Genomic DNA, 230,686 nt, shown 5'->3' with positions numbered 1-230,686 from the left:
GGGCGCGATCCGGGCCGCCCGGCAACGGGGCCTGGAAGTCCCCGCCGACGTCTCGGTGATCGGCTTCGACGACTCCCCGCTCATCGCCTTCACCGATCCCCCGCTCACGACGATCCGTCAGCCGGTGACCTCAATGGGGCAGGCGGCGGTCCGTGCGCTGCTGGAGGAGATCGGCGGCACGCCCGCTCCGCACAGCGAGTTCGTCTTCCTTCCGGAGCTGGTCGTACGGGGTTCAACTGCCTCTGTCCCCTCGGTCGCAGGGAGGACGGAAGAGGCCGGATCCCCGACCGCAGGATGATCGGAGAGGTGTCCCCTTCTGGCAGACTGTCCCCTCATGGGGGCATCCACCACGAGGACCGGACGGGCAGACAGAACGGCCGCCGAAAGGCCGGAGAACGCGAATCCAGCGGCGGACGGAACCGAGGCCGCCGGGGAGAGTGACAGAGCCGACGGGGCGCAGCGGTCACGTGCTGCGCGGCGGCCCACCATCTGGTTCGAGATCGTTCTCGTCGCCGTCTTCTACGCGGTCTACTCCGCCATCCGCAACGCCGTGCCCGAGCAGCGCATCCAGGCCCTCAACAACGCCGACTGGGTGTGGGAGACGGAGCGGCTCCTCGGCATCGCCGTCGAGGACTCCATCAACCACGCGGCCGAGAGCGTCACCTGGCTCATCCTCACGATGAACTACTACTACGCGACGCTGCACTTCGTCGTCACCATCGTGGTGCTGGTCTGGCTCTACGCCGCGCACCCCGGCCGCTATGCGGCGACGCGGCTCGTCGTCTTCGCCACCACGGCCATCGCTCTTCTGGGTTACTACATCTTCCCGCTGGCACCGCCGCGTCTGATGCGCGGAGACGCGTTCATCGACACCGTTCAGGTACACCAGACTTGGGGCTCGATGGCGTCCGGCAACCTCGCCGACATGTCGAACCAGTACGCGGCGATGCCCTCGATGCACATCGGCTGGTCCGTGTGGTGCGGCATCACGATCGCCGCACTGGCGAAGCCGCTGTGGGTACGTCTTCTGGGCGCCCTCTATCCGGTGGTCACGCTGATAGTGATCGTGTGCACGGCCAACCACTTCTGGCTGGACGCCGTGGGCGGTGTCATCTGCCTGGGCTTCGGCTTCGCGCTCTCCTACGGCTGGTACGGGCGGGTCGCCTACCGGCTGCCGAGACTTGCCGCCGCACCGGCCTGACCCGGCGGACCGGCCGGACGCGGATTCCCCTGCAGGGGCCGGGTGACTGAACGCCGTTGCCGCAGGCTTCGTTCCTCCCCGCCACAGGCAGGGTTGGGGCCCCGCCGCAGGCAGGGGAAGCCCAGCCCCCGAGGCACCCGCCCACCCCACGGCCCCTTCGGCGCAACGCCCCGACGCAGTCGGCCCGTTCAGCCCTCGTAGAAGAGCCGTTCGGCCACGGAGCGGGCCCGCCGGGTGACGCGTCGGTAGTCGTCCAGCATCTCGCCGCTGCCGCCGGCCTCCGCCGCCCGCGGTCCGGGCCCGGCCGACTCGTATCCCAGGTAACGTCCGACGGCGCCCAACTCCCGTGCCTCGGACGGAAATGTGTCCCCCGCCCGGCCACGCACCAGCATCACCGCGTTGCGCATGCGTGTCGCCAGCAGCCACGCCTCGTCCAGGACGGCCGCGTCCTCCTCGCCGATCAGACCGGCCTCGCGGGCGGCGGCCAGGGCGGTGCGCGTACGGGTCGTGCGCAGTTCCGGCACGGAAGCCCCGTGCCGCAGCTGGAAGAGCTGCACCGTCCACTCCACGTCGGCGAGCCCGCCACGTCCCATCTTGGCGTGGGTCGTGGAGTCCGCGCCGCGCGGCATGCGCTCGGCCTCCATGCGGGCCTTCAGCCGCCGGATCTCGCGCAGCGACTCGTCGCTCAGCCCGTCGGCCGGATACCGCAGCGGGTCGATGAGTCGGGTGAAGCGCCGGCCGAGATCCGCGTCGCCCGCGACCGGGGCGGCGCGGAGCAGCGCCTGGCTCTCCCACGCCGAGGCCCAGCGGCGGTAGTACGTCGCGTAGGAGTCGAGGGAGCGCACGAGCGGACCGGACTTGCCCTCGGGGCGCAGATCCGCGTCGATGACCAGCGGCGGGTCGGTGGTGGGCAGCTGCAGCAGCCGGCGCAGTTCGGTGGCGACGGCGAACGCGGCCTTGTTCGCCTCCTCCTCGCTCACGCCCTCCCGTGCCTCGTGCACGAAGAGGACGTCCGCGTCGGAGCCGTAGTTCAGCTCCTGCCCGCCGAAGCGGCCCATGCCGATCACCGCGAAGCGAGTGGGCAGTTCGTCGCCCCACTGGCTGCGTACGGCGGCTCGCAGCGCGCCCGCGACGGTGGCGGAGTTGATGTCGGTGAGCGCCGTACCGATGCGGTCCACGGCCTGCGACGGCTCCTCCGCGGGCAGTTCCTCCGTACCGTATGCGCCGATGAGGTCGCCGGCGGCCGTGCGGAAGAGCTCACGCCGCCGGACTCCGCGTGCGGCGGCGACCGCCGACTCGGCGTCCTCCGCGCGGCCGACGGCGGCCAGTACCTCCTGCGTCAGCGCCTCGCGCGAACGCGGCAGCAGCCCGTGCTCGTCGCCGAGCAGCGCGACCGCCTCGGGGGCGCGCAGCAGCAGGTCGGGGGCGAAGCGCCCGGCGGAGAGGACCCGGGCGAGGTTCTCCGCGGCGGCGCCCTCGTCGCGCAGCAGCCGCAGATACCAGGGCGTGTTGCCCAGCGCGTCGGAGACCTTGCGGAAGCCGAGCAGCCCCGCGTCGGGGTCGGAGGAGTCCGCGAACCAGCCCAGCAGCACCGGCAGCAGGGTGCGCTGAATGGCCGACTTGCGGCTGACGCCGCTGGCCAGCGCCTCCAGGTGACGCAGCGCACCGGCGGGGTCGGCGTAGCCGAGCGCCTCCAGGCGCTGGCGTGCGGCGCGCGGCGAGAGCCGGGCCTCGCCGACCTCCAGTTGTGCGACGGCGTCCAGCAGCGGGCGGTAGAAGAGCTTCTCGTGCAGCCGCCGTACGGCCGCCGCGTGCCGCCGCCACGCCTTGTGCAGCTCCGTGACGGGTTCGCTGCGGTAGCCGAGCGAGCGGCCCAGCCTGCGCTGGTCCTCCTCCGCTTCCGGCATCAGGTGCGTACGCCGCATCTTGTGCAGCTGGATGCGGTGCTCCATGGTGCGCAGGAAGCGGTAGGCGGACTCCAGCTCGGCGGCGTCCCGGCGTCCGACATAGCCGCCGACGGCGAGCGCGTCCAGCGCGGCCAGCGTGGTCGGACTGCGCAGCGTCGCGTCGGAGCGTCCGTGCACCAACTGCAGAAGCTGCACGGCGAATTCGACGTCCCGGAGCCCGCCCGGACCGAGCTTCAGCTCCCGTTCGACCTGGGCGGCGGGGATGGCCGCGACGACGCGGCGGCGCATCTGCTGCACGTCCGGGACGAAGTTCTCCCGCTCCGCCACCTGCCAGACCATCGGTGCCACAGCCTCGACGTACGCCTCGCCGAGCGCCGGGTCGCCGGCGACCGGACGTGCCTTCAGCAGCGCCTGGAACTCCCATGTCTTCGCCCAGCGGTTGAGGTAGGCAAGGTGGGAGTAGAGCGTCCGCACGAGCGGCCCGTTGCGGCCCTCGGGTCGCAGGTTGGCATCGACCGGCCAGATCGTGCCCTCCGCCGTGGTGTCCGAGCAGATGCGCATCAGACGGGCCGCGAGACGGCCGGCTGCCTGCAACGCCGCGGATTCCTCGGTGCCTTCGACGGGTTCGGCGACGAAGATGACGTCCACGTCCGAGACGTAGTTCAGCTCGCGGCCACCGCACTTGCCCATGCCGATGACCGCGAGCCTGCAGGCCGCCGCGTCCTGAGGCGACTCCGCCCGCGCGACGGCGAGCGCAGCGCGCAGTGTCGCTGTGGCCAGGTCCGCCAACTCCGCGGCGGTACGGGCCAGATCGCTCGTGCCGCACACGTCCCGTGCCGCGACGGAGAGCAGGGTGCGCCGGTAGCGGTGGCGCAGTTCGTCGGGGTCGCCCGCCGCACCGACGGCGGCCTCGAACTCCTCGACGCCCGGGTGCAGATCGGCCGCCTCGAACGTCACGAGCGCCTGCCAGTCGTCGGGGTGGCCCGCCAGATGGTCGCCGAGCGCCTCGGAGACCCCGAGCACACCGAGCAGCCTGTCGCGCAGCGGTTTGCTGGCCAGCAGCGTGTCCACCAGCCGCTGCGGATCCTCCTGCGACTCGACGAGCCGTACGAGCCCGCGCAGCGCGAGGTCGGGGTCGGCGGTGGCGGCGAACGCGTCGAGCAGCCCGGTGTCGGCGCGCACCTCCTCCAGGCCGGGAGTGGCCAGCAGCCCTTCGGCGGCGGCGGGTTCGGTGAATCCGCGCCTGATGAGTTGTCCGTACCGGCTGTCCCGGCGCCCGCCCTGCACCTGACCGTCCTCCGTCGTCGAATCCGAGTCTGTCTCTGCTTGCCCGGTCCACGGCCGCGGATGCGGCGGGAGGCCGGTGCCGCGGATGCGGCGGGAGGCCGGTGCCGCCGACGCGGCCAGGGGGCCGCGGCCGCGGCATGAGCGGCCGCCGCGGACACGGCCGGAGCGCCCCGGTGCGGCGGCTACGGCGAGAGGCCGGTGCCGCCGACGCGGCCGTGGCTCACAGCACGGGCAGGCTCTTGCGCAGCTCGAAGGCGGTGACCTCGCTGCGGTACTCCTCCCACTCCTGCTTCTTGTTGCGCAGGAAGAAGTCGTACACGTGCTCGCCCAGGGTCTCCGCGACCAGCTCGCTGCGCTCCATCAGCGTGATCGCCTCGCCCAGGTTCTGCGGCAGCGGCTCGATGCCCATCGCGCGGCGCTCGGCGTCGGAGAGGGCCCAGACGTCGTCGTCGGCGCCGGGCGGCAGCTCGTAGCCCTCCTCGATGCCCTTGAGACCTGCGGCCAGAAGGGTGGCGTAGGCGAGATAGGGATTGGCACCGGAGTCGAGGGAACGCACCTCGATCCGGGTCGAGCCCATCTTCCCGGGCTTGTACATCGGCACGCGGATCAGCGCACTGCGGTTGTTGTGCCCCCAGCAGATGTACGACGGGGACTCGCCGCCCTCACCGGCGGTGCGGTTGGCGCCGCCCCAGATGCGCTTGTAGGAGTTCACCCACTGGTTGGTGACGGCGGAGATGTCGCCCGCGTGGGTGAGCAGCCCGGCGATGAACGAGCGGCCGACCTTGGAGAGCTGGTATTCGGAGCCGGACTCGTAGAAGGCGTTCCGGTCGCCCTCGAACAGCGAAAGGTGGGTGTGCATGCCCGAGCCCGGGTGCTCGGAGAAGGGCTTGGGCATGAACGTGGCCTGCACGCCCTGTTCCAGCGCGACCTGCTTCATCACCAGCCGGAACGTCATGATGTTGTCGGCCGTGGAGAGCGCGTCGGCATAGCGCAGATCGATCTCCTGCTGGCCGGGGGCGCCCTCGTGGTGGGAGAACTCCACCGAGATGCCCATCGACTCCAGCATCGTGATCGCCTGACGGCGGAAGTCCATGCCGACGTGCTGCGGCGTGTGGTCGAAGTAGCCGGAGGAGTCCGCGGGCACCGGCCTGGTGCCGTCCACGGGCCGGTCCTTGAGCAGGAAGAACTCGATCTCGGGGTGGGTGTAGAAGGTGAACCCCAGGTCGGATGCCTTCGCGAGGCTGCGCTTGAGCACGTAGCGCGGATCGGCGTACGAGGGTGAGCCGTCCGGCATGAGGATGTCGCAGAACATCCGGGCCGTGCCCGGGGCCTCAGCCCGCCAGGGCAGTATCTGGAAGGTGCTCGGGTCCGGCTTGGCGATCATGTCGGACTCGTAGACACGCGCGAAGCCCTCGATCGCGGACCCGTCGAAGCCCATGCCCTCGTCGAACGCCTGCTCAAGCTCCGCGGGCGCCACGGCGACGGACTTGAGGAAGCCGAGAACGTCGGTGAACCACAGCCGTACGAACCGGATGTCGCGCTCCTCCAGCGTGCGGAGCACGAATTCCTGCTGCTTATCCATAGTCACCCATCCTCGCTGGTCGGGGTGGCTCCTCGCACCCGGTGGCCCGGGACGGAGCGGCCCCGCCGGAGCGGACCGCCGCCTCGGGCCGCCCGCCCGGGGATTCCGGGGCAGACCGGGCGAGCATCCCACCTCGAGGTTTCCGGGGTGTTGCGCGTGCCCCGTCACCTCACGCCGCTCCCAGTAGACCACGGGAGGGGGACGGCGACGCGAGCCGGGAAAGCCGGTCCGCGCGGGGCTCCGGCGGACAGTGCCGCGGCACGGCGGTCCCGGTGGCTGGGCAGTAGCCGGGCAGGGGGCGGGCAGTGTGCGGTACGGCCGAACGGCACCGCCGAGAGGCCGGGGAAAGCCCGGGAAGGCGCGCAAGAAAGGACCCGGTGAAGGCCGGGAAAGATGGAAGCCGCGGTCCGGCAGTGGGGGATACCGGACCGCGGCTGGGTGTTGCCTGGCCGCGGCGCCTCGGGCGGCGCCCGGCCGTGTGGTCGTGAGTCGTGAGCCGTCCTGCCCGGCGACGTCACGCATCGAAGTTCGCACAAGGGCGACCGGGAGAACAAGAGTTACCGGCCAGTGTGCCAATCGACATCTTGTGGTGCGTTCTTCGCGGGTCGGACACCCCCTCGGAGCCCGCTCAGACCGTCTCCCCGGAGCCGGGTGCGGGCACGGCCGGCAAGGTGGCGTCCGCCGGCTGCGAGACCCAGCCGAGGCTGGCCGCGCGCATGCCGAGCTGGAAGCGTGTACCGGCGCCGAGCCGCTCCATCAGGCCGCTCAGCCGCCGCTGGAACGTGCGGTAGCTGACGCCGAGCTGGCGGGCCATGACCTGGTCCGTGAGGCCCGTCGTCAGCAGCGCCAGCAGCCGCGCCTCGTCCGGGCTCGGGGCGTCGCCCGCGCCGCCGGGACGTCCGGCCAGATAGGCGGAGAGCGGCAGCGCACGGGCCCACAGCACCTCGAAGAACTCGCAGAGCGCGTCCAGCAGGCCCGACGGGTGCACCACCACGCTGCTGGCCATCTCGTGCGGCGCGGACCGCAGCGGGATCAGTGCGACCCGGTCGTCGGCGATGAGCAGCTTCGTGGGGGTGTCGGCCATCACCCGCGCCTCCTCCCCCAGTTCGGCGCAGGCCTCGATGTCGGTGTCGATGCGGTGGAAGGTCTCCAGGCCGTGGGTGTCGTAGATGACGCGGTAGCCGATGCCGCGTCCCATCGTCTTCGCCTGCACCGGCATCATCCCGGTCTTCGGGTCGAGCCGGTCGGGGTCGCTGTTGGCGTACGGGGGCCGGTCGATGCCGCGTATCTCGCTGGTGGCGCTGTGCTGGAGCTGGTCGACCTGCTGGATCACGGCCGCACGCCCCGTGACGATCTCGACGAGGTCGACCGGGTCGCGGGCCGTGGCGTTGGCGCGGAACCGGGTGGCCAGCAGCTGGATGTGCCGGCGGGTGCGGTGGATGGCCTCCTCGCGGGCCAGCAGGAGCGACTCGAAGGCGACCTCGGGCGCGACGGGCAGGAACCGCTCCTCTCCGCGCCGCTCTCCTGGATACCGCCCGACCAGGCCCAGCTTCTCGAGTGCGGCCAGGGTTTCGCGCACCTTCGCCGCGCTCAGACCCAGCGCCGTACGGAGTTCGGCGACAGTGACCGCTCCGTCGACCAGCGCCTCGTACGCCTGCTGTTGGACGGGTTCGAGCCCGAGTGACTCCAGCATGCCGATCCCCCTGTGCGGTGGCGAGTTCACGTCACTGACCGATGCCCGCCAGGCGGGCATCGAATCCAGTACACCAGGTATCGAAATCCTGCGGATACCCTCGCGTAGGGGTAGCTGCATGCTGGATACGGTTGTGAAGCTCTCGTGAACAGCTCGTGACGGCCGACCGGGCAAAACGCCCGGAACTGCAGGCTCCGGCGGTGTGGACGTCCACAGTCCACGGCCCTCCGCATCGCGTCAGAGAGACGATTACAGTGGGTCCGTGCCTCAACTACGTCTCGCCCTCAACCAGATCGACTCGACCGTCGGCGACCTCGAAGGCAATGCCGGGGCGGTCGTGACGTGGACCCGCCACTCGGTGGGACAGGGAGCGCATCTCGTGGCGTTCCCGGAGATGATGCTGACCGGCTATCCGGTGGAGGATCTGGCGCTGCGCGGATCGTTCGTGCAGGCCAGCCGCGCCGCCCTGGGTGCGCTCGCGCGCCGGCTGTCCGACGAGGGGCTGGGCGAGGTGCCCGTCGTCGTCGGCTATCTCGACCGCGCCGAGCACGTACGGGCCACGCTGGGCAGCCCCGCGGGCGCGCCGCAGAACGCCGCGGCCGTGCTGCACCGCGGCGAGGTGGCGCTGGCCTTCGCAAAGCACCACCTGCCCAACTACGGCGTCTTCGACGAGTTCCGCTACTTCGTACCCGGCCAGACCCTCCCGGTCGTCCGCGTGCACGGGGTCGACGTCGCGCTCGCCATCTGCGAGGACCTGTGGCAGAACGGCGGGCGTGTGCCGGCCGCCCGCGCCGCGGGGGCCGGACTGCTGCTGTCCGTCAACGCCTCCCCGTACGAGCGCGACAAGGACGACACCCGCCTCGAACTCGTGCGCAGGCGGGCGCAGGAGGCCGGCTGCACCACCGCGTACCTCGCGATGACCGGCGGACAGGACGAGCTGGTCTTCGACGGCGACTCGATCGTCGTCGGCCCCGGCGGTGAAGTCATCGCGCGCGCACCGCAGTTCGAGGAGTGCTGCGTCGTCCTCGACCTGAACCTGCCGGCCGCCGCCGCCAAGCCGCCTTCCGGGACGGTCGACGACGGGCTGACCGTGGAGCACGTGATGCTCTCCGAGGACCCCCTGCCCCCGTACGAGCCGGAGGCCGAGGGCAGTGAGGCACCGCGCATGGAGGACGACGAGGAGATCTACACGGCGCTCGTGACCGGCCTGCGCGCCTACGCCGCCAAGAACGGCTTCCGCTCCGTGGTGCTGGGCCTATCCGGCGGCATCGACTCCGCGCTCGTCGCCGCGATCGCCTGCGACGCGCTCGGCGCCGGCAACGTGCACGCGGTCTCGATGCCCTCCCGCTACTCCTCGCAGCACTCCAGGGACGACGCGGCCGAGATGGCGCGGCGCACGGGACTCAACTTCCGTACCGTGCCGATCGGTCCGATGTTCGACGCCTTCATGGACGGCATCGAGCTCACGGGCGTCGCCGAGGAGAACCTCCAGTCGCGGCTGCGCGGCGTCACGCTGATGGGCATCTCCAACCAGGAGGGCCACATCGTCCTCGCGCCGGGCAACAAGTCCGAGCTGGCATGCGGCTATTCGACGCTCTACGGCGACTCCGTCGGCGCGTACGGGCCGATCAAGGACGTCTACAAGACGAACGTCTTCCGACTGGCGAAGTGGCGCAACCGCGTCGCCGCCGAGCGGGGCGAGACCCCGCCGATCCCGGAGAACAGCATCGCCAAACCGCCGAGCGCGGAGCTGCGCCCGGGCCAGGTCGACACCGACTCCCTCCCCGACTACGACGTGCTCGACCGCATCCTGAAGCTGTACGTGGACGGGGACGTGGGCCGCGAGGGCATCGTCGAGCGCGGCTTCGACCCGGAGGTCGTCACGCGCGTGCTGCGCATGACGGACGCCGCGGAGTACAAGCGGCGCCAGTACCCGCCCGGCACGAAGATCTCCGCCAAGGGCTTCGGCAAGGACCGCCGCCTTCCCATCACGAACCGCTGGCGGGAGTCCGCCACCGGGGAGTGAGGGCGGCCGGCGGGCGTACGGACGCTGACGCCCGCCGGCCCGGCGTCAGCGCTTGCGGGCCAGGCCCCCGTACATGGCGTCGTCCTGCTCCTCCACAGGCGGGGCGCCGGGCTCGGGGTTCCAGCAGTGGGCCTGTACGACGCCCGGCTCGACCAGGTCCATCCCGTCGAAGAAGGCGGACGCCTCGGCGTGCGTGCGCAGCTGCATGGGCATGCCGCGCCGCTCGTACTCCTGCGCCACGCGGCCGACTTGAGCGGGCGCGAAGTCGGCGGTCCCGATCGTCGCGGCGAGGTAGCTGCCCGGGGGCAGGGGAGCGAGCAGCCGCCGGACCAGCTCGTGATCACCGTCTCCGGACAGGATGAAGTGGAGCATGCCGATCACCATCAGGCCGACCGGCTGGGTCAGATCGATGGTCGCCTCCACCGCGGGGTCGGACAGGATGGCGTCCGGATCGCGCATGTCGGCGTCGACGTACGCGGTGCGGCCCTCCGGGCTGCTCGTCAGCAGAGCCCTGGCGTGTGTGAGGACCATGGGGTCGTTGTCGACATAGAGGATCCGCGACTCCGGAGCCTCACGCTGGACGACCTCGTGGAGGTTGGGCGAGGTCGGAAGGCCCGTGCCGATGTCGATGAACTGCCGTATGCCCGCGTCCCGTGCGAGGTACCGGCCCGCCCGGTGCATGAACGCCCGGTTCTCACGCATGTGCACGGGCAGCGCGGGCCATTCGGCGACCATGGCGTCGCCGGCCTCCTTGTCGACCGCGTAGTGGTCCTTGCCGCCGAGGATGTAGTCGTAGACCCGCGCGGAGTGTGCCTCGCCCGTGTCCACATGCCGGGGGCCGCTTGCAGAGTTCATCGTGCTCCTCGGTTTCGCTGGTCGCGGCGGGACCTGTGGGACTTGTCCACGGTGTGTCTGCCCTCCGCTGCAGGAAGCCATTGTGCCCGCTGTTCCGCCGGTCTCCCCTTCCCGCGTCCGCGGTTGCCGGCTCGACTCGCCCTGGAACCGGGGCAATTGACGTCGCGCGCGGGACGGCGGGGGACGCCGGCGTCCCCCGCGACGGCCTCGCAGCGACCTCACGGCAGATCCGCACGCCGTGTGCCGGATGCGCCGCGACACCCCTCACGCCGCCGCGCGGAACCCCTCTCTCACGGCATCGCCTGAATGCGCGCGGTGGCCGTCGCCACAGCCACCGTCTTGCCGTCGGCACCGAGCAGTTCACCGGCGAGGAAGCACACCTCCTTGCCCCGCTGCACCACCCGCCCCCGGCCCGTGAACCGTCCGGGACGGGCCGGCCGCAGATACTGGACGTGCAGGTCGAGGGTGGGCGCGAGCCGGTCCGGGGGCAGCGTCGCGGCCAGCGCGGGACCCATCGCGTCGTCGAGCATCGCGGCCAGGAACCCGCCCTGCACCGCACCGCCGGGGTTCTTGAACTGCTCGCCCGCCTCGAACGCCACCTCGATCGTGCCCTGTTCCGGGTCGAGGCCGATCAGCTCCCAGCCCAGCGTCGCAGCGGAAGGGGGCGGCGGCACCCGCCCCTCCAGCATGTCCCAGAACAATCCCTGCCGCTGCTCGTTCGTCTCCATGGCAAGCATTGAACCCCCCACCACCGACAACCTCCCCGAGGCGCGCGTGCGTCCGCCCGAAGACGCGCGAGGGGCGACCGGAGGCGCAGCGGCGTCACCCTCGGCCGGCAGGGGTGATGTCCCCGATCTGCCGGGCGAGCGCCGCGAGACGGGCCAGTGAGGAGCCGGCGGCGGCGTCGCGGAAGGCGACGATGACGTGGTCGATGCCGAGGTCGGCGACTTCGCCGCAGCGCTGGACGGTCTCGTCGGCGGACTCGCCCGTCCGGGACACGCATGTGGAGCGTCTTCTCGATCTCGCCGTACGGGCGGCCGAGTTGCTCGCAGTGGCCGCGCAGCACGCCGAGCTTGCGGCGTACGTCGGCACCGCCTAGGAAGTTGCACGCGTCGGCGTACGCGGCGACGAGCCGGAGGGTCTTCCTCTCTCCCCCGCCGCCGACGAGAACACGGGGGCGCGGCCGGCCCGTACGGGGCGCGGTGACGGTACGCGCCACGCTGAAGTGCCTGCCCTCGTACGGCTCTTCGTCGTCGCCGCACATCCGCCGGACGATCAGCAGGATCTCCTCCAGACGCTCGAAGCGCTCACGCAGCGGGGGGAACGGCACGCCGAGGGCCCTGTGCTCCTCCTCGTCCCATCCAGGCCCCGCGGCCTGGCGGACACCGGACGCGGTGCGGCGGGCTCGCGCTCAACTCCAGGCCGTGAGCAGGCTTTCCGGCGTGAGGCACTGAAGGCCACGAACGGTGCAGCGGCTGCGCGAGACGGCGAGGAGCGGCGTCGCCTCGTCCGCTCCCGGCAACTGGGCGCGGTGCGTGACGAGACGGGCCAGGTCGCGGGAGTCGAAGGGCTTGTTCTCCAGCCATTTCACCGACCCGACGAGCGTGATCCTCCTGGCGACGGGGCCACGGTCCGCTCCGACGATGTCGATTTCGGGGTCGTTGGTACGGGTCCAGTAGCCGCCGACGACATTGGTCTCCACGGGCAGACGATCGTCGGCGATACGCCACAGAGCATCACGGATGACGGGTTCGACCGCCCGGCCACGCCACCCTGTCCAGCGGGATCGGATCGCCTCCAGCACCCGGTCGCCGCGGCCTCGTTCGACGGAGGGGATGCCAGGCCCGATGAAGGAGAGCCAGAAGCGCAGGTACGGGTCCTCCACCCGGTAGCGCGTCTCACGGCTGGGGCGAGTGGAGAGCGGCACCTCGGCAGCGACCATGCGGCGTCTCCCGAGGAGATCCAGCGAGCGCTTCACCGACGTGGGGCTGAGATCGCCGGCAGCTCTGCCGATGAGGGTGAAGGTGCGCTCACCGTGACCGATCGCGCCCAGGACGGTACGGGCCTGCGCCTCCGTGGGGAACTCGGCGGCCAGACTTCTCTCTCCGCTGACGAGAAGGGCGGATGTGGGTCTGCTCAGGGCCTGTTCGAGGTAGGCCCACATGCCGGCACCGTGCGGCCATTCCTCCAGGATCAGCGGGAGCCCGCCGGAGACGAGGTAGGCGTCGAAGGCTTCGTCGGGCGGCAGTTCGAGCATGGCGGCGACGTCAGCCGGGTTCAGCGGGGGGACGACCATCTCGGTCCCGCGCTGGTAGAAGGGCCGGCCGTAGGTGTTGAGTTTCTCCATGGTCGCGATGTCGGAGCCGATGAGCACGAGCAGCACGGGCAGCCTCGACAGCCTGCGGTCGAACGCCTTCTGAAGAGCCCCCTCAAAGCCGGCGTCCTCCCGTACGAGGTAGGGCATCTCATCGATGACGACGACGCTCGGCCTGTCGGCGGGGAGGAAACGGGAGAGCAGCGTCAGTGCAGCGTCCCAGGACTGCGGGGCTGCCGCTTCGAGGCTGCTCGCGTCCGGGAGAGTGCTGCCGGCGAGTTCCGCGACGAAGCCGGCCAGATCCTCCTCCCTCGAGCCGCCCACCGCGGTGAAGAAGACATGGGGGAGCTGGTTCCGCTCCAGGAACTCCTCCACCAGGCGGGACTTCCCGACGCGCCTGCGTCCGCGGATCAGCACGGCACGGCCGGGCCTGCCGCCGCGGCCGCCGGAACGTACGTCGTCCAAGAGGCTGTCCAGAAGGCCGAGTTCGACACGGCGGCCGATGAATCCGTTCACGGACACCTCCCAGGATCGACGGCAGGAACACTATCATCGATGATACTTTCATGAATGAAAGTCTCCTGCAATCCGGGGCAGCGGATCGGGGCCCGCAGCGCGGCACGGCACCGCACGGCTGCGGGCCCGCGCCGAAGCGCGGGCCCGCAGGGCACCGGGTGTCCGTGACGTGCCGGACGGACGGTCCGTAGCGGCGCTCAGCCCGGAACGCTCTCCGCGGCCCGCGCCCGCCGCAGCCGGGGAACGCCGCCGCGGGCGACGATCCGCGAGCGCGAGAAGGGCCTGCCGCGGTCGAGGGCTCCCGCCAGCACGGCTATCGCAAGTCCCGCCAGGGCCAGCACCACGCCCACGAGCATCGGTGAGCGCCAGCCCCAGCCGGCTGCGATGGCGACTCCGCCGAGCCACGCGCCCCCCGCGTTGGCGAGGTTGAACGCGGACTGGTTGCCGGCGGACGCCAGTGTCGGCGCGTGCCGCGCGTTCTGCATGATCAGCATCTGCAGCGGCGTCGTCGTCATGAAGCCGAGCCCGCCGAGCACCACGACCATCGCCATGGCGGCCCACTTGACGTCCACGACGGCGTGGAAGACGAGCATCGAGGCGGCGAGCGCGCCCAGCCCTCCGTAGAGCGTGGGACGCAGGGCACGGTCGGTGAGCGGCCCGGCGGCCAGGGCGCCCAGTGTCATGCCGATGCCGAAGAGCGCGAGCACCACCGTGACGGACGAGTCCGCGAGTCCGGTGACCTCCGTCATGATCGAGGCGAGGTAGCTGTAGACGGCGAACACGCCTCCGAAGCCGAACACCGCGGTGAGCAGGCCGAGTACGACCTGCCGGTGGCCGAGCGCGCGGACCTCGTGCCCGACACCACGCTGGTGCTCCAGCGGCAGATGCGGGACCAGTGCCGCGAGGCTCGCCATGGCGACGAGCCCGATGGCGCTGACGACCAGGAACGTCGCGCGCCAGCCGAGCGCCTGTCCGATGGCGGTGCCGGCCGGCACACCGACGATGTTGGCGACGGTCAGCCCCAGGAACATCGTGGCCACGGCACGGGCCCGCCGGTCCTCCGTCACCAGGCGTGCGGCGACGACGGCGCCGACACCGAAGAAGGCTCCGTGCGGAAGGCCCGCCAGCACCCGTCCGGCGAGCAGTGTTCCGTAGCCGGGGGCGAGCGCGGAGGCGAGGTTGCCGACGGTGAAGAGCCCCATCAGCAGCACCAGCATCCGCTTGCGCGGGACGCGGACGCCGACCGCCGTGAGCAGCGGCGCCCCGATGACGACGCCGATGGCGTAGGCGGAGACGAGATATCCGGCGGTGGGCACAGAAGTCCCCATGTCATCCGCGACGTTGGGCAGCAGGCCCATCATCACGAACTCGGTTGTGCCAATTCCGAAGGCGCTGATCGCGAGCGCGAGCAAGGCCATAGGCATGGGCGGGAAACCTTTCAGGGCAGGGTCGAGCAAGGCGTCAACAAGAGGTTCAGGAGGGTGATGCGCGTGCTCGGCGTACGCGGCGGGGGTCCTCGCGGGGTGCCCGGCGCACTGGCACGGCTTCTTATGTTCTCACACTGAACAAAGTCTCTCAGACGTCGTTCCGCCACGGCGCCCATCCATGTTTCAGGACGGCAACAACCGTCCGGATCAGGCGTGATTCACACCACGGGCCGCCAGGACGCTTCGCCCTGGCGGCCCGTTCGCGCGCACGCGCTGGGTGCGCCGGGTGCGCAGAAAGTGTGCCGCGGTGTCCCCGGAGTCCGTCCCGCGGCTCAGAACTCGACCGACGCGGCCACCGGCAGGTGGTCGCTGCCGGTCGAGGGCAGCGACCAGGAGGAGACCGGCTCCAGCCCCTTCACCATGATCTGGTCGATACGCGTCGTCGGGAACGACGCGGGCCAGCTGAAGCCCGGTCCGTCTCCCGCCGCGCCCTGCGTGGAGCGCATCTGCGACGTGACCGGCGCGAGCGCCCGGTCGTTCATGGTGCCGTTGAGGTCGCCGAGCAGCACCGCCCGCTCCGTACGGTCCTGCGCTATGGCCCTGCCGAGCGCCTCGGCGCTGCCGTCCCGCTGGCCGGCGGTGAAGCCGGATGCGAACTGCAGCCGTACGGACGGCAGATGGGCCGCGTACACGGCGACGTCGCCCTTCGGAGTGGCGACCGTCGCGCGCATCGCACGCGGCCAGCCCATCTTGATGTCGACCGTCTCGGCGTCCCGCATCGGGTACTTGCTCCAGACGCCGACCGTGCCCACGCGCTTGTGGTGGCGGTACTCGCCCGCCAGACCCTTGTCGTACTGCGCGGCCTGGCTCCCGGCGACCTCCTCCAGGGCGATGATGTCCGCCCCGGACCCGGCGAGTTCACGCGCGGTGCGCGCCGGGTCGGGGTTCTCGGCGTTGACGTTGTGCGTGACCACGGTGAGGTCGCCGCCCGTGCCGGACTTGCTGGTGAACTGGCCGCCGAAGAGGTTCAGCCACACCAGCGCCGGAAGCAGCAGCGCCACCAGCGCGAGGAGCGAACGGCGCAGCACCGCCAGCAGCGCCAGTACGGGCACGAGCGCACCGCCCCAGGGCAGGAAGGTCTCCCAGAGCGAGCCGAGGTTGCCGACCGCGTTGGGCACCTCGGCGTGCAGGAACAGCGCGAGACCGAGCAGTACGGCCAGGGCGGCCAGCAGCCAGCCCCGCCGCCACGCTCCCGGGCCGCCCCACCTGGCGAACATCCGGGGCACACGGCTGCCCTCCCGGCGTGTGCGGGACCCGGTCCCGTCCCACTCGCCCGAAGCCTTCGCGGCATCCGCCATGTACGCGCGTGCCATCCGCTGTCCTCACTCGATTGCTGGTGCTGGTCGAACGATAGGTGATGCGGAACGGGGAGTTCCCGTACGACGAATGTCCCGCACAATCACCCGGCCCGCAGGGGAGCCTTGGGCCATTCCCATGTGTGGTGACCCATGTGTCCTGGAGGACGAACACCCAGGCAGGTGAGGTTCCGGCGGCGCGCCGTTCCGCGGTCGGCTGTGACGGAACACGCACATCGCCCGGGATCTTCCGCCCGGCCCTCCTTGTGCGCGGCCTCAGCCGCCGGCGCGTACCCCGTCCAGCACGGAGTCGACGATCTGCTCGGCCAGGCCGTCCGGGAGGTCCTTGCCCTCGTGCAGGACGGTGCGGGTCAGCATCGGCCCGGTGAAGAGCTCACCCAGCAGCCCCACGTCGAGGTCGCCGCGCAGCTCTCCTGCCTCGATGCCGCGCCGCAGCACGCCGTGCAGCGTCTCGCGGCGGGCCTTGATGACGGTGTCGTGGTACTGCTGCCACAGCTCCGGGTGGCTCTTCACATGGCTGGTCATGGTGCGCAGGACGGCGGACTGGCGCTTGGCCATGCCCACACGTCTGTACCACTCCAGGAGCGTGACGAGGTCGTCCCGTACGGACGCTCCCACGGGCTCTGCCGGGGGTTCCTCCAGCGCGTCCACGACGGCCAGCAGCATCTCGTCCTTGCCTCCGGGCCAGCGCCGGTACACGGTCGCCTTCCCGACCCCGGCGACGCGTGCGACGCCCTCGATGGACAGCGCGTCGATGGAGGTGCCCTCCTCCAGCAGGCGGAGCACGCCCTCGATGATGGCCCGCTCCACCGCCTCGCTGCGCGGGCGGCCGCGCCGCGCGGGGGCCGCGTCCGCGCCCGCGTCCGACGGCATCGGGTTCATCGTGGTGCTCCTTCGTGGCGGTTCCGGGCTGCCCGGCGTACGTACGTCAGGGGGTCGCACCGCCCGGGCGGGCAGGTGCGCTGCGGTGCGGTCGCCGGGGCCGCGGACGGAGGCCGGAGCACCGGGGCCCGGGGGCACGGATGGTGCTCAACTGCCCGCGCGTGCCGGCCGATTCAGGCACGGAGCGTCCGGCCCGGTCCCGGCTACCGCCTCCGGTCAACGACCGGCGCCCACCGGTGGTTTCGTGATGTCCTGCTCCGGCGGACCCGCGGCGTCCCCGTCCGCGCCCGGCTGTCTGCCCGGCAGCCATACGGCCACCACCAGCGCCCCCAGCAGTGCGACAGCCGCCGAGCCGACCACGGTGACGTGCATGGCTTCGATGAAGGCGTTCTTTGCCGGATCCACCAACTCCCGGCCCGCGGGGCCCAGTCGGGCCGCCACCGCCAGGGTCCCCTCGATCGACTCCCCGGCGGCGTGCCGTACGCCCTCGGGCAGGGGCAGCCGCTCCAGCCGGTCTTCGATGCCCTCGCGGTAGCGGGCGGAGAGCAGCGACCCGAGGACGGCGACGCCCATGGCCCCGCCGACCTGCCGGAAGGTGTTGTTGACGGCCGATCCGGAGCCCGCCTTCTCACGCGGCAGGGACTGCATGATCGAGACGGTGGCGGGCGGCATGATGTGCGCCATCGCCGCGCCCTGCAGGAAGAAGACCACCTCCAGTGCCCAGATCGGCGTCGTACGGCCGAAGAGCAGGAACGCCGCCATCCCCGCCGCCACCAGCAGCATCCCGCCCGTACAGACGGCCTTGGCGCCGAACCGGTCGACGACCAGCCGCGCACGCGGCGCGAAGATCAGCTGCGCGGCGGCGAGCGGCATCATCAGCAGCCCCGCCTCCAGCGCCGAGAAACCCCGCACGCTCTGCATGTAGAAGACGGCGAAGAAGGTCACGCCCATCAGCGCGAAGAAGACGAGCGCGATGGCGGCGACGGCCGCGGAGAAGGCCGGGTTCTTGAAGTAACCGACGTCGATGGCCGGATGGTCGCTGCGGCGCTCGTGGAGCACGAAGGCGGCGAGGACCACCACTCCCCCGCCCGCGGTGAGCAGCACCTCGGGGTCGGTGAAGTCGGCGAGCCTGCCCCCGGTGATGATCCCGTAGACGAGCAGCACGAGGCCGGCGACGGACAGCAGCACGCCGACCGGGTCCAGCCGGCCGGGATCCGGGTCGCGGGAGTCGGGCACGGCCAGCAGCATCGCGGCGAGAGCGACCAGGACGACCGGCACGTTGACCAGGAAGACCGAGCCCCACCAGAAGTGTTCGAGCAGCACACCGCCGGTCACCGGGCCGATGGCTATGCCGAGTCCGACGCCGCCCGCCCAGAGACCGATCGCCTTGGGCTGCTCGTCCCGCTCGAAGACGTTCACGAGGATCGCCAGTGTGGACGGCATGACGAAGGCGCCGCCGAAGCCCATCACGGCGCGGAACGCGACGAGTTGGCCCGGTGTGGTGGCCAGGGCGGCGAAGACGGAGCCGAGCCCGAAGACCACGAGACCGAACAGGAGCACCCGCTTGCGGCCGAACCGGTCGCCCAGCAGGCCCGCGGTGAAGAGGAGTCCGGCGAAGACGAGCGTGTAGGAGTTGATCGCCCACTCCAACTCGCTCTGGCTCGCGCCCAGTCCCGTCGGCGCGGGCTGGGCGATGGTCCTCATCGCCACGTTCAGGATCGAGTTGTCGAGCACGACGATCAGCAGGCTGAGCATGAGAACGCCGAGGATCACCCAGCGCCGGCGGTGCACGTTCTCGGGAACGGAGGAACTCATGCGGCAGAGCCTAACCCATTCCGATACGGCCCCGTCTCGTATCGAATACTCGGGGATCTCTGCTCGGGTATCCCTGCTCGGGTATCCCGACGTCCCTTCCTCAGACCCCCGCCCCGTGCCAGCATGGAAGGGTCTCCCCAGGCGAAGCCATAGGGAGGGGTCTCCCCAAGGCGAAGCCATAGGCAGGGGTCTCCCCAAGGCGGAGCCATAGGGGACGTATCCGGGGACGCCGTCAGGGCGCCTCGAGACGACGAACACACAGGAGCGTTCAGCCATGTCTGATGCGCAGAAACAGGACCGTGTCCCTGGAGGGCCGTCCAAGAAGCAGCCCGCAGCTCTCTACGGCGGCGTGCGCAACCGCCGCGTCACCGTCCGCGACCTGGGCTCCGCGAAGGAACGGGGTGAGCGCTGGCCGATGCTCACCGCCTACGACGCCATGACCGCTTCCGTCTTCGACGAGGCGGGCATCCCGGTCATGCTCGTCGGCGACTCCATGGGCAACTGCCACCTCGGCTACGAGACCACGGTCCCGGTCACCCTGGACGAGATGACCATGCTCACCGCCGCGGTCGTACGGGGCTCCCGGCGGGCCCTGATCGTCGCGGACCTCCCCTTCGGCACGTACCAGGAAGGGCCCGTACAGGCGCTGCGCAGCGCCACCCGGCTCGTCAAGGAGGCGGGAGCCGGCGCGGTGAAGCTGGAGGGCGGTGAGCGTTCGGCGCACCAGATCGAGCTGATGGTGCAGTCCGGCATCCCGGTGATGGCCCACGTCGGCCTCACCCCGCAGTCCGTGCACGCGATGGGCTACCGCGTGCAGGGCCGCGGCGAGGAGGCCGCGCAGCAGCTGCTGCGGGACGCCAAGTCCGTGCAGGACGCGGGGGCGTTCGCGGTGGTGCTGGAAGCCGTTCCCGCGGAGCTGGCCGCGGAGGTCACGCGGTCGCTGCACGTGCCGACCATCGGCATCGGCGCCGGGGCGGACACCGACGCCCAGGTGCTGGTGTGGACGGACATGGCGGGCATGACGGCGGGCCGCGTGCCGAGCTTCGTCAAGCAGTACGCACAGCTGCGCGAGACCCTCGGCGACGCGGCCAGGGCGTTCGCACAGGACGTGATCGCGGGCGACTTCCCCGAGGAGCGGCACAGCTTCGCCTGACGGGGCACGGGCGCAGCCACGCGCGCGTGGCGAGGTGTGGCTTCGGGAGCAAGCCCCGGAAGCCCTCGGGAGCGGGCCTTCGAGCGGCCGTCCGGTGCGTGATCGCACCGGACGGCACGGACGGCACGGACCAGCCCGGCCCGGTCCGGTCCGCTCCGGCACGGTTCTTCGACGCGGGCCGGCCGGCCCCGCCTCAGGGCGGGAACGGCCCGGTTCCGCCCCGCCCCATGGCAGCGGCCGGGACGAAATCCCCTTCGAGGCAGGACCGTTGGCCGATCCGTTCACCCTGCGGGTACGGTCTGACCCCATGACCAGCGCCTCCACCCACCCCGATCATCACCGCATCAGCCCCGTGTTCCTCGCGCTCGCCGCGATCATGGCCGTCTCCGGGTGGGCGGTCTGGTCCGGCCTCGCCGACGTGACGGGCGTCGCGGTTTTCTTCTTCGTGGTCTCGGGCTGGGTCGTCTCGCTGTGCCTGCACGAGTACGCGCACGCCCGTACGGCTCTGCGCAGCGGCGACACGTCCGTCGCCGCGAAGGGCTATCTCACGCTCAACCCGCTCAAGTACACGCACGCCATGCTGAGCATCGTGCTCCCGGTCGTCTTCGTCGTACTCGGCGGCATCGGACTGCCTGGCGGCGCGGTCTACATCGAGCGCGGCCGTATCCCGGGCCGCTGGAAGCACAGCCTCATCTCCGCGGCGGGACCGGCGACGAACGCCCTGTTCGCGGCGGTCCTCACGGCCCCGTTCTGGCTGGACGCCATGGGGGACGTGCCGTTCGCGTTCCGGCACGCGCTGGCGTTCCTGGCGATGCTCCAGGTGACGGCGGCCATCCTCAACCTGCTGCCGGTTCCCGGGCTGGACGGCTACGGCGTACTGGAGCCGTGGCTCTCGCCCGCGGCACGGCGGCAGGCGGAGCCCTTCGCCCCGTTCGGGCTGCTGGTGGTCTTCGGCTTCCTGTGGATCCCGGGTGTCAACGGCGTCTTCTGGGAGGCGATCGGGAACGTCATGGGTGTGCTCGACGTCACGGATCTGGATGTGGGTTACGGCTACGACTACTTCCGCTTCTGGCAGGGCGAGCCCGAAGTCGCGGTCACCCCGCAGCCGTAGGGCGCCATGGCGCGCCGCAGCAGGACCCTGCAGGACGCGTGCGCACGCACCCCCGTGCGCACGCACCCCCGGCTTCTACCGCGTGGTCCGGTGCGTCACTCCGCCGAGGCCGCCCTGTGCCCCGGCTGAGCGGCGGCTTCCCCGGCCTTCGGCGAGGAGACCCCAGAGCGGGCCCTGCGCCCGTAGTACCAGGCCATGTTGGAGGCGAGGCCCCCGAGCAGCACCCATACGATGCCGAGCCAGCTGCCGTTGACGAACGCGACGACCGCCGCGATCGCGGCGAGCGCGCACAGGGCGGTGGCGTAGCGGGCGATGCCCCGGGACGAGCGGAGGGAGGCGTCGGGGGCGGACATGCGGGCGGCTCCAGTCGGAACGTGTGGGTGTGCGGGCTGTATACGAGCCGTACGCCAGCGGCGTACCAGCGGGGCGTGCCGGCGGCGTACGTGCGGTTCGCCGGTGCCGTACGGGCGGCGCCGGTGAGGCGCGGCGGTGCGCCGCACCCCCGCCATTCTCCCCCATGCGCCCCCACGGGTCCGCGGCGGTCCGCAGCAGTCCCCGGCTTCAGCCCCACCGGCCGCTCACGAGCCGTGCGGCCGCGCCCGGTCACGTAGGGCCGGTGGGGCGGCCGTACGCCGCCCCCGCTCACACGTCGGTGAGCCTGATGCCCGCGTGCACCTTGTAACGCCGGTTGACCGAGACCAGGTTGGCGACGAGGGACTCGACCTGGTGCGCGTTGCGCAGTCGTCCGGCGAACACACCCCGCATACCGGGAACACGCCCCGCGAGCGCCTGCACGACCAGGCAGTCCTCCCGGTCCTCGCCGAGCACCATCACATCGGTGTCGATCTTCTCGACGTCCGCGTCCGCGAGCAGCACCGCGGAGAGATGGTGGAAGGCGGCGGTCACCCGGGAGTCCGGCAGGAGCGCCTCAGCCTGCTGTGCGGCGCTGCCCTCCTCCGGCCGGATCGCGTACGCGCCCTTCTTGTCGAAGCCGAGCGGATTGACGCAGTCGACGACGAGCTTGCCGCGCAGCTCCTCGCGGAGCGACTCGAGGGTCCTGGCGTGCCCGTCCCACGGCACCGCGACGATCACCACGTCCGAACGGCGCGCGCACTCCGCGTTCTCCGCTCCCTCGACGCCCAGGCCGATCTCACCGGCCGCCTGCTGTGCGCGCTCTGCGGCACGCGACCCGATGACGACCCGCTGGCCGGCCCTGGCCAGCCGGTAGGCCAGCCCCCGGCCCTGGTCGCCGGTGCCCCCGAGCACGCCGACGGTGAGGCCCGAGACGTCGGGAAGGTCCCAGGGGTCCTTCCTGGGCGCGGGAGAAGAGGACGCGGACGAGGATGCAGAAGTCATACGCAGGATCCTGCCACCCACCATCCCTGCGGCGCCTTACTCACAGCCGTGAAGGTGATCACGTACGAGCAGGACGGGCGCGGGGGCGGGGACGGGCGGGGACGGTCCGACTGCCCCTGCGGCTCGCGCCTCCAAAGCAGTCAGCACCGCTTTCATGCTTGACGTGGCCGCGGCGGGGTGATCACCGGCGCGCGTCGGTGTGCATCCTGCTGCGCGCACGCCCGTAGGAGAAATAGAGCACCACGCCTGCAGCCATCCACACTGCGAACCGCAGCCACGTCTCGGCGGAGAGGTTCAGCATCAGCCACGTGGAGGCGGCGATCGAGGCGGCCGGCAGCAGCGGCACCCAGGGAGCGCGGAAGGAGCGGGGCAGGTCGGGACGGGTGCGGCGCAGGATGATGACGGCCAGGGCGACGAGAGCGAAGGCGAAGAGGGTCCCGATGTTCACGAGACTGGCCAGCTCCTCGATGCTCGTGAATCCCGCCAGGACGGCCACGACGAGACCCAGCAGGAGGGTCGAGCGGTACGGGGTGGCGAAGCGCGGATGCACCTTGGAGAAGAACCGGGGCAGCAGCCCGTCACGGCTCATCGCGAAGAACACGCGGGTCTGACCGAGAAGCAGGATCATGCATACCGTCGTGAGGCCGATCGCGGCGCCGAAGCTGATGACTCCTGCGAACCAGGGATGCCCGGTGGCCTTGAAGGCGTCGGCGAGCGGCGCGTCCACCGTCAGCCTCGTGTAGTTCTGCATACCGGTCACCACGATCGCGACGGCGACGTACAGCACGGTGCAGATGAACAGCGAGCCGAGGATTCCGCGCGGCATGTCGCGCTGCGGATTCCTGGTCTCCTCGGCGGCGGTGGCCACGATGTCGAAGCCGATGAAGGCGAAGAAGACCACCGACGCCGCCGTGAAGATGCCCTGGACACCGAAGTTCGTCGGGGCGTAGCCGAAGATCAGCTGGATCAGCGGGGCGTCGAAGCCGGAGCCTCCGAGGTTTCCCTTGGCTTCGGGGACGAACGGGCTGTAGTTGCCCGCGTCGATGAGGAAGGCTCCGGCGACGATGACGATCAGTACCACCGTCACCTTGATCGCGACCACGAGCGCCGTCACCCGCGCGGAGAGCTTCATGCCGAGCAGCAGGATCGCCGTCAGCGCCAGAACCAGCACGGCCGCCAGCAGATCGAAGCCGAACCCGTCACTGGCAGCCGACCCCTGCAGGAAGGTGGGGAGGTCCCAGCCCGCGGTGTCCATCAGGGACCGCACGTAGCCGGACCAGCCGACGGACACCACCGCGGTCGCCAGCGCCATCTCCAGCATCAGGTCCCAGCCGATGATCCAGGCGGGGAACTCACCCAACGAGGCGTACGAGAAGGTGTACGCCGACCCCGCGACCGGCACCGTCGAGGCGAACTCGGCGTAGCACAGGGCAGCCAGAGCGCAGACCGCTCCGGACACCGCGAAGGCGATCGCGACCGAGGGGCCCGCGGTGTCCTTGGCCACCGCACCGGTGAGCACGAAGATGCCGGTGCCGATGACCACTCCGATGCCGAAGACCGTCAGGTCGAGTGCGGACAACGACCTCTTGAGCTTGCGGTCCGGCTCCTCCGTGTCCTGAATCGACTGCTCGATGGACTTCGTCCGGAACAACTCTCCGAAGCCGCTGCCCGCGGCCCGCCTGGCCTTGCTCACGCTGTACCTCCGTGGTCGTCAGACACAGCAGGCGACAGGAGCTGACGGCCCCGGCTCCGGTCCTCGGTGTCTCATCGGCCCATGCTGACGGGTCGTTCAGCCGGCGGAACGCAGGCGCAGGCGAGGGGACCCAGAGGTGCCGCCGATGGACGTGCCGGGAGGGTGCCCTCGTCGTGGCCGGCGCCGGCCTGCGGCAGACCGCGGATCGCCGCGGGCGACGCTCGTGATCAGGGCACCTGGGGCGCCTCCGGCACCGAGGCCAGCTCCGCGACCGGGACCCGTCTGAACGTCACGGTCTCGTACGGGTTTTCGTCCCCTGTCTCGTACAACAGGCCCAGGGTCCCGTCATCGACCCGGACGAGATCCGAGTAGGCCGCCGGGCGGTCGTCCACGGTGTGCACTGTCCACCAGTCCGTGCCGCCGTCGAAGCTCGCCCGCAGCGTCATCCGCCTCCGCTCCTCGGGGTCGCCGGGCGCGGAGAAGACCAGCACGTCCGGCTCGTACAGCTGCAGCACGCTCGCCTCGACCACGGGCGCGGTGAGCGCGGGCTGCGGTTCGAACGGGGCGAGCAGGGACTCGCCGCCGTCCTCGGAGCGCGCGTCTGCCCGGTGCTCGGGCGCGATCGCCTCGGTGCGGGTGTTGAAGTAGACGACGCCGTCGGGCAGTTCGGCCGCAGTGGTCTCGTTGACGTTGACGACGCCGTCGGTGTTGTCGTCGGTGTAGCCGATGCGCCAGGTCTCGCCGCCGTCGTCACTGAGCAGGTCGTGGCCGCCGTTGTACCGGCCCTCGGTTCCGTCGTCGCCTTCGTCCTCCGGGGGCAGCGAGTGGTTCGCCGGGACGACGAGGCGGCCCTCGTGCGGGCTGCGCGTCAGCCGCAGGGCGTGCCCCGGAGTCGTCGCGTACCAGCGCCAGTCGGGCATCTTCGCGGACGGGGTGATCTCCCGCGGCCCGGACCAGCTCTCGCCCGAGTCCGTGCTGTGCTGCACCCATACGCGGCGGCCGTCGCCCGCGGAGACCTCGCCGCGGCGGATGCGGTCCTCGGTGGCGTCCGCGGCATTGGTGACGAAGACGAGGACGATGCGGCCGCCGGTGCCCTCCGGCTCCTCCGCGTCACCTTCCCCTTCCCCCTCGCCCGGCGGGATCACGACGGGCGACGGATTGCCGGCCGTGCCGGTCCCGTGCGAGGCGACGACGCGCAGCTCCCCCCAGCTCCGCCCGCCGTCCGCGGACCGGCGCGCGACGATGTCGATGTGCCCGGTGTCGCCCGAGGAGTCCACCCTGCCCTCGGCGAAGGCGAGCAGCGTGCCGTCCGGCGCCAGGACACACGCGGGGATGCGGAAACTGGCGTAGCCCTCGCTTCCCGCTCTGAAGGGCACGGACGTCTCGTACGGCATGAGCGGCTCCCAACTTCCGGGCTCGGGAAAGAAGTTGACCGATGCCTGAAAGTAAGCACACGGCAACAGAGCGTCAAGGGAACGGGAGATGAACATCCCCGCACGGCACCTGCGGGACGGGCCTCCCGCAGCGCACCGCACCACACCTCCCGCTCCCCCGGAGCCTCCGGCCCGGGCGGTGCCCCCAGTCACATCCGTACGGGTGACCACTGCCGAAACGCCCGTCGCGCCGGAGCAGTTGAGGCATCATGCCGGGCAATGGATGCAGTACGAGTCGCACATCTGCGGGAAGCGCTTGCCGGCACGGAATGGGTGCAGTCCGCACGCCGGTTCGCCGGATCGCTGCGTACGTCCGTCGCACCGCACCGGGGCGGGCTGCTGCTGGTCGGCACCGAGTCGTACGAGCCGTGGCATCTGGCGGCGCACCTCGACGACGAGGCCGCCTGGTCCGGGCAGCCCGAGCTGTCGCCCACGCTCGTCCGCCACCGCGTGCCGCCCGCCGCACCGGCGCATCTCTCGGCGGGCCTGGGCCGTATCGAGGCAGCGGGCCGCAGGGAGACCGTCCTTGTGGTCACACCCGGCGACCCCGGGCCGGAGCTGCTGGAACGTGTGAACGACGCACGCCGTGCGGGTGCGACGGTGCTGGCGCTGGACGGCGGCGCCGACGGGAAGCCTCCGCACGAACCGTACGGACCGAACCAGCTGCACGAACCGCACGAACTGCGCGAGCTGCACGGCATCGCGCACGACGTGCTCAGCGCCGACGCGGCCGAGGTCGATCTGGAGATGGTCCAGCATCTGGTGAGCGCGGCCGCGGGCGAGAGCTTCCACGGGCCGGTCGGCCCCAGCGGCGCTCCGGGGCTGCCGGCCGCGGGCTCAGGGCGCCCCACGTTCCGCGACAGGCTCTCGCGCCTCGCGGACCATCTCTCCGCTCCGCCGCCCACCCGCTGGTGAGAGCGGTTTCCACCGGGGCGTGCCCGCCGCCTGTGCGGCTGCCACGGACCCGGACCACGTCTCCCGCGCCGCCCGTTCCGTACGACCCTCTGGCGCACCGTTCCCGCACGGGGCAGGCTTCTCAGTCCCCGTTACGCGCAGGCCCGCGAGCTCCGTCGGCCGTCGCGCCGCGCGGGCCGACGTCCGCCCGGCGAAGGAGAGCGATGTCCCGTCCCCGCGGTGCCCGCCGTCCCCTCGCGGCGCTCGCCATGGACCCCGACGCGGCCGCCGCCCTCCTCGACGACAGCGTGCTCGCCACGCTCGCCGAACACACCGCGCCCTCCCCGCTCCCCCTGCTCCACGACCTCGGCACCGACGTCGCACGGCAGGCGCTGGCCGGTACCGAACTGCTGATCACCGGCTGGGGATGCCCGCCCCTCGACGAGGACGTGCTGGCCTCCGCTCCCCGGCTGCGGGCTGTCGCGCACACCGCGGGAAGCGTGCGGGGACACATCACCGACGCCTGCTGGGAACGCGGCATCGAGGTCTCCTCGGCCGCCGCCGCCAACGCCCTGCCGGTCGCGGAGTACACCGTGGCGATGATCCTGCTCAGCGGAAAGCGCGTGCTGGAGACCGCACGCGACTACGCCGCCGCACGCGCCCGCACCGACTGGCTGCACGACCGCCCCGGCATGGGCAACTACCGGCGCACCGTGGGGATTCTCAGCGCCTCGCTGATCGGGCGCCGCGTGATCGAACTGCTGCGGCCGTACGACCTGGACGTGCGGCTCCACGACCCGTACGTCACCGCCGGGGAGGCGGCCGGACTCGGCGTACGCCTGGTCGAGTTGCCCGAACTCTTCGCGGACTGCGACGTCGTGAGCGTCCATGCGCCGCTGCTGCCCACGACGCGGGGACTCGTCGGCCGCGAACTCATCGCCGCCATGCGGCAGGACGCCACCCTCGTCAACACCTCGCGGGGCGCGGTGCTCGACCAGGACGCCCTCACCGCCGCCGTGCTCGCGGGCCGCATCCGCGCCGTACTGGACGTCACCGAGCCGGAGGTGCTGCCGCGCGAACACCCGCTGTGGGACTGCGAGAACGCCCTCATCACGCCGCACATCGCCGGCTCCCTCGGCAACGAGCTGCGGCGGCTCGCGGACCTGACCGTCTCCGAAGTCGCCCGCTGGGCGGGCGGCGAGGGCTTCGCCCATCCCGTACGACGCGAAAGGCTGGCGTTCCTCGCGTGACACCCGCAGCCCGCACAACCGCCGCGTTCCCCTTCGGACTCCCCGCCGAGGACAGGGAGTTGAGCCCCTTCACCGGCTGGACCCGCGGCCACTGGGAGGCCACGGCCGACGGCCTGCTCACCGCCGCAAGGCGCTACGCCACTCCCCGTGGCGCAATGCTGGACCTGCCGGGCCGGCCCTCCCGCAGCGGGGTGCGCTCCGACGGACTGGAGGGCTACGCACGCACGTTCCTCGCCGCGGCGTTCCGCGTCGCCGGCGCGCACGGCGCGGACCCGCACGGCCTGCTGCAGCGGTACGGGGACGGGCTGGCCGCCGGCACCCGCACACCCGGCAGACAGGACACGGAGTCGTGGCCGCGGGTCCTCGACCACACCGTGTACGGCCAGCCGATGGTGGAGTCGGCGTCCGTCGCGCTCGGACTGCGGCTGACACGTGCGTGGCTGTGGGACCGGCTCGACCCCGGCGTTCGGGACCGTGCCGAGGAATGGCTGCGCGGCGCGCTGCGCCATGTGCCGGCACCCAACAACTGGTATCTCTTCCCGCTGACCGTCGCGGGTTTCCTGGAGTCCGCCGGACGCGGCGACGCCGAGACGGCACGGGCACTCGACCGCGGTCTGGAACTGCTGGAGAGCTGGTACAGGGGTGAGGGCTGGTACTCGGACGGGGACGGCCGCGCCTTCGACCACTACAACGGCTGGGCCCTGCACCTGTATCCGCTGCTGCACGCCCATCTCGCCAGGGACACAGGGCAGTCGGCGCGTCTCGGCGCCCGGCTGCGCACCCACCTGGAGAGCTTCGGGCTGCTCTTCGACGGCGACGGCGCGCCCCTCCACTTCGGCCGGTCCCTCACATACCGCTTCGCCGCGAACGCCGCCGTGGCACTCGGCGCGCTGACGGGTCACACGCCCCTCGCGCCGGGCGTCTCCAGGCGGCTGCTGAGCGGGTCACTGCGCTATTTCCTCGACCGCGGCGCGCTCAGCCGGGACGGCCTGCTGACGCTGGGCTGGCACGGTCCGCATGAGGCGACGCTGCAGGACTACTCGGGCCCGGCCTCTCCGTACTGGGCGTCCAAGGGCCTGCTTCCGCTGCTCGTACCGGAGGACGACCCGCTGTGGACGGCGCGCGAGGAGGCCGCTCCCAGCGAGGGCCCGGCGCGTGCCGTCGCGCTGCCCGCCGCGGGGCTGCTGATCCAGACGAGCGGTGACGGCCGGGTGCGGCTGCACAACCACGGCAGTGATCACGTGCCGCCGCACGAGGGCGAGAGCGCACGGAACGCCGACCCGCTGTACGCGCGGCTGGCGTACTCCACCCGTACGGGCCCGACGGCGAGCGGCAACGTGCCCGACAACCACTTCTCCGTCCAGGTGGCCGGGCCGGACGGCGCCCCGGTGAGCAGCGCCCGCGTACGCATCCACCCGATGGGCGCCGGGGCCTGCCCGGACGGCGGCTGGGGCTGGGCCGCGTCCTGGCACACCCCCGTCTTCCCCGCCGGCGGCCCGATGGTGCCGGGGCTGCGCGTGCAGAGCCTCACGTACGTACGGGGCGGGCTCGAACTGCGCGTGCACCGCGTGCTGGGCGCGCCCCCGGGTGCCCGCGTACGGCTGACCGGCTGGGCGACGCCCGGACCGGACGCGCGGCCGGACGCTCCGCCACTGCCTGACCTGCACGGCCTGCACGGCTGGGACGACCACGCCCCGGTCGCACTGCGGGCACCGCAGGGCACCGCCTTCACCCGCTGGGCCCTGGTGCCCGCGCTGAGCGGCGACGCGGAGGGCACCACCCTCTTCGTCGCCCTCGCCGCACTCCCGCTCACACCCGCCGGCAGGGTCCCCGGCGACGAGACCGGGGCCGAGACCGGGGCCGAGACCGGAGACGAGACCGCGGCGTCCGAGGCGGCCCCGCCCCCGCTGTCCGGTTCCGCCCGGCTCCTCTCCGCGGACACAGCCTCCGCCGTGGTCCGCTGGCAGTCGGACGGCCGCGTCACCTGCCTCGCCTTCGCCGGCGACGCGGTCGAGGTGAACACCTCCGACGAGCCCGTGCCGTAGCGCCACAGGCCGTCCGAACGCGGGAAACCCGATTGCGGCACCGCCGCGCAACGCCGGAACATGGCCGCCCGTGTCCACCGTCCCGCGGTCCCTGCTGCCCGACCTCTCACCCTGGCGCTCCTCCCGCGACTACCGCCTGATGTGGTGCGCAGGCGCCGTCACCGTCTTCGGCAGCTTCCTCACCTTCGTCGCCCTGCCGCTGCAGATGAAGGAGCTGACGGATTCGACGGTCGCGGTCGGCGCGCTCGGCGCCGTCGAGCTGGTGCCGCTGATCGTCTTCGGCCTGTACGGCGGTGCGCTCGCCGACGCCGTCGACCGCCGGAAGCTCATCGTGGGAAGCGAGGCCGCACTGGGCCTGGTCGCCCTGTGCCTGCTGGCCAACTCACTCGTTCCGCATCCGGCGGTCTGGCCCCTCTACGCGGCGGCCGCGCTCACCAGCGCCCTGACCGGTATCCAGCGCCCCGCCCTGGACGCGCTTCTCCCCCGCGTAGTCGCACACGAACAGCTCGCCGCGGCCGCCGCGCTGAACTCCCTGCGATGGCAGCTCGGCGCGGTCCTCGGCCCGTCGCTCGCCGGTCTGCTGCTGGCGGGAGCGGGTGTACGGACGGCGTACGCGCTCGACGTCGTCACCTTCGCGGTCTCGGTTCTGCTCGGGTACCGGCTGCGCCCGGCCCCACCCGGACACGAGGCGGCACGTCCCTCCCTGCGCGGCATCGCCGAGGGCGCCCGCTACGCCTGGAGCCGCAAGGAGCTGCTGGGCACCTACGCCGTCGACATCGCTGCGACCCTCTTCGCCTTCCCCATCGCCGTCTTCCCCTTCCTCGCCGAGGACCTGGGCGCAGAGTGGTCGCTGGGTCTGATGTACGCGGCGCTGCCCTTCGGTTCGATGCTCGTCAGCGCCACGAGCGGCTGGACGGGACGGGTCCACTGCCACGGCCGGGCGGTGGCCGGTGCCGCGATGTGCTGGGGCGCGGCCATGGCGGTGGCCGGATGGATGACGAACGTGTGGCTCGTGCTGCTGTTCCTGACGGTCGCCGGCGGCTGCGACATGGTCAGCGGCATCTTCCGCTCGACGATGTGGAATCAGACCATCCCCGACGGGCTGCGCGGCCGCCTCGCCGGTATCGAGCTGCTCTCGTACTCGGCGGGCCCGCAGCTGGGCCAGGTCCGCTCGGGCGGGGTGGCCGCGCTGACCTCCGTACGGACCTCGGTGTGGTCCGGCGGCCTGGCGTGCGTCGCGGCTGTGGGGCTGCTGACACTGGCCCTGCCGAAGCTGATGTCGTACGACTCCCGTACCGACCCGCACGCCCGCCACGTGCGGGAACAGCGAGCCGCCGGACCGGTGCCGCCGGAACCGGACGCTCCCGCGCCGGGGGTCTAGCCGCCTGAGGCGCCGCCGCCCTGGCCGCCGTCACGCCGGGGGGCGTCCCCCCAGCGCGGGTCGTTGTCCCACGCCTCGTTCTTCCTGTGGACGGTCTCGATCGCGCGGGAGGCCTCGGCATGGGTGGCATAGGGGCCCAGCCGGTTCTTCGCCGGGCACTCCGGACCCTCCTCGACCTTGGAGTGCTTGATGCAGTAGTACCACTCGCCCGGCTTGCCGGGCGCGTTGCGCTTGAAGAGAGCCATACCGTCATGCTCCCCCCTCAGCCCGGCCCGTACCACAGTTAGACTCGCGCACATGTCTGGCCAGTCATTGCTCGCCCCTGGTGAACTCTCCCCGCACCGCGCCGTACCCGCCTCGATCCCGCGCCCCGAGTACGTCGGCAAGGACGCCCCCACCCCGTACACCGGACCGGAGGCGCAGGACGGGGAGACCATCGAGAAGATGCGCACGGCCGGCCGCATCGCCGCACGCGCCATGGAGGAGGCGGCCCGGCACATCGCCCCGGGTGTCACCACGGACAAGCTCGACGAAGTCGCCCACGCCTACATGTGCGACCACGGCGCCTACCCGTCCACGCTCGGCTACCGGAAGTTCCCCAAGTCGCTGTGCACCTCGGTCAACGAGGTCATCTGCCACGGCATCCCCGACTCCACCGTCCTGCGCGACGGCGACATCGTGAACCTCGACGTGACCGCCTACATCGGCGGCGTGCACGGCGACAACAACGCCACCTACCTCTGCGGGGACGCCGACGAGGAGTCCAGGCTGCTGGTCGAGCGCACCCGCGAAGCTCTCAGCCGCGCCATCAAGGCCGTACGCCCGGGCCGGCAGATCAACATCATCGGCCGCGTCATCGAGTCCTACGCCAAGCGCTTCGGGTACGGGGTGGTCCGCGACTTCACCGGCCACGGCATCAACACCTCGTTCCACTCGGGCCTGATCATCCCGCACTACGACGACGAGCGTGCGACCACTGTGATGAGGCCGGGGATGACCTTCACGATCGAGCCGATGCTGACGCTCGGCACGCACGAGTGGGACATGTGGGAGGACGGCTGGACGGTCGTCACCAAGGACCGCCGCCGCACGGCACAGTTCGAGCACACCCTCGCGGTCACGGACTCCGGCGCGGACATCCTCACGCTGCCGTGAGCATCTGACCACGCTCCGGAGGTTTTCCCGACAGGCTGTCGGTAAAGAATGCCGTCATGACCTCACGGCTGCCTGCGCACCTCCCCTTCTCCGCCCAGATCCGTGACGCCACGAAGGCGCAGCACTCCCAGGCGGAGAGTTCGGCGTTCATGGGCGACATGCTCAGCGGCAGGCTCGGGAGGGAGGCGTTCAGGCGCTACACCGAGCAGCTGTGGTTCGTCTACCGCGCCCTGGAGGAAGCCGCGGTCAAGCTGGACGACGACCCGGTGGCGGGTCCGTTCGTACGGCGCGAGCTCTTCCGCCTGCCCTCCATCGAACGCGACCTCGACCATCTGCACGGCACATCCGCCTGGCGCGGCACCGTCGCACCGCTCGCCGCGACGGAGAGCTACACGGATCGCATCGCGGAGGTGGCGCGGGACTGGCCGGGCGGCTATGTGGCGCACCACTACACGCGCTACCTGGGCGACCTCTCCGGCGGTCAGGTCGTACGGGGAGCCGCGGAGAAGAACTGGGGCTTCGCACACAAAGGCGACGGGGTCCGGTTCTATGTCTTCGAGGACATCCCGAACCCCGCCGCCTTCAAGAGGGGGTACCGCGAACTGCTCGACGCGGTACCGGCCGACGACGAGGAGAAGTGGCGCATCGTCGGCGAGTGCGGGCGCGCGTTCACGCTGAACACGGCCGTCTTCGAGGAGCTCGGAGCCCCTGCTCCGGCCGGCCGCTGAGGCGCCGCGCTGACACGCGGCGCGTGAGTTCAGCAGCGCGCCCGCACTGTCAGCCCATCGCCTTCTGGGCCTTCTCGCTGTTGTTCAGGGGCGAGGGGCGCACGTCCTTGCACAGCTTCACGTGGCCGATGTTCTTCACGTAGCGGGCGCTGATCCAGTAGTTGCTGTCCCGCAGCTTGTACCAGTAGGGGTTGCCGTGGATGAGCTGGGCACGGATCTTGCAGTCCAGGCCGCGCTTGGCGCCGTAGGGAAGCACGTACTTCACCGAGGAGTCCGTGCTCGGGTACTGACGGACGTTCAGGCCCGAGCGGGCGGTGACGATGCCGTACGGCTTCTTCGGCCAGGCGGCGGTGGTGTCGGAAGCGGTGGGGGCCTTCTGGGAGACGGCCGGGGCCGCCTGAGCGGTGCTCGCTCCCAGGAGTGAACCGCCCAGGAGGACGGCGGAGGCCGTGGCGGCGATCCGTACACGACGAGCAGTAGTGGCAGCCATTCAGCTGCCTCCTTTCCGTAAGCCGTGAGCGGGCGGGGCTCGCAGGACGCGTCCGGGGAGGACGTGCATGCGACGGAATGCCACACCCGGGATCACGGGGATACTAGAACGTTCCGCCCGATTTTATGCAGGTCCATGACGGTCTATCCGTTTTCACACGCGCGATCCGCCGTTGTGTTCACCAGTGCGGACACAGGGGGCGCGCGCCCTCGCGCCCCCTGGCTCGGCAGGCGACCTCTGCTGCGTTCACCGCAGTTGACCGATTGCGGTACGGAACCTCCCTGGGGGCTCCACCAAGCCCCCTGAGATCCGGGGCGGCGGCCGCGCATGATTGCATACGGGCGCCGAGCTCTCGGAGACGAACGCCATGGGCGGGGCGATAAGGTGCTATACCGCAAGCGGGGCGGGGAGGACACGACGATGAATGCGCGACAAGCGCGGCGTACACGGCTGCTCGCGTCGGCGACGGCCACGGTGGTGCTGTCGGTGACGCTGACGGGATGTGTGACGGTGCACGGCGAGACCGCGGTGATCCCCGCGGTCTCCAAGCCCGACGCGAAGAAGATCCTCAAGGAGTTCAACTCCACCAGCAACAAGGCGAACACCTCCCACGACCCCGGGCTGAACTCCACCATCGAGACCGGTGCGCTGGGGGCGATAGACGGGGCGGGGCTCAAGTCCCGCAAGAAGCTGGCGCCGAAAGGCAACCCGGGCTACGAGCCGCTGAGGCTGTCGGACGCCCGGTTCCTGATTCCCAAGCAGGCCGGCTGGCCCAAGTTCTTCGTGGCCGACACTCGCAGCAACCGCACGCAGAACGGGCGCTGGCTCCTGGTCTTCCAGCGTGACGACGCCAAGTCCGACTGGCGGGCCTCGTATCTCGCGGTGCTCCAGGAATCCGAGATGCCGCAGTTCGCCATCGGCAAGCGCGGCTACGCGAAGGCCGTGCAGGGCGGGCCCCGCTCCCGACTGGCCGTGGCGCCGGACGAGTTGAGCGACGCGTACGTGAGCTATCTCCGCGAGGGCGGCGACGACTTCGCCCCGGGTGAGCACACCAGCAAGCGGCGCGACCAGCGCAAGGGGTCGGCCAACAGGCCGGGCAAGCGCACCGAGTTCGCGGACGTGCCGGCCAAGGCGCCGCAGTACGCGCCGTTCGGGCTGCGCACCGAGGACGGCGGCGCGCTCGTCTTCTTCGCCTCGCAGCACCACACCAAGGAGACCTACGCGAAGGGCTACAAGCCCCCGGTGAAGGACCCGCTCGTGAAGGCGCTGATGACGGGTGATCCCCAGCAGTCGGTGACGTATGTGCGGGTCTCCGAACAGGCCGTCACGGTGCCCGCGAAGAAGGACGGCGGAGAGATCGAGTTCCTCAACCGGATCGACGGGCTGACGTCGGTCAAGGGCGAGTGAGCGGCCGGGGGGCAGCCGGCGGCCCGACGGGCCGTCACCTCACCGTCGTCTCCCCGTCGCCCCGGGCGGCCTCTCCGGTCAGCGCGCCGGCCAGGCCGCCGTGTCCTCGCCCGCGTAGGCCGCGCACGCGTCGGTGAGGGCCTCCAGCAGCGTCAGCGGTTCGGGCAGCGCGTCCGTCGCGGCGGCGGCCGTCGGGCCGTCGGGCTCCGGCGGGCGCACCCAGCGCACCTCGGCGCGCTGCCCCGTACCGGGCAGCGTCGCGGGCGGCACGAGGACGTAGCTGCCGCGGCAGTGCCAGCGCAGGCCCGGGTGCTCGTCCATCGTCTCCGGGTGGCAGTCCAGTTCGCACGGCCACCACTCGTCCTCGTCGTCGGGTGTGCCGCGGGTGGCGGTGAAGAAGAGCATCCGGTCGCCGCCGGAGAGCGCCACCGGGCCGACCGGCACGTCCTGCGACTCCAGCCGCTCCAGGGCCGCCCAGCCGGCCTCGGCGGGCACGTCGAGGACGTCGTGGTCCCGCCCCGTGGCGGCCACGAAGTTCGCCTGCGGCTGGCTCTCGGCCCAGCGCGTGATCTGGGCCGGGTCGGTGGTGGCCTGCGTCTGCCATCCGAACGAGACCGGGTGGCGTCCCGGGGTGGGACAGCCGATCCGTACGCAGGAGCAGCCGTATCCCGAGGGGTGCGCGGCGGGCGCGAGAGGGAAACCCGCCGCGGCGGCGGTCAGCAGCAGTTCCGTACGGGCGCGGGCGGCGTCGGCCTGTGCGACGGCGCTCCTGGAGCGTCCCGTCCTCGCCCTGGGGCCGCTCCGCGCGAAGGGACGCAGCCACCGGTCGAACCTGCTCTCGCGTTCCATCTATCGCCTCACTCCGCAACTCACGCGACGACAACCGTGGATCTCCGAGGGTACGCAGCACCGAGCACGCTCCGGGCCGAATCCCGGGATCACGGCTGACCCGTCGTCATCCGGGGCGGAATCCGGCCACCGGGCGGTCCGTACCGGTCAGGGGCGGCTCAGTGCCAGGACACCCGTCTGCCGCACGGCGGGCTCTCCGGGCGGCACGTTCGCCGGAGCGCGCTTAGCTTGAGCTTCATGGTCATGATCACGGTCAGGGCCGTACGGGCCGTCCACGCATGCCTCCTTCCGCTGCTCGTCCTCGCACCCGTGGTGCTCGTACCGGGCTGTGCCCCCGCGCCCGCGCGCATGCGGGCTCCCGACGGACCCCGCGCCTCCGGACTCCCCGGCACGGTCTACGCCGCGCACCGCGGCGGCGCCCTGGAGGCGCCGGAGAACAGCATGGCGGGGCTGCTGTCCGCGTACCGGCGCCGGTCGGCCGCCGTACTCGACGTGGACGTACGGACACTGCGCGACGGAACGCTCGTCGCGATGCACGACCGCACCCTGAACCGCACCACGGATCACACGGGCCCGGTGTCCGGACTGACGCTGCGCCAGTGGCGGCGCGTACGGCTGCGGCCCGCCGGCGGACTGCCGGGCGCCTGGCCCCCAGAGCACCCGCCGACGGCAGAAGCGGTGCTCGCCCGCTTCGGGGGACGCATCGTGCTGAACGTCGAGGTCAAGGACGGCGGACTGAAGCGGCTGGCGGGAATGATCCGCGAACGGGGTCTGACCGGCTCGGTGTACGTGCAGTCCAACAAGCTGCCGCAGGCGGCGAAGGCACACCGGATGGGGCTGCTGACCTCGGTGTGGCGGTCGGTGAGGCAGGCCCGTACGGACCGTCCGGAGCGCTGGCGGGGCACGGTCGACATGCTCAGCGTCGACCACCGCGCACGCGACGCGGACATCCGCAGGGCGGTGCGGTCGGGCATTCCGCGCGTGTGGTCGCACACGGTCAACAGGCCGGCCGCCCGCGACCGGGTGCTGCGGCTGGGGTGCGACGGGGTGCTGACGGACGCGCCGCGGCTGATGGCCCGTACGCCTCCGCGGGCGGCGAAACCGGCCGGTGAGGGGGACGACCGGCGGCGCGCAGAGGGGGACAAGGCGGGCGGGCCGGACGGGGGCGGTGACCGGTGAGCGAACATTCCGATCACATCGCGGCGAAGAGCCCCCCGCGCAGCGCACCATGGGCGCAGCACAGTGCGCGTCGACCCCGTGAAGGAGCCTTCGTTGTACGGACCCGGCTACACCCCCCGCCGTTTCCTGATGTGCCCACCGGCACACTTCCGCGTGACGTACTCCATCAACCCCTGGATGGATCCCGGCAAGCCCGTGGACATCCCGCTGGCGCTCGCCCAGTGGGAGGAGCTGCGGGACCGCTACCGCTCACTCGGCCACACCGTCGAGGAGCTCGAACCGGTCCCGGGGCTGCCCGACATGGTGTACGCGGCCAACGGCGCGACCGTCGTCGACGGCCGCGTGCTGGGCGCACGCTTCGCCCACCGCGAGCGCGCGGGAGAGGCAGCGGCGCATCTGTCCTGGTACCGGTCCAACGGCTTCACGGACGTGCACGAGCCGGAGCACATCAACGAGGGCGAGGGCGACTTCGCCGTGACCGACACCTGGCTGCTGGCCGGGCGGGGCTTCCGCAGCAGTCCGCTCTCGCACGGCGAGGTGCAGGAGTTCTTCGGGCGTCCCGTGATCGGTCTCGACCTGGTCGACCCGCGCTACTACCACCTGGACACGGCGCTGTGCGTGCTGGGCGGTGACGAAGTCATGTACTACCCGCCCGCGTTCTCCAAGGGCAGCCGTGCCGTGCTGGAGCGGCTCTTCCCGGACGCGGTCGTCGCTTCCGGGCCGGACGCCGAGGCCCTCGGTCTGAACGCCGTCAGCGACGGCCGTCACGTGATGCTGCCGCAGGCGGCCGTGGGCCTGCTCGAACCGCTGCGGCAGCGGGGCTACGAACCCGTGCCCGTGGACCTGACGGAGCTGCTGAAAGGCGGCGGCAGCGTGAAGTGCGTGACGGCCGAACTGCGTCCGGCCGCCTGACGCAGTCGGGCGGCGGCAGGCGTGCGGTCTCCACGGGCCTGCCGGCCCGGGAGCCGCCCGCGGCGGTTCCTTCCGGAACCGGATCCCCCCGCCGCCTTGCCCGGGAGAAGGGAGCCCCGCCGGCCGCCCTCACCGCGACCGGCGGCGGCTCCCGCCGGGCCGACCGACGCCCGCGGACAGGGACAAGGGCGGGCGTCCCGATGCATGGCTGCGCGCTCGGCGAGAAGGCCGGGCCCGCCGTCAGCAGGAGAGTGCCCACCGCCCCGGGGTCAGCCCTCCGCCACGGGGCAGTCCACCGCCCCGGGGTCAGCTCTCCGCGCCGCCGCCGGTGCCGCCGTCCGGCGCCGGCGGCCAGGCGTCGCCCCACTTCGCGTCGCGGGCCCGCCGGTAGTCGGTGCCGTGCCGCTTGGTGACCGTCGCCGGGCGCAGTCCGGAGTCGGCGGTGCACAGCTCCAGCAGCACCTGCCCCTTGCGCTTCTGCGGGCGCCGCACGATGCGGCCGTCGGCCGGGTCGCCGGTGACGCCCGGGCGGGCGGCCGCGACGTAGCTGAACTTCTCGTCCTCGTACGGGAGTGAACCGCCCTTGACCTGCCGGTGCAGTGAGGAGCGGTTGACCCGCGCGGCGAAGTGGCACCAGTCCTCGCCGGGAACCATCGGGCACGGCGCGCTGTGCGGGCAGGGCGCGAGGACGCGCAGCCCGGCAGCGGCCAACTGGTCGCGTGCGGCGATGATCCGGGCGTAGCCGCCGGGCGTCCCGGGCTCGGTGACCACCACCGCCTGTCCGGCGCGGGCCGCCGCGTCGACCACTGCGAGCCGGTCACGTTCGGGCAGTTCGCCGAGTACGTACGAGACGGTGACGAGGTCGGCGGTGGGCAGCCCTGCGTCACCGGGCCCGCCCTCGCTCCGCTCGCCTCCGGCGTCCTGCCCGGTCAGCGAACGGTGCCGCCACTCGGCCGTGCGCACCGCGTCCGCGGCGGAGGCGCCCGCGAGTTCACGTCCCAGGGCGAGGGCCGGGCCGGACCGGTCGAGCACGGTGGTGCGGCGGGCTCCGCCCTCCGGGCCTGCGGTCGCCGTACCGTCCCAGACCTCCGCGGCGGCCCACACGGCGGCGCCCGTACCGCCGCCGACGTCCAGGTGGCTGCCGGGCCGCCAGTCGGCCGCCCGCACGGCGAAGGCCTCCAGCGCCGAGGCGACCGCGGCGAAGGTGGCGGGCATCCGGTACGCGGCATAGGCCACGACGTCCGCACGGTCGCGGAGCACGGGGGCGGCGGCCTCGCCGGCTCCCCGGTAGCCGGTCATCAACCGCTCCACGGCGCCGGCCGCCGCACGCGGTGCCAGCCCGTCGACGAGCGCGGCGAGAGCGCGGCGCAGTTCTTCCTCGATCACCACGGCAGTCTAGAAAGACCCCGATGTGCGGCGCGGACCGGCCAGGGCGCAGCCCTGCGAAGCGGACGGCACGCGGCGTGCGTCAGCTGCGGGCCTTCCGCCGCGGACGGCACAGCCACACGAAGGAGACCGCTGCGAGGGACAGTGCGCTCACCTGCACCAGAGCCATGGGCACGGCGGTGCGCTCGCCCGCGACACCGACGAGCGGGGAGGCGATCGCCCCGATCAGGAACTGGGCGGTCCCCAGCAGCGCGGAGGCCGAACCGGCGGCGTGCGGGGCGCGCATCAGGCCCTGGGAGTTGGCGTTCGGCATCACGAAGCCCATGCCGGTCATCAGTACGCACAGGGCGGCGGCGACGGGAACCAGCCCGGCGTGGCCGAAGACGCCGCTCGTCATCAGCAGCAGCGCGACCGAGGCAGCACCGGTCATGCAGAGCCCGAAGGCGAGTACGCGGTCCAGCGGGACCCGGCCGACGAGCAGCTTCCCGTTGACCTGACCGGCGGCGACCAGACCGATGGAGTTGATCATGAAGAGGAGGCTGAAGGTCTGCGGGCTCGCGCCGTAGATCTCCTGGACCACGAAGGGAGAGGCGGAGACGTACGCGAAGAGCGCCGCGAAGGTGAGGCTGCCCGCCAGCAGATAGCCGGTGAAGGCGCGGTCGGCGAAGAGGCCGCGCATCGTGCGCAGCGCGTCCGGGACGCCGCCGCTGTGCCGCATGCTCGGCGCCAGGGTCTCCGGCAGCCAGCGGGCCACGACGACGGTGAGAACCAGGCCCATGCCGGTGAGGATCAGGAAGACGCCCCGCCAGTCGGTGAAGCGGAGTATCTGTCCGCCGAGCACGGGGGCGAGGATGGGCGCGAGGCCGCCTATGAGCATCAGGGTGGAGAAGAAGCGGGCCATGGCGAGCCCGTCGTAGAGATCGCGGACGACCGCGCGGGCTATGACGATGCCGGCGGCACCGGTGAGGCCCTGCACCAGACGGAAGACGATCAGCGTCTCGATGCTCGGAGCGAGCGCACAGGCCGCCCCGGCGACGACGTATCCGGCCATGCCTATGAGCAGCGGACGGCGGCGTCCGAACTGGTCGCTCATCGGCCCGACCACGAGCTGGCCCACGGCGAGCCCCAGCAGGCAGCCGGTGAGCGTGAGCTGGGCGGTCGCGGCGGGGGTGTGCAGCGTGCCGCTGACGGCGGGCAGCGCCGGGAGGTACATGTCCATCGACAGCGCGGGCAGGGCGGTGAGGCTGCCGAGGATGAGGGTGACGAGCAGGCCCGCGCGCTGGAGCCGGCCGAGCTGCGGCGCGGCGGTGTCTGCCGGGCCGGAGGCGGGCCCCGGTCCGGGGACGGCGGCGGGGCCGGCTCCATGTCCGGACCCGGAAGCGGCGGACCCGGAGGCGGCGGCCGGCCTCGTCACGGAGTCGTGCTCCGTGACGGAGCGGTGTCCTGAGCCGGGGCCCTGGTGGGAGTCGGGGGTGGCGACGGGATCGCCGACGGGCGCCGTGGCGGCGGCCGTTCGGGCAGGGCCGGGGTCGGACATGCACCTCTCCAGGAGATTGTTGCTGACAGGCACATTCTCCCAGACATTTCCGTCCCCGGCCCAACCGGTTTTCTCCTGCGGCCGCCCGCGCACGGGCTTTTGCGCAGCTGATTCATGCGGCTCTCAGAGCGGTTCCAGGCCCGGATCACCGGCCTTGGAGACGTACGACGCGGCCGTCGAGACCGGGGCCCCCGGCCGGGTGACCACATCCACCGTCCGGTAGTCCGCGCGGAGTTGGCGCTGGTCGAGGGTGAGGAGAAGGTATCCGCGGCGCCCGTCGTAGAACTTCATGTGGGGGTTGGCGTCGATCAGGGTCTGCCAGTCTCCCGGCTTCGCGACTCCGTCGCCACCGCTGGCGACGGAGGTGGTGACCAGTTCCACACCGGCGGTCCGTGAGCCGGTGTCGTCGAAGTCCTCCTTGATGTCCATGGCGTAGTGCACATGGACGTCCCCGGTGAGCACGGCGAGGTTCTTCACACCGGCGGTGCGCGCCGCTTCGAGGAAACGCCGCCGGGCTGCCGGATACCCGTCCCAGGCGTCCATGGACAGCGGGTACGGGCCCGTCGTCCTGTTCCGCCGGCGCGAGAGCACGGTCTGCTGCGGCACCAGGTTCCACACCGCGCGCGAGCTCTTCCAGCCGTCCGTGAGCCAGCGCTCCTGTGCGGCGCCGAGCATCGTCCGCTCCGGCCGGTCCGTCTCCTCGGTGGGGATCTGCCAGCCGTCGCCTGCCGCCTGGTTGTCACGGTGCTGGCGCCCGTCGAGGACGTCCAGCTGTGCGAGCCGGCCGAAGTGCAGCCTGCGGTAGAGCTGCAGGTCGGAGCCCGAGGGCTGCTGGGGCGGACGCAGCGGCAGGTTCTCGTAGTACGCGCGGTAGGCGGCGGCACGGCGGGCGAGGAAGGCTTCGGGCGGTGAGCCGTCCGGGGTCTCGTCCGCGTAGTTGTTCTCCACCTCGTGGTCGTCCCAGGTGACGATCCAGGGGTGGGCGGCGTGCGCCGCCTGGAGGTCGGGGTCGCTGTGGTAGAGGGCGTACCTGAGCCGGTAGTCCTCCAGCGTCGCGGTCTCCTTGTTGAAGGAGTCGGGGAGCTGGAGCGAGGGGTCGGCGCGGTCCCCTCCGTGTGCGTCGACCGCGTACTCGTAGAGGTAGTCGCCCAGATGGAGCACCGCGTCGAGGTCCTTCTCCGCGGCGAGGTGCTTCAGCGCGGTGAAGTACCCGTCGTGATACGCCTGGCAGGAGACGGCGGCGAGACGCACCGAACCGGTCGCGTCGCTTTCGGCGGGAGCCGTACGGGTGCGGCCTGTGGGACTCATCCAGCGGCCCGCACGGAACCGGTAGTAGTAGGCCGTCCGCGGGCTGAGGCCCTCGGGCACGACGTGCACCGCGTGGTGGAACTCCGGGTGCGCGGTGACGCTCCCGCTGCGGACCTTGCGCGTGAAGCGCTCGTCGCTCGCCAGCTCCCAGCTGACCGTGACGGGCCGTCGAGTGAGGCCGGCGTCCGGCTCGTACGGCTCGGGAGCGAGCCGGGTCCACAGCACCACGGAGTCGGGCAGCGGGTCGCCGGAGGCCACACCGAGCGTGAAGGGGTCCTTGTCGATACGGGCAGGGTCGAGCTTCGCCGCGGCGTGAGCGGGCCGGGGGAGGTTCGTACCGAGGGCGAGCGTCACGGTCGCGGCCGTCCCGGTCAGCAGTCTGCGACGGCACAATCGCCGTGCAGCCGCACGGTATTCGCTGTCTGCGCTCGAAGGCTGCGTCATACACGTGATTGCACAGGCCGCGGGAGTCCTCCAGCGGACGGACACGCGACCGCCGGGTGTCCACTCGATGGCAGTCCGTCAGCTGCCGTCGCCATGAGCTCTTTCGGCGGCACGCGGCGTACTCTGCGCGGATGACGACACAGGGCGAGGGAGCGCGGACGGCCGTCGTGACCGGCGCCGGATCCGGCATCGGACGGGCCGTCGCGGTGGAACTGGCGGCGGCGGGATGGCGGTTGACGCTGGCGGGGCGGCGGGCGGCGCAGCTGGAGGAGACGGCGCGTCTGATCGCGGCGACGCCTCGGGCGGCGGAGGTGGCCGTCGTTCCCACGGACGTCACCGATCCGGATGCCGTCGGCGCCCTGTTCGCATCCGTGCGTGAGAGCCGGGGCAGCCTCGGCCTGCTGTTCAACAACGCCGGGACGTTCGGTCCGGCCGTGCCGCTGGAGGACCTGCCGGCGGCGGAGTGGCGCGGCGTCGTCGACGTCAATCTGACGGGCGCCTTCCTGTGCGCTCAGGCCGCGTTCCGGCTGATGAAGGATCAGCGGCCGCAGGGCGGCAGGATCATCAACAACGGCTCGGTCTCCGCCCAGGTGCCGCGGCCGGGCTCGGTCGCATACACGGCGACCAAGCACGCGGTGACGGGCCTGACCAAGTCCCTTTCCCTGGACGGCCGTCCGTACGGCATCGCCTGCGGCCAGATCGACATCGGCAACGCCGCCACCGAGATGACGGCGCGGATGCAGACGGGCGTGCCGCAGGCGGACGGCACGACGAAGGCGGAGCCCGTGATGGACGCGGCGGACGTCGCCCGCACGGTGCTGCACATGGCCGAGCTGCCGCTGGAGGCGAACGTGCAGTTCGCGACGGTGATGGCGACGGCCATGCCGTACATCGGACGGGGCTGACGCGCCGGCCGGGAGGTCTGGCCGGGAAGCAAGGCCGGGGAGTACGGCCGGGCTGCCGACGGAGGGTAGCCGTGGGCGCCCTGCGCAGCGCAGACTCATGGGCCCAGGAGAAAGAAGGGTGCGAGGCGATGAGTGAGGCGTCCGGGGTGTCCGGGACCGATGCGGCCGAGACCGGCGAGGGCGGTGAGGCGAACGGGGCGAACGCCGAGGCGCCGCCAGCCCCGGGCTTCGCCAATTACCAGAACGACATCTATCTGAACGGCCTCGACGGCAGCCTGCCGCCCTTCACCACCGACCTCACCCTCCTCGGGTCGTCCGCACGCGAACACCTCGACCCCGGGGCCTTCGGCTATCTCGCCGGGGCGGCGGGCTCGGGCGCCACGCACCGCGCCAACCGCGAGGCCTTCGAGCGGCACCGCCTCGTCCCGCGCATGCTGCGCGGCCCGGCGGCGCGCGACCTGAGCACGACAGTGCTGGGCACCCGTATGCCCGCGCCGGTGCTGCTCGCCCCCGTCGGCGTCCAGTCGATCATCCACCCCGACGGCGAACTCGCGACGGCCCGCGCCGCCGCCTCCGTCGGAGTCCCGATGGTGCTCTCCACCGCCTCCTCGCACACCATCGAGCAGGTCGCGGAGGCCCACGGGCCGGACAACCCGCGCTGGTTCCAGCTGTACTGGCCCAACGACGACGACGTGTGCGTCAGCATCCTGGACCGCGCCCGCAAGGCCGGGTTCACCACTCTCGTCGTCACCCTCGACACCTGGACCCTCGCCTGGCGCCCGCAGGACCTGGACCAGTCCTATCTGCCCTTCATCCGCGGCATAGGCACCGCGATCCCCTTCTCCGACCCGGCTTTCCGCGCCGGGCTCGACAAGTCGCCGGAGGACGATCTGATCCCGGCGGTGCTGCGCTGGGTGCCGATGTTCACCGGCACCGACCACTCCTGGGACCAACTGCCCTTCCTGCGGCAGCACTGGGACGGCCCGATCGTGCTGAAGGGCGTCCTCCACCCGGACGACGCCCGCAGGGCCGCCGACGCCGGCATGGACGGCGTCGTCGTCTCCAACCACGGCGGACGCCAGGTCGACGGCGCGATCGCGTCCCTCGACGCGCTCCCCCAGGTCGTCGAGGCCGTCGGCGACCGCGTCGAGGTCCTCTTCGACTCGGGCGTCCGCACCGGCTCCGACGTCCTCAAGGCCCTCGCCCTCGGTGCACGTGCCGTGCTCGTCGGACGCCCGTACGCCTACGGGCTGGCGCACGGCGGCGAGGACGGAGTGCGGCACGTGCTGCGCAGCCTGCTGGCCGATCTGGACCTCACGCTGGGGCTCTCGGGGCACCGCACGCCGGCCGATCTGTCGCCGGGCTCGCTGCAGAGCGGGGTGTGATCCGCGGCTATCATGGGCGGTACGGCGGACGAGCCGGCCGGGCGGCCGCGTCGGAGCTTCGGTTCCGTCGAGGAACGTCCGGGCTCCACAGGGCAGGATGGTGGGTAACGCCCACCCGGGGTGACCCGCGGGAAAGTGCCACAGAAAACAGACCGCCGGGCCGTACGGCCGCACAGCGGCACGGGCCCGGTAAGGGTGAAACGGCGGTGTAAGAGACCACCAGCGCCCAGGGCGACCTGGGCGGCTCGGCAAACCCCATCCGGAGCAAGGTCAAGAGGAGCCGTCGGAAGACGGCTCTGCGCGGACGTGCGAGGGCTGCCCGCCCGAGTCCGCGGGTGGACCGCACGAGGCCGGCGGCAACGCCGGTCCCAGATGGATGGCCGCCTCCCCCGGCGCCGCGAGGCTACGGGGAGACAGAACCCGGCGTACAGGCCGACTCGTCCGCCGCTCCTCGCGGGTCTCAGTCCGGGTGCCGGCCCGGTCCCCAGTCCGGTGCCGGCCCGACGGCCGCCCGCTCGTACACGATGCGTCCGGCGCTGACTTCGTGCCGGAGGCCCCCCTCACCCGCAGACGCGGGGTGGTCGCTGCGTCAGGGACGTGGACCGGGGCGCAGGGCCGTCGCAGCTTTTCACGCAAAATCTGTTAACAACGCTGGCATCTTCTGCTAACAATGCTGCCCGTTACTTGAGTGCCCGACTCCCGAAGGGCGTGCTGCCATGTCCTCCCGCCTGTCCGCCGGACCGCCGAAGCCGGCGATGAGCCGCCGTGCCCTGCTGCGAGGGGCCGCCGCGGCCGGGTCGGCGGGTGTGCTCGCCGGTTGCGCGGGCCGTCCGGACGCGCACCTGGACGCGGATGCCGCGCCCTGGAAGCGGTACGCCGGCACCACGTTGAACTTCATCTCCGAGAACACCGCGCCGACCGCGGCCATCGCGGCGGACCTCAGGCCGTTCACCGAACTGACCGGCATACGCGTCAACATCGTGACGCTGGAGCTGTCGGCGCTCGCGCAGAAGGTCGCCCTCGACTTCGCCTCCGGCAACGGCGAGTACGACGTGGTGTACGCGGATCCCTACCTTGTTCTGGCCCCGTACGCGGCGGCCTTCGCCGACCTGCGCGAGTTCCAGGAAGACCCCGCCCTGCCCCGGCTGCCGGGCGGATTCGGGGACTTCATCCCCGCCCACCTGGACACGGCGGGGCGGTTCGGTGACTCCGGCAAGGTGCTGGCCCTGCCCTACGACTGCCCGACCATGGTGTGGCAGTACCGGGCCGACCTGTTCGAGGAGTACGGCGAGCGGATGGCCGACGACCTCGGCTTCGACCCGACGCCGTCCGACAACTCGACCTGGGAGCAGTACCACGCCATCGCGAAGTGGTTCAACTCCCATGCGCATCAGGTGCGTTACGGCACCGGACACCAGGCCAAGCAGCACGACGCGCTGATGTGCGACTTCTCCAACGTGCTGTGGTCCTACGACGGTTCGTACTTCGCCGACGGCACGCGCGTGGGGCGCTTCGGCACGACCGACCCAGGCAAGTGCCTCCTGCGTTCGGACGCCGCCGTCGCGGGGGCGGAGTTCTACGACCGGCTGCTGCGCGTCGCCGACCCCGCTTCGCGCACCTGGGACTGGGACGGGCTGGGGGCCGCCTTCCGGTCCGGCCGGATCGCGATGTGCCCCAACTGGCACGAGTACGCGGCCGCGAACGAGACGGCCCTGCCGGGCAAGGTCGGCTACGCGCGGCTGCCGAAGGGGCCGGCCCGCTCGGCAGGGATGTACGGCGGCACCGGGATCGCCGTCTCGAACGTCGTCTCCGCCCGCCGGCGGCGAGCCGCCTGGCTGTTCGCGAACTGGGCGACAGCACCGAAGACCCAGGTCTCCAACCTGGCCAGCAAGGTGGGCGGCGGCACTCCGACCCGTGCCTCCGTGTACGCGGTGCCGCGCGTCGTCGAGGCTGAGCAGCGGCCCTCGAAGATGCCCAACATGCTCACCGCCGAGGCCGTCAAGGCTGCCTGGAAGGACGCGAATCTCGGTCTGCGGCCGAAGATCCCCATGTGGGGCGAGTGCGACACGGCGATCTACACCGAGCTGTCCCGCATGTTCGCCGGTGAGGTCTCCCCCGGCGGGGCCATGAGGGCCGCTGCCGACCGTATCGACCGCATCACCGCCCGAGGGTGGGTGAACTGACCATGGACTCCTCACCGACCGGCAACGTCCGCGAAACCGGCTCCCCCGCCACGCCGCCGGCGCGGCCCACCCCGCCGGCGCGGCCGGCGCGCCGCGCCGCTCTCCCGCTGGCCGGCTTCAACGGCCGCATGATGGCGCCGGGACTGCTGCTGCTGGCCGCGGTCTCGCTGCTGCCGCTGGCCGCGGTGATCGCCATGAGCTTCGCCCGCGTCCATCTGCTCGGCGGCCTGCGCCTGGAGGGCGTCGGAGCCGAGAACTGGGCGCGCCTGTTCACCGATCCCGACATGGCCTGGGCGTGGGTGCGCACCGCCGTCTACTTCGTCCTCACCGTCGGCGGGGAGATGGCGCTGGGCACGGCGCTCGCCGTGTGCCTGTGGCGGCTTCGGCGCGGCCGCAACGCCGCGCTGAGCCTGCTGCTTCTCCCGATGTTCGTGGCACCGGTCATCGTCGGGCTGCTGGGCCGGTTCCTCACCGACTCCACCTTCGGGCTGTACACGTGGCTGCTGCGCCAACTCGGCTACAACGGCGACGTGATGGCCGACCAGACCTCGGCGTTCGCCGCCGTGACCCTGATGGACATCTGGGAGTGGACCCCGCTCGTCGCCCTGATCGCGCTCGCCGGCCTGACCACCGTGCCCTCCTCGGCGCTGGAGGCCGCGTCCCTCGACGGCGCGGGTCTGCCGCGCACGCTGCGCCACATCGTGCTGCCCTCCATCGCCCCCGTGCTCCTGGTGGCGCTGCTGATCCGTTCCATGGACGCGCTGCGCTACTTCGACATCATCTGGAACACCACCGGCGGCGGCCCCGCGAACGCCACCAAGACCGCCTCGGTCCAGTTGTACGAGACCGCCTTCCGCTTCTTCGACTTCGGCTACGCGGCTGTGACCGGCCTGCTGATGCTCGCCGTCACCACCGTCGTCGCCCGGTACTTCGTCCGCCTGCTCGAACGGAAGGAGCCGGCCCGATGACCGCTGTCACCCCTGCCCGCGCTGCCGTCCCTGGTCGCGCCGCCACTCCCGCCCGCACTGCCGCCGGAGGCCCGCCGCAACGCGGCAGCCGCGCCTCCCGCACCGTCGTGCGCGTCCTGGTGGCGGCCGCCCTGGTGTGGACGCTGGTCCCGCTCGGCTGGATGCTGCTGTCGTCCTTCAAGCCCACGGCAAGCGTCACCGCGTCCACGCCCGACCTGTGGTTCGCCCCGACCCTGCAGAACTACCGCGGCCTCTTCAGCGGCGCCAACAACCTCTGGCCCTACCTGCAGAACAGCGTCCTGGCCGCCGGCCTCTCCGCGCTGCTGGCCACCGCCCTCGGCGCCCTCGCGGGCTACGGCCTGGCCCGCACCAGGATGCGCGGCAAGCAGCACCTGTCCTTCTGGGTCGTCTCCACCCGTATGGCACCGATCGCCGCCGTCGTGCTGCCGATCTTCCTGATCTTCCGATTCCTCGGCCTGATCGACACCCTGCCCGGACTCGTCCTGGCCTACCTCAGCTTCAACCTCCCCTTCGCCATCTGGCTGCTGAGTGCCTTCTTCTCCGAACTGCCGCCGTCGCTGGAGGAATCCGCGCAGGTGGCGGGCTGCGGCCACTGGCAGGCGTTCCGGCACGTCGTCCTGCCGTTGACCCGCCCGGGGCTGGTCACCACTTTCGTGCTGTGCCTGGTCTTCTCCTGGAACGACTACGCCTTCGCGCTCGTACTGGGCGGGCCCCACACCCAGACCCTGCCCATCGCCGCCAGCCAGCTGGTCACCCAGACCGGCATCGACTGGGGGCAGCTGACCGCCATCGGAACCCTCGTCGTGGTCCCGATGATGCTCGTCGGACTCGCCGTACGCCGGTGGCTCGTCACCGGCCTGACCATGGGAGCTGTGACCGGAGAATGACCGCCACCGCGCTGCCCTCGCACGTCCCCCCGACCATGCGGGCCGCCGTGCTGCTCGCCCCGGAGAGCCTCCAGACGCAGGAGCGTCCCGTGCCGAGTCCCGGGCACGGGCAGGTCCTCGTCCGCGTCGAAGCGGTCGGCATCTGCGGCTCCGACGTCCACTACTACCGGCACGGCCGGATCGGCGACTTCGTGGTGCGCAGCCCCATGGTGCTGGGGCACGAACCCGCCGGGACAGTGGTCGCTCTCGGCCCCGGAACCGCCCGCCACCAGCCGGGGCAGCTCGTCTCCCTCGAACCGGGCGTGCCCTGCGGCCGCTGCGCCCAGTGCCGCCACGGCCGCTACAACCTGTGCCCCGACGTCTCCTTCTACGCCACGCCCCCGGTCGACGGCGCCCTGTGCGAATACGTCGCCGTGGACGAGGACTTCGCGCACCCGGTGCCGGACACCCTGACAGCTGAGACCGCGGCGCTGCTGGAGCCTCTGTCCGTGGGCGTGTGGGCGTGCCGCAAGGGCCGCGTCGGCCCCGGCTCGCGGGTCCTGGTGACCGGAGCCGGCCCCATCGGGCTGGTCGCCGCACAGACGGCCCGTGCCTTCGGCGCGACCGAGGCCGTCGTCACCGACATCTCACCCCACCGGCTCGGTCTGGCGCGGCAGTTCGGCGCAACCTCGACCGTGGACGTACGGTCCCAGCGCCTCGCGGACACCGGCTTCTCCCCCGATGTCCTGCTGGAGTGCTCCGGGGTTGCGGCCGTGGCCGACGAGGCGATCCGGACCGTGGGCCGGGCGGGCCGCGCTGTGCTGGTCGGCATGGGAGGGGACACCGTTCCGCTGCCGCTGGCCCATGTGCAAAACTTCGAGATCGAGGTCACCGGCACCTTCCGGTACGCCAACACCTGGCCGGACGCCATCGCGCTGGCGGCCTCCGGCGAAGTCGCACTCGGAGGGCTGATCACCCACCGGTTCGGCCTGGAGAAGGCCGAAGACGCTCTCACCGCCGCCGACCGGGACCACACGACCGTCAAACCGCTGGTGTGTCCGCAACCGGGCTGACCACCCCTCAGCCACTGGCCGCCCACGGCCCGCGAACTGGAAGGAGCCGCCAGGTGCCGGCCAGGCCACGGCTGTCCCAGGCCGCCGTCGAACAGCGTCGGCAGGACGTCCTGAGATACGTCGCCGGACACGAGGAGACCCGCATCGCCGACCTGGCGGACCGGTTCGACGTCAGCCTCATGACCATGCACCGGGATCTCGACGACCTGGCCGCCCGTCGCCTGCTGCGAAAGGTCCGAGGCCGGGCCGTGGCCTTCCCCGCGCTCACCATGGAGACCGCCACGCGCTTCCGGGAGGGCAGCAACCTCGCCGCCAAAGCGGCACTGTGCGCCGCGGTGGCCGGACGCATCACGCCCGGCAGCACCGTCCTCGTCGACGACTCCACCACCCTCTTCCCGCTGGCGGAGTCCCTTGCCGGGCTCGACCAGCTCACCGTGGTCACCAACTCGGTCGGCTTCGCGCAGCGCGCGGGCTCCGCAGCCGGTACGGACGTCACCCTGCTCGGCGGCCACTACCACAGCGAGTTCCACTCCTGCACCGGACCGGACGTCACCCGCGCGTTGTCCCGCATCCGCGCCGACATCGCCCTGATGTCCGCCGCCGCCGTCCTAGAAGGGCGGCTCTTCCACCCCCTGCGTGAGTACGCGGAGGTCAAGGAGGCCATGCTCGCCTCGGCCTCCACGGCCCTGCTCCTCGTGGACCACTCGAAGTTCGGAAAGACCGCCACCTACGCGTACGGCACCGCGGACGCCTACCAGGCGGTCATCACCGACACCTCCACCCCCGGCGCGGAGACCGCGGCGATCGCGGACATGGGCGTCGCCGTGGAGAGCGTCGATCCGGGAGAACCCGCCTCGTAACTCCCGCCTCCAAGGGGAGGGAACGCCGTCGGTGACAGCTCCCGGCGGCGGGAGCGGGTGCGCCTGAATGGGGCGCCGGCGGGTATTCACGGGCTGCCGGTTCACGCAGGGCGATTGTTTCCTCACAGCGTGCAGAGAATCCGCGCACAGAACTCAACAAAGCTGCATGCTGGAATTCGAGTCCTTCTGCCGCTTTCTGCGAAAAGACACAAAGGCCGACATGAAGCTGTCGCCCCGGTGCAGCTTCCTGCCAAGGATTTTCCTGGAACGGGCCAAGTTACCGTTGGTACCCTTTCCCGCTAATTGTAATTACGGCTCGACCGGCAGTAACTCCATCCTGCCCCGGAAAACATTGCGGTAAACCGGGCGGAGCGCGGCCGGGCTTTCTGCGAGAAAGGCGCGAACACGAAAATGCTTCTGGAAAAGGTGAACAACAGCGAGGAGTTGAGCACTCTCCCACTGATGCTCGACGAGGACAAGGGTGCGGCCCCCACGGAGCCGGTGCTCGCCACCCCTGCAGCCGTCGCGGCCGGCATCGCCGGCGTGACGCTCGTGGCCACCGCGGTCGCAGGCGGCATCGGCCTTGCCGTGACCGTCAACGGCAACAGCTGACCAGCCCCGATCCGTTCTGCGAAGCCGTCCCGGCTTCCGAGAAGACCCGAGGAGAAGAAGACGTGTCTGCATTGCTCGAGAAGGTCAACGCCAGTGCGGAGCTGGATGCGCTGGCCGTGCAGGTCGACGAAGGCGAGTGGGCCAGACCGACGGCTCCCGTGCTTGCCACCCCCGCGGTGATCGGTACCGCCGTGGGTGCCGCGGGTGCCGTCGTCGGTGCCCTCGTCGGTGGGTTCATCGTGGCCGACAACGTGCTGGGCGGTAGCTGACCTTCGCCCCGCGGCGAAGTTGATTCCTGCGGTCCGTCTCTGTGACGTACCGCACAAAAAGACCCCGGCCGGGGAAGGGAACGGAGAAGAAGTGAACATTTCCCCTCTAGCGAGGAGAGCATTCTCCTCCCCGGCCGTGGGTCGGAACCAGGCGCTGTCCGCGGCGGAGCAGATAAGTGCGGCAACACATCTCGTGAGCAGTCTGGAACTCCTCGTGACCGGAAGGGACCGGGAAGTAGGCGGACTGAACCACTGGGAAGTGGCACGGGAGAATTTCTCCGACTGGTCGCCGCTCGCCAGGAAGACCCTCGATTTCATCGCGCGGCCGAAGACCACGAAGGCCATTCAGGCCGCCCGTGCCGCCGCTGCGGCCTCCCTGCTCGTCCCGGGAACCCATCGCGCGCACCGCGCCGCCGCCAACGGCTTCCTCGCGCTGTCGCAGCTCGCCGTCTACCCGCGCCACCGCTACGGCACCGACGGCTCCGACCAGCTCTCCTTCCTCGTCCAGGCGACCTCGGCCATCGCCCGGCTCGGCGAGCGGCAGCCCAGACTCGTCGACGCCTGCCTTTGGTATGTGGCGCTCCAGTCGACGCTGTCCTACACCGTGTCCGGCTGGATCAAGGTCCTCAGCCCTCTCTGGCGCACCGGCGCCGCGCTCCCGGGCATCATGCGCACCGAGACCTACGGCGACCAGCAAGTCTTCCAACTCCTCCAGCGCTACCCCCAGTTCTCCAAGGCCGTGGCCCACTCGGTGCTCGCCATGGAGTGCGGCTTCCCCGCAGTCTTCGCCGCCAAGGGCCGCCTCGCCCCCGCGATAGTGACCGCCACCGGAACGTTCCACCTGGTCAACGCGCGGGTGATGGGGCTCGGCCGGTTCGTCTGGGCGTTCCTGGCGACCTATCCCGCGGTCCTGTACGCAACGCAGGACAGGACCGGGGCGGCAACCGGCAATGCGGCCGCGTCCGCGTCCCGGACCCTGGCCCGCAAGGACGTGCCGCGCCTCGCCGAGAGCGCCGCGGCGAACGAACGCAGCGACACGCTGCCGAAGATCGCCGCGGGCCTGCTCGGCGCCGCCTTCACCACCGGCCTCGCCGCCCAGGCCCGGCGCCACCGCAGGGTGCTGCGCGGCCGGGGCGACGAGCGCACCTGCCGCACCCGCACCGGAAACCTGCTGGCCTACCGCCTCACCCCTGCCGCCCGCGCGTCCGCTCCCGACGCCCCGGTGCTGGTCCTGGAATCCGGGCTGGTCTCCACCGCAGAACACTGGGCGCAGGTGGAGCGGCTGCTGGGCGGCGACCATGACGTGCTCACCTACAACCGCGCCGGATACGGCAGCAGCGAGCACCGGGACGAGCAGCCCTTCACCCTCGCCGCTTCGGTGTCGGACCTGGAGGACCTGGTCCGCGAGGCCTGCCCCGGCCGGCCCGTCGTCCTCGTCGGGCACTCGCTCGGCGGCTATCTGGCGCTGCGCGCCCTGGCACCCCTGCGCGACCTGGTGGCCGGCGTGGTCCTGCTCGACCCGAGCCACCCGGGCGAGCTCCAGCGTTCCAAGCTCCAGCGGGAGGGTTCCAAGGCGTTCGACTTCGCACTGTCGCTGATGCCGCAGTCCGCCAGGCTCGGCCTGTGCGGGATGCTGCCCCCGCCGCCGTGGCTGGAGTGGCTGCCGGAGGATGTGCGTCCGCTGGCTCTGGCCCAGTACCGGGACTGGAAGCTGTGGGACGCAGGAGCGCGTGAATGGCAGGCCGCCTACAGGGAGTTCCTCAACTTCGACGGGCAGCTTCCCAAGATCACCGTGCCGCTGCGGCTGATCGCCGCGTCCGTCACCCACGCCCGCGACAAGGACCACGCGGAGCTGCACCAGGAACTGGTGGACGCCGCACCCAGCGGGGACATGCATCTGATCGAGAACACCAACCACGACGACCTGCTGTTCGGCAGACAGGCGGCCGGCCAGGTCGCCGCACTGGTCCGGGAGTTCACCGGCCAGGTCACGGAGGCGGAGGAACGGACGAGATGAAGAACACCAGCGGCAGGAGCGCCGGAACGAGCGAAAAGGCCAGACGGGCGGTCGAGTTCACCCTCGCCGGTTGGCTCGTGGTCACGCTCGTCAACCAGCACCCGCACCGAGTCTTCGACCGGCTGCGCTCCTACGACAAGGTCGGACTGCTGATCCCCAACTGGCGGTTCTTCGCACCCAAACCCGCCCGCCACGACTTCCACCTCCTCTACCGCACCCTGTCCACCGCCGACCAGCAGTCACCCTGGAAAGCAGCCTCGACGATCGCCGCACGCAAGTGGTCGCAGGTGGTCTGGTTCCCGGGCCGCCGCCAGGAGAAGGCGGTCTTCGACATCTGCAGCGAACTGGCCTCCGCGGTCGGCAACCCCAACATCAAGATCACGGAGACCCCCGCCTACAGGCTGCTGCGCCGCTTCGTGCTCCGCCGCATCGAGGAGGCCGACGAGGACTGGCCCGAGGTGCGCGGATACCAGTTCCTGATCACCCAGTACAGCGGCCACGACCACTCCGAGGAACCGACATACGTCTTCATCTCGTCGTTCGTGCCGGTCGACGACGGCGGCGAGGACGGAAGACCACGCGCCGGGTCGGCCGGTCTGGAGACCGTCGCATGACGCCCGAAGTCAGTTAAAAGGGCAAATACAGCAGCAGTGGTGTAAAGCACTGTGCTGATCCACAGACAGGGCGAAATCGTGCACGTAGTGTTTTCCCATGGCCACGGGAGACGGGCAGTGCAGTTGCGACGCGGTCGCCGCCGCGAACGAGGCGCTGCGCAGTTTCGCCCGTGGACGGAGCGGGTGGGACCGCGCGGACCTTGCCGAGCTGGAGCGCCTCCGGCAGCGCTGGATAAGCGCGGCCAGCCGGCCCAGCACACCGGCGTGCGGGTGCGGTGTCCGTGAAGGACTCACACCCCCGTAGCCGCCGCATCCGCTGATGCTCGGCGCAGCGCGGGAGCCGGCCGGCCCCGGCACCTCGCGGCTCACCTGCGGCACCGGTCCCTGCTCCATCCCGGAACGGGGACCGGATGAGAGCCGCGGCCGGCCGGGAAGCCGTCAGCGGCCGAGCTGCTCCTTCATCAGCTTGCCCGCGGCGGATTCGCTCATCGTCTTCCACAGCTTCTCGGAGCCGAGGTAGGTGTAGACGCCCGGGGAACCCTGTTCCGCGCAGCCGTTGCCGTACGAGACGATCCCGACCTGGATGGGCTTCTGACGGCCGGGCACATTGCGGAAGATCGGGCCGCCGCTGTCGCCCTGGCAGGAGTCCTTGCCTTCGGCGCCGGCACAGAAGTTGACCTTCCGGTCGTACTCGCCGTAGCTCGCGGCGCACTCGTCGTGGGAGAGCACCGGTACTTTCACCTCGCGGAGCCGGTCCGGGGAGGTGGGCAGGTCGGTGTCGGTGTTCCCCCAGCCCGTGACGACGGCCTTGGCTCCCGGCCGGATCAGTGCGTCGGTGCCCTTGGTCGGCATCTTGATCGGGGCAATGCCCTTGACGGGCTTGGAGAGTTGGAGGAATGCCATGTCGTAGGCGGTGTCGCCCTTGGCGTACCGGGGGTGGATGAGGAACCCGCCGGTGTCCTTGGTGCCTTCGAACGGTTCGAGGTTACGGATCTGGCCCTGCCCGGAGTCGGACAGCACCGTGCGTCCGACCGCGACCTGGAAGTCCTTCGTGTCCCGCCCCGGGAGGCAGTGCGCCGCCGTCATGACGGTGGTCGCGTTGATCAGGCTGCCTCCGCAGTGGTGGCGCTTCTTGGCGCTGCCGGGCCCCTTGGTGAGCACCGAAACCATGAAGGGATAGGCGTCGTTGGACGCCCCGTCACCGCCGATGATGCGTGTGCTGGGCTTCGAGCGGTCCTGCGGCGGCTCCTCGCCCGCCTGCGCCGCCGGCACGGCCACCGCGGCCGCGGCGACGACTGCGGTCGTTATCAGGCCGCCGACGACGGTGCGTCTGACATGACGACGTGGTGAAGCATGACTCATAGGTGTCTCCTTCGTGCTGACTTGCTGCTCGCGCGCAGGAGAGGGGCGCATGTGTCCAGCCCGACTTGCCTGCGGGAAACCGGCGTTGCGAAGTGCCTGCTTCGTATTCGTTGAAGAATTGACAGGCACTTTCAAGCCAACCTGACAGACGTCGTCCGCAGGCTCGGGGGTTGCCCGGCCCCACGCCGGTTTCGTACGGACGCGTAGGCAGGCGCCCCAGTTGCCGTCAGTGACCGGCCAGTTGAGGCCGCGCACCGGCTCCAGGAGCTGGGTCCCGGCCGGAGCCAGGACCGTACGCCGTCAGCCGAAGGGGATCCTGACGAAGGAGGCGTCGCCGGTCCCCACCGTGCTGCCGCCGGGTCCGATGGCGTCCCACACCTCGACCTTGACCTTGCCGTCCACAAGGTCCTTGAACGATCCGGTGGCGCCCGTCTTCAGGCCCCGGGTCTGGGTGTAGTGCTCGTAGCCGGGCGCGTCGTCGCTCTCGTGGTAGCGGTATGTCTCCACCCGGTCCCAACTGCCGTTCCCCGTCAGGTCGTAGGAGACGCGCACCTGCTGCCCGTTGCCGATCGACGTGCCGGCGTCGACGGACAGGTCGAACCGCGTGGAGCCGCCCCGGTATTCGCCCGTGACTCCCGAGACGGCGAAGGTCACCGGCTCGTGGGGCTGCCCGTCGTGGTTGCCGGACGTACGCGCCAGAGTCACGGAACCCTGGCGCGACTGCGGGCCGCCGAGTGTCAGGTCGGAGCGCAGATGCAGTGGCGTGAACCCGCCCTCCGCGCCGGGGAGTCCGCCCAGCCGGTCCGTGGGCGTGCCCGACGGGGAGGGGGTGGCTGTGGACGTGACGGTCGGACCGTCCTTGATGACCGTCTCCGGTGGCCGGCTCACCACCTGAAGGGGAGGCGAGCCGGGCTCGTCGTCGCCTGAGAACGAGGTCAGCGGGAGCAGGTACAGGATGAGCCCGAACGCCGCGACGACCGACCCTGCGAGCGCCGCCGCCGGTATCGACAGACTCCTGGCCTTGACCCACCATGCCGGGTCCTCTGTCCGGGGTGTCGCGCCGGGCGCCTCCTCCCGGTTGCCCGTGCCGGCGTCGGCGTGCCGCGCCGCCACGTAGGCGGAACCGCCCCACAGCAGCACTCCGGCGGGGAGCATCGTGCTCAACCGCTCGTCGAGTTCGGTCAGTTCGGCCAGTGCGCCGCGGCAGCGCCCACACTCCTGAAGGTGCCGTTCGAGGTCGCTGTTGGTGCGCCGGCCCGCGCGGCGTGCCGACGCTTCGAGGAGAGACCCGTAGCGGCGGCACTCGCCCGAGTCGTGACCGTGCTCTTCAAGGCCGTGCTCGTGGTACGCGGCGAGATACGCCTCACGCAGACCCTCCCGGGCGCGTGAGGTGAGGAGATCGACGCTGCCGGGCAGCATGTTGAGGAGAGCCCCGATCCTTCCGGCGGACTCCTCCTCGACGGCGGTGTGCCAGAGGACGGTCTGCCAACGCTCGGGCAGTGCGCGGAAAGCCTGGAGGATGAGGCTCTCCTGTTCGAGCCGGAGAATGCGCTCCTCGCCGGTGCCGGGGCCTGCCGCCACGTTGTCGTACCACTGCACGAAGTCGGGCGAGAGTCCGTCGCGGCGGCCCGTGCCCGCCCACTCGGCCGCGGCGCAGCGAACGGAGACGAGCAGCGCGGGACGCCAGGCGGTGGTGCGTGTGCCGCCGGAGCGGGAGGCGCGGACGGCACGGGTGAAGGCTTCCGCCGTCAGGGCTTCGGCGGTCTTCGTGTCGCGGCTGCAGGCGAGCGCGTAGGAGAAGACAGCGGAGTGGTGCCGCCGGAACAGCTCGTCGACGGCGGGGTCGTCGCGGTGCTCACCGGCCGGTTCGGCGAGCACGTGCCCGGACGGCGAGACCTCGTGCTTGTCTGGCATACGTCACCCAGCCCTTCCCTTGCCGTGTGAGCCGGAGTCGCATTCTCTTGGACGATCGATGCCCTCGGGAAGACAGGAACCCTGCGGGACCTGGGGTGATGCACAGTTGAGACCATCCGCCGGGCTCACGTGCGCGGGGCCCCGGGCGGGCGGGCGCTCCGGTCGGGGATCAGACCGAGGTCGTGGAGGTCTCCGCGGGTTCATGCCCCTCCGTAGCGCGTGACGGCGGAGCCGTTGTCGCTTCTGCCGGTCCTGCCGGTGCCGTCGTCCCCGTCCGTGACCGTGACGGCCAGGCCGACGGCGAGGGCGAGAGCCGCGCCGAGGGCACCGAAGACGACGCCGGCCAGGGCCTGGCGGGGATTGCCGGCCTCGCCGCGCTTCGCGCTGCCACGGCCGATCACGCCGAAGATAACGGCGAGGGCACCGAGGGCGATGGCGATCGGCCACAGCCAGAACAAGGCCGTCGCGGTGATCCCGAGGACGAGGGAGGCCACGCCCATGCCGTTGCCCCGCGCCCGCGGCGTCACCGCTGACGGAACCGGAGGCGGGAATGGTGAAGGGACGAGCGGCGGGGCCTTCTCCGGCACCCGTCCCTTGCGGGCCGACGGCACACAGGCCGCGACGACCGACCACGGAATCGCGCTGACACCGGCGAAGAGGGCCACTCGGGACAGGTCGGGTGCGGAGCAGCTGCCGGTCCAGCACCCCACCACCGTCAGAAGCAGTTCGGCAGCGGCGAGAGCGAGGACGCCGGCGACGGTGCTCGCCAGTGCGGCGTGGGCGTAGGCCAGACCGCTGTCACGGGGCCGGCGGCCCGTACGGACCGCCAGAACGACGAGTGCGACGGCCGTGGACAGAAGCCCTGCCGCACCGGCCTTGGGGGCCTCCGCCCCCAGGAAGGTGAGAACGACGGGAAACGCCGCCAGCCACAGCCCCCAGCGCACCCCACTTCCCAGGGTGCGGCGCAGTTCGCGGCGCGCCCCGTCCCGCGCACCCGGGATCAGCGACTGCCCCAGAAGCGGAAGCAGCGCCGCCAGCCCGCCCGCACACAGCAGATACGGCGACCGGGCCGCCGCGTCCATGCCCGCGGCCAGTACGAAGGCCACAACCTCCGGTACCCGCCCGCCGAGGATCTTCGACATCAGGGCCTGAGCGGTCATCAGTTCCATCAGCCAGTGGAGGACACAGGCGAAGAGCAGTCCGGCCGCCGCGACGAACCCGCACAGCGTCAGGGCCCGCCGCTGCCGGTGCCGCAGCGCCGGCCGCCAAAGCCTGACCGTGCGGGACATCCACCGCGCCGAGACGAACGCGGCAGCAGCGAGCAGCGCCGTCCACGGGAGGAACCCGAGACCGAACTGCCCGGCGCTTGCCAGGGTGAACACGATGCTCGCGTTGAACAGCCCGCCGCCCAGGGCGAGTCCGCAGCCCAGCCCCCACGCGGGCGCGCGCAGCACCCGCTTGGCCGCCCCCGGGAACCCCTCGTCGGAGCGCAGGGCCAGGAAGCCCACGATCCCCCCGAACAGCGTTCCGGTGACGAAGTCGGCCAGCAGCCACTTGGCGGTGTCGGCCCCGGCGTCCAGGGCCGAGTTGAACATGTACGTGTTGGTGAGATCGGTGTACAGCGCTCCCAGCACGGAACCGGCCGCGAACAGTTCCCAGAAACCGCTGCGGAACAGCGGCCCGGTGTCGTGGAGCATGGCGCGCCGCCGGGCCGCGGTGGGGTGCACGCGCAGCAGACCGCCGGCCAGGCGGCGCTTGCCGTTCTCCGAGCCGAAGAGCGCATGCAGGGCCTGGGGCGAGGTGTTCCACTGCTGGGCGCGTGCGTCGGCGTAGAACTCACGGCTGCGCAGAACCGCTCTGCGGGCGAGCGGCATGACGACGATCAGGCAGAGAGTCTGCAGCGAGCTGGCGGCACCCTGCGCGAAGGAGGCGGCCGTGCCGGTGCCCCATAACAACTCCCAGCCGATGCCGGAGGGAAGAGTCATCAGGAGCACGGGCAGACCCGCCCGTCCGGCGGCGATGGTCAGGAAGCTGATGTCGATGTCGCGGTTGCGTACGTGGGCCAGCTCGTGCAGGACCACCGCTTCGAAGGCCTCCGGGCGTGCCGTCCGCAGGGCGACCAGGCCGCCGCTGAGGACGATGTGTCTGCGCCGCCACCGGCCGAAGGCCAGCGCGGAGACACGTGAGTTGAGCGGCTGCACGTACCACGAGACCTGCTCCGTGTCCGTCCCGGCCCGCAGCCTCTCCAGAGCCCGTGCCACATCGGGGAGTTCGCCGCCGAGGCGTACGTACCGGCGGCGGCGGATCCGCCAGGCCGGCAGGTACCAGTAGATGACGAACACGACCAGCCAGAAGACGAGTACGGCGGTCACCGGCACCCAGAGGTCCACGAGGCGGGGGTCCGCGCCGCACAGCTCCTCGGCCGACGGCCTGTCACCCGAGGGGAAGCCGCTCGTTTCCCGGTTGTCGCGCTCCCAGCAGTCCCGGTACTCGACGAAGCGGCGTTTGGCCTCGTCGGAGTCCCCGTGCCCGAAGCGCGTGGCGGCGAACGACATGACGACGGCAGTCGTGCTGAGCACCAGCAGCGCGAAGCGGAGGGTCGTGCCGGACGGCACGGTGAACGGATCGCGTCTCCGCTCCGCCGTGGTCACCGGGCTAGTCACCGTGACGCCCGTGGGCCTCCGGTTCCCCTGGGGCCGGTGCCCCCGGCTCGGCGTCCGGCGCGGCGGGCGCCATGGCCAGTTCCGCGACGATCCCGTCGGCGACCGCCTTCGCTATCTCTTCCGGCACGCGGAGCTGACGGGCGTTGCGCCGTGCGATGCCGTGGATCTGCTGCATCTGCTCCGGCGTCAACGCCGCTGGTCCTTCGGGCAGTTCCGGCGCCGGGGCGGGCCGCGTCGACGGGCCGGGGCGCCGCAGCAGTACGCGCCTGAACCAGGAGGCCACACGGGATGCGGTGCGCTCGGTGCGTGCCCGGGCGAGCTGGCTGAGCACGTCGACGGCGACGGCGAGGACCAGAGTGGTGACCGCCGTCGCGATCCCCTCGACGCCGAATGCGAGCGGCTCGCTCTGCCGCGTCTCCCTCCTGCGTCCGCGCCGTGGCGTGGCGTGGAACGCGTGGGCGACGACGTCGAACTGCTCAAGCTCCGCGCGGGCGTTGACCCCTGCCTGCTCTTTCAGCTCGCTCCCCGCCAGCACCGCGCGTGCCAGCCGGTCCGCCGTCTCACGGTCGTACCGATAGCCCACCGGAACTCTCCCCCCGTACAACATCCGCCGAGATGTACGCCGTCAGCGCAAGCACACTACCGCCGTCCGGGAAGTGCCGTCATACCCCGTCAACTCGTCCGGTACGCCGGGCTGTTGACCGCTCCCCGCGCCACGTGGCCGGCGTCCGGAGCGCGGTTATCCGATTGAGGGGAGGCCCGGCAGGTGTTTCACTGACGCGCCGCGAATGCGGTCACGGGAAACATGCAGGGGGCGAACGCACGATGGTGTCCGGTGAGTTGGTGAAACTGCGTGCTCTGGAGCCGTCCGATGCCGGGGCGGTGTGGCGGTGGCAAGGCGACCCCGAGGTGATGCGCTGGATGAACGACGGCTACGCCCAGTCGCTGGCCGCGGTCGGCAAGCGCCTGGAGGAGAGGCCGCGCAACGCATACGGCGAGGTCCTGTACGGGATCGAGGTGCTCGCCGACGCCGCACTCATCGGCCTCGTGCGCCTGCGCGACGCCGAACCCGAGACGGGCTGCGCCGAACTCGACATCTACATCGGGGAGAAGGAGTACTGGGGGCGCGGCTACGCCACGGACGCCATGCGCACGATGTGCCGCTACGGATTCGAGAAGATGCGCCTGCACAAGATCTCGCTGACGGTCGTCACGGAGAACCACGCCGCCCACCACCTCTACCGGAAAGTCGGGTTCACCGAGGAGGGCAGGCTGCGCCAGGTCTTCCGCCGCGACGGGCGCTGGTACGACATGTTCACCATGGGCCTGCTGGAGGGCGAGCTCCGGACCTGACAAGCGGCAGGCACACCGGGCACACGCGCTGCGTGCGACGGCCCCGGGAGTGCTCAACCGACGCCCTGGCGCCGGGCGTTGGCCAGCAGCGCCTCGATGCCCTCGATGTCGAAGCCGGTGAGCCGTCCGGCGCCGGCGGTCCGGTGGCCGCCGTTGGGCGAGCACATCACCGGCCTGGTGCCGCCGGGCCCGGCGGGGCACTCGTACGGCCCGGCGGCGCCGTCGCCGTCCAGGTCGAGGTTGGGGTGGTCGAGGCCGAGGACGTGCAGCATCTCGTGCACGGAGGTGTTCCGCACCTGGTACGGGGCGATGTGCCAGGTGCCGTCGTGGTATTCGCTGTCCATGGTGACGACGCCGCCCGCCGCGACGCCCTCCGCCGGGTCGGGGCAGGGCCTGCCCAGGCTGTAGCCGCCGCGGCCCGCCGGGCGGTACTTCTCCGTGTAGTGGATGTGCCCCGTGGGCGGGCAGACGGACGGATCGGTCCTCTCCACTCCGCCGACCGACATCGTCACCCCGGCCGCCCTCAACTGGGCCACCGCGGCCGTCAGATGGGGCGTGTAGCGCCGCTTCAGCTCCGCCGACGCGAACGTGACCGTGTACTGGCGTGACGGGCTGACCGAGGTCACCCCCAGCCGCGTGGCCAGCCGGAAGCCGGTGCCCTTCACGGTGAGCCGGGCGGCGTGTGCGGGAGTCACACCGAACGCACAGGTGACGATCAGCGCGGTGCCGACGGCGATGCCGGTTCGCAGCATTGGCGCTCCTGTGAAGTTGTACGTGTGGGGGGGGCCGAGCCACCGTGGCGCCTCACCAGGTCTCGGGTGAGCCGGTGAGCATGCACGTAACGGGCGCATGGGAAGAGGCAGTTGGTTACCGGGTGATACCCGGATTCTTCATGAGTGACCCCTTCCGCCCGCCGGCCGGCTGCCACCGGACGGGTAGCAGACCCGGGGTCCGCGCGCCCTCCGCCGAACGCGGTCCTGGTGCCGGGCCGCCGCGCCGCGCGGGGTCCCCAGCTCGTCGGACGGTCAGTTCGTCGCCGGTCAGCTCGTCGGCCGGTCCAGCAGCGACGGCGCGCTCCCCGCCGGCAGCCCGACCAGCGCCTCGGCCTCTCCGGGGGGATACGGCGCGGGGCCGTGCCACTCCAGGACCAGCACCGTGGCGTCGTCGCTCAGCCGTCCACGGTGGTAGTCGAGGTGGTGGCGGATGAGCCGGCGGAGCGTCTCGGGCACGGGCAGCCCGTCCGCGTGGTGCCTGATGAGGAAGTCGGTGAAGCGGTCGAGGCCGAATTCCTCGCCGTCGGGATTGCGGGCCTCCGTGATCCCGTCGGTGTAGAGCAGCAGCCGGTCGCCGGGCTCCAGCTGCTCATGGCAGAGCGTGGGCGCGATGCCGAGACCGGTGCCCATCGGGGGTGCCGGCGCACATTCCAGCGGGACGGCGAAGCGCCCGCCGCGGATGACGACCGGCGGATAGTGGCCCCGGCTGATCCAGGTGAGCCGCCCGGTGCCCACGTCCAGGTCGGCCAGGATGCCGGTGGCGTAGCGGCTGTCCTCGAACTGGTCCACGAGGGCCTTCTCCATGCCGCTGGCCGTGTCCACCAGCCCGCTGCCCTGACGGCGCTGGTTGCGGCACGCGGCCACGGCCAGATTCGCGGTCAGGCCGGCGGCGGTGTCGTGGCCCATGGCGTCGATGATGCACAGGTGGGCGATGTCGTCGGCGAAGGCGTAGTCGAAGGCGTCGCCGCTGACTTCGTACGCCGGCTCCATCAGCGCGCTGACGACCGCCCTGTCCGTCGCGAAGGTACGCGGCGGCATCAGGCGCCACTCCATCTCCGCGGCGACGTTCATGCGGCGCCGCCGCACCAGGCGGGCGTACGCGTCGCTGGTGCCGCGCTTGGCCACCAGCAGCAGCGCGACCAGGCCGGCCAGCGCCCGCATGTCCTCCATGCAGGACTCGCCGGAACCGGAACCGGAAGTCGTGACGCGCAGCAGCCCCACCCGCTCGGTGCCGTTCAGGACGGGCACCCACCACTGGTCGCCGCTCGCGGACGTCGGGAGGATCTCGCCGAGCTGGAAGGCCCGCCCCGGAGCCGTGCCGTCGATCTGCAGCTCGGCCGGGAGGTCGCCCGTCATCCTGCCACCGTCGATGCCCTCCCCGGTCATCAGCGTCAGCACGGTCTGCTGAAGGTCGCAGATGTAGAGAAGCACCTCCGACCAGCCGAAGCGCCTGGCCTGCTCGCTCACCACCCCGGGCAGCTGCGTCAACGTGCTCAGATGGCTGGCCGCGAGGAGCTCACCCAGCATCTGGGCCCGGCCGGATGCCCTGCCCATCGCACATCCTCCTTCGGCCGCCGGCGCGGACGAAGCCGACGAGTACCCGGGGAGGACCGGGCCACTCGCCTTCCGTACGTTCCGGATCTGTCCTTTCAACCCTTCTTCTCCGGACGTCGGCGGTCTCCCCTCCAGGTTGCACCTGCGTCGACGGGGTCGGCCAGCGCCCCTTCTTCGGCCCCGGCACCATTCCGCTTCCTGCGGTGCGATGGGCCCGCCGTGCGGCGGGGAGCATGCTGGTGACCGGTGGTGTCCGGCGCTCCGACGCCCGGTGAGCGCTCCGACGCCGGGAGCGCGCGGAGGTCCCATGCCCGAGGTGGAGCCGGCCGCCGGCTCCGCGTGGCACGAGGTCGGTGAGCTGGGTCCGGGGCGGAGTTCGTCGCACAGGAGCACGGTCCTGGGACGGCACCGGCGCCGTGACCCGGGCACACCGCACGTGCCGCCTGCCACCATGGACGGCATGAGCTTCGACATCGCCGCACTGGAACTGGCGACGCAGCGCTGGCGCGAGGCCGCCGCCGCCCTCGACGCCGCCCGCACGGATCTGGAGGCGGTGGTGGCGCAGGCGCTGCGCGAGGACGGCGGCGAGGCCGAGGCGGCGGTCGCCGAGGTGACCGGCTGGTCGCGGGAGCGGATGCGGGAAGCGGTCGCGGCGGTGGACGAGCGGGAGGGGCACGCGTAGCGGCCCTCCTTCCGCCGACCGCCGGCCGCCCACCCGGCGCACGTGCCGTGCGCGCCCGGCGCACGTGCCTGCGTGCGCATCTCACGCACGCCCGGTGTGCCCGCGAAGTCCCCGTACCCCATACGCTGCTTGGCGTCGCACCGCCGACGTACGCACGCTCGTAGCGGCCGTCGCACCGCTGTCGTCCGTGTCCTGCCGTCCGCCGAGGAGATCCGCCGTGCTCGTGCTGCTGCCACCGTCCGAGGGAAAGGCCGACGGAGGCAGGGGACGCCCCCTCGACCTGGACTCTTTGACACTGCCGGCGCTGGCACCGGCGCGCGAGGCGGTACTGGAGGAGCTCGTCGGACTCTGCTCGGCCGACGAGGAGAAGGCGCGAGACGTGCTGGGCCTCAGCGAGGGGCTGCGCGGCGAGGTCGCCAGGAACGCCCGGCTGCGCTCGGCACCCGCACGGCCCGCGGGTGAGATCTACACCGGAGTCCTCTACGACGCTCTCGGCCTGGCCACGCTCAGCCCGGCGGCGAAGCGGCGGGCCGCGAAGTCGCTGCTGGTCTTCTCCGGCCTGTGGGGCGCGGTCGGGATCAAGGACCGGATCCCCTCGTACCGCTGCTCGGGCGGGGTGCGCCTGCCGGGTCTGGGCGCGCTGAGCACGCACTGGCGGGAGCCGCTGGCGGCCGTGCTGCCCGAGGCCGCCGGCACGGGCCCGGTGCTCGACCTGCGCTCCACGGCGTACGCACAGATGTGGAAGCCCAGGGGCGAGCTGGCCGAGCGCACCGTCACGGTACGTGTGCTGCAGTCGGCCGTGGTGGACGGCGTTGAGAAGCGCACCGTCGTCAGCCACTTCAACAAGGCCACGAAGGGCCGCATCGTACGGGCCCTGCTGGAGGGCGGCTCGTCCCCCTCGACTCCGGCGGCGCTGGTGAAGGCGCTGCGCGGGCTCGGTTACGCGGTGGAGGAGCCGGAGGCCGGCCGGAAGCCCGGGAAGCCGCGGGCGCTGGACGTGGTGGTCTCGGAGCTCTGAGCCCCGGCACGTTCACCTCAGGGCGTGCGATTGCGCGGTGCGCAACGGGCGTTGCGTGCCGGGAACGGCCGGAGAGAGGATGCGCGCATGGCTCCCGCTCCCCCCGCGTCACCCTCGCCGTCGCCCGCCGTCCCGCTGCTCGACATGGCGCCCGTGATCCCCGTCGTCGTGCTGGAGGACGCCGCCGACGCCGTACCCCTCGCCCGCGCCCTGGTCGCGGGGGGACTGCCCGTCGTCGAGATCACGCTGCGTACGGCGGCGGCCGGCGAGGCGATCCGGGCGATCACCGCGGAGGTGCCGGAGGCGGTCGCGGGCGCGGGCACCGTGCTCACACCCGGTCAGGCGCAGGACGCGGTGGACGCGGGGGCCCGCTTCCTGGTCAGCCCCGGCTGGACGGAGAGCACGCTGGAGGCGATGCTCGGCAGCGGAGTGCCCGCGCTGCCCGGGGTCTCGACGGCGTCGGAGGTGGTCGCGCTGCTGGAGCGCGGCGTGCGCGAGATGAAGTTCTTCCCCGCGGAGGCCGCCGGCGGCACCGCATACCTCAAGGCGCTCGCCTCGCCCCTCCCCCAGGCCCGCTTCTGCCCGACCGGCGGAATCGACGAGGCCAGCGCAGCCGGCTATCTGGCGCTGCCCAACGTCGGCTGCGTGGGCGGCAGTTGGATGGTGCCGGCCGACGCGCTGGCCGCGAGGGACTGGCCCCGCGTCCAGCGCCTCGCGCGGGCCGCCGCCGCGCTGCGCGGCTGACGGCCGCAGCACCCCGCCACCGGCGCCGTGGTCACCGGCACCGGCACGGCACGGCGCGGCACGGCCCGGCGCTCGGGGGACAGCTCAGCGCAGATGTCCGGTGTCGTTCAGCAGCCGCACCGACGCGTTGCCGTCCGAGTAGTAGGCGATCGCCGAGAGGCAGGCCGCCGACAGTTCCATGCGGAACAGCGCGGCGGGCGGCGCTTCGAGTGCCAGCCGCACCAGCGTCTTGACGGGCGTGACGTGCGTGACGAGCAGCACCGTCCTGCCGGAGTAGCGGGCCAGCAGCCGGTCCCGCGTCACGGCGATGCGTTCCGCGACCGTCGCGAAGCTCTCACCGCCGCCGGTCGGCCGCGCCTCGGTGGACTCCAGCCACTTCTCCAGGTCGTCCGGGAAGCGTTCGCGCACCTCGGCGAAGGTGAGGCCCTCCCAGGCGCCGAAGTCGGCCTCGCGCAGGCCGTCGTCGACGCGGACCTTCAGTCCGGTGCGTTCCGCGACCGCGGACGCGGTCTCCTGGCAGCGGCGCATCGGGGAGCTGACCACGGCCTGGAGCGTCCCGCGAGCGGCCAGCGCCCCGGCCGCCGCGTGCGCCTGGCGCCAGCCTGCCGGGGAGAGCCGCGGGTCGGTGCCGCCGCTGCCGGAGAAGCGCTTCTCGGGCGTGAGCGGCGTCTCGCCGTGCCGCAGCAGTACGAAAGTGGTGGGCGGCCCGAGGTCCGGGCCCCAGCCGCTGTGCGGGGCGGACTCCTCGGACGTGCCGTCCGCCCCGGCCGTCCCGCCCGCACCGGAGACGGCAGGAGCATCCGGTATCGGCGCCGCTCCCGCTCCACCGCCCCTGGCCTTCTCGTCCGCGGCGTCCAGCTCCGCCGTCGAGGCTCCGGCAGACCACTCCTCGCCCCGCTTGCCCGCGTCCATCGCCTCGTTGGCCAGCCGGTCGGCGTGCTTGTTCTCCGCGCGGGGAATCCACTCGTAGTCCCGCACGGCGCCCGGCGGGAAGATCCGCTGCGCCTCGGCGGCGAGCGGACGCATGTCGGGGTGCTTGATCTTCCAGCGTCCGGACATCTGCTCCACGACGAGCTTGGAGTCCATCCGCACCCGCACGGCCGCGTGCGGGTCCAGCTCGTACGCCGCGCGCAGGCCCGCGATCAGCCCCTTGTACTCGGCGACGTTGTTCGTGGCCACGCCGATGAACTGAGCCGTCTCCCGCAGGACTTCGCCGCTGTCCCCGTCCCGTACGACCGCGCCGTAACCGGCGGGCCCCGGGTTGCCGCGCGAGCCTCCGTCCGCCTCGACGACGAAGGTCCGGCCGCCGTGCCTGCCGGCCCCGCGCGCCATCAGAGCCCGGACTCGGGCGTACGGACCAGGACCCGGCGGCAGTTCTCGCACCGCAGCACGGCGTCCTGGGGGGCCTGGCGGACTTCGTTGAGCTCCGTGATGTTCAGCTCCAACTGGCAGCCCTCGCAACGCCGTTGGAAGAGCCGGGCCGCTCCGACACCGCCCTGCTGCTCGCGGATCTTCTCGTACAGCTTCAGCAGGTCGGCGGGCACCGAGCCGGCGGCCGACTCGCGTTCCCCGCGGACCGTGCCCGCCTCGGCGTCGATCTCCTGCAGCGCCGCGTCACGCCGTGCGACGGCGTCCTCGGTCTTCGCCTCCACCGCTTCGACGCGCTGTGCCAGCTCGGCCGCCCGCTCGGTGGCCGCCTCGTGCCGCTCCATGACCTCCAGGACGACGTCCTCCAGGTCTCCCTGGCGCCGTGCGAGGGAGGCGATCTCGCTCTGCAGGTTCTCCAGGTCCTTCGGGTTGGTGACCTGACCGGAGTCGAGCCGCTTCTGGTCGCGCGCGGCGCGCTGCCGCACCTGGTCGACGTCCGATTCGGCCTTGGTCTGCTCGCGTGCGGTGTCGCCCTCCTCCGTACGGGAGGCGACGAGCAGGTCACGGACTTGGAGGAGATCCGCCTCCAGCGACTGGATCTCCTCGTGCTCCGGCAGGTTCTTGCGCTTGTGTGCGAGCTGCGTCAGTCGGGTGTCCAGGGCCTGGACGTCCAGCAGTCGGATCTGATCGGCGGGCGCGGCGTTCAGTTGGGGGCTCCCGTGGTGATGTCGTTGGAGGCGCTGCGGTCGGGATCGGAGGGGTGAGCGGCGGCAGCGGCGACCGCGCCGTGCGATGCCGCGTGCGCGGTCCAGGGGTCGGTGACCGTACGCGATACGTGCGTGCGCAGGCCCCAGCCGTGGCGGTCGGAGATCTCGTCGAGCTGTGCGGCTGCCTGCTCGCACCACGGCCACTCGGTGGCGAAGTGCGCGGCGTCCAGCAGCGCGAGCGGAGAGTGCTCACGGGCTTCGGAGGCGGGGTGGTGGCGAAGGTCGGCCGTCAGGTAGGCGTCGGCGCCCGCCGCCCGCACCTCCTCGAAGAGCCCGTCCCCGGAGCCTCCGCAGACGGCGAGGGTGCGGATCATACGGTCCGGGTCGCCGGCCGCGCGGATGCCCTGCGCCGTGACGGGCAGCCGGTCGGCGGCCCACTCCGTCAGCTCCGACAGCCGCATGGGGCGCGGCGGTTCGCAGATGCGGCCCAGGCCGCGGCGGCCCGCCGCGTCGGTGACGTCCGGCACCAGGGGGCGCAGCACACGCAGGTCGAGCGCACCGGCGAGGGCGTCGGAGACGCCGGGGTCGGCGGTGTCGGCGTTGGTGTGCGCGACGTGCAGGGCGACGCCGTGCCTGATCAGCGTGTGGACGACGCGGCCCTTGAAGGTGTCGGCGGCGACGGTCGTCGTGCCCCGCAGATACAGCGGGTGGTGCGTGACCAGCAGTTGGGCGCCCAGCTCGACGGCCTCGTCGGCGATCTCCTGGACGGGGTCGACGGCGAAGAGGACCCGGTCGACCTGGGCTGCCGGGTTGCCGACGTCACCGCAGACGGTGCCGACGGCGTCCCACTGCTCGGCCCGCTCGCGCGGCCAGAGACCGTCGAGCGCGGCGATGACTTCGGAGAGTGCTGGCACGCGGGAAAGGCTACCTTCCGCCGTCCCCCGGCAGTCCGGTCACCGTCCTGCCGGGGGACGGCGGGCTGCGACGGGTGACGGCACGCGGTCGGCGGAACTCGCGGCTCCCCTTCACGGCGGCGCCGTACAAGCGCTACGCAGCACACGCTCGACAGGTCGCGCAGGCAATTCGCACATCCGCCACTCATCCGCGTGAAGGGGCCGAACTCCGATTGTTCGGGCGGCAGTACGACACCTAGGTTCCTCACTGGAGGTGATCGACCCATGACTGCCTGTGCCCCCGAGAGCATCGTGACGGACAGCCGGACGGCAAGGCACTCCACGTTCACGATCGCAGCCGACGGCGCCTATGCGGCCCGGCTCAACGCGTCCGCGGAGGACGGCTGGTTCCCGGAGCGCTGGACCCTGGACGGCCCCGAGCCGTATGCGGTCCCGCTGCCCGGTGCCCGCCCCGAGGAGACCGGCAGCCAGGTGCTGCCGCTGACGGACGGAAGGGTCCTGATCGCCCGCCGCGAAGGCGGCGCCCACAAGCTCGCCCTGCTCTACCCGACGGGCCCCGCCACGGGCGAACTGCGCCTGGGCGTGGTCGAGTCGGAGCGGCTCACGCTGCTGCCGCCCGCACCGTGCGGGCGGCGCGCGTACGCGCTCACGGTGGGCGAGCACACCACGGGAGTGTGGCTGGTCGCCGGCAGCAGCGAAGGAGTGCCCCGGCTGGTCGCCGAGGTTCCGGGCCGCTGCGGGGGCGGCGCATGGCTGGACCGCGAGGGCCGCCTGCTCGCCGTCGACCGCACGGACACGGGCGGCACCGGCCGCACCAAGACGGTCGCCGTCGACCTGGGCCGCGGAGGCGAGGTCAGCCCGCTGCTTCAGATCACCGACGACAGCGACGACCGCCTGCTGCTCGCCGACGCGGACAGCGGCCTGCTGATCGTACGTTCCGACGCACCCGGCGAATTCCGGCTGGGCTGGGGTGTGCTGGGCTCCCACCGGCCCGTCCGCTTCCCCGAATCCCTGCATCCCGAAGGGGCGTTGCTCACGCCGTTCGCCGTGCAGCCGGGGCAGATGCTGCTGCCGGAGAGCTGCGCCGTGGCGCTGCACGGGCAGACGACCGGTGCGCGCGCGGGCGGTGCGTGGCTGGGCGTGTGGCGGCCGATGCAGAAGGAGTTGCGGCGCTTCCGGGCTCCCGGCGGCTGGCTGCCGGGGAAGGGAGTGTGGACGCGCGAGGGCGAACTGCGGCTGCCCTGCGCCACCGCGCATGCGCCGTGCGGGCTGGCACGGCTGCGGATGCGTGGCAGGACCCCGGACGCCGAGGCAGGGGCCACCGTCGCAGGCACCGGTACGGGCGAAAGCCTGGGCGCCGGCGTGGACTTGAGCGCGGCCGCGCGGCCCGGCACGACCGCGGACGAGAGCACGGGCGGTTCTTTGGGCGATACTTCGGCCGGTCTTCCGGGCGCTGCCGCGGACAGGGCTCCGGGCGGGGCTGGGGACGCTGCTCCGGGCGGGACCGGCGGTGCGCAGGGGGACGGGCCGACGCAGGCGTCGGGCTCCGCTGCCGGCGCGGCCTCCGGGTCCGCAGGCCGGGAGGCCGGCGAGGCCGGCCGTGGCGAAAAGCCGCCGCACCCCGCCGAAAACCGCTTCCCTGCCGTCCCGGCGCCCGGACAGGCCGAGGCGGCAAGGGCGTTGCCGCCCGGAGCACTGCCCCCGGAGCTTCCACCGATGCGGGAGCCGGCGGTGCGGGAGCCGTCGATGCGGGACGCGCAATCGCAGGGCGCACCCATGCCGGACGCGGCGATGCGGCTGCCCGCGCCGGCGCCGGTGGCGCGGGACACGGGTGCGGCCGTAGCCGGCGGAGAGCCGGGAGTTGCGGGGGCGCAGCCCGCAGGCGAAGGGTCAGCGAATGCCGCTCCTTCCCCGCCTTCCGGTCCGTCGGCCGGCACGTCCGCGGGCCCGTCCGCCGCTTCACCTGTCGCCGTCACGGAGCCATGCGCACGGCGCAAGCCGGTGCCGCTCCAGGACGCCCCGCTCGCCACAGCGCTCCATGACGCCGTCGTCCGCGCGAGGACGGCGTGAGCAGGCCAAGTACCCTTCGTGAGACTCTGACCGGGTACCAAGCAGCAATGTGATCCACGGAGTTACCCGCGATGTCCGAGACCCAGACCGGGACCGAAACGCGCAGCAGTCAGGCATCGAACGGCTCAGGCAGGCACAGAGGGCAGGCCGCCGGCGGGGAGGAGCCCGGGCAGCACTCGCAGGGGCGTCACCGGCGCCCGCCGCAGCAGAGCGAGGCCGAGTAGCCGCGGGCCCCGTACGCCTCCGCCCTTTACGGACACGTAGGTACGGCGAACTCCCCTGCGCGCAGGGGAGTTCGCAACCGCGCACGCGGGGCGAGGGCGGACGGGAGGCGTCAGGGGTGTGTGACGACGGCGCCGGTCAGCACCGGGGCGTCCTCCCGCTCGACCGCGGTGGCGGACAGCACCACGCGCCCCGGCCCTCCCGTCACGCCCTCCGGCCCGTTCCGGTCGCCCTGTTCGCCTTCGGGCCCGGTCCACATCCGTACGCGCAGCGTCTCCCCCGGGAAGACGACCCCGGCGAAGCGGGTGCGGAAGCTCACCACCCGAGTCACGTCCCCGCCGAGCACGGTGTCGACCACGGCCTTGAGCACCATCCCGTACGAGCAAAGGCCGTGCAGGATCGGCCTGTCGAAGCCCGCGAGGGCCGCGAACTCCGGGTCGGCGTGCAGCGGATTCCAGTCGCCGGACAGACGGTAGAGCAGTGCCTGGTCCTCCCGGATGCCACGGCGGACCTCGTGGTCGGCGGTCCGCGCGGGCGGCCCGGACCTGGACGACGGCCCCCTTTCGCCACCGAAGCCGCCCTCGCCCTTCACGAACATCTCCGCCTGCGAAGTCCACAACGGGCCGTCGTCGTCAGCCGCTTCGGAACGCAGCACGATGACGGCGGCCGTGCCCTTGTCGTACACGGCGGCGACGGAGGAGGTCTGCGTCGCGCTTCCCGCGGCCGGAACGGGCCTGTGCGTCTCCACGCTCTGACCGCCGTGCAGCACGGCGGTCAGATCCACGTCGACACCGGGCGCCGCCAGCCCGCCGACCACGCCCGTCCCACCGCCGGCCACGGTGGCGAAACTCGGCAGCACGTGCAGCCGGCTCTCCAGCGTGTAGCGCAGCTCCAGCGGGTCCGTCGCGGGAACGCCCGCCCCGAGCCCGAGGTGGTACAGCTGAACGTCCTTGTGTCCCCAGCTGATCCGGGTGCTGCTGGGCCCGGCGGACAGCGCCCGCTCCACGTCGATCGGCATCGCTCCTCAGCTCCTTCCCACCTGCGGAGGATAGCCACGGGCCCCGGCTGCCCGGCCGCGCACGGGACACGCACCGGCGGGCACGGCATCTACACAACCGCCGCCGCAGGGTGAAGACTGCGGTGTCCGGAGGGAAGGTGTCCGCAGGGAATCGGACACGTCGGGGCAACCCGGGGACACCGAGGAAGCCGGCAGGCGTTCGCAGCCGCCGTCAGGCGCCGTAGGGCACCCTGAGGCGCCGGCGGACCGGCCCGCAGTCAGGGGGAAGTCATGGACCAGAACGGAAGAGCCGTCCAGCAAGCCGGCGGTGAGATCGACACGAGCGTTCCGCACTCGGCGCGCATCTGGAACTACTGGCTCGGCGGAAAGGACAACTACGCGGCCGACCGCGAGGCGGGTGAGCAGTACCGGCAGGCGTTCCCCGGCATCGACGAACTCGCCCGCGCCTCCCGCTACTTCCTCGTCCGCACCATCCGCTTCCTGGCCGCCGAGGCCGGTGTGCGGCAGTTCCTCGACGTCGGTACGGGCCTGCCCACCGTCGACAACACGCACGAGGTCGCACAGCGGGAGGCCCCGGAGGCCCGCGTCGTCTACGTCGACAACGACCCGCTCGTCCTCGTACACGCGAACGCGCTGCTCACCAGCTCACCCGAGGGCAGGACGTCGTACATCGAGGCCGATCTGCGTGATCCCGCGACGGTGATCGCGGGTGCGCGGGAGACCCTCGACCTGTCCAGGCCGGTCGCGCTCATCCTCAGCGGAGTCCTCGGCCACATCGGGAACCACGCGGAGGCATGCGCGATCGTCCGCGGCCTCATGTCGGAGCTGCCGTCCGGGAGTTACCTCTCCCATAACGACGGCATCGACGAGAACCCGGACACCAACGCCGCGCAGGACGACTACAACGACTCCGGTGCCGTGCCCTACGTGCTGCGGTCGCCGGAGCAGATCCGCGCCTACTACGACGGGCTGGAGCTCGTGCCGCCGGGCGTGGTCCGCATCAACCGGTGGCGTCCCGACGTCGGCGAGGCCGAAGCGCCCGAAGCGGCGGCGTACGGGGGCGTCGGCCGCAAGCCCTGAGGCAAGCAGGGGAAGCAGAGGAAGAAGCAGAGGAAGGGGAGGGGCAACATTCGCCCCTCGTACGGCCGTTGACGGGTTGACGGTGCGCGTCAGCTCTCGCCGCGGACCATCGGCCGGGCACTCCCGGCACCGGCGGCCGCACTGCCGTCCGCACCACCGCCCCCGTCCCCTTCCCCTTCGCCCGCCGTTCCTTCGCCCGCCGCCTCTTCCTCCGCCGTGCCCTCACGGCCGGAGCGCGGGAGGACGAACAGCACGAGCGCCGCGCACAGCGCGAGGACGGCGGCGGCGCTGAGGAAGGCCAGCCCGTATCCGGATGCCAGCGTCCGGGGGTCGGTCGCATCCCCGATGCGGGCCGCGGCGATGGTGGAGAAGACGGCGAGGCCGAGTGAACCACCCATCGTCCGGGCCGTGTTGAACAGCCCGGAGACCAGCCCCGCATCTCCGTGCGCCACTCCCGACATGGCCACCGATGCCAGCGGCGTGCCCGCGATGCCACCGCCCAGCGCCATCAGCACACCCGGACCCGTGACGGTCGCCAGGAAACCGCCGCCCGCATGCATCCCGCTCTGCCACAGGCAGCCGGCGCCTGCCAGCACCACCCCCGCGAGCGCAACGTTGCGCGCCCCGAACCAGACCATCAACCGCGGCGCGGCCTTCGATCCGAGCACGATGCTCAGCGACTGCGGAATGAACCCGAGCCCCGCCTCCAGCGGCGTGTAGTGCAGCACGTTCTGCATGTAGAGCGACATGAAATACCACATGCAGAACAGGGCACCGCCGCACACGAACATCGCCGCGTTGGCCGCCGAGACGGCTCTGCTCCGGAACAGCCGCAGCGGCACGAGCGGTGCCTTCGTACGTGCCTCGACCGCGACGAACACCGCCAGCAGAGCCAGGCCCGCCGCCAGCGGCCACAGCACGGACGGCGCCGTCCAGCCCACTGCCTCCGTACGGACGATCCCCCAGGCCAGCGTCCCCAGCCCCAGGGTGACGAGCAGCGCTCCAGGGAGGTCGAGGCGCCGCCCAGCCCGCCCGTCCCGGCCCTCCGAGACCCACACGGCGGCGGCCAGCAGCACGACGGCGCCCACGGGGACGTTGATCAGCAGCACCCAGCGCCACGACAGCACATCGGTCAGCACGCCGCCGACGAGACCGCCGGCGGCTCCCCCGCCCGCGCCGACGGCGCTCCACGTGGCGATCGCGCGGGTACGGGCGCGGCCGGGCGGAAAGGCCGTGGTGAGGATCGTCAGCGTCGCCGGAGCGAGCACGGCGGCTCCTGTGCCCTGCAGCGCACGGGCCGCCAGCAGTTGCCACGGCTGCTGCGCCAGACCGCCGAGGAGACTGGCCGCGGTGAACAGCGCGAGCCCGAGCAGGAACGTCCGCTTCCGGCCGAAGATGTCCGCCGCCCGCCCGCCGAGCAGCATCAGTCCCGCGAAGGCCAGCGTGTAGCCGTTGAGGACCCACTGCAGTCCGGCGGCGTCCATCCCCAGGTCGGTCCGCATGGACGGCAGCGCGACGTTGACCACCGAGACGTCGAGCACCACGAGGAACTGCCCGGCGCAGGCGGCGAGCACCACTCCCCACAGACGCGCGGGCGGGCCGGAGGTCGCGGGCGGGGCGGCCTCAGCTGCCGGGGCGTCGTCGGGGACGGCGGGGACGTTGTCTGTCATCGCCGGTCATGCTCGCACCCGCGCGCACGGACGCCCACCCGATATCGCGCTGTAGAGGACGGTGACGGACCGCTGGGCACCGGCCCGGTCCCGTAGCAGCGTCGTCCTCCCCCTGCACCTTCGGACCGGGAGGGACTTCGCGGAGACGCCCTAGAGCCGGCAGCCGGTGAGGAGTTGGCCGAGGTTGCGGCGGGCGAGTGGTTCCAGGGCGATGGTTCCGCTGCTCTCGGTCCAGCTTTCGATCGCGACTCTGAACGCGGTCACGGTCGCGGCGGCGACGAGCCGCACGCGGGGAGCGTCGGGGTGGTCTTCGCAGCGTTCCGCGAGGAAGCCGCGGAGCAGGTGCTCGAAGTCGGTCAGGACCCTGAGGTAGCTGCCCGCCAGGGCGGGTGTGCGAGCGAGCAGCCGGGTCCTGATGAGCTGCGTGTCGCGGTCGCTCTCGAAGAACGCCGCGGCTTCGCTGAGGGGCGCGTACAGCGAGTCGTGGAGGGACTCGCCCGGTGGCCGCAGGCGCAGCTGCTCGGCGGCGCGGCCGAGCCCTTCCCGGGAACCGGCGAGCACGACGTCTTCCTTGGAGGAGAAATAGCGGAAGAACGTCCGGCGCGAGATGAGGACGGCACCGCAGATGTCGTCGATCGTGGTGGCCTCGTATCCGCGGTCGACGAACAACCGCAGACCGGTGTCCTCGATGGACGCCCGTGTCAGCGCCTTCTTCCGTTCCCGCAGGCTCATGAACACCCCCTCTGGCCGGGACCGCGTCGCAAACCAACAGGCTAGCCTCCGCATTGACAAATGGCACTCAGTGGCGTTTCCCTCTGAGAGGCAGATCACTCACCCGCACACCAGGGTGTCCCGAGCGCGACGCCACGGGCAGCCGTGGGCTTCGGCAGCCGTCCCGAGAAGAAGGGGGTTCACGTGACTCAGGAGCGACGAGAGGGTCAGACCGTCTCTGTCGAAGACGCCGACTTCGAGGCGTTCTACCGGGGCGAACGGCCGCTCGCAGGCCCGTCGGTGGACTTCGGGGGCTGCGTCCCGTGGGACATCGGAGAGCCGCAACCGGCGCTGGTCGAACTGGAACGCAACGGACTGATCCGCGGCGAGGTGCTCGACGCCGGATGCGGCACGGGTGACAACACTCTGTTCCTCACCGAGCGCGGTTACCCGGTGACCGGGTTCGACGGCGCACCGACCGCGCTCGAGCTGGCGCGGCGACGTGCACAGGACCGCGGACTGGACCCCGATTTCGTGGAGGCGGACGCGACTCGGCTGGAGGGCTTCGAGCAGCGGTTCGACACGATCCTGGACAGTGCGCTGTACCACTGCCTCGGCGACGGGCAGCGACGTGAGTACAGCGCGGCCCTGCATCGCGTCGCCAATCCGGGCGCGCACCTGCACCTGTTCTGCTTCTCCGACGCCGAACCCGAGAAGTCGCTGTTCCCCGTCAGCCAGGACGACTTGCGCACCAACCTGGGGGCGCACTGGGACATCGGGAGCATCACGCCCACGAACTACACCAGTTCCTTCACCCGTGAGATCGCCGGCCGCATGTTCAGTCAGCCCGCCTTCCAGGACACGGCGATGCCGTTCGACCCGGACAGTGCCGACACCGACGAGCAGGGGCGCATCCTGCTGCCCGTCTGGTATCTCCACGCCGTACGAAGGTGACACCCGCCCGAGCCGGCCGCGGTCCGCGACCAGGCAGCGCGACCGGCGCCAAGCCGTCGGCCACGAGGGCTACTTGCTCTCGGTCCTGCCCGCGGTCTCGGTCTCGCTCCCGTCCGGCGGCTGCCAGAGGGCGTGTTCGCGGCGCGCCCACGCGCGGTCGGCCCTGCCGGTGCGCATTGCCCGGCGGGCCTCGGGGTGTGCCGCCGCCATCGCCACGTGCGCGGCGAGTACGACGCCGATGGCCAGAGCGAGCCAGTCGTGCACGAACGTCGCGCTCGTACGCCACTGCAGCGGCGCGAGCCCGGTGAACCACATGAGCAGCCCGGTCCCCGTCATCACCAGTACGGCGCCCGCGATCCACGCGGCGAACACCTTCTGCCCGGCGTTGAACTTGCCCGCGTCCCGGCCCCAGTCCTCGCCCGGCGGCGGGTACGGGCGGCGGGCGCGCCTGGCCCGCCGCAGCCAGCGCCGGTCGTGCGGTCCGAACCGGTTGAGGCGGCCCAGATCGGCGCGCAGCGCCCGCGAGGCCAGACCTGCCAGCACCGGCGCGGGCAGCAGCAGACCGGACCATTGGTGCAGGGTCACCATGAGGGCGCGGCGTCCTGCCAGTTGGGCGAGTCCCGGTACGTAGAGGCAGAGGGCGGTGCCGACGCACACGGCCATGAGGAGGCTGGTGGTGCGGTGGCACCAGCGCACGGCCCGCGTGAAGCGCAGAACGTCCGGGTACTGGGCGCCCGCCCCGGACGAGGCCGCGGGGACCTGCCGGTCAGGCGGCTGTCGGAGCATCGTCCCGTCCGTTCGACCTGCCGACCCAGCCGTCGACGGCGTAACCCCGCTTCTCCCAGTAGCCGGGCTCCACTTCGCGGGTGAGTTCGATGCCGGAGAGCCATTTCGCCGACTTGTAGAAGTACATCGGCGCGACGTACAGCCGTACGGGGCCGCCGTGCTGGTGGCTCACGGGCTTGTCCTGCATGCCCAGTGCGATCAGTACGTCGTCACGCATGGCCTGCTTCAGCGTCAGGCTCTCGCTGTAGACGCCGTCGAAACACGTGAAGCGGACGGCGGTCGCCTCCGGACGCACACCGGCCAGATCGAGGACGTGGGAGAGGCGTACCCCCTCGAAGGGCGTGCTCGGCACGCGCCAGCCCGTCACGCACTGCACGTCGCGCACGATGCGGTGCTGCGGCATCCCGCGCAGCTCCCCGAGGCCGTGGCGGGCGGGACGCTCGACGAGGCCGCCGACGGTGAGTTCGTAATCGCGGGGCCCGCGGCGCGGAACGGAACTGGCCACCGAGTAGTAGCGGAATCCGCCTCCGTTGGGCAGCAGGCCCGTGACGCCGGTCGGGTCCTTGCCGGACACGGCGCTCAGGACGCTCTCCGTGCCGCGTTGCACGTACGGCGCGGTGACCAGCCCCGCCGCGCCCAGACCGAGCATGCCGAGCACCAGGCGCCGGCCGACCGGGGAGCCCTCGCCGTCGGCGGAAGTGCCGGGCGGGGCCGGGGTGTCGGCGGTGCCGGGGCTTCCGGCAGAGCGGGTGTCGTCGCCGGTGTGGGCTGAATCGGCTGTCTCCACGGGACGATTCGAGCACCACGCGCCGTGCCGCGCCAGTGCCCCCGCAGGACCGTCAGACTTCCGTCATCTGCCGCCCGCGCCCGGAACCGCCCCGCGCGCCGCGCTCCGGGCCCGCGCAAGGGCGCCCGGCAGCCGTGAGGCAGCATGAACTGCCACGTCACGCGGCCACGTCACGCGCCCCCGAAGGAGCCCGAACCGCATGAACCAGACCCCCGCGGAGCCGCGGCCCGGCCGGGCCCAGGACGCTGCCCAGGGCCCGGCCCCGGCCCCCGCCCCGGAGACGTTCGCCGCGTTCGAGGCGGCGAAGGGCTTCATGCCCGCCGACGAGGGCCTGGCCCTGTACGCGGCGGCCGTCGAGGCCTCGCAGCTCGGGCTGCCGCTGCTGGAGGTCGGCACGTACTGCGGCCGCTCCACCCTCCTCCTCGCCGACGCCGCCCGCGCCGCGGGCGTCACCGCCGTGACCGTCGACCACCACCGCGGCAGCGAGGAGCAGCAGCCGGGCTGGGAGTACCACGACCCGGACGTGGTCGATCCGCACACCGGCCTCATGGACACGCTGCCCGCGTTCCGCCGCACGCTGCACGCGGCGGGCCTGGAGGATCACGTCGTCGCCGTCGTCGGCCGCTCGCCGCGGGCCGCCGCGCTGTGGGGCCGTCCGCTGGGTCTCGTCTTCATCGACGGCGGTCATACGGACGAGCACGCCAGCGCCGACTACGAGGGCTGGGTGCCGCATCTCACGCGCGGCGGGCTGCTTGTCGTGCACGACGTCTTCCCGGACCCGGCCGACGGTGGCCAGGCGCCGTACCGCGTATACCGGCGGGCGCTCGATTACGGTGCGTTCAGGGAGGTTTCGGCGACGAGGTCGCTGCGGGTTCTGCGACGCACGGACGCAGCGGTCCGGTCGGGCCGCTAGCATCCTGGGCGTGTCCAACGGAAGCCCGACCCCGCCCGATCCGTCCCTCCCGGGGAGCGGCGGCCCCGGCCCCGGCACCCGGTGGTCCCCGGAGCCGCGGCGGTCCCGCCGGCTGGGCATGCGCCTGCTGATCACGCTGGGGGTGCTGATACCGACGTCGTTCGCGGGCTGGCTGGTGTGGCAGTCCGCCGACCAGTCGTCGGGGGCGGGGAAGACCGGGCCGACGCTGATGCCGCTGCCGGACGACTCGCGGGAGAACTCCGGTTCCGGGGCGTCCGGGGGCGATACGGACGGTGGCGGCGGCCCGCAGGACGGAAACGGCGGGAAGCCCCTGGCCGGCATGACGGTCGTGATCGATCCGGGTCACAATCCCAACAACCGCCGCCACGCCGCCGAGATCAGCCGCAGCGTGAACATCGGCACGGGCCGCAAGGCGTGCGACACCACCGGTACGGCCACCGCCTCCGGCTACTCCGAGGCGGACTTCACGCTCGATCTGGCCCGCCGCGTACGGGCAGGTCTGCGCGAGCGCGGCGCGACGGTGGAGCTGACGCACCAGGGGCGCAGGCCGTGGGGGCCATGCGTGAACGCCCGTGCCGAGGCGGGCAACCGGGCGGACGCCGACGCGGCCGTATCGCTGCACGCCGACGGGGCACCGTCCGGCGCACGGGGCTTCCATGTGATCCTCCCGGAGTCGGTGAACGAGGGGAAGGCGGACACCAGGGCCATCGCCGGCCCTTCGCGCAACCTGGGCCGTGAACTGGCCGACGCCTTCCGCGAGTTCACGGGATCGAAACCCGCCGCCTACGCCGGCGACGGCGAAGGAACCGACACCCGCGGCGACTTGGGCGGGCTCAACCTCACCCGCGTACCCAAGGTCTTCCTGGAGTGCGGCAACATGCGCGACCCGCAGGACGCCGCCGACCTGACCGACCGGAAATGGCGTGACCGCGCCGCACGCGGAGTGGTGGAGGGCATCGCGGGATTCCTCGCGAAGAAGCCCTGAAGGCGCCGCGAAGACGCCGCCGAAAGCACCCCCGGAGCACGCCTGAAGCACCATCCTGCAGTGAAGTCGCCCCGCCGGGCCGGTCCTCGGACCCATCCGTACGATGGGGCACTACCCCGGCAGAGACCACAGACCGTATGAAACCTACTAAGGACGCTAAGTGAACATCCGCTCGCTCACACGAGGCGATGGCGCGGTGATCGGGGCAGCGCTGCTGCTGCTGATCGCTTCCTTCTTCCCGTTCTTCGACTTCGACGGCAACTGCCCCGTCGATTCCTGCAGCGTGTCCGCCTGGTCGCGCGTCACGCTTCCGATGCTGCCGACCGTGCATCTGCTCGGACTCGTCGCCGCCGCGCTGTTCGTCGCCGCGCGTCTGCTGCCGGGCGGCCGGAAGCTGCTGGGACTCGCCCTGGACCAGTGGGGGATGGTGCTCTGCCTGGTCGTCGGCTGGGCAGGCCTCTGGTCGCTGGTGGCCGTCCTCATCCCGACCCTGGACGCGCCGGGTGCCGCTGCCGACCCGAACGAGAACTGGACCCTGGCTGCCGGTGCCTATCTGACGCTCGTCCTCGCTCTCGCGCTGGCGGCGGCCGGCGCCCTGAGCACGACGCTCGCCGCGCTGAAGGCCCCACTGCTCCCGGCCCCCAAGCCCGCTCCGTACGGCGCGCCGCAGCAGGGCGCCTACGGCTACCCGGGCGGGCCGCAGCCGGGCCAGCAGGGTCCCTACGGCGGCCAGCCGCAGGGCGGTTACGGCTACCCCGGCGGACCGCAGCAGGGACATCCGGGGCAGCCCGGCCCGGCGCAGGCGGGAGCCCCGGGGCAGCCCGGAGCACAGCAGGCACAGCCTGGAGGCCCGGCGGCAGGCGGGGGCGCCCCGGACCCGAACTTCCAGCCGTTCTGGTTCGCCGTGCCGGTCACCCGTCCGCTCTTCGGCGAGGACGGCGCTCCGCAGCCCGTTGCCGAACTGGCGCCCGGCACTTGGTACTTGGCGGTCGAGCAGCGCGGTCAGGCGCTCATCGCGCAGACCCAGGACGGGCGCCGCGGCGTCCTGCAGGACACCTCGGGCATCCAGCGCGGCTGACACTCTGCCTCACGAAACGGCCCCTCCTCCCGGTCGCTCCGGGGAGAGGGGCCGTTTCCATCGCCCGGCGCGGCAGTTGACGCAGGGTTGGTCAGGCGTCCGGGCATCCTGCCGTGCCTGTTGCACAGCGTCGCGCTCCGCGGACACGGCGTTCGGCCAGGGGCAGGGACGACGTCGGCGGGGCAGTGCGGCAGCGAGTCCGGCGAGGTGTCGCAGGCCACGGCGAGTTCGTTGTCCGTGGGGCCGCAGATGCCTCAATGGTGCGTCAGAGGCGCCTCATCGGCGCCTCGGAGGCGCTCTCACGGAAGCAGCCCGGACGGCGTCCGGCAGGTTCTTGCCAGCCGTCGCTCGCACCGGGCGGTCTCACAGAGAACTCACAAGATTGCCCTCCACAGTGCCCCGGCATGAGACTTTTCCCGTCCTTCAGATGGAACGCCGACGGCCGTCGTCGTGTCGGAGAGCAGGGGGCGGAAGGACCTGTCTTCCAGGACTCCTCCGGGCGCCGCGCCCGCCGTCTGCGCCGCGCCGGGCTCGCCGTCGGGGTCGTCTGCCTGGTCTACGCGAGCATGCTCGGCGTCTCATTCGTGGGAAACACCTCGCTCTCCCCCTCGGACCTTCAGCCCTTCGACGGTGCGGACGCCGCGCAGAAGTCGAACAGCGGCAGCCGGTCCTCCGCCGGCGGCTCCTCGGCGGGGTCCGCCGTGAATCTGTGCAGGAAGCAGCTCCGGCAGCCGTCCGGAAAGCCTGCCGGACACCCGTGCCGGAAGGTCTGCCGGAAGCGGTTCGGACAGCCCTGCGGGGAGCTCTGCCGGAAGCGGTCCGGCCAGCCGTCCGTTCGGCCTTCAGGGCAGTCGTCCCGGCAGCCGGCCGGCCAAGCGACCGGGCAGCAATCCACGCAGTCCGTCCGGCAGTTGTGCAAGAGGCTCTTCAAGAAGCCGCACGGCGGTCCCGGCAGCGCGGAGCCCGCGCTCTCCGGTTCCCCGGCCCCGTCCTCGTCCCCGTCCTCGTCCTCGTCCTCGTCCTCCGGTGACTCCTGAAGCAGATGACATCCACCGTCCCTCGTGGCAGACATGCCCGGTCCCCGCAGACCGCGCCTGCCCGCCCTGCCTTCCTCAGGCCCCGTGTGGTCGTGGCGCTGCTCGGCCTGCTCGCCCTCGTCGGCGTGATGCTGTTCCACGGCTACCTGCACGCCGAGATCGGCAACGACAGCCGGGTACGGGAGAACGCCGCGGCCGACCGCGTCCCGGAGCGGGTGCGCGACGGCGGATCCCTGCTGTCCTTCAACGGCGACCGGGCGCGCAGCAGACCCGTCCCGCGCAAGACCATCGTCCTCACATTCGATGACGGCCCGGACCCCCGGTGGACTCCGGAAGTCCTCGCCGTGCTGGAGAAGTACGACGTGCCGGGTACATTCTTCCTCGTCGGGTCGGTGAGCGCGCGCAATCCGGGGCTCGTCCACGACATCGTCGAGCAGGGCAACGAGGTCGGCATCCACACTTTCACCCATGCCGACCTCTCGTACCAGAGCGCGGAGCGCGTGGAGCGCGAGATCAACCAGACACAGCTCGCCCTGGCCGGCGCCGCGGGCGTCAACACCTCCCTTTTCCGGGCCCCTTACTCCTCCGCTCCCGACTCGATGGACAATTACAGCTGGCCCGTCTACCGGCGGCTCGGTGCCGCGGGCTACACCAGCTCCTTCACCGACACCGACAGCGAGGACTGGAAGCGCCCCGGGGTGCAGAAGATCATCGAGAACGCCACCCCTGAGACCGGCGGCAAGGGCGCGTCCGTCCTCTTCCACGACTCCGGGGGCGACCGCTCCCAGACCGTGGCGGCGCTCGGCACGTACATCGAGAAGATGCGGGGGAAGGGCTACACCTTCACGACCGCCGGTGAGGCGATGGGCGGGCCCAGCCCTCAAACGCCCGTCTCCGGCGTCCCGTTGTGGCAGGGCAGGGCACTCGTCGCCGCTGCTGTCGTCGCCGAGTTCGCGATGCCGGCACTGCTCGTCGCGCTCACCGTCGTAGGCGCCGCCGTGTTGGGGCGCTTCGTGCTGATGCTCGTCCTGGCACGCCGCCACAGCCGGCAGCGCAACAGCCGCTCCTTCTCCTGGGGCCCGGAAGTGGTCCGGCCGGTGAGCGTGATCGTCCCGGCGTACAACGAGAAGGAGTGCATAGCCAACACGGTCGAGTCGCTCGCCGCGAGCACCCATCCGATCGAGATCATCGTGGTCGACGACGGTTCGGCGGACGGCACACCGGAGATCGTCGAGGCTCTCGGTCTGCCAGGAGTCAGAGTCGTACGGCAGGAGAACGCGGGCAAGGCCGCCGCCCTCAACCACGGGGTCGCCTGCGCCCGTTACGACATCGTGGTGATGATGGACGGTGACACCGTCTTCGAGCCGGACACGGTTCACGCACTGGTCCAGCCGTTCGCCGGTCCGTCCCCCGCCTCCGGCGGGGAGACCCCACCGGTAGGCGCCGTCGCGGGCAACGCCAAGGTGGGGAACCGCGGCACACTCATCGGGGCCTGGCAGCACCTCGAGTACGTGATGGGCTTCAATCTCGACCGGCGCATGTACGACGTACTGCGCTGCATGCCCACCATCCCGGGTGCGATCGGCGCATTCCGCCGCGAAGCGCTCGCGCAGGCGGGCGGCATGAGCGACGACACCCTCGCCGAGGACACCGACGTCACGATCGCGCTCCAGCGGTCGGGCTGGCGGGTCGTGTACGCCGAGCACGCGCGTGCCCGTACCGAGGCGCCGGGCTCCATGAGCCAGCTGTGGCGGCAGCGTTACCGCTGGAGCTACGGCACCATGCAGGCGCTGTGGAAGCACCGGCGGTCGGTCGTGGACCGCGGGCCCTCCGGACGGTTCGGCCGGGTCGGGATGCCGCTGGTCGTCCTCTTCCAGATCGTCATGCCGCTCTTCGCACCGTTGATCGACTTCTTCACCGTCTACGCGATGATCTTCATCGATCCGGTGAAGTCGCTGGCTGCCTGGGGGCTCGTCCTGACCGTCCAGCTGATCAGCGCCGCGTACGCCTTCCGGCTCGACCGCGAGAAGTACCGCTACCTGGTGATGCTGCCGCTCCAGCAGATCGTCTACCGGCAGTTGATGTACCTGGTGCTGATCCACTCCTGTGTCACCGCTGCCGCCGGCAGCCGCCTGCGCTGGCAGAAGCTCAGGCGTACCGGCGAGGTGAGGGTGCTCGGGGCCCGATGACACATGCGCACACCGCTCAGCAGCAGCCCGGCAGGCGGGGGCGCCGCCCCGGGGACCCGGACTTCCGGCCGTTCTGGTTCCCCGTGCCGGTCACCCGTCCGCTCTTCGGGGAGGACGGCACCGCGGCCCGTTGCCGGGCCGCCACGTCGAGCAGGCGATGGAAGTCCTCGCTCCGCGGCGGCGCAACCACTCGGTGCCTGATGATTGTCCGGAGTTGTCCGTGCGGGTGCGCACCACCGGACAAGGGGCAGTACGGCAGCGCCGGGGACGGGTGTCAGGACGGCGGGCTCCGGGCGGGCGGTGCGGCCGGCCCGGCCGGCCCCGGCCGCACGCCGACTCTCAGCAGCAGTCCGGCGGCAGCCCCTGCGGAAGCTGCTCCCCGCCGAAGACCGCCACGGTCGCCTCGTCGCCGCCCAGTGCCGCGACGGCCAGGAGCAGCGAGCCGGCCGTCCAGCTGGTCAGCTCCTCCGGCCAGACGGCGTCGTCCTCGAAGACGTAACCGGTCCAGTACAGGCCGTCCTCGGCACGCAGGTGCTGCACCCACTCCAGAATCCGGCGGGCGCGGTCCCGCTCCCCCAACGCCCATAGCGCCAGGGCCAGTTCGGCGCTCTCGCCGCCCGTCACCCACGGGTTGGGCAGCACGCACCGCACGCCCAGCCCGTGCACGACGAAGCGGTCCCAGCCTTCCTCGATGCGTGTCCTGGCCTCCTCTCCGCGCAGCGCGCCGCCGAGGACGGGGTAGTACCAGTCCATGGAGTAGCGGCCCTTGTCGAGGAAGCGTTCCGGGTGCCGGCGCACCGCGTGGCCGAGCTGCCCGAGTGCCAACTCCCAGTCCGGCTGCGGCTCTTCACGGTGCTCGGCCATCGCCAGCGCGCAGCGCAGTGCCTGGTGCACCGACGAGGAGCCCGTGAGCAGGGCCTCCCGAGCCGGGGTGCCGTCGGCCTCACGCTTCCAGCCGATCTGGCCGCCGGGCAGCTGGAGCCGCAGTACGAACTCGACGGCGGCAACGACCGCGGGCCACATCCGCTGCAGGAAGGTCTCGTCCCGCGTGGCGAGATAGTGGTGCCAGACACCGACGGCGATGTACGCGCAGAAGTTGCTCTCGCGGGCACGGTCGGTGGGCTCCTGGACCTCCCCGTCGGCGTAAGCGGCGTACCACGAGCCGTCGGGCAACTGGTGGTCGGCGAGCCACCGGTAGGCGGCCTCGGCCGCCGCGTGCTCGCCGGCCGCGTCCAGCGCCATCGCGGCCTCGGTGTGGTCCCACGGGTCGAGGTGGCCGCCGCGGAACCACGGGATGGCCCCGTCGGGACGCTGGACGGCCAGCAGCCCGTTCACGGTCTGCCGGGCCTGCGCGGCCGTCAGCACGCCGTCGAGTACGAGCCGTTCCGTGCGCTCGGGGCTCGTCACGCCTGCCCCTGCCCCTGTGCCGCGCCCGCCGCGGGACCGGACTGCTCCCGCTCTCCGGGCGAGACCCCCTCCGGCAGGTGCGGTTTCGTCGCGTACGCCACGAAGCTCTTGCCGATGAGCGGGTCAAGGGCCTTCTCCGCGAGGCGGGTGGCCAGGGGCTTCTTCATGATGTCCCACACCAGCAACCGGTGGTACGCGCGCACCGGGAGCGCGGCGTCGTCGCCGTCCCGGTCCACGCCGAAGGCGCACTTGAGCCACCAGTACGGCGAGTGCAGGCCGTGCGCGTGGTGCGTGCCGTACGGGCGGAGGCCGGCTTCGCGTATCCTGCCGAGCAGTTCGTCCGCCCGGTAGATGCGGATGTGGCCGCCCTCGACCTCGTGGTACGCGTCGCTCAGCGCCCAGCAGACCTTCTCCGGCCCGTAACGGGGCACGGTCACCGCGATGCGGCCGCCGGGCCGCAGCACCCGCACCATCTCGGCGAGCACGCCCTTGTCGTCGTGGATGTGCTCCATCACCTCGGAGATGATCACGACGTCGAAGCTGTCGTCCGGGAAGGGCAGAGCGAGCGCGTCCCCCTCCATGGCGGTGGCGGTGGCGCCCGCCGGCGCCTCGCCCTCCTCGGCCATCGCCGCGAACCAGCTTGCGACTTCGCGGATCTCCTCCGCGTTCCGGTCCAGCGCGACGACGCGCGCACCACGCCGGTAGCACTCGAAGGCGTGCCGGCCGGCACCGCAGCCCAGGTCGAGCACGCGGTCGCCCGGCGCGAGCGGGAAGCGGGAGAAGTCGACGGTCAGCACGGGTCTGCCTCTGCTTTCAGCGTGGTCTGCGACGGGGAAGGAGCGGCGGGAACGGCAGGGACGCGGCGCGCGCCCGGGCCCGGTCCGTGGGTCCTCAACGGCCGGTTTTCAGGGGTCAGTTCGGCACACGGGCGGCTCTCCGCGGACGTTCCGCCGCGCGGGGCCGTCCGGCCATGGCGGCGCGGTAGTGCGCCGCGGTCCCGCGTGCCGCCTGCTCCCAGGTGAAGTTGCGCAGCACGCGTTCGCGTCCTGCGGCCCCGAGGCGGGCCCGCAGGCCGGGGTCTGCCAGCAGGCGCCCGAGTGCGGTTGCCAGGGCGCCCGCGTCGCCCGGGGGCACGGCGAGGCACGTCTCGCCGTCCCTGCCCGCGACTTCGGGAATGGCCCCGCCGGTCGTGGCGACCAGCGGCGTGCCCGTCGCCATGGCTTCGGCGGCGGGCAGCGAGAACCCTTCGTACAGCGACGGCACGCAGGCGATCTGCGATCCGCGCACCAGACCGGCCAGTTCGGCGTCGCTGATGCCCTTGACGAACTCCACCGACGGGCCGAGTCCGTAGCGGGCCAGCGCGTCCGCCACCGGACCCTCCTCGGGCCGCTTTCCGACGACCACGAGATGAGCCTCGGGAACTTCCGTACGGACCTTGGCCAACGCCTCGACCAGATGCACCAGCCCTTTGAGCGGTACGTCCGCGCTGGAGGTCGTCACGATCCGCCCGGGCACCTCCGGAACGGAGGAATCCGGCGAGAAGAGGCCGGTGTCGGCGCCGATGTGCACGACATGGATGCGGTCCTGCCGCACCCCGAGCCGGTCCGAGATCTCCTGCCTGGACGACCCGGAGACCGTCAGCACCGACGGCAGCCGTCGCGCCACGCGCCCCTGCATCCGCGTGAAGCCGTACCAGCGGCGCACCGAGGCGCGGGCACGGCGGGTCGTGGCCGCGTCCAGATCGAGCTGCCGGTCGACGGTGATGGGGTGGTGGACGGTCGTGACCAGCGGCGCACCGAGGTCGCCGAGGAGTCCGTAGCCGAGCGTCTGGTTGTCGTGCACGACGTCGAACTCACCCCGGCGGGCGGCCAGATGACGCCGTGCGCGCAGCGAGAACGTGAGCGGTTCCGGGAAGCCGCCGGTCCACATCGTCGCGACTTCCAGCATGTCCACCCAGTCCCGGTACTCGCCGCGGCCCGGGGTGCGGAACGGGTCTGGCTGCCGGTACAGGTCGAGGCTGGGCAGTTCGGTGAGGGCGACGCCCTCGTCGAGCACCGGGTAGGGCTGCGCCCCGATCACCTCGACGGTGTGGCCGAGCCGGGCCAGTTCGCGCGACAGCTGCCGCACGTAGACGCCCTGGCCGCCGCAGAACGGATTGCCCTTGTACGTGAGCAGGGCGATGCGCAGAGGTCTCTCACCGTGGCCGCCGCCGTACGCCGCCGCGGGCGCGGGTGTGCCTGGGAGGGTGACGGGCCCGGCGGGTCCGCTGCCTCCGGTCGCCAGGGTGTCCCGTACGGCCTCTGCGGTCACTCACGGCCCCCTTCATCACGGCGCTTCCACCGTGATGGGAGACACCGGCGCTGTTCCTGGACGGGTTCGGGAGACGGGCCCGGCAGGGCCGCCAACCTACGGACCAAGAATTTACCGGCCGGTCACTTATCCCGAGCAGCCGAGGCAGGTGATTCGCGCCACCCGTCGCACACGCGCCCGTGGGGTCCGGCTGTCGCAACGTCCGAACTCGGCCTCACAGCCCTGCCGGACGGGACGGCCCGCTCATCGTCGGGGCGGAGGCGCCGAGTGCCCGCGCACGCCCCGATCCGGCTATCCCGAGACGGGAGTGAAGCGCACGGGCGTCCCGGGCACGGCCTGCGCCGCTGCCGCCAGGGCCTCCTGCGGTACGACACCGATCACCGGATAGCCGCCGGTGACGGGGTGATCGGCGAGGAAGACCACGGGACGGCCCTCCGGCGGCACCTGCAGAGCGCCCAACGCGATGCCCTCGCTGGGGAGTTCGCCGTCCCGCGCCCGCTCCAGCACCGGCCCTTCGAGGCGCAGCCCGATGCGGTTGCTGGCGGAGGAGACGCGGTAGCCGCCGATGAGAAGCGTGCGCAGCGCCCCGGCCGTGAACCAGTCCGCGCGCGGCCCCTGGACGACCGGAAGCAGCAGCTCGCCGGGCGGAGCCGCCCAGGGTGCCGCGTCCGGGACGGCGGCCGCCGCGCCTCCGTGCGGCCCGGCGGAGGAGCGGGAGCCGAGGCGCAGCCGGGCGCCGTCCCGCAGCGGCTCGGGGCCCAGCCCGGAGAGCAGGTCGGTGGCACGGCTGCCGAGCACCGGTTCGGCTCCGACGCCGCCGGAGAAGCCGATGTAGCTGCGCAGGCCGCGTTCGGCGGGCCCGACGTCCAGCACGGAGCCGGCCGGCAGCCGGAACGGGACGCCCCAGGGTGCGGGCCTTCCGTTCACGGTGACCGCGCACGGAGCGCCCGTGACGACGGCGCAGGGAATGCCCCTGACGACGGCACCGGCGAGCGCGCCACGGGGATGTCCGGGCCCGGGCGCCCCGCCGCCCTCCTCCGCGGCCGCGGAGGCGAGCAACGCGCAGCCGTCGACGGTGGTCTCCAGGGTGGCGGCGCCCTCCGGATTGCCCAGAAGCCGGTTGGCGAGGCGGTGCGCCGGTTCGTCCAGCGCTCCGGAACGGGGCACGCCCAGGTGTGCGTGCCCCGGACGCCCCAGGTCCTGCACGGTGGTGAGCGCCCCGGCCCGTACGACATGGAGCTCGCCGGTCATTCCGTTCCGCCCTCGGGCACGAAGCGGACCCTGGTGCCGGGAGCGAAGAGGGCGGCGGGCTCGCGCCCGGCGTCCCACAGCACGGTGCGCACGGCGGTGCCGATCAGCTGCCAGCCGCCGGGCGAGGACCGGGGATAGACGCCGGTGTACGGGCCGGCGAGGGCGACCGAGCCCGCCGGGACCCTCGTACGGGGATCGGAGCGGCGCGGCACGTGGTACTGCTCGGGCAGCCCCGTCAGATAGCCGAAGCCGGGAGCGAATCCGCAGAAGGCCACCCGGAACGTGGTGGCGGCGTGCAGCCGCCCGACCTCCTCCGGCGTGACGCCCCACATCCCGGCGACGTCCGGCAGGTCCGGGCCGTCGTAGCGGACGGGGATCTCCACGGCGGACTCGCTGCCGCGCTCCAGGGGCGGGATCCTCCACTCCCCCACTTCCGCGGCGAGGCGCCGCGGTTCGGCCAGCCCGTCCAGCAGCACGGTGCGTGCCCCCGGCACGATCTCCGTGATCCCGGGCAGCAGACCGGCCGCACGGCGGCGCAGCACCTCGGCGTGGAACGCCTCGGCAGCCTCGGCGCCGGGCAGTTCGACCAGCAGGCCGTGCCGCCCGACGGGGAGGACGACGGGGGCGGGAGGCGGCGTGGTTCCGGCTCCGGGGCCGGTCGCGCCCTCCGTTCCGGCCCTCTCGCCGGACTCCGTGGCCGGGCTCTCCGGGTCCGCGGCGCCGCTCACGTGAACGCCCGTACCGTGATTCCGGCGCCGGTCAGCTCGTCGCGTATCCGGCGGGCCAGGCGGGCGGCGTCCGGGGTGTCGCCGTGCACACAGAGGGAGCGGGCGCGCAGGCGCAGCGGCCCGCCGTCGACGGCGGCGACATCCTTGCCCTCGGCGATGGCGAGCGAGCGCGCGAGCACCTGTCCGGGATCGGTGAGCACGGCACCGGCCTCGGTACGTGGCACGAGGGTGCCGTCGGGCCGGTAGCCGCGGTCGGCGAAGGCCTCGTCGACGACGGGCAGGCCGGCGGCGGCTGCGGCGCCGTGCAGCTCGGAGCCGGGCAGCCCCAGTACGGGCAGGGCCGTCCCGGCCATCCGTATGCCCTCGACGACAGCGGCGGCCTGCTCGGAGTCGCGCACGCAGCGGTTGTAGAGCGCGCCGTGCGGCTTGACGTAGGAGACGCGGGAGCCGGCGGCGCGCGCGAAGATCTCCAGGGCGCCGATCTGGTAGGCGACCTCCGCGGCGAGTTCCGCCGCGGGTACGTCCATGCTGCGGCGTCCGAATCCGGCCAGGTCACGGTAGGAGACCTGGGCGCCTATGCGCACCCCCTCCGCCGCCGCCCGCTCGCAGACGCGGCGCATGGTGAGAGGGTCGCCGGCGTGGAAGCCGCAGGCGATGTTGGCGCTGGTGACGGAGGTCAGCAGGGCGTCGTCGTCGGTGAGTTGCCACCGGCCGAAGCCCTCTCCCAGGTCGGCGTTGAGGTCGATCATCGCAGCCAACCTAGAGGATTGTTGAACAATACGGCAAGGGGGTTGTTGTCCCGTGGAGCTTTCTGGGTTTCACTTGGGCGGACCACCTGCCTGAGGAAAGATCACCATGACCGCCGATGCCGACTCCGGCCTGGAGCTGACCGAACTCGCCGCTGACCGCGCCCTGTTGGGCCGCACCAGTACGGCCGAGCGAGTCGCCGGCATCTTGCGCGAACGTATCGCACAGGGATTCTTCCTGCCGGGGGTCCGGCTCTCCGAGGAGCGCATCGGCAACGCTCTGGGTGTATCGCGCAACACGCTGCGTGAGGCGTTCCGGCTGCTGACGCACGAGCGGCTCCTCGTGCACCGGCTCAACAAGGGGGCGTTCGTACGGGTCCTCTCGGCCGCGGACATCGCCGACATCTACCGCGTGCGGAATCTCGTCGAGTGCGCCGCCGTACGCGGCCTGGAGGAGCCGCCGTATCCGCTGGAGCAGGTCGCGGGCGCCGTGACGGCGGGCGAGCGCGCCGCGGAGAAGAACGAGTGGAACGACTGCGGCACGGCCAACATCCACTTCCACCAGGCGCTCGCGGGACTCGCGGGCAGCGAACGCACGGACGACCTCATGCGCGGCGTGCTGGCGGAGCTGAGGCTGGCCTTCCACGTCATGGACGACCCGCGCCGCTTCTACGAGCCGTATCTCTCCCGGAACCGCGAGATCCTCACGACCCTGGAGGACGGGGACGCGGCGGGCGCGGAACGGATGCTCGGCTTCTATCTGGAGGACTCGCGGCGCCAGGTCATCGAGGCCTATCCGGAGCAGGACGGCTGAATCCCCTCTCTCCTCCCGTCCGGCGCCTCAGCCTCCCGGAGCCGACTCCCGTCCAGGGCAGGGACGTTACGCACGGCCCGCTGCCGGCTGATCGTTGAACGATCTCGTGAGGCCGCCTCCGCAGGTGGGACCCAGGACGGCCGGCGTCCCGGGACCGGTCGCCGCACCGCGTGTGGGCCGCGACAGGAGAGGTACCTGGTGTGCAGGGGGTGGCTGTCACGCGTGCGGCCCGTCACGTGTGCGGCCGGTATGAGTCAGGAGATGCCGGGCAGGCACGCCGCAGCCCGGGGCCCGCGCCCACGCCCTGGGTCCTGTCCGCCCGTCCCGCCATGACGACGACGTGCAGAAAGGTGGCCGCGCAGCAGTGGATGAGGAGCTCGAAGACCACTACGCGCACCTCGCGGAGACCTACGACTCCACGTGGGCCCACAGGCCCGACTATCTCGACTGGATGGAAGAACAGATCACCTCCCGGCTGGAACTCCGCCGCGGGGACCGGATCGCCGACATCGGAGCGGGCACGGGACTCTTCCTCAGGCGTCTCCTGGAGTACGCCACCGAGAACACGCCTCTCGTCTGCGTCGACCCCTCGCAGCCGATGCTCGACCGGCTGCCGTCCGATCCGAGACTGCTTCCCGTACGCGCGACGGCCGAGGACCTGGCCCGCCGGCCGCCCGGGGCCGGGCAGGACACAGGCAGCGCTCCCGGTACCTCCTTCGACGCGATCGTGATCAAGGAGGCCGTGCACCACTTCTCGGACGTCCCGGGCACTCTCTGCGGGCTCGCGCGTCTGCTCGCGCCCGGCGGGCGGATTCTCGTCGTCACGCTGCCGCCGAAGCTCGAATATCCGCTGTTCCAGCGTGCGTTGAACCGCTTCGCCGCCAACCAGCCCGAACCGGAGGAGATCGAGTCGGCGCTGCGCGACGCCGGGCTCGAAGCACACACGAGCTGCGCCGCGTTCCCGGTCGGCGTCGGGCGTGACCACTGGCTGAAGCTCGTCGAGAACCGCTGGATGTCGGTGCTTTCGACCTTCTCCGACGCCGAACTCGCCGACGGCCTCGCCGAGATCGCCGAGTCGGCGGACCCGGGCCCCGACGGCAGGTTCGACTTCCCGGACCGCTTCGCCTTCGTCGAAGGAAGGGCCCCGGAAGGCGGCCGTTAGAGTGAGGGGCGTACATCGCCTCCGACCGAGGGAAGCCGGTGAGAGCCCGGCGCTGACCCGCAACCGTGAGCGACGCCCGTACGGGGCGAACTGCCGTCCCGTACGGGCGTCGTGAGCCGGAGCACCCGGCCCGGAGGCAAGGCTCGCGGGCCCCGTCCGCCGCCGCAGGGCGGCTGAAGGGGCCCCACCGTCGAGGTTTACGGAGCTGAGCCCGGTGTGCCGCCTGACCGGACGCGTGCCGCACGAGCATGCGAGCGGGCAGGCGGGGCGGCCGTGCGGAGCTGCGGACCGCTCACCGAAAGGCACCCCCCATGTTCCTGCGCCGGAGCATCACAGCCGTCGCCGCGGCAACCGCACTCTGCGCCGTCACCGCGCCCGCGGCACAGGCCGCCGGCTCCTCCTCCCGCGCGATATCCGGCCCGCCGGCGTCCGCCGCGACGGAGAAGAAACTGCCGGCCGGGCTGTACGGCAAGGCCGACCCGAAGTACGACGGGGTCTGGAGACAGTCCATGGCCCTGCTGGCCCTCGACGCGGCCGGTGCCGTCCCCGCCCGCAAGGCGGTGGACTGGCTCGCGGGGCAGCAGTGCGACGACGGCTCGTTCACCGCGTACCGCGCGGACACGGGCACCACGTGCGACGAGAAGAAGACCCCCGGCGACACCAACGCCACGGCGGCCGCCGTGCAGGCGCTCTCCGCGGTCGGCGGTCAGGACGCCCCGGTCCGCAAGGCCCTCGCTTGGCTGCGTTCCGTGCAGAACAAGGACGGCGGCTGGGGCTACAACCCGGGCAGCCCCAGCGACGCGAACTCGGTTTCCGTCGTCGTCGGCGCCCTCGCCGCCGCGGGCGAGCAACCGGAGAAGGCGGTCAAGGGCGGCAAGTCCCCCTACGACGCGCTCGCTTCGCTACAGCTCGGCTGCGACGCCGGCAAGGCGAAGCGCGGCGCCTTCGCGTACCAGCCCGGCAAGGACGGCGAGCTGGCCGCCAACGACGACGCCACCGCCGCGGCCGTACTGGCCGGTGCGGGCTCCGGGATGCAGGCAGAGAAGCCCTCCGGCCGTTCCGCCGAGGCGAAGCCGCTGGAGTGCGGCAAGGGTGACGCCGGAGACGGCAAGCCCCTCGGCCGTGACGAGGCGGCCGGCGCGGGCGCCGCCTACCTCGCGTCCGTACTCGAGAAGAACGGGCACCACCTGCTCGCCGTGACACCGGGCGCCGAAGGCGAACCGGACTACGGCAACACGGCCGACGCAGTCATCGCACTCGCGGCGGGCGGTCACCGCGCCGAAGCACGCGAGTCCCTCAACTGGCTGGCCGCGAAGCTCGATTCGTGGGACAAGTCCGAGGGCGACCCGGCCGCCGTCGCCGGTGTGATGCTCGCCGTGCACGCCACGGGAGGCGACGCGGCGACCCTCAAGGGCACGAAGCTGCTCGACCGCCTGGTCGCCACCGGCCCGGAGCCGGCCCGTATGCCGGACGAGAAGCAGGCCACGGGCGCCGAGAAGGACGAGGACGACGGTGCGGTGCTGCGCTGGTCCCTGCTGGGCGCCGGGCTGGCCGCGGGCGTGGGTGCCGGCTTCCTGATCAGCGCCCGCAGAAAGCGGCAGGGGCAGTGAGCGCGCGGAGCCCGCGCGACGCGCGGGGTCTGCGGGCCCCGCGCGGGCGGCGGGCCCCGCGGCCGGGGCTGCGCGGCCGCGCCTGGCGGCTGCCCGCCGTCATCGGGCTCGCGCTTCTTCCGGCCGCCGTCCAGACACCGGCCGGCGCGGCCGAGCCGGGCGCGGCCGAGACGAGGGCGACCGCGCGGGTCTCGGACTCCGGCAGCTACCGCTACTGGGCCTTCTGGGAGCAGAACGGCAAGAGCGGAGACCGCGACGAGTGGTCGTACGCCACGCAGGGCCCGTCGGTGCTGCGTCCCGAGGACGGCGCGGTCATCGGCTTCCGCTTCGCACTCAGCGAGAACTCCCAGGACGCCGGGAAGCCGCGCGGCCGGGCGGAGTTCGCGGACATCTGCGGCGGCACGGACGCCGAGCAGGGCAGCAAGCGGATCGCCCTGAGCATCGACCCCGGCACCCGTGCGCACGCACCCCGCGGCGAGACCCCGCCCGAGCCGCGTACCGTCTGCGCCCGGGTCGCCGACGACGCCACCGCCGCGGACGCGCTCGCTCAGGTCGCGAAGCCGCTGCGTTACAACTCCGCGGCGCTCCTGTGCGCCATCGACGGCTATCCCGAGCGCGGCTGCGGCGAGCAGATATCCGGCTCCGGCAAGGGCGGCGGGAACGAGGCCGACGGCAGCAACGCCGCCGGCAAGGACCCCGGCAAGGGCGAGGACACGGACGAGGACGGCTCCGGTGCCGCCTTCGGTTCGGCGACCGGCGTCGCCGCGGGCATCGCCGCCGTCGCCGCTCTCTCCCTGGCCGCCGCCCGGCGTGCCCGCCGCCGCCGTTGACCGGCCGGGCGGTGACGTGATGAACGGGTGGCTGCGCGCACCGGAGGCCAGGCGTGGCCTGGACCTGCACCCCGGCGCGTGGTGGCTCTGGGCGCTGGGCCTGGCGACCGCCGCCTCCCGCACCACGAACCCGCTGCTGCTGATGCTGCTGTGCGCCGTGGCGGGGTACGTCGTCGCCGCACGCCGTACGAACGCCCCCTGGGCACGCTCGTACACGGTGTTCCTGAAGCTCGGCCTCGTGGTGCTGGTCATCCGGCTCTTCTTCGCCTTCTTCCTCGGCTCCCCCGTCCCCGGCAGCCACGTTCTGGTCACGATGCCCGAAGTGCCGCTGCCGGACTGGGCGCAGGGCGTGCGCGTCGGAGGCCGCGTCACCGCCGAGGGGCTGATGTTCGCCCTGTACGACGGAATGAAGCTGGCGACGCTGCTGATCTGTGTCGGCGCCGCCAACGCCCTCGCGAATCCCGCCCGGCTGCTCAAGTCCCTTCCGGGCGCGCTCTACGAGGCGGGAGTGGCCGTCGTCGTCGCGATGACCTTCGCGCCGAACCTGGTGGCGGACGTACGGCGGCTGCGTGCCGCACGCCGGCTGCGCGGGCGGGCCGACAAGGGGCTGCGGTCCGTCCTCCAGGTCGGACTGCCGGTGCTGGAGGGCGCGTTGGAACGCTCGGTCGCGCTGGCCGCCGCGATGGACGCTCGCGGCTACGGACGCAGCGCCGAAGTGCCGCGCGCCGTACGCCGGATGACCGCTCTGCTCACGCTCGGCGGGCTGCTCGGTGTCTGCGCCGGTTCGTACGCGCTGCTGTCGGTGCAGGGAGCGGAGTACGGGCTGCCGGTGCTGCTCGCGGGTGCGGTGCTGGCGCTGGCCGGGCTGCGGCTGGGCGGACGGCGCGCCGTCCGTACCCGCTACCGGCCGGAACTCTGGGGCGTGCGGGCCTGGTTGACTGCCGCTTCCGGTGCCGCGGCCGGGGTGGTGATGGTGGCGGCAGGCGGCGCGTTCCCCGAGGCGCTGCATCCGCCGGCGGTGCCGCTCACCGCACCGGAGCTTCCACTGTGGCCCGCGGCGGGGCTGCTCATCGGCCTGCTGCCGGCGTTCGCGGCGCCCGTACCGGGTGCGGGCGCAAGACCGGCCACGAACCCGGCACCGGGACCTGGACCTGGACCGGCGCCGCCGCCGGCGCGCGCACCGGCTCGGCCTCCGGCCGGATCAGCGTCGTCACCCGTACCCGAGGAGCCAGCCAAGTGATCAGGTTCGACCAGGTGTCGGTCCGGTACGACGGCCCTGCCGGTGCCACCCCGGGCGAAGACGTGCACGCGCCGCAACTCGCCCTGCGCGAGGTGGACCTGGAGATCCCCGAGGGCGAACTGTGCCTGCTGGTCGGCCCGTCCGGCGTCGGCAAGTCCACGCTGCTGGGCACCGTCTCCGGACTCGTTCCGCACTTCACCGGCGGCACCCTGCACGGGCGCGTCACGGTCGCGGGACGCGACACCCGTACGCACAAGCCGCGCGAACTGGCCGACGTCGTCGGCACGGTGGGCCAGGACCCGCTCGCGCACTTCGTCACCGACACCGTGGAGGACGAACTCGCCTACGGCATGGAGTCGTTGGGGCTGCCCCCGGCCACGATGCGCCGCCGCGTCGAGGAGACCCTCGACCTTCTCGGCCTCAACGACCTGCGCGACCGCCCCATCGCCACCCTCTCCGGGGGGCAGCAGCAGCGCGTCGCGATCGGTTCCGTACTCACCCCGCATCCGCGCGTACTCGTCCTGGACGAGCCGACCTCGGCCCTCGATCCCGGCGCCGCCGAGGAGGTCCTGGCGGTGCTCCAGCGGCTCGTCCACGACCTCGGTACGACCGTGCTGATGGCCGAGCACCGGCTGGAGCGCGTCGTGCACTACGCCGACCAGGTGCTGCTGCTGCCGGAGCCCGGCGCACCGGCCCGGCTGGGCGACCCCGCAGACCTGATGGCGGTCTCGCCGGTGCAGCCACCCGTCGTCGCGCTGGGACGGCTCGCGGGCTGGTCGCCGCTGCCGCTGTCCGTACGGGACGCGCGCCGCAGGGCGGGACCGCTGCGCGACAGGCTCGCGGACGTCTCCGGCGACGGCGCGCGGGGCACCGGGCCACGGCCTGCCGTCACTCCGGGCGTCGAGGAAGCCGACGCCCCCGCCGCCTCCGCGACGGGCGGCGACGCACACGGAGAACGTGAACTCCACGACGGGACAGGCCCGTTGGCCCGGCTGCGCGCCCGCGTACGGTCACGGCCCCCGCACACCGCGCGCCCGTCCGCGGAGGACGGCACGGCCGCAACGCCGACGGCGCAGATCCGCGGACTCACCCTCCGCCGCGGCGACATCACCGCCCTGCACGGCGTGGACCTCGCCCTCCGTCCCGGAGAGACCATCGCGCTCATGGGCCGCAACGGGGCGGGCAAGTCCACGCTTCTGGGCACCCTCATGGGCGTACACGCGCCGACAGCCGGAACGGTGACGGTGGGTGGTGCCGAGCGCCTCACCCCGTCCCGTACCCACCCGCGTCAACTCCTGCGGCACGCGGGCCTCGTACCGCAGGAGCCGCGTGACCTCCTCTACGCGGACACGGTCGCGGGTGAGTGCGCGGCAGCCGACACGGACGCCGGCGCCGAGCCCGGAACCTGCCGCGGTCTGGTCGCCGCGCTGCTGCCCGGGGTTGCCGACGGCATGCACCCTCGCGACCTGTCGGAGGGCCAGCGCCTGGCTCTCGCCCTCGCCGTGATCCTCACCGCCCGGCCGGAGCTGATCCTGCTGGACGAGCCGACCCGCGGCCTGGACTACGCCGCCAAGTCCCGCCTCGTCGGCATCCTGCGCACCCTCGCCGGCGAGCGGCACTCGATCGTTCTGGCCACGCACGACGTGGAGCTGGCGGCCGAGGTCGCCGACCGCGTCGTGATACTGGCGCAGGGCGAGACCGTCGCGGACGGTCCCGTCGCCGAAGTGGTCACCTCCTCCCCCGCGTTCGCACCGCAGGTCGCCAAGATCCTCGCTCCGGCACGGTGGCTCACCGTCCCCCAGGTCCGCTCGGCACTCGGCGCCCCGGACGCCCAGGGAGCCCCGGAGTGAACCCCAGCACCCGCGCCCTGCGCCTCGGCCCGCGTTCGGTCGCGGCACTGGCCCTCACCAGCGCCACGGGCGTCGTCGCCTTCGGCTGGCCCCTGCTCGCCGACTCCGCATCCGGACTGGCGCACTCGAAGGACGCACCCTGGCTCTTCACGGCGCTGCTGCCGCTGCTGCTGGCGGTCGTCGTCGCGACGATCGCCGACACCGGCATGGACGCGAAGGCCGTCGCGATGCTCGGCGTACTGGCGGCGGCGGGGGCGGCGCTGCGCCCGCTGGGAGCGGGTACGGCGGGCCTGGAGCCGATGTTCTTCCTGATCGTGCTCTCGGGACGCGTCCTCGGGCCGGGCTTCGGCTTCGTACTGGGCGCACTGTCGATGTTCGCCGGAGCGCTGCTGACGGGCGGAGCCGGACCGTGGATGCCGTTCCAGATGCTCACCATGGGCTGGGTCGCCATGGGCGCGGGGCTGCTGCCCGGCTCCGAACGGCTCCGCGGACGGGGGGAGTTGCTGATGCTGGCGCTCTACGGAGCGGTCTCGGCCCTGCTCTACGGGCTGGTGATGAACCTCCAGGGCTGGCCCTACATCGCGGGCCTCGGCTCGGGCATCTCCTTCGTCCCGGGCGACCCGCTGCCGGAGAACCTGGCGCGGTTCGTCACCTACGTACTGGCCACGTCCCTGGGCTGGGACCTCCCCCGGGCCACGCTGACCGTCGTCCTCGTCCTCACCCTCGGCGGCACGGTCCTGCGCGCCCTGCGCCGCGCCACCCGCCGCGCATCCTTCGACGCCCCGGTCCGGTTCGTACCGCCCGCCGACCGGCCGTAGGACCGACCCTGTTCGACCTGGCGGGACCGGCCGTCGCGGTCCTGGCACGGACCGCGGCGGCGTATGCGGGAAAGTTCCCGCGGACCAGGCCGGCCGATACTCACGTCAGCTCGTCGGAGCGGCCTGCTTCGATGCGGGACCACTGGGCGACGGGGCGTCCGTTCGTACGCCAGACCTCGGGGTTCTCATCGGAGTACCAGGGCTGGGGCCAGCCGTCGGGAGAGTCCTCCCACGCCTCCTGGCGTCCGTAGACGGTCATGTCCAGCAGCCCGTGGGTGGGGGACATGACCTCGACGCCGCGACCGCCGGTGTAGTACGTCTCGAACACCCGCTCGCCGTCGCGTACGTAGCAGACGAGGTGGTGACGCTGCCAGTCACGGCCCTCCAGCAGCTGCGCCGCCGTCTTCTCGACCGAGTACCACGGCATGTCCAGGCCCAGGAAGTCCCGGTAGCGGACGCTGGCCTCGTACGGGCCCTTGCAGAGCGTGGCATACGTGGCGTCGCGGGAATGGATGTAGGACAGCTCGCGGACCTGGCAGTTGAAGAACGTGCAGCCGTCGCACTGCTCCGCGGCGGGCCGGCCGGGCCACCAGGCGTGGAAGTACGCGATGAGCTGCCTGCGGCCTTCGAATACATCGAGGATCGTGATCGGCCCGTCAGGTCCGATCACCTCGATGGTGGCGTCGACCTCCACCATCGGCAGCCGCCTCCGTGCCGCCGCGATCGCGTCCCCTTCGCGGGTGTGCGCCTTCTCCCGTACCAACAGTGCGTCCCGCGCCTCCTGCCAGGTCTTTCTGTCCACCACAGGCGGGAGTGCCGGGCCAGGTCCTTTGTCGCTCATGATCGCCTCCATGCGTCCGGTGCCGTTTCCCCCACCGCGCCGACCGGCCCGCGCGGCGGGATGAGTCCTGGGGGGCTACCTGCGGTTCTACAGCAAAGAGCCGCCCTGGCAGATCACCGAGGACGTTGCGGCGGTTGACGGTCACGCGGAGCACCCTCCGCGAGCCCCCGGTCCGTGACTCCGGGAATCGGGGCTCAGTCCTACGCGGCTCAGTCGCCTTCGTTCTCCGGCGGCAGTACGAAGCCCCGCGTGGGCCCGGAGAGTTCAGGGGCAGCGCCCTGAGTGGGCACGCCCTCGGCGACGGCCGCCAGCCAGGGCCAGGATCCCGGCATCGCGGCGATCTGCCGGGCACACGGCCGGCACGCGTACACGTTGCCGACGCGTGGTCCGGGGCGAGCGCCCTGCATGTTCCCGGCATCGACCTGATGCACGAGCACCACCCCTCGCTCGGGGCAGCGGACGCACCTCACAGCGCCTCCAGTTCTGCCCAGACGCACTTCCCCCACGGCAGGGGATCGGTGTCCCAGCGGACGGCCAGCCGCTCGACCAGGGCCAGCCCACGCCCGCCTTCGTCGTCCTCGGCCGCCTCGCAACGGGTGGGCAGAGTCCTGGACTTGTCCACGACGGCAACCCGGACGCACACAGCGCAGGGGCGAGTGACCACGACGCGCAGGGCATCGCTGCGGGCGTGCTGCACGGCGTTCGTGACGAGCTCGGAGGCCACGAGCACGGCGGCGTCGGCCAGTTGTTCCAGGCCCCACGTGGCTAAGGCCGTGCGCACCAGGCTGCGCGCGGTCGCCACGCTCCCCGGAGTGCGCGGCAGGGTCTCGCTGTAGCCGGGATGCCCGGTCGGTCGGGCGACAACGCCCCTGGTCGGAGGGTGCGGGACCGTAGGACGCGGCATTGAGGTCTGCTCTCCCGAATCGGCCGAACCCGGAACGGTTCGCGCGGTTGCGTGGCATGCCGTCAATGCAAGCGATCCGCTGAGAAAGCCGACAGGGGCGTTGCGTCCCAGTTCCGGGACCTTACGCAGCGACCCCCAGGAACTCCGCCAACGGGCGCAGCCCCGGCGGGTGGTTCGGCAGCGACCACAGGTCACGCACGATTGCCACTGCGAGCGTGTGGTGCCGCATCCACTCGGGGGCCACGCGGCGCAGTGACTCCAAGGTCTTCACGGCTCCTGCCGCGTCGCCGGTGTCGGTATGCGCACGGGCCACGTCGAGCAGTAGCCAGGTGCGCCACGACGGTGGGGTGTCCTTGCTCAGCCGCATGCCCTTGGCCAGCTTCAGGGCCTCTTCCGGATGCCCGTACTGGACGGCGAGGCGGACGCGTTCGATGCGCACGGACGACGGGCTGAACACGCTCACCATGCGACTGTCGCTGCCCTCGGGCAACTTGGAGACGCGCGCCGCCGCCTTCTCCGCCGTCTCCATCATCGCGGCCGCGCGGTCGTAGTCCCCGGCCCGCGCAGCGGAGGTGGCGGCGCTCATGGTCAGCGCCCCCCAGACCTTCAGGCCGTCGGCTGTGTTCGTGTGGCCGCTCTGCTCGGCGGTCCCGGCTGCGTGGAGCGCGACGTGGAGCGCGTCATCCAGACGGCCTTGCCGCTGGTACGTCCACGCCACGGAGTTGGCAATCATCGGGGCCAGCAGGGGGTCCGCAGACTGCTCGGCCGCCTGTATGGCACGTTCCAGGCCGGTCAGGGCGAGGTCTGTCTTGCCCATGCGGACGGACAGGTGGCCACCGAGCTGGAGCACCTTCCCAAGTGCCACGAAGGCTGCTGAACGGTCGTCGTCGCTCTGCACCACCGTGGCGGACCGGGCTTCGGCGATCAGGTCCGGCAGGGCTTTCATCAGGGCGTCGAACTCGGCCGCGTGGTACTGGGACCAGCCGTCGGCGATCCGGTCGCGCAGGGCATCGAGGGAGAAGTCCGGTCCGGGCGGCTCGGGCGGCGGTCCCCACATCACGGGCGTGATCGCGCGGCGTACGGCGACGAAGCGCGGCCCGTCCGTCTCTCCTGTGGAGGCGACCGCAGGAGGATCTCCGAGGAGTGTGGTCAGCTCCACGCCCAGGGCGTTGGCCAGAGCGTGCAGGGTGGGCAACCGTGCCGAGTGCTTACGCTGCTGTTCGAGCTGGCGGATCACGTCCACGGACACGTCGGAGCGCTCCGCCAACTCCTCCTGCGTCAGTGAGGCCAGGCGGCGAAGGCGCCGCAGCGTGCGTCCCAGATGCTCATTCGACACGCCCTCACCGTACGTCGTCAGTCAGCCTGCCAGTGTGTGCACGCTCGTAAGCGACCTCGGACGCGACCGATCTGAACGGGCTGAGTACGCCCGCCAGTTCGGTGAGCATGACGATTCGCGGACATCTCTCCGTCCCCCGGCGCCGCAGCCGGAACGCGGGCCGCCGGAAGCGGTGCGGCAGGATGGGGCGCATGAGCCGCGTAAAGATCGAGGATTGTGTCAAGGCACGCACATGAAAAACACGCGCGAAGAGCCCCCGGCCCGGTGATCCGGGATCGGGGGCTCCGTCTTGCGCAGAGTCAGTCGCCTTGCCCGTCGTTCGACGGCAGTACGAAGCCCCGCGTGGGCCCGGCGCGTTCAGGCTCATCACCCTGAGCGGGCACGCGTTCAGCGACAGCCGCCAGAACCTCCGCCGTGATGTCCCGGCGCGTCTCCGGGTCGGAGTGGTCGAACACCCTCCACTCCCCGGACGGGTCCTCCGAGTCCACGGGGGCCACCACACCACCGACCCCCAACCTGCGCAGCACGTCAGCTACTCGCTCGGCTTCGTCCGGTCCCATGGCGCTCCCCTCCGTCTGCGGCCCGACCTTACCTGTGTGTCCCGCAGTTCCCGGGACGGATCGGCCCGCAGCCGCCAGGCATCGGTGTGTGAGAGCACTTTGCCGTGACGTCCACGAATGCCTTGGTGGGACCCGTCCACAGTTCTTGGTCAACTGTGTGCCCCGACTGCTCGATAGCCGCCACCGTGCGCGTGAGTACGTCAGGGTCGAACCGCTCGGGGTCGGGACGCTCAGGGTAGTGGTGCACGAATCCGCCGAGGCGTGCGCACAGATCGGCGTACAGCTCCGTGTGGAGGATCAGCGCGTGCCATCCCTCATCCACGACACGGGACGGGGACGTGCGCACCGTGGGGAACTGCGTCACGGAGTCCACGTACTTCAGTGCCTCCGTGACGATGCGAACGGCCACGTCTTCGGCCATACCTGGATTGTTGTCCCGCACCGTGTCGGTGACGCCTTCGAACTGGTCTGGCGTAAGCATCCTGCGTACATCGGACATGCTCTCTCCCCTGAATCAGTCGGGTGTACTGGCGAAGGTCAGAACGTCGACAAGCAACGTGGCGAGGACGGTCGTGCAGCCGTAGATCGGGCCCGCGTACCGGGTGATCACTGCCGCCCCTTCCACCGACAGACGGAGCAGGGGGAACGGGCACGGCGGAGGGTTCACCACACGGGCCATGGCAGTTCCCTCCCGTGCGCCTCCCGTACGTGCCTGCGGAGCTTCACGCGTGCATCGGTCTCTTCGCTCCTGTGACACTCTCGGGCCGCCCGCTCCATCTGCTGCGTGATCTGAACGCATACGGCACAGCCCCTCAGCCGCTCGTCGTCATCCATGCCTGAATGCTCCGGCGGTCACGAGGGCCAATGCGACGACGCGTCAGGCGTCCGATTAGCGTCCTTCGTTGGGCGTCATTCGGGTGTCATACGGGGCGCCAGCGGGGGAAGATAGCGACATGACCACCGCTCAGGAAGCCCCAAACGACACCCTTCGCGCCGTGCGTATCGGCATGCGGCTGAGCCAGGACGGCCTGGCGCGTGAGTTGCGCCGCGCCGGTGACGTCGCGGGCGACCCCAACGACGCCTCCAAGCGGCTCGTACAGCGTTGGGAAAGCGGCGTGAGCACGTGGCCTCGCCCGGTTTATGCTCGCGCCTTACAACGTGTCACGGGACTTCCGGTGGAATCACTGGGCTTCATTCTCCCGGTTCCCATGGCACGGGTGCGGAGCGACGGCAGTGGAGGGCACGACATGGAGCACGGAACGAACGGCGTCACTGCTGCCGTTGGCACGCCCAGGCCAGCGCCGGGCACAGCCACGGAGAACTACTCAGGCGTCTGGCTGAGCCGCTACGAATTCTTCTCTTCCGGCCGGGACTCGACGTTCAAGGGCGCTCACCATGTCGTACTTCTCCAGCACGGCAACAAGCTCACCGGCCGCTCCCTGGACGGCGCCTCGTTGAACCCGGGCTCCCCGCTCTCCCTGGACCTCACGATTGACCGGAACGTGGTCACGGGCACGTGGGTTGAACAGACTGCGGACGACGGCTACTACGCGGGAGCCCGCTACCACGGCGCGGTTCAGCTCCTCGTGGAGCCCACGGGGCGGCGGATGGCCGGGAAGTGGGTCGGGTTCGGCAAGGATTTCGACGTGAACACCGGGCCCTGGGAGTTGGTCTTCCAGGAGGCATCCACAGGGCAGGAGACGTTGGAGAAGTACAGCCGCCCGCCGGAGTGAGCCGCCACGGTTCGCGGCCGTGATCGTGCCTCACGCTTCTCCCGCTGGGACCTCCGGTCCGTTTCGTACCGCCGGCGCCCGCGCCGCAACGTCAACGGGCAAACGGGAACGGGGGCGGCGGGCCGCCGGAAGCGGTGCGGCAGGATGGGGCGCATGAGCGTCGTAAAGATCAACGTGCTGACCGTTCCCGCCGAGCAGCGGGAGACCCTCGAGAAGCGATTCGCCTCCCGCGCGGGCGCGGTGGAGGGCTCGGACGGCTTCGAGTGGTTCGAACTCCTCCGCCCCGTCGAGGGCACCGACAACTACCTGGTGTACACGCGGTGGCGCGACGAGGAGTCGTTCCAGGCATGGATGGAAGGCCCGATGAAGGCCGCACACCAGGGAGGCGGCGACCGCCCCAGGCCCGCGGCCTCGGACTCGGCCGTGTGGTCCTTCGAGGTCGTCCAGCAGGCGGCGCCGAAGAAGGACTAGCTTCCGCGGCCGTGCGGGCGTGACGCACGGCGGGAGCCCCGCTGATGACACCCGAATGACGCCAACTCACGCCGTTCAAGGGACGCCTGACGTGTCGTCGCTCCCGTACACGCGAACATCCGAGGATGTCGGAAGCGAGCCGCGAAGCGAATGCGGCAAAGGAGTGCCCGGTGTGCACCGCGATGCTGGGGCTGGTGGAGAAGGCGGCCAGGGAGTACGACCGGAGCGCGGAGACCGACGCCCGGGTGAGGTTGCGCAGACATGCGCGGGCGGCGCACGGGCGGGATCTGCCGCTCCCGTGGTGAGCCGTCGGGCGGCGGGGCCGTGTTCCGGACGTCCACGGCCCGGTACGCCGGTCAGGTTGGCCGGGCCGGACCTGCGGTTCCCGTGCCTCGGCGGAACCAGGATTGCCGAGGCACGGGGAGGGGGGGTCGGATGGACCGGAACATCCGCAGCGCGGAGGACGTACTCAGGCTTCTGGACGGCTTGTTCGAGCCGGAGGCGGACCGCTGGACCACGGGCGCGGCCGACTGGTGGGACGGCTTCTACGCGGACCGGGCGCGGCCGGTGCCGTTCTTCGTGCCGCGGCCGGACGAGAACCTCGCCTCGTACGGCGAGCGCGGCCTCATCACTCCGGGCCGCGCGCTCGACCTGGGATGCGGTCCCGGCCGTAACGCCCTCCACCTGGCTTCGCTCGGCTTCGAGGTGGACGCCGTGGACCTGTCGCCGGCTGCCATCGCCTGGGCCGGCGACCGCGCACGTGAGGCCGGAGCCGGTGTGCGCTTCCACTGCGGTGACGCGTTCGACCTCAAGGCCGGCGGCTCCGGCCGGTCCGACGACTCGGGCCGCTCCGGCGTACTCGGCGGACCGTACGACTTGATCTACGACTCCGGCTGCTTCCATCACCTGCCGCCGCACCGCCGCGTCAGCTATCTCGCCCTGCTCGACCGCGTCCTCGCACCCGGCGGCCATCTGGGCCTGGTCTGCTTCGCGGCCGGCGGGATGGGATGCGAACTCGGGGACGCGGACCTCTACCGCCGTGCGCGCCTCGAAGGCGGCCTCGCCTATACACCGGAGTCGCTGCGGTGGATCTTCTCCGATCTGACGGAGCTGGAGCTGCGCCGTATGCGGGACGAGCCGCCGGAGTCCGCGTACTTCGGCGAACCCTTCCTCTGGACGGCCCTGTTCCGCCGCGAGCCCTGACGAGCCCGCCGCCGCCCGGCGGCACATGCCGGCCGGTCCGCGGGACCGGTCAGTCCGTGAAGCAGAGGCGGACGCTCCCGTCCGCAAGGGGCTCGACCGTCAGCCGGGTCAGGTCGGTGACGTGAACCGTCGGGCCGTGCGCGGCCGCCCTCGGCCCGACCCCGACGACCCGCATGCCCGCGGCCCGCGCCGCCGCGATGCCGGCGCCGGAGTCCTCGAAGGCCACGCACTCCTCCGGCGGGAGGCCGAGCTCCGCGGCGCCCTTGAGGAATCCCTCGGGGTCCGGCTTGCTCGCGCTCACGCTCTCCGCCGTGACGCACAGACCGGGCATCCGCACCTGCGCCGCGTCCATCCGGGCCGTCGCCAGAGCGGTGTCCGCGGACGTGACGAGCGCGTGCGGCACACGGACGAGCGCCGCCATGAACGCCAGGGCTCCGGCCACCGGGACGATGCCGTCCAGCTCACGCGTCTCACGGGCCAGAAGCGCCGCGTTCTCCGCGTGGTTGACCTCCATGGGGCGGTCAGGAAGGACCTCGGCCATCGTCTCGTGACCCTGCCTGCCGTGCGAGATGGCGAGCACGGCGGCCGGGTCGAGACCCTTGGACGCTGCCCAGTCGCGCCAGACGCGTTCGACGACGGCGTCGGAGTTCACGAGGGTGCCGTCCATGTCGAGGAGCAGTCCGCGGGCGGTGAGGGACGGCCGCTGCCCCGGTTCCCCCTGCAACGGCTGCGGTTCCTGCTGCGGTAGCGGTGTCGGCATGGTCTGCGGGCTCCCTAACGCGCTGGGACAGAACCAAGTGGTCCCGCCCGCCGGTCAGGGGACCCGCGGGCCAGGCAGCCTGGCGCAGGGGAAGCGGGCGGGGCCACTTTGTTCCATCACGATACAAAGAGACTGGGTCCCGCGCCAGTCCGGAACCTCCGTACGGGTCCGCCCGAGGCCGCAGGCGGTACCCAGGGCTGCGCCTGTGCCTGCCGGTGTGCCCGTGATGGCCTGTGTTCTCGTGGCTGTGGCCGCCCGCTCAGCCCGTCGTGTGGGACTCCAGCGAGCGGCGCGTGCTGGGTCCGTACTCGCCGAACTCGTCCCCGCGCACCTGGTTGCGCGCCTGGTACTGGGCGACCGCCTGCTGCACGTCCCCTGAGTAGACACCGTCCTCCGGTGCGCTCTCGTCGAGCGCACCCGCCTGCTTGAGCCGGCGCTGCAGTTCGGCGACCTCCGGGCCGCTGTCGCCGGGACGGAGCGTCTCGCCGCCCGGCTGCGTCGGCTCCTGCGGGGGCCGCGGACGGTCCCGGTCGCCGTCGTGGTTTCCGCCTCCGCCCCAGCCCCAGCCGTTGCCGCGGTCGCCGTCGTAGCCGGGAGCGCCGGGCGTGCCGGGCGCGGAGGACGAGGACGGAGACGTACGCGACGGGGCGGGGGCCCGTTCGCCGCGGTCGCCGCCGTCACGGTCGGCGCGCGGGCTGCCGGACCCGGTACGCGCGGTCTGCTTCGCCGAGGGCTTCTTGTCGCGCTTGCCCTCATCCGTGCGGGACGGCTCCTCGGTGGGTCCGCCGCTGGGGGGATCCGGGAGAGCGGTGTCGTCGGTGCTGAGGCTGCGGTCGTCGCCGCTGCCGCCACCCGTGAGCGCCTGCGTCGTCAGCAGTCCCGCGCCGAGCGCCGCGACGGCGCCGACCGCCGCGAGCGCGGCCTTGGCGGGGCGGCGGCGCTTGCCGGCCGCCTCGTCCTGTCCGTAGGCGTAGGCTCCGCGGCCCTTCCGGCGGCGGTGGCTGCCTCCTCGCGAGTCGGACGCGGCAGAGGCGAGCGGTGCGGCGGGCGCGCCCGGCTCCCGCTCAACGGGACCGCCGTACGGACCTCCGTACGGGGCGTCGAACGAACCGTCGGAGAGGTCACCGTACGGCTCGTCCTCGTACGGCTCGTCCTCGTACGGCCCGTCGAACCGGCGCAGCACGGGGAGTTCGGCGGTCTCCCCCTGCCCGCAGCGGGCGAACGGTTCGAGGTCGGGCGTCTGCGACCCCGCGTCCTCGGGTTCCGGCAGGTCGACGTACGGACGTATGTGCATCGGGTCGACATGCTCAGCCGTGAACGGGCCTACGCAGCCACAGAACTTCCCCCCGTCGGCGGTCAACTCCGCACCGCACTCCGGGCAGCATCTATGCGCCGTCATCCCGGCCCCTCCCCTGGGTCTTGCCGGCACGCCCTTTACGCGCCGACGCCACCCGAATCGCCAGTGACTGTCCAGCCGTGCACCTTACGCGGCTCGTGGGAGGGTGGGTCAACCGCAGTCCGAAATGACGTGCGAAGAGTGACGAGGGTCATTCCGTCACTTGCTCGTTCCTCCCCGCGCCTTCCCGCGCCTTCCCGCACCGGAATGAGGACGGGAAGGCCGAACGACCGCCGAACGACCGTGCGGGCAGGGCTACTTCGGTGAGGGGTTTCGAACACGCCGCGGGAGGGCCCGGCTTCCGGGCGAGCGGTGAGGAGAACCAAAGCCCCTTCCCTGACTGCCCGTCCGCGGCGACGAGCGGGAAGTCCCGCTCCGGCGAGGGACGTTCCAGACGCACGCCTCACGGGGTGCCGGGGGCGCGGGTCACGGCGCCACGGCCTCGTACAGACTGAACACGGCGAGACCCGTCATCAGCAGTGCCGCGACCCTGGTGATCAGCCGCAGCGGCACGAACCGCATGAGCGTCCGTCCGCCGATGATCCCGATGGCCGCGACCGACCACAGCGCGAGCACCGCACCGAGACCGACCGAGAGGGGATCGTCGTACCGGGCCGCGAGGTTGGCGGTCATGATCTGCGTCAGGTCTCCGAACTCCGCGACCAGGATGAGCATGAAGCCGCTGGAGGCCACCTTCCAGAAGGACCGGCCGTCCGGTGCCTTCGCCTGCTCCTCGCCCTCGCCTCCTGCCTCCCCTCCGTCCTTCTTCAGCAGCAGCACCGCTGCGCCGGCGAGGAAGAGCACGCCGACCACGGCCTGGACGATGCGGTGCGGAAGCAGCGTCAGCACACTGCCGGCCGCCACCGCGAGGACGACGTGCAGGACGAAGGCGGCGGCGACACCCGCGAAGACGTACGAAGCGCGGTAGCGGGTGCCCAGTACGAGACCTGCGAGAGCTGTCTTGTCGGGCAGTTCGGCGAGGAAAACGACACCGAAGACGACGGCGGCGACGGAGAGGCTGATCACTGAAGGGGTCCTCCGGAAAGGGCCGCCGTACCGGAGCGGAGCACGCTTCGGCACGGCAGCGTCGTACATGACGGACACTGCTCGGCCGAAGGTCTCGCTGGCGCCTTACCCCGAACCGGCCGCGTGCCGCTGCCTGTCCGGGATGCCGCGCTCCGGGCGCCGGGGCGGGACGAACGGCCGCCGGCGCACCGCTACGGACGGCGGTGGCCGCGGACCGGAAGCCCGCCCAGTGTGTCGACGGTCCGGCGAAGAGCTACTCCCCTTCTGCTGGACGCAAGGCTAGACGATGCGCCCGTCCGTGCGCGATCCGCCTCCGGACGGGCGCCGGGAGAGGGAAAGGGGAGGGAAAAAGGCGCGGTCAGCGGGGAGTTGTGACCAAGCCCTTGATGTGACGTGAACACGTCGTCACGCTGTTACCTGACGCCTGCCTCCCGGCAACGTGTCGTCGGCACGATCAGTCCCACGGGGCGTACGCCTCGCAATTCCCCCCACAACGAGGGAGTCCGTATGCAGAAGCGCATACGCACGAAGCTCTACGCGCGTCGACGCAAGTCGGTCATAATCACCGCAATCGCCGCTCCCTGCGCCGGGCTGCTGCTCTTCACCACCGGCATCGCTCCCGCCCAGGCCGAGCCGCCCGCGCCACCTAGCGCCTCCGAGGCGAAGACCATGCTGGACGGGCTGTCGGAGCAGGCAGAGGGCTCCATGGACGGCTACGACCGCGAGAAGTTCCCCCACTGGAGCGACCAGGGCGAGGGGTGCGACACCCGCGAGGCCGTCCTCAAGCGCGACGGCGAGGGCGTGGAGACGGGCAGCGACTGCTACCCCACCAGCGGCTCCTGGACCAGCCCCTACGACGACGGAAAGTGGACCGACCCCTCGGACGTCGACATCGACCACATGGTGCCGCTCGCCGAATCGTGGACCTCGGGCGCCAGCGAGTGGACTCAGGAGGAGCGGGAGAAGCTCGCCAACGACATGCAGGTCGCGCAGCTGCTCGCGGTCACGGACAACGTGAACCAGTCGAAGAGCGACCGGGACCCGGCCGAGTGGATGCCGCCGAAGGAGAGCTTCCACTGCACCTACGCCCGGATGTGGATCTGGGTGAAGGACACCTACAAGATGACCGCGGACTCGGCCGAGAAGAGCGCACTGAACGACGCACTCGGCACCTGCTGAGCGGGTCGGCGGCGGGCAGCCCTCACCTGGTGAGCCGGTCGGCGGCGGGCCGGGCGCGCGGCGGCCGGGCCTGACTGGGCCGGACTGGACCGGACCCCCGATTCACGGTCTGGCCGGGGCTCCGTTCACTGCGCCGCTCACAACCCAGAGCACTGCTCCGGAATGCACGCCTCCACGCGGAGGGTCAGGGCAATTCCGGAGCAGTGCTCTTTGGGCGCAGGGGAGCAGTGCTCTCTGTTTCGGAGCGACGCTCCCTGCCTCGGAGCGGTGCTCTCTGTTTCGGAGCGGTGCTCTCTGCGCAGACGGATGCGGGCCCGGGCGCCAGGCTCCGCCCGCCACAGCTGGGTGAGCACCGCTCTCGGACCGGAGCACCCCTCCCCACGCCCAGCCCGTGAGCACCGTGCCCGTGAGCACCGTGAGCACTGCTCTCGCAACGAAGCACCGCTCCGATCTCCTCCGCCATGACAAGCCGCCAAGACAAAGAGCACCGCTCTCCTCGTCGGAAACTCGCCGGTTGCCCTGGTCGTTCCGTACCGTGCGGGACGACGGAGGGAGAACTCCATGGGCAGGCTGCGCCTGGGACCGCTGCTGCGTTACGTCGACGAGGACACGGCGACGATCTGGATCGAGACCGACGGCCCCGCCGAGGCCGAGGTCCGCTGTGACTCCGGTACCGCCGGCGGCACCGCACGCACCTGGCAGATCGCGGGCCACCACTACGCCCTGATCACGGTCGTCGGCCTCGAACCCGGCACCGAGACCGCCTACCGCCTGCTCCTCGACGGCAGCGAGGTCTGGCCCATGCCCGGCTCCCCGCTCCCCCCGAGCACCATCCGCACACCCGCCCCCGGCACGGGCAACGTCGACGTCGCCTTCGGTTCGTGCCGCTGGGCCGCCCGCCCCTCCGGCAGCAACCACGACCCGGTCGGCCCCGACGCCCTCGACGCCCTCGCCCAGCGCGCCATCGCGGGAGGCGACCGCCCGGATGTGCTCCTGCTCCTCGGCGACCAGGTCTACGCGGACGAGACCTCGGAGAACGTACGGGCGAAGCTCGCGGAGAGACGCGACCTGACGGAACCCCCGTGGAACCAGGTCGCGGACTTCGGCGAATACACGCTCCTCTACGACGAGTCCTGGACGGATCCGGAGGTGCGCTGGCTGCTCTCCACCGTCCCCAGCTGCATGATCTTCGACGACCACGACGTGATAGACGACTGGAACACCAGCGACGCATGGCGCACCGAGATGCGTGCGACCGGCTGGTGGCGCGAGCGCATACTGGGCGGCCTGGCGTCGTACTGGGTCTATCAGCATCTGGGCAACCTCTCGCCGGGCGAGCTCGCAGAGGACCCGGTCTTCGCTGCCGTACGTGCGGCAGGGGACGGCACAGCGGTGCTGCGCGAGTTCGTGGAGCGCGTCGACACATACCCGGACACTGCGCGCTGGAGCTTCCGCCGCGACTTCGGCAGGGTCCGCATGCTGATGGTCGACACGCGGGCGGCACGTGTGCTCGACGAGCAGGAGCGCGCGATGCTCGGCAAGCAGCAGATGGCATGGCTGCGCGAGCAGATGCTGACCGGGACGGGTCCGCAGGACCACGACCTCGCGGGCACCGCCGGACCCGGATCCCACGGGGCCGCCGGCGTTCACGGAACCACCGGCGTGCACGGAGCCGGGAGCGGCTACGACCACCTCCTCCTGGGCACGTCACTGCCATGGCTGCTGCCGCCTGCGATCCACGACGCCGAGACCTGGAACGCGGCCCTGTGCCGCGGCGCACGCGGCGAGCGCTGGGCGCGCCTCGGTGAACGGATGCGGCGCGCCGCCGACTTGGAGCACTGGGCCGCCTATCCCCGTTCATTCGACGCGCTGAGCGAACTCGTCGAAGAGGTGGCAAGCGCGCACGCGGCTCCCTCGACGGTGTGCGTCCTGTCCGGCGACGTGCACCACGCCTATGTCAGCGAGCCCGCCTTCCCGCGCCCGGTGAACTCCCTTGTTCTGCAGCTGACTTGCTCGCCGATGCACAACAGCGTCCCCGCGGTGATGCGCGCGGGGTTCCGTTTCGGCTGGAGCCGGGCCGGCCGCAGCCTGGGACGTGCGCTGGCCCGCCACGGACGTACGGGACGCCCGCTGGTCAAGTGGAAGCGTTCCGGCGGCCCTTGGTTCGGCAACCAGCTCATGACGCTGCGGCTGCGCGGCCGTTCGGCTGAGCTGTCGCTGGAGCAGGCGCGGGCCGTTCCCGAGGGGGCGGACAGCCCGGGCGGTGTTCCGGGCGCCGGACGCGGCAGCCGTTCGCGTCTGGACGAGGTGCACCGGCGGACGCTCGTATCCCCTCAGGACCCACCGGCCTCCGCGTCCCCCAACGAGCCCAGCCACACGGGAAGTTGATCTTCCCCCGGGCTGCCCCGGAGTGCTCCCCCGGCCCTTTGAAGATCCGTTACTGCTCTGAGACAGGACCGAGATCGATCCCGCACGCAGCAGCGGCTCCCGCCGCAACAAGCGGGCGTACGCTGGACTGACTCTTGATCTGAACCTGACGTGACACGCGGAGCGGCGCAGCGAACTGAGAGGTACGGGGGAAAGAACGGTGCTGGAGTTCCTGGGATCCGTGACCGGGTCCCCATGGCTGTACGGGGTGATCGCGGCCTCCGTGCTGCTGGACGTCTTCGTTCCCCTGCTGCCCAGCGGTGTGCTCGTCGTCGCGGCCGCGACAGCCGTGGCGGGCACCACGGCCACCACGGCCACCACCACAGCCGCCGGCGCCGCGGATCTGCCCGACCAGGCCCGCCATGCCGCCGAGTCGGCGCACGTACCTGAGATCCTCGCGCTGGTGCTGTGCGCGGCCACGGCCTCGGTGCTCGGCGACCTCGTCGCGTACCGCATGGCACGGCGCGGCGGTGACCGTTTCGACCGCGCCCTGTCCCGCTCGCGCCGTCTGAGGCTGGCTCAGGAGAGGCTCGGCCGTGCGCTCGCGGGCGGCGGGGGCGCGCTGGTCGTGCTGGCGCGGTTCGCCCCGGCGGGGCGCTCCGTCGTGAGCCTCACGGCGGGTGCGGCGCACCGTCGTGCGAAGGAGTTCGTCCCGTGGTCCGCCCTGGCGGGGCTCACATGGGCCGCGTACAGCGTGAGTCTCGGCTACTTCGGGGGGCGCTGGCTGGGCGCGACCTGGCTCGGGACGGCGGTTTCGGTGCTGGCGCTGTTCACATTCGGCACGCTGGCGGCGTACGCGCTGCGGCGCAAGGCCGAGGACGCCGGCGACGGCCGGGAGGCCGGTCAGCCGGCGCACTCGGCGTAGGGCAGAGGGAGCCCCTGCTCCGCGGCCCGGGCTCAACGGCCGTGCTGCGCCAGGGTCTTCGTGTACTGCCACGGCTTCTGCGCAACTCCCGAGCAGGAGTCCTCCGCGGGGTAGGGGCGTGCGCCGCAGGGCCGGTCCCGGTTGACGGACCAGAAGGTGAGCCTGCTCAGACCGTGCTTGCGCGCGTGGGCGGCGATGGTGCGGAAGTCCTCCACCGTGATCGTCTCCCCCTCCCCCGTGATCCCGTTCATCGAGGAGATGCCGCTGTGCGCGTACGCCTCGGTCTCCGAGTAGCCGTACGCGTTCATCAGCCGGTCCTTGAGCCCGTCGACCGCGCGCGTGCTGATCCGTCCCATGTCCTCGCCCTTGGCCGACGGCACGAACGAGAACGGCATGATGCTCCACGCGTCCGGCTCCACACCCATCTCCGCGGCACGGTCGATGAGCGAACGGTCGGGCCCGGAGCGGTAGCTGGGCAGCGTGATGTACGTGACCAGGCCGGGGTTGGCCTTCTTCACGCGGCTGAGTGCGGCGAGGGTCTTCCGCTGCGCCTCCTTGCTGCGGTAGGCGCTCATCTCGATGTCGATGTCGATCGCCTTGAGGGAGTAGGCGTCGATCACCTTCTGGTACGCGGCCGCCAGCGACTGCGCGTCGGCGCAGCTCTGTTCGAGCTTGTGCCCCAGGCCGCCGCCGAAGGACGGGATGACGTCGCCGCCCGCCGCCCGCACGGCCCGGACGGTGCGGTCGTCGACGCCGCCGGACAGCGGCCGGCGGCCGTCCCAGCGCGGTTCGCAGGTGCCGCGGCTGAGGACGAAGGCGAGCGAGAACCAGCGGACGCCGGTGGCCGCCATGACCTCCGCGGGTTCCGGCGCGTCTCCCCAGCCGAGTGAGAGGTACGGCGCGACGGCCATCGGGGCGGGAGGCAGCGGAGCGGCCCGGGTGGCCGGGGCGGCGGTCGCGGGGGTCGTCGGATCAGCGGTCGCAGGGGCCGCCGGATCAGCGGGCGCGGGGGCGGCCGGAGCGGCGGTGCCGAGGGTGGCCAGCGCCAGCGCGAGGACACCGCCGGCGCGGACGAGGTGGCCGGCCGGGCGGGACCGTCCCGTTCCCCGTTCCGTCCCGGTCCGTCCTGCGCCGGACAGCCCGCCGCCCGTACGGCCTGGACGGCTGCGGCGGGCCACGCGTGTGCCGCGGTTGCCACGGGTGCCGGGGGTCATGCGGGTGACGCGAAGCCGGGTCAGCGCTCTCATCCGATCCCTCATCTCTCGGCCGGTGCCCTCTGTCATGCCGAGATGGTGGACACGCCGGGCGTCCGGGCACAGCATCCGCCGCCCGGCGTGTCCTGCGCCCGTACGGACCCGTCGCCCACGCCGCGAAACCCTCAACTCCCCGGACACACAAGGGAGTCGGGGAGCCGCCGGGTCACTCCTCGGGGCGGTCGATCTCCGAGAAGCCCTCACTCCGCTCCCAGCGGAGGGTGTAGAGACCGGAGTCGCTGTCGTAGAGGAAGACGACCCTGCTGCCGTCGTCGTTGATGGAGGTGTCGTCCCAGCCGTCGAAGTCCTCGGTGACGTCGATGTCCCACTCGGTCAGGTCGCCGGTGCCCACCCCGGCCACGGACTCGGTCGGCGGCTCACCGTCGGAGCAGTACAGGCCGAAGTCGGCGATGAGCGAGACGGTGCCTTCGCGCTCGGCGAGTCCGACGCCCTGGCAGAGGTCGGTCCTGGTCTTGTAGAGCGTCTTCCACTTGCTCCACTTCCCGCCGCCGGCAGCCTTGTGCCGCTCCTGCACGCCTGTGCCCTTCACCAGCCGCACGTGGACCTTCCGGCCGTCACCGAGTTCGAGTTTCGACTCGTAGTCGTCGTCCGCGGCCGCCGCGGCAGGCTGGTGCCGTCCGTCCGGACCGGCGGGGCCGCCGCCCGGTTTCACGTCCTCGCCGACGGAGACGCCCTGCGCCGTGCCGTAACCCGTCGCCAGCAGCGCGGCGACGGCCAGCCCCGCGAGGCCCGCCCTGTGCGCCCTTCGGATTCCCACGATGCGATTCCCCTCTGAGTGGTCGTCCCCCGTCGGTCGCGTCACGCCCGTGCGGCGGCCGGGACGCTCCGAAGACGCAACCCGCCCGCTCCCCGGTTCCCGCCGGGCCGGATCAGGAGCCGACTGCCGCTCGGCACAGGCAACAGACCTCAAAGTCCGCCGGATCCCCGGCAGTTGGGCGAGGCCTCGAGGAGCCCGGGACACGGGAAGCGCCGGCTCGACCGGGGAGGGAGAGATGATTCCGGCCGTCAGCCTGCGCGGGCCGGCCCACAGGAAACACACGCCGAAGGCCCGCCGCGATCATGCGGCGGACCTTTGACATGCGGGTTTGTGGTGGGCACAACTGGGATCGAACCAGTGACATCTTGCTTGTAAGGCAAGCGCTCTACCGCTGAGCTATGCGCCCTTCGAACGAGGCCACAGACTACCTTGTCCCGCGTCGGGCGGCGCAAACCCTTGCGGCCGGCGGCCGGGGGCTGGGCCTCCGGCGCCCGCGGGGGATGTCCGGTGGTGTTTTCCACGTATCGTTGAACGAACTGGCTCGTGTGTTCGTTGGCCCAGGGTGGGAGAATGACCAGCGATCGCTGGTGCGGGACGTGGGGACGCGGGGAGAGGTTCGGTGGCGGCTATGAACGGCGGCGGCACCCGCCGCTGGGGCTGGGGCAGCGCCCGTGCGGAGCATCAGCGCGCCGACGCGCAGGCGGCCAAGGACGACGCCGCGGCCGCCTTCTACGAGCTGGACACCGCGCAGCGTGACCTGCGGATCTCCATCGAGACCCTGAACGCCGTCGACGACTCCCCCGCCGCCCGCAAGGCGGTCGCGGACTTCGCGGACTTCGGCTCCCGTATCGACCAGGTCAGCCACGAGTACATCTCCGCCGTCGACGCCCACGACCTGGACCGGGACGACCTCGATGCCGGCGCCGCCGCCCGCGCACGTGCCGAGCTGGCGAAGGCCCGCCAGGAGCTGGAGCGGGTCAGGGGCGAGCTGCAGCGGTTCGGGGAGAGCCTGGCCCCGCTGCTGTCGCAGGCCGAGACGCAGCTGGCGCGGCTCGCCCCAGCCGTGGAGCGGGCCAAGCAGGGCCTGCTGGCGGCGTCGAACGCCCTGGACGCCACACGGGACTCCGGGCTCAAGGCCGATGATCTCGCCGGCCGGCTCGCGGCGCTCTCCCCTGATCTGACCAAGCTCAACGAGGGCGCGGGGCAGCACGGCGTGCAGGAGACGCTGCGCCGCGCGGACCGCGTCGTGCGCGAGGCCGAAGCGGTCCGCGGAGAGGCGGAGCGGCTGCCCGAGCGGGCAGCGGAGACCGACAAGCGGCTCGCATCGCTCCGTACGCGCGCACAGGCGCTGCACACCCGGGCCGGCCAGGTCGAGCCGGTGCTGAGTGAGCTGCGGCGCCGCTTCAGTGCCGCCTGCTGGCAGGACCTTCAGCAGGTGCCGGCGCAGGCGGCCAAGTCCGTACAGCGGGCGGAGGAGAAGCTGGCGGAGGGCCGCAAGGCGCGCGACGAGCAGCGCTGGGCCGACGCGACGGCGCAGCTGTCGACGGTGCGGGCGCTGCTGAACTCCGCGGACGAGGCGATCAAGGCGGCCGGTGACCGGCTGCAGCGGCTCAACGAGGTCTCCTTCGACCACACGAAGGAGGTCGAGCGGACGCGTTTCGCGATCCGTGACGCTCAGCGCCTGGCGATGGCAGGTCGCAGCACGCCCGACCCGTCCCACGCGGGGCCGCTCGACGACGCCGTCGCGCGTGTGGACCGGGCTGTGGCCGGGCTGACGGGACGCCACCCTGACTACTGGCATCTGCTGACCGAGCTGGACGCCGTGAAGGAGGCGGTCCAGCGGGTGGTCGAACAGATCCGGGAGCAGCGGGCCGCCGGTCAGTGATGTGCGGGCGTGCGGGCGTGGGCGGCCCTGCCGTCCGCCGGCGGGGGCTGAAAGCCGTCGGCAAGGCTGACGCGCGCCGGTAGCATTCGTGCATGCCGCGATACGAGTACCGCTGCCGTGAGTGCGACACGCAGTTCGAACTGGCCCGTCCCATGGCCGAGTCGGGGGCGCCGGCCGACTGCCCCAACGGCCACGGGGACACGGTGAAGCTGCTGTCGACCGTGGCTGTGGGCGGTGCCTCCGCCGCGTCCGCCCCCGGCGCGGCTGCCGCGCCGGCGGGAGGCGGCGGGGGCGGCTGCTGCGGCGGGGGCTGCTGCGGCTGAGGCTGCCGCCGCTGGGCACTGTGCCCTGACCGGCGGCGGCCCGCCCGAACGGCCGGGGCCCTGAGGGCCTACCGCCAGTGCGCCGGGCGGCCGAGCCCGTCCGGGACCCGGGTCGCCGGGCTGCCCTTCGCCGCGTCGAGCTGCGACCGGGTCAGGAAGAGACTTCCGCTGAGGTCCGCTCCGCTCAGGTCGGCGTCCCGCAGGTCGGCTCCCGTCAGGTCCGCGCTCCGCAGGTCCGCACCGACCAGGTCGGCGGCGATCAGGCGGGCCCCTCGCAGCGACGCGCCCCGCAGATCCGCTCCGGCCAGCCGCGCTCCGGTGAGGTCGGCACCTCTGTGGTCCTTCTTCGGGCCGGGCTGCCGCGACCGTACGGTTTCGCTCGTACGCAGCAGCAGGCCGTTGACGCGGTCGCGGAGCGCCCGCATGTCCACGGCGGCGAGCTCGTCCGGGCTGCCGTGCGTGAGGCGCGTGACGTCGTCCAGAGCACGGCCCAGTTCGCCGCGCTGGGGCCCGGTGCCCGGGAGCGTCACCGCTTCGGTCAGGAACAGCAGCAGCTCATGCAGCTGTCTCATCACCGGGAAGACCTCGAACATCCGCTCCGCGGTGCCGGGTTCGCGCCGCCAGTCGCGGCCGCCGAAGGTGACCTGGGAGACCTTCTGGCCCGCTCCGTGGCAGTCGTACACGCTGCAGCCGGAGAAGCCCCGCTCGCGGAGCCCGGCGTGGATGCCGCAGCGGAAGTCCGGCCGGAGGTTCGGGCAGGGCTCGCCCGCGTCCTTGGCGAAGGCGAATTCCGGGGATGCGAGGAAGGGCAGCGCCACGCAGCACAGGCCGAAGCAGTTCGCGCAGTCCGCCTGCAGATGCTCGGGCCGGGGGCCGGGCGGGACCGGGGTCAAGGCGAGGGTCTCCTGCGGACCTGGGAGGCGGTGGATCTCCGATCGTTCCATGCGCGCACGCACCCACGACACCGGTTTTCCGCCCGGCCGCTCACGCACCCGCGACACCCGTCGGCCACCCGCCCGGAGCCGCCCCTCGCCGGCGCGCTCCTAGCGGATGCGGGCGACCGCCCCGTATGAGCCGACCCGCGCGTCGTCCTCCGCCAGATCCTCCTCGGAGCGTTCCGAGCGCCAGCGGTGCACCAGCACGATCCCGGGCTCGACGAGCTCCAACCCGTCGAGCAGCGCCGCAACTTCGTCGTACGTACGGGGCTTCACCGGGGTGCCCGTCAGCTTCTGGTGCTGCTCGCAGACCGTGTCCGCCTCCCCGGGATCGATGTCGCCGGTGAAGTGCGAGAGCGTCAGATAGCTCCCGGGCGCCAGCGCATCGGTGAAGCCCCGGATCATCTCGTACGCGACACGGTCGTCGGTGACGAAGGGCAGCAGCGCGACCAGGGAGAGAGACACCGGCTGGTCCAGGTCGAGGGATTCGCGGACCTCTGGAGAGTCGAGGACGCGGGCGGGGTCCGTGGCGTCTGCCCGCAGAAACGCGGTGCGGCCGAGCGGGCTGCCGCTGAGCAGGGCCTCGGCGTGTGCGTGTACGACGGGGTCCTCGTCCACGTAGACGACGCGTGCGCTGGGGGCTTCGGACTGTGCGACCTGATGGAGGCTGGGCTCGGTCGGGATTCCGGCGCCCAGGTCGAGGAACTGCCGTATGCCGGCGTGCCCGGCGAGATGGCGTACGGCGCGGAGCATGAAGGCACGGTTCTCGCGGGCCATGACCGCCACGGCGGGGGCGGCTTCGACGGACTGCTGAGCGGCGGACCTGTCGGCCGCGTAGTTCGTCCGGCCGCCCAGGAAGTAGTCGTAGGCGCGCGCGGGGTGCGGCCTGTCGGTGGGGGGCTGTCCGGCGATGCTCCTGGCCTGCTCCGCGGTCCCGGCGGTCTCCGCGGCCTCGCCGGTCTCCTCCGGGGACTTCTCGGCGGTCCCGTCCGGGGCGGTCCGCCGCGCTTCCCGTTCGCTGCCCGTGACGGTGGAAGGCCGGACGTGGCCCGAGGTGTACAGCGCCCAGAGCAGTTCGTGGAGGGCTGCCGGCCTGTCCTTGCGCAGCGGCAGATGTGTGAGGGTGCCGGCCTCCCGCAGCCAGCTCGCGAGACTGCCGCGGGAGATGCCCAGTTCGCGGGCCGTCTCCTCGGGGTCGAGTTCATGCTCGACCCATACGGACAGGGCCGACAGCAGACGTGGAGGGAGCCCGGACAGCACGCCGTTGCCCCACATGACGGCGCCTTCGTTGTCGAGGACCTGACGCACGCCGCCGGCCGGCACCACCCCCGGTACCGGCGGCGGCAGGTCGGCCAGGCGCATCGCCAGATCCAGCTTCGCCCGGTCCCCGAGCAGTGCGCGGTCCAGGCCCACCCGTCCCGTCAGCTCGCCCATCCGTGACAGGACGGTGTCGCGGTGCAGCCCGAGTAGCCGTCCGGCGCCCTGCGATCCCATCTGGATTCCCGCGCTGCACACCTCCAGCAGCCGTCGCCGTTCCGCGTCGGCGAGGTTCTGCTCCAGCGGCGCCAGCAGCTCCCTGGCCCATGCACGGGCCGAGGTGTCGAGCAGTTCCGCGAGAGGCGGGCGTCCGTCGTGCACCGCCACGCCGCCCGGGGTGCGCAGAGCCGCCTCCACGCTCACCGCGGCCGCACCGTAGAGGCGCGCGGCGTGTTCCAGGGGCCCGCGGCCGCTGACCCCCACGGCACGGTCGGGGTCCGCTTCGGCGACCGGCTCCAGCACGGTCTGGACGGGGGCCTGCGCACCGTCCCAGATGATGATGAGCTGGGCGTCGTCGACCGGGCAGAGTACGGTCAGCGCCCGTCCCCACTGCAGCGCCTCCTCGACCTCCGCCGCGACCTCCTCGCGGTCCTCCTCCGCCGCCTTCTCCAGGACCGCGACCTGCACCACGCCCGCGGCCATCAGGCCGGGCGCCAGGGGTTCCACGGCTCGTCCGGCGGAGGTCACGTCGCCCACCATCAGGTACTGGAACGCCGAGGTCCGTGCCGCCTGTACCGCGGAGTGGAGTCGGCGCTCGCGTTCCGTCACGTCCTCCTCGCGCAGCAGCCCGGCCACCATCACGGCTACCTGTTCCAGGCCGAACCGGCTGCGTCCTCCCCATGGCTTGTCACGGGAGGCGACCAGCAGCCGGTGGGGCGGCCCGATGCCCACCGGCCACACCTCGACGTAACGTCCCTGCGCGGCGCCCCGTACCGGCCCGACCTCCCGGCCTCGTACCAGCTCCCGCAGCAGAGCGGTGTGCCGGGACACCTCCGGGGGCCAGTCCTGCTCCCGGTAGCCGTCGACCACTCGCACCTCCGCGTGGGACTCACGTGAGACCCACTCCAGTACGCCTTCGGGGCCGCCGCCCTCGGCCATCGCGTGCGCGGCGACGTTCGTGTAGGTCTCGACCTGCTGGACCTCCGCCTGCAGCGCCGCGACCTGTGCTCCCATGAGCGCCTCCGCGACCCGCACCGGTCCGCCGGGGATCAGGGGCGTCAGTACGGGGACGAGGCCGCAGTCGGGCACCTCGTCGCCGTCGCCGGTCTCGCCGCAGAGCACCACGCCCGACGCGTCCTCGGCGCGGAGCCGCACCCACTCCAGATCGCTGTCGGCGGACGTCACGAGCAGCACACGCTCCGTACGTTCACCGATCGGCGGGCCGTCGGGGCCGCAGCGCATGATCCTCTCCACCAGCCTGCCGGGGTCGTCGGGCGCGTCCCCTGTGCTGGCCCACCGCAGCAGCGGCGGAGAACCCGCGGTCAGATGGCCCAGCGTCAACATGCCTCCAGCGTCAGCCCGGGCACCACGAGGCGCACCTCGGGCCGGCCGTCCACGGGCGCACGCGGCGCGTGCCGGTGGCCCCGTGGCGTGTGCCGGTGGCGTCGTGGCATGCGGTGGGCGGTTCCGGGACCGGCGGGTCTCCGCCCGCCACCGCACCACAGGCCGTATGACACGAATGGGCGAATTGCCCGGGAGGGCGGACAGAGTCGAGGGGATTCCGTGCGGACATCCGGAATACCTCACTCCGCGGCACTGCTGAGCCGGTCAGATCTGAAGCAGGATGATCAGAACCGAACCGGAAGGCTCCGCTGTGACCGACCCGTCCGCGACTCTCACGGTCGACGAACTCGCACCACGGCTGAACAGCGCCACCGTCATCGACGTCCGCGCTCCCGGGGAGTACGCCTCGGGGCACATCCCCGGCGCGCACAACGTTCCGCTCGACCGTCTCGACGACGCGCTGACCGCGCTGGGCGCCGCCACCGGAAAGGGCGAACTGGTCGTCGTCTGCGCGTCCGGGGCCCGTTCCGGTACGGCGTGCGGCCGACTGGCGGGCCAGGGGATCACGGCGACGTCGCTCGAAGGCGGGACGCAGGCCTGGGCCCGGGGCGGTCACACGCTCGACCGTCCGGAGGGCGCACGTGCGGTATGGCCGATGGAGCGTCAGGTCAGGCTCGTGGCAGGGTCGCTGGTCGTGCTGGGCATTCTGCTCGACCTTGCAGTTCCGGGTGCGCGCGTCCTTTCGTTCCTGATCGGCGGCGGACTGGTCTTCTCCGCGCTGAGCAACACATGCGGCATGGCCGCGGTGCTCTCGAAGCTGCCGTACAACCGACGAAGGGCCGGTGACGCGGGTCTGGACGCCACGCTCCGCAGGCTGACGCAAGCCTGAGTCAGTCCTCGGTTCCGCCTCCGGGTCCGGGTGCGTCTCCCGGTCCGGGTCCGGGTGCCGTCGGCCGGGACGCCGTCCCGGTCCTCTCGCGCATCTCCCGTACGATCCGCTCGCCTGCGGCGACGCCGCGCTCGCTCAGCGCGGTGATGTGCCCGGCGCTCCATCCGCTGCCCGCGAGTTCGCCGTGGCCCGGAAACCAGCCCTCGTCGGCGGCGAGCAGCATGTCCGCGTCGAGCAGCGAGTCACCGGCCGCACAGGTGTACGTCGCGCCGGTGCGCCGGGCGACCTCGGCGACGGCCGCGCTCTTCGTCAGGGGGCCCGGTACGGCGTAGATCTTGCGACCCTGCAGCGACACGGTCCAGCCGCGGGGCTCGGCCCAGGCGGTCAGCTCCTTCACCCACGTCTGCGGCAGCCGGGAGCGGTCGACGACGAGGTATGCGAACAGCTCGTCGGCGACGCGCTGTTTGAGCACCCACTCGCCCTCCGAGGACGCCCCGCGCAGATGTGCGCAGACCTCCTCCAGGGGCGCGCAGCCGGCGAGCCCGCGCCGTACCTGTGCGTTCCAATCCGGGTCGGGCTCACCGTCGACCAGCAGATGGCCGCCGTTGGCGCAGACCGCGTAGCGCGCGGGCCCGCCGGGCAGCCGCACACGCCGGTACTGTTCGCGGGTCCTCGTGGTGGTCGGGACGAAGACGCACCGGTCCGTCAGCTCGGCCAGCATCCCCGCGGCCGTCTCCGTCATGTACGACAGCGGCCGGCCCTCGTACACCTCCACGCACAGCAGCCGCGGCGCCTCGCTGTCCGGCATGCTCAGCCCGAGGGCCGCCGCCGAGTAGATCAGTGTGCGGTCGAGGTCGCTGGCGACGAGCGGCAGGGACGGCGGGGGCGGTTCCGTGTGCGCTTCGAGGTCCGGCCGCCCGGACGGCCGGGTCATCCGGCGGCCCTGCCGTCCGCACCCGTGGCCCCTCGCGTGAACCGTGGATGGATCAGCCCCACACAGCTGTACGGAAGTCCTTCCGTCTCCTCGACGGGAACGCCCCGCTGCTCCGCCAGCAGGCGCACATGATCCAGGTCGCGGCCGGCGCCCCGCCGTGTCAGCACCCGCCACGGCACCCGGCGCAGAAGCACACGCGTCGTCTCACCCACCCCGGGTTTGACGAGATTGACGTCGCCGATGCCGTACTCCTCACTGATCCGCTCCACCGCCCGCCAGCCGGCCCACGTCGGAGCGCGGTCCGCGGCGACGAGCGCGGACGCGTCTGCGGCTGCGTCCTCGCGGACCTCGTCGAAGCGGGCCGCGACCGTGTCGAGGAAGCGGCCGGAGACGTCCGCGCCGGCGAGACCGCGGTAGTGCTTCGCACCGTGGTAGTCCTGCGGGCCGACGAGGTCCGCACGGAGCACGGTGCGCGAAATCAGCCCGGAGACCGTGGAGTTGAGGCATGCGGAGGGTATGAGGAAGTCCTCGCGCGTGCCGTACGTACGCACGCAGCCGCCCGGATCGGCCAGCACCGCGATCTCAGGGTCGAACTCCCCGAACGGAGCGAGGGCTTCGGCGAGTTCGCGGGTGATGGCGCCCTTGCCCGTCCAGCCGTCGACGAAGACGACGTCGGCCGGGTCGTGGTGGGAGGCGATCCAGCGCAGGGCGTTGGCGTCGATGCCGCGTCCGCGCACGATGGACACCGCGTAGTGCGGCAGCGCGAGGCCGTGTGTCCGCTGCGCCCAGCGCCGCATCAGCACGCCGACGGGCGTGCCCGCTCGCGCGAGCGAGACCAGCACGGGGCGTCCCGTCCCGCGCGCGGCACGTTCCGCGAGCACGGTCTCGGTGACGGTGCCGACCGCTCGTGCGACGCGTACGGACGAAGCCTCCAGGGCGCCGTGGAAGAGCCGCTCGTACTCCGCGCTGGGCTGGTATTCGACGGGCAGGGACTCCGCGTAGTGCGCCCCGCCGCTCTGGATCGCCTCCTCGCGCTCCTCGGTCGGCGCCTCCAGCCGCGTGTCGGACAGGTCCTGCAGCAGCCAGCCGACCTCGTCCGGTGCGTACGAGGAGAAGTCCGGGCCACGCAGCGGCGCCTGCAGCGGACGGTAGGACGGTACGACCGCGAGCAGCACGCTGTCCGTGTGGGAGCGCAGCCGGTCCAGGAGACCGCCGGGTGCGTGCAGCGCCGGGGTGTCGGCGGCCGAGTCGGTGACGACGACGACGGCGTCGAAGCGGCGCCGGGGATCGCTGCCGGGCGCGACGTTGTAGGCGTAGCGCAGATCGCCTCCCGTCTCCCCCGCTCGTCCGGCGGGCCGTTCGGCCGCATCGGCCCCATCCGCGGCATCGGCCGCATCGGCCGCTTCGGCCTCCCGGGCTGCCTGCTCCGCCAGGTCCTGGCCGGTGGGTTCGTGTGCTGGGAAGGAGATGCACGTACGGACCGCGTAGGCCGGGTCGTCGAGCGCGAGCACCGGTGAGCGCGTCGTGGTGGAGAAGCGCACCTCCGCCGCCTTGCCGAGCCGCTCCTCCAGGGCAACGCCGAGGCGCAGCGGCGCGTACATCAACTCCTCGCAGCCCAGCACCAGTACGCGCGGCGTACGGCGGTCGCCTTCGGGCGCCTCCGTCCCGGCGGGGAGTGTGCCGGACCCGGCCAGCGCGGAGGCCAGCCGTCCGGCCATGCCGGGCAGTGCCGCGTCCAGACGCGCACGGTGCGCGGCTGTGAAGCCGTGCCGCCCACCGTCCGGGAGCCGCAGCGGCCAGCCGAGGTCCACGGTCACGGCCGGGTGGGCGCGACCCGCCCGCGCCGGAAGCGGTGAGCCACGGTCCCCCGCGTCGTCCGGCTCAACGGCCGTGTCCGCAGCCGCCGCTGCTTCGGCAGCCGCCTCGGCCGTGGCCTCCGCCACGAGCCGCTGCCCGCGCTCCAGCACGTCGTCCGGGAGCGAGACACGGCCGCTCCCGAGCGCCACCACGTCGACGCGCGCGCCGAGTTCGGCCGCGAACTTCTCCAGGGCCGCCGCGTCGTCCGCCGAACGCATGTCGGTGAGCGCCACCACGACGTACCGCTGGCGCGGATGCCGCCGGTGCAGCGCCGCGATGGTGTTCCGCACGGTCCGGCCGGTGGAGAACTCGTCGTCGACGAGCACCAGCGGCCCGTCCCCGGCCAGCAGTCCGGGCTCCTCGGGAAGCAGCAGATGGGACGTGGCGTGGCTGTGTTCCTCCTCGAACCCTCCGGCCGTGGCCACCCCCGGCACCTCGCGCCGGGTCGAATGCAGACAGGTGACGCCGCCGATGCCGTCGGCGACGCTGTGCCCGAGCCCCGTGGCCGTCTCCGCGTAACCGAGCACCACCGCACGCTCGGCGAGCGCGTCGCCCAGCAGCGCACGGACCCGCCGGCCCAGCCGCAGGCCGACGCCGTGGACGGTGCCGGGCCGCTCCGGTACGTGCTTGCCCAGCACGCTCGACACGAGGAGATGCGCACGCTTGGGGTTGCGGCGCAGGGCGAGGCCCAGCAGCTCCCGGAGGCCGTCGCCGCTGAGCACGACGTCCAGCCGCCCGGCGACCCACTCGCCGGACCACACCGCCTCGCCGCCGTCGCCGTCGCCGCCGCCTTCGCCACCGCCCGCCGGGCCTCCGGCGGCGTGGACGTGCGCTGCAGCACCGCTCGCCGGCTCCCCCGCCAGGTCACGCCTCGCGCCGTTGGCCGGCTCCCTCGCCGCGTCGCTCATCCCGTCGCCCGTCCCTCTCCCGTCGGCTTCCCGTCCGCCCGCGCCCCCGCCGCCAGCAGGTCGACGAAGCCGACGCCCTCGCGTGCCACGCCGAACAGCTCCGCGCGCAGCAGCGTCCGCTCGGCCCACGCGCGGTGCGGCTTCACCTCGTTCATCTTGTTCGTGTACGCGGAACGCACAACACCGCCTCCGCTGCGCTCGGGCCGCAGGATGTCCGTGGCGTCGCTGTACTCCTCCAGGCTCACCACGGACAACGCGTGCACCGGCAGCACATGCGAGGGGTGGATGCAGGTCTTGCCCTGCAAGCCGTTGGCCCGGTCCAGTTCGATCTCCCGCAGCAGTCCGTCCATGTCGTCGTCGATGAGTGCCGTACGCAGCTCCTCGGCGCGTCCGGTGAAGATGCTCTGCCGCAGCTGGGGCTTGAACATCCTCTCCTGGAGCCGGAAGTACTCCCACACCGGTCCCGTGACCGTGTAGCCGGTGCCGTCGACCCGGCCCAGCATGTTGACCACGTCACCGATCACGGAGGCGACGAGCTGGACGTCGTAGGCGGTCATCTCGGGCGTACGGCGCAGCCCGTAGGCGGAGCAGAAGTCCGTCACGCCCAGCCGCAGTGCGAGGACCCGCTCGCGGTACTTGTCGACGGCACGCGCGATCCCGGCCAGCGTCCCGGCGCGGGTTTCCAGGTGCAGCAGCTCCGGCGACTCCAGTACGGGCATCGCGAACAGCCGCCGCCCCGCGGCGGCTTCGGCCTCCGCCAGTGCCTCCAGGAACGGGATGCCGCGCTCCTCGGTGAACTTGGGCAGCACGAACCCCGACAGCAGCCCGGCGGCGGGTCCCAGCCGCGCCACCAGATCGACGATCTGCTCCGGCTCCCGCACCCGTACGAACAGCAGCGGGACGTCCTGCTCCCGCCAGCCGGCGCCTGCTCCGTCGCCCGCGCCACCCGTCCCGCCGTCCGCGCCGCGAACAAGCCGCTGGAGCCGTACGAGCTGCTCCACGAGATTGGACTCGGCCGCCGGCACGTCCGCGTCACCGATCGAGTCCTCAAGGCACAGCACCATGGAAACCACGCCCCGCCGGGCCTGTTTGACCACGTCGGCGGCGAGGGACGTGCGCGTGGCGGGGCAGTAGAGGGTGGCACCGAGGGCGGTGGAGAGCGTGCGTCCCGCGGACTCCGCGGTGAACTCGGCGGGCTCGTGCTGGAAGAGCCCGCGCCGCACCCGGGGCGGTAGCTGACCGAAATGCCGCATGCGTGACCCCGTTTCCCCTTCCGCGGCATCCGGCGTGTCCGACGCGCCGCTGTCGGTCGTGAGCCGCCCGCCCGCCCGCCGTTCCGTCCGGCGGCGAGAAGCGGCCGCTCATCGTACGTACGGGAGGGGTCCAATGGTTCCAATCGGGGATGAAAAATGTATTACCGACCCGTACACACCCCGTCCGCCACCGGCTCCCCGCGTTGTCGCGGCGCATGGGCGGAAGGCAGGATGAGCCCATGACGCACGCCATGGTGAAGGGCTCGAACGTTCAGCTGGAGACTGTGGCGGTACGCGCCGTCCTGTGCTGGGCCCCCGGTCCAGGGGTGCCTGACGTCGACGCTTCGGCGCTGCTCCTCGGCGAGGGCGGACGGGTCGGTTCCGACGAGGACTTCGTCTTCTACAACCAGCCGCTGCATCCGTCCGGCGCGGTGCGCCACGTGGCACAGACGCAGGAGCAGGACGGGATGCGCGAATCGGTCGAGGCCGATCTGGGCTCTGTCGCCGGTCAGGTGGACCGGGTGCTGCTGGCCGCCTCCACGGACGGCGGCACCTTCGCCGACGTACAGCGGCTGCGGCTCCTGCTGTACTCGGGCGGCGAGGCGGCCGGAGAGCCCCTGCTGCAGTTCGACATCGAGCCGGAGACGGGCGCCGAGACGGCGATGATCTGCGGCGAGCTGTACAGGCGCGGCACCGGCTGGAAGTTCCGCGCGCTCGGCCAGGGTTACGACACGGGGCTGGTGGGCCTGGCCACCCAGTACGGAATCACAGTGGAGGAACCGGGCCCGGATTCCGGCTCCCGGCCCGGAGCCTCCACAGGAACCGGTCCGGGGTCCACCGTGCGGGAACAGCCCGCCCCTTCGGTTCCGGCTCAGACGCCGGGTCCGGGTCCCACGCCGGCTCCCACGCCGGACGCGGCGACCGTACCGGCCTTCGACAGCTCGCGGCGTGCCTCCGAGCCGGAGGACTTCCCCATCGCGGCTCCCGCTCCCGGGCCCGCGGCGGGCGCGCCGTCGCCCATCGCGGCGACCGGGCCCGGCCCGGCGGCACCGGCACAGCCCGGCTACGCCTATCCGCAGCCGCCGCAGCAACCGCCCGCCACCCGGCCCGCGTACGGGTATCCGCAGCCCGCCTACGGCTACCCCCAGCCCGACCCGGACTTCGCGCTGCCGCCTCAGGGGCCCCAGTTCCAGAACCGGTGACGTGACCGGCGCCGGTCCACGGCCACCCGCCACGCCCCCGGCGCGGTCACGGTCACGGTCGCCGGACCGGACACCGGCACGGTTCCGCTTCCGGATCAGGCCTTGCCGGCCTTGTAGCCGCGGCCCCACTGCAGCCCCCAGCCGTAGAGCCGGTCCAGCTCGGACTGGAAGCCGTAGACGTAACGCACCTGGCGGCGGACCATCAACTGGTCCTTCTCGTGCTGCATGAGGAGCACCGCGCACGAACGCGCCTGCGGAGCCCGCTGGTCGAGGGCGACCTCGACGCTTCCGCCGTTGCTCGGGAAGAGCGAGAGGATCGCGTGCGTACGGTCGAAGGCCGGGGTCCCGTCGTAGATGTAGACGAAGAAGAGCAGCCGCTTGATGTCGTCCTTGTGGTCGAGATTCACGTAGATCGTCTCGCCGGACGGGGAGCCGAAGCGGTCGTCACCCGTGAGCTTCACGAACGGCGGGGAGTTCCAGTCGCCGAGGAAGTTGCCCAGCGGCTGCACGACTCCCTTGCTGCCGTCGGCCAGTTCGTACATGCAGGCAAGGTCGAGGTCGACGTTGACGACGCCTTGCGTGTGGGCCTGTACGACCTGCGGCTTCAGCGCCTGGAGCGGATGCCTGAGCGAGCCGCGGCGGCCCGTTCTGCCGTCGAAGTCCGAAGAGCGCATACGCCAGGAGAGGTTGACCCGCAAACTGCCGTTGTCCGCCCCCTGTTCGGTGAGCGACAGCGACGAGTGGCGCTTGGTCAGCTCGACCGCGTAGGACGACGGCCCCCCTACCGTGTCGAACTTCGGACCGCGCCGCCGCATCCCGGCGCTGCTGCGCCAGTTCTCCCAAAGGGAGACCATTCCGCACCCCCACTCGAACTCCAACTGCTGCGGGGCGGCTCCGAGTCGGGACTCGGAGCCGCCCCGTCAAGAGCGTTCCGCAAACAGGCCTCCGTGACACCCGAAGACGCGGGCCCGCCGCATCTTCCGGGATCACACGGGTCTCACGCCTTGGTTCCGACCTCCCGGCCGGCGGACTCGTCCTCCCCGCCGCCGCCCCCGCTGCCTTCGGACGCCGCGATGCGCTGGTTGCGCCGTACCGAGGACCAGAAGGACGCGGCGATCAGCGCGACACCGATCAGGCCGGTGATGATCTCGTTGATCTCGTACTTGATGGTGACGAGCAGGATCACCGCCAGCGCACCGATCGCGTAGTGCGCGCCGTGCTCCAGGTACACGTAGTCGTCGAGGGTGCCCTGCCGGACGAGGTAGACCGTGAGGGAACGGACGTACATCGCGCCGATGCCGAGGCCGAGCGCCATCCAGAAGATGTGGTTGGTGATGGCGAAGGCGCCGATGACGCCGTCGAAGGAGAAGGAGGCATCGAGGACTTCGAGGTAGAGGAACATGAAGAACGCGGCCTTGCCGGCCATACCGACGAGGGTCGGGTCCTTGCCCTCCTTCTTGGCTTTCTCCTCCTCCTCGTGCTCCCGTTCCTCCTCCTCTTCGAGCTTGTTCTCGAAGTGGCCCGAGAGACCGCCGACGAGGAGATACGTGATGAGGCCGGCGACCCCCGACAGCAGAACGGTGGCCGACTTGTCGGCGTGAGTGCCGCCGTGCTGGTGCGCCTCGACGGCGAAGGTCATCGCGGAGATCATCAGCACGATCAGCGCGATGCAGACGGAGAGCATGTCGACCTTGCCGAGCCGCGCCAGAGGCCGCTCCAGCCAGGCCAGCCACTTGTACTCCCGGTCCTCGAAGATGAAGTCCAGGAAGATCATCAGCAGGAACATCCCGCCGAACGCCGCGATGGCGGGGTGGGCGTCGGTGACGAGTTCCTGGTATTTGCCAGGGTCGTCGAGCGCCAGCTGAACGGCCTCGATGGGACCGATCTTGGCGCTGATGGCCACGATGACGACCGGGAAGACCAGCCTCATCCCGAACACCGCGATGAGGATGCCGATGGTCAGGAAGATCTTCTGCCAGAACTGGTTGAGCTTCTTCAGCACACCGGCGTTGACGACCGCGTTGTCGAAGGACAGCGAGATCTCCAGGACTGACAGGATCGCCACGACGGCGAAGCCCTCCCACCCCCAGAGGAACGCGGCAAGGGCAAGTCCTGCGGCGGTGACGCCGAAAGACCAGCCGAAAGTTTTCAGAACCACTGGGCTACCCAATCGCTTTACGTGCTATTGACCTTGGCTTACGAAACGTTGACCCCGAAGTCTAGAGCGATGCCTCGGAGGCCTGAGGCGTACCCCTGCCCAACGGCCCGGAACTTCCATTCGCTCCCGCGCCGGTACAGCTCACCGAAGATCATCGCGGTCTCCGAGGAGGCGTCCTCGGAGAGGTCGTAGCGCGCCAGCTCCTGGCCGTCCTCCTGGTTCAGGACACGGATGTATGCGTCGGTGACCTGGCCGAAGGTCTGCCGGCGGGGCTCGGCGTCGTGGATGGAGACCGGGAAGACGATCTTGTCGACGTTGGCGGGGACGAGGGTCAGGTCGACCAGAACCGTCTCGTCGTCGTCCTCTCCTCCCGTGCCGCCGACCAGTTCGTCACCGGTGTGCTCGACCGAGCCGTCGGGGCTCTTGAGGTTGTTGTAGAAGACGAAGTAGTCGTCGCCGAGGACCCGGCTGTTCGCACACAACAGCGCGCTGGCGTCCAGGTCGAATGCGGCTCCGGTGGTCGACCGGGCCTGCCAGCCCAGCCCGACCCGGACCTGGGTCAGATTCGGTGCGGCCTTAGAGAGGGAGACATTTCCCCCCTTGGCGAGCGTAACGCCCATGTTCTGATCCTCTCCCCGGTGTTGATGCACCCCAGTCTCCCGACATCACCAGGCGCCGCACACCTCCGGATCACGGAAGTCTGCGGCGCCGGCGGTTGCCGGGATCGGTCAGACGTTGACCCCGAAGTCCTGCGCGATGCCGCGCAGTCCCGACGCGTATCCCTGGCCGATGGCACGGAACTTCCACTCCGCGCCGTGCCTGTAGAGCTCACCGAAGACCATGGCCGTCTCCGTGGAGGCGTCCTCGGAGAGGTCGTAGCGCGCCAGTTCGTTGTTGTCGGCCTGGTTGACGACGCGGATGAACGCGTTGCGGACCTGGCCGAAGCTCTGCTGGCGGCTCTCCGCCTCGTAGATGGAGACCGGGAAGACGATCTTCTCCACGTCGGCAGGGACACCCGCCAGATTGACCTTGATGACCTCGTCGTCGCCCTCGCCCTCACCGGTGAGGTTGTCGCCGGTGTGCTCGACGGAGCCGTCGGGGCTCTTGAGGTTGTTGAAGAAGACGAAATTCTGGTCCTTGCCGACCTTGCCCTCGGCGTTCGCAAGAAGTGCGCTGGCGTCGAGGTCGAAGTCCGAGCCTGTGGTCGTACGGGCATCCCAGCCCAGGCCGACGATCACAGCTGTCAGGTTCGGGGCCTCCTTGGTCAGCGAGACGTTGCCGCCCTTGCTGAGGCTGACTCCCACGAGTCCTCCAGGTGTCTGTTCGAAGGAGCACCCTGTACGTGCCCCCGCATGCCTATTCGGGTTGCTGCCGGATCAACGAATCGATCCTAGTGAGCGGTTCCCCCCGCTCACAGGGCTTCACTCAGAGGGTTTCGAGCGCCTTGACGTACTCGTTCAGATCGCGGGCCTCCGGGATCGCGTTGACGACCCTCCAGCGCACGACGCCCTCGGTGTCGATGACGAAGGTGCCGCGCACGGCGCAGCCCTTCTCGTCGTCGAAGACCCCGAAGGCGCGGGAGGCCTCACCGTGCGGCCAGAAGTCCGAGAGGAGCGGGTACTCAAGGCCCTCCTGGTCGGAGAAGACGCGCAGCGCGAAAGGCGAGTCGTTGGACACGGCGAGAAGCTGTACGTCGTCGTTGACGAAGGAGGGAAGTTCGTCGCGCAGTGCGCACAGTTCGCCTGTGCAGATCCCGGTGAACGCGAAGGGGTAGAAGAGCAGAACGACGTTCTTCCTGCCGCGGAAGTCGGAGAGTGAGACCGCTTCGCCGTGCTGACTCTTCAGCGTGAAGTCCGGTGCCTTGGTGCCGACCTCGATTGCCATGGAAGAAGAGTCCTTTCCGTGGGGACGATCTGTCGTGGTGACGGTCTGTCGTAGTGACGGTCTGTGGTGGAGACGATCTGTCGTGGTGACGGTGAGTCGTGGATACGATCCGTGGGCACGACATGTGCGCCCAGGCCCGCCCGGCACTGGACGGGAGGGCGAACACCGTCGTACAGGACGTCGGCGCAGTCTTTCACTCCGGCCCCCGGAACGACGCCGGGCCCCCGGCAGGCTCGCTGCCGGGGGCCCGGATCTTGGTCTTCTTCACTGCTCGCCGGAGCTTCTCGTCGAACCCTGGCCTGCGTCGGGGGGTCTCCCCCGTGCGCTAAGGCTGCGCCATGGGGAGGCCCTTCCCCTCGGGCTACACCCGGGGGAGCCCCAAGCTAGCGCTTGCCCGTACGGGCGGTCTTGGGGGTGACGAGACGGCTGCCGCTCCAGTCCTTGCCCGCGTTCACGGTGCTGGTCTGTGCGAGCCCGGCGGTCTGAGCCGCCTCGCCGATCTCGCTCGGCTCGACGTAGCCGTCGCGGCCCGTCTTGGGCGTCAGCAGCCAGACCGGAGAACCCGCGTCGATCATCGTGGTGGCATCCACCAGCGCGTCCGTCAGGTCGCCGTCCTCCTCGCGGAACCACAGCATCACGGCGTCGGCCACGTCGTCATGGTCCTCGTCGACGAGCTCCGTACCCGTGATGGCCTCGATTCCCTCACGGAGTGCCTGCTCGACGTCGTCGTCGTAACCGAGCTCCTGGACCACCTGTCCGGGCTGGAAACCCAGCCTTGCGGCGGGGTTGGTCCGCTCCTCCGCGTGGTCCGCGGTCGCGCTCACGGATTGCCTCCTGTCTCTTGCTGGAATCTGCCTTGTGCCCCGCGCGCACGCGAGGCATTGGCCGTAGTCCACACGGGCAGGACGGATCGCGCAAGTACCCCACCATCCATCCCGCCCAAACGTTGACGTGTCGCCCCACAATGCCCGATGGGCAGTGATTCACGCCACAGCGACCGGTGCGATACGTACCGGTTGCACCCCTTCCATACCGACTGCACCAGCCGCTGCACGGTGCCTCCGCGCCGGGCGTAGGGTGGCAATTCGGCCGCCCCGTTTGACCCCTCTTATCGAGGCGTTGTGAGTCCGAGCCGGGTTACCCCGCAGTAGAGGTGACGTGGACGCAGCGGCGGTACACGATGGAGGCGGCGCGACACCATGCAGACCGATCACGAACAGCGAAGGAACAGCGTGGCTTCCGGATCCGATCGCAACCCGATCATCATTGGCGGCCTTCCCAGCCAGGTCCCGGACTTTGATCCCGAGGAGACCCAGGAATGGCTCGACTCGCTCGACGCCGCCGTCGACGAGCGCGGCCGGGGACGTGCCCGCTATCTCATGCTCAGGCTCATCGAGCGGGCGCGCGAGAAGCGCGTCGCCGTACCGGAGATGCGCAGCACGGACTACGTCAACACCATCGCCACGCGGGACGAGCCGTTCTTCCCCGGTAACGAGGAGGTCGAGCGCAAGGTCCTCAACGCGACCCGCTGGAACGCCGCGGTGATGGTCTCCCGTGCGCAGCGTCCCGGCATCGGGGTGGGCGGACACATCGCCACCTTCGCCTCGTCCGCCTCCCTCTACGACGTCGGCTTCAACCACTTCTTCCGCGGCAAGGACGAGGGGGACGGCGGCGACCAGGTCTTCTTCCAGGGCCATGCATCCCCGGGCATCTATGCGCGTGCCTTCCTGCTCGACCGCCTCTCCGAGGCACAGCTGGACGGCTTCCGGCAGGAAAAGAGCAAGGCGCCCAACGGGCTCTCCAGCTATCCGCACCCGCGGTCCATGCCGGACTTCTGGGAGTTCCCGACCGTCTCGATGGGCCTCGGCCCGGTCGGCGCGATCTATCAGGCCAGGATGAACCGCTACATGGAGGCCCGCGGCATCGCCGACACCTCCAAGTCGCATGTGTGGGCCTTCCTCGGCGACGGCGAGATGGACGAGCCGGAGTCGCTGGGCCAGCTCTCGCTGGCAGCCCGGGAGGGGCTGGACAACCTCACCTTCGTCATCAACTGCAACCTGCAGCGGCTCGACGGACCCGTGCGCGGCAACGGGAAGATCATCCAGGAGCTGGAGTCGTACTTCCGCGGCGCCGGCTGGAACGTGATCAAGCTGGTCTGGGACCGCTCCTGGGACCCGCTGCTGGCCCAGGATCGCGACGGTGTGCTGGTCAACAAGCTCAACACCACGCCCGACGGCCAGTTCCAGACATACGCCACCGAGAGCGGTGCCTACATCCGCGACCACTTCTTCGGAGGTGACCAGCGGCTGCGGGCGATGGCGGAGAACATGACGGACGACCAGCTCCTGCACCTGGGGCGCGGCGGGCACGACCACCGCAAGGTGTTCGCGGCTTACAAGGCGGCCAAGGAGCACCAGGGCCAGCCGACCGTGATCCTCGCGCAGACCATCAAGGGCTGGACGCTGGGGCCGAACTTCGAAGGCCGCAACGCCACGCACCAGATGAAGAAGCTGACGATCGACGATCTCAAGGGCTTCCGCGACCGGCTGCGCCTGCCGATCCCCGACAAGGAGCTGGAGTCCGGCGCCCCGCCGTATTTCCACCCGGGCAGGGATTCCGAAGAGATCCAGTACATGCACGACCGGCGCCATGAGCTGGGCGGCTACGTCCCGACGCGGGTGAACCGCTCCAAGCCGCTGAAGCTGCCCGGCGACAAGGCGTACGCGGCGGTGAAGAAGGGGTCCGGCCAGCAGCAGATCGCCACCACCATGGCCTTCGTACGGCTGCTGAAGGACCTCATGCGGGACAAGGAGATCGGCAAGCGCTTCGTTCCGATCGCGCCCGACGAATACCGCACGTTCGGAATGGACTCCTTCTTTCCCTCGGCCAAGATCTACAACCCGCTGGGGCAGAGCTACGAGTCCGTGGACCGTGAACTGCTGCTGGCCTACAAGGAGTCGCCGACCGGTCAGATGCTGCACGACGGCATCACGGAGGCGGGCTGCACCGCCGCCGCGACGGCCGCCGGCTCGGCTTACGCCACGCACGGCGAGCCGCTGATCCCGATCTACGTCTTCTACTCGATGTTCGGATTCCAGCGGACCGGCGACCAGTTCTGGCAGATGGCCGACCAGCTGTCGCGCGGCTTTGTGCTGGGCGCGACCGCCGGCCGTACGACGCTGACCGGCGAGGGCCTGCAGCACGCGGACGGGCACTCGCAGTTGCTGGCGTCGACCAACCCGGCCGCGGTCTCCTACGACCCGGCCTTCGGCTTCGAGATCGCGCACATCGTCAAGGACGGTCTCCAGCGGATGTACGGCTCCAGCCCCGAACACCCGCAGGGCGAGGACGTCTTCTACTACCTCACCGTCTACAACGAGCCCATCCGGCAGCCCGCCGAGCCGGAGAACGTGGACGCCGAGGGCATCGTCCGGGGCCTCTACCGCTACCGGACGGGCGAGAAGGGGACGATCCCCGCGCAGATCCTCGCCTCGGGTGTGGCGATGCCGTGGGCTCTGGAGGCGCAGGAGATCCTCGCCGACGAGTGGAACGTCAAGGCGGACGTCTGGTCGGCGACCTCCTGGAACGAGCTGCGCCGCGAGGCGGTGGACGCCGAGGAGCACAATCTGCTCCACCCCGAGGAGGACCAGCGCGTCCCGTACGTGACGCGGAAGCTGCAGAGCGCCGACGGGCCGAAGGTGGCCGTCTCCGACTGGATGCGGTCCGTGCCGGACCAGATCGCCCGCTGGGTGCCCGGCACCTACCAGTCCCTCGGAGCCGACGGTTTCGGCTTCGCCGATACGCGTGGCGCTGCCAGGCGCTTCTTCCACATCGACGCGCAGTCGATCGTGCTCGCCGTGCTCACGGAGCTGGCACGGGAGGGGAAGATCGACCGCTCGGCGCTGAAGCAGGCGCTCGACCGCTACCAGCTGCTGGATGTGGCGGCCGCGGACCCGGGTGCTGCCGGCGGCGACGCCTAGCCCCCGCTGACCGGCCGTGCCCTTCCGGGGCCCCGCAGACCGCGGCGGCCCCGGCGGCGGCGCGGCCGCGCGCCGCATCAGCCTTGCGAGCCCCCGCAAGGCGACGAGGCCCCGCAAGGCACGGCGCACCCGCGCGGCCAGGCTGCAGGGCATCAGCGCTCCCAGACCTTGAACGCCCGCACCCTGTACGCACCTTCCGGTGTCCACGATCCCGAGGGGTGTGTGTGGAACTCGGCGGTCTCCGCGCACTCACCGCTCTCGTAGACGGTGACGGGACGGCCCGTGCGGTTGGCGAAGGACCGCGCACCCGCGCTCCCGGGAAGCCGCAGGCAGCGGCCGATGGAGACGCCCTTCAGCTCGTACGTACGGCGCTCGCCCCGGAAGCGGGACTCCGGCCACAGACAGACCTCCCCGGCAGCGCACTCACCGAGCCTCGGCCCGGGCACGGCAGCAGCCGCCGGCTGCGGCAGGGCGCCGCTCCCCGCGGTCACCGCCCCCAGCGCCAGCGCCGCCACTACGCCCCTCGCCGGGAACCCCCGCCGCCGGAACGGCCCGGCGCCCCGCCCGGACACACTTCGCCCGCATCCACGCATGCTGATCACTTCCCCCGATACCCGCCCGGGCTCGGCCGCCCGGCGTCGTGACCAGCATGTACGGAGCTCACGGCGGCGCCAAGCGGGAGCCGTCCTTTTCACCGGTACAGGTGGCGGAGTTGTCCACAGGCCGACTGGCTACTGGCTCCCCGGCCCGGTGCCGGACACACCTCGGGGGCGGACGGCCGGACCGTCCGCCCCCGGTTCACACCCGCGGCGTCGTCAGACGTGCACGGACGGGCCCGCGTCGCTCGTGCCGCGCTTGGTGAAGAAGGCGACCCCGGACGCGAACACCGCGACGACGCCCGCGCACATGAAGGCCAGACCCATCCCCGAGATGAAGGAGTCGTGCACGACGCTCTTCATGGCCTCGGCGATCTGCGCGGGCGTGCCCGTGGGCGCCGGCGGGGCGACGCCGACCTCGGCGGCGCCCTTGAGCTTGTCCTCCTGGCCGGGCGGGAGCGGCGGAAGCTTCGCGTCCGCCCACTTCTCCGGCAGCGTCGTGTCGACCCTGGTGGCCATGACGACGCCGAGTACCGCCGTACCGAGGCTGCCGCCCACCTGCATGGCCGCCTGCTGGAGTCCGCCCGCGACACCGGAGTGCTCCAGCGGCGCGTTGCCGACGATGACGTCGGTGGCACCGACCATCACCGGTGCGAGGCCGAGACCCAGCAGCGCGAACCAGAGCGAGGTGACGGCGAAGCTGCTGTCCGAATCCAAGGTGGAGAGGCCGAACATCGCGATCGCCGCGACGAACATCGCTCCGACGAGCGGCCCGCGCGGCCCGGCCTTGGAGATCAGCCAGCCCGCGAGCGGCGAGGCCACGATCATCATCGCGGTCAGCGGCAGCAGCCGGATCCCGCTGTCCACGGGCGACATCCCGTGCACGTTCTGCAGGTAGAAGGTGACGAAGAAGATGCCGCCCATGAAGCCGAAGGCCATCAGCACCATCAGCACGGTGCCGGCGGTGAGCGGAACCGAGCGGAACATGCTCAGCGGAACCAGCGGCTCCTTCGCCTTGGTCTCCCAGAGTCCGAAGACGAGGAAGGCGAGGAGCGAACCGCCGAGGAAGACCAGCGTCGCCGGGTCGCTCCAGCCCCAGGACGGCGCCTTGATCAGGGCCCAGATCAGGCAGAACATCGCGCCGGACAGCAGCACGATGCCCGGTACGTCGAAGGAGCGGGGTGCCTTCTCCGCACGGTGGTCGCGGAGGATCACCAGACCCATCAGCAGCGCCACGAGAGCGACCGGGATGTTGATGAAGAAGACCGACTCCCAGTTGACCTTCTCCACCAGGAGACCGCCGACGATGGGACCCGCGGCCGTCGAGGCGCCGATGACCGCGCCCCAGACGCCGATCGCCGTGTTGAGCTTCTCGGCGGGGAACGAGGCACGCAGCAGGCCGAGTGCCGCGGGCATCAGCAGGGCGCCGAAGAGGCCCTGCAGCACGCGGAAGGCGACGACGAGCGAGACGCTGCCGCCCAGGCCGATCGCGCCGGAGGCCGCGGCGAAGCCGACGACGCCGACAAGGAAGGTCTGGCGGTGTCCGAACCGGTCACCGAGCTTGCCCGCGGTGATCAGGGCGACGGCGAGGGCGAGCAGATATCCGTTGGTGATCCACTGGACGTCGGCGAGTGACGCTCCGAGGTCCTTCTGGATGGCGGGGTTGGCAATGGCGACGATGGTGCCGTCGAGGGCGACCATCGTGATGCCGAACGCCACGGTGACGAGGGTCAGCCATGGGTGGCCGCGGACCCCTGAGCGGGGCTCCGGTGCGCCTGATACGCCTGGTATGCCTGGGTCACTCGGACCGGGCGGCTCCGGCGTCCGGCCCGTGGCTGTGCTGGTCTGGGAGCTCATGAGCGCGACACTAATGACAGCCGCTGACAATTGACAAACCGAATTATTCGTCGGTAGATGTCAGGCTGCTCACACCAGGGCCGCGACGCCCGTCCCCGCAATCCGTGCCCGTGCCCGTACCAGCACCAGCACCCGTATCCCGAACCACTGGGAGGTGGCCGAAGTGACCGGTCTGCGTGAGCGCAAGAAGCAGCGCACCCGGGACTCGCTCGTCCGCGCCGCGCACGAACTCTTCGTCGAGAAGGGGTACGAGGAGACCACCGTCGACGAGATCGTCGCCGCCGTCGACGTCTCGCAGCGCACCTTCTTCCGCTATTTCGCGAGCAAGGAGGAGGTGGCCCTCTCCCTTCAGGCGCTCGTCTCGGAGCGGTACGTGGAGGCGCTGAGCCGGCGCCCGCCCGGCGGAGCTCCCGTTCAGGTGCTGCGCAGCACGCTGGAGGAGACCTGGGAGAGCATCGGGGAAGCCATCGAAGAGGTCGTACCGCTCCCGCTCTACATGCGGATGTGGCAGATCACCGAGTCGACGCCCGCCCTCGCCGCCGCCCAGCTCCGGCACGCGGTGGAACTGGAGGAGCGGCTCACCGCCGAGATCGCGCGGCGCGAGGGCCTGGACCCCGGCACCGACTCCAGACCCCGGGTCCTGGTCGCCGCGTTCTCCGGTGTGATGCGTGCCGCCTTCCGCCACTGGAGCCTCCGCGGGGACCTCACGGTGAGCGCGGCGCAGCAGGCCGTCGAGTCGTACGTGGAGCAGCTGGGGCCCGCCCTCTCCGACGACTGGGGCGGAGCCTCCTCAGGCTGACCCGCCAGCCCCACCTTCGGCCCGGGCCACCTCGCGGGCTGCTCGCCCTTCCCGGACCCGGACCCGGACCCGGACCCGGACCGGACCCGGCAGGAAACGCCTGCACACACCCCCCGCACCCCACCCGCCCCGGAGCTCACGGAACTGACCCAATCAGGCATGGTGAAACGTGAGATGGGTCACGGCGTGCACGAGCACTCCCCCCGGTCTCCTAGGGTTGCTGCCCAGTGACTTCTTCCTTCCCGGCCCTCAGCAACCCTCTGTCCGGATCAGGCCTCCCGCACCCGGGAGCCCCGGGCACGGCTTTCTGGCGCACGGTGCTCGCGCTGGTGGTGGTGCTGGTCCTGCTGGCCACGACGGGGTGGACCGCGATCCGTGAGAACGACGCCGCCCCCGGCCCGTACGCCGCCGCCCTGCTCGCATGGGAGAAGGGGTCCGTCGCTGGACGGCAGCTGCCCTCCCCTGACGACGGGCCCGGTGCCGTCGCCAGGTTCTTCCGCTCGCTCGACCCCGCCCAGCAGCAGCGGCTCGCCGAACGCCATCCGCTCGTCGTGGGAAACCTGGGCGGTGCTCCCGTCCAGCTGCGCTACAGCGCCAACCACAAGGCGCTCACCGAGGCCCGGGACGTGGAGCGTGCGCGCGTGAACGACCAGCGGCTGACCGAGGAGGGGCGGCAGAACGCGAGCAGCCGGATGGAGCGCTTCGAGTCGATGCTCGAACCGGGGCGGCAGATCCTCGCCTTCGACCCGACGGGACGCGGCCGCGCGGCCGAGGCCTTCGGGGACCTGGACCGGGCGCAGCGGGTGTCGGTCGTCGTGCCCGGCGTGGACACCAACCTGCTGACGTTCGAGAGGTCCGACCGCCCCTACGCCGCACCCGCGGGCATGGCGCGCGCGCTGCAGGAGAAGCAGCGCACAGAGGCGCCGGGCACCTCCACGGCGACCGTCGCCTGGGCCGACTACACCAGCCCGACCGGCCTCGGCGTCGACGCCGCCTCCGGCAGCCTCGCCGAGGACGGGGCGGAGCGGCTGGAGAACTTCGTGCAGGGGCTGCACAGCCCGCACGTCGCCCTGTTCTGCCACAGTTACGGCTCGGTCGTCTGCGGTGAGGCCGCGGACGAGCTGCCGGAGCGCGTCACCGACATCGCGGTCTCGGGAAGCCCGGGGATGCGCGTGGACCACGCCGACGACCTCGGCACCGACGCCAACATCTGGGCGGTGCGCGACGAGGACGACTGGATCGCCGACGTGCCGCACATGGAGGTCGGGGGCCTCGGCCACGGCGCCGACCCCGTCTCCCCCGGATTCGGTGCGCGCAGGCTCTCCGCGAACGGCGCGCTCGGGCACACGGGCTACTACGTGCCGGGCACGGGGAGCCTGGACAACTTCGCCGGGATCGCAACCGGTTCGTACAACGCCGTCAACTGCGCGGACAGCGACCCGGGCTGTATCGGCACACCGAAGAGAACCTTGTAGCGAATCCCGGGGCGGCCGGAGCACACGGCTCCGCCGGGTTCCGGCGGCGCGCCCGGCCCGGCGTACGCCCGGTGCATTCGACCGCTGTACGACCGCCGTACGACCCGCATATGACCCCGCCGACGACGACGCCTGAGGCGCCGCGCACAGCCCGGCACGCGCATACACGTGCACGCATATGCCCGGTATGGACAGGCAATTACGCGCGTAGCGTCGAGGAGGGGGACGTGCGGGCTGCTCGCGCATACGATGGGCCGCATGGGTGACGTACTGGCTGGAATTCACTCCACCTGGGAGTTCGAAGCCGACTCCGTGCTCATCCGCTTCGAACGGGGGATCCGCACACCGAAGCTCTTCCACGTGCTCGGGGAGCGGCGCGTCCCGTACGAGGCGCTGAGCAGCGTCGAGCTCACACCCGGTGGCAAGCGTGGGACCGTCGTGCTGCGCGCCGAGCCACGCACGGGCGCCGATCCGCTGCTGGAGGCCGCGGCCGGGCAGCTCAAGGACGGCTGTGACCCCTACCGGCTGGTCCTGCCCGCCGAGCGCGAGACGCTCGCCGACTACTACGCCACCGAGCTGCGCGCGGTCCTGGGCGCGGACGCCGACAAGCCCGCCGAGCACCACCTCGTCGCGGCCCCGGCGGCCCCGCACAGTTTCAAGGCCTACGACGGCAAGGCCTCCTTCGACGGCAGCACGGTCTACTTCCGCTGGTTCTGGACGGGCGCCTCCTCCAGCAAGTGGAAGGCGGGAGACCAGAGCTTCCAGGTGGACGAGCTGGAGGGGGTCGAGTGGCGCTCGCCGGAGTTCGCCGCCGGCCATCTGCGCGTACTGCGACGCGGCGGCAGGCCGCCGGAGCACGGCGAGCCGGACAAGGACCCCGCGTCCGTGGTCTTCGGCACCGGTTACGGCCTGGTGCACGAGTCCCTGCCCTTCGCCGCGTCGGTGCTGGAGGCCCTGCGGGCCGCGGAGCCGGCAGCCGTGACCGGGGCCTCGGCCCAGTCGCGTTCCTCCCGCGGCGCCCGGCACTCCGGCAGCCGTGCCGATCCCGCGGACATCGCGGAACGCATACGGCACCTCGGGGAGCTGCATGAGGCGGGCCTCGTGACGGACGAGGAGTTCGCGAAGAAGAAGGCCGACCTGCTCTCGGAACTCTGAGCGCCGGGCGTGCGCGCCGGTGGCCGGTCGCGGGGGCACGGCGCGGTACCGACCGGCACCGGCAGCGCCACCGGCACCGGCACCGGCACCGGCACCGGGCGTCGGCGTCCCCTACTGCCGTAGGGGTGCGCGCCCTCGCACCCGGTACTCACGTATGACGTGCGGCCGTCGGCCGCGCCATAGCCTTGATGTGCGATGAACGCCTCCACCTCCCCGGAGGCACCGGGTCCGCCCGGTTCGCCGGGGGTCCCGCCCAGCGAGCCGTCACGCGGGCCGGCCCAGCGGCAGACCTGGCCGCCGCCCGTGCGGACTCTGCTGCACGGGCTGCACGGGCTGCACGGCTTCTGGGCGGCGCTCACGACGCCCGCCGGCCCAGGTGTCCGTCCGCCCGCGCCGGTTTCCGGACGGCGGGGACGACGCTGGGCGTACGCACTGGTCCTCGGGCTCGCCGCCGTACTGATTCCCGTCACCTCCACGGTGCTTTCGGAGGACTACGGGCTGCCCGGCGCGATCGCGGTCTCCCTGGCCTTCGCACAGGCCGGGCCCCTGCTTCTCGCCGTCACGCGGCCGCTGCAGGCCTGGTGGATCGTGATCATCGCCGATACGGCCGGCGCCCTGCTGTTGCTCTTCACCCCGCCCGGGCAGCACTCGTGGCCGTGGCCGCCGACGGTGATCGTCGGCTATCTCGTGCTGTGCCTGGCGCTCGGGCTGCGGGAGCGCCGCAGCACGATCGTCGCCGTGTGGACGGTCACGCTCGTCCTCTCACTCGGGCTCGGCTTCCTCGCGCAGGACCGCAGCGACGGTACGAACGTGCTGCTGACCGTGCTGAGCGGGGTCGTGCTGCTCGTGTTCGGAGCGGTTCGCGAACGTACGGACGCGCAGCGGCGGCTGGCCGAACAGGAGACGATCAGCGAGGCGGAGCGCGCCCGTCGCACGCTGCTGGAGGAGCGGGCCCGTATCGCACGGGAACTGCACGACGTCGTCGCACACCACATGTCGGTGATCTCCGTCCAGGCAGACAGTGCGCCGTACCGGCTGAGCGGGCTGCCGCACGAGGCGCGGGAGGAGTTCGGCGCCATCGCCGGGACAGCGCGCGAGTCGCTGTCGGAGATGCGGCGGCTGCTGGGAGTCCTGCGCAGCGAGGAAGCCGGCGGTGAGCGCGCGCCGCAGCCGGGGCTGGACCGGCTCGGTCAGCTGGCGGAGGCGACCGTACGGGCAGGCGTACCCACCGAACTCGCCGTGGAGGAAGGGCTGTCCGGGCTCCCGCAGGCGGTGCAGCTGTCCGTGTACCGGATAGTGCAGGAGGCCCTCGCCAATGTCGTACGGCATGCGCCCGGGGCGCCGGCCCGCGTATCGGTGACGGCTGCGGAAGGCCGGACCGCGGATGCCGGTGCGGGTGGCCGCGGCGCACGTGCCGATTCCGGGGCCGATGCGGGTGCCGGTTCCGGTGCCCGTGCTGACGCGACAGCCGGTGCCCTGACCGTACTGATCGTCAACGGCCGCGCCTCCGGTCCCGCCGGACCGCCCCTGGAGACCACCGGCACGGGACACGGCCTGGTGGGCATGCGCGAACGCGTCCGGCTCGTCGGCGGCACGCTCGACACCGGCCCACTGCCCGACGGCGGCTTCCGCGTCGCCGCCCGCATACCTCTGAACCACACCGCCCCACCGGACGGGAAGGACCCCACGCCCTCATGACGACCCGCGTGATCATCGTCGACGACCAGGCCATGGTGCGGGCGGGCTTCGCCGCGCTCCTCGCCGCGCAGTCCGACATCGACGTGGTGGGCGAGGCCGCGGACGGGGCGCAGGGCGTCGAACTGTGCGGGCGTACACACCCCGACGTGGTCCTCATGGACGTCCGCATGCCGGAGATGGACGGGCTGGAGGCAGCCAGGAAGCTCCTCGGAGCCGGGTCCGGTCACGCGCCGCGAGCCGGTTCCGGAGCGGGTTCCGCGGCCGGAGCCGGGAGCGCCCACCGTCCCAAGGTCCTGATGCTGACCACCTTCGACGTCGACGACTACGTCTACGAGGCCCTGCGCGCAGGAGCCAGCGGCTTCCTGCTCAAGGACGCCCCGCCGGCCGACCTCATCGCCGCCGTACGCATCGTGGCGGAGGGCGAGGCGCTGCTCGCGCCCTCGGTCACCCGGCGCCTCATCGCCGACTTCGCACGGCAGCGCCCGGCACCGTCCGCATCGCGCGAACTGCGGCTCAACGGCCTGACGGACCGTGAGACAGAGGTGCTGGAACTGATCGCACGCGGCCGTTCCAACACTGAGATCGCCGACGCCCTCGTCCTCGCCGAGCAGACGGTCAAGACTCACGTGAGCCGCATCTTCGCCAAGCTCCGGCTGCGCGACCGCGCGCAGGCCGTGATCTTCGCCTACGAGTCGGGCCTGGTCTCCCCGGGCGAAGTCTGAATCTCCCGGCCGAGGCTCCCCTGTGGCGTCTGAACTCCGGGCGAAGGCCGAGCACTTGAGCACGGGTCTCCCGGGGGGCGCACCCTGAGCACGACGGACCCGCCGCCCCTCTCCTCCCCGGGAAGGGTGTCCCGGTACCCCGGTATCACCCCGGAGTTGGCTCCGTGGCGTGACGTGCGGCCGCACACCCGCGTCCGACTCTCCTCGCGACAGGCCGCCGGGCTCCCCGGCAGCCGCCGGAGGGAGTACGGGGATGAAGCGCCGGCTGAAGCGAGCTCTGACCGCCGCGGCACTCGCGGGCACCGTCGTCGCGGCCACCGCCGGGTGGGCCGCGGGGTCGACACAGCACCCGGTCACCGGCCCGCCACCGGGCACCGCGTCCTGGCGTGCCGACGGCGAGACCCTCGGCCGCCGCCTGCCCGACCCGGCGACGGCACGACCGGAGCGGATCGGGTCCTTTTTCGAAGGCCTCGGCCACCGGCAGCGGCAGGCCCTGGTGCAGCGCCATCCACTCGTGGTCGGAAACCTCGACGGTGCGCCCGCGGAGCTGCGCTACGCGGCCAACCGCCGCACCCTGCGTGCCGAGTCGACGCGTCAGCGGGACCACGCCGGCGACTCGTCCCGTACGCCGCGGGAGCGCGCACGGGCACGGGCGAAGGCGGCCCGCTACGCCCGACTCCTCACACCCGGACGGCAGATCCTCGCCTTCGACCCGCGCGGTCGCGGCCAGATCGCCGAGGTCCACGGCGATCTCGGCGCCGCCGAGCGCACGGCCGTGTTCGTGCCGGGGTCCGACATCGACCTGACGAACTTCGACCGCGGCGGCCCGAACAGATACGGAACCCCCGCCGGCATGGCGGAATCCCTGCGGGCCCGCATGGCGTCCGTGGCACCCGGCACACGTACGGCCGTGATCGCCTGGTCCGGATACACGACCCCGGTCGGGCTGGGCCCCGACGCGGCCACCACCAGGCTGGCCGCCGCGGGCGCGCCCCGGCTGGAGCGCTTTCTGCGGGGTCTCGCCCGTACCGGCGCGCCCGCTCCCACGGTGCTGTGCCACAGCTACGGCTCCGTGGTCTGCGGCAGGGCGGCCGGCGGGCTGACGGGGCGCGAGGCCTCCGACCTGATCGTCTTCGGGTCGCCGGGAATGCACGCGGACTCGGTCCGCGAACTCGGCACGCCCGTACGGATCTGGGCCGCCCGCGACGCCGGTGACTGGATCGGCAGGGTGCCGAACATGCAGGTCCTCGGCGTCGGACACGGTACCGACCCGGTCTCGGAAGGCTTCGGCGCGCGCGTCGTCTCCTCGGCGCGCGCCGACGGCCACACCGGCTATCTCGCCCCGGGCACCGACTCGCTGGCCAACTTCGCGGCGATCACGCTCGGTTCGTACGAGGCGGTGAAGTGCGCTCCGCGGTCACCGGCGGGGGCGGCACCCCAGCCCGCTCCCCGCCTGTGCACACGGGGGCTGGCGCCATGACCACCCTCACGCCCGACCGCGAATGCCGTCACTCCCGTCCGGCGGAGGTGAACGACATGTCCGCGTAGCGCGGCCCCGCCACCCGGCCTCCGATGGGCTCCAGCAACTCCAGTTCGTCACGCGAGAGTTCGATCCGGGTCGCTGCCGTGTTCTCCTCCACCCTGGACCGCTTGCGGGTGCCGGGGATCGGCACCACGGTCAGGCCGTCCCGCAGCCGCGCCTGCTGCTGCACCCAGGCCAGCGCGATCTGACCCGGCGTCGCGCCGTGCGCGGCCGCGACCTGCCTGACCGGTTTCAGCAGGGCGGCGTTGGCCGCGGCGTTGTCCCCGGTGAACCGGGGCTGATGGCGGCGGAAGTCGTCGCTGGTGAGCTCCTTCTCGGCGTCGGCGAAGGCACCTGTGAGGAAGCCCCGTCCGAGCGGCGAGTAGGGCACGACGGCGATCCCCAGCTCGCCGGCCGCCGCCACCACGCTGTCCTCGATGTCGCGGCTGAAGAGCGACCACTCGGACTGCAGCGCCGCGATGGGGTGCACCGCCTGCGCCGCACGCAGCTCCCGGGCCGTCACCTCACTGAGTCCCAGGTGCCTGACCTTGCCCTCCCGCACCAGCTCGGCCATGGCGCCGACGGACTCCTCGACGGGCACCTCCACGTCGCGCCGGTGCATGTAATAGAGGTCGATCTCGTCGACGCCGAGCCTGCGGAGACTGTCCTCGACGCACTGGCGCACGTACGGCGGGTCGTTGCGGATGGTGCGCTTGGTGGGATCGGACGGGTCGAGGCTGATGGCGAACTTGGTGGCCAGGGTGATCTCGTCGCGGTGCGCCCTGACGAACGGCGAGATGAACTTCTCGTTCTCGCCCGCTCCGTACATGTCCGCGGTGTCGTAGAGCGTGACGCCCAGTTCCAGGGCGCGCTCCAGCGTCGCGCGTGCCTCGTCTGCGTCCGTGGGTCCGTAGGCGAAGCTCATCCCCATGCAGCCCAGGCCCTGAACGCCCACCTCCGGGCCGTCCGTGCCGAGCCTCGCCGTGCCGATCTTCATGCCGTTGTCCGTGGAGCTCATGCTTTCCTCTCGGGTCGTCCGGGTCTCGGATGCGCCCCGGTGTCTCAAGCCGTTTCCGGCACCTTGTACGCCGCGTAGATGTCGATCTTGTAGTTGAGCACCGCGAGGGTCTCCTGCAGCTCGGCGACGCGGCGCAGAACGTCCTCCCGCGTCTCCACCAGCAGTTCATGCCGCTCGGGGCAGGTGTGGTCACCGGCACGTACGAGTTCGGCGTACCGCACCATGTCCGCCACCGGCATGCCGGTCAGCCGCAGCTTGGCGACGAGATCCAGCCAGTCCAGATCCCGGTTCGAGAAGCGCCGCTGCCCCGTGTGCGACCTGTCCACGTGCGGCATGAGCCCGATCCGCTCGTACCAGCGCAGCGTGTGCGCGCTCAGCCCGCAGATCGAGGCGACCTCGCTGATCGTGTACCGGTCCTGGCCCTCGGGCCTGGGGCGGGGCAGCCCGCGGGCAGCGCACACATCCGGTTCGGCTGCTTCGTCCGCTGTCTCCGTATCCGTCTCCGTCACGGTCATAAGTGAACGCTACGGACCTCGAGTGCACTCCAGGCAAGCGCAAAATCCGGGCCAATTCGCTCCGCGTTACGCTCGGCCCCATGAACAGCCTGCGGATGATCGACAATTGGCCCGTTCCGAACGCTGCCGCCGCCGTCGTCTCACGAACGGACACCGCGGAGGCCGCTGCCGGCGCCGGCACCCCCACCGTCACCGCGACCCACGGCAGCACCGGCCGGCGATTCGCACTCGCGTCCGTGACCAAGCCCCTCACCGCCTACGCCGCGCTGATCGCCGTCGAGGAAGGCGCGGTGGAACTGGACGAACCCGCCGGGCCCGAGGGTTCGACGGTCCGCCACCTTCTCGCCCACACCTCCGGGCTGGCGTTCGACGAGGACCGTCCGACGGCCGCGCCGGGCACGCGCCGCCTCTACTCCAACGCCGGCTTCGAGGCGCTGGGCGACCACATCGCGAAGGTCACCGAGATCCCGTTCCCGCAGTATCTGCACGAGGCGGTGCTCCAGCCGCTCGGCATGACGTCCACGGATCTTCCCGGCTCCCCCGCCAAGGACGCCGTCTCCACCGCGGACGACCTGGCCGCCTTCGCCGCCGAGCTCCTCGCGCCGCGCCTGCTGAGCCGGGCCACCCTTGACGAAGCGACCACGGTGGCCTTCCCCGGTCTCAAGGGCATACTTCCGGGCTACGGGAACCAGTCTCCGAACGACTGGGGTCTCGGCTTCGAGATCAGGGACGGCAAGTCACCGCACTGGACGGGCAGTTCGTCCTCGCCCCGCACCTTCGGCCACTTCGGGCAATCGGGCACCTTCCTGTGGGCCGACCCGGACGCGGGCGCCGCATGCGTCGCCCTCACCGACCGGGACTTCGGTCAGTGGGCGGTCGACGCGTGGCCCCCGTTCACGGACGCGGTGCTCGTGGATTTGCGGCGCGGGTGACGGCTGCGCGGGGGCGGGGGGGGTGACGACGTCGCGATGACAGATATCAGAATCTGTCATCGCGACTCTGTTCTCCGTCATCCCGGCATTGTTCGCTGACATCCCGGCATTGTTCGCCGACGTCCCAACGCCCCCACCGCACACCTCGGCCGCGCCCCACCCCGGCCGCGATCCGCCTCAGCCGCCGTACTCCGGCTCCGCGTGCATCTCCCACATCAGCAGCTCCACAGGGCCGCCCGCCCCGCGTGCCTCCAGGTCACGGGCGTCGGTGATGCGGGCGGCGTCACCGGCGGCAAGCCGCTCCCCCGGAGCCGGCCCGATCTCCGCCGTGCCGCGCACCACGTGCACGTACACCCACGCCGCGTCGGGCACCGCCGTACGCTCGCCCTCCCCCAGCCGCCGCACATGCATCACCGCCTCCGTGCGCGGTACGGCGAAGGGCGTGCCGTCGGCGATGCCGTGCACGACCTCGTACTCCGGCTCGTGTCCCCGCTCGTGTCCGGCCTCGCCGCCGGGCGGGTATCCACGGTCACCGCTCCCGCGCTGCCCGCTCCCAGCACTCCCGGCACCCCCACCGCCCGCGCCGGAGGCGGTGCCGAGGAAGCCGGGCACCAGCCACATCTGCACGAAGCACAACGGGCCGGTGCCCGCGTTGCGTTCGACGTGCCGCACGCCTCGCCCCGCGCCCATCCGCTGGACGTCGCCCGCGCTCACGCGCGAGGTCCGGCCCGTCGAGTCGATGTGCTCCAGCTCCCCCTCGACCACCCAGGTCACGATCTCGACGTCCCGGTGCGGGTGCTCGGGGAACCCCGCACCCGGCGCGAGCCGCTCCTCGTTGCAGGCCACGAGCTGCCCGAAGCCGACGTTGTCCGGGTCGTAGAAACCCGAGAACGAGAAGGCGTGCCGGGTGTCGATCCCGGCGTCCTCGTCCCCGCCCCGATACCGGTCGGACCCCCGCCACACCTGAAGCATGAGCCCACGGTAATCCGCGCACGGGCACTGCGGCATCGCCCCCCGGCCCCCTGCGCGCACCCCCATGAGGCAGGCTTGGGACGTGCCCGAATCCACAGATCCTCCCGCGAACCCACCACCGGACGAGCGCCCGGAGTACGCCGAGCACCCGCACGGCGCGACCCTGCGGCGCCTGGAGCAGTCCTCAGGCAAGCTCGCCGCGGCGGCCATCACGCGCATGGACGAGCAGCTCCCGTGGTACCGGGCGATGCCCCCGGAGAACCGCTCCTGGATCGGGCTCGTCGCCCAGGCGGGCATCGCGGCCTTCACCGAGTGGTTCCGGCATCCGGAGACGCCGCAGGCCATCAGCACGGACGTGTTCGGCACCGCACCGCGCGAACTGACCAGGGCCATCACACTGCGCCAGACCGTGGAGCTGGTACGCACGACGATCGAGGTCGTCGAGGCGGCGATCGACGAGGTCGCCGCTCCGGGTGACGAGTCGGTGCTGCGCGAGGCGCTCCTGGTCTACGCACGCGAGATCGCCTTCGCCACCGCCCAGGTCTACGCCCAGGCCGCCGAGGCCCGAGGAGCCTGGGACGCCCGCCTGGAATCGCTCGTGGTCAACGCCGTCCTCTCCGGCGAGGCCGACGAGGGCGCCGTCTCACGCGCCGCCGCCCTCGGCTGGAACGCCCCGGAGCACGTGTGCGTCGTACTCGGCACGGCGCCGGACGGGGACAGCGAACTGACGGTCGAGGCCATACGGCGGGCCGCCCGGCACGCCAAGCTCCAAGTCCTCACGGGCGTTCTCGGCAGCCGCCTCGTGGTCGTCGCGGGCGGCAGCGACGATCCGCTGCGCACCGCGAAGTCGCTGATCGGGCCCTTCGCGCCGGGTCCCGTCGTGGCCGGCCCGATCGTGAGCGACCTCCTCACGGCGACCGGCTCCGCGCAGGCCGCCGCCGCGGGGCTGCGGGCGTGCGCGGCCTGGCAGGACGCCCCGCGCCCGGTGCTCGCCGACGATCTGCTGCCGGAGCGCGCGATGGCCGGCGACCCCACCGCGCGGGAGCTTCTGGTGGAGGAGATCTACAGACCGCTGGAGGAAGCGGGCTCGGCTCTGCTGGAGACGCTGAGCGTCTATCTGGAACAGGCGAGCAGTCTGGAAGGAGCGGCGCGGATGTTGTTCGTACACCCCAACACCGTCCGCTACCGGCTGCGACGTGTGACTGACGTCACCGGTTGGTCGCCGTCCGATGTCCGTTCGGCCTTCACGCTCCGTATCGCGCTGATTCTGGGGCGTCTCAGCGACTTCGCGAACGGAGCCTAGGCAGGATCGGGTCTCTTTGTCGGGGCTCGACAATTTGCCCTCCGGTTCTTCGTACCGCTCCGTACCGGCGCGGAAGGCACCTCACAGGAGAGAGTGAAAGAGTGCTCGTACTCGTAGCTCCCGGCCAAGGCGCGCAGAAGCCTGGCCTATTGACTCCCTGGCTCGAACTCCCCGGCGTCGCCGAAAGGCTCGCGGAGTGGTCGGCCGCCATCGGCATGGACCTCGTGCATTACGGCACCGAGGCCGGCGCGGACGAGATCCGCGACACGGCGGTCGCGCAGCCTCTGCTCGTCGCCGCGAGCCTCGTCTCGACGGACGCCCTGCTGGAGGGCAGGGACGTGACCGCCGTGGCCGGCGCCGTGGCCGGACACAGCGTGGGTGAGCTGGCTGCGGCCGCCACGGCAGGCGTCCTCTCGCCTGCCGACACCATGACGCTCGTACGGGCACGCGGACGCGCGATGGCAGAGGCCGCCGCCGTCACCGACACCGGCATGTCCGCGGTGGTCGGCGGTGAACCCGAGGCGGTCGTCGCCCACTTGGAAAAGCTCGGGCTGACCGCGGCCAACATCAACGGCGGCGGCCAGATCGTCGCCGCGGGCACCGCGGAGCAGCTCGGAACGCTCGCCGAAGACAAGCCCGACAAGGCGCGGGTCATCCCGCTGAAGGTGGCCGGCGCCTTCCACACCCACCACATGGCGCCGGCCGTCGACGCCCTCGCCGCCGCCGTCGAGGGCGCGCAGGTGAACGACCCGGTGCTTCCCTACGTCTCCAACCTGGACGGAGCGGCCGTCGACGACGGCCGGCAGGTCGTGCAGCGCTTGGTCAACCAGATCTCGGCCTCCGTGCGCTGGGACCTGTGCACCGAGACGTTCCAGAAGATGGGCGCCACGGCGCTCATCGAGGTCTGTCCGGGCGGCACCCTCACCGGTCTGGCCAAGCGCGGCCTTCCCGGCGTGAGCACCCTGGCACTGAAGACCCCCGATGATCTCGACGCGGCGCGCGAGCTGATCGCCGAGCACACGCAGACCGCCTGAGCCTCAAGGAGCTCGAGAGCATGACCGCGAAGATCAAGCCCGCCAAGGGTTCCCCGTACTCGCGCATCCTCGGCGTGGGCGGCTACCGCCCGACCCGGGTCGTGACGAACGAAGAGATCCTCAAGCACATCGACTCTTCCGACGAGTGGATCCGCTCACGCTCGGGCATCGCCGGCCGCCACTGGGCCGGTCCCGACGAGACCGTCGCCGAGATGACGCTGGAGGCCGCGGGCAAGGCTGTCGCCGACGCCGGCATCCAGCCCCAGCAGGTGAGCGCCGTGATCATCTCTACGGTCTCGCACTTCAAGCAGACCCCTGCGATCGCCACCGAGATCGCCGACCGCATGGGCGCGGGCAAGGCCGCCGCCTTCGACATCAACGCGGGCTGCGCCGGCTTCGGTTACGGGCTCACGCTCGCCAAGGGCATGATCGCCGACGGCAGCGCCGAATACGTGCTCGTCGTCGGCGCGGAGCGGCTCTCGGACCTGACCGACCTGACGGACCGCTCCACAGCGTTCCTCTTCGGGGACGGCGCGGGCGCCGTCATCGTCGGCCCGGCCTCCGAGCCCGGCATCGGCCCGAGCGTCTGGGGCTCGGAGGGCGACAAGGCGGACGTCATCAGCCAGACCGTCGCCTGGGACGCCTACCGGGAGGGCGAGGTCGAGAAGTTCCCCGCCATCCGCCAGGAGGGCCAGGCGGTCTTCCGCTGGGCCGTCTACGAGATGGCGAAGGTGGCCCAGCAGGCCCTCGACGCCGCCGGGATCACCCCGGACGAACTGGACGTCTTCATCCCGCACCAGGCCAACATGCGGATCATCGACTCGATGGTGAAGACCCTCAAACTGCCGGAGCACGTCACGGTCGCCCGCGACGTGGAGACAACCGGCAACACCTCGGCCGCCTCCATTCCGCTCGCGATGGAGCGGCTGCTGGCGACCGGAGAGGCGAAGAGCGGTGACACCGCGCTCGTCATCGGCTTCGGGGCGGGCCTCGTCTACGCGGCAACGGTAGTTACCCTCCCCTAGGCAAGATCCACACAGCCCGTACAGCGCCGTACGGCAATGTGTGGCGACCTCGCAGAAGACAACTCGCAACCACGCAGAAGACCCGAAGGAGCGCCGAGATGGCCGCCACGCAGGAAGAGATCGTCGCAGGTCTCGCAGAGATCGTGAACGAGATCGCCGGTATTCCCACCGAGGACGTCCAGCCGGACAAGTCCTTCACCGACGACCTGGACGTCGACTCGCTGTCCATGGTCGAGGTCGTCGTCGCCGCCGAGGAGCGCTTCAGCGTCAAGATCCCGGACGACGACGTGAAGAACCTGAAGACGGTGGGCGACGCGACCGAGTACATCCTCAAGCACCAGAGCTGAGACAACGCGCACGCGTTCGTCGCCATCCGCCGCGTCCCCGGGCCCCTACCGGGGCGCGGGGGTGGTCCGCACGGCTCCCCCTCTACCAGTGGAGACATGAATCCAGTGAATACGACCCAACACTCCGTGGTCGTCACCGGTATCGGCGCAACCACACCGCTGGGTGGCGACAGCGCATCGACCTGGGAGGGCCTCGTCGCCGGACGTTCCGGCGTCGCCCTCCTCAGCCACGACTGGGCCGCCGAGCTGCCGGTCCGCATCGCGGCCGAGATCGCGGTGGAGCCCACGGAGATCATTCCGCGTCCGCAGGCACGCAAGCTGGACCGCTCGGCGCAGTTCGCCCTGATCGCGACCCGCGAGGCGTGGACGGACGCGGGCTTCACCTCCAAGGCCGGTGAGGACGCCAGCGTCTCGCCGGACCGGCTCGGCGCGGTCATCGCCTCCGGCATCGGCGGCGTCACCACGCTGCTCGGGCAGTACGACAACCTGCGGGAGAAGGGCGCCCGCCGCGTCTCCCCGCACACGGTGCCGATGCTGATGCCGAACAGCCCGAGCGCGAACGTCGGTCTGGAGGTCAACGCGCGGGCCGGTGTGCACACTCCCGTCAGCGCCTGCGCCTCCGGTTCCGAGGCGATCGGCTACGCGGTGGAGATGATCCGTAGCGGCCGTGCGGACGTCGTCGTGGCCGGCGGCACCGAGGCCGCCATACACCCCCTTCCCATCGCCGCGTTCGGCAACATGATGGCGATGTCGAAGGACAACGACGACCCCGAGGGCGCCTCACGCCCCTACGACACCGACCGCAACGGCTTCGTGATGGGCGAGGGCGCGGGCGTCGTCGTGCTGGAGTCCGCCGAGCACGCCAAGAAGCGCGGCGCGCGGATCTACGCGGAGGCCGTCGGCCAGGGCATCTCGGCCGACAGCCACCACATCACCCAGCCCGAGCCCAGCGGCAACGGCATCGCGCTCGCGCTGCAGAACCTCATCGAGCAGACGGACCTCAAGCCCGCCGAGATCATGCACATCAACGCGCACGCGACCTCGACGCCGCTCGGTGACATCGCCGAACTGAGGGCGCTGCGCAAGGTCTTCGGCGACGACACCGATCACATGGCCATCTCCGGTACCAAGTCGATGACGGGCCATCTGCTCGGCGGTGCGGGCGGCATCGAGACGGTGGCCTCCATCCTCGCCCTGCACCACCGCACGGCCCCGCCGACGATCAACCTCAACAACCTGGACCCGGAGGCGGACGCCGACATCGTCGGCCGCGAGGCCCGCCCCCTGCCCGAAGGCACCATCGCAGCGCTGAACAACTCCTTCGGCTTCGGCGGACACAACGTCGTACTGGCCTTCCGTACGGTCTGATCCCGTACGCGGCACACGACGTCGCACACGCGTGAGGGGCGGCTCCCGGCGAGCCGCCCCTCATGCATGCCGTGCCGTCAGCTGCCCTTCGAGCGCTTCTCCTTGCCGTCGGGGAAGCTCGCGAAGTACGAGGCCGCCATGTCCTCGCCGCCGTGCCCGAGTCCGGCGGCCCGCCGGAAGCGCTCCGCTCCGGCGGCGGCCACGTCGAGGCGCAAACCTGCCTCCTCGGCGGCGGCGACGATGAGCCGCGCGTCCTTCTCCGCGGTGCCGACGGCGAAGCTCGGCGTGAAATCCCCCGAACGGATCACGTCCGCCTTGATCCGCAGATAGCCCATGTCGAGAGCGCCGCCTTCGACAGCGTCGAGGAAGCCCTGCGGATCGACCCCCAGACCGTCCGCGAGGGACAGCGCCTCCACCGTCCCGTGAGTCACGGCCAGGACCCAGGAGTTGCAGACCAGCTTGAGACGCGTGGCCGCGCCCGCCTCCTCGCCGACCCAGACCGTACGGGAGCCGATCGCGTCCAGCACGGGTTCGATCCCCGGACGCGCCTCGTGGGGCCCGGCCGCGAGCACGAGCAGCTGCCCCGCCTCAGCGGGCTGCCGTGTGCCGAGCACAGGCGCGTCGACGAAGGTCAGGCCGTACTCCCCGGCGAGGGCGGCCAGTGGCGGCAGCCCGTCGAGTCCGGCGGTGGTGCACTGCAGCCAGGCCGTGCCGGAACGCAGGCCCGGTGCCGCGGCACGTACGGTCTCGGCCGTGGCGGGCCCGTCGTGCAGCATCGTCAGCACGACATCTGCGCCTTCCACGGCGTCGCGGGGGCTGCCTGCCACCCGGGCACCGGCTTCGGCAAGGGGCTCCGCCTTGGCTCTCGTGCGGTTCCACACGCGCACATCGAGGCCGGCGCGGCACAGGTTACGGGCCATCGGGGCACCCATGATCCCGGTGCCGAGGACGGCCACTGAAAGCAGATCGGACATGGGGGCAGGCTAGGCCCTGTCCGGGTCCTGGCCTGCCCCGCCGGTGCGGGGGCGGTTCAGACGACCTGGTGGAGCCAGCGCACGGGGGCTCCTTCGCCCGCGTAGCGGAACGGCTCCAGCTCGTCGTCCCAGGGCTTGCCGAGCAACTTGGAGATCTCCGCCTCGAGTTCGCTCTCACCGCGCGAGGCACGGCCCACCGCGGCGCGCAGCCGGTCCTCCGGGATGAGGATGTCTCCGTGCATACCGGTGACGGCGTGGAAGATCCCCAGCTCGGGTGTGGAGCTGTAGCGCTCGCCCTCGGCGACGGCACAGGGTTCGGCGGTCACCTCGAAGCGCAGCAGGTGCCAGCCGCGCAGCGCGGATGCGAGCTTCGAGGCCGTGCCCGGGTCGCCCTGCCAGGAGAACTCCGCACGCCAGGTGCCCGGGGAGGCCGGCTGTCTGATCCAGTCGAGACTGACGCGGGCGCCGAGCACACCGGCCACAGCCCATTCGACGTGCGGGCACAGCGCGCGGGGCGCGGAGTGCACGTACAGAACTCCACGTGTCGTCACCGGGACCTCCAGTGCGGTCCGAGGGCGTCTTCGCCGGACTGCCTCTACTGCCTGCCGGTCACGCGCCGGGTCAGCGCCTGACCTCCTGCACCACCGGTCACTTCTTCATCAGCGCCGAGGTTACGAATAGTAAACACCATTGGCGCCAATTCTCCCCGAAAGGGACATGAGGTGACGCGGTGTAATATTTTGCTGTCGCCGAACGGACTCTCCCGAATGCGGGCACGGTGCGAAACTCGCAGGAGAGCATGGGGCAAAGCTATCGCGCGCCGGTGGACGACCGGTGACGTACCGTCGTATGGACAGCGGGGAACGAGGGGGCAGATGCCGGAGAGACGCGGGGCCACGGGCACCGGCCCGGGCACCGGCGGCCGGATAACACGTCGTGGACGGGCCCTCGCGGTCGCTTCGGCCGCTCTCCTGCTCATCGGCGGTATCGCACTCGCCGCGGCGTACGGCATCGGAAGCGGGGGCACGACCGGGGAGCGCCCTCCTGGTGCAACGCGCCCCTCCCCGTCGCCCACACCTCCCTGGGACCGCCACCCGGAGTCCGTCGCGGCGGTCGGCGACTCCATCACCCAGGGTTTCGACGCCTGTTCACTGCTGGCGGACTGTGCCCGCGTGTCCTGGGTCACCGGCTCGGACACCTCGGTGCGCAGCCTCGCCGCACGGCTCATCGACGACGCCCCGAAGCAGCACAGCTGGAACTTCGCGGTCAGCGGCTCCGTGATGGCAGGCCTGCCGCAGCAGATGGAGCGTGCCGCGCGGAAGCGGCCCGATCTGGTGACGGTGCTGGCCGGCGCGAACGACGCCTGCCGGCCCACCGTCGAGCAGATGACGCCGGTGGAGGACTTCCGAGCGGATTTCCGGACCGCCCTGCGCACGCTGCACGAGGCGCGGCCCAGGACGCAGGTGTACGTGTCGAGCCTGCCCGATCTGAAGCGGCTGTGGTCCCAGGGGCGCGACGACCCGTGGGCCGGGCAGGTCTGGAGCCTGGGGATCTGTCAGTCGATGCTGCGCGACCCGCAGTCGACGTCCGCCGCCGCCCGGGAGCGGCGTCAGCAGGTGCATGAGCGGGTGGTCGCGTACAACTCCGTGCTGAAGGAGGAGTGCGGGAGGTTTCTGCGCTGCCGCTGGGACGGCGGGGCGGTCTTCCGATACCGCTTCACGCAGACCGAACTGAGCCGCTGGGACTGGTTCCACCCCAGCAAGGCAGGGCAGCGCAAGCTCGCCGAGCTCGCCTACCGCGGCATCACCGCGCGGCAGGAGAGGCACTCCGGCTGAGAAGCCGGCCCACCCTCAAGGGTCCTCCGGGCGTGCGTTCTTGTGCGTTCCTGTACGTTCGGCCTGTGCGGTCTCGAAAGAAACCGGTGCACCACCCATTGACGGCGGTTCAGCAGCGTCAATACATTCGCGTCAGCATTTCGAACATGCTTCGAAATCTCGAACAGCGAGCTGTCTGAAGGGCCGAATGCCGTGCGCATCACAGGAATCACCACCCACGTCGTCGGCACACCCTGGCGCAATCTGACGTACGTGCGGGTCCACACCGACGAAGGCCTCACAGGCACCGGTGAGACCCGGATGCTGGGGCACACCGACGCGCTTCTCGGCTATCTGCGCGAGGCGGAGGCCAATCACATCGCGGGCTCGGACCCGTTCGCGGCCGAGGATCTGGTGCGGCGGATGAAGTACGGCGACTACGGGCGGGCCGGAGAGATCGTGATGTCCGGCATCGCCTGCGTCGAGATGGCGTGCTGGGACATCAAGGGCAAGGCCCTGGGCGTACCGGTGTGGCAGTTGCTGGGCGGCAGGGTCACCGACCGGGTCAAGGCGTACGCGAACGGCTGGTACACCACCGAGCGGACGCCCGAGGCCTATCACAAGGCGGCCGGCGCGGTGGTCGAGCGGGGCTACCGGGCCCTGAAGATCGACCCGTTCGGGACCGGGCATCTGGAGCTTGACAACGATGCCACCCATTATGCGGTCTCGTTGGTCGAGGCCGTAAGGGATGCGATCGGACCGGAGACGGAGCTGATGCTGGAGATGCACGGACGCTTCAGCCCCTCGACCGCCGTACGGCTGGCGCGCGAGATGGCGCCGTTCCGCCCCGCGTGGCTGGAGGAGCCGGTCCCGCCGGAGAACCTCAAAGCGCTCGCCAAGGTCGCGGAGAAGGTGGATCTGCCGGTCGCGACGGGCGAACGCATCCACGACCGCATCGAGTTCAGGGAGCTCTTCGAGTCACAGGCCGCCGACGTCATCCAGCCCGACGTGGGCCACATCGGCGGCATCCTGGAGGCGCGGAAGCTCGCCGCCACCGCGGAGACGCACTACACGCTGGTCGCGCCGCACAACGTGGGCGGGCCGGTGCTGACATCGGCGTCCCTCCAACTCGCGGGCTGCACACCCAACTTCAAGATTCTCGAGCACTTCAACGACTTCGCGGACGCCGAGATCAAGAAGGTGGTCAAGGGAGCGCCGCAGGTCGTCGACGGCTACTTCGAGCTGCCGGACGCGCCCGGTCTCGGCGTCGAGCTGGACACCGACGCGGCGGCCGAATTCCCGCAGCAGCAGGCCCGGTTCGACCTCTGGGCGGAGGGCTGGGAGAAGCGTGACCCGGCGGCCGGGCGGGGTGAGCGGGCATGACTGCCGCTCCGCCGGACGCACCGTCCGTACGGTCCGTCGTCGTCGACGAGCCCGGTGAGCATCGGCTGGTCACCGGACCGCAGCCGCAGCCCGGGCCCGGTGAGGTGCGGGTGGCCGTGCATGCCGCGGGGGTCTGCGCCAGCGACCGCGAGGTCTATGACGGCACGCGGGCCGCCGGCTACGTCCGCTACCCGGTGACGCCGGGGCACGAGTGGTCGGGGACCGTCGACGCGGTCGGCGAGGGCGCGGTCCCCTTCGGCCCTGGCGAGCCCGGGGGGACCTCCGCTCAGCTCCTCGGACGCAAGGTCGTCGCCGAGGGCTTCCGCGCGTGTCTGCGCTGCGACCGCTGCCGGGAAGGGGCGACCAGTCTCTGCACGAGCGGCTACGACGAGACGGGCTTCACGCGGCCGGGCGCCTTCGCCGATTCGCTCGTACTGCCCGCGCGGCTGCTGCATCTCCTTCCCGACGAGGCCGATCTGCGGGCGGCCGCGCTGCTGGAACCCGCGGCGGTCGTCGCGGCGGCGGTGCTGGCGGCGCGGCCGCGGGCCGGCGAGCGGATCGCCGTGCTCGGTGCGGGAACCCTGGGGATGCTCGCGGTGCAGCTGCTCGCGGCGCACTCCCCCGCCGAGCTGATGGCCGTCGATCCGCGGGAGCAGCGTGCGGAGCAGGCCCTGACGATGGGCGCGACGCACGCCCGTACGCCCGGGGCCGAGGACAGCTTCGGCGGTTCTGGCAGCCCGGAGGGCTACGACCTGGTCGTGGAGACGGCGGGGGCGCCCGGCACCGCACACGACGCGTGCATGCTCGCCAGGCGTGGTGGCCGGGTCGTGCTCACCGGCATGTTCGAGCCGGGCTCGCAGGGCATCGACCCGGTCCATCTGTCCGTCAGTCAGCTGACGGTCCGGTCGGTCTTCGGTGCGCCGTCGGCGGCGTGGTCCTACGCGGTACGGGCCTTCGGCTCCGGGCTGCTCGATCCCGCGCCGCTCATCACGCACGAACTGCCGCTGACCGCCTTCGGCGAGGCGATCGGCCTCGTCGGCAGCGGCGATCCGACCGTCGGGAAGGTGCTCTTGAAGCCCTGATCCCGGCCTCGGCCTCCGAGCGAGCCCGCGAGTGGCTCCGCAAACGGCCGGGGCCGGGGCGGGGAGGCGTACTGCTCCGGCACATGACAGGCATCAGACGACAGACGACAGACGACGACTGACAGCTGACAGATAACAGAAAACCAACACCCCTTCAGCGACACCCCCGCCCCCTACCGTCAGGAGCAACGTGCCCAGCCCCTCCTCCGGTTCTTCCGGTTCCCACGGCCCCCGCCGCCCCGGCGCCGTCGCCCTGGATTCCCTGGGCCTGGGCGCCCCGGCGCCCGATCCTGCGGACGCCTCACCGCACGCCTTTCCCGACGGCGGCGCCTGGCGCACCGAAGTCCCCTCCTGCGAGGGGCCGGAGGCGCTCGCCGCCGTACTGAAGGAGGCAGCGTCCCTTGACGTGCCCGTGCACCGCATCAGCCAGGGCAGCGGCGTATGGATGCTGACCGACGCGGAGATCACGGAGATGGTGGGCGCGTGCGCACGGCACGACATCGAGCTGTGCCTCTTCACCGGACCGCGCGGCACCTGGGACGTCGGCGCGTCCACCCGGACCGACTCCGGCGGCGCCGGTCTGCGCGCCCGCGGCCACGACGCGGTTGCCGGCTGTGTCGAGGACGCGCTGCGGGCGGCCGAACTCGGCGTGCGCTGCCTGCTGGTGGCCGACGAGGGCGTGCTGTGGACGCTGCACCGGCTGCGCGCCCAAGGCGAACTGCCCGCCGACACCACGCTGAAGGTGTCCGCGCTCATCGGTCCGGTGAACCCGGCGGCGTACAGCGTGCACGAGCACCTGGGGGCCGACTCCCTCAACATCCCGTCCGATCTGACGCTCGCGCAGATCACCGAGATACGCCGCGTCAGCGCCGCCCCGATGGACTTCTATCTGGAGGCGCCGGACGACCTCGGCGGCTATGTGCGGATGTACGACGCGGCCGAACTGATCCGCCGGGGTGCGCCCGTCTACCTCAAGTTCGGACTCAGCAAGGCGCCGGGCATCTATCCGTACGGCGCTCACCTGCGCGACCTGACCCTCGCCACCGCGCGCGAGCGCGTACGGCGGGGCAGGCTCGCCCTCGATCTGCTCGCCCGGCTCGGCGCCGACGGCGGCATGTCACCGCTGGGCTCACGGCTGCCCGGCACACTCCAGCGTTTCCCCCTCCCCGAGAGGAACTGACACATGGGAACCCGCACCTCCATCCGCACCGGCACCCGCACCCGGATGCCCGCACCTCCGCGGCGGCGACGAAGCGCACCGCTGGCCGCGGTCGCAGCCGCCGCACTGCTGACCGCCTCGCTGGCGGCCTGCGGCCAGGAGGCCAAGGGCGGCAGCCGCTACAAGGCCGAGAAGGGCAAGGGCGGCACCGTCGGACTGGCGATGCCGACCAAGTCCTCGGAGCGCTGGATAGCCGACGGCCGGAACATGGCACGGCAGTTCAAGTCCGCCGGCTACAAGGCGGACCTGCAGTTCGGCGACGACAAGGTCGAGAACCAGGTCGCCCAGATCGAGAACATGATCGCCAAGGGGCACCGGCTGCTCGTGGTGGCCGCCATCGACGGTTCCGCGCTGACGGACGTGCTGCGCCGGGCCAAGGAGGCCGACATCCCGGTCATCTCCTACGACCGGCTTCTGCTGGGCACCGAGAACGTCGACTACTACGCCTCCTTCGACAACGAGCGCGTCGGCGAGCTGCAGGGCGGCTACATCGTCGACAAGCTGAAGCTCGACGAGAAGAAGGACGAGGAGTTCGACGTCGAGCTCTTCGCCGGTTCCCCCGACGACAACAACACCAAGTTCTTCTGGGACGGGGCCATGAAGGTGCTGCGCCCGTACATCGAGAAGGGGCAGGTGAAGGTCCGCAGCGGGCAGACGAAGATGAACCAGACCACCACGCTGCGCTGGGACGGTGGCACCGCGCAGAAGCGGATGGACGACCTGCTGAGCAAGAACTACGGCTCGGAGGACATCGACGCCGTCCTCTCCCCGTACGACGGCATCTCCATCGGCATCCTCTCCGCCCTCAAGAGCGCCGGATACGGCAGCAAGGACAAGCCTTTCCCGGTGGTGACCGGCCAGGACGCCGAGCTGGCGTCGGTGAAGTCGATCATCCGCGACCAGCAGACTCAGACCGTCTACAAGGACACCCGCAAACTCGCCAAGCAGGCCGTCCAGATGGGCGACGCGGTGCTGACGGGCAAGAAGCCCGAGGTCAACGACACCAAGACCTACGACAACGGCAAGAAGGTCGTCCCGTCGTATCTGCTGAAGCCGGTGAGCATCGACAAGTCCAACACCCAGCGGCTCGTCGACGACGGCTACTACAAGGCAGGGGAGCTCAAGTGACGGCCCCCGCGGAGCAGCCGGCGCCGGCGCCGGCCGGCGGCACCGTCCTGGAGATGCGCGGGATCACCAAGACCTTCCCCGGCGTCAAGGCGCTCTCCGACGTCAATCTGACGGTGCGTGCGGGTGAGATCCACGCGGTCTGCGGCGAGAACGGCGCGGGCAAGTCGACGCTGGTGAAGGTGCTCAGCGGAGTGCATCCGCACGGGAGTTACGAGGGTGAGATCCTCTTCGGCGGCGAACCCTGCGCGTTCAAGGACATACGCGCGAGCGAGCAGCGCGGCATCGTCATCATCCACCAGGAACTCGCCCTGGTTCCCTACCTCTCCCTCGCGGAGAACATCTTCCTCGGCAACGAGCACGCCACCCGGGGCATCATCAGCTGGGGCGAGACCCTGCGGCGCGCCGACGCCCTCCTCAAGCGGGTCGGCCTGCCGGACAAGCCGCAGACACGCATCGCCGACATCGGTGTCGGCAAGCAGCAGCTGGTGGAGATCGCGAAGGCGCTGTCGAAGGAGGTGAAGCTGCTCATCCTCGACGAGCCGACGGCCGCGCTCAACGACGAGGACAGCCGCAAACTTCTGGAACTGATACGGGAGTTGCGCGACCAGGGCATCGCCTGCATCGTCATCTCGCACAAGCTGAACGAGATCCGTCAGATCGCCGACTCCGTCACGATCCTGCGGGACGGCCGCACGATCGAGACCCTCACGGTGCGCGAACAGCCCGGCGGCCGGCCGGAGATCTCCGAGGACCGCATCATCCGCGGCATGGTCGGCCGCGACCTGGACCAGCGCTTCCCGCCACGCACCCCGTACGAAGGCGAGAACGCGGGGCGGGTCGCCATGGCGGTGTCCGGCTGGACGGTGCGTCATCCCATCGACCATCAGCGCAAGGTCGTCGATGACGTCTCGCTGGAGGTGCGGCGCGGGGAGATCGTCGGCATCGCCGGCCTGATGGGCGCGGGGCGCACCGAGTTGGCGATGAGCGTCTTCGGGCGTTCCTACGGCCAGTACGCGGGCGGAACCGTGTCCGTCGAGGGGCGGGAGGTGCTCACCCGTACCGTCCCGGAGGCGATCTCGCACGGCATCGCGTACGTCACGGAGGACCGCAAGACCTACGGGCTCAATCTCATCGACGACATCAACCGGAACATCTCGCTCGCCTCGCTGAGCGGCCTGACCCGGCGCGGTGTGGTCGACGAGCACGAGGAGCGGCGGGTCTCGGAGCGCTACCGCCGGTCGATGAACATCAAGGCGCCGACGGTCCACGAGCAGGTGCAGCGCCTCAGCGGCGGCAACCAGCAGAAGGTCGTCCTGAGCAAGTGGATCCACGCCGAGCCCGAGGTGCTCATCCTCGACGAGCCGACGCGAGGGATCGACGTCGGGGCGAAGTACGAGATCTACACGGTCATCGACAAGCTCGCCGCGGACGGCAAGGCCGTCGTCTTCATCTCCTCGGAACTGCCCGAACTGCTGGGCATGTGCGACCGCATCTACACGATGTCGGCGGGACGGCTCACCGGCGAGGTCACGCGCGAGGACGCCACGCAGGAACTCCTCATGCGGCACATGACCGAGTCCCTCGACACGAGCACGACGACCGGCACGACGACCGCGAGCACCACCACCCCCGCCGACGGCACGAGTGACAAGAGCTGAGGGCCGACCATGACGACACCGACAGACACGCCCGACCGCACCGGTCCGGGTCCCGGCCCGGGCTCCGGTTCCGGCGGGACCTCATCCGGAGCCGGGACGCTCCTTGTGGACGCCGTCCGCAACAACATGCGCCAGTACGGCATGCTCGTCGCGCTCGCGCTCATCGTCGTGCTGTTCCAGATATGGACGGACGGCGCGCTTCTGCTGCCGAACAACGTCTCCAACATCGTCCAGCAGAACAGCTACATCCTGATCCTGGCCATGGGCATGATGATCGTCATCATCGCCGGGCACATCGATCTGTCCGTCGGCTCCCTCGCCGCGTTCGTGGGTGCGGCAGCGGCGGTGATGATGGTGAAACACGACATGCCGTGGGTGCTCGCGCTGGTGCTCTCGCTGCTGATCGGCGCCGCCGCCGGGGCCTGGCAGGGCTTCTGGATCGCCTACGTCGGCATCCCGTCCTTCATCGTGACGCTGGCGGGGATGCTGCTCTTCCGCGGCGGTACGCAGATCCTGCTGGAGGGCCAGTCGATCGCCCCGTTCCCGAGGGGCTTCCAGGAGATCGCCCAGGGGTTCATCCCGGAGATGGGCCCGTACACCCAGTACCACAACCCCACCCTGCTCATCGGGCTCGTCGTCATCGCGTTCGTGCTCGTGCAGGAATGGCGGGACAGGCGGCGGCAGTTGGCGTACGAGCTGGAGGTGCTGCCGTTCAATCTGTGGGTGCTCAAGTGCGCGGCGATCGTGGCGGCGGTGGTGGCCTTCACGCTGACACTGGCCAGCTACCACGGCGTGCCGGTGGTGCTCCTCATCATGTGTGTGCTGCTCATCGGGCTCGGTTTCGTGATGCGCAACGCCGTCGTCGGACGGCACGTCTACGCGCTGGGCGGCAACAAGGCCGCGGCCAAGCTCTCGGGCGTGAAGGACAAGCGGGTCACCTTCCTGGTGTTCGTGAACATGGGCGTGCTGGCGGCTCTCGCGGGATGTGTGTACGCGGCGCGGCTCAACGCGGGCACGCCGCAGGCGGGCATCAACTTCGAACTGGAGGCCATCGCCGCCGCGTTCATCGGCGGCGCCTCGATGAGCGGCGGCGTCGGCACCGTGCTGGGTGCCGTGATCGGCGGTCTGGTGCTCGGCGTGCTCAACAACGGCATGTCGCTGGTCGGCATCGGCACCGACTACCAGCAGGTCATCAAGGGGCTGGTGCTGCTCGCGGCCGTCGGCTTCGACGTGTGGAACAAGCGAAGGGTCGGCTCGTAGCGAAGGGTCGGCTCGTAGGGAAGGCTTCCGCTTCCGTTGAGCGCCGAGGGCCGCACCCGGTCGGGGTGCGGCCCTCGGTATGTGCCCCGCAAGGGACAGGGCGGCGGGCGCCCGCCGTGTCAGGCGACGCCGAGGCTGACCTCGATGTTGCCGCGGGTGGCGTTGGAGTACGGGCAGACCTGGTGTGCCTTCTCCAGCAGGTCCTTCGCCGTCGCCTCGTCGACGTTCGGTATGTGCGCCTCGAGCGCGACCTTGAGGCCGAAGCCGCCCTCGGGGGTGCTGCCGATACCGACGCGGGCCGTCACGGTCGACCCGGAGATGTCTGCCTTCTCCTTGCGGGCGACGACTCCGAGCGCGCCCTGGAAGCATGCGCTGTAGCCGGCGGCGAACAGCTGCTCGGGGTTGGTGCCCTCGCCGCTTCCGCCCAGCTCCTTGGGCGGGTTGACCACGACGTCGATCTTGCCGTCGTCGCTCGCGACGCGGCCGTCGCGGCCGCCCTCGGCGGTGGCCACGGCGGTGTACTTGACGTCGATGGACTGGATGGACATGGATCCTCCTGTTGGTGGCATGGCCGAGATCTGGCGCCCCGGACCGTAGGCCTGTTCCCCAGCGGTCCGCTGCTCACGCGGCGGTCCCGCGCAGGCCCGGACCACCGGAACGCGACGGGCGTCCCGGCAATTCCCTGTACGTACGGGTCAGTCGGCGAGTGTGACGATCATCTTGCCGGTGTTGTCGCCCTTGAGCAGCCCGAGGAAGGCGTCCAGCGTGTGCTCCACACCCTCGACGACCGTCTCGCGGTACTTCAGCTCGCCCGAGCGGACCCAGCCCGAGACCTCTTCGAAGAACTGCGGCATCAGGTCCTGGTGGTCCATCACGAGCAGGCCCTGCAGTCGCAGCCGCTTGCCGATGACCATCGCGAGATTGCGCGGCGCCGCCGGGGGCTCCGTCGCGTTGTACTGCGCGATCATGCCGCAGATCGCGGCGCGGCCGTGCACGTTGAGCCTGCCGATGGCCGCTTCCAGGTGCTCGCCGCCGACATTGTCGAAGTAGACGTCGATGCCGGACGGTGCGGCCTCCTTGAGCTGCTCCGCCACCGGGCCCGACTTGTAGTTGAAGGCCGCGTCGAAGCCGTACTCCTCGGTGAGCACACGGACCTTCTCGTCCGACCCGGCGCTGCCGATCACCCGCGACGCGCCCTTGAGCTTCGCGATCTGCCCGACCTCGCTGCCGACGGCACCGGCCGCGCCGGAGACGAAGACGGCGTCGCCCTTCTTCATCGAGGCCACCTCCAGCAGCCCCGCGTACGCCGTGAGGCCGGGCATGCCCAGCACGCCCAAGTAGGTGGTGAGCGGGGCGAGTTCGGCCGAGATCTTGGTGACGTGCTTGGCCTTGGGCGTCGCATACTCCCGCCAGCCCAGGTCGTGCAGCACATGGTCACCGGGGGCGAACCCCTCGGCCTTCGACGCCACGACGATGCCGACGGCCCCGCCGGTCATCGGCTCGTCGAGCTGGAAGGGCGGCACGTAGGACTTCACATCGTTCATCCGGCCGCGCATGTACGGGTCGACGGAGAGATGGAGGTTCCGGACGAGAATCTGCCCTTCGCCCGGCGCCGCGACAGGACCTTCACGCAGCGCGAAGTCACCGGGCACCGGCCAGCCCTGGGGCCGGGACACGAGGTGCCATTCACGGCCGGTCGTGGGGAGGGATTCGGACGAGCTCATGTGGGGGCCTCTCGGAGGAAATGTTTCATGTACTGAAAGAACCTTGCACCTTGATATTTCATGTTGTCAAGCAAAGAGCTAGACTCCCCTCATGACCCCCCACACAACGGCCGGTACCCACACAGCGACCGGTACCGGTACCCGAAAATTCGACCCCGACCCCGTCACGCGTGAGGTCGTCGATCTGATCGGCTCGGTGGTCGCGCGCTACCACGAGGAGTACGAGCTCGCGGCGGCCGGTCACTCGCTGACCGGCGCACAGGCCCGCGTCCTCGCCCTGCTGGCGCGCGAACCGACACCCATGCGTCACGTCGCCCGCGAGCTGAAGTGCGAGCCCTCGAACGTGACGGGGATAGTGGACAGGCTCGAATCGCGCGGCCTGGCGGTGCGCCGCCCCGACCCCGCGGACCGCCGCGTGAAGCTCGCCGCGGCCACGGAGGAGGGCATCGACATGGCCCACCGGCTGCGCGCCGCGCTCGACTTCGCCCGTGAGCCGCTGGCCGGCCTGACCCCGGCCGAACGGACCGTGCTGCGCGACCTGTTGCAGCGCATGCTCGGCGAAAAGGGCAGGGAAGAGGCCTGACCCGCATCCGGCCGGCGCCGGGCCGGATGCCGCCGTCACGAGGGCCGGTCAGCCGTCGAAGGCCGGCTGCGGCAGCCCCTGACCGGCCCCGGGCAGCACCAGCAGCGACCCCGCGAGAGGGTGCGCCGCCGGATCGGCCCCCACACTCGCGGTCGTCACGTACAGATCCCGCAGATCCGTTCCTCCGAAGGCGCAGGCCGTCGGACGCGGGACGGGCAGCGCGACCGTACGGTCCAGCCTGCCGTCCGGTGTGTAGCGGCGGACGGCGCCACCGTCCCAGAGCGCGACCCACACGCAGCCCTCGGCGTCGACAGTGAGCCCGTCGGGATAGCCGGCGCCCTCCTCGATCTCTGCGAACGGCCGCCTCCCGCTGACGTCCGCGCCGGACGAACCGTCCCGCTGCGACGGCACGTCGAAGACGTCGACGCGTCGCGTCGGGGTGTCGTTGTAGTACATGAGCGAGCCGTCGGGGCTCCAGCCGATGCCGTTGCTGACCGTGACCTCCGGCAGCACCGTCACGGCCGTGCCGTCGCCGGTCACGCGCTTGAGGTCGCCGCCGCCCGTCTGTTCGCCGTACGGCATGGTGCCCGCCCACAGCGCACCGTCGGGGGCGACCGCCGCGTCGTTCCCGCGCCGCCCGGGCACGGCCTCGCGGTGCAGCCACGAGAACGTGCCGTCCGGACCGTAGAGGCCTATGCCGTCACGCAGGTTGACGACAAGCCCGCCGCCCGTCCTCGGCTTCGCCGCACCGGCATGCTGTTCCGTCGCCAGGACCGTACGGGCGCCGTCGGACGGATCGAAGGTGTGCACACGGGAGTTGAGTATGTCCACCCATATCAGCCGCTCACGGTCGCCGTCCCAGGTCGGCCCCTCGCCGAGCCAGGCCTGCGTCCGTACCGCCACCGCGAACTCCGCCGCCGGCCCTCCGCGCACACCGCTCACCCCTTCTCCGGTACGTCCGTGTCTGCGTATGCCGTTGCTGCTGTACGCCGTTCTGCTCCACGCCGTGACTTGCTCCACGCCGTGACTTGCTGCGCTCCGTGACTTGCTGCGCGCCGTGTCCGCTGGACGCGTGTCTGCCGTACGCCTCCTCCGCGTACCGCCGTCTCCGACGCGGACCGGTGACTTCCTACCCCGTCAGCGGTGGCCGAGACGGCCCGAGAGTTCGTCCGCCCCCTTGACGGCCAGCCCCTCCAGCTCGGCCCGGCGCTCCTCGCTCCAGCGGACCGTCGGCACCGAGATGCTCAACGCGGCGACGACCTTCCCGCCCGCGTCCCGTACGGGCGCGGCCACACAGCTCACGTCCGGATTGGACTCCTGCTGCTCCACCGCGGTCCCGCGCTCGCGGACCCAAGCGAGCGCCTTGCGCAGCTCCTCGGGCGAGGTGATCGAGTCGGGCGTCATCGCCGCGAGCGGGCCGCTGCCGGCGAGCGCCGCCTCCAGTTCCTCCTCGGGCAGCGACGCGAGCAGCATCTTCCCCACGGATGTGCAGTGTGCGGGCAGCCGGCGCCCCGCAGCCGAGACCATGCGCACCGCGTGTGTGCTGTCGACCTTTGCGATGTAGATGACGTCGGCGCCTTCGAGGACGGCCACGTGCACGGTCTCCCCGCACGTGTCGGCGACGCTGCGCGCCACCCGCTGCCCCTCGGCTGACAGGTCGAGCTGCTCGGCGTAGCGGCTGCCCAGCTGATAGCCGCGCACCCCCAGCCGGTAGCGTCCCGGCTGGTCCGGGGGCTGTTCCAGATAGCTCCGGGCCGTGAGCGTGGTCACCAGCTCATGGACCGTCGTACGAGGCAGCTTGAGCTTCCGGGTGATCTCCGGGGCGGAGAGGGTCCCCTCGCAGTCGAGGAAGAGCTCCAGCACGTCCAGCGCCCTGGTCACGGCCGGCACGAGACGACCCATCGGCCCCCGCCCTCCCCTGCTCGCGTCACGCGTTACCGTCGGTTCGAAATACCGACAGGTGGTCGGCATCGCGAACAGCCTAGTCACGGCCTCACGGGCGGACAATGCTGGGGAGGCGGACGTTCCGGCCGCCGGGCCGCGCCGCTAGGCGGACTTCCGCGTGCGGGCCGTCTTCTTCGCGGCGGTCTTCGCGGTGGTCTTCGCGGCCGTCTTCGCCGCGGGTTTCCTGGCGCCCGCGGTCTTCTTCGCAGCGGCGGTCTTCGCCGCCGTCTTCTTCGCCCCGGCGGTCTTCTTCCCCGCGGACGTCGTCTTCGCCGCCGGCTTCGCGGTGGCCTTCTTTCCCGGCGTCCCGGCCGTCGCCTTCGCAGTCGTCCTGGCAGTCGTCCGGGTCGCGGTCTTCTTCCCCCCGGACGTCTTCGCGGTCTTCGCCGCCGCCCTCTTCGCGGGCGCCTTCGCCGCCGCCTTGCCGCCCGTCTTTTTCGCCCCGCGCTGCCTCGACAGTTCGTGAACCGTCGCGTCCGAGTCCTCCGCCGCTCCGCCGGCACCGGCCGCCGCCGCGCCCCCGCCGCCTTCCCCTCGGGACTGCCGGGCGGCCTGCACACTGCTCTCCAGCACCGCCATCAGGTCCACTACCTGTCCCTTGCCGGAGGCCGCGGCCGCCTCCTTGCCCGCCGCGGCGGTGTCGACGCCCTCGGCCTTGGCGCTGACGAGCTGTTCCACCGCTTCCCTGTACTCGTCGTGCAATTCCGACCAGTCCAGCTCACCGAGCGTCTCCATGAGGGTGTCCGCGAGATCAAGCTCCGCCTCACGGATCGTGACGTCCTCCTCGGGCGCGACCCCGCTCACCGACCGGATCTCCTCCGGCCAGAGCATCGTGTGCAGGGCCAGCACGTTCTCGTACACGCGCAGCAGCCCCAGGCTCTCCCGCCCCCGCATCGCCAGCTTCCCGACGGCCACCTTCCCCGAACGCTTCAGCGCCTCCCGCAACAGGGCGTACGGCTTGGTCGCCGAACGGCCGTCACCGGCCAGGTAGTACGAGCGGTCGAGCTGGATCGGGTCCACGTCCTCAGCGGGGACGAAGCCGAGTATCTCGACGGTCTTCGCGGTCGGCAGCGGCAGCGCGGCCAGGTCGGAGTCCGTGAGCTGCACGGTCGTCCCGTCCCCCGTCTCGAACCCCTTGCCTATCTCCTCCCGCGGCACCTCCAGCTCCTCCAGCTCGCACACCTTGCGGTAGCGGATGCGTCCGCCGTCGGTCGTGTGCACCTGGTGGAAGGAGACGCTGTGGCTCTCGGTGGCCGAAACCACCTTGATCGGTATGGAGACCAGCCCGAAGGAAATGGACCCTTTCCAGATGGATCGCATGGTTCGTCCCTTCTATGGGACTCTCAGGGTATGCCGTACACGGAGGTCGAGGGCCGCCGTCTCGCTCTCAGCAATCTCGACAAGGTGCTCTATCCGGCCACCGGATTCACCAAGGGTGAGGCACTGCACTATTACGTGACCGTCGCCGAGGCGCTGCTCCCCCATCTGCGAGGGCGCCCCGTCTCCTTCCTGCGGTATCCCGACGGTGTGGATTCCACAGCCTTCTTCGCCAAGAACGTGCCGCCCGGCGCCCCCGACTGGGTGACCGTCCGTGAGATCACCGAGGTCAGCAGCACCCCGCTGCACCAGGTACTGATCCACGATCTCGCCACCCTCGTCTGGGCGGCGAACCTCGCCGGGCTGGAGCTGCACACCCCTCAGTGGCGCGTCGAACACGAGGCACGGGCGGACCGGCTCGTGTTCGACCTCGACCCCGGCCCGGGAGCCGGCGTCCTCGAGTGCCGCACCGTCGCCCTGTGGCTTCGGGAACGGCTTGCGTCGGACGACATCACTGTGCTCCCGAAGACCTCCGGCGGCAAGGGGCTGCATCTGCTGGCCCCGATCGAGGTCACCGCGTCCTCGTCCGTTTCCGCGTACGCGAAGAGGACCGCGATGGAGGCCGAGGCGGCCATGCCCGACCTGGCACTGAGCAAGATGGCCAAGGCGCTCAGGCCCGGCAAGGTCTTCGTCGACCACTCGCAGAACGCCGCCGCCAAGACCACGGCCGCCCCCTACACCCTCCGTGCCAAGCAGCGGCCCAGCGTCTCCACCCCGCTCACGTGGGAGGAACTGACCGCGGCGCGCACCGAGGAGGAACTCGTCTTCCTCGCAGACCAGTTGCCTCTGCGGCTGGAGACCAAGGGGGACCTGATGGCGCCGCTTCTCGACCCCGGGCTGGTCCGTCCGCTCCCGGGCTCCTGAGTACGTCCGTGCCCCCGGGCAGGCGGAGTCGCCCCGGGTCCCGCGGAGAGCGCAACGAGGGCGGGCTCCGGAACATGTTCCGGAGCCCGCCCTCGCGCGCCTCGTACGAGGCTGATTCGTACGGGGCTACTTGGTGCTGGTGCCCCAGTCGTCGTCCAGAGGTGTTCTGTGGTCGCGGAGCGAGCGCACCCGCTCGTTGACCGCCTCCGGCAGCCGGTGCCCGACCTTCTCCGTCACGACACCCGCCGCTTTCGCGGCGGCTTCACGGCCGCTCTGGGCCGCGCTTTCGGTCGCGTTGCGCACGGCGGGGTTCTCGGCCAGCCGCTGTGCCGTCTGCCGCAGCCGCTCGTAACGCTCGCGGCCGGCACGCGTACCGAACACGTACCCGACAGCGAGTCCAGCGACGAACGTGAGCCGGTAGCGCATGGCTCCACCCTTCTCTCGGATCTCTCGGTTCATCGGTTACCCGGCGGCGCGAGGCCGAACCGATACCGATTTCGGAGTACCCCTTGGCATGCGCTAATGTATTGCCCGCGGCAAGGGAGCGCCGTCCATGACCAAGTGGACGCGTCCGAGCAGCCCATTCCCGTGTAGCTCAATCGGCAGAGCAGCCGGCTGTTAACCGGCAGGTTACTGGTTCGAGTCCAGTCGCGGGAGCACCGAAAGAGCCCTCCCCAGGGCTCTTTTTCTTTGCCGGGCAAGTCCGTTGGGGCGGGCGGGAACCGATCACCAGGTGCTCGCAGTCCTCCCTCCCGTACGGCACCACCCGGCAGGGGCGGGAGATCGTATGAGCAGCTATGCTGCGGCAGACGCGGCGCGCACACATGTGCGTTGCCGGGCGAACGGGGCGGTAGCTCAGCCGGTTAGAGCAGCGGACTCATAATCCGTCGGCCGTGGGTTCGAGTCCCACCCGCCCCACCCTTGCGTGAAACTCTGGCCTTCCGAACAGGCCGGAGCACCGTCTCAGAGGCGTTCGGACACCTCGCGAACGCCTCATCAGGCCCTCACTGCGGTGCCGGACTTGGCGCCGGCGGGACGCCCACGCGCAGTGGTCCGGCCGCCTACACCGGGGCGGCGGGTGCGCCGGCGGACGGGGCGGCGTCGGGAGGCGTCCCGGCCCGGCGGCCGCGGGCGAACTCCTCGACGTATCCCGCCTCTCCGAGAGCAGCGCGTGCCGCCGCCTCCGCACGGCGTACGTCACCGCGCTCAGCCGGGGGCAGCGGGGCGCCCACCGACTCCCGTGCCCGGGACGCGGCGCCGAGCATGCGGGCGGCCTCGGCCGCACGGCCCGTCAGCGCGTGCGCTCCGGCGAGCCCTTCCAGCGCCAGCGCGATCGCGCGGGGGTCGCCGGTGACCCGGGCGGCCTCCATCCCCCTGCGGTGGCGGCGCAGCGCCTCCGCCGCGTCCCCGCGCTGCTCGGCGATGAACCCGAGTTCGGCGAAGACCAGGGCCACCGCGGCCGGGCCCTGCCCGGGCCCCGCGTCCCCGCTGCGCTCCAGCCAGCCGCCCAGGTGCCCCTCGGCATCGCCGAGGCGGCCTTCGCGCCGGGCGCCCAGACCCAGGCCGAGTTCGGCGAGGCGCTCGCCGAACCGGTCCCCTTGCTCGGCGGCGAGGCTGCGTGCCTGCTCATGGAACCGCTCGGCGACCCCGTGATCGCCGGTGAGCAGCGCGATCCGGCCGAGTTCCGAGAACCGGTACGACACCTCCGGCCACAGCCCCAGCTGTTCTGCGATGCGCAGGCCTTCCCGGTTGCGGCGGGCCGCCTCGGCGTAGTCGCCCGCGATCTGGGCGCGGTGACCGAGCATCGGCAGCGCCTGCAACTGCCCCCACCGGTCGCCGGTCCCGATGAACAGCTCCAGGCCCTCGGCGGCGTCGGCCTCGAACCGGGAGAGCCTCCCGCGGGCCTGTTCCAGCCACGCACGCGTGCACAGTGCGGCGGCGACCCCCCACTGATCGTCCCGGGTACGGAACTCGGTCAGGGCAGCGCCGACCAGCTCCTCGCTCGCGGCCAGCTCACCGAACCTCAGGAGGGCCGTTCCCAGGAACCACTGGACGCGTGCCCGCCCCTCTGCCTCACCGGGGCCGAAGCGTGCCAGGGCTGCCCGGGCCAGGCCCACGGCGTCCCGCGGCTCACGCGTCATCAGCTCCAGAGCCGTCTGCCAGGCGCCGGCCAGTGCGCGCAGCTCCTCGGGTCCGCCGTCCAGGGCCAGGGCGAGGCCGAGCGAACGGTGCGCCTCCCCGAGCCTGCCGCGCAGGTACCGGTACCAGAGCGGGGCGAGGGCCAGCCGCAGCGCGGAAGAGGCGTCGCCGAGCCGCACCGCGGTGTCCAGGGCTGTGCGCAGATTGGCGCTCTCCAGGTCGAGCCGACGCAGCAGGCGCTGCTGGTCGGGGCCTCGCAGCCGCGGGTCGGCCTGTTCGGCGCAGTCCCGGAAGTAGTGCATGTGCCGGCGCCGGACGGTTTCGGTCTCGCCTGCCTCCGCGAGGCGCTCGACGGCGTACGCGGCGACGGACTCCAGCAACCTGTAGCGGACGCCCTCCGGGCCCTCGGCGGCGACCAGCAACGAGCGGTCGACCAGCCGGGAGAGCGGCTGGAGTACCGCGTCGCCCGCCCGCCCGGCCGCGCCGCCGTCGACGCCTTCACGGCTCTCGTCGCCGTCGTCGCCTACATCGTCGCCCGGGTCACCGCCAGACGCGAAAGCCTCGGCCGCCTCCAGGGTGCACCCCTCGGCGTGCACCGCCATCCGGCGCAGCACCGCGCGCTCCGGCGCCGTGAGCAAGTCCCAGCTCCAGTCGACAACGGCGCGCAGCGTCTGCTGCCGGGCGGGTGTTCCCGGGCTGTCGGTGGCCAGCAGCGCGAAGCGGTCGTCCAGCCGGGCCGCCACCTCGTGTACGCCCAGGGCCCGCACGCGGTGGGCCGCCAGCTCCAGCGCGAGCGGCAGGCCGTCCAGACGCCGGCAGATCGCCGCGACCGCGGGAGCGCTGTGCTCGTCCAGACGGAAGTGCGGAGCGGTGGCAGACGCACGGGCGGCGAAGAGCCGCACGGAGGCGGGCGTACGCTGCGCGCCGGCCGGCTCGGAGCCCGCTTCCGGCACTCCCGTATCGCCCGGGGTGTCCAGCGTCGGCACCTCGTAGACGTGCTCCCCGACGATGCCGAGCCGCTGACGGCTCGTGACCAGCACCCGGACCTGCGGCGCGGCCGGCAGAAGCTCCCGTACCAGCTCGGCGGCCGGCCGGACGACGTGCTCGCAGTTGTCCAGGACGAGCAGCATCCTGGCTCTGCGCAGGGCCCGCGCGAGCCGGCCCGCCGGCCCGGCGCCGCCCGCCCCCACGCCCGGCTGAGTCCCGCCCGGCTGCGGCGCTCCGGGGCCGACGTCGTCCCGTAGCCCGATGACCGCCGCGATCGCCTCGCAGACCCGGGCCGGCCCGGCCGTGCCCTCCACGGTCTCCGGCTCTGCGGGCAGCGCCCCGAGCTCCACCAGCCACCGCCCTTCGCTGAAGGAGTCGCCGAGTCCGGCGGCGGCTTCCAGCGCGAGTCGGGTCTTGCCGACGCCGCCGGGCCCGGTCAGCGTCACCAGGCGTCCGGTGCCGAGCAGGTTCCGCACCTCTGCGCACTCCCGTTCCCGGCCGATGAGTCCGGTGAGCGGAGCGGGCAGGTTCGAGCGCGGCTGCGACAACGCGGCCTCCGGCTCGTGCGACACGGCCAGCTGTGGCTCCTGACGCAGAATCGCCTCGTGCAGGCGGGCCACGTCGGGTCCTGGGTCGACGCCCAGGTCCTCGGCCAGACCCCGGCGCAGCTCCTCGTACGTCCGCAGTGCCTCGGCCTGGCGTCCGGCCCGGTAGAGCGCACGCATGTGCATTCCGCGCAGCCGCTCGCGGAGGGGATGCGCGGCGGTGAGTTCACCCAGTTCGTCGGCCAGCAGATGATGCTCGCCGAGGCCGAGCCGGATCTCCGCCTGCTCCTCGATCGCGGTGAGCCTTTCCACCTCCAGCCGGGCGGCCACGGGTGTCGCGAACGGGGCGTCCGCGAAGTCCGCCAGGGCCCGCCCGCGCCAGAGCGCGAGCGCCTCGCCGAGCAGGGACGCCCGCTCACGCGCACCGGCCGCCGTACGCGCCCGCTGCACCAGCGACCGGAACCGGGTGGCGTCCACGTCGTCCGCGTCCAGGTGGAGCCGGTATCCGGCGGGGCCGTGCACCAGACGGCCGCGGCCGCCCGGCTCCGCCCGGTCGAGAACCCCGCGCAGCTGGGACAGCTTGGAACGCAGCACCTTCGCGGGACGGGCGGGCAGACCGCCCTCGCCCCAGAGTTCGCCGATGAGGGTGTCCGCCGCGACAGGTGAGCCCTCGCGCACGAGCAGCGCACCGAGCAGGCTCCGCACTCGGGCCTCGGGCACCCGGACCGGTCCGCCGTCGGTTCCCCAGACCTCCAGTGGGCCGAGCACCCCGAAACGCATTTCAACACCGTAGTCCAGTGATCCCGCGCCCGGCCGCTGCGCGGAGAGGCCCCGTCCGCCGGTCCGGAACCTTTCCGGAACCCGTGTCCCCCATGGTGGGCGTCCGCTCCGCGTCCGGCGGGCGAGGCGGGCGAATGCGGGCCGAGCACCCTTCCACCGGAGAGGAACACGCCACCATGGCGCCCGAGACGGAAACCGAGGCGGATCCGCGGGCCGGCCTGCGCGACTGGATCGGACTGGCCGTGCTGGCCCTGCCCACGATCCTCCTCGCACTCGACTTCACCGTGCTGCACCTGGCGCTGCCCCATCTCGCCGCCGGCCTCAACCCGAGCAGCGCCCAGCAGCTGTGGATCCTGGACATCTACGGCTTCATGATCGCCGGGTTCCTCATCACCATGGGAACGCTGGGCGACCGGATCGGCCGCCGCAAGCTGCTCATGATCGGGGCGACCTTCTTCGTACTGGCGTCGGTGGCCGCGGCGTACGCGAACAGTCCCGAGATGCTGATCGCGACGCGCGCCCTGCTCGGCATCGCGGGCGCCACCCTGATGCCGTCCACGTTGTCGCTGATCACCAACATGTTCCACGATCCCAAGCAGCGCGGGTTCGCCGTCGCCGTCTGGCTCAGCTGCTTCTCGGCGGGCGGCGCCGTCGGCCCCATGATCGGCGGCCTCGTGCTGGAGTGGTTCTGGTGGGGCGCCGTCTTCCTGCTGGGCGTCCCGGTGATGCTGCTCCTGCTCCTCACCGGCCCCGTCCTGCTGCCCGAGTACAAGGACCCCCGGCCCGGACCGTTCGACCTGTTCGGCGTCTTCCTGTCGCTGGCCGCGATCCTGCCCGTCATCTGGGCCTTCAAGACGGCCGCCGCGTACGACTGGAGCGCTGCGCCGATCGCGGCGCTGGTCGCCGGCCTGGTGATCGGCTGGTTCTTCGTCCGCCGCCAGCGGTCGCTGGAGAGCCCTCTGATGGACCTCAGCCTCTTCCGGCTCCGCTCCTTCAGCATCGGGCTCGGCAGTCTGCTGCTGGGCACGGTCACGCTGGGCGCGTTCGTCCTCCTGTTCGCCCAGTACCTGCAGCTCGTCCTCGAACTCGATCCCGCCCAGGCGGGGTTGTGGATGGTGCCGTACGCCGTTTCCAACATCGTCGGTGCGATGCTGGCGCCCCAGCTGGCCAGCCGGATCTCCGGGCCGCGTGCCATCGCCCTGGGCCTCGTCGTCGCCGCCGTGGGGTACGGGCTGTTCGCAGGGGTCGGCACCGGTTCCGGGCCGGCGATGGGAGTGACCGGGAGTGTGCTGATCACCTTCGGTCTCAGCCCGCTGATGGTTCTGGTCGTCGACCTGGTCATCTCCTCGGCGCCGAAGGAGAAGAGCGGGTCGGCCTCCTCCATGTCGGAGACGTGCAGCGAGATGGGCATGGCACTGGGTGTGGCCACCCTCGGCGCCGTGGGCACGGCCGTCTACCGCTCCCTGGTGGCCGACGACCTGCCGTCCGGCCTGCCGGAGGCGGCCCGTACCGCCGCGCAGGACAGCCTCGTGGGTGCCTTGGGCGCCGCCGGGGATGTGGGCGGCCGCGTCGCGGACGACCTGCTGGCGACGGCGAAGGGCGCCTTCACGACCGGCCTGGCCGCGGTGGGCTTCCTCAGCGTGGCCGTCATGCTGGCCCTGGCCCTGGTCACTGCGCTGTTCCTGCGGGAGCCGGCCGAGGACGAAGACGACCCGGCCGACGCCGCCGACGCTTTGGAGGAAGCCGCGACGGCGGACGGCCCGACGGCGGCCGAGGCGGACGCCGGCAGGAACACCAGCGCGGGAAGCGGTGACGCAAACGGCGGCGCCGCGGAACGCAAGGCGCCCCCGGGCAGCCGCTGAGCGCCGTCCTCCGCGCCCCCCAGCCCCCGAGCCCGTGTGCGCCACCCGCGGTCCGGCGCCTGCGTACGGCTTTTCTCCCCCGCAAGGGGCAGGGACTCCGTGCGTCAATTACGGTTGACAGAGCCCTGCTTGTCATCCTAGGTTGACATCATGGCCGCATCGGACGCACGAGAAGCAGTGGACACAGCCGAGGCCGCCCTGCACAGCGATCCGCGTGTGGGGCTGCGAGCCGTCGCCGCGTTGCGGCGGCTGACCGAGCGCCTGGAGGCGCTGCAGGTCGACAGCGCCCGCGCCCAGGGCTGGTCCTGGGACGAGATCGGGGCCGCGCTCGGCGTGAGCAGGCAGGCCGTACACAAGAAGCACGCGAGGAGGTAGGCCGCGATGTTCGAACGTTTCAGCCGGCCGGCACGGCAGGTCGTCGTGGATGCGCAGGAGGAGGCGCGGAGCCTCGGCCACGACTGGGTCGGCACGGAGCATCTGCTGCTCGCCGCGCTGCGCCGCCCCGGCCAGCCGGGGACCGCGACGCTCGTACGCCTCGGAGTCACCGCGGAGAGCTGCCGCGCCGCCGTCTCCAGTGTGGTCGGCGGTGCGGACGGCGACGCGCTGGGCCCCGAGGACGCGGAGGCGCTGAGGGCCTTCGGGATCGACCTGGACGAGATCCGCCGGCGGGCCGAAGGCGCCTTCGGCGACGGGGCGTTGGACGCACCGGTGAGCGAACCGGAAGCGGGGCGGCGGCGCGGGCGCCGCTTCATGAAGCGCGGACGGCGGCGGAACCGGGGCAGCCTGGGTCTGCCGGACGCCGCTCCCGGCCCGTCGGGACACATCCGCTTCACCGGGCGGGCGAAGAAGGCTCTGGAACTCTCGCTGCGGGAGGCGATCGCACGCAAGGACCGGAGCATCGGTACGGAGCACGTCGTACTCGCGCTGCTGCGCGGGGACGACAAGATCTCACAGGGGATGTTCCAGCAACTCGGCGTGGCACCGGGGGAGATGCGCGATCTCGTCCTGGCGGACCTGCGCTCCGCGGCATGAGACGTGCGCTCAGCCCCGGGGCCTGGCTGCCACCGGGCCCCGGCCGGGCGGGAGCGCCATCCCCAACTCCGGTGGCGCTCCCCCGATTTGAGGGACCTGGGCGAAGGCTCCTGGCCTACAAGGCCGGTTGACTGCCCGGGGTCGCGCCATCCGCCCCCGGAGCAGGGGCTGTCGGGCAGGGCGGGGGCGAGGTTCGGGGTGGCGTACAACCCATCGGGTGTGTCGGGTGTCTTTGTGGATGTCGGAATCTTCCGGGCAATCGCCCGCAAGATTCCTCTGTCCTGAACAATCACGCTTTGCAGTGTTTGAGGGGGAGTAATGCGCATTCGTTACAAGAAGACCGCGATCGCCGCGTTGACCTGCGCGATGATGGCGGTCCCCGCGGGAGCCGCCTACGCAGGCAGCGGGCCCGCACCGAAGCCGTCCGAGCGGAGCGTCTCCAAGTCCACCGCGCCCTCGGCCAAGGGCAATCCGGCAAGCAAGGCGGCGGAGGCCGCCGGAGTCTGCGACGACGCGTACCAGATCGGCAGCACCGGGTACGTCAAGCGCAGCGGTGTCACCATCGCGTCGGTCAAGCAGTTCTACTCGCCCGAGTGCCAGGAGAACTACGGCTACGTGTGGGTCTGGGAGAGCTTCCGCGAGACCGCCGGCGACTACGACGTCACCTCGGCCGTCTACAGCTACTCGCAGGACGAGGTGCTCGGCAAGAGGGGCTGGCTGAACACCACGAAGCAGGAGTTCTGGTCGCACGGCACGGACACGGTGCCCGAGTGCACCGCCGCCGTCGGTTCCGTGCGCAAGGCGGGCGACCCGACGCCCAACCACGGCGCCTCGTCGAAGCGTTGCTGAGCCTGCTCGGCTGACCGGGGGTGCGGCGAGCTCCCCGTGCGGATCTCCGCACGGGGAGCTTCGTCGTGCCCGTACCTCCGTGGCGCCCGTGCCGCCCGTGCCGCCCGCGCCCGTCCGGCGCCGCTTCAGACGGCCGACGCCATCCGCCGTACCGCCTCCTCCAGGTTCTCCGGCGACGTGGCCAGGTTGAGCCGCGCGTGTCCGGCGCCGCCGGTGCCGAAGGCCGGTCCGGGTATGAGGGCGACGCGGCCGCGCTCCAGGAACGCCGCCGCCGGGTCGTCGCCGAGACCCAGCGCGCGGCAGTCGAGCCAGGCGAGGAACGTCCCCTCGTGGGAGCGGTAGCCCACCTCCGGCAGATGTTCCTTGAGCAGGTCCGCGAGCAGCCGGCGGTTCTCGTCCAGGCCGGCGAGCAGCGCCTCCAGCCAGGCGTCGCCGTGCCGCAGCGCCGCGACGTGCCCGATCACCCCCAGGTGGCTGGGGCCGTGGCTGACCTCCTCCGGCATCCGGGCCAGTTCACCGGAGGACTCGGCTCCCGCGACCGTCATGGCCGCCTTCAGCCCCGCCAGGTTCCACGCCTTGGACGCCGAGAGGACGGAGAAGGCGCGTTCCGTGCCGGGCACCGTCAGATACGGGATGTGGCGGGCGCCGGGCAGCACGAGGGGCGCGTGGATCTCGTCGGCGACGACACGTACGCCGCTGCCGGCGGCCAGCTCCGTCACCGCAGCCAGTTCCTGCGCGGTGTGGACGGTTCCGGTGGGGTTGTGAGGGCTGCACAGCAGATACGCCGCCACGCGACCGCCGTCCTCGCCGCCGTTCGCCCCGGGTCCGCCGTCGCCCCCCGTACGGAAGGCCGCGGCGAGGGTGTCCATGTCGAGCCTGCCCTCCGCCGTCAGCGGGGCCTCCACGACGCGGCGGCCCATGTGCGCCACGAACTGGTAAAAGGGCGGATAGACAGGCGAGTTGACGACGACGGCGTCGCCGGGCGAAGTGATCAGCTTGAGCACCTCGACGACTCCGGCCATCACGTCGGGGACGATCGCCGCGCGCTCGGGCCGCACCCGCCATCCCCAGTGGCGCCCGGCGAAGCCGTCCAGAGCCTCGACGTAGGCGTCGCCCATGGCGTAGCCGGTGTCCCCGGCGGCGACGGCCTCGTGCAGCGCCTCGGCCACCGGCGCGGCCAGCGGTACGTCCATCTCCGCGATCCACATCGGCAGCACGTCGGCGGGATGCACCCGCCACTTCGCGCTCGTACGGCGGCGCAGCTCATCGGGGGAGCACTGCCGCAGCGGGTTGCTCACACAGGTGTCCACCCCACCACGCTAGGACGGATCGCTTCCCGTGAGCAGACCGCAGTGGCCCGCTCCGGGCCCCCGCCGTCCGGAAACCCGGCCCGTACCGGCACGCACCGGACCCCCGCGGACCCCCCGGCAGACGCACGCGGGCAGGGGCTCACCGCGGCAGCAGGTGCGGGGCGAGGGCGGCATCCGGGCGGCACGGCACGTAGGGCATCATTCCGCCATGGGGATAGTCGCCGGTCTGGAGAGCTCTGCCGAGTACACGCGCATCATCGTCTGCGACGCGGATTCGGGTGCCGTCGTCAAGCACGGCCATGCGGAGCACCCGGCGGAACGCGACGATCCGCAGTCGTGGCTGATGTCGCTGGGCCGGGCCGCCAGCACCGGGCAGTTCGCCGATGTCGAGGCCATCGGGGTGGCCGCGCAGCAGCAGGGGCTCATACCGCTGGACTCCTCGGGCAATCCCGTACGGTCCGCGCTGCTCGGCAACGACCGGCGGATGCAGCCCGCGGCCGCCGACCTGGTCGATGCGCTGGGCGGCCGCCACGCGTGGGCCGAGGCCGTCGGCGCCGTACCGGAGGCGGGCCACCCGGTCTCCAAGCTGCGCTGGCTCGCCCGCAACGAGCCCGGGACGGCCGCCGCCGTCGCCGAGGTGCTCCAGCCGCACGACTGGCTCGTGTGGCAGCTCATGGCGCGGCCCTCCCGGCGTACGACGGACCGCGGCGAGGCGTCCGGCACCGGCTACTGGTCCGCGGCGCTGGAGTCCTACCGGCCCGATCTCGTCGAACTCGCCCTCGGCCACCAGGTCGCGCTGCCCGAGGTCATCGGCCCCGCGGAGCCCGCCGGGCGCACCCCTGAGGGGCTGCTGATCTCGGCCGGTACGGGCGAGACGATGGCCGCCGCCTTCGGGCTGGGGCTGGACGTGGGCGACGCGGTGATCTCCCTCGGCGCCTCGGGCTCGGTCTTCGCCGTGCACCACGAGGCCCTCGCCGATCCCACCGGCACCATCACCTCGTACGCGGACGCCACCGGGATGCACATGCCGGCGGTGCGCACGCTCAACGCGACGCGCGTGCTGCGCGGCGCCGCGGAGCTGCTCGGCACCGACGTCAAGGGACTCTCGGACCTGGCACAGCGGTCGACACCCGGGGCGTACGGACTCGTCCTGCTGCCCTATCTGGAGGGCGAGCAGACGCCGGACCTGCCGCACACCGCCGGGTCGCTGCACGGTATGCGGCGCGAGAGCATGAAGCCCGAGCACATGGCACGGGCGGCCGTCGAGGGGATGCTGTGCGGCCTCGCCGACGCGCTGGACGTGCTGCGCGGCAGAGGCGTACAGGTACGAAGACTCTTCCTGCTCGGTCCGGCCGCCGGGCTGCCCGCCGTGCAGGACTGCGCACCCGCGCTCTTCGGCACCCGCGTCGTGGTGCCTCTTCCCGCCGACTACACCGCGATCGGCGCCGCACGGCAGGCGGCCTGGGCGCTCAAGGGCGGCGCGCAGCCGCCGCAGTGGCCCGCCGCCGAGTGCGAGGTCTTCGAGCCGGGCGACGAACTGGCCGCGGGGCAGGCCGTACGGCAGCAGTACGTGACCGTCCGTGAGGAGATCCACCCGGGGGCGTTCGGCGCCTGACCGCCGGGGACGGGGGTTCAGCCGGCAGCGATCGGCCCGGTCTTTGCCCGGAGTTGGGGGTGCCCGCCGGGAGGCCGCCCGACAATGGGGAAGCCACCCGAAATGGGAATGCGCAGCGCCGGACCCACCAGTAGTGTCGGTCGGCGGCCATCGATCTCGATCGATCTTCTTTTCCGCACGGGGGACCTTTGTGCTGATACGTCTGCTCCGCGAGCATCTGCGCCCGTACCGTCGCCCGGTCACCTTGCTGGTGCTGCTGCAGCTGGTGCAGACGTCCGCGACGCTCTATCTCCCCACGCTCAACGCCGACATCATCGACAACGGTGTCGTGCTCGGCGACACCGGCTACATCCTGCGCTACGGCGCGGTCATGCTCGGCGTCTCCCTCGTACAGGTCGTCTGCAACGTCGGGGCCGTGCTCTACGCGGCACGCACCGCCGCGGCCGTCGGCAGGGACATCAGGGCGAGGGTGTTCGACCGGGTACAGACGTTCTCCTCGCGCGAGGTGGGGCACTTCGGGGCGCCGTCGCTGATCACGCGCACCACCAACGACGTCCAGCAGGTGCAGATGCTCGTGCTGACGACCTTCACCCTGATGGTCTCGGCGCCGATCATGTGCGTCGGCGGGATCGTGCTGGCGCTGGACCAGGACGTGCCGCTCTCCTCGGTGCTGCTCGGCGTCGTTCCGGTGCTGGCGGTGCTGGTCGGTCTGATCGTGCGGCGGATGCGTCCGCTCTTCCGCACCATGCAGGAGCGCCTCGACGGTGTGAACAGGGTGCTGCGTGAGCAGATCGGCGGCATCCGCGTCATACGTGCCTTCGTCAAGGACGAGTACGAGCAGCGGCGGTTCCACGAGCACAACAGCGGACTCACGGACGTGCAGCTGCGCGCCGGCCGGCTGATGGCGCTGATGTTCCCGACGGTGATGACGGTCGTGAACGTCTCCAGCGTGGTGGTCGTCTGGTACGGCGCGCACCGCGTCGACAGCGGCGGAATGCAGATCGGGGCGCTCACGGCGTTCCTGGCGTACCTGATGCAGATCGTGATGTCCGTGATGATGGCCACCTTCATGTTCATGATGGTCCCGCGCGCCGAAGTGTGCGCGGACCGCATCACGGAGGTGCTCGACGCCTCTTCGAGCGTGGTGCCGCCTGCCTCGCCCGTACGGGCACTGCGCGGCCACGGCGTGCTGGAGCTCCGGGGCGCGGGCTTCCGCTACCCGGGCGCGGAGGCACCCGTGCTGCAGGACGTGGATCTGCTGGCGCTGCCGGGCGAGACGACAGCGGTGATCGGCTCGACGGGCAGCGGCAAGTCGACGCTGCTGAGCCTGCTGCCGCGGTTGTTCGACGTCACCGAGGGAGGCGTACTGGTCGGCGGCGAGGACGTACGGACGATCGATCCGCGGCTGCTCGCACGAACGGTGGGGCTGGTGCCGCAGCATCCGTACCTCTTCTCCGGCACGGTCGCCTCGAACCTGCGCTACGGCCGCCCCGACGCCACCGACGAGGAGCTGTGGGAGGCCCTGGAGACCGCGCAGGCGGGGGAGTTCGTCGCGGCGATGGACGGCGGTCTGGACGCACGGATCGGCCAGGGCGGCAACAACGTCTCGGGGGGTCAGCGTCAACGGCTCGCGATCGCCCGGGTGCTGGTGCACCGCCCGGAGATATATCTCTTCGACGACTCCTTCTCCGCTCTCGACTACGCGACGGACGCGGCGCTGCGCACGGCCCTCGCCCAAAGGACCGCGGACGCGACGGTCCTCATCGTCGCCCAGCGCGTCTCCACGATCCGCGACGCCGACCGGATCCTCGTGCTCGACGAGGGCCGGGTCGCCGGCACGGGCCGGCACCACGAACTGATGGCCGGCAACGACACGTACCGGGAGATCGTGCTCTCCCAGCTGACCGAGGAGGAGGCGGCGTGAGCGGCCCCGGCCGGATGCCCGGCGTGGGGGCTCCGCCCCGGCGCTCCGACGACTTCCGCGGATCGGCGGGACGCCTGCTGAGGCAGTTCCGCCCCGAACGGGCCGCGCTGGGCGGGATGGTGGCCTTCGGCCTGGTCGGCGTGGGCTTCAGCGTGGTCGGCCCGAAGATACTCGGCGACGCCACCGACCTGATCTTCGCCGGCTTCGTCGGCGAGCGGCTGCCGGACGGCGTCAGCCGTGAGCAGACGCTGGAGCGCATGCGCGCCGAAGGTGACACCGGCGTCGCCGACATGCTCTCCGGCACGGACTTCACCCCGGGCCAGGGCATCGACTTCGGGGCGCTCGGCCACGTACTGCTGCTGGCGCTCGCCCTGTTCGCGGCGGCGGGGCTGATGATGCTGGTCAGCGGGCGGCTGTCGGTGCGGGCGATCAACCGGACGGTCTTCCGGCTGCGGGAGGAGGTGGAGGAGAAGCTCTCACGGCTGCCGCTGTCGTACTTCGACAGACAGACCCGCGGCGAGGTTCTCAGCCGCGTCACGAACGACATCGACAACATCGGCCAGACCTTGCAGCAGACCATGGGACAGATCGTCAACTCCCTGCTGACGGTGGCCGGTGTGCTGGTGATGATGTTCTGGATCTCGCCGCTGCTGGCGCTGGTCGCGATCGTCACCGTGCCGCTGTCGCTGCTGGTGGCCACGCGCCTGGGCAAGCTGGCACAGCCGCAGTTCGTGCGGCAGTGGTCCGACACCGGAAAGCTGAACGCCCACGTCGAGGAGATGTACACCGGGCACGCCCTGGTGAAGGTCTTCGGACGGCAGGGAGAGTCGGCGGCGGTCTTCCGCGAACACAACGACGCGCTGTACCAGGCCGGTTACAAGGCACAGTTCGTCAGCGGCATCATGCAGCCGGCGATGATGTTCGTCGCGAACCTCAACTACGTGCTGGTCGCGGTCGCCGGCGGTCTGCGGGTCGCCTCAGGCGCGCTGTCGATCGGCGACGTACAGGCGTTCGTGCAGTATTCGCGGCAGTTCAGCCAGCCGCTCAACCAGGTCGCCTCCATGGCGAACATGGTGCAGTCCGGAGTCGCCTCGGCGGAGCGCGTCTTCGAGGTCCTCGACGCGGAGGAGCAGTCGCCGGAACCGGCGCACCCGGAACGTCCCGCGAAGGTGGGAGGCCGCGTCGAACTGGACCGCGTCTCCTTCCGTTACGAGGCCGAGCGTCCCCTCATCGAGGATCTGTCGCTCACCGTCGAGCCGGGCAGCACCGTCGCGATCGTGGGTCCGACGGGCGCGGGCAAGACCACCCTGGTCAATCTGCTGCTGCGCTTCTACGAGGTGCGCGCCGGGCGGATTCTGCTGGACGGCACCGACACCGCCGCGATGAACCGCGAGGAGCTGCGCTCCCGTATCGGGATGGTCCTCCAGGACGCCTGGCTCTTCGGCGGCACCATCGCGGAGAACATCGCCTACGGGGCGCAGAGTTCGAGCCGCGAGCAGATCGAGGAGGCCGCGCGGGCGGCGCACGCCGACCGCTTCATCCGCACCCTGCCCGAGGGCTACGACACGGTCCTCGACGAGGACGGCACGGGCGTCAGCGCCGGTGAGAAGCAACTGATCACCATCGCACGCGCCTTCCTCTCCGACCCGGTCATCCTCGTACTGGACGAGGCGACCAGTTCGGTCGACACCCGCACCGAAGTGCTCATCCAGCAGGCCATGGCGCGGCTGGCGCACGGCCGTACGAGCTTCGTCATCGCGCACCGGCTCTCCACGATCCGGGACGCCGACGTGATCCTGGTGATGGAGAACGGCTCCATCGTCGAACAGGGCTCACACAGCGGACTGCTGGCGTCCGGCGGTGCCTACGCCCGCCTGTACCAGGCGCAGTTCGCCGAAGCCGTCGCCGAGGTCGACTGAACGCGGAGCCCGGGCGGCCGGGCCTGCGGGCGGCACGGGCGCCGGTCATCCGCCCGGCCGCACCGGGTCAGTCCAGATAGCCGCGCAGCTGGTCGGCGAAGGCGTGGTCGCGGAGCTTGCTGAGAGTCTTGGACTCGATCTGCCGGATGCGCTCCCGCGTCACCCCGAAGAGCGCGCCGATCTCCTCCAGGGTGCGCGGGCGCCCGTCGTCGAGCCCGTAACGCAGCTGGACGACCTTGCGTTCGCGCTCGCCGAGCGTGGAGAGCACCGCCTCCAGATGCTCGCGGAGCAGCAGGAACGCGGCGGACTCCACCGGCGACGGCGCGTCTCCGTCCTCGATGAGGTCACCGAGGTTGACGTCGTCCTCCTCGCCGACCGGGGCGTGCAGCGACACCGGCTCCTGGGCGAGGCGCAGCACCTCGGTGACGCGTTCACCGGTGAGGTCGAGGTGCGCGGCGACCTCGTCCGGGGTCGGCTCGCAGCCCTTCTCCTGGAGCAGCCGGCGCTGGACGCGTACGACACGGTTGATCAGCTCGACGACGTGTACGGGCACGCGGATCGTGCGGGCCTGGTCGGCCAGCGCGCGTGACATCGCCTGCCGGATCCACCAGGTCGCGTACGTGGAGAACTTGTAGCCGCGGGCATAGTCGAACTTCTCAACCGCCCGTATCAGACCGAGGTTTCCCTCCTGCACCAGGTCGAGCATGGTCAGGCCGCGGCCCACGTACCGCTTGGCGACGGAGACGACGAGCCGGAGGTTGGCCTCTATCAGACGGCGCTTGGCGATCCTGCCCATCACGACGAGCTGGTCCAGTTCGTGCGCGAGGCGACCGTCGGGGTGGGTGGCCGGATCGGTGAGCTTCACCTCGGCGAAGAGTCCCGCCTCGACACGGCGTGCGAGCTCGACCTCCTCGGCTGCCGAGAGCAGCGGGATGCGGCCGATCTCGCGCAGATACTGCCGGAAGAGATCGGCGGAGGTGCCGCCGCCGGGTGTCTCCTGCTTCTCCCGCCTGGCCGGAATCCCCGCCCCCGCATCCGCCCCGTCATCGGGGTCCGCCTCGGGGCGGGCGGGTGGCGCGAGCGGCGCGGCAGCGGCGGGCCGCAGGGCTGACGGGGCGGCGGGCCGGGCAGGCGGAGCGTGGACGGGTGGAGCAGCCGCGGAAGCCGGGGCGGACGCGGCGGCCGTGGCGGTAACCGTCGGGGCGGCGGCAGGAGCCGCGCTGGTCAGGGTCCGGGTCTGCACGGGGGCGACCTCCAGTGCGCTCGCTGCCGGTTCGGGGGGCGGCGTACATGCTGTTCGGATCCGCGGGGGCTCTCCGGCAAGTACGGCCGGCACACGCCCCGGTCCGAGGACTCAAGCACCGCACACCAGTGTGGGGTACGACACACTCCGGCCACGAGGGTCGTGCGCCCGGTTTTTGAGATGGGCGGTGACTTTTCGCATTCGTACGGCTACGGCCTGGCGGCCGTGCCGCGCAACCGTGCGGCTCCGCGCTGATGTGGCCCCGACCCGCGCGCGGGAGACCGGGCAGTGACGCCGGTCGTGTGGTCCTCTCCCGGGCCACCTGGCCCCCGGACCCCCGGCGGTGCCCCCGACGGGCAGTCGGGAATGCCGCCGGACCCTCATGCGGCGGGTTTCACACCATTGCGGCCGGTTTGTTTCCTCCGCGACTGTGGTCAACCACGAAGGGGACGATGGCCGTTGGGGGCACGTCTCCGGCCGCGAGGCTCAGGGGACTGCCGTTCGGCTGATCCGCCGGAGACGGCCTAAAGCGCCGCCGCGCCGCGTTCCTGGAGGGAGCGGCCGTACTGGGTGAGCGTCCAGATCTCCTGTCGTACGGCCGCGGAGCGCTCGTCGTCGCGCTGGGCCTCCAGACGCCGGGCGCTGCTCTCGAGGTCGGCGATGCGCGCGTTGACGGCGGCGAGGCGCACGGCGACCAGCTGCATTCCCGCGTACATCTCGTCCGGCTCACGGCCGCGGGCGCTGCGCAGCGGCTCGACGACGAGTTCGTGCACGAGCGCCCGCACGCCGTCGTCGGGCGCGGTGGAACGGACACGGGTGACGAAGTCGTCGTCGGCTCCGGTCACGCCGCCTGCCGCCTCGACGGCCTCGCGGACGGCGGCGTAGGGCGGGGCGGTGAACTCGTCCGTGCCGTAGGCGTCGAAGGCCGGTGCGACCAGTTCGGGGCGCTGCAGGGCGAGTTTGAGCAGCTCCCGCTCGACGCGGTGTGCCGGGCTGCGCAGGTTGAGGGCGGGCCCCCCGCGTGCCGCCGTCTGCTGCGGCGCTCCCTGCGCGGCGGACTCGGGCGCGGCCGCAGCGGGCCCCTGGCCGTACGCGCCCGCGCGCGGTGCGCCCCTGCCCGTGGTGCGGCGGCGGGCGAGCTGGCCCAGGCGCCGTACGACGAACTGCGTGTCCAGGATGCCGAGGAGCCCCGCGAGACGCACCGCGTACTCGTGCTGGATGGACGGGTCCTTGATCTGCGCGACGACGGGCGCCGCCTGCTCCAGCGCGGCCGAACGGCCTTCCGCCGTATCGAGGTTGTGCTGACCGACGATCGAGCGGATGGCGAACTCGAAGAGCGGCGAGCGCCCTTCGACGACCTTCGCCACCGCCTCGTCGCCCTCGGCGATCCGCAGTTCGCACGGGTCCATGCCCTGCGGTGTGATCGCGATGGACGTACGGGCGGCGAACTTCTGGTCGTCCTCGAAGGCTCGCAGCGCCGCCTTCTGCCCGGCCGCGTCGCCGTCGAAGGTGAAGATGACCTCCGAGCCGGAGTTGTCCATCAGCAGACGGCGGAGGATCTTGATGTGGCCCTCGCCGAAGGACGTGCCGCTGGTGGCGATGGCGGTGGTGACGCCGGCGAGGTGGCAGGCCATGACGTCCGTGTAGCCCTCGACGACGACGGCGCGGTTGCCCTTGGCGATGTCCTTCTTGGCCAGATCGATGCCGTAGAGGACCTGGGACTTGTGGTAGATCGGCGTCTCGGGGGTGTTGAGGTACTTGGGGCCGTTGTCGTCGTCGCGCAGCTTGCGGGCGCCGAATCCGACGACGTCACCGGTGATGTCGCGGATGGGCCACATCAGACGGCCGCGGAACCGGTCGATCGGACGCCCGTTGCGGGCTTCCTGCGCGAGGCCCGAGGCGGTCAGCTCCCTGTCGGAGAAGCCCTTGCCGCGCAGGAAGCGCACGAGATGGTCCCAGCCCGCCGGTGAGTAGCCGATGCCGAAGTGCTCCGCCGCGGACTGGTCGAAGCCCCGTTCGGTCAGGAACCGCCGGCCCGCCTCGGCCTCGGGGCCCTGCAACTGCTCGGCGTAGAACTGCGCGGCCACCTTGTGCGCTTCGACGAGGCGAGTGCGCTCGCCCTGCTGGCTGGAGCGGCCGTAGCCGCCCTCCTCGTACCGGAGTGTGATGCCCGCCTGGCCCGCCAGGCGTTCGACGGCCTCCGAGAAGGAGAGGTGGTCGACCCGCATCACGAAGTCGAGGGTGTCCCCGCCCTCCTGGCAGCCGAAGCAGTGGAAGACGCCCTTGGCCGGACTGACGTGGAAGGAGGGGGACTTCTCGTCGTGAAAGGGGCAGAGGCCCTTGAGATTGCCGCCGCCGGCGTTGCGCAGCTGGAGATACTCGGAGACCACGGTGTCGATGGGGACCGCGCCCCGCACCGCTTTCACGTCGTCGTCGTTGATCCTGCCCGCCACACCGGAATTGTACGGTGGGCCGCCGACACGTCGTCCTGCCCGGACGGGGTGCGGAGCCCCTGGCGGGGTCGCCGCCCGCAGGCGCGACAGGCGAAGTGCATCGGGCATCGGGCGTCGGACGTCGGACGTGGGCGTCGGGCGTCGGGCGTCGGGCGGTGCCGCTGTCGCGTCGCCGCGGACGCCGCCGCGGGCCGCGTCGCCGTCACCGCACCGTCAGTCGCTCAACGGCAGGCGCGGCCGGGGCCGTTGGCGTCCGCGCGCCCGGAAGCGGCCGCCGCGGCGGGCGCGGCTGCACGCGCCGCTCCGGCTCCGCCGGCCCTGCTCCGCCCCGGCACCGGCGTCAGCCCTTCCCGTTCCCGTGGCCGCCGAGGTCGCTCAGCGGTACGTCCGGATCGGCAAGCTTGTCCGGTTCGACGGCGACGCGGGAGCGGATCAGGTCCTGTACGGCACCGGTCACGTCCCACACGTTCACGTTGAGCCCTGCCAGTACGCGGTTCTCACGCAGCCAGAAAGCGATGAACTCGTGCTTGGCGACGTCGCCGCGGCACACCACCTGGTCGTACGAGCCGGGGGGCGCGTAACCGGAGTACTCCAGGCCCACGTCGTACTGGTCGGAGAAGAAGTAGGGCACCCGGTCGTAGACGACGTCACCTCCGAGCATCGAACGTGCCGCTGCGGGGCCGCTGTTGAGGGCGTTCGCCCAGTGCTCGACACGCAGTTCCGCGGCCCACGGGGTGTCGCGCACCGAGGCGACGTCACCGGCCGCGTAGATGTCCGGATCGGAGGTGCGCAGCGCGGAGTCCACGGCCACTCCCCCGCCCTGTCCGGCGGAGAGTTCCAGCCCCGCCGCCTCGGCGAGGGAGGTGCGCGGTGCGGCGCCGATGGCGGCGAGCACGTCGTGGGCCGGGTGCTCTTCGCCGTCGTCGGTCCGTACGGCCTGCACCATGCCGTCCGCCCCGGTGATCTCGCAGACCCGCGCACCGAAGTGGAAGCGCACGCCGTGCTCCTGGTGGAGGTCGGCGAAGAGCATGCCCATCTCGGGGCCGAGCACGGAGTGCAGGGGTGTCGGTTCCGGTTCGATGACGGTGACCTCCGCCCCGTACGCCCGTGCGGCCGCGGCGACTTCGAGCCCGATCCAGCCCGCGCCGGCGATGACGAGGTGACCGTTCTCCTGCCCGAGTGCCGAGAGCCGGCCGCGCAGCCGGTCGGCGTGTGCGAGGCGCCGCAGGTGGTGCACGGAGGCGAGGGACGTGCCGGGGATGTCCAGGCGGCGCGGTTCGGCGCCGGTGGCGAGCAGGACTTTGTCGTAGTGGAGGCGGGTCCCGTCCCCGAGCTGCAGGCTCTTGGCCGGGCGGTCGAGGCGTACGACGGTCTGGCCCAGGTGGAGTTCGATGTCGGCACCCGCATACCAGGCGGGCTCGTGCACGAACACGCTCTCCCGTTCGTCGGACCCGGTCAGATATCCCTTGGAGAGGGGCGGACGCTCGTAGGGGTGGTCGCGCTCGTCGCCGATCAGGATGACCCTGCCGGTGAAGCCTTCGGCACGCAGGGCCTCTGCGGCTTTCGACCCGGCGAGCCCTCCGCCGACGATGACGAACGTCCGGTGTGCGTCGACCACTTGGTTCCTCCTCGCTGATCTGACCCCCCGACGGAATCGTCCCCGTGCGAGCGTCCCGCATCGGACGGGCAGCGGGAAGAGGCCCCGGCGCTGCGGTGGGCACATCCGGACACGAACGGGGTAAGGGCGGCCCCGGCCGGACGGTCCGCGGACCGTCCTCACCGGCTACGGGCGGGCCGCCGCGGGGCGGGTGAGGCGCATGTGGAGCGAGCGTGCCGACACGTCCGTCAGGGCGGCGATCTGGTCGACGACCACGCGCAGCCGTGCCGCGTCGTCCCCGGCCTCCCCGAACAGGGCCCGGAACTGCGGGTCGAGCCCTTCGGGTGCGCGTGAGATCAGCGCGTCCGCCAGCTCGCCGAGCACGACGCGCTGGTCGGCCCGGAGACGTTCCAGCTCGTCACGCTGCATCACATAGCGGTCCGCGACGGCCTTGAGCACCGCGCACTCCAGGCGTACGCCGCGCGGAACGACGAGTTCGGCGGCGTAGCGGGTGAGACGTCCGGAGCCGTAGGCGGCTCGCGTGGCTCCTTCGGCCGCGAGACAGAACCTGCCGATGAGCTGGCTCGTGGCGTCTTTGAGCCGGGCCTGCGCCACGGCGGAGCCGTCGTAGCCGTGCGGCCACCACTCCTGCTCCAGCAGCCGGTCGAGGGCTTCGGCGAGTTCGCCGTGGTCGGTGCCCGGCGCGTAGCGGCGCGCGGCGACGGCGAAGATGTCGCGGCGCTCGGGCTCGGCGAGGAGCAGATTGGGGTCGAGATGGCCGGCGTGCAGACCGTCCTCGACGTCGTGCACGGAATAGGCCACGTCGTCGGCCCAGTCCATGACCTGCGCCTCGAAGCACTTGCGGCCGCCGGGTGCGCCGCGGCGGAACCAGGTGAAGACGGGCAGGTCGTCCTCGTACACACCGAACTTCGGTGAGGCGGGGTCGGTGGGGTGGGAGCCGCGCGTCCAGGGGTACTTGGTGGCGGCGTCGAGCGCGGCCCGCGTGAGGTTGAGGCCGACGGGGATCAGTGCGCGGGCGGCTCCGCTGCCCGGACCGGCGCCGTCGGTGCCGTCGGCGGCGGGGCCGGGCACGGGGCCGTGGTGCGGGTCCGTCTCCGTGCCCGTGCCGGGGTCGGTGCCGGTGTCCGGCTCGAGAAAGCGCTTCGGCTCCAGCCGGGAGAGCAGCCGCAGCGACTGCGCGTTGCCCTCGAACCCGCCGCAGGGAGCGGCGATCTCGCTCAGCACGCGTTCGCCGTTGTGCCCGAACGGAGGGTGCCCGAGGTCGTGTGCGAGACAGGCCGTCTCCACCAGATCCGGGTCGCAGCCGAGCGCCGCCCCCAGCTCCCGTCCGACCTGCGCGCACTCCAGGGAGTGGGTGAGACGGGTGCGCGGGCTGGCGTCCCACGCCTGCGCGCTGCTGCCCGGCGCGACGACCTGGGTCTTGCCTTCGAGCCGGCGCAGCGCGGCCGAGTGCAGGACGCGGGCACGGTCGCGCTGGAAGGCGGTGCGGCCCGGCCGCTTGTCGGGCTCGGGTGCCCAGCGTTCGATGTCGGACGGGCCGTAGGGCGCGGGGGCACCGCCGGCGCCCGTGGCGGCGCCCGTGCCCGTGCCGGTTCCGGTGCCTGTGCCGGCGGCCTCTGTGTCATACGTGCCGTGCATACGCCGACGGTAGCGGCACCGGTGGCAGGCGGGTCCTCCGGCTGCCACCGGATTGCGTGGCCGGCGCGTTGGCCGGTGCGTTGGCCGGCGCGTGCTGTGCGGGTGGTCGGTACGTGGCCGCCGGTGGCCTCTACGCGTGTACGGGCGCCGGCGGGCGCCCCGCCCCGAGGGCCGCCCGTGCCTCGTCGAAGCGGTGCAGCACGAGGCGGACCAGCGCGGGATGGTCGCCGATGGGTGCCGAGGCGGCCCAGGGCGCCTCGGCCGCGCAGCGCGAGGCGAAGTGACCGGGCGCGGTGAAGCAGGAGGCGAGGGCGATCCGGCGCCGTCCGGCCTCGCGCAGGGCGCGCACCGTGTCGGCCACTGTGGGGCTCGCGGCGGAGGCGTACGCGGGCAGCACGGGTGTGCCGCCGAGCCGTTCTCGCAGGCCGGCCGCGATGCGCCGGGCGCCCAAGGCGGACTCGGGGTCGCGTGAACCGGCGGAGGCCAGCACGACGGCGTCCGGGGCGACAGCGTCACGGGTGAGGGCGTCCGGGGCGACGGCGTCACGGGTGAGGGCGTCCGGAGCGACGGCGTCACGGGCGGCGGCGCTGCGCGCCCGTACCGCCTCCGTCAGCCGCGTGTGCAGCGCCTCGGCGAGAAGCGGATGCGGACCGAGGGGTTCCGCGACGGTGCCGCGCAGGTGCGGTGCCGCGGCGAGTGCGCGCGGGATGTCGTGCTTCACGTGGTGCCCCCGCCCGAACAGCAGTGGTACGAGCACCACTTCGCTGCCGCCCGGAAGCCCGGCAAGGGTGTCCGCCAGACCGGGTTCGTCGAGTTCGATGTGTCCGAGCACCGCACGCAGACCCGGCCTCGCGGACCGTACGGACGCGAGCAGCGCGGTGACGGTGCGCAGCGCACCCGGGTCGCGGGAGCCGTGGGCGACCGCGACGAGCACCGGGGCGGCGGGCGGACGTACCGCGGTGAGCTGGGAGTGGAGCTGGGTGGTGAACCGGGTCATGAGCTGCGCCGTGCTGTCGAGACCGTGGAGCGGGACGAGGAGGGGACCGCGGCCGGGGCCCGGACCGGGGCCGCAGCCGGGACCGGATTCGGGACCGGATTCGGGACCGGATTCGGGGCCGGATTCGGGGCCGGATTCGGGTGGGAGCGACGCCGTCATGGAGCGAGACTGCCGGGCGGTCTTTGCGGCCCTGTTGCGGCCGCCCGCCGGCTTCGTTGCGAGGCCCTCACAGCCGCCGCATCTCACCGGCGGGACGGCGGGGCGCTGAGGACCGGTTGCCTGGCGTGTTACCTGCGCGGCTGCCGCCCGTAACAGGCCTGCCCGACTCTGATGCCATGCACGTGAGTCCCGCCGCGGCCCCCTCCTCCGTCGCCGCCCAATCCCCCTCCGGAACCGACACGCACTGCCCGTACTGCGCGCTGCAGTGCGGCATGACGCTGCGCCCCGCGGCCGACGGCGCCGGGCGGACCGGCCTGGAGGTCACCGAGCGCCCCTCCTTCCCCGTGAACCGCGGGGCGCTGTGCGGAAAGGGGCGCACGGCGGCCGAGGTGCTCGCCCCGCACGTCCGCCTCACACAGCCGCTGGTACGGAGCGCTTCCTCGGGCGAACTGGAGCCCGCCGGCTGGGACGAGGCCCTCGGTCTGGTCGCCGGAGCGCTCGCCCGTACGCGCGAGGAGCACGGCGCGGACGCGGTGGGCGTCTTCGGCGGGGGCGGGCTGACGAACGAAAAGGCCTACGCGCTGGGCAAGTTCGCCCGTCTGGTGCTCGGCACCTCACAGATCGACTACAACGGCCGTTTCTGCATGTCCTCGGCTGCCGCCGCCGGCACCCGGGCCTTCGGCGTGGACCGTGGGCTGCCGTTCCCTCTCGCGGACGTCGCCCGTACGGACTGCCTCGTACTCGTCGGCTCGAACCTCGCCGAGACGATGCCGCCCGCGCTGCGCTACGTCACCGAACTGCGCGAGAACGGCGGCAAGTTGATCGTCGTCGATCCGCGCCGCACCCGCACCGCCGAACAGGCCGACCTCCACCTGGCACCACGCCCGGGCACCGATCTGGCGCTCGCGCTGGGCCTGCTGCATCTGGCCGTCGCCGAGGGCAGGCTGGACACGGAGTACATCGAGACCCGCACCAGCGGCTGGCCGGAGGCCCGCAGCGCGGCGATGGCGCACTGGCCGGAGCTGGTGGAACGCGTCACGGGCGTCCCGGTGCCCGAACTGCGCCGCGCCGCGGGGCTGTTCTGCGACGCCGGGCACGCCATGGTGCTCACCGCGCGCGGGCCCGAGCAGCACTCGAAGGGCACCGACACCGTCGGCGCCTGGATCAACCTCTGCCTGGCGACCGGCCGTCCGGGCCGCCCGCTGTCCGGATACGGCGCTCTCACGGGACAGGGCAACGGGCAAGGCGGACGCGAACACGGCCAGAAGGCCGACCAGTTGCCCGGCTACCGCAGACTGGACGACCCGGCGGCCCGCGCACACGTGGCCGGGGTGTGGGGCGTAGACCCGGCGAGTCTGCCGGGCCCGGGACGCAGCGCGTACGAACTCCTCGACGCGCTCGGCGGCGACGTGCGCACGCTGCTGCTGGCGGGCTCGAACCCCGTCGTGTCCGCGCCACGTGCCGCGCACGTCGAACAGCGCCTGCGCGCACTGGACTTCCTCGCCGTCTGCGACGTCGTGCTGTCGGAGTCCGCGCGCCTGGCCGACGTCGTGCTCCCGGTGACGCAGTGGGCCGAGGAGACGGGCACGACGACCAGCCTGGAAGGCCGCGTCCTGTTGCGCCGCAAGGCGGCCGACCCGCCCGAGGGCGTGCGTACGGACCTGGAGGTGCTGGAGGCTCTCGCCGCGCGCCTCGGCTGGGAGAAGGGCTTCCCGGCGGATCCGGAGGAGGTCTTCGACGAGCTGCGGCGCGCCTCCGCGGGCGGCCCCGCCGACTACTCGGGCATCAGCTACGACCGGATCGCCCAGGAGGACGGGGTCTTCTGGCCCTGCCCGGAACCGCCCGGCGGCGAGGGCGAGGGCGCGCGGCCCCCGCATCCCGGTACACGGCGGCTCTTTCTCGACCGCTTCGCCACCCCTGACGGGCTGGCCCGCTTCGTACCCGTGATGCACCGTCCGGCCGCCGAGGAGCCGGACGAGGGCTATCCGCTGCTGCTGACCACTGGCCGGGTGCTCTCCCAGTACCAGTCGGGTGCGCAGACCCGGCGCGTCGGCGCGCTCAACTCCGCGGCGCCGGGACCGTTCGTCGAGCTGCACCCGCGGCTCGCCGAGCAGCTGGGCGCCGAGGACGGCGACGCGCTCACTGTCGTCTCGCGGCGCGGGCGTGCGGTGGCGCCCGCGCGGGTGACGCGCGGAATCCGGCCCGACACGGTCTTCATGCCGTTCCACTGGGACGGCGAGGGGCGCGCGAACTCCCTCACCAGCGCGGCGCTCGACCCGGTCTCGCGGATGCCGGAGTTCAAGGTCTGCGCGGTACGCGTCGAGCGGGCAGGGCCCGGCGCGGCGGCGCCCGGTGACGCGGCGTCCCCCGAGGCGTAGCTCCGGAGCCGCCACTTCCTCGGGCCCCAAGAGCCGGGCGTGGAACGGGCGTTGGCGGACACGGACCGGGTCGCGGACACGCCCTGAGGCCACCCCGGGCACCACCGGCCGACGCAGAACCCCTCCGAGGCATCGCCGCGAGCATTGACATGCAGCCGGACGGCTGCCTATATTTCATGCAGCCAATCGGCTGCGTATTCGCAGGATGGGAGCGACGGACCAGGATGGACGAGGTGTTCAAGGCGCTGGCCGACCCCAGTCGCCGGCTGCTGCTCGACAGCTTGAACTCCCGCAACGGGCAAACCCTGCGCGAGCTCTGCGCCGGTCTGGAGATGGCGCGCCAGTCGGTCAGCAAGCACCTGGCGGTGCTGGAGGCCGCCAACCTGGTGACCACGGCGTGGCGCGGCAGGGAGAAGCTGCACCACCTCAACGCCGTGCCGATCAATGCCATCGCGGAGCGCTGGATCAACCAGTACGACCGCGACCGCGCCCAGGCGCTCGCGGATCTGAAGCGAGCATTGGAGCAAGAACCCATGAGCAGCACCGAGTTCGTCTACACGACGTACATCAGCACGACGCCCGAGCGGCTCTGGCAGGCCCTGACCGACCCGGCGTTCACCCGCCGCTACTGGGAGACCACCTTCGAGACCGACTGGAAAGCGGGCTCGACGATGGTCTGGAACGGGCACGGCGGAAGGACCGAGGACCCCTCCCAGGTCGTCCTCGAATCCGAGCCGTTCCGCCGGCTGTCGTACACCTGGCACACGTTCACCCCGGAGTGGGCGGAGGCGGCCGGGGTGGGCGAGGATGTCCTGGCCCAAGTCGCCGCCGAGCGGCGGTCGAAGGTGACCTTCGAGATCGAACCTCTGGGGAAGCTGGTCAAGTTGACCGTCGTGCACGACGACTTCGAGCCCGGCAGCCCCCTGCTGGAGATGGTCGGCCAGGGGTGGCCGCATCTTCTCTCCGACCTCAAGACCCTGCTGGAGACCGGCGAGACGATGCCCGGCCCCGAGCCCGCCGGGGCCTCCTGACCGGCGGCGCCACGCCCGCGCACCGTCCCGCGGGAAAAGCTCCGCCGGCACCGATGAGTTGCCGCCGCGCCGGCGGTCTGTCTCTGCACAGGGAAAAACAGCAGAAAGGCGGCAAACCGTGTCCAAGAAGATCTTCGTCAATCTCGCCGTGAAGGACCTCGCCAAGTCCCGGGACTTCTTCTCCCAGCTCGGCTACTCCTTCAACCCGCAGTTCTCCGACGAGAACGCCGCATGTCTCGTCATCAGCGACGACATCTTCGCCATGCTGCTCACCGAGCCCTTCTTCAAGTCGTTCACGAAGAAGGAGATCGCCGACGCAGGCACCGGCACGGAGGTGATGCTCGCGCTGAGCGCCGACAGCAGAGCCGAGGTCGACGAGCTGGCCGACAAGGCCCTGGCCGCCGGCGGCCGGGCCGCGGGCGACCCGCAGGACCACGGCTTCATGTACGGGCGCAGCTTCTACGACCTCGACGAACACCACTGGGAGGTCGTGTGGATGGACCCGGCCGCGATGGAGGGGCAGGGCTGAGAGACGGGCCCCGGTCCGGCGGCCGCGCCCCCGGGAAGCCGGGCCGCCGGGCCCGTCCAGGCCGCTCGGGCCCGGACCGGCCCAGGTCGCCTCGGACCGGCCGGTCAGACCGGCCCGGGGGCCGAGGTCTCCTCCTCGACCCAGGCGAGATAGCCCTCGCCGCCCCGCACCACGGGTGTCGCGATGATCTCCGGGACGTCGTAGTCGTGCGCCCGGTGCAGATAGGCCTCCAGCGCGTCGTAGCGTGCGCTGCTCGTCTTGAACAGCACCTGCCACTCCGGGTCGTTCTGCACGGCGCCCTCCCACCGGTAGACGGAGGTGACGGGCGCGCTGATCTGCGCGCAGGCGGCCACGCGTTCGCTCACGGCACCGGCCGCCAGCTCGCGGGCCTTCTCCTCGCTGCCGGTCGTCGTCAGCACGGTCAGAATCCTGGCGTCGTCGCTCATCGCTCCACCCTGTCACCCCGTACGCCCGGGACGCGCGGCGCCCGGTTCACGGATGCGGTGCGGGTGCGGATGCGACCCGGCACGTACGCGGCGAAGGCCACCTCCGCAGAGCGGTGGCGGCGCGTCCGATTCGTTCAAGACCCGCGGCGCCGTCCGCGCCTAGCGTGCGTGGCATGACACCACGTTTCGACCTCATCGGCCTCGTGGCCGCCGACATGGCGGCCGCACTGGCCTTCTACCGCCGGCTCGGCCTGGACATCCCCGCCGAAGCCGACAAGGAGCCGCACGTCGAGGCGGCACTTCCCGGCGGACTGCGGATCGCCTGGGACACCGAGGAGACCATCCGTTCCTTCGATCCCGGCTTCGACCCCGGACCCCGCGGTGGCGGCCGCATCGGCCTCGCCTTCCTCTGCAACTCCCCCGCGGACGTCGACCGCCTGTACGCCGAACTCACCGGCGCCGGATACGAAGGACACAACGAGCCCTGGGACGCCTTCTGGGGTCAGCGCTACGCGGTCGTGGCCGACCCGGACGGCAACGGCGTCAGCCTCTTCGCGCGGCTCTCCTGAGGCACCAGCCGCGTCAGCGGAACACCGGCCAGCGCCCTGACCTCGCGCGAGAGATGGGCCTGGTCGGCATACCCGGCGGCCGACGCGACCTCGGCGGGCGGCACTCCGCGGGCCGCCAGCCGCAGGGCCTCCTGCATACGCAGCACCCTCGCGAGGGTCTTCGGCCCGTAACCGAACGCGTCCAGGCAGCGCCTGCGCAACTGCCGCTCGCTCAGCCCGACCGCGGCGGCCACCTCCGTCACGCTCCGGCCGCCCGCGAGCAGTTCCGCGACCGCGCCGCTCACCGGCGTCACCGACGGCGCCCGCGCCGCGAGCCGGCCGGCGGCGACGGCCTCCAGCACCCGGCCCGTCTCCGGCGCCTCCGCGACCCGCTCCGCCAGCATCCGCACGGCACGCTCCGGCCACACGTCGGCGAGCGGCACCCGCTGATCACACAGCTCATGTGCCGGTACGCCGAAGACGAGCGGCCCCGTGCCCGGAGGAAACCGGAGCCCGGTGATGCGGGCACCGGGCCGGCGCGCGAACAGATGGGCCCGCGTATCGGGCCCGGCGACGACCAGCGCGCCGTCCCACATCAGCAGGTCCATGCACCCGTCGGGCAGAACCCGTCCCTCGCCGTCGCCCGGCTCTCCCGTCCTCCCGGGCGCGCCGGTGTGCGTCCACACCACGGCTCCTGCCACCCTCGACCGCCGCTCCCGGTACATGCCGCCATCATGAGGCCGGCCACCGACAACGGGCCCCTTCCCGCCGGACATGCGCCTCGTGGCGCACCGCTCACAGCGCCCGAGGCGCCCCGCTGAGGGCACCGTTCCCCCGGGGAAACAGACGTGATCCGACCGGGTAACAGGCGCACCGCACTCTCGTGGCATGACTTCGGGACAGCGCGTGGTGGTGATCGGGGGCGGCATGGCCGGTGCCCGGCTCGCCCAGCAACTCGGCGCGGCGGACGCGGGCGCGGGTGCCGCGGACGCGAGTGCCTCGGGCACCGGCGTCGGTCTCGGCGGTTCGGCCGCGGACGTCACCGTGGTCGGCGAGGAGCCGCACGCCCCGTACAACCGGGTGCTGCTGGCGGACGTGCTCGCCGGGCAGTACGCACCGGAGGTCGTCGCGCTGCCCGCGGGCCGGGCCCGGTGGCTGCGGGGTGTGCGCGCCGTCCGCATCGACCGCGCCGACCGGCGCGTCGTGTGCGACGACGGCGGCGTCCTCGCCTACGACAAGCTGGTGCTCGCCACCGGTGCCAACCCCGTACTGCCGCCGCTGCGCGGCCTCTTCACCGCCGGAAGTGGCGAACTGCCCGACGGCGTACGGGCGTTCCGCACCATGGACGACTGCCTCGCACTCCGGCGCGTGGCCCGTCCGGGCCTGCCCGCGGTGGTCGTCGGGGGCGGGCTGCTCGGTGTGTCCGCGGCGCGCGCACTCGCCCGGTGCGGCGCGCAGGTCGTGCTCGCGCATCAGGGCGAGCGCCTCATGGAGCGGCAACTCGACGCGGGGTCCGCGGCGTTGCTGCGGGCGCACCTGGAGGAACTGGGCGTCGAGGTGCACACGGAGTGCCGTGTGCGCGGGCTGCGCACCCGGCCGCGTGACCCGGAAGGCAACGGCGCGCCCGACGGGACGCGCACCGGCGGCAACGCGGGCACGGGCACCGGCACCGGCCCCGGCACCGGCCCCGGCACCGGCACGCGCACCGCCGGCCCCACAGGACGCGGCCCCCGCGCCGCCCCCCGCGTCGCCCTCCGCGCCGTCGAACTCGCCGACGGCTACGCCCTCGACGCCCGGCTCGCCGTCCTCGCGTGCGGCGTACGCCCCCGCACCGGACTCGCCGAGGCAGCCGGTCTGGAGGTCTCGCGCGGCGTCGTCGTCGACGACCGGCTGCGCACCAGTGACCCGCACGTGTACGCGATCGGCGACTGCGCCGAGCACGACGGCGTCCTGCACGGGCTGGCGGGCCCCGCGCAGGATCAGGCCGACGCCCTGGCCCGCGTCCTCACCGGGGACGACCGGTCCCCGCACTACCGCGGCTCCCGCACCCTGACGCGCCTCACCCTCGCCGGGGGCGCCCCGTACGCCGGAACCTCCGGGCGCCCCCTGGACCTGGCCGCGTTCGGCGACCCGCTCCCCCGTGAGGACGACGACGTCGTCCACCTCACCGACGCCACCCGCGGCGTCTACCGGAAGGTCGTCGTGCGCGGCGACCGGCTCGTCGGCGGCATCCTCCTCGGCGACCTGACCACGGTCGGCACACTCGCCCGCACCTGGGAGGACGACCGGGAGCTGCCGCCGGAGCCGCTGCTGCACCTGCTCACCCACGACGGAGAGGCCCTCCGATGACACCCCCGACGACCACGCCCACGACCACGCCGAGCCCGGAGGCAGCGGCGGAACCGGAGACGGCGGAGGCAGCGGAGGCAGCGGAGGCAGTCGCGACGCCGACGATCGTGCTGGTCGGCCACGGAATGGTCGGCCAGCGCTTCCTGGAGGCGCTGGCGGCCCGCGGCACGACAGCCGCCGCGCGGGTGGTCGTGCTGTGCGAGGAGTCGCGGCCCGCGTACGACCGCGTCCGCCTCAGCTCGTACTTCTCCGGCACGACGCCCGACGGACTCGCCCTGTGCGAGGACGACTTCGTCTCCTCGCACGGGATCGAGCTGCACCTCGGCGACCCCGCTGCCGCGATCGACCGCGACCGGCGTACGGTCACCTCCCGTTCGGGCCTGACGGTCCGCTACGACACCCTCGTGATCGCCACCGGCTCCTACCCCTTCGTGCCGCCCGTGCCGGGCAGCGACAGCACGGGGTGCTTCGTCTACCGCACCATCGACGACCTGCTCGCCATCGAGGCGTACGCGAAGACCTCGGCGGACACGGGCGTGGTCGTCGGCGGCGGGCTGCTGGGGCTGGAGGCGGCGGGCGCACTGCGCGGGCTCGGACTGCGGACGCACATCGTCGAGTTCAGCGAACGGCTCATGGCGCTCCAGGTGGACGCGGGCGGCGGCTCGGCGCTGCGCCGCACCCTCGAAGGCATGGAGCTGGAGGTCCACACGGGGGTGGCGGGCGAGCGGATCGTCACCGACCGGACCGGCGCCGTCTCCGCCATGACGCTCTCGGACGGGTCTCAACTCCCGGCCGGAATGGTCGTCTTCGCCGCCGGCGTACGCCCGCGCGACCAGCTCGGACGCGACGCCGGCCTCGACGTGGGCGAACGCGGCGGCATCGTCGTCGACGAGCACTGCCGCACCGCCGACCCGTGCGTGTACGCCATCGGCGAGTGCGCCCGTACGGCCGACGGGAAGGTCCACGGACTGGTCGCGCCCGGCTACGACATGGCGGAGACCGCCGCCGACGCGGTCGCGGCCCGACTGGCCCCCACGGCAGGTGCGGTGACCGGTGCGGCGGCAGCCGCGTCCGCCGTGGGCACCGCGCAGCTCCGCACCTTCACCGGTGCCGACACCTCCACCAAGCTCAAGCTCCTCGGCGTCGACGTGGCCTCGTTCGGCGACGCTCACGGCACCGCCGAGGGCAGTCTGGACGTCGTCTACTCCGACTCCCGTGCGGGCGTCTACAAGAAGCTGGTGGTCTCCCCCGGGGGAACGCTGCTCGGCGGCGTCCTCGTGGGCGACGCCGAGTCGTACGGCACGCTGCGCGCGCTGACCGGCTCCGTGCCGCCCGTGCCGCCGGAGTCGCTGGTGCTCCCCGCCGGCTCGGGCGCGCCGGCGGCGCTCGGCCCCGCCGCCCTCCCCGACGACGCGGTCGTCTGCAACTGTCACCACATCGACAAAGGCACCATCCGGGCCGCCGTCTCCGAACACGGCTGCAGGGACGCGCCGTCGGTGAAGAAGTGCACCAAGGCCGGTACGGGCTGCGGCAGTTGCGTCAGGGTGCTCGGGCAGATCGTGGACGCGGAGCTGGAGGCGAACGGCGTCGCAGTCGACGCGGGCCTGTGCGGCTGCTTCGCCTATACACGCGCCGAGTTGTACGAGATCGTGCGCACCCTGCGGCTGACGACGTTCGCCGGACTCCTGGACTCGCACGGCCGCGAGGACGCCCGCCGGGGCGACGGCTGCGAGGTGTGCAAGCCGGCTGTGGCCTCGGTCATCGCCTCGCTCGCACCGTCCATCGGCGCCGGAGGGCACGTACTGGACGGCGAACAGGCCGCGTTGCAGGACACCAACGACCACTTCCTCGCCAACCTCCAGCGCAACGGCTCGTATTCGGTCGTACCGCGTGTGCCCGGCGGTGAGATCACGCCGGAGAAGCTCATCGTCGTCGGCGAGGTCGCACGGGACTTCGGCCTCTACACGAAGATCACCGGCGGCCAGCGCATCGACATGTTCGGCGCACGCGTCGATCAGCTGCCGGCGATCTGGACCCGCCTGGTCGACGCCGGATTCGAGTCGGGTCACGCGTACGGAAAGGCGCTGCGCACCGTCAAGTCCTGTGTGGGCAGCACGTGGTGCCGCTACGGCGTGCAGGACAGCGTGCGCATGGCCGTCGGCCTCGAACTGCGCTACCGCGGTCTGCGCTCGCCGCACAAACTCAAGTCGGCGGTGTCGGGGTGTGCCCGGGAGTGCGCGGAGGCGATGGGCAAGGACTTCGGGGTGATCGCCACCTCGTCCGGCTGGAACCTGTACGTCGGCGGCAACGGCGGTGCGACGCCGCGCCACGCCGACCTGCTCGCGCAGGACCTCAGCGATGCCGAACTGGTGCGCCTGACCGACCGGTTCCTGATGTTCTACATCCGCACCGCCGACCGGCTGGAGCGCACCTCCGCCTGGCTGGAGCGGATCGACGGCGGGCTGGAACACGTCAGGGACGTCGTCGTGCACGACTCCCTCGGGCTGTGCGACGAGTTGGAGGCCCTCATGGCCGACCACGTCGCGCACTACCGCGACGAGTGGTCCGCCACGCTGGCCGACCCCGAGAAGCTCGCCCGCTTCGTCTCCTTCGTCAACGCGCCCGACGTCCCCGACCCGACGGTGCGGTTCGTCGAGGAACGCGAGCAGATCAAGCCGGACTTGACGCTGCTGTCGGGCCCGGACATCCCCGTACGCACCGCGGAACGCACACCGGAACCAGAAGGGACGGCCACCCGATGACCATCACGAAGACGGCAGTCAGGCGGAAATCCGGGGAGGAGACCTCCCGGGCCGCCGCTGCTTCCGCCGCCTCTGCTTCCGCCGGCACCGGCACCGTGGCCACCACCACCGCCGCCGCGGTCTGCGGCGCTGCCGCCGCTGCCCCCCGCATCGAAGTACGGGACGAGCAGGGCTGGTTCACGGTGTGCAGCCTGGCGGACCTCATTCCGGGGCGGGGTGTGGCGGCGCTGCTGCGGGACGGTTCGCAGGCCGCCGTCTTTCTCGACCGCGCGGGCCGTACGTACGTCATCGGCAACCGGGACCCGTTCACGGGCGCCTACGTCCTCTCCCGGGGCCTGCTCGGGTCGGCGAAGGAGGCCACCGGCGGCACGCCGCAGGACACCGGGCCCGGCGCGGAAGGTGACGCGAGCGGCGCCGGCGCCGGCGGCGGGGCCTTCGTGGCCTCGCCCTTGCTGAAGCAGCGCTTCGACCTGCGTACCGGCCGCTGCCTGGACGACGACGGCGTGAGCGTGCCGGTCTTCCGCTCCCGCACCCGCTGAACCCGCCCGCCGGACCGCACGCGCGGGAGCCCGCAGCCCGCCGCCCGCTCCCCGCGCGTGCAGCGCCCGCTCCCGCCGCCGCGGGCGCGGGCGCACCCGCGGCAACGGGGGCGGGCCGCCGGTCAGCCGCGCAGCTCCTCCGCCGCCGAGGCCACCCTCGCGATGAGCCGGAGCAGGGTCTCCTGCTCCTCGCCGTCGAGCGGCGCGAGAAAGACGCGGTTCATCCGCGCCGTCCGTGTGACGAGCTTCCGGTGCAGCCGCCGGCCGTCCTCCGTCAGCTTCAGCACATTGCGGCGCCCGTCCTCCGGATCGCGCACCCGCTCGAGAAGCTCACGCCCCGCGAGGCGGGCCACCAGGTCGGCGATGGTGGAGCGGTCCAGGTGGACGTGCTCGCTGAGGGTCCGCTGGTCCATGCCCGGCTTCTCCTCCAGCGCGTTGAGCACGGCGAACTGCGGCGACGTCGTCTCCTCCGAGACCATCGCCCCCCACAGCAGAGAGTGGGCCTGCTGGAGCCGCCGGGCGAGATGACCCGGGTGCGTGCTCAGATCGACCGCAGCCATTCGCTCACCGCTCCTGCTCTCTCTTCCCGTTCACGAATTCGATCGTGTACTGACTGATTCTGGCCCCCGATGACACGCAGTGTCGAGTCTTTCCCGAGTCTTCCTGGACCTTGACGGGCCTTCCCCGGAGTGGCAGCGTCAGAATGGTTCCGCAGAAATACTCAGCATACTGAGCAATGTGACAACTGGAGCCCGAGCAGCCCTTCAGGGCAGCCCTTTCCGCGACTCGTTCCTCATCCCGTGTCCCTCATCCCGTGTCCGTCCGCGAGGACCGACAGGAGTACGTCCATGCCCCTCACCCAGCGAGACATCGACCGCGAGGTGGCCGAACTGCGCGACGCGTACGAGAAGTCACGCGCCGCCGGAGCCCCCGCCGCACACCACCCCTCGCGCGCCTACGCCCCCTACCGCAGCAGCCTGCTGCGGTTCCCCAAGCGGCCGCTGGTCCCCGTCGAGCCCGACCCGGAGACCGTCGAACTGCACACTCCGGTCTTCGGCCCCACCGACGTCACCGACACCGACAACGACCTCACGGTCCGGCACAGCGGCGAGCCGCTCGGCGAGCGGATCACCGTCTCCGGCCGGATGCTGGACCGCGCGGGGCGGCCCGTGCGCGGACAGCTCATCGAGCTGTGGCAGGCCAACGCCGCAGGCCGGTACGCACATCTGCGCGACCAGCACCCCGCACCGCTGGACCCCAACTTCACCGGCGTCGGACGCACTCTGACCGGCGACGACGGCAGCTACACCTTCACGACGATCAAGCCCGGCGCCTACCCCTGGCGAAACCACGAGAACGCCTGGCGCCCGGCGCATCTCCACTTCTCGCTCTTCGGGACGGCGTTCACGCAGCGCCTGGTGACCCAGATGTACTTCCCGGGCGACCCTCTCTTCGCCCACGACCCGATACTGCAGTCCGTCACGGACGAGCGGGCACGGCAGGCGCTGGTCGCGGCGTACGACCACGGACTCTCCCGCTCGGAGTGGTCGCTGGGCTACCGCTGGGACATCGTCCTCGACGGACCGTCCGCCACCTGGATCGAGGAGGGCCGATGACCGGGCCGATGACCGAGCGGACGACCGGGGGGACGGGCGCAGACACCGGCCTGCAGCCGACTCCGTCCCACACCGTGGGCCCCTTCTACGGCTACGCCCTGCCCTTCCCCGGCGGAGGCGACATCGCCCCGGAGGGCCGCGACGGCACCGTCACCGTGCACGGGCACGTGTACGACGGCTCGGGCGAGCCCGTGCCCGACGCCCTCATCGAACTGTGGCAGGCCGGCCCGGACGGAGATCTCTCCGGGGCGCCGGGGTCCATGCGGCGCGATCCCGTCGACGGCGGTCATCTGGGCCGCAACGGCGTGGACTTCACCGGATTCGCACGTGTGCCCACCGACGCGGACGGCCACTGGACGGCCCGGACGCTCAGGCCCGGCGCACGCACGGGCCACGCCCCGTACATCAGTGTGTGCGTCTTCGCGCGAGGACTGCTGCACCACCTCTTCACCCGCGTGTACTTTCCGGAGGACAATCAGGCACACGCCGACGACCCGCTCCTCGCCTCGCTCGACGCCGAACGGCGCGAGACCCTGGTGGCAACGGCCGGCCCTGCCACGGGCTCGTACCGCTTCGACATCCGGCTTCAGGGCGAGAAGGAGACGGTTTTTCTTGAGTTCCACTGAACCGGGCGCAGGTCCGGGGCCGGGTCCGGAGACGGAGCCGGCCCCGGGCCCGGCTCCCGCCCACGGCCCGGAGGACGTCGGTCTTCTGGCGCCGGTACGGGCCGGCTCCGCCGCGGAGTCCGCCACGGGCGACACCGCGCTGCTGCAGGCCCTGCTGGACGCCGAGGCCGCTCTGACCCGGGCGCAGGCGAGCCTGGGCCTCGCGCCGGCGGCCGTCGCTGCTGCGGTCACGGAGGCCGCCCGCGCCGGCCGCTTCGACGCACGCGGGCTGGCACTGCGTGCCCGCTCCGGCGGCAACCCCGTGATCCCGCTGGTCGCGGATCTGACGGACGCCGTCGGACCGGAGGCGGCGCCGTACGTGCACAGGGGCGCCACCAGCCAGGACATCCTCGACACCGGACTGATGCTGGTCGCCGCGCGCACGATCGACGCGATGCTCGCCGACCTGGACCGCACGGCACGTGCACTGGCCATGGCGGCCGCCGAACACCGCGACACGCCCATGCCGGGGCGGACGCTGACGCAGCACGCCGTGCCCACGACGTTCGGCCTCAAGGTAGCGGGCTGGAGAAGCCTGGTGCTGGACGCCCGCGACCGGCTCTCGGCGGTACGGGCCGCGCTCCCCGTCCAACTGGGCGGCGCGGCAGGCACACTGGCCGCCTTCGCCGCCCACGCGGAGGCGGACGGCGCACCGCACGCCGAAGGCACGGCCCCGGCCACCGGGACCACCACCACCGGGACATCCGGCGCGGCCGGCGCGCCGGGGCCGACGTCGGGCCCCGGCAGCCACGGCCCCGAGGCCGAGTCCCCGGACGGTGCGGCCCACGGCGTCCCCGCCACCGACCTGGGCCTGCGCCTGCTCGCCGCCTACGCACGCGAACTGCCGCTGGCCGAACCGGCCCTGCCCTGGCACACGCTGCGCACCCCGGTGGCCGACCTGGGCTCGGCGTGCGCCTTCACCTGCGGTGCGCTCGGCAAGTTCGCCGCCGACGTGCTCGTGCTCTCGCGCAGCGAGGTGGGGGAGGTCGGCGAGGGCGGCGGCGGCACCTCGTCCGCCATGCCGCACAAGACCAATCCCGTACGGGCGACCCTCGTCGCCGCCACCGCGCGGCAGGCTCCCGCGCTCGCCTCGACGCTGCTGTCCTCGCTCGCCGCCGAGGACGAGCGGCCCCCGGGGGCGTGGCACGCCGAGTGGCAGCCGGTGCGCGAACTGCTCCGGCTGACCGGCGGTGCGGCACACGCCGCCGCCGAACTCGCCGAGGGGCTGCAGGTCTTCCCGTACCGCATGCACGAACACCTCGCCCTCACCGAGGGGCTCATCGTCAGCGAACGCTTCACTGTCGCCCTCGGGCCGCTGCTGGGGCGCGCCCGCGCGCGCAAGCTCCTCGACGCCGCCTCCCGCAAGGCCGTCGACGAGGGGATCACCCTGGACGAGGCCCTGGAGGAGGAAGAGCCCGCCCTGCGCGAGATGCTCTCCGGGGAGCGGCTGCGGGACCTGACCGACCCGACGCACTACACCGGGTCCGCGCCCGCACTCACCGACCGGGCGCTGCGCCGCGGCCCCGCGGACCCGGCCACGACCGTGGCCTCAGCCCCGACTGCAGCCCCGACCGCAGCCCCGACCGGCTCAGAAGACACGACCCCCGAAACTGGAGAGCGGTGACAGACCATCGGCAACGGAATCCCATCTCCCGCATCGCCCGGAGACGACTCACGCGGCACGCCTCGAAGTTCCAGCCGGCCCGGAGACATCACCGTGACCGCTTCCGTCCCGCCCGAGCCCGCGCCGCTCCCGTACCACCGGCTCGACGGACCCGCTGACGGACGGCCGATGATTCTCGGCCCCTCCCTGGGCACCTCCCTCGCGGTCTGGGAGCCCCAGCTCCCCGCGCTGATCCGCACCCACCGCGTGCTGCGCTGGGACCTGCCGGGCCACGGGGCCTCCCCGGCCGAGCCGATGGCCGGCTCCTCCAGCGAACTGATCCCGTGCGACGGCACCGCGACCGTCGCACACCTCGCCGAGCTGGTCCTGCGCGCCGCGGACGCCCAGGGCTGGGACGAATTCGCCTACGCCGGGGTCTCGCTGGGCGGCGCGGTCGGCCTGCACCTCGCGGTGCACCACCCCGAGCGGCTCACGGCGCTCTCGCTCGTCTGCTCCTCGGCCCGGTTCGGGGAGCCGGCCGCCTGGCGTGAGCGTGCGGCGGCCGTACGCGCGCACGGCACCGAGTCCATGATCGCCTCACGGCCCGGGGTGTGGTTCGCGCCCGACTTCGAAGGCACGCCGCACGGGACGGCGCTGATCGAGGACCTGCGCTGCACGGCGGCCGCCGGCTACGCGGCGTGCTGTGACGCCCTCGCCGCCTTCGACCTGCGCGGACAGCTCGCCGAGGTGACGGTGCCGACCCTCGCGGTCGCCGGACGCCTCGACCCGGCGACGCCTCCCGCGCACGCCCGCGAGATCGCCGACGGCATCCCCGGCGCGGCCCTGGTCGAGGTCGCGGGCGCCGCGCACCTGGCCAACGCCGAGTGTCCGGACGCGGTCACCTCGGCCCTTCTCGTCCACCACGACGGCCTGCCGGGGCCCGGGGAACGGTGGTGAGCGCCGGGCGCGCACAAGCGGCGGGCCGCTTCCCGGTCCCGCGCACGGTCCGGGCCGCTGTCCGGCGGCCGGTCCGGTGGAGCCCTCGCGCGGTCCGTCCGCCCGCCATACGCTGACTTGCATGAGCTGGACAGCGCGCAGCATCCCCGACCAGAGCGGACGTACCGCCGTGGTGACGGGAGCCAACAGCGGCATCGGCTACGTGACCGCGCGCGAACTGGCGCGGCGCGGCGCCCGCGTGGTGCTGGCGTGCCGCAGCGAGCAGCGCGGCGCCGCCGCCCTGGACCGGCTGCTCTCCCAAGTGCCCGAGGCCCGCGCCGAGTTGCGCCTGCTGGACCTGGCGGATCTGTCGTCGGTACGGGAGTTCGCCGCCGCGCTGCCCCACAGCCGGCTCGACCTGCTGGTCAACAACGCGGGCCTGATGGCGGTTCCGTACGCGCGGACCGCCGACGGCTTCGAGATGCAGTTCGGCGTGAACCACCTCGGCCACTTCGCCCTGACGGGGCTGCTGCTGGAGCGGCTGCTGTCCGCGCCCGGTGCGCGTGTGGTGACGGTCGCCAGCATGGCGCATCTGCTGTCCAACATCGACATGAGCGACCTCGGCAGCGCGCGCCGCTACCGGCCGATGGCGGCCTACGGCGCCTCGAAGACGGCCAACCTCCTCTTCGTACGGGAACTGGCCCACCGCGCCGACCGCAAGGGCCTCGACCTGACCGTCACCGCCGCCCATCCCGGTTACGCGCGTACCGAGCTGCAGGCCAAGGGCCCGCGGCTGGCCGGGAAGGCCGGGCGCGAACGCCTCACGCGGCTGGTCACCGACGTGGTCGGCGCCTCCGCGGACCAGGGCGCGGCGCCGGTCCTGTACGCGGCGACCGCGCCGTACGTGCACGGCGACTCCTTCTTCGGGCCGCGCATCCTCGGGGTGCGGGGCGGCCCCGGCGCCGCCCCGCGAGCGCCCTGGACGCGCAACGACATCGCGGCGGGGCAGCTCTGGGCGGTCTCGGAGCGGCTGACCGGCGTCGCCTACGCGGGGCTGTGACCGGGCTGCTCCACCGCCGCCGCACCGGTGGGGGCCTTGGTGTGCGGCCACGGCGTCGGGCATGGTTCTCCTGCGCCCCGTACGGACCCGCCCGGCGCCGTCCGCCGGGTCCGTACGTCCAGCCGGTCCAGCCCGTCCCGTACGCTCCGTACGCCCGTGCCCGGCCACCCGGCCCGCAGAGAGGAGGCAGCCGTGATCCGTGTGCTCGTCGTCGACGACGACTTCATGGTGGCGCGGCTGCACAGCACCCTCGTCGGGCAGGTGCCGGGCTTCACGGTGGCGGGAGCCGTGCACAGCGGCACCGAGGCGCTGACGGCCGTCCGGGACCTGCGCCCTGACCTCGTACTGCTGGACATGTACCTGCCCGACCTGCCGGGCCTCGAGGTCCTGCGTGAGCTGCGCGGCACCGCGGCGCCCGAGGAGGGCCCGGACGTGCTGGTCGTCACCGCGGCCCGGGACGCCGAGACGGTACGGGGCGCGCAGCGCGGCGGCGCCGTGCAGTACATCATCAAGCCTTTCGAGGGTGAGCTGCTGAAGGAGCGGCTGCGCCGGTACGCGGAGCGCCGCGAGGCGCTGGCCGCGCTCCAGACGCCCGAACAGGGCGACGTGGACCGGCTGTTCGCCGATCCGGCAGGCGCGGCGGACGGAACAGGGGACGGCACCGGCAGCGGAGCGGCGGCCGGTACCGCGGACGACCGGGCGGGCGGCACCGGCGGTACGGGCGGCACCGGCGCCCCTGGCGAGGCGGGTTCCGCCCCGCCGCACGCGCACGCGGCGGCGTACGGGCCCGGCACCCCCGCGCGGCTGCCCAAGGGCCTCACCGAGCAGACGGCCGGCCTGGTACGCGCCACGCTCGAAGCCGAGTCCGGCCCGGCGGGGCTGTCCGCCTCCGAGTGCGCCGAGCACAGCGGCCTGTCCCGGGTGAGCGCCCGCCGTTATCTGGAGCACTTCGTCTCGCTCGGGACCGCCCGCGTCACCCTCCGGTACGGCACGACGGGCCGTCCGGAGCGGCGCTACCACCGGGTGGCTCCGCAGGGGCGGGAAGCGGGCGGCGCGGCCGGCGGGGAAATCCGCGAGAACACGTGATTCGCACCACAGAAATACCGTGACGCGGGTCACATTCCACTCGGCGCCCACATACGGCCCGCCCCAATTCCCTTGCACGGCAAGGCGAATGGAAGAGCAGTCATTAACCCGTACATGCCAATTTTCGCGATCTTCGCCCGGTCCGGGTTATGCGCCTTTCTTGTGGTGATGAATTCCTTCTGTTTAACGTGCAACCCCACCGCGTCTCCCGTGCGGTGGTCCGCTTCCGGGAACGCCGAATCCTGCCGCCCGGACCGCGGAAAACACGCAATCCCAGCCCGGCAGGAGCGGGGGACCCAGGTAAGCGCCGCGCGTTTCGCACCCGAGGAACGCACGGCTAGGGGTGAAGCCGCACCCGAATGCCCCCTCGCATTCGGTGCGGCCGGGCCACTCCAGCCCGAATCCGACAGCTCACCTCGCAGGCGCAGGAGAGGAACTGCCCTATGTCCGGACGCGGTCGACACCGTCGTCAGCCCAATCGCCGTATCTCGCGCAGAGTGTCGCGCACGTCCATCGCCCTTACCGCCGGCGGTGCGGGCATAGCCCTTCCGTTCATCGGTACGGGCACCGCACACGCCGCCTCCGTCGACACCTGGGACAAGGTCGCCCAGTGCGAGTCCACGGGCAACTGGTCCATAAACTCCGGCAACGGCTACTACGGCGGCCTCCAGTTCAGCCAGAGCACATGGTCCGGCAACGGAGGCACGAAGTACGCCGAGCGTGCCGACCAGGCCACCAAGGAAGAGCAGATCCGCGTCGCCGAGAAGGTGCTCGACAGCCAGGGCCCCGAGGCCTGGCCGTCCTGCGGCCCCAAGGCCGGCCTGAGCGCCGGCAGCCCCGCTCCGGACCTCTCCACCGACTCCGCGAAGCCGGCGAAGCCCGCTGCCGGGGAGTCGTCGAAGAAGGCCGGTTCGTCCGGGAAGAAGGACGACGACGCCAAGAAGAGCGCCGAGAAGTACACCGTCGAAGCCGGCGACACCCTCAGCGCGATCGCCCGCGAGCACGACACCGAGGGCGGCTGGCGCAAGCTGTACGACTCCAACCGGCAGACCGTCGGCTCCGACCCCGACCTCATCCGCCCCGGCCAGAAGCTCAGCATGTCCGGCGGCGGCTCGGCCGAGCAGCAGGGTTCGAAGCCGCAGGGCGGTCAGGCGCCGCAGGCCGGCAGCGTGCACAAGTCCGGCTCGAAGCACGGCAACAACCTGGACGGATGGATCCAGGAGGCCCGGGAGATCATGCAGGCCAAGGGCATCCCCGGCTCGCACGACGGCATCAAGCGGAACATCATCCGGGAGTCCGGCGGCAACCCGAACGCCGTCAACAACTGGGACAGCAACGCCGCGAAGGGCACACCGTCCAAGGGTCTGCTGCAGACCATCAAGCCGACCTTCGACGCCTACCACGTCGAGGGCACGGTCAACAGCATGACCGACCCCGTCGCGAACATCGTGGCCGCCTGCAACTACGCGGCGGACCGGTACGGCTCCATCGACAACGTCAACGGACCGTACTGACGGACCGGTCCGGCAGACCTGACCCTGCCGGACCGGACAGCCCGACCGCGCACATGCCCGGCGCGATCCGGAGATCCTTTCCGGGAGATCCGTTTCGGAGATCCTTTTCGGAGATCAGGACGACCGATCCGGATGACCGATCCGGGGATTCCCGGATCTGCGAATCAAGATCCGGCGCATTTCACGGCGCCGATGGCGGCCGCCCACCGGAGAAATCCGGCGGACGGCCGCCATCGGCATTCCCGCCGCATTCCGGCGTGTGCCGTACACGCCCTTTCAGGGCTGGAAGGTCTCGTCGGCCTCCACCGCCACTTCCAGAACCAGCGGCCGTGTGCTGTCGGGGAGTTCGGGCAGCAGCGTGTCCAATTCCGAGAGCAGTTCGGCATGTCCGCTCACGCGGCGCGCGGAACATCCCAGAGCCTTCGCCATTCCGGAGACGCTGACTTCCTCGAAGCCGGGCCATGGCGCTGTGTCTTCGTGCCTGTCCGCGAGCCGGTCCATGATCGCGTAACGGCCGTTGGCGAGGACGATGAAGACGACGCCGACCCGGTAGCGCACAGCCGTCCAGAGGGCCTGTATCTGGTACAGCGACGACCCGTCGCCGACGACCGCCACCACCGGACGCTCCGGCGCGCCCATCCGTACGCCGATCGCCGCGGGGAGCGCGAAGCCGAGCGCGCCCATCGCCGCGCTCAGGAACCCCAGCGGACGCCGGGCCGGCACGAGGGCATGCAGGTCGGGGCGGCTGGACGGGGTCTCCTCCACGAGCACCGTCTCAGCGGGCAGCCGCCGCGCGAGCTCCGCAAGCACGTGCGCGGCGCGCAGCGGCTCACCGTGCCCGGGAGGCTGCGGCGGTTCGGGCCGCCGGCCGGCGGGCGCCGGTGCGTCACTGCCGTCGTCCGCACCGGCCGCCCTGCCCCGCGTCCTGTCCGCCGTCTCCGCGAGCGCCGTCTCCGCGAGCGCCGTGCAGAACGCCGGCAGCGCGGCCACCACGGCGAGCTCCACCGGGGCACGGTGCGCCTCAGCGGGGTCGTCCGTGACGACGGCGAGCCGTGTGCCCGGCCGTACCAACGGCCCCTCCTCGTACGGATACTGGCGGAAGACGGGAGCCCCCACGCTCAGCACCAGGTCGTACGGCCCGAGGGTCTCGCGCAGCCGCGTACGGTCGGCGGGCAGATGTCCGGCGAAGAGCCGGTGGTCCTGCGGGAATCCGGCCCGTGCGCCGAAGGACTCCTGCCACACGGGGCAGCCGAGGCGCTCCGCGAGGAGCGTCAGCGCCTCCCAGGTGACGGGGTGGTCCGCTGCGGCGCCGACGACCAGCGCGGGCGCGGCAGCCGCGTCCAGCAGTGCGGCCACCTCACGCACGTCGCCGGCGTCCGCGGCGGCCGGGAGGCACAGCCGCCCGGGAGCGGGCAGCGGCAGCTCCTCGGCGGGCCGCGCCCAGTCGTCCATCGGCACGACGACGAGGGCGGGGCCGCGCATCGTACGGGCGGCGTGCGCGGCACGCGCGATCGCTCCGGGCACGTCCTGTGCGCGGGGCGGCGTCTCCGTACGTACGGGATAGTCGCCGGCGAGCTGTTCCAGCCGCCCGGCGAGAAACGGCTCCTGGACGAGGTGCCGCCTGTCCTGCTGCCCCACGATCACGACGAGCGGCGCCCGGTTGACCCTTGCCGTGGACAGCGCCCCGACCGCGTTCCCGAGGCCCGCGGTGGTGTGGAGCAGCGCGAGCGCGGGCGCTCCGCGCGCGAGGGCGTAGCCGGTTGCGGCCCCGACGACGGAGCCCTCGTGGAGTGCGAGCACGAAGCGGATGTCGTCGGGGAGGCCGGCGAGGAAGGGCACTTCCGTCGAGCCCGGATTGGCGAACACGGTGGTCAGGTCGTGCCGGCGCATCACATCGAGCGCCGCCTCGCGGACGGTGGGCATGGAAGTGGAGCTCCTGTTACGGGTGTCGGTCCGACCGGGCGAAGGCGGGCGAACCTCGGACGGCACTGGACGGCACTGGACGGCACTGCAGGGCACTGGACGGGACGCATGGGGACAGGACGGCCGGCTAGGCGGTGGCGGCCGCGGGTGAGCGGTGGCGTACCTGCATCAGGACGAAGAAGCCGGCGACGACCAGCGCCGTGTCCAGCCACACGGCCGCCTCCCAGCCTCCCGTGCTGTCCCGCAGCACACCGCTGATCGCGGGAGAGAGCACCGCGCCCGTCTCGCCGATGAGGTTCTGCATCCCGAACGCCGAGCCGCGCAGGCGTTCGGGGGCGATCTCTGCGGTCAGGGCGTGCCCCACGGGCTGCAGGGCGTTGAAGAAGAGACTCGCGAAGAACAACAGCAGGCCCATGACCCACAGGGACGGTTTGGCGGCGGCGCTGAGATACCAGGCGAACGCGATGGTGAGTACGGCCTGCGCTCCCGTGAAGGTCAGCATCATCTGCTTGCGGCCCCAGCCGCGCTTCAGCCCGTGGTCCGAGATCCAGCCGCCGGCCGGGAAGCCCAGGATGCCCGCGCCCGCGTTGAAGGCGGCGGTGAGGGCGGCGCTCATGAACGACGAGTCCGCCGCACCGGCCACGATGGAGACCGACCAGAAGCTGAAGAACCAGAGGTTCCACAGGATCGCGATGTAGACGAGGTGGACCAGGAACAGATCGCGGTTCTTGATGACGGGGCCGACTTCCCTGCCCTTGCGCGCCAGCACGAAGAGCACCAGACCGATGGCGAGGGCGACTTCGAGCAGTGCGATCCACAGTTCGGACAGGCCGGCGCTGGTGCCCAGCCAGTACACGCCCATGATCAGAGCGAGCGAGACGGCCGAGTAGGCACTCAGATGCAGCGTCGCCCGGCTCAGCCCGGAGATGGTCAGATGGGCCCGGAACCAGAAGGCGACGCCGGCACCCACCACGATGGTCGCCGCCCCGAGCACCCAGAAGACCATCCGCCAGGCCTCGATGTGCGCGAGGAAGGCCTTGCCGAGTTCCACGAGTCCGGGTGTGAAGACGATCGCGATGGTGATGCCGAGGGCGAGACCGGTGATGACCACGCCCATGCCGAAGCCGCGCTGGCGCTCGGGGGTGGTGGCGGTGATCAGGCTGCGGTCGTTGGAGTAGAAGGCACCCTCGCCGAGACCGGTGACGACGCGCACGACGATGAATGCGACGAGTCCGCCGATGAAGCCCGTCAGCATCGTGGCCACGCCGGCCCACATCAGGCTGACGACGATGAGGGTGCGGTGCCCGTACCGGTCCCCGAGATAGCCGCCGGGGAACTGGGTGAGCATGTAACCGGCGAAGAAGAGACCGCCGACGAGGCCGCCCAGCGCGTGCGGGTTCTCGGCGTCGGCGAGGAAGCCCACCCCGTTGTCGATCATCCATGTCACGACGGGCCCGGTGACGGCTCTGTCCGCGGCGCTGACCGTCCAGCCCAGCAGGAGCAGCACCCACAGGGTGTGCCAGGAGCGCCAGCCGCGGCCCTCCGCGGGGGCGTCGTCCGTACGGGGCTCGGCTGGGGACTCGGCTGAGGAGGGGTCGCCCGGTGCAGCCTTCATGGGTTTCTCCGTAGCGGTTGGTGCAGCCCGGACGCCGAGCGGTGACGTCCGGGCGGGGGGAGAGCGGACCGCCGGTCAACCTAAACTCGCGAAGTGGCAGGCGGAACAGGTTGCGATACGTTTTCTGCTATGCCGAAAAACCAGGACGCGGAAGAGGGGAGACGAGGCGACGCCTACGCCGCCAGCTCCGTCGACAACGCCCTGCGCACCCTCGTCTATCTGCGCGGAAACCAGAGCTCCCGCGTGACCGACATCAGCGACCACCTGGGCGTCGCCCGTTCCACCGCGCACCGGCTGCTGACGACGCTGCGCGGCCACGGATTCGTCGAACAGGAGCCCGGCGGCCGGCGGTACCGCCTCGGCCCCGTACTGCTGGGGCTGACCCGCGGCCCCGTCGACGAACCCACCCTGGTGCGGGTCGCGCACAGTCACCTCGTCCAACTGCGGGACGCCGCGGGCGAGACGACCAACCTCCTCGTCCTCGACGGGCCCGACTCCCGCTTCGCCGACGGCGTCGAAGGCCCGCACCCGCTGCGCGTGGGCACCCGCAACGGCGACCGCGTGCCCGCGTACGGAACGGCGGGCGGCAAGGCCCTGCTCGCCGAGCTCGCGCCCGAGGCCGCCCGGACGCGCTACCGCCGTGGTCTGCCCGCGCTGACCGCGTCCACCCTCCCTGACGTGGACGCCCTCGTCGCCGACCTCGCGGTGACGCGCGCACGCGGCTACGCCCTCAACCTCGACGAGAGCGTCACGGGCGTGCACGGCGTCGGCGTCCCCGTCCGCGACCGCTTCGGCACCTGCGTGGCGGCGCTGACGGTCGCGGCGCCCAGCATCCGTCTCGACTCCGCGCGGGCCGCCGAACTCGCCCCGCTGCTGCGGCAGACGTCCGAACGCATCGGGGCGGAGCTGTGAGCCTCAGCCGCCGGTCAGCCGCCCGGTCTCCGCGAGCACGGCGTCCACGTACGGACGCACCGCGGCCCTCAGTTCCTCGCTCCAGCTCTCCTCGTCGTAGCCGGCGCCGAGGTACAGGTCCCTGGCGTGCTCCAGCACGGGCCGGTGCTCGGGCGGAAGCCGGCGCAGGGCCCAGTCGGCCGCGGCGTCCTTGGACTTGATGCCGCCGGTCGCGAGCGTGGTCCAGACGCGGGCGAGGGTCAGTACGACGTTGCGGGTGTCTCCGTCCAGGTCGCCGAGCAGCCCGGGAATGCCCGCCACACAGGCCCGGCGGAGGTCCGGTGGCGGGACGGGATCCAGGACCTGCGCGGGCGGCGGGCCGGTGAGGGGACGGTCCCCGGCGAGCACCATCGTGATCAGCAGTGCCAGATCCGGCATCGGCTCCGGCTGCGGGACGAGTCCGGCCTCGAAGTCGCCGCGGAGCCACTCCCCGTACTGGAAGTCACCGGTCGGCGGGTACCGCCACGGACGGACCGCGGACCGGACGACGACGGTGAGTTCGACGGGGCGGGCCCTGGCACCGCACGGGGACATCCTGAGAAGGCCGCTGAGGAGCGCCCGCCGCTCCACGTCCTCCATGGGCCGCCGTGACACGACGAGGACGTCCAGGTCACTGGCCGGCTTGAGCCCTCCGAGCACGCACGAGCCGTGGAGGTAGCTGCCGGCGACCTCGCGGCCCAGCACCTCTCCGGCCAGGTCCGCGATCCGCTGAATCTGCTCCACGGTGCCAGGTTCGCCCCTGTACGGGGAGGGCGCATGCGAATTTCCGCCGCGACGGCCGTCAGCCGGCCGGCGGCGCGGACCGCTTTCGCATCGGAGGCGGGTCCTCCCCGAACACCCAGGGTGCGAGGACGAGTTCGCGGCCGTCCGGGTCGAGGAAGGTGATGCCGTCGTTGAGCTCCCAGTACCGGTACTGATGTGCCGGCTCGTGTCCGGCCTCGGTGATGCGGCGGGCCACGACGTCGCGGGCGGCCTCGCCCCGGAAGTAGAGCACCAGCTCCTCGTGCCGGTCGACCGGCACCGGTTCGAGTCCTTCGACCAGTTCGAAGGTCGCCGGCGTACCCGGCAGGCCGAAGACGGCGCAGCCGAAGCCGTCCGGACCGGTCTCGCCGAGGTACACCAGCGGCAGTCCGACCACGTCCCGGTAGAAGGCCACGGATTCCCCGTACCGGTTGCAGCGGCGGCCGACCCTCGTGGCACCGACGGCCAGTCCGTCGGGCCAGCCGGACGTCTCACCCATGCGCACCATCCCAACTGGAAGACCTGAACGCGCTATACGAGCCACTCACCGTCACGCATGAGGGTCCGCCCCTTCATCTCGGCCGCCGTTCCCCATGCCTGCAGCAGCCGCGGGACGACCTGGAAGAAGACGTACGACGGGTGGTCCTCGCGAGGATCCCAGCCGTCCTTGGCCGCGAAGGCGTCGCCCACCCCGGCCGGAAGCTCCTCACGGGTCACCATGCGCGCGGTGCCGTGGACGAGGACCACGTCACGGGTGTGGCCGAAGGACAGCCGGGCCCGGCCCGAGTCACACAGGTTCCGCCCGGTCGGATTGGTGTCGCGGGTGGCCAGCCACACCGCCTCGCCGTCCCACCAGAAGGCCAGGGGAACGAGGCACGGCTCGCCGCCGGCATCGGCCGTGGCCACCCACGCGTCGGCGTCCTGCGCGAGCCGTTCCAGCGCCTCGCGCTTGCGCTGCCGTGGGGTGCGGGGTCCGCCGGAGCGGGGTTCGGCTGCCGTCATGGGGTGAGGCTATGGCGTGGAGCCCCCGCTCACATCGGGCGGCGGAACTAAGCCCGGAGGCCGACGCCGTCCTCGTCCGGCGGTCGCCGTACGGGCGCCCCGCGGGGTCGCGGGGCCCCATGGCGAACTCCCCTCTTCCGGCTACTGCTTCTCCTTCGTCAGGTCGTAGAGAGTGGTCTGGCCGATCTTCACCTTGGTGTAGTGCTTCTCCACCCAGTCCGTGATCGCGGAGGAGCCTCCCCTCCGGTCCTGTCCGGGCGAGCGGCCCCCACCGACGAAGTAGTGGATCTCGCCGTCGCGTACGTGCTCCTTGAAGCGCGCCAAGGTGGGAGCGGGATCCGTTCCGTTGAAGCCGCCGATCGACATCACGGGCCGTTCGGTGGCGAGTTGGTAGGTGGCGCCGTTCATGGCACCGATCGCGGCGGCGGCCCACTTGTAGTCCTCGGCGTTCTCCGTCAGCTTCGCCTCGACGGCCTTGCTGACCCGCTGCCCGTTGAGCAGCCCGCCCATCGCGCCGCCTGCGGGCATTCGTCCCCCGCGCTCGCCACTGGTGCCGCGGCCTGGCCCGGCGTCGGACGGCGTGCCGCGCTGCCCCTGCCCGTCCGGCATGCCGGGCGGGAACTGCCCCTGGCCGCCGACCCGTTGCCCTTGGCCGTCCGGCTGGGCCTGACCACCGCCGGGACCTCCGGAGCCGCCGGGGCCTCCGCCGGGTCCGGAACGCGCCACCGGGGGACCCGCTGTCACGATCGCGCCGGAGTGCGGGGTGCCCACGGTGCTCAGTGTGTACGCCAGGGGCCCGGCGACAGACGCCGCGAGGCCCAGGCCCACGACGGCCGGCGCCACCCGCCGCGGAACCACCACCACCACGAACATCCCGAGCGCGGCGACCAACCCCACGGCGAGGACTGCCCACTTGAGCCACGGCAGCCAGTCGCCCGTCCTTCCCAGCAGGACATACGACCACACCGCTGTCGTCGCGACCGCGCACGCCAGTGCAGCCGAAGCGGCGCGCTGCGTACGCCGGCGCCACAGCAGCACGGCACCCATCGCGACGACAGCGGCGATGTACGGCGCGAGCGCGACCGTGTAGTACTCGTGGAATATCCCCGACATCAGGCTGAAGACCGCGCACGTGACGAGCAGCGAGCCGCCCCAGGCCAGAAGTGCCGCACGCTGAATGTCGGTACGCGCCGCCTTGCGCATCACCAGCAGTCCCGCGACGAGCAGAAGCAGCGCGGCAGGCAGCAGCCAGGAGATCTGGCCGCCGGTCATCTGGTTGAACATCCGCCCGATGCCGCTCTCACCGAACGGGCTCCCACCAGGGCCACCGGGCCCGCCCGGGCCTCCGCCACGTCCGGCTCCCGGCTCCACGCTCCCCGGCTCGTTCCCGGTGATGCGGCCCAACCCGTTGTAGCCGAGGGTCAGTTCGAGAAAGCTGTTGTTCTGCGACCCTCCGATGTACGGACGTGAGCTGGCCGGCCACAGCTCGGCGAGTGCCACCCACCAGCCGGCGCTCGCCACCATCGCGAGCCCTGCCAGCAGCAGTTGCCCGACCCGGCGCGGCAACGACGCCTGTGCGCACATGAGATGGACCAGCACGAGGGGCGGCACGATCAGCCATGCCTGAAGTGTCTTGACCAGAAAGGCGAATCCCAGGCAGACGCCGCACAGCAGCAGCCACCTGCTGCGCGTGTCTTCGACGGAGCGCAGCAGGCAGTACACCGCGCACACGCACAGCAGACACAGCAGCGCGTCCGGATTGTTGAAGCGGAACATCAGTGCCGCGACCGGCGTCACCGCCATCAGCCCGCCCGCGAGAAGCCCTGCTGCAGGCCCGAACCGGCGCCGTACGGACGCGTACAGCACAGCTACCGTGGCGACGCCCATCAAGGCCTGCGGGAGGAGGATCTGCCACGCGCCCAGCCCGAAGAGCCGCACGGACAGCGCCATCGGCCACAGGGCCGCGGGCGGCTTGTCGACGGTGATCACGTTGCCGGAGTCGAGGGAGCCGAAGAGGAACGCCTTCCAGCTCCCGCTGCCCGCCTGGGCGGCCGCGGAGTAGAAGGAGTTGGCGTAGCCGGAGGCGCCCAGCCCGTACAAGAAGAGGACCGCCGTCAGTGCCAGCAGCGTCCAGTAGGCGGGACGCTCCCAGCGCGGTCGGTCGGGCCGGACGCGAGGAGCCGCCCGCCGGGCGAAGAGGGTGAAGGGCGTGGAGGGTGCAGGGGTGGTCATGAGGTGGTCCGTTCCGTGGAGTCGGCGCCGGCATCGTCTCCCTGCCCGGCCTGCCGTTCGTCCTGAGCCGACGGGCCGCCGGCGCCCCCGGGCCGGTCTTTCGCCGCCGGCGTCCGGCCCTCTTCCCCCGCGAAGACCCAGGTGCGGAAGAGCAGGAAGCGCAACAGTGTCGCGGCCAGATTCGCGACGACGAGAACCGCCAGTTCCGTGCTGTGCGACGGATGCGCGTCCGCGGCTTCGAGTGCGCCGAGCGAACCGCTCGTCAGCGCCAGCCCGATCGCGAAGACCAGCAGTCCTTGCGCCTGGTGCCGCACCATGCGGCCACGCCCACGGATGCGGAAGGTGTGACGGCGGTTGGCCGCGGTGTTGGCGAGTGCGGTGAGCAGCAGAGCCGCGGCGTTGGCGTACTGCGGGCCGAGCCCGAGACGCAGCAGCGAGTAGAGGGCGAGGTAGGCGAGCGTGCTGAGTGCGCCCACGACGCAGAAGCCCAGGAGCTGGCGGGCCAGTCCGTTCGGCACTCCGCCCAGCAGGCGGTCGCGCGGGTCGTCGCCGAAGGGGCGGCTCAGCCGTGAGAGGGGCAGCGCGCCCGTCGCCAGCGCGCGCCCCACACGCCATACGCCGCGCAGGTCGTCCAGCGCTGTACGGACGAGGTCGACACGGCTGTCGGGGTCGTCCACCCAGTCGACCGGCACCTCGTGGATGCGCAGCCCGGCACGCTCGGCGAGCACCAGCAGTTCCGTGTCGAAGAACCACCCCGTGTCCTCGACCAGCGGCAGCAGCCGGTCGGCCACCTCGCCGCGGATCGCCTTGAAGCCGCACTGGGCGTCTGAGAAGCGGGCGGAGAGGGACCCTCGCAGGATCAGGTTGTACGCACGGGAGATCAGCTCCCTCTTCGGACCGCGCACGACGCGCGAACCGCCCGCCAGGCGGGTCCCGATGGCGATGTCGGAATGGCCCGAGATGAGCGGTGCGACCAGCGGCAGCAGGGCGTTGAGGTCGGTGGAGAGGTCGACGTCCAGATAGGCGCGCACCGGCGCGTCCGAACGTCTCCACACCGTGTGCAGGGATCGTCCGCGTCCCTTCTGCTCCAGGCGCACGGACACGATGCCGCTCAGCTCCGCGGCCAGAGCGGCGGCTATCCGCGGCGTGCGGTCGGTGCTGGCGTTGTCGGCGACCGTGATGCGAAAGCCGTACGGGAGGTGCTCGGAGAGATATCCGTGCAGCCGCCGCAGGGACGGCTCCAGCGTGCCCTCCTCGTTGTGGACGGGCACGACGATGTCGAGCACGGGCCGGTCCGGGGGTGCTGTCGTCGTCGGCGTGGCCAGGGCCAGCGGGCTGCGGGCGGGCAGCGACTCCAGGGACGGCTCTGTCTGCGGGGTGTCTGTTCGCATGCCCCGAACAGTTGTCAACTGCCCTGTCAGGAGGGTGTGCTGAGCCTTTGAGTGGGCTGTGAATCGCTTCGTGACGCCTGTTCCGGCTGTTCCGCGTGAGCCGCATGCGCTGCGGACGGGAACCGCACCGCGAAGACCGTACTGCCCGGCGCGCTGTCCGCGCTCACCCGCCCGTGGTGCGCGGTGACGACGGCTTCCACGATGGCCAGACCGAGCCCGGTGCTGCCGTGCGCGCGTGACCGCGTGGCGTCTCCTCGGGCGAATCGCTCGAAGACGTGCGGCAGTACATCAGCGGGGATGCCGGGACCGTCGTCCTCGACCTCGACGACGACCTGGCGGCCCTCGCGTCCCTCAGGCTCGGAACGCACGCGTGCCGTGACCGTGGAGCCGGGCGGCGTGTGCGTACGGGCGTTCGCGAGCAGGTTGCCCAGCACCTGCTGCAATCGCATGCCGTCCCCGGGTACTTCGACGGGTTCGGCCGGCAGCTCCAGCCGCCACAGGTGCCTCGGCCCCGCCGCTCGGGCGTCGCTCACCGCGTCCACGACGAGCGAAGAGAGGCTTACGGGTTCACGCTCCAACGGCCTCCCGGCATCGAGCCGGGCGAGCAGCAGAAGGTCCTCCACGAGCCCCGACATCCGTGCCGCCTCGGCCTCGATCCGGTCGAGAGCGTGCAGGGCGTCGGGCCCCCACGGCGGGACGGTCTCCTGCGCGCCGCCGTCCGCTGACGAGCCTGCGTCCCTGCCCGACGTACCGGCGTCCTTGCCCGGCCGGCGCGGATCACGGGAGACCCGCCGGGTCAGTTCGGCGTATCCGCGGATGGAAGCCAGCGGGGTGCGCAGTTCATGGCTGGCGTCCGCCACGAACTGCCGTACCCGGGTCTCGCTCTCCTGACGTGCTTCCAGCGCGGCGCCCACGTGCCCCAGCATGCTGTTCAGGGCGGCGCCGACCTGGCCCACCTCGGTACGCGGATCCGTGTCACGCTCGGACACCCGGTGCGGAAGCTCCACATCGCCGCTGTGCAGGGGCAGCCGGGTGACCTTCGTCGCGGTAGCGGCGACACGGCGCAGCGGACGCAGCGCGATCCGTACGGTCGCGGCGCCCGCGATGCCCGCAGCGACCAGACCTGCGGCCGAAACACACACTTCGACGACGACGAGGGTTTTCAGGGTCGACTGGACCCCGCTCATCGGCAGACCGACCAGCAGGCCGGCCTCCTCTCCGGGAGGCGCCCCGGACTGGACGCGGTAGTCGCCCAGCTCCGGCAGCGACACCGTGTGCGGACGGCCGTCGCGCGGCACCTTCTCCAGCGCCCTGCTCTGTTCGGCCGTCAGCCTCGCAAGCCGGTCGGACAGGTCCATGGCCGGGCCACCGCTCAGGTCCGTGCTCCGCGCGGTGCCGGTCAGACCGCCGTCGTCGCCGGTGCGCGCACCGACAGTGCCGATCGGCTGGCCCGGTACGGCGACGAAGCGCATGTCGTCAGGGCGCGGCACGGACGCGCCGGGAGGCCCGTACGAACGCTGCACCGAGGCGCGCAGCTCGTCGTCGAGACGCGACTCCAGCGAGGAGTTGACGGCTATCGCCGTCACCGTGCCGATCACCGCGCAGACCACGGCGATCAGCATCACTGCCGAGACCACCAGCTGAGTACGCAGCGACCAGCGCCGGCCCGTCCGTGGCCGCCGCGGCCGCTTCACCGCTCGTCCTCCCCCGCGAGCCCGCCGGACGGGCTCAGGGATCCCGCGCGAGCCGTGATCCCGGCATGCTCACCGGACGCGGCCTTGATGAGATATCCGGCGCCCCGGCGCGTGTGGATCATCGGCTGCCGCCCGGCGTCGATCTTCCGGCGCAGATATGAGACGTAGAGCTCCACGACATTCGCGCGGCCACCGAAGTCGTAGCTCCACACCCGGTCCAGTATCTGCGCCTTGCTCAGCACCCGCCGCGGGTTGCGCATCAGATAGCGCAGCAGCTCGAACTCCGTCGCCGTCAGCTCGATCTCGCTGCCGCCCCGCGCCACCTCGTGGCTCTCCTCGTCCAACGTGAGGTCGCCGACGACGAGCACCGACTCCGGCCGCACGCTCAGCGCACCCGACCGGCGCAGCAGCCCACGCAGCCGGGCAACGAGCTCTTCGATGGAGAAGGGCTTGGTGACGTAGTCGTCGCCGCCCGCCGTCAGTCCGGCGATACGGTCCTCCACGGCGTCCCTGGCCGTCAGAAACAGGACGGGAACCTCGGGCAACGCCCGCCGCAGCCCGCCGAGCACCGCCAGCCCGTCCATGTCCGGCAGCATCACATCCAGCACCACCGCGTCCGGCCGCCACTCGCGAGCGGTGCGCAACGCCGAGGTGCCGTCGCCCTCGGCCCGCGTCTCCCACCCCTCGTAGCGCAGTGCCATCGACAGCAGGTCGCTGAGCGCGTCCTCATCGTCCACAACGAGGACGCGGCAGGCATGGTCCCGGGGAGCGGCGGTCTCGTTCATATGCTCAGAGTGAGCGCTCACCCTGAGAGATTCCTTTGGGATTCCTGTGAATCCGCTGAGAATTCCTGCCCCTCGGGAGCCCCGAGGAGGCCGTCCGCCGGCGCACAAGGGGGGGCGGCACCTCCGCACAGGTGCCGCCCCCCGGGTTCCCGGGCCCGTCCCGCCGCCGGTGAGGTCGCGGGCGCGGGGCGGGCCGGGGAAGACCGGTCCGGCTCGTCACGCGGAGCCGGGACCGGAGTCTCGGACGCGGGTCAGTCCGCGGCTGCCGCCCGGCCCGCCTCCAGCCGGGCGACGGGAATGCGGAAGGGCGAGCAGGAGACGTAGTCGAGCCCCACCTCGTGGAAGAAGTGCACGGAGTCGGGGTCGCCGCCGTGTTCGCCGCAGATGCCGAGCTTGAGGTCGGGCCGCGTCGCGCGGCCCTTCTCCACGGCGAGCCGGACGAGTTCGCCGACGCCCTCCCGGTCGATCGTCTCGAACGGGGAGACCCCGAAGATCCCCTTCTCCAGGTACGCGGTGAAGAAGCTGGCCTCCACGTCGTCCCGGCTGAACGCCCACACGGTCTGGGTGAGGTCGTTGGTGCCGAAGGAGAAGAAGTCGGCGCACTCGGCGATCTGGCCGGCCGTCAGCGCCGCGCGGGGCAGCTCGATCATCGTGCCGAGGGTGAGGTTCAGCTCCACCTCGTGGCGCTCCTCGACCTCCGCGATGACCGCCTCCGCCTCCTCGCGGACGATCTCCAGCTCCTGCACGGTGCCCACCAGCGGAATCATGATCTCCGCTCGCGGGTCGCCGCCGCCTGCCTTGCGTTCGGCCGCGGCCTCCGCGATGGCCCGTACCTGCATCGTGAACAGGCCGGGCACGACGAGCCCCAGCCGTACGCCGCGCAGCCCCAGCATCGGGTTCTGCTCGTGCAGCCGGTGCACCGCCTGGAGCAGCCGCAGGTCGTTCTCGTTGGCGTCCCTGCGGGACTCGGCGAGCGCGACCCGCACCGACAGCTCGGTGATGTCCGGCAGGAACTCGTGCAGCGGCGGGTCCAGCAGCCGTACCGTCACCGGCAGCCCGTCCATCGACTCCAGCAGCTCGGTGAAGTCGCCCTGCTGGAGCGGCAGCAGACCCTCCAGCGCCTCGTGCCGCTCCTCCTCGGACTCCGCCAGGATGAGCCGCTCGACGAGGCTGCGCCGCTCACCGAGGAACATGTGCTCGGTGCGGCACAGACCGATGCCCTGCGCTCCGAAGCGCCGTGCGCGTGCTCCGTCCTCGGCGTTGTCGGCGTTGGCCCGTACACGCAGACGGCGCACCCGGTCCGCGTACGCCATGATCCGGTGGACGGCCTTGACCAGCTCGTCGGCGTCGTCGGCCCCGGCGTGCATGCGGCCCTCGAAGTACTCGACGACGGGCGAGGGCACGACCGGCACCTCACCGGCGTAGACCTTGCCCGTGGAGCCGTCGATGGAGACGACGTCGCCCTCCTCGATGACCTGCCCGCCCGGAGTCTTCAGGCAGCGCCGCTTGGTGTCGACCTCCAGCTCCTCCGCGCCGCACACACAGGTCTTGCCCATGCCGCGTGCGACGACGGCGGCGTGCGAGGTCTTGCCGCCGCGGGAGGTGAGGATGCCCTCGGCGGCGAGCATGCCGTCCAGGTCGTCCGGGTTGGTCTCGCGGCGGATGAGGATGACCTTCTCGCCGGAACGGGACCACTTGATCGCGGTGTACGAGTCGAAGACGGCCTTGCCCACGGCCGCGCCCGGCGAGGCGGCGATGCCCCAGCCGATCTCGTCGGCGTCCCGGACACCGCCGTTGCTGTCGAAGCGGGGGAACATCAGCTGTGCGAGCTGGTTGCCGTTCACCCGCTGCAGCGCCTCGGCCTCGTCGATGAGGCCCTGGTCGACGAGCTGCGTGGCGATGCGGAAGGCCGCGGCTGCGGTGCGCTTGCCGACGCGCGTCTGCAGCATCCACAACTTGCCGCTCTCGATGGTGAATTCGATGTCGCACAGATCCCTGTAGTGGGTCTCCAGGGTCTCCATGATCTGCATCAGCTGGTCGTACGAGGCCTTGTCCAGCCGCTCCAGCTCGGCGAGCTGCACGGTGTTGCGGATGCCCGCGACGACGTCCTCGCCCTGCGCGTTCTGCAGGTAGTCGCCGTAGACGCCCTGCTGGCCGGTGGCGGGGTCGCGGGTGAAGGCGACACCGGTGCCGGAGTCCGGGCCGAGGTTGCCGAAGACCATCGAGCAGACGTTGACGGCCGTGCCCAGGTCCTGCGGGATGCGCTCCTGACGGCGGTAGAGCTTGGCGCGCTCGCCGTTCCACGAGTCGAAGACCGCCTTGACGGCGAGGTCCATCTGCTCGCGCGGGTCCTGCGGGAAGTCCCGCCCGGTCTCCTTCAGCACCAGATGCTTGAACTTCTCGGCCAGCATCTGCATGTCCGCCGTGTCGAGGTCGACGTCGCTGGTGACGCCCTTGAGGCTCTTGGCCTGCTCCATGGCCTCGGAGAAGACCTCGCCGTCCATGCCGAGAACGGTGTCGCCGAACATCTGGATGAGCCGGCGGTAGGAGTCCCATGCGAAGCGCTCGTCGCCGGACTGCGCGGCCAGGCCGTTCACGGAGTCGTCGGAGAGCCCGATGTTGAGGACGGTGTCCATCATCCCGGGCATCGAGAACTTCGCGCCGGACCGTACGGACACCAGCAGCGGGTCGTCGGCCTGGCCGAGCTTCTTGCCCATCTTCCGTTCCAGCGCGTCGAGATGGGCGCTGACTTCGTCGCGGAGCGCGCCGGGTTCCTCACCGCTGTCGAGGTAGACCTTGCACGCCTCGGTGGTGATGGTGAATCCCGGCGGGACCGGGAGGCCGAGATTCGTCATCTCGGCGAGATTGGCCCCCTTGCCACCGAGGAGGTCCTTGAGGTCCTTGTTGCCCTCTGTGAAGTCGTAGACGAACTTCTGCGCTGCATCGTGATCCGGCACGGCACTCGACCCCTTGTGGACGGCTGGCCTGACGGCGGGGAGCGTACCCAGATCGAAGGCAGGGACGTACGTCCAGCGGTACGCCAAAGGGCCGTAACCACCCGGACGGCGAGGATCGAAGGCGGCGGCCTCCTCGTACGGCCGTAAAGATCGACTCCACAAGTCGAATTCACGACTTCACCACGCCACCGGCTCCCCGCCGATGAGCACTGTGCGTCATCACGCCCTTCGGGGGATGAATCTAGGACGGGTAAAGTCCCGGTCTGCTCCTTGGAGATGTTGACCGCCCACGTGAGCGCTCATCTGAGCGCATCACTGATCAAGGTGGCGAGAATCACGCCTGCGGGTGACTGCTTGGTCTCACGATGCGGACAGGAGGACCGGGACCGCGGGAATCGCGGTTCTCCGGTTCTCCGGTTCGCCGTACCGGGGGTATCCGGTCCGGGGCCGC

At 71.8% G+C, this 230,686-nt stretch carries 197 protein-coding genes, 3 tRNA genes, 1 other RNA gene, 1 pseudogene and 1 riboswitch (1 of these 203 only partly in view); of the genes and pseudogenes, 103 read left to right on the top strand and 99 right to left on the bottom strand.

Translation table 11 applies throughout. From position 1 onward, the window contains the following. Positions 1-298, top strand: the end of a protein-coding gene (locus AN215_RS18465) for a LacI family DNA-binding transcriptional regulator (RefSeq protein WP_070011817.1). The gene continues 791 nt to the left of window position 1, outside the view; only the last 298 of its 1,089 coding nucleotides appear in the window; its start codon lies beyond the left edge, outside the window; its stop codon occupies positions 296-298. Positions 299-334: 36 nt separating this feature from the next. Continuing rightward, on the top strand, positions 335-1,201 hold the full coding sequence (locus tag AN215_RS18460; protein ID WP_070011816.1) for a phosphatase PAP2 family protein: 867 nt from the start codon (positions 335-337) through the stop codon (positions 1,199-1,201). A gap of 188 nt (positions 1,202-1,389) precedes the next feature. Here the strand turns inward: AN215_RS18460 and AN215_RS18455 are convergent, their stop codons facing one another. The 3 genes from AN215_RS18455 to AN215_RS18445 all read right to left on the bottom strand — a co-directional run bounded on the left by AN215_RS18455 (position 1,390) and on the right by AN215_RS18445 (position 7,670). Then, complete coding sequence (locus tag AN215_RS18455) at positions 1,390-4,395, bottom strand: bifunctional [glutamine synthetase] adenylyltransferase/[glutamine synthetase]-adenylyl-L-tyrosine phosphorylase (protein WP_070011815.1); 3,006 nt, start codon at positions 4,393-4,395, stop codon at positions 1,390-1,392. A 220-nt stretch (positions 4,396-4,615) separates the two neighbouring features. Next, positions 4,616-5,977, bottom strand: coding sequence for a type I glutamate--ammonia ligase (glnA, locus tag AN215_RS18450; RefSeq protein ID WP_070011814.1), 1,362 nt, complete (start codon positions 5,975-5,977; stop codon positions 4,616-4,618). 628 nt (positions 5,978-6,605) lie between these two features. Then, positions 6,606-7,670, bottom strand: a complete 1,065-nt coding sequence (locus tag AN215_RS18445; protein WP_070011813.1) for a helix-turn-helix domain-containing protein — start codon at positions 7,668-7,670, stop codon at positions 6,606-6,608. Positions 7,671-7,932: 262 nt separating this feature from the next. Between AN215_RS18445 and AN215_RS18440 the strand changes: the two genes are divergently transcribed. Next, positions 7,933-9,696: an NAD+ synthase gene (locus tag AN215_RS18440; RefSeq protein ID WP_070011812.1), complete on the top strand. Its 1,764-nt coding sequence runs from the start codon at positions 7,933-7,935 to the stop codon at positions 9,694-9,696. A gap of 45 nt (positions 9,697-9,741) precedes the next feature. On the opposite strand, the gene AN215_RS18435 is transcribed toward AN215_RS18440, so the two are convergent. The 9 genes and pseudogenes from AN215_RS18435 to AN215_RS18405 form a co-directional block, all read right to left on the bottom strand. Then, a complete protein-coding gene (locus tag AN215_RS18435) occupies positions 9,742-10,551 on the bottom strand; it encodes an SAM-dependent methyltransferase (RefSeq protein ID WP_070011811.1) in 810 nt (269 codons plus the stop codon). A gap of 290 nt (positions 10,552-10,841) precedes the next feature. Then, positions 10,842-11,279, bottom strand: coding sequence for a PaaI family thioesterase (locus AN215_RS18430; RefSeq protein ID WP_070011810.1), 438 nt, complete (start codon positions 11,277-11,279; stop codon positions 10,842-10,844). A gap of 94 nt (positions 11,280-11,373) precedes the next feature. Then, positions 11,374-11,550: a hypothetical protein gene (locus AN215_RS30445; RefSeq protein ID WP_171904204.1), complete on the bottom strand. Its 177-nt coding sequence runs from the start codon at positions 11,548-11,550 to the stop codon at positions 11,374-11,376. 67 nt (positions 11,551-11,617) lie between these two features. Then, positions 11,618-11,881, bottom strand: a pseudogene (locus AN215_RS30890) (LLM class flavin-dependent oxidoreductase); the annotation flags it as partial. Between the two features lie 81 nt (positions 11,882-11,962). After that, a complete protein-coding gene (locus AN215_RS18425; RefSeq protein ID WP_070012089.1) occupies positions 11,963-13,381 on the bottom strand; it encodes an ATP-binding protein in 1,419 nt (472 codons plus the stop codon). A 197-nt stretch (positions 13,382-13,578) separates the two neighbouring features. Next, positions 13,579-14,805: an MFS transporter gene (locus tag AN215_RS18420; protein WP_070011809.1), complete on the bottom strand. Its 1,227-nt coding sequence runs from the start codon at positions 14,803-14,805 to the stop codon at positions 13,579-13,581. Between the two features lie 335 nt (positions 14,806-15,140). Then, the gene (locus AN215_RS18415) at positions 15,141-16,085 is read right to left on the bottom strand and encodes an endonuclease/exonuclease/phosphatase family protein (protein WP_070012088.1); all 945 of its coding nucleotides are present in this window, start codon (positions 16,083-16,085) and stop codon (positions 15,141-15,143) included. Between the two features lie 354 nt (positions 16,086-16,439). After that, positions 16,440-17,066, bottom strand: coding sequence for a TetR/AcrR family transcriptional regulator (locus AN215_RS18410; RefSeq protein WP_070011808.1), 627 nt, complete (start codon positions 17,064-17,066; stop codon positions 16,440-16,442). 216 nt (positions 17,067-17,282) lie between these two features. After that, entirely contained in the window at positions 17,283-18,881 is a 1,599-nt protein-coding gene (locus tag AN215_RS18405; protein ID WP_070011807.1) for an MFS transporter, read from the bottom strand. Positions 18,882-19,155: 274 nt separating this feature from the next. Here AN215_RS18405 and panB point away from each other — a divergent pair, with 274 nt between their 5' ends. Beyond that, the gene (gene panB / locus AN215_RS18400) at positions 19,156-20,034 is read left to right on the top strand and encodes a 3-methyl-2-oxobutanoate hydroxymethyltransferase (protein WP_070011806.1); all 879 of its coding nucleotides are present in this window, start codon (positions 19,156-19,158) and stop codon (positions 20,032-20,034) included. A 307-nt stretch (positions 20,035-20,341) separates the two neighbouring features. After that, positions 20,342-21,145 (top strand): site-2 protease family protein, encoded by an 804-nt coding sequence (locus AN215_RS18395; protein ID WP_070012087.1) that lies wholly within the window; start codon positions 20,342-20,344, stop codon positions 21,143-21,145. Positions 21,146-21,240: 95 nt separating this feature from the next. Here AN215_RS18395 and AN215_RS18390 read toward each other — a convergent pair whose 3' ends face one another. From AN215_RS18390 to AN215_RS18375, 4 genes are all read right to left on the bottom strand, one after another. Beyond that, entirely contained in the window at positions 21,241-21,498 is a 258-nt protein-coding gene (locus AN215_RS18390) for a hypothetical protein (protein WP_070011805.1), read from the bottom strand. Between the two features lie 289 nt (positions 21,499-21,787). Beyond that, on the bottom strand, positions 21,788-22,501 hold the full coding sequence (gene npdG / locus AN215_RS18385; RefSeq protein ID WP_070011804.1) for an NADPH-dependent F420 reductase: 714 nt from the start codon (positions 22,499-22,501) through the stop codon (positions 21,788-21,790). Between the two features lie 181 nt (positions 22,502-22,682). Next, positions 22,683-24,194: an amino acid permease gene (locus AN215_RS18380; RefSeq protein WP_070011803.1), complete on the bottom strand. Its 1,512-nt coding sequence runs from the start codon at positions 24,192-24,194 to the stop codon at positions 22,683-22,685. Positions 24,195-24,421: 227 nt separating this feature from the next. Further along, positions 24,422-25,588 (bottom strand): sialidase family protein, encoded by a 1,167-nt coding sequence (locus AN215_RS18375; RefSeq protein ID WP_070011802.1) that lies wholly within the window; start codon positions 25,586-25,588, stop codon positions 24,422-24,424. Positions 25,589-25,846: 258 nt separating this feature from the next. Between AN215_RS18375 and AN215_RS18370 the strand changes: the two genes are divergently transcribed. The 4 genes from AN215_RS18370 to AN215_RS18355 all read left to right on the top strand — a co-directional run bounded on the left by AN215_RS18370 (position 25,847) and on the right by AN215_RS18355 (position 31,197). After that, positions 25,847-26,542: a hypothetical protein gene (locus tag AN215_RS18370; RefSeq protein ID WP_070011801.1), complete on the top strand. Its 696-nt coding sequence runs from the start codon at positions 25,847-25,849 to the stop codon at positions 26,540-26,542. Positions 26,543-26,745: 203 nt separating this feature from the next. Beyond that, a complete protein-coding gene (locus tag AN215_RS18365) occupies positions 26,746-27,771 on the top strand; it encodes a hydroxyacid dehydrogenase (RefSeq protein WP_070011800.1) in 1,026 nt (341 codons plus the stop codon). Then, the gene (locus AN215_RS18360) at positions 27,768-29,816 is read left to right on the top strand and encodes a DUF2264 domain-containing protein (RefSeq protein ID WP_079123170.1); all 2,049 of its coding nucleotides are present in this window, start codon (positions 27,768-27,770) and stop codon (positions 29,814-29,816) included. The genes AN215_RS18365 and AN215_RS18360 overlap by 4 nt, the downstream gene beginning before the upstream one ends. Before the next feature lie 70 nt (positions 29,817-29,886). Further along, positions 29,887-31,197 carry an MFS transporter gene (locus tag AN215_RS18355; RefSeq protein ID WP_070011799.1) on the top strand — a complete coding sequence of 437 codons (1,311 nt, stop codon included), beginning with the start codon at positions 29,887-29,889 and terminating at the stop codon, positions 31,195-31,197. Here AN215_RS18355 and AN215_RS18350 read toward each other — a convergent pair. Next, a complete protein-coding gene (locus AN215_RS18350; protein WP_070011798.1) occupies positions 31,194-31,442 on the bottom strand; it encodes a hypothetical protein in 249 nt (82 codons plus the stop codon). The genes AN215_RS18355 and AN215_RS18350 overlap by 4 nt on opposite strands. Positions 31,443-31,494: 52 nt before the next feature. On the opposite strand from AN215_RS18350, the gene map reads away from it, so the two are divergent. Further along, positions 31,495-32,352: a type I methionyl aminopeptidase gene (gene map / locus AN215_RS18345; protein WP_070011797.1), complete on the top strand. Its 858-nt coding sequence runs from the start codon at positions 31,495-31,497 to the stop codon at positions 32,350-32,352. Positions 32,353-32,408: 56 nt separating this feature from the next. Then, entirely contained in the window at positions 32,409-33,080 is a 672-nt protein-coding gene (locus AN215_RS18340) for a biliverdin-producing heme oxygenase (protein ID WP_070011796.1), read from the top strand. 49 nt (positions 33,081-33,129) lie between these two features. On the opposite strand, the gene AN215_RS18335 is transcribed toward AN215_RS18340, so the two are convergent. Further along, positions 33,130-33,570: an SH3 domain-containing protein gene (locus AN215_RS18335; protein WP_070011795.1), complete on the bottom strand. Its 441-nt coding sequence runs from the start codon at positions 33,568-33,570 to the stop codon at positions 33,130-33,132. A gap of 420 nt (positions 33,571-33,990) precedes the next feature. Here AN215_RS18335 and AN215_RS18330 point away from each other — a divergent pair, with 420 nt between their 5' ends. After that, positions 33,991-34,977: an SCO2278 family lipoprotein gene (locus AN215_RS18330; RefSeq protein WP_070011794.1), complete on the top strand. Its 987-nt coding sequence runs from the start codon at positions 33,991-33,993 to the stop codon at positions 34,975-34,977. Positions 34,978-35,055: 78 nt separating this feature from the next. Here the strand turns inward: AN215_RS18330 and AN215_RS18325 are convergent, their stop codons facing one another. Then, positions 35,056-35,826, bottom strand: a complete 771-nt coding sequence (locus tag AN215_RS18325) for a bifunctional DNA primase/polymerase (RefSeq protein ID WP_070011793.1) — start codon at positions 35,824-35,826, stop codon at positions 35,056-35,058. A gap of 237 nt (positions 35,827-36,063) precedes the next feature. Between AN215_RS18325 and AN215_RS18320 the strand changes: the two genes are divergently transcribed. Both AN215_RS18320 and ddaH read left to right on the top strand, forming a co-directional pair. Then, on the top strand, positions 36,064-37,005 hold the full coding sequence (locus AN215_RS18320) for a glycerophosphodiester phosphodiesterase (RefSeq protein WP_070011792.1): 942 nt from the start codon (positions 36,064-36,066) through the stop codon (positions 37,003-37,005). 93 nt (positions 37,006-37,098) lie between these two features. Beyond that, positions 37,099-37,917 (top strand): dimethylargininase, encoded by an 819-nt coding sequence (gene ddaH, locus AN215_RS18315; RefSeq protein ID WP_420856187.1) that lies wholly within the window; start codon positions 37,099-37,101, stop codon positions 37,915-37,917. Between the two features lie 306 nt (positions 37,918-38,223). Here ddaH and AN215_RS18310 read toward each other — a convergent pair whose 3' ends face one another. The 3 genes from AN215_RS18310 to AN215_RS18300 all read right to left on the bottom strand — a co-directional run bounded on the left by AN215_RS18310 (position 38,224) and on the right by AN215_RS18300 (position 42,592). Then, entirely contained in the window at positions 38,224-39,303 is a 1,080-nt protein-coding gene (locus AN215_RS18310) for a small ribosomal subunit Rsm22 family protein (protein ID WP_070031218.1), read from the bottom strand. Positions 39,304-39,385: 82 nt separating this feature from the next. Then, complete coding sequence (locus AN215_RS18305) at positions 39,386-40,840, bottom strand: multidrug effflux MFS transporter (protein ID WP_070011790.1); 1,455 nt, start codon at positions 40,838-40,840, stop codon at positions 39,386-39,388. Between the two features lie 123 nt (positions 40,841-40,963). Then, complete coding sequence (locus AN215_RS18300) at positions 40,964-42,592, bottom strand: alkaline phosphatase D family protein (protein ID WP_070011789.1); 1,629 nt, start codon at positions 42,590-42,592, stop codon at positions 40,964-40,966. Between the two features lie 131 nt (positions 42,593-42,723). Between AN215_RS18300 and AN215_RS18295 the strand changes: the two genes are divergently transcribed. The 13 genes from AN215_RS18295 (at position 42,724) to AN215_RS29295 (ending at position 54,669) form a co-directional block, all read left to right on the top strand. Continuing rightward, on the top strand, positions 42,724-43,497 hold the full coding sequence (locus AN215_RS18295) for an SDR family oxidoreductase (RefSeq protein WP_070011788.1): 774 nt from the start codon (positions 42,724-42,726) through the stop codon (positions 43,495-43,497). A 128-nt stretch (positions 43,498-43,625) separates the two neighbouring features. Next, positions 43,626-44,882, top strand: a complete 1,257-nt coding sequence (locus AN215_RS18290) for a lactate 2-monooxygenase (protein ID WP_079123169.1) — start codon at positions 43,626-43,628, stop codon at positions 44,880-44,882. Positions 44,883-44,911: 29 nt separating this feature from the next. Beyond that, positions 44,912-45,326: RNase P RNA component class A (gene rnpB, locus AN215_RS18285), an RNA gene on the top strand. A gap of 272 nt (positions 45,327-45,598) precedes the next feature. Beyond that, on the top strand, positions 45,599-47,065 hold the full coding sequence (locus AN215_RS18280) for an extracellular solute-binding protein (RefSeq protein WP_070011787.1): 1,467 nt from the start codon (positions 45,599-45,601) through the stop codon (positions 47,063-47,065). A gap of 2 nt (positions 47,066-47,067) precedes the next feature. Further along, positions 47,068-48,033 (top strand): carbohydrate ABC transporter permease, encoded by a 966-nt coding sequence (locus AN215_RS18275; RefSeq protein WP_079123168.1) that lies wholly within the window; start codon positions 47,068-47,070, stop codon positions 48,031-48,033. Continuing rightward, the gene (locus AN215_RS18270) at positions 48,030-48,941 is read left to right on the top strand and encodes a carbohydrate ABC transporter permease (RefSeq protein ID WP_079123167.1); all 912 of its coding nucleotides are present in this window, start codon (positions 48,030-48,032) and stop codon (positions 48,939-48,941) included. The genes AN215_RS18275 and AN215_RS18270 overlap by 4 nt, the downstream gene beginning before the upstream one ends. Next, a complete protein-coding gene (locus AN215_RS18265) occupies positions 48,938-49,993 on the top strand; it encodes an NAD(P)-dependent alcohol dehydrogenase (RefSeq protein WP_070011786.1) in 1,056 nt (351 codons plus the stop codon). The genes AN215_RS18270 and AN215_RS18265 overlap by 4 nt, the downstream gene beginning before the upstream one ends. A gap of 53 nt (positions 49,994-50,046) precedes the next feature. Continuing rightward, a complete protein-coding gene (locus AN215_RS18260) occupies positions 50,047-50,853 on the top strand; it encodes a DeoR/GlpR family DNA-binding transcription regulator (protein WP_070011785.1) in 807 nt (268 codons plus the stop codon). 411 nt (positions 50,854-51,264) lie between these two features. After that, the gene (locus tag AN215_RS18255) at positions 51,265-51,465 is read left to right on the top strand and encodes a hypothetical protein (protein ID WP_070011784.1); all 201 of its coding nucleotides are present in this window, start codon (positions 51,265-51,267) and stop codon (positions 51,463-51,465) included. A 62-nt stretch (positions 51,466-51,527) separates the two neighbouring features. Then, positions 51,528-51,734, top strand: coding sequence for a hypothetical protein (locus AN215_RS18250; RefSeq protein ID WP_139140756.1), 207 nt, complete (start codon positions 51,528-51,530; stop codon positions 51,732-51,734). A 259-nt stretch (positions 51,735-51,993) separates the two neighbouring features. Beyond that, positions 51,994-53,751 carry an alpha/beta fold hydrolase gene (locus AN215_RS18245; RefSeq protein WP_216094098.1) on the top strand — a complete coding sequence of 586 codons (1,758 nt, stop codon included), beginning with the start codon at positions 51,994-51,996 and terminating at the stop codon, positions 53,749-53,751. Beyond that, positions 53,748-54,365 carry a hypothetical protein gene (locus AN215_RS18240; protein ID WP_070011781.1) on the top strand — a complete coding sequence of 206 codons (618 nt, stop codon included), beginning with the start codon at positions 53,748-53,750 and terminating at the stop codon, positions 54,363-54,365. Before AN215_RS18245 ends, AN215_RS18240 begins: the two co-directional genes overlap by 4 nt. Before the next feature lie 97 nt (positions 54,366-54,462). Beyond that, positions 54,463-54,669: a hypothetical protein gene (locus AN215_RS29295; RefSeq protein ID WP_107374392.1), complete on the top strand. Its 207-nt coding sequence runs from the start codon at positions 54,463-54,465 to the stop codon at positions 54,667-54,669. Between the two features lie 134 nt (positions 54,670-54,803). On the opposite strand, the gene AN215_RS18235 is transcribed toward AN215_RS29295, so the two are convergent. The 4 genes from AN215_RS18235 to AN215_RS18220 all read right to left on the bottom strand — a co-directional run bounded on the left by AN215_RS18235 (position 54,804) and on the right by AN215_RS18220 (position 60,887). Next, entirely contained in the window at positions 54,804-55,727 is a 924-nt protein-coding gene (locus AN215_RS18235) for a S1 family serine peptidase (RefSeq protein WP_070011780.1), read from the bottom strand. A gap of 300 nt (positions 55,728-56,027) precedes the next feature. Next, complete coding sequence (locus AN215_RS18230; RefSeq protein ID WP_070011779.1) at positions 56,028-57,641, bottom strand: RNA polymerase sigma factor; 1,614 nt, start codon at positions 57,639-57,641, stop codon at positions 56,028-56,030. 200 nt (positions 57,642-57,841) lie between these two features. Beyond that, complete coding sequence (locus AN215_RS28735; protein WP_079123166.1) at positions 57,842-60,292, bottom strand: M48 family metalloprotease; 2,451 nt, start codon at positions 60,290-60,292, stop codon at positions 57,842-57,844. Between the two features lie 4 nt (positions 60,293-60,296). Then, on the bottom strand, positions 60,297-60,887 hold the full coding sequence (locus tag AN215_RS18220; protein WP_070011778.1) for a hypothetical protein: 591 nt from the start codon (positions 60,885-60,887) through the stop codon (positions 60,297-60,299). Between the two features lie 260 nt (positions 60,888-61,147). Here AN215_RS18220 and AN215_RS18215 point away from each other — a divergent pair, with 260 nt between their 5' ends. After that, positions 61,148-61,657, top strand: a complete 510-nt coding sequence (locus AN215_RS18215) for a GNAT family N-acetyltransferase (protein ID WP_245694539.1) — start codon at positions 61,148-61,150, stop codon at positions 61,655-61,657. 53 nt (positions 61,658-61,710) lie between these two features. Here the strand turns inward: AN215_RS18215 and AN215_RS18210 are convergent, their stop codons facing one another. Together AN215_RS18210 and AN215_RS18205 are read right to left on the bottom strand one after the other, a co-directional pair. Further along, positions 61,711-62,409 (bottom strand): zinc metalloprotease, encoded by a 699-nt coding sequence (locus tag AN215_RS18210; RefSeq protein ID WP_070011776.1) that lies wholly within the window; start codon positions 62,407-62,409, stop codon positions 61,711-61,713. Between the two features lie 288 nt (positions 62,410-62,697). Beyond that, positions 62,698-63,984 (bottom strand): PP2C family protein-serine/threonine phosphatase, encoded by a 1,287-nt coding sequence (locus AN215_RS18205; RefSeq protein WP_070011775.1) that lies wholly within the window; start codon positions 63,982-63,984, stop codon positions 62,698-62,700. Between the two features lie 307 nt (positions 63,985-64,291). Here AN215_RS18205 and AN215_RS30440 point away from each other — a divergent pair, with 307 nt between their 5' ends. The 3 genes from AN215_RS30440 (at position 64,292) to eda (ending at position 66,428) form a co-directional block, all read left to right on the top strand. Then, positions 64,292-64,666 carry a hypothetical protein gene (locus AN215_RS30440; RefSeq protein WP_245694538.1) on the top strand — a complete coding sequence of 125 codons (375 nt, stop codon included), beginning with the start codon at positions 64,292-64,294 and terminating at the stop codon, positions 64,664-64,666. A gap of 217 nt (positions 64,667-64,883) precedes the next feature. After that, the gene (gene yaaA, locus AN215_RS18195) at positions 64,884-65,684 is read left to right on the top strand and encodes a peroxide stress protein YaaA (RefSeq protein ID WP_070011774.1); all 801 of its coding nucleotides are present in this window, start codon (positions 64,884-64,886) and stop codon (positions 65,682-65,684) included. An 87-nt stretch (positions 65,685-65,771) separates the two neighbouring features. Then, positions 65,772-66,428, top strand: coding sequence for a bifunctional 4-hydroxy-2-oxoglutarate aldolase/2-dehydro-3-deoxy-phosphogluconate aldolase (gene eda, locus AN215_RS18190; RefSeq protein WP_070011773.1), 657 nt, complete (start codon positions 65,772-65,774; stop codon positions 66,426-66,428). A gap of 84 nt (positions 66,429-66,512) precedes the next feature. Here eda and AN215_RS18185 read toward each other — a convergent pair whose 3' ends face one another. The 3 genes from AN215_RS18185 to AN215_RS18175 are packed head-to-tail and all read right to left on the bottom strand — an operon-like array spanning position 66,513 to position 69,417. Next, complete coding sequence (locus tag AN215_RS18185; protein WP_070011772.1) at positions 66,513-67,760, bottom strand: bifunctional RNase H/acid phosphatase; 1,248 nt, start codon at positions 67,758-67,760, stop codon at positions 66,513-66,515. Continuing rightward, entirely contained in the window at positions 67,760-68,503 is a 744-nt protein-coding gene (locus AN215_RS18180) for a zinc ribbon domain-containing protein (RefSeq protein WP_070012081.1), read from the bottom strand. The genes AN215_RS18185 and AN215_RS18180 overlap by 1 nt, the downstream gene beginning before the upstream one ends. Beyond that, complete coding sequence (locus tag AN215_RS18175) at positions 68,500-69,417, bottom strand: Nif3-like dinuclear metal center hexameric protein (RefSeq protein ID WP_070011771.1); 918 nt, start codon at positions 69,415-69,417, stop codon at positions 68,500-68,502. Before AN215_RS18175 ends, AN215_RS18180 begins: the two co-directional genes overlap by 4 nt. Before the next feature lie 264 nt (positions 69,418-69,681). On the opposite strand from AN215_RS18175, the gene AN215_RS30885 reads away from it, so the two are divergent. After that, positions 69,682-71,487, top strand: coding sequence for a hypothetical protein (locus AN215_RS30885; RefSeq protein ID WP_070031202.1), 1,806 nt, complete (start codon positions 69,682-69,684; stop codon positions 71,485-71,487). Positions 71,488-71,821: 334 nt separating this feature from the next. Here the strand turns inward: AN215_RS30885 and AN215_RS18165 are convergent, their stop codons facing one another. After that, entirely contained in the window at positions 71,822-72,727 is a 906-nt protein-coding gene (locus AN215_RS18165; RefSeq protein ID WP_070011769.1) for a MaoC/PaaZ C-terminal domain-containing protein, read from the bottom strand. A 270-nt stretch (positions 72,728-72,997) separates the two neighbouring features. On the opposite strand from AN215_RS18165, the gene AN215_RS18160 reads away from it, so the two are divergent. Beyond that, positions 72,998-73,807 carry an SAM-dependent methyltransferase gene (locus AN215_RS18160; RefSeq protein WP_070011768.1) on the top strand — a complete coding sequence of 270 codons (810 nt, stop codon included), beginning with the start codon at positions 72,998-73,000 and terminating at the stop codon, positions 73,805-73,807. Between the two features lie 89 nt (positions 73,808-73,896). Here the strand turns inward: AN215_RS18160 and AN215_RS18155 are convergent, their stop codons facing one another. Together AN215_RS18155 and AN215_RS18150 are read right to left on the bottom strand one after the other, a co-directional pair. Then, positions 73,897-75,477 carry an MFS transporter gene (locus tag AN215_RS18155; protein WP_070011767.1) on the bottom strand — a complete coding sequence of 527 codons (1,581 nt, stop codon included), beginning with the start codon at positions 75,475-75,477 and terminating at the stop codon, positions 73,897-73,899. A gap of 150 nt (positions 75,478-75,627) precedes the next feature. Further along, on the bottom strand, positions 75,628-76,209 hold the full coding sequence (locus AN215_RS18150) for a TetR family transcriptional regulator (RefSeq protein ID WP_171904218.1): 582 nt from the start codon (positions 76,207-76,209) through the stop codon (positions 75,628-75,630). A 183-nt stretch (positions 76,210-76,392) separates the two neighbouring features. Here AN215_RS18150 and AN215_RS18145 point away from each other — a divergent pair, with 183 nt between their 5' ends. Beyond that, positions 76,393-77,142, top strand: coding sequence for a class I SAM-dependent methyltransferase (locus AN215_RS18145; protein WP_070012080.1), 750 nt, complete (start codon positions 76,393-76,395; stop codon positions 77,140-77,142). Between the two features lie 69 nt (positions 77,143-77,211). Here the strand turns inward: AN215_RS18145 and AN215_RS18140 are convergent, their stop codons facing one another. Beyond that, positions 77,212-77,928, bottom strand: coding sequence for a cytochrome b/b6 domain-containing protein (locus tag AN215_RS18140; protein ID WP_079123164.1), 717 nt, complete (start codon positions 77,926-77,928; stop codon positions 77,212-77,214). Further along, complete coding sequence (locus AN215_RS18135) at positions 77,909-78,589, bottom strand: molybdopterin-dependent oxidoreductase (protein ID WP_070012078.1); 681 nt, start codon at positions 78,587-78,589, stop codon at positions 77,909-77,911. The genes AN215_RS18140 and AN215_RS18135 overlap by 20 nt, the downstream gene beginning before the upstream one ends. A gap of 325 nt (positions 78,590-78,914) precedes the next feature. On the opposite strand from AN215_RS18135, the gene AN215_RS18130 reads away from it, so the two are divergent. The 5 genes from AN215_RS18130 to AN215_RS18110 all read left to right on the top strand — a co-directional run bounded on the left by AN215_RS18130 (position 78,915) and on the right by AN215_RS18110 (position 84,938). After that, positions 78,915-79,628: a class I SAM-dependent methyltransferase gene (locus AN215_RS18130; protein ID WP_070011765.1), complete on the top strand. Its 714-nt coding sequence runs from the start codon at positions 78,915-78,917 to the stop codon at positions 79,626-79,628. Between the two features lie 10 nt (positions 79,629-79,638). Beyond that, positions 79,639-80,634 (top strand): N-acetylmuramoyl-L-alanine amidase, encoded by a 996-nt coding sequence (locus tag AN215_RS18125; protein WP_245694537.1) that lies wholly within the window; start codon positions 79,639-79,641, stop codon positions 80,632-80,634. A gap of 160 nt (positions 80,635-80,794) precedes the next feature. After that, positions 80,795-81,712 (top strand): hypothetical protein, encoded by a 918-nt coding sequence (locus AN215_RS18120; protein WP_070011763.1) that lies wholly within the window; start codon positions 80,795-80,797, stop codon positions 81,710-81,712. Between the two features lie 404 nt (positions 81,713-82,116). Next, complete coding sequence (locus AN215_RS18115) at positions 82,117-82,749, top strand: hypothetical protein (protein ID WP_070011762.1); 633 nt, start codon at positions 82,117-82,119, stop codon at positions 82,747-82,749. A gap of 5 nt (positions 82,750-82,754) precedes the next feature. After that, on the top strand, positions 82,755-84,938 hold the full coding sequence (locus tag AN215_RS18110) for a bifunctional polysaccharide deacetylase/glycosyltransferase family 2 protein (protein WP_070011761.1): 2,184 nt from the start codon (positions 82,755-82,757) through the stop codon (positions 84,936-84,938). A 339-nt stretch (positions 84,939-85,277) separates the two neighbouring features. On the opposite strand, the gene AN215_RS18105 is transcribed toward AN215_RS18110, so the two are convergent. From AN215_RS18105 to AN215_RS18080, 6 genes are all read right to left on the bottom strand, one after another. After that, positions 85,278-86,345 (bottom strand): prenyltransferase/squalene oxidase repeat-containing protein, encoded by a 1,068-nt coding sequence (locus AN215_RS18105; RefSeq protein ID WP_070011760.1) that lies wholly within the window; start codon positions 86,343-86,345, stop codon positions 85,278-85,280. Continuing rightward, positions 86,342-87,142, bottom strand: a complete 801-nt coding sequence (locus AN215_RS18100; RefSeq protein ID WP_070011759.1) for a class I SAM-dependent methyltransferase — start codon at positions 87,140-87,142, stop codon at positions 86,342-86,344. The genes AN215_RS18105 and AN215_RS18100 overlap by 4 nt, the downstream gene beginning before the upstream one ends. 115 nt (positions 87,143-87,257) lie before the next feature. Continuing rightward, entirely contained in the window at positions 87,258-88,655 is a 1,398-nt protein-coding gene (locus AN215_RS18095; protein WP_079123163.1) for a glycosyltransferase family 4 protein, read from the bottom strand. A gap of 291 nt (positions 88,656-88,946) precedes the next feature. Continuing rightward, positions 88,947-89,906, bottom strand: coding sequence for a 5-oxoprolinase subunit C family protein (locus tag AN215_RS18090; protein ID WP_070011758.1), 960 nt, complete (start codon positions 89,904-89,906; stop codon positions 88,947-88,949). Beyond that, the gene (locus AN215_RS18085) at positions 89,903-90,634 is read right to left on the bottom strand and encodes a 5-oxoprolinase subunit B family protein (protein ID WP_079123162.1); all 732 of its coding nucleotides are present in this window, start codon (positions 90,632-90,634) and stop codon (positions 89,903-89,905) included. Before AN215_RS18085 ends, AN215_RS18090 begins: the two co-directional genes overlap by 4 nt. Then, positions 90,631-91,383 carry a LamB/YcsF family protein gene (locus AN215_RS18080; protein ID WP_070011757.1) on the bottom strand — a complete coding sequence of 251 codons (753 nt, stop codon included), beginning with the start codon at positions 91,381-91,383 and terminating at the stop codon, positions 90,631-90,633. The genes AN215_RS18085 and AN215_RS18080 overlap by 4 nt, the downstream gene beginning before the upstream one ends. A 106-nt stretch (positions 91,384-91,489) precedes the next feature. On the opposite strand from AN215_RS18080, the gene AN215_RS18075 reads away from it, so the two are divergent. The 7 genes from AN215_RS18075 (at position 91,490) to AN215_RS18045 (ending at position 99,704) form a co-directional block, all read left to right on the top strand. After that, a complete protein-coding gene (locus tag AN215_RS18075) occupies positions 91,490-92,194 on the top strand; it encodes a GntR family transcriptional regulator (RefSeq protein WP_070011756.1) in 705 nt (234 codons plus the stop codon). A 364-nt stretch (positions 92,195-92,558) separates the two neighbouring features. Continuing rightward, a complete protein-coding gene (locus AN215_RS18070; protein ID WP_070011755.1) occupies positions 92,559-93,356 on the top strand; it encodes a class I SAM-dependent methyltransferase in 798 nt (265 codons plus the stop codon). Positions 93,357-93,667: 311 nt separating this feature from the next. After that, positions 93,668-94,966 carry an SCO2321 family membrane protein gene (locus tag AN215_RS18065; protein WP_070011754.1) on the top strand — a complete coding sequence of 433 codons (1,299 nt, stop codon included), beginning with the start codon at positions 93,668-93,670 and terminating at the stop codon, positions 94,964-94,966. Next, positions 94,963-95,796, top strand: coding sequence for an SCO2322 family protein (locus AN215_RS18060; protein ID WP_245694536.1), 834 nt, complete (start codon positions 94,963-94,965; stop codon positions 95,794-95,796). The genes AN215_RS18065 and AN215_RS18060 overlap by 4 nt, the downstream gene beginning before the upstream one ends. Positions 95,797-95,815: 19 nt before the next feature. Beyond that, positions 95,816-97,036, top strand: a complete 1,221-nt coding sequence (locus tag AN215_RS18055) for an energy-coupling factor transporter transmembrane component T (RefSeq protein WP_107374420.1) — start codon at positions 95,816-95,818, stop codon at positions 97,034-97,036. Then, on the top strand, positions 97,033-98,886 hold the full coding sequence (locus AN215_RS18050) for an ABC transporter ATP-binding protein (protein WP_070011753.1): 1,854 nt from the start codon (positions 97,033-97,035) through the stop codon (positions 98,884-98,886). Before AN215_RS18055 ends, AN215_RS18050 begins: the two co-directional genes overlap by 4 nt. Continuing rightward, positions 98,883-99,704, top strand: coding sequence for an ECF transporter S component (locus AN215_RS18045; RefSeq protein ID WP_070011752.1), 822 nt, complete (start codon positions 98,883-98,885; stop codon positions 99,702-99,704). The genes AN215_RS18050 and AN215_RS18045 overlap by 4 nt, the downstream gene beginning before the upstream one ends. A 100-nt stretch (positions 99,705-99,804) precedes the next feature. Here AN215_RS18045 and AN215_RS18040 read toward each other — a convergent pair whose 3' ends face one another. From AN215_RS18040 to AN215_RS29875, 7 genes are all read right to left on the bottom strand, one after another. Next, on the bottom strand, positions 99,805-100,545 hold the full coding sequence (locus tag AN215_RS18040; protein ID WP_070012075.1) for a DUF899 family protein: 741 nt from the start codon (positions 100,543-100,545) through the stop codon (positions 99,805-99,807). A gap of 209 nt (positions 100,546-100,754) precedes the next feature. After that, positions 100,755-100,976: a hypothetical protein gene (locus AN215_RS18035; RefSeq protein ID WP_139140754.1), complete on the bottom strand. Its 222-nt coding sequence runs from the start codon at positions 100,974-100,976 to the stop codon at positions 100,755-100,757. 35 nt (positions 100,977-101,011) lie between these two features. Continuing rightward, on the bottom strand, positions 101,012-101,449 hold the full coding sequence (locus AN215_RS18030) for an ATP-binding protein (RefSeq protein ID WP_070011750.1): 438 nt from the start codon (positions 101,447-101,449) through the stop codon (positions 101,012-101,014). A 121-nt stretch (positions 101,450-101,570) separates the two neighbouring features. Then, a complete protein-coding gene (locus tag AN215_RS18025) occupies positions 101,571-102,785 on the bottom strand; it encodes a helix-turn-helix domain-containing protein (protein WP_070011749.1) in 1,215 nt (404 codons plus the stop codon). 299 nt (positions 102,786-103,084) lie between these two features. Next, on the bottom strand, positions 103,085-103,345 hold the full coding sequence (locus tag AN215_RS18020; protein ID WP_070011748.1) for a hypothetical protein: 261 nt from the start codon (positions 103,343-103,345) through the stop codon (positions 103,085-103,087). Between the two features lie 28 nt (positions 103,346-103,373). Then, entirely contained in the window at positions 103,374-103,844 is a 471-nt protein-coding gene (locus AN215_RS18015) for a glycine-rich domain-containing protein (protein WP_070011747.1), read from the bottom strand. 15 nt (positions 103,845-103,859) lie between these two features. After that, positions 103,860-104,024 (bottom strand): hypothetical protein, encoded by a 165-nt coding sequence (locus AN215_RS29875; protein ID WP_171904216.1) that lies wholly within the window; start codon positions 104,022-104,024, stop codon positions 103,860-103,862. 274 nt (positions 104,025-104,298) lie between these two features. Between AN215_RS29875 and AN215_RS18010 the strand changes: the two genes are divergently transcribed. The 4 genes from AN215_RS18010 (at position 104,299) to AN215_RS18000 (ending at position 106,752) form a co-directional block, all read left to right on the top strand. After that, the gene (locus AN215_RS18010; protein WP_070011746.1) at positions 104,299-105,078 is read left to right on the top strand and encodes a helix-turn-helix domain-containing protein; all 780 of its coding nucleotides are present in this window, start codon (positions 104,299-104,301) and stop codon (positions 105,076-105,078) included. A 153-nt stretch (positions 105,079-105,231) separates the two neighbouring features. After that, the gene (locus AN215_RS18005; protein ID WP_070011745.1) at positions 105,232-105,549 is read left to right on the top strand and encodes an antibiotic biosynthesis monooxygenase family protein; all 318 of its coding nucleotides are present in this window, start codon (positions 105,232-105,234) and stop codon (positions 105,547-105,549) included. A 170-nt stretch (positions 105,550-105,719) separates the two neighbouring features. After that, positions 105,720-105,854, top strand: coding sequence for a hypothetical protein (locus tag AN215_RS30670; protein ID WP_275521395.1), 135 nt, complete (start codon positions 105,720-105,722; stop codon positions 105,852-105,854). Between the two features lie 130 nt (positions 105,855-105,984). Beyond that, entirely contained in the window at positions 105,985-106,752 is a 768-nt protein-coding gene (locus tag AN215_RS18000) for a class I SAM-dependent methyltransferase (RefSeq protein WP_070011744.1), read from the top strand. A gap of 49 nt (positions 106,753-106,801) precedes the next feature. On the opposite strand, the gene AN215_RS17995 is transcribed toward AN215_RS18000, so the two are convergent. The 3 genes from AN215_RS17995 to AN215_RS17985 all read right to left on the bottom strand — a co-directional run bounded on the left by AN215_RS17995 (position 106,802) and on the right by AN215_RS17985 (position 109,934). Continuing rightward, positions 106,802-107,512, bottom strand: coding sequence for an HAD-IA family hydrolase (locus AN215_RS17995; RefSeq protein WP_070011743.1), 711 nt, complete (start codon positions 107,510-107,512; stop codon positions 106,802-106,804). A gap of 259 nt (positions 107,513-107,771) precedes the next feature. After that, the gene (locus AN215_RS17990) at positions 107,772-108,806 is read right to left on the bottom strand and encodes a peptidoglycan-binding protein (RefSeq protein ID WP_070031201.1); all 1,035 of its coding nucleotides are present in this window, start codon (positions 108,804-108,806) and stop codon (positions 107,772-107,774) included. A 528-nt stretch (positions 108,807-109,334) separates the two neighbouring features. Further along, positions 109,335-109,934: a TMEM165/GDT1 family protein gene (locus AN215_RS17985; RefSeq protein WP_070011741.1), complete on the bottom strand. Its 600-nt coding sequence runs from the start codon at positions 109,932-109,934 to the stop codon at positions 109,335-109,337. A gap of 507 nt (positions 109,935-110,441) precedes the next feature. On the opposite strand from AN215_RS17985, the gene AN215_RS17980 reads away from it, so the two are divergent. The 3 genes from AN215_RS17980 (at position 110,442) to AN215_RS17970 (ending at position 114,405) form a co-directional block, all read left to right on the top strand. Further along, positions 110,442-111,113: an HNH endonuclease family protein gene (locus tag AN215_RS17980; protein WP_070011740.1), complete on the top strand. Its 672-nt coding sequence runs from the start codon at positions 110,442-110,444 to the stop codon at positions 111,111-111,113. Positions 111,114-111,674: 561 nt separating this feature from the next. Then, complete coding sequence (locus AN215_RS17975; RefSeq protein WP_070011739.1) at positions 111,675-113,501, top strand: alkaline phosphatase D family protein; 1,827 nt, start codon at positions 111,675-111,677, stop codon at positions 113,499-113,501. Between the two features lie 199 nt (positions 113,502-113,700). After that, on the top strand, positions 113,701-114,405 hold the full coding sequence (locus tag AN215_RS17970; protein WP_070011738.1) for a DedA family protein: 705 nt from the start codon (positions 113,701-113,703) through the stop codon (positions 114,403-114,405). Between the two features lie 32 nt (positions 114,406-114,437). Here AN215_RS17970 and AN215_RS17965 read toward each other — a convergent pair whose 3' ends face one another. From AN215_RS17965 to AN215_RS17955, 3 genes are all read right to left on the bottom strand, one after another. Continuing rightward, positions 114,438-115,652, bottom strand: coding sequence for a chitinase (locus AN215_RS17965; protein WP_245694534.1), 1,215 nt, complete (start codon positions 115,650-115,652; stop codon positions 114,438-114,440). 172 nt (positions 115,653-115,824) lie between these two features. Further along, positions 115,825-116,436 carry a hypothetical protein gene (locus AN215_RS17960; RefSeq protein WP_216093844.1) on the bottom strand — a complete coding sequence of 204 codons (612 nt, stop codon included), beginning with the start codon at positions 116,434-116,436 and terminating at the stop codon, positions 115,825-115,827. 331 nt (positions 116,437-116,767) lie between these two features. Next, positions 116,768-116,842: transfer RNA gene (locus tag AN215_RS17955), tRNA-Val, on the bottom strand. A 222-nt stretch (positions 116,843-117,064) separates the two neighbouring features. On the opposite strand from AN215_RS17955, the gene AN215_RS17950 reads away from it, so the two are divergent. Then, a complete protein-coding gene (locus AN215_RS17950; RefSeq protein WP_171904243.1) occupies positions 117,065-118,321 on the top strand; it encodes a coiled-coil domain-containing protein in 1,257 nt (418 codons plus the stop codon). Positions 118,322-118,413: 92 nt separating this feature from the next. After that, complete coding sequence (locus AN215_RS17945; protein WP_070011736.1) at positions 118,414-118,644, top strand: FmdB family zinc ribbon protein; 231 nt, start codon at positions 118,414-118,416, stop codon at positions 118,642-118,644. Positions 118,645-118,712: 68 nt separating this feature from the next. Here AN215_RS17945 and AN215_RS17940 read toward each other — a convergent pair whose 3' ends face one another. Beyond that, complete coding sequence (locus tag AN215_RS17940) at positions 118,713-119,588, bottom strand: pentapeptide repeat-containing protein (protein ID WP_079123256.1); 876 nt, start codon at positions 119,586-119,588, stop codon at positions 118,713-118,715. Between the two features lie 99 nt (positions 119,589-119,687). Next, positions 119,688-122,399 carry an SAM-dependent methyltransferase gene (locus tag AN215_RS30430; protein WP_107374391.1) on the bottom strand — a complete coding sequence of 904 codons (2,712 nt, stop codon included), beginning with the start codon at positions 122,397-122,399 and terminating at the stop codon, positions 119,688-119,690. A 280-nt stretch (positions 122,400-122,679) separates the two neighbouring features. On the opposite strand from AN215_RS30430, the gene AN215_RS17930 reads away from it, so the two are divergent. Beyond that, the gene (locus tag AN215_RS17930) at positions 122,680-123,288 is read left to right on the top strand and encodes a rhodanese-like domain-containing protein (RefSeq protein ID WP_171904215.1); all 609 of its coding nucleotides are present in this window, start codon (positions 122,680-122,682) and stop codon (positions 123,286-123,288) included. Position 123,289: 1 nt separating this feature from the next. Here AN215_RS17930 and AN215_RS17925 read toward each other — a convergent pair whose 3' ends face one another. The 3 genes from AN215_RS17925 to AN215_RS17915 form a co-directional block, all read right to left on the bottom strand. After that, positions 123,290-124,096: an HAD family hydrolase gene (locus tag AN215_RS17925; protein WP_245694591.1), complete on the bottom strand. Its 807-nt coding sequence runs from the start codon at positions 124,094-124,096 to the stop codon at positions 123,290-123,292. 122 nt (positions 124,097-124,218) lie between these two features. Next, positions 124,219-126,987, bottom strand: a complete 2,769-nt coding sequence (locus AN215_RS17920) for a phosphoribosyltransferase (protein ID WP_079123160.1) — start codon at positions 126,985-126,987, stop codon at positions 124,219-124,221. After that, entirely contained in the window at positions 126,984-128,240 is a 1,257-nt protein-coding gene (locus AN215_RS17915) for an HpcH/HpaI aldolase/citrate lyase family protein (protein ID WP_070011735.1), read from the bottom strand. The genes AN215_RS17920 and AN215_RS17915 overlap by 4 nt, the downstream gene beginning before the upstream one ends. A 239-nt stretch (positions 128,241-128,479) precedes the next feature. Here AN215_RS17915 and AN215_RS17910 point away from each other — a divergent pair, with 239 nt between their 5' ends. Next, complete coding sequence (locus tag AN215_RS17910) at positions 128,480-129,442, top strand: TerD family protein (RefSeq protein ID WP_070011734.1); 963 nt, start codon at positions 128,480-128,482, stop codon at positions 129,440-129,442. Positions 129,443-129,537: 95 nt separating this feature from the next. Here the strand turns inward: AN215_RS17910 and AN215_RS17905 are convergent, their stop codons facing one another. The 6 genes from AN215_RS17905 to AN215_RS17875 form a co-directional block, all read right to left on the bottom strand. Beyond that, positions 129,538-130,296: a Tellurium resistance gene (locus AN215_RS17905; RefSeq protein ID WP_070011733.1), complete on the bottom strand. Its 759-nt coding sequence runs from the start codon at positions 130,294-130,296 to the stop codon at positions 129,538-129,540. 143 nt (positions 130,297-130,439) lie between these two features. Continuing rightward, complete coding sequence (locus AN215_RS17900) at positions 130,440-131,600, bottom strand: DUF475 domain-containing protein (RefSeq protein ID WP_070011732.1); 1,161 nt, start codon at positions 131,598-131,600, stop codon at positions 130,440-130,442. Between the two features lie 38 nt (positions 131,601-131,638). Next, positions 131,639-132,220 carry a TerD family protein gene (locus AN215_RS17895; RefSeq protein WP_070011731.1) on the bottom strand — a complete coding sequence of 194 codons (582 nt, stop codon included), beginning with the start codon at positions 132,218-132,220 and terminating at the stop codon, positions 131,639-131,641. 108 nt (positions 132,221-132,328) lie between these two features. Beyond that, positions 132,329-132,904 carry a TerD family protein gene (locus tag AN215_RS17890; RefSeq protein ID WP_070011730.1) on the bottom strand — a complete coding sequence of 192 codons (576 nt, stop codon included), beginning with the start codon at positions 132,902-132,904 and terminating at the stop codon, positions 132,329-132,331. Positions 132,905-133,025: 121 nt separating this feature from the next. After that, a complete protein-coding gene (locus tag AN215_RS17885; RefSeq protein ID WP_070011729.1) occupies positions 133,026-133,484 on the bottom strand; it encodes a peroxiredoxin in 459 nt (152 codons plus the stop codon). Between the two features lie 383 nt (positions 133,485-133,867). Then, positions 133,868-134,308 carry a DUF3052 domain-containing protein gene (locus tag AN215_RS17875; RefSeq protein WP_070011728.1) on the bottom strand — a complete coding sequence of 147 codons (441 nt, stop codon included), beginning with the start codon at positions 134,306-134,308 and terminating at the stop codon, positions 133,868-133,870. 408 nt (positions 134,309-134,716) lie between these two features. Between AN215_RS17875 and aceE the strand changes: the two genes are divergently transcribed. After that, a complete protein-coding gene (aceE, locus tag AN215_RS17870) occupies positions 134,717-137,464 on the top strand; it encodes a pyruvate dehydrogenase (acetyl-transferring), homodimeric type (RefSeq protein WP_070011727.1) in 2,748 nt (915 codons plus the stop codon). A gap of 152 nt (positions 137,465-137,616) precedes the next feature. Here the strand turns inward: aceE and AN215_RS17865 are convergent, their stop codons facing one another. Together AN215_RS17865 and AN215_RS17860 are read right to left on the bottom strand one after the other, a co-directional pair. Further along, positions 137,617-137,979 (bottom strand): peptidase inhibitor family I36 protein, encoded by a 363-nt coding sequence (locus tag AN215_RS17865; RefSeq protein WP_070011726.1) that lies wholly within the window; start codon positions 137,977-137,979, stop codon positions 137,617-137,619. A 300-nt stretch (positions 137,980-138,279) separates the two neighbouring features. Next, positions 138,280-139,917 (bottom strand): MFS transporter, encoded by a 1,638-nt coding sequence (locus AN215_RS17860; protein ID WP_079123159.1) that lies wholly within the window; start codon positions 139,915-139,917, stop codon positions 138,280-138,282. 163 nt (positions 139,918-140,080) lie between these two features. Here AN215_RS17860 and AN215_RS17855 point away from each other — a divergent pair, with 163 nt between their 5' ends. The 6 genes from AN215_RS17855 to AN215_RS17830 all read left to right on the top strand — a co-directional run bounded on the left by AN215_RS17855 (position 140,081) and on the right by AN215_RS17830 (position 147,246). Continuing rightward, complete coding sequence (locus AN215_RS17855) at positions 140,081-140,716, top strand: TetR/AcrR family transcriptional regulator (protein ID WP_079123158.1); 636 nt, start codon at positions 140,081-140,083, stop codon at positions 140,714-140,716. A 260-nt stretch (positions 140,717-140,976) separates the two neighbouring features. Continuing rightward, entirely contained in the window at positions 140,977-142,191 is a 1,215-nt protein-coding gene (locus tag AN215_RS17850; protein ID WP_171904242.1) for an alpha/beta hydrolase, read from the top strand. 249 nt (positions 142,192-142,440) lie between these two features. After that, positions 142,441-143,346, top strand: coding sequence for a DUF4429 domain-containing protein (locus tag AN215_RS17845; RefSeq protein ID WP_079123157.1), 906 nt, complete (start codon positions 142,441-142,443; stop codon positions 143,344-143,346). 195 nt (positions 143,347-143,541) lie between these two features. Next, a complete protein-coding gene (locus tag AN215_RS17840) occupies positions 143,542-145,044 on the top strand; it encodes a sensor histidine kinase (RefSeq protein WP_070011724.1) in 1,503 nt (500 codons plus the stop codon). Continuing rightward, positions 145,041-145,766 (top strand): response regulator, encoded by a 726-nt coding sequence (locus AN215_RS17835; protein ID WP_070011723.1) that lies wholly within the window; start codon positions 145,041-145,043, stop codon positions 145,764-145,766. Before AN215_RS17840 ends, AN215_RS17835 begins: the two co-directional genes overlap by 4 nt. Before the next feature lie 253 nt (positions 145,767-146,019). After that, a complete protein-coding gene (locus AN215_RS17830; protein WP_070011722.1) occupies positions 146,020-147,246 on the top strand; it encodes an alpha/beta hydrolase in 1,227 nt (408 codons plus the stop codon). A gap of 28 nt (positions 147,247-147,274) precedes the next feature. On the opposite strand, the gene AN215_RS17825 is transcribed toward AN215_RS17830, so the two are convergent. Together AN215_RS17825 and AN215_RS17820 are read right to left on the bottom strand one after the other, a co-directional pair. After that, positions 147,275-148,306: an aldo/keto reductase gene (locus AN215_RS17825; protein WP_070011721.1), complete on the bottom strand. Its 1,032-nt coding sequence runs from the start codon at positions 148,304-148,306 to the stop codon at positions 147,275-147,277. A gap of 44 nt (positions 148,307-148,350) precedes the next feature. Continuing rightward, positions 148,351-148,821 carry a MerR family transcriptional regulator gene (locus AN215_RS17820; RefSeq protein ID WP_070011720.1) on the bottom strand — a complete coding sequence of 157 codons (471 nt, stop codon included), beginning with the start codon at positions 148,819-148,821 and terminating at the stop codon, positions 148,351-148,353. Between the two features lie 80 nt (positions 148,822-148,901). Here AN215_RS17820 and AN215_RS17815 point away from each other — a divergent pair, with 80 nt between their 5' ends. Next, positions 148,902-149,753: a serine hydrolase domain-containing protein gene (locus AN215_RS17815; RefSeq protein WP_070011719.1), complete on the top strand. Its 852-nt coding sequence runs from the start codon at positions 148,902-148,904 to the stop codon at positions 149,751-149,753. Positions 149,754-149,930: 177 nt separating this feature from the next. Here the strand turns inward: AN215_RS17815 and AN215_RS17810 are convergent, their stop codons facing one another. Continuing rightward, positions 149,931-150,725: a pirin family protein gene (locus AN215_RS17810; protein ID WP_070011718.1), complete on the bottom strand. Its 795-nt coding sequence runs from the start codon at positions 150,723-150,725 to the stop codon at positions 149,931-149,933. Positions 150,726-150,789: 64 nt separating this feature from the next. Between AN215_RS17810 and AN215_RS17805 the strand changes: the two genes are divergently transcribed. From AN215_RS17805 to fabF, 5 genes are all read left to right on the top strand, one after another. Next, positions 150,790-152,028: a PucR family transcriptional regulator gene (locus tag AN215_RS17805; RefSeq protein WP_070011717.1), complete on the top strand. Its 1,239-nt coding sequence runs from the start codon at positions 150,790-150,792 to the stop codon at positions 152,026-152,028. A 101-nt stretch (positions 152,029-152,129) separates the two neighbouring features. Continuing rightward, on the top strand, positions 152,130-153,062 hold the full coding sequence (locus tag AN215_RS17800) for an ACP S-malonyltransferase (RefSeq protein ID WP_070011716.1): 933 nt from the start codon (positions 152,130-152,132) through the stop codon (positions 153,060-153,062). A 20-nt stretch (positions 153,063-153,082) separates the two neighbouring features. Then, positions 153,083-154,087, top strand: coding sequence for a ketoacyl-ACP synthase III (locus AN215_RS17795; protein ID WP_070011715.1), 1,005 nt, complete (start codon positions 153,083-153,085; stop codon positions 154,085-154,087). 98 nt (positions 154,088-154,185) lie between these two features. Beyond that, positions 154,186-154,434 carry an acyl carrier protein gene (locus AN215_RS17790; protein WP_028434988.1) on the top strand — a complete coding sequence of 83 codons (249 nt, stop codon included), beginning with the start codon at positions 154,186-154,188 and terminating at the stop codon, positions 154,432-154,434. Between the two features lie 105 nt (positions 154,435-154,539). Beyond that, a complete protein-coding gene (gene fabF, locus AN215_RS17785) occupies positions 154,540-155,802 on the top strand; it encodes a beta-ketoacyl-ACP synthase II (protein WP_171904214.1) in 1,263 nt (420 codons plus the stop codon). A 77-nt stretch (positions 155,803-155,879) separates the two neighbouring features. Here the strand turns inward: fabF and AN215_RS17780 are convergent, their stop codons facing one another. Together AN215_RS17780 and AN215_RS17775 are read right to left on the bottom strand one after the other, a co-directional pair. Beyond that, a complete protein-coding gene (locus AN215_RS17780; protein ID WP_070011713.1) occupies positions 155,880-156,776 on the bottom strand; it encodes an NAD(P)-dependent oxidoreductase in 897 nt (298 codons plus the stop codon). Positions 156,777-156,832: 56 nt separating this feature from the next. Then, entirely contained in the window at positions 156,833-157,327 is a 495-nt protein-coding gene (locus AN215_RS17775) for a DUF3145 domain-containing protein (RefSeq protein ID WP_070011712.1), read from the bottom strand. Between the two features lie 324 nt (positions 157,328-157,651). On the opposite strand from AN215_RS17775, the gene AN215_RS17770 reads away from it, so the two are divergent. The 7 genes from AN215_RS17770 to mmsB all read left to right on the top strand — a co-directional run bounded on the left by AN215_RS17770 (position 157,652) and on the right by mmsB (position 166,320). Beyond that, complete coding sequence (locus AN215_RS17770; protein ID WP_070011711.1) at positions 157,652-158,611, top strand: GDSL-type esterase/lipase family protein; 960 nt, start codon at positions 157,652-157,654, stop codon at positions 158,609-158,611. Positions 158,612-158,803: 192 nt separating this feature from the next. Then, positions 158,804-159,973, top strand: a complete 1,170-nt coding sequence (locus tag AN215_RS17765) for a mandelate racemase/muconate lactonizing enzyme family protein (protein WP_070011710.1) — start codon at positions 158,804-158,806, stop codon at positions 159,971-159,973. Continuing rightward, on the top strand, positions 159,970-161,055 hold the full coding sequence (locus tag AN215_RS17760) for a zinc-dependent alcohol dehydrogenase (protein WP_070011709.1): 1,086 nt from the start codon (positions 159,970-159,972) through the stop codon (positions 161,053-161,055). Before AN215_RS17765 ends, AN215_RS17760 begins: the two co-directional genes overlap by 4 nt. 190 nt (positions 161,056-161,245) lie before the next feature. Then, a complete protein-coding gene (locus AN215_RS17755) occupies positions 161,246-162,235 on the top strand; it encodes a hypothetical protein (RefSeq protein ID WP_070011708.1) in 990 nt (329 codons plus the stop codon). A gap of 45 nt (positions 162,236-162,280) precedes the next feature. Beyond that, positions 162,281-163,402, top strand: a complete 1,122-nt coding sequence (gene chvE, locus AN215_RS17750) for a multiple monosaccharide ABC transporter substrate-binding protein (protein ID WP_070012064.1) — start codon at positions 162,281-162,283, stop codon at positions 163,400-163,402. A 53-nt stretch (positions 163,403-163,455) separates the two neighbouring features. Then, positions 163,456-165,060: a multiple monosaccharide ABC transporter ATP-binding protein gene (gene mmsA, locus AN215_RS17745; RefSeq protein WP_079123253.1), complete on the top strand. Its 1,605-nt coding sequence runs from the start codon at positions 163,456-163,458 to the stop codon at positions 165,058-165,060. A 9-nt stretch (positions 165,061-165,069) separates the two neighbouring features. After that, entirely contained in the window at positions 165,070-166,320 is a 1,251-nt protein-coding gene (gene mmsB / locus AN215_RS17740) for a multiple monosaccharide ABC transporter permease (RefSeq protein WP_070011707.1), read from the top strand. Between the two features lie 119 nt (positions 166,321-166,439). Here the strand turns inward: mmsB and AN215_RS17735 are convergent, their stop codons facing one another. Both AN215_RS17735 and AN215_RS17730 read right to left on the bottom strand, forming a co-directional pair. Further along, complete coding sequence (locus AN215_RS17735) at positions 166,440-166,868, bottom strand: organic hydroperoxide resistance protein (protein ID WP_070011706.1); 429 nt, start codon at positions 166,866-166,868, stop codon at positions 166,440-166,442. 147 nt (positions 166,869-167,015) lie between these two features. Continuing rightward, a complete protein-coding gene (locus AN215_RS17730; protein ID WP_070011705.1) occupies positions 167,016-168,044 on the bottom strand; it encodes an NADP-dependent oxidoreductase in 1,029 nt (342 codons plus the stop codon). Positions 168,045-168,135: 91 nt separating this feature from the next. Here AN215_RS17730 and AN215_RS17725 point away from each other — a divergent pair, with 91 nt between their 5' ends. Then, positions 168,136-168,627 (top strand): MarR family winged helix-turn-helix transcriptional regulator, encoded by a 492-nt coding sequence (locus AN215_RS17725; protein ID WP_079123156.1) that lies wholly within the window; start codon positions 168,136-168,138, stop codon positions 168,625-168,627. 48 nt (positions 168,628-168,675) lie between these two features. Here AN215_RS17725 and AN215_RS17720 read toward each other — a convergent pair whose 3' ends face one another. The 3 genes from AN215_RS17720 to ku all read right to left on the bottom strand — a co-directional run bounded on the left by AN215_RS17720 (position 168,676) and on the right by ku (position 171,891). Next, the gene (locus AN215_RS17720; protein ID WP_420856183.1) at positions 168,676-169,569 is read right to left on the bottom strand and encodes an SMP-30/gluconolactonase/LRE family protein; all 894 of its coding nucleotides are present in this window, start codon (positions 169,567-169,569) and stop codon (positions 168,676-168,678) included. 195 nt (positions 169,570-169,764) lie between these two features. Beyond that, a complete protein-coding gene (locus AN215_RS17715; protein ID WP_070011704.1) occupies positions 169,765-170,529 on the bottom strand; it encodes an IclR family transcriptional regulator in 765 nt (254 codons plus the stop codon). Between the two features lie 144 nt (positions 170,530-170,673). Then, positions 170,674-171,891 (bottom strand): non-homologous end joining protein Ku, encoded by a 1,218-nt coding sequence (gene ku / locus AN215_RS17710; protein WP_070011703.1) that lies wholly within the window; start codon positions 171,889-171,891, stop codon positions 170,674-170,676. 30 nt (positions 171,892-171,921) lie between these two features. Between ku and ligD the strand changes: the two genes are divergently transcribed. After that, the gene (gene ligD, locus AN215_RS17705; protein ID WP_070011702.1) at positions 171,922-172,812 is read left to right on the top strand and encodes a non-homologous end-joining DNA ligase; all 891 of its coding nucleotides are present in this window, start codon (positions 171,922-171,924) and stop codon (positions 172,810-172,812) included. Between the two features lie 126 nt (positions 172,813-172,938). Here the strand turns inward: ligD and AN215_RS17700 are convergent, their stop codons facing one another. After that, complete coding sequence (locus AN215_RS17700) at positions 172,939-173,238, bottom strand: YtxH domain-containing protein (RefSeq protein ID WP_070011701.1); 300 nt, start codon at positions 173,236-173,238, stop codon at positions 172,939-172,941. Between the two features lie 158 nt (positions 173,239-173,396). Between AN215_RS17700 and AN215_RS17695 the strand changes: the two genes are divergently transcribed. Further along, positions 173,397-173,469: transfer RNA gene (locus AN215_RS17695), tRNA-Asn, on the top strand. A gap of 187 nt (positions 173,470-173,656) precedes the next feature. Continuing rightward, positions 173,657-173,730 (top strand) — tRNA-Ile (locus tag AN215_RS17690). A 143-nt stretch (positions 173,731-173,873) separates the two neighbouring features. On the opposite strand, the gene AN215_RS17685 is transcribed toward AN215_RS17690, so the two are convergent. Next, positions 173,874-177,263, bottom strand: coding sequence for an ATP-binding protein (locus tag AN215_RS17685; protein ID WP_070031199.1), 3,390 nt, complete (start codon positions 177,261-177,263; stop codon positions 173,874-173,876). Positions 177,264-177,439: 176 nt separating this feature from the next. On the opposite strand from AN215_RS17685, the gene AN215_RS17680 reads away from it, so the two are divergent. The 4 genes from AN215_RS17680 to AN215_RS17665 all read left to right on the top strand — a co-directional run bounded on the left by AN215_RS17680 (position 177,440) and on the right by AN215_RS17665 (position 181,006). Then, positions 177,440-179,125 (top strand): MFS transporter, encoded by a 1,686-nt coding sequence (locus AN215_RS17680; protein ID WP_070011699.1) that lies wholly within the window; start codon positions 177,440-177,442, stop codon positions 179,123-179,125. Between the two features lie 150 nt (positions 179,126-179,275). Then, positions 179,276-179,500, top strand: coding sequence for a hypothetical protein (locus AN215_RS17675; RefSeq protein WP_070011698.1), 225 nt, complete (start codon positions 179,276-179,278; stop codon positions 179,498-179,500). 6 nt (positions 179,501-179,506) lie between these two features. Beyond that, positions 179,507-180,157, top strand: a complete 651-nt coding sequence (locus AN215_RS17670; RefSeq protein WP_070011697.1) for a Clp protease N-terminal domain-containing protein — start codon at positions 179,507-179,509, stop codon at positions 180,155-180,157. A gap of 318 nt (positions 180,158-180,475) precedes the next feature. Further along, entirely contained in the window at positions 180,476-181,006 is a 531-nt protein-coding gene (locus AN215_RS17665; RefSeq protein ID WP_171904213.1) for a hypothetical protein, read from the top strand. Positions 181,007-181,131: 125 nt separating this feature from the next. On the opposite strand, the gene AN215_RS17660 is transcribed toward AN215_RS17665, so the two are convergent. Continuing rightward, the gene (locus AN215_RS17660; RefSeq protein ID WP_245694533.1) at positions 181,132-182,316 is read right to left on the bottom strand and encodes a MalY/PatB family protein; all 1,185 of its coding nucleotides are present in this window, start codon (positions 182,314-182,316) and stop codon (positions 181,132-181,134) included. 208 nt (positions 182,317-182,524) lie between these two features. Here AN215_RS17660 and AN215_RS17655 point away from each other — a divergent pair, with 208 nt between their 5' ends. The 3 genes from AN215_RS17655 to AN215_RS17645 all read left to right on the top strand — a co-directional run bounded on the left by AN215_RS17655 (position 182,525) and on the right by AN215_RS17645 (position 187,774). Further along, complete coding sequence (locus AN215_RS17655; RefSeq protein ID WP_070011696.1) at positions 182,525-183,931, top strand: FGGY family carbohydrate kinase; 1,407 nt, start codon at positions 182,525-182,527, stop codon at positions 183,929-183,931. A gap of 190 nt (positions 183,932-184,121) precedes the next feature. Further along, the gene (locus AN215_RS17650) at positions 184,122-185,855 is read left to right on the top strand and encodes an ABC transporter ATP-binding protein (protein ID WP_070011695.1); all 1,734 of its coding nucleotides are present in this window, start codon (positions 184,122-184,124) and stop codon (positions 185,853-185,855) included. A gap of 14 nt (positions 185,856-185,869) precedes the next feature. Continuing rightward, positions 185,870-187,774: an ABC transporter ATP-binding protein gene (locus AN215_RS17645; RefSeq protein ID WP_079123251.1), complete on the top strand. Its 1,905-nt coding sequence runs from the start codon at positions 185,870-185,872 to the stop codon at positions 187,772-187,774. A gap of 67 nt (positions 187,775-187,841) precedes the next feature. Here AN215_RS17645 and AN215_RS17640 read toward each other — a convergent pair whose 3' ends face one another. From AN215_RS17640 to AN215_RS17620, 5 genes are all read right to left on the bottom strand, one after another. Beyond that, entirely contained in the window at positions 187,842-189,110 is a 1,269-nt protein-coding gene (locus AN215_RS17640; protein WP_079123155.1) for an RNA polymerase sigma factor, read from the bottom strand. 431 nt (positions 189,111-189,541) lie between these two features. Beyond that, positions 189,542-191,470, bottom strand: coding sequence for a DNA primase (gene dnaG / locus AN215_RS17635; RefSeq protein WP_070011691.1), 1,929 nt, complete (start codon positions 191,468-191,470; stop codon positions 189,542-189,544). 340 nt (positions 191,471-191,810) lie between these two features. After that, a complete protein-coding gene (locus AN215_RS17630; protein ID WP_070011690.1) occupies positions 191,811-193,088 on the bottom strand; it encodes an NAD(P)/FAD-dependent oxidoreductase in 1,278 nt (425 codons plus the stop codon). 165 nt (positions 193,089-193,253) lie between these two features. Next, a complete protein-coding gene (locus AN215_RS17625; RefSeq protein ID WP_079123154.1) occupies positions 193,254-194,726 on the bottom strand; it encodes a deoxyguanosinetriphosphate triphosphohydrolase in 1,473 nt (490 codons plus the stop codon). Positions 194,727-194,856: 130 nt separating this feature from the next. After that, the gene (locus AN215_RS17620) at positions 194,857-195,723 is read right to left on the bottom strand and encodes a sirohydrochlorin chelatase (RefSeq protein ID WP_070031216.1); all 867 of its coding nucleotides are present in this window, start codon (positions 195,721-195,723) and stop codon (positions 194,857-194,859) included. Positions 195,724-196,058: 335 nt separating this feature from the next. Between AN215_RS17620 and AN215_RS17615 the strand changes: the two genes are divergently transcribed. From AN215_RS17615 to AN215_RS17605, 3 genes are all read left to right on the top strand, one after another. Next, a complete protein-coding gene (locus AN215_RS17615; RefSeq protein WP_070011687.1) occupies positions 196,059-198,260 on the top strand; it encodes a molybdopterin oxidoreductase family protein in 2,202 nt (733 codons plus the stop codon). Between the two features lie 224 nt (positions 198,261-198,484). After that, entirely contained in the window at positions 198,485-199,291 is an 807-nt protein-coding gene (locus tag AN215_RS17610) for an ArsR/SmtB family transcription factor (RefSeq protein WP_070011685.1), read from the top strand. Between the two features lie 118 nt (positions 199,292-199,409). Continuing rightward, the gene (locus tag AN215_RS17605) at positions 199,410-199,820 is read left to right on the top strand and encodes a VOC family protein (RefSeq protein ID WP_070011683.1); all 411 of its coding nucleotides are present in this window, start codon (positions 199,410-199,412) and stop codon (positions 199,818-199,820) included. A 104-nt stretch (positions 199,821-199,924) separates the two neighbouring features. Here the strand turns inward: AN215_RS17605 and cutA are convergent, their stop codons facing one another. Next, on the bottom strand, positions 199,925-200,266 hold the full coding sequence (gene cutA, locus AN215_RS17600; protein WP_070011682.1) for a divalent-cation tolerance protein CutA: 342 nt from the start codon (positions 200,264-200,266) through the stop codon (positions 199,925-199,927). A 173-nt stretch (positions 200,267-200,439) separates the two neighbouring features. Between cutA and AN215_RS17595 the strand changes: the two genes are divergently transcribed. Further along, entirely contained in the window at positions 200,440-200,835 is a 396-nt protein-coding gene (locus AN215_RS17595; protein ID WP_070011680.1) for a VOC family protein, read from the top strand. Here AN215_RS17595 and AN215_RS17590 read toward each other — a convergent pair. Next, a complete protein-coding gene (locus AN215_RS17590; protein WP_070011675.1) occupies positions 200,775-201,539 on the bottom strand; it encodes a helix-turn-helix transcriptional regulator in 765 nt (254 codons plus the stop codon). The genes AN215_RS17595 and AN215_RS17590 overlap by 61 nt on opposite strands. Before the next feature lie 163 nt (positions 201,540-201,702). On the opposite strand from AN215_RS17590, the gene AN215_RS17585 reads away from it, so the two are divergent. The 3 genes from AN215_RS17585 (at position 201,703) to AN215_RS17575 (ending at position 206,464) form a co-directional block, all read left to right on the top strand. After that, complete coding sequence (locus tag AN215_RS17585) at positions 201,703-203,163, top strand: NAD(P)/FAD-dependent oxidoreductase (protein ID WP_070011670.1); 1,461 nt, start codon at positions 201,703-201,705, stop codon at positions 203,161-203,163. Then, on the top strand, positions 203,160-205,925 hold the full coding sequence (gene nirB / locus AN215_RS17580) for a nitrite reductase large subunit NirB (protein ID WP_079123153.1): 2,766 nt from the start codon (positions 203,160-203,162) through the stop codon (positions 205,923-205,925). Before AN215_RS17585 ends, nirB begins: the two co-directional genes overlap by 4 nt. Before the next feature lie 95 nt (positions 205,926-206,020). After that, a complete protein-coding gene (locus tag AN215_RS17575) occupies positions 206,021-206,464 on the top strand; it encodes a nitrite reductase small subunit NirD (RefSeq protein ID WP_070031215.1) in 444 nt (147 codons plus the stop codon). A gap of 122 nt (positions 206,465-206,586) precedes the next feature. On the opposite strand, the gene AN215_RS17570 is transcribed toward AN215_RS17575, so the two are convergent. Further along, a complete protein-coding gene (locus AN215_RS17570) occupies positions 206,587-207,024 on the bottom strand; it encodes a MarR family winged helix-turn-helix transcriptional regulator (RefSeq protein ID WP_070011668.1) in 438 nt (145 codons plus the stop codon). Between the two features lie 288 nt (positions 207,025-207,312). Here AN215_RS17570 and pcaH point away from each other — a divergent pair, with 288 nt between their 5' ends. From pcaH to AN215_RS17535, 7 genes are all read left to right on the top strand, one after another. Continuing rightward, positions 207,313-208,080 carry a protocatechuate 3,4-dioxygenase subunit beta gene (pcaH, locus tag AN215_RS17565; protein ID WP_070011666.1) on the top strand — a complete coding sequence of 256 codons (768 nt, stop codon included), beginning with the start codon at positions 207,313-207,315 and terminating at the stop codon, positions 208,078-208,080. After that, positions 208,077-208,706 carry a protocatechuate 3,4-dioxygenase subunit alpha gene (pcaG, locus tag AN215_RS17560; protein WP_245694532.1) on the top strand — a complete coding sequence of 210 codons (630 nt, stop codon included), beginning with the start codon at positions 208,077-208,079 and terminating at the stop codon, positions 208,704-208,706. Before pcaH ends, pcaG begins: the two co-directional genes overlap by 4 nt. Before the next feature lie 85 nt (positions 208,707-208,791). Further along, positions 208,792-210,369, top strand: coding sequence for a lyase family protein (locus tag AN215_RS28725; RefSeq protein ID WP_245694586.1), 1,578 nt, complete (start codon positions 208,792-208,794; stop codon positions 210,367-210,369). Between the two features lie 93 nt (positions 210,370-210,462). Continuing rightward, positions 210,463-211,305, top strand: a complete 843-nt coding sequence (locus AN215_RS17550) for an alpha/beta fold hydrolase (protein WP_070011662.1) — start codon at positions 210,463-210,465, stop codon at positions 211,303-211,305. Positions 211,306-211,426: 121 nt separating this feature from the next. Then, complete coding sequence (locus AN215_RS17545; protein ID WP_070011660.1) at positions 211,427-212,344, top strand: oxidoreductase; 918 nt, start codon at positions 211,427-211,429, stop codon at positions 212,342-212,344. A 192-nt stretch (positions 212,345-212,536) separates the two neighbouring features. Then, positions 212,537-213,430, top strand: a complete 894-nt coding sequence (locus AN215_RS17540; RefSeq protein WP_070011658.1) for a response regulator transcription factor — start codon at positions 212,537-212,539, stop codon at positions 213,428-213,430. Between the two features lie 256 nt (positions 213,431-213,686). Further along, positions 213,687-213,868, top strand: a riboswitch (cyclic di-AMP (ydaO/yuaA leader). A gap of 59 nt (positions 213,869-213,927) precedes the next feature. Then, positions 213,928-214,944, top strand: a complete 1,017-nt coding sequence (locus tag AN215_RS17535; RefSeq protein ID WP_070011654.1) for a transglycosylase family protein — start codon at positions 213,928-213,930, stop codon at positions 214,942-214,944. 276 nt (positions 214,945-215,220) lie between these two features. On the opposite strand, the gene AN215_RS17530 is transcribed toward AN215_RS17535, so the two are convergent. Both AN215_RS17530 and AN215_RS17525 read right to left on the bottom strand, forming a co-directional pair. Beyond that, positions 215,221-216,867: a thiamine pyrophosphate-dependent enzyme gene (locus AN215_RS17530; protein WP_070031198.1), complete on the bottom strand. Its 1,647-nt coding sequence runs from the start codon at positions 216,865-216,867 to the stop codon at positions 215,221-215,223. 127 nt (positions 216,868-216,994) lie between these two features. Then, positions 216,995-218,482, bottom strand: a complete 1,488-nt coding sequence (locus tag AN215_RS17525) for an MFS transporter (protein WP_070011651.1) — start codon at positions 218,480-218,482, stop codon at positions 216,995-216,997. Between the two features lie 129 nt (positions 218,483-218,611). Here AN215_RS17525 and AN215_RS17520 point away from each other — a divergent pair, with 129 nt between their 5' ends. Continuing rightward, positions 218,612-219,394 (top strand): IclR family transcriptional regulator, encoded by a 783-nt coding sequence (locus AN215_RS17520; protein WP_070011649.1) that lies wholly within the window; start codon positions 218,612-218,614, stop codon positions 219,392-219,394. 3 nt (positions 219,395-219,397) lie between these two features. Here the strand turns inward: AN215_RS17520 and AN215_RS17515 are convergent, their stop codons facing one another. From AN215_RS17515 to ppdK, 8 genes are all read right to left on the bottom strand, one after another. Next, positions 219,398-220,156: an aminoglycoside adenylyltransferase family protein gene (locus AN215_RS17515; protein ID WP_070011648.1), complete on the bottom strand. Its 759-nt coding sequence runs from the start codon at positions 220,154-220,156 to the stop codon at positions 219,398-219,400. A 58-nt stretch (positions 220,157-220,214) separates the two neighbouring features. After that, on the bottom strand, positions 220,215-220,673 hold the full coding sequence (locus tag AN215_RS17510; protein WP_107374417.1) for a VOC family protein: 459 nt from the start codon (positions 220,671-220,673) through the stop codon (positions 220,215-220,217). A gap of 32 nt (positions 220,674-220,705) precedes the next feature. Beyond that, positions 220,706-221,176, bottom strand: a complete 471-nt coding sequence (locus AN215_RS17505) for a pyridoxamine 5'-phosphate oxidase family protein (protein WP_070011639.1) — start codon at positions 221,174-221,176, stop codon at positions 220,706-220,708. Between the two features lie 141 nt (positions 221,177-221,317). Continuing rightward, positions 221,318-223,408 (bottom strand): ArnT family glycosyltransferase, encoded by a 2,091-nt coding sequence (locus AN215_RS17500; RefSeq protein ID WP_070011638.1) that lies wholly within the window; start codon positions 223,406-223,408, stop codon positions 221,318-221,320. After that, positions 223,405-224,799, bottom strand: a complete 1,395-nt coding sequence (locus AN215_RS17495; protein WP_079123149.1) for a bifunctional glycosyltransferase family 2/GtrA family protein — start codon at positions 224,797-224,799, stop codon at positions 223,405-223,407. The genes AN215_RS17500 and AN215_RS17495 overlap by 4 nt, the downstream gene beginning before the upstream one ends. A gap of 26 nt (positions 224,800-224,825) precedes the next feature. After that, the gene (locus AN215_RS17490) at positions 224,826-226,421 is read right to left on the bottom strand and encodes a sensor histidine kinase (protein ID WP_079123249.1); all 1,596 of its coding nucleotides are present in this window, start codon (positions 226,419-226,421) and stop codon (positions 224,826-224,828) included. Positions 226,422-226,489: 68 nt separating this feature from the next. After that, positions 226,490-227,278, bottom strand: a complete 789-nt coding sequence (locus AN215_RS17485; protein WP_079123148.1) for a response regulator transcription factor — start codon at positions 227,276-227,278, stop codon at positions 226,490-226,492. Positions 227,279-227,529: 251 nt separating this feature from the next. Beyond that, on the bottom strand, positions 227,530-230,235 hold the full coding sequence (gene ppdK, locus AN215_RS17480) for a pyruvate, phosphate dikinase (protein WP_070012055.1): 2,706 nt from the start codon (positions 230,233-230,235) through the stop codon (positions 227,530-227,532). Positions 230,236-230,686: the final 451 nt, after the last annotated feature.

The sequence above is a fragment of the Streptomyces abyssalis genome, assembly GCF_001751365.1.
GTDB lineage: Bacteria > Actinomycetota > Actinomycetes > Streptomycetales > Streptomycetaceae > Streptomyces > Streptomyces abyssalis.
This window is presented reverse-complemented; position numbering and strand designations above follow the sequence as displayed.

What these genes read in the sequence shown, in the direction of transcription:
- AN215_RS18460 (WP_070011816.1), top strand. Translation starts at nt 335, where the DNA reads ATGGGGGCATCCACCACGAGGACCGGACGGGCAGACAGAACGGCCGCC.
- glnA (WP_070011814.1), bottom strand. Translation starts at nt 5,977, where the DNA reads ATGGATAAGCAGCAGGAATTCGTGCTCCGCACGCTGGAGGAGCGCGAC.
- AN215_RS18445 (WP_070011813.1), bottom strand. Translation starts at nt 7,670, where the DNA reads ATGCTGGAGTCACTCGGGCTCGAACCCGTCCAACAGCAGGCGTACGAG.
- AN215_RS18435 (WP_070011811.1), bottom strand. Translation starts at nt 10,551, where the DNA reads ATGAACTCTGCAAGCGGCCCCCGGCATGTGGACACGGGCGAGGCACAC.
- AN215_RS18430 (WP_070011810.1), bottom strand. Translation starts at nt 11,279, where the DNA reads ATGGAGACGAACGAGCAGCGGCAGGGATTGTTCTGGGACATGCTGGAG.
- AN215_RS18420 (WP_070011809.1), bottom strand. Translation starts at nt 14,805, where the DNA reads ATGCCTATGGCCTTGCTCGCGCTCGCGATCAGCGCCTTCGGAATTGGC.
- AN215_RS18415 (WP_070012088.1), bottom strand. Translation starts at nt 16,085, where the DNA reads ATGTTCGCCAGGTGGGGCGGCCCGGGAGCGTGGCGGCGGGGCTGGCTG.
- AN215_RS18410 (WP_070011808.1), bottom strand. Translation starts at nt 17,066, where the DNA reads ATGAACCCGATGCCGTCGGACGCGGGCGCGGACGCGGCCCCCGCGCGG.
- AN215_RS18405 (WP_070011807.1), bottom strand. Translation starts at nt 18,881, where the DNA reads ATGAGTTCCTCCGTTCCCGAGAACGTGCACCGCCGGCGCTGGGTGATC.
- panB (WP_070011806.1), top strand. Translation starts at nt 19,156, where the DNA reads ATGTCTGATGCGCAGAAACAGGACCGTGTCCCTGGAGGGCCGTCCAAG.
- AN215_RS18395 (WP_070012087.1), top strand. Translation starts at nt 20,342, where the DNA reads ATGACCAGCGCCTCCACCCACCCCGATCATCACCGCATCAGCCCCGTG.
- AN215_RS18390 (WP_070011805.1), bottom strand. Translation starts at nt 21,498, where the DNA reads ATGTCCGCCCCCGACGCCTCCCTCCGCTCGTCCCGGGGCATCGCCCGC.
- npdG (WP_070011804.1), bottom strand. Translation starts at nt 22,501, where the DNA reads ATGACTTCTGCATCCTCGTCCGCGTCCTCTTCTCCCGCGCCCAGGAAG.
- AN215_RS18375 (WP_070011802.1), bottom strand. Translation starts at nt 25,588, where the DNA reads ATGCCGTACGAGACGTCCGTGCCCTTCAGAGCGGGAAGCGAGGGCTAC.
- AN215_RS18370 (WP_070011801.1), top strand. Translation starts at nt 25,847, where the DNA reads ATGGATGCAGTACGAGTCGCACATCTGCGGGAAGCGCTTGCCGGCACG.
- AN215_RS18365 (WP_070011800.1), top strand. Translation starts at nt 26,746, where the DNA reads ATGTCCCGTCCCCGCGGTGCCCGCCGTCCCCTCGCGGCGCTCGCCATG.
- AN215_RS18350 (WP_070011798.1), bottom strand. Translation starts at nt 31,442, where the DNA reads ATGGCTCTCTTCAAGCGCAACGCGCCCGGCAAGCCGGGCGAGTGGTAC.
- map (WP_070011797.1), top strand. Translation starts at nt 31,495, where the DNA reads ATGTCTGGCCAGTCATTGCTCGCCCCTGGTGAACTCTCCCCGCACCGC.
- AN215_RS18340 (WP_070011796.1), top strand. Translation starts at nt 32,409, where the DNA reads ATGACCTCACGGCTGCCTGCGCACCTCCCCTTCTCCGCCCAGATCCGT.
- AN215_RS18335 (WP_070011795.1), bottom strand. Translation starts at nt 33,570, where the DNA reads ATGGCTGCCACTACTGCTCGTCGTGTACGGATCGCCGCCACGGCCTCC.
- AN215_RS18330 (WP_070011794.1), top strand. Translation starts at nt 33,991, where the DNA reads ATGAATGCGCGACAAGCGCGGCGTACACGGCTGCTCGCGTCGGCGACG.
- AN215_RS18325 (WP_070011793.1), bottom strand. Translation starts at nt 35,826, where the DNA reads ATGGAACGCGAGAGCAGGTTCGACCGGTGGCTGCGTCCCTTCGCGCGG.
- AN215_RS18320 (WP_070011792.1), top strand. Translation starts at nt 36,064, where the DNA reads ATGGTCATGATCACGGTCAGGGCCGTACGGGCCGTCCACGCATGCCTC.
- AN215_RS18305 (WP_070011790.1), bottom strand. Translation starts at nt 40,840, where the DNA reads ATGTCCGACCCCGGCCCTGCCCGAACGGCCGCCGCCACGGCGCCCGTC.
- AN215_RS18300 (WP_070011789.1), bottom strand. Translation starts at nt 42,592, where the DNA reads ATGACGCAGCCTTCGAGCGCAGACAGCGAATACCGTGCGGCTGCACGG.
- AN215_RS18295 (WP_070011788.1), top strand. Translation starts at nt 42,724, where the DNA reads ATGACGACACAGGGCGAGGGAGCGCGGACGGCCGTCGTGACCGGCGCC.
- AN215_RS18290 (WP_079123169.1), top strand. Translation starts at nt 43,626, where the DNA reads ATGAGTGAGGCGTCCGGGGTGTCCGGGACCGATGCGGCCGAGACCGGC.
- AN215_RS18280 (WP_070011787.1), top strand. Translation starts at nt 45,599, where the DNA reads ATGTCCTCCCGCCTGTCCGCCGGACCGCCGAAGCCGGCGATGAGCCGC.
- AN215_RS18275 (WP_079123168.1), top strand. Translation starts at nt 47,068, where the DNA reads ATGGACTCCTCACCGACCGGCAACGTCCGCGAAACCGGCTCCCCCGCC.
- AN215_RS18270 (WP_079123167.1), top strand. Translation starts at nt 48,030, where the DNA reads ATGACCGCTGTCACCCCTGCCCGCGCTGCCGTCCCTGGTCGCGCCGCC.
- AN215_RS18265 (WP_070011786.1), top strand. Translation starts at nt 48,938, where the DNA reads ATGACCGCCACCGCGCTGCCCTCGCACGTCCCCCCGACCATGCGGGCC.
- AN215_RS18255 (WP_070011784.1), top strand. Translation starts at nt 51,265, where the DNA reads ATGCTTCTGGAAAAGGTGAACAACAGCGAGGAGTTGAGCACTCTCCCA.
- AN215_RS18240 (WP_070011781.1), top strand. Translation starts at nt 53,748, where the DNA reads ATGAAGAACACCAGCGGCAGGAGCGCCGGAACGAGCGAAAAGGCCAGA.
- AN215_RS29295 (WP_107374392.1), top strand. Translation starts at nt 54,463, where the DNA reads ATGGCCACGGGAGACGGGCAGTGCAGTTGCGACGCGGTCGCCGCCGCG.
- AN215_RS18235 (WP_070011780.1), bottom strand. Translation starts at nt 55,727, where the DNA reads ATGAGTCATGCTTCACCACGTCGTCATGTCAGACGCACCGTCGTCGGC.
- AN215_RS18230 (WP_070011779.1), bottom strand. Translation starts at nt 57,641, where the DNA reads ATGCCAGACAAGCACGAGGTCTCGCCGTCCGGGCACGTGCTCGCCGAA.
- AN215_RS18210 (WP_070011776.1), bottom strand. Translation starts at nt 62,409, where the DNA reads ATGCTGCGAACCGGCATCGCCGTCGGCACCGCGCTGATCGTCACCTGT.
- AN215_RS18205 (WP_070011775.1), bottom strand. Translation starts at nt 63,984, where the DNA reads ATGGGCAGGGCATCCGGCCGGGCCCAGATGCTGGGTGAGCTCCTCGCG.
- AN215_RS30440 (WP_245694538.1), top strand. Translation starts at nt 64,292, where the DNA reads ATGCCCGAGGTGGAGCCGGCCGCCGGCTCCGCGTGGCACGAGGTCGGT.
- eda (WP_070011773.1), top strand. Translation starts at nt 65,772, where the DNA reads ATGGCTCCCGCTCCCCCCGCGTCACCCTCGCCGTCGCCCGCCGTCCCG.
- AN215_RS18185 (WP_070011772.1), bottom strand. Translation starts at nt 67,760, where the DNA reads ATGGCGCGCGGGGCCGGCAGGCACGGCGGCCGGACCTTCGTCGTCGAG.
- AN215_RS30885 (WP_070031202.1), top strand. Translation starts at nt 69,682, where the DNA reads ATGACTGCCTGTGCCCCCGAGAGCATCGTGACGGACAGCCGGACGGCA.
- AN215_RS18165 (WP_070011769.1), bottom strand. Translation starts at nt 72,727, where the DNA reads ATGCCGATCGACGTGGAGCGGGCGCTGTCCGCCGGGCCCAGCAGCACC.
- AN215_RS18160 (WP_070011768.1), top strand. Translation starts at nt 72,998, where the DNA reads ATGGACCAGAACGGAAGAGCCGTCCAGCAAGCCGGCGGTGAGATCGAC.
- AN215_RS18155 (WP_070011767.1), bottom strand. Translation starts at nt 75,477, where the DNA reads ATGACAGACAACGTCCCCGCCGTCCCCGACGACGCCCCGGCAGCTGAG.
- AN215_RS18150 (WP_171904218.1), bottom strand. Translation starts at nt 76,209, where the DNA reads ATGAGCCTGCGGGAACGGAAGAAGGCGCTGACACGGGCGTCCATCGAG.
- AN215_RS18140 (WP_079123164.1), bottom strand. Translation starts at nt 77,928, where the DNA reads ATGCTCCGACAGCCGCCTGACCGGCAGGTCCCCGCGGCCTCGTCCGGG.
- AN215_RS18130 (WP_070011765.1), top strand. Translation starts at nt 78,915, where the DNA reads ATGAACCAGACCCCCGCGGAGCCGCGGCCCGGCCGGGCCCAGGACGCT.
- AN215_RS18115 (WP_070011762.1), top strand. Translation starts at nt 82,117, where the DNA reads ATGAGACTTTTCCCGTCCTTCAGATGGAACGCCGACGGCCGTCGTCGT.
- AN215_RS18110 (WP_070011761.1), top strand. Translation starts at nt 82,755, where the DNA reads ATGACATCCACCGTCCCTCGTGGCAGACATGCCCGGTCCCCGCAGACC.
- AN215_RS18090 (WP_070011758.1), bottom strand. Translation starts at nt 89,906, where the DNA reads ATGACCGGCGAGCTCCATGTCGTACGGGCCGGGGCGCTCACCACCGTG.
- AN215_RS18080 (WP_070011757.1), bottom strand. Translation starts at nt 91,383, where the DNA reads ATGATCGACCTCAACGCCGACCTGGGAGAGGGCTTCGGCCGGTGGCAA.
- AN215_RS18075 (WP_070011756.1), top strand. Translation starts at nt 91,490, where the DNA reads ATGACCGCCGATGCCGACTCCGGCCTGGAGCTGACCGAACTCGCCGCT.
- AN215_RS18065 (WP_070011754.1), top strand. Translation starts at nt 93,668, where the DNA reads ATGTTCCTGCGCCGGAGCATCACAGCCGTCGCCGCGGCAACCGCACTC.
- AN215_RS18055 (WP_107374420.1), top strand. Translation starts at nt 95,816, where the DNA reads ATGAACGGGTGGCTGCGCGCACCGGAGGCCAGGCGTGGCCTGGACCTG.
- AN215_RS18040 (WP_070012075.1), bottom strand. Translation starts at nt 100,545, where the DNA reads ATGAGCGACAAAGGACCTGGCCCGGCACTCCCGCCTGTGGTGGACAGA.
- AN215_RS18030 (WP_070011750.1), bottom strand. Translation starts at nt 101,449, where the DNA reads ATGCCGCGTCCTACGGTCCCGCACCCTCCGACCAGGGGCGTTGTCGCC.
- AN215_RS18020 (WP_070011748.1), bottom strand. Translation starts at nt 103,345, where the DNA reads ATGGGACCGGACGAAGCCGAGCGAGTAGCTGACGTGCTGCGCAGGTTG.
- AN215_RS18015 (WP_070011747.1), bottom strand. Translation starts at nt 103,844, where the DNA reads ATGTCCGATGTACGCAGGATGCTTACGCCAGACCAGTTCGAAGGCGTC.
- AN215_RS29875 (WP_171904216.1), bottom strand. Translation starts at nt 104,024, where the DNA reads ATGGCCCGTGTGGTGAACCCTCCGCCGTGCCCGTTCCCCCTGCTCCGT.
- AN215_RS18010 (WP_070011746.1), top strand. Translation starts at nt 104,299, where the DNA reads ATGACCACCGCTCAGGAAGCCCCAAACGACACCCTTCGCGCCGTGCGT.
- AN215_RS18005 (WP_070011745.1), top strand. Translation starts at nt 105,232, where the DNA reads ATGAGCGTCGTAAAGATCAACGTGCTGACCGTTCCCGCCGAGCAGCGG.
- AN215_RS18000 (WP_070011744.1), top strand. Translation starts at nt 105,985, where the DNA reads ATGGACCGGAACATCCGCAGCGCGGAGGACGTACTCAGGCTTCTGGAC.
- AN215_RS17995 (WP_070011743.1), bottom strand. Translation starts at nt 107,512, where the DNA reads ATGCCGACACCGCTACCGCAGCAGGAACCGCAGCCGTTGCAGGGGGAA.
- AN215_RS17990 (WP_070031201.1), bottom strand. Translation starts at nt 108,806, where the DNA reads ATGCACATACGTCCGTACGTCGACCTGCCGGAACCCGAGGACGCGGGG.
- AN215_RS17980 (WP_070011740.1), top strand. Translation starts at nt 110,442, where the DNA reads ATGCAGAAGCGCATACGCACGAAGCTCTACGCGCGTCGACGCAAGTCG.
- AN215_RS17975 (WP_070011739.1), top strand. Translation starts at nt 111,675, where the DNA reads ATGGGCAGGCTGCGCCTGGGACCGCTGCTGCGTTACGTCGACGAGGAC.
- AN215_RS17965 (WP_245694534.1), bottom strand. Translation starts at nt 115,652, where the DNA reads ATGAGAGCGCTGACCCGGCTTCGCGTCACCCGCATGACCCCCGGCACC.
- AN215_RS17950 (WP_171904243.1), top strand. Translation starts at nt 117,065, where the DNA reads ATGAACGGCGGCGGCACCCGCCGCTGGGGCTGGGGCAGCGCCCGTGCG.
- AN215_RS17945 (WP_070011736.1), top strand. Translation starts at nt 118,414, where the DNA reads ATGCCGCGATACGAGTACCGCTGCCGTGAGTGCGACACGCAGTTCGAA.
- AN215_RS17940 (WP_079123256.1), bottom strand. Translation starts at nt 119,588, where the DNA reads ATGGAACGATCGGAGATCCACCGCCTCCCAGGTCCGCAGGAGACCCTC.
- AN215_RS30430 (WP_107374391.1), bottom strand. Translation starts at nt 122,399, where the DNA reads ATGTTGACGCTGGGCCATCTGACCGCGGGTTCTCCGCCGCTGCTGCGG.
- AN215_RS17930 (WP_171904215.1), top strand. Translation starts at nt 122,680, where the DNA reads ATGATCAGAACCGAACCGGAAGGCTCCGCTGTGACCGACCCGTCCGCG.
- AN215_RS17925 (WP_245694591.1), bottom strand. Translation starts at nt 124,096, where the DNA reads ATGCCGGACAGCGAGGCGCCGCGGCTGCTGTGCGTGGAGGTGTACGAG.
- AN215_RS17920 (WP_079123160.1), bottom strand. Translation starts at nt 126,987, where the DNA reads ATGAGCGACGCGGCGAGGGAGCCGGCCAACGGCGCGAGGCGTGACCTG.
- AN215_RS17915 (WP_070011735.1), bottom strand. Translation starts at nt 128,240, where the DNA reads ATGCGGCATTTCGGTCAGCTACCGCCCCGGGTGCGGCGCGGGCTCTTC.
- AN215_RS17910 (WP_070011734.1), top strand. Translation starts at nt 128,480, where the DNA reads ATGACGCACGCCATGGTGAAGGGCTCGAACGTTCAGCTGGAGACTGTG.
- AN215_RS17905 (WP_070011733.1), bottom strand. Translation starts at nt 130,296, where the DNA reads ATGGTCTCCCTTTGGGAGAACTGGCGCAGCAGCGCCGGGATGCGGCGG.
- AN215_RS17895 (WP_070011731.1), bottom strand. Translation starts at nt 132,220, where the DNA reads ATGGGCGTTACGCTCGCCAAGGGGGGAAATGTCTCCCTCTCTAAGGCC.
- AN215_RS17885 (WP_070011729.1), bottom strand. Translation starts at nt 133,484, where the DNA reads ATGGCAATCGAGGTCGGCACCAAGGCACCGGACTTCACGCTGAAGAGT.
- AN215_RS17860 (WP_079123159.1), bottom strand. Translation starts at nt 139,917, where the DNA reads ATGAGCTCCCAGACCAGCACAGCCACGGGCCGGACGCCGGAGCCGCCC.
- AN215_RS17845 (WP_079123157.1), top strand. Translation starts at nt 142,441, where the DNA reads ATGGGCCGCATGGGTGACGTACTGGCTGGAATTCACTCCACCTGGGAG.
- AN215_RS17840 (WP_070011724.1), top strand. Translation starts at nt 143,542, where the DNA reads ATGAACGCCTCCACCTCCCCGGAGGCACCGGGTCCGCCCGGTTCGCCG.
- AN215_RS17835 (WP_070011723.1), top strand. Translation starts at nt 145,041, where the DNA reads ATGACGACCCGCGTGATCATCGTCGACGACCAGGCCATGGTGCGGGCG.
- AN215_RS17830 (WP_070011722.1), top strand. Translation starts at nt 146,020, where the DNA reads ATGAAGCGCCGGCTGAAGCGAGCTCTGACCGCCGCGGCACTCGCGGGC.
- AN215_RS17825 (WP_070011721.1), bottom strand. Translation starts at nt 148,306, where the DNA reads ATGAGCTCCACGGACAACGGCATGAAGATCGGCACGGCGAGGCTCGGC.
- AN215_RS17820 (WP_070011720.1), bottom strand. Translation starts at nt 148,821, where the DNA reads ATGACCGTGACGGAGACGGATACGGAGACAGCGGACGAAGCAGCCGAA.
- AN215_RS17815 (WP_070011719.1), top strand. Translation starts at nt 148,902, where the DNA reads ATGAACAGCCTGCGGATGATCGACAATTGGCCCGTTCCGAACGCTGCC.
- AN215_RS17810 (WP_070011718.1), bottom strand. Translation starts at nt 150,725, where the DNA reads ATGCTTCAGGTGTGGCGGGGGTCCGACCGGTATCGGGGCGGGGACGAG.
- AN215_RS17805 (WP_070011717.1), top strand. Translation starts at nt 150,790, where the DNA reads ATGAGGCAGGCTTGGGACGTGCCCGAATCCACAGATCCTCCCGCGAAC.
- AN215_RS17795 (WP_070011715.1), top strand. Translation starts at nt 153,083, where the DNA reads ATGACCGCGAAGATCAAGCCCGCCAAGGGTTCCCCGTACTCGCGCATC.
- AN215_RS17790 (WP_028434988.1), top strand. Translation starts at nt 154,186, where the DNA reads ATGGCCGCCACGCAGGAAGAGATCGTCGCAGGTCTCGCAGAGATCGTG.
- AN215_RS17780 (WP_070011713.1), bottom strand. Translation starts at nt 156,776, where the DNA reads ATGTCCGATCTGCTTTCAGTGGCCGTCCTCGGCACCGGGATCATGGGT.
- AN215_RS17770 (WP_070011711.1), top strand. Translation starts at nt 157,652, where the DNA reads ATGCCGGAGAGACGCGGGGCCACGGGCACCGGCCCGGGCACCGGCGGC.
- AN215_RS17760 (WP_070011709.1), top strand. Translation starts at nt 159,970, where the DNA reads ATGACTGCCGCTCCGCCGGACGCACCGTCCGTACGGTCCGTCGTCGTC.
- chvE (WP_070012064.1), top strand. Translation starts at nt 162,281, where the DNA reads ATGCCCGCACCTCCGCGGCGGCGACGAAGCGCACCGCTGGCCGCGGTC.
- mmsA (WP_079123253.1), top strand. Translation starts at nt 163,456, where the DNA reads ATGCGCGGGATCACCAAGACCTTCCCCGGCGTCAAGGCGCTCTCCGAC.
- mmsB (WP_070011707.1), top strand. Translation starts at nt 165,070, where the DNA reads ATGACGACACCGACAGACACGCCCGACCGCACCGGTCCGGGTCCCGGC.
- AN215_RS17735 (WP_070011706.1), bottom strand. Translation starts at nt 166,868, where the DNA reads ATGTCCATCCAGTCCATCGACGTCAAGTACACCGCCGTGGCCACCGCC.
- AN215_RS17730 (WP_070011705.1), bottom strand. Translation starts at nt 168,044, where the DNA reads ATGAGCTCGTCCGAATCCCTCCCCACGACCGGCCGTGAATGGCACCTC.
- AN215_RS17725 (WP_079123156.1), top strand. Translation starts at nt 168,136, where the DNA reads ATGACCCCCCACACAACGGCCGGTACCCACACAGCGACCGGTACCGGT.
- AN215_RS17715 (WP_070011704.1), bottom strand. Translation starts at nt 170,529, where the DNA reads ATGGGTCGTCTCGTGCCGGCCGTGACCAGGGCGCTGGACGTGCTGGAG.
- ku (WP_070011703.1), bottom strand. Translation starts at nt 171,891, where the DNA reads ATGCGATCCATCTGGAAAGGGTCCATTTCCTTCGGGCTGGTCTCCATA.
- ligD (WP_070011702.1), top strand. Translation starts at nt 171,922, where the DNA reads ATGCCGTACACGGAGGTCGAGGGCCGCCGTCTCGCTCTCAGCAATCTC.
- AN215_RS17700 (WP_070011701.1), bottom strand. Translation starts at nt 173,238, where the DNA reads ATGCGCTACCGGCTCACGTTCGTCGCTGGACTCGCTGTCGGGTACGTG.
- AN215_RS17685 (WP_070031199.1), bottom strand. Translation starts at nt 177,263, where the DNA reads ATGCGTTTCGGGGTGCTCGGCCCACTGGAGGTCTGGGGAACCGACGGC.
- AN215_RS17680 (WP_070011699.1), top strand. Translation starts at nt 177,440, where the DNA reads ATGGCGCCCGAGACGGAAACCGAGGCGGATCCGCGGGCCGGCCTGCGC.
- AN215_RS17675 (WP_070011698.1), top strand. Translation starts at nt 179,276, where the DNA reads ATGGCCGCATCGGACGCACGAGAAGCAGTGGACACAGCCGAGGCCGCC.
- AN215_RS17670 (WP_070011697.1), top strand. Translation starts at nt 179,507, where the DNA reads ATGTTCGAACGTTTCAGCCGGCCGGCACGGCAGGTCGTCGTGGATGCG.
- AN215_RS17665 (WP_171904213.1), top strand. Translation starts at nt 180,476, where the DNA reads ATGCGCATTCGTTACAAGAAGACCGCGATCGCCGCGTTGACCTGCGCG.
- AN215_RS17655 (WP_070011696.1), top strand. Translation starts at nt 182,525, where the DNA reads ATGGGGATAGTCGCCGGTCTGGAGAGCTCTGCCGAGTACACGCGCATC.
- AN215_RS17645 (WP_079123251.1), top strand. Translation starts at nt 185,870, where the DNA reads ATGCCCGGCGTGGGGGCTCCGCCCCGGCGCTCCGACGACTTCCGCGGA.
- AN215_RS17625 (WP_079123154.1), bottom strand. Translation starts at nt 194,726, where the DNA reads ATGCACGGCACGTATGACACAGAGGCCGCCGGCACAGGCACCGGAACC.
- AN215_RS17620 (WP_070031216.1), bottom strand. Translation starts at nt 195,723, where the DNA reads ATGACCCGGTTCACCACCCAGCTCCACTCCCAGCTCACCGCGGTACGT.
- AN215_RS17615 (WP_070011687.1), top strand. Translation starts at nt 196,059, where the DNA reads ATGCACGTGAGTCCCGCCGCGGCCCCCTCCTCCGTCGCCGCCCAATCC.
- AN215_RS17610 (WP_070011685.1), top strand. Translation starts at nt 198,485, where the DNA reads ATGGACGAGGTGTTCAAGGCGCTGGCCGACCCCAGTCGCCGGCTGCTG.
- cutA (WP_070011682.1), bottom strand. Translation starts at nt 200,266, where the DNA reads ATGAGCGACGACGCCAGGATTCTGACCGTGCTGACGACGACCGGCAGC.
- AN215_RS17595 (WP_070011680.1), top strand. Translation starts at nt 200,440, where the DNA reads ATGACACCACGTTTCGACCTCATCGGCCTCGTGGCCGCCGACATGGCG.
- AN215_RS17590 (WP_070011675.1), bottom strand. Translation starts at nt 201,539, where the DNA reads ATGTACCGGGAGCGGCGGTCGAGGGTGGCAGGAGCCGTGGTGTGGACG.
- AN215_RS17585 (WP_070011670.1), top strand. Translation starts at nt 201,703, where the DNA reads ATGACTTCGGGACAGCGCGTGGTGGTGATCGGGGGCGGCATGGCCGGT.
- nirB (WP_079123153.1), top strand. Translation starts at nt 203,160, where the DNA reads ATGACACCCCCGACGACCACGCCCACGACCACGCCGAGCCCGGAGGCA.
- AN215_RS17570 (WP_070011668.1), bottom strand. Translation starts at nt 207,024, where the DNA reads ATGGCTGCGGTCGATCTGAGCACGCACCCGGGTCATCTCGCCCGGCGG.
- pcaH (WP_070011666.1), top strand. Translation starts at nt 207,313, where the DNA reads ATGCCCCTCACCCAGCGAGACATCGACCGCGAGGTGGCCGAACTGCGC.
- pcaG (WP_245694532.1), top strand. Translation starts at nt 208,077, where the DNA reads ATGACCGGGCCGATGACCGAGCGGACGACCGGGGGGACGGGCGCAGAC.
- AN215_RS17545 (WP_070011660.1), top strand. Translation starts at nt 211,427, where the DNA reads ATGAGCTGGACAGCGCGCAGCATCCCCGACCAGAGCGGACGTACCGCC.
- AN215_RS17530 (WP_070031198.1), bottom strand. Translation starts at nt 216,867, where the DNA reads ATGCCCACCGTCCGCGAGGCGGCGCTCGATGTGATGCGCCGGCACGAC.
- AN215_RS17525 (WP_070011651.1), bottom strand. Translation starts at nt 218,482, where the DNA reads ATGAAGGCTGCACCGGGCGACCCCTCCTCAGCCGAGTCCCCAGCCGAG.
- AN215_RS17520 (WP_070011649.1), top strand. Translation starts at nt 218,612, where the DNA reads ATGCCGAAAAACCAGGACGCGGAAGAGGGGAGACGAGGCGACGCCTAC.
- AN215_RS17510 (WP_107374417.1), bottom strand. Translation starts at nt 220,673, where the DNA reads ATGGGTGAGACGTCCGGCTGGCCCGACGGACTGGCCGTCGGTGCCACG.
- AN215_RS17505 (WP_070011639.1), bottom strand. Translation starts at nt 221,176, where the DNA reads ATGACGGCAGCCGAACCCCGCTCCGGCGGACCCCGCACCCCACGGCAG.
- AN215_RS17500 (WP_070011638.1), bottom strand. Translation starts at nt 223,408, where the DNA reads ATGACCACCCCTGCACCCTCCACGCCCTTCACCCTCTTCGCCCGGCGG.
- AN215_RS17495 (WP_079123149.1), bottom strand. Translation starts at nt 224,799, where the DNA reads ATGCGAACAGACACCCCGCAGACAGAGCCGTCCCTGGAGTCGCTGCCC.
- AN215_RS17490 (WP_079123249.1), bottom strand. Translation starts at nt 226,421, where the DNA reads ATGCTGATCGCCGTGGTCTGCGCGGTGATCGGCACGGTGACGGCGATA.
- AN215_RS17485 (WP_079123148.1), bottom strand. Translation starts at nt 227,278, where the DNA reads ATGAACGAGACCGCCGCTCCCCGGGACCATGCCTGCCGCGTCCTCGTT.